A 230,686-nucleotide genomic window follows, 5' to 3' on the forward strand; every position below is an offset into this window, starting at 1 on the left:
TGTGCACCGGGAAGGTGCGCTCGACGCCGACGGAGAAGGAGACCTTGCGGACCGTGAAGGTCTCGCGGACACCGGCGCCCTGGCGGCGGATCACAACGCCCTTGAACTGCTGCACACGGGAGCGGTTGCCCTCGATGACGCGCACGTGGACGTTGACGGTGTCACCCGGGCGGAAGGCCGGGACGTCGCTGCGCAGCGACGCGGCGTCGACGGTGTCGAGCAGGTGAGACATTTCGTCTGCTTTCTTCGCTGATGCCACAGGTCATCAACGGAACTAGATGTTCGAGGATTGAGTGCCGTGTGCCCGTCGAGGCGGGCGTCGTGTCCCCCTGCGGCAGGGGCGCACACCGGACGGCGCACAACAGCGACCTATTCTTCCACGCCCTCGGTCCTGCGCCAAAATCGACCGTACGGCTCGCCCTGCGGGTCGGGCGCCCAGCCCAGGATGGAGAGCATCTCGCGGTCCTTCTTGTCGAAGGTCTTCGGGTCGCAGCGCTCGATCAGGTCGGGCCGGTTGGCCGTCGTACGGCGCAGCGCCTCGTCGCGCCGCCAGCGGGCGATCTTCCCGTGGTGGCCGCTGAGCAGCACGTCGGGGATGTCCCGGCCGCGCCAGGCGGGCGGCTTGGTGTAGACGGGGCCTTCCAGGAGGTTGGCCATGGCGCCGGGGGCGAAGGAGTCGTCGCGGTGGGACTCGGCGTTGCCGAGCACCCCGGGCAGCAGGCGTGCCACGGCCTCGGTGACGACCAGGACGGCGGCCTCGCCGCCGGCCAGGACGTAGTCGCCGATGGAGACCTCGTAGACGGGGATCCGGGTGGCGTACTCGTCGATGACCCGCCGGTCGATGCCCTCGTAGCGGGCCGGCGTGAAGATCAGCCAGGGGCGCTCGGAGAGTTCGACGGCCAGTTCCTGGGTGAAGGGGCGGCCGCTGGGCGTCGGAACGACGATCGCGGGTGCGCGCGAGCCTCGCTCATAGCCGTCGGCGAGGACGGAGTCGAGGGCGTCGCCCCAGGGCTCGGTCTTCATGACCATGCCGGGTCCGCCGCCGTAGGGCGTGTCGTCGACCGTGTTGTGCCGGTCGTAGGCCCACTCCCGCAGGTCGTGCACCTGGACGTCGAGCTGCCCACGCGCGCGTGCCTTGCCTACGAGTGAGACGTTCAGCGGGTCGAGGTACTCGGGGAAGATCGTGACGACGTCGAGGCGCATTACGACGCGTCCTCGCCCTCGGCCTCGTCCCGTGCGGACGCGATCTCCGCGCGGTCGTCGATGAGCCCGGGCGGCGGGTCGATGATCGCCCGCTGCTCCTCGAGGTCGATCTCGGTGACGATCGACTCGACGAACGGGATCATCACCTCGCTGCCGTCGGGCCGCTCGACGATGAACAGGTCCTGGGAGGGCAGGTGCGAGATCTCGGTGATCCGGCCGACCTCGACGCCGTCGGTGGTGACCACGTCCAGGTCCATCAGCTGGTGGTCGTAGTACTCGTCCTCCTCCTCGGGCAGCTCGGCCGGGTCGACCTCGGCGATCAGGAGGGTGTTGCGCAGGGCTTCGGCGGCGTTGCGGTCGCGCACGCCCTCGAAGCGCAGGAGGAGACGGCCGCTGTGGACGCGGCCCGTCTCGATGGTCAGCGGGCCGGTCGAGGCCGGGTCCGTGGACAGGACGGCGCCGGGCGCGAGCCGCAGCTCCGGCTCGTCGGTGCGTACCTCGACGGTGACCTCGCCCTTGATGCCGTGGGCGCGGCCGATCCGTGCGACTACGAGCTGCACTTCTCAGAATCTCCTGTCATCACGACTACGGGCCGGGGACGGCCCAGTGGCCCTCCCCGGCCCGAGCCGGTGCTGCGAAACGCGTCAGCGGACGTGATCCACGTCGACGAGGTCGACGCGGACGCCCCGGCCGCCGATGGCGCCCACGACGGTGCGCAGAGCGCGTGCGGTGCGGCCGTTGCGGCCGATGACCTTGCCGAGGTCGTCCGGGTGGACCCGGACCTCGAGCACGCGCCCACGGCGCAGGTTGCGCGAGGCGACCTGCACATCGTCGGGGTTGTCGACGATGCCCTTCACGAGGTGCTCAAGCGCCTCTTCGAGCATGCTGCTCAGGCCTCGGTCGGCTCAGAGGACTCGGCCGCGGCCTCGTCCTTCTTCTCAGCCTTCTTCTTCTGGGTGATGGCCTCACCCTTGCCCGAGTCGTCGCCACCGAGGGCCTCGAACGACGGGCGAGCCTTCTTCGGCTCGGCGACGAGCAGCGGCGCCGGGGCGGGCTCGCCCTTGAACTTCTGCCAGTCGCCGGTCTTCTTCAGGATGGCGAGAACCGGCTCGGTCGGCTGCGCGCCGACACCCAGCCAGTACGCGACACGGTCGGCGTCGACCTCGATGATCGACGGGTGGTACGTCGGCTGGTACTTGCCGATCTCCTCGATCGCACGGCCGTCACGACGGGTACGGCTGTCGGCGACGACGATGCGGTAGTGAGGCGAACGGATCTTGCCCAGACGCTTCAGCTTGATCTTGACTGCCACGGGAGTGGGTTCTCCTGGTTTTGACGTGGTTGGGCACGGCGAGATTGCCGCGTGGGGTTGCGGTACCCGAGTGCCCGATGGACGCGTCAGCCGGAGGAGAGAGGGGTCCTGTGCGACTGTCGAGTACAGCTTGCCATTGTGCCATACCCGGCGGGTCGCCTCGGGCCGAGGGGTTGGCCGCGGCCGGGCGTGCTTCAGCGGCACCCGGCGTCAAACGCGGTGAGCGCACGTCGGGTGCGCGGCCCGGCGCTGCGGGGTGCCCGCGGTGTGCGACCACCCCGCGCCTCGCCGTCGACCGGCAGCCACGAGATGCCGGTGCTGGGCCGTCCGCTGTTACGCGGCGCCGGCGATCTCCGGGATCCGGAACGGCTTGCCGCAGCCCCCGCACACGATGGGCGCCTGGGCCAGGACCGACGGCACGACCCGGACGTTGCGCCCGCAGTCGCAGACGGCCTTGACGCGGACGCCTCCGCCGGAGGAGCCGTGCCGGGCCGCGGGGCCGCGGAAGGTACGGGTGGTGTCGGAGGAGGTGGCGGCCAGATGGGCCTTGAGGGCCCGCTGGAGGCGCTCGATCGTGGGCCGGTAGCGGCGCTTGGCCTCGGGGTTGAGCGTGACCAGGGAGAAACCGCTGCTGGGGTGGGGTTCCTCGGGGTGGTCCAGGCCCATCTCCTCGGCGATCGCGAGGAATCTGCGGTTGTGGTAGCGGCCGGCGCGGGAGGTGTCGCGGACACCGCGGGCGGCGGCGATGCCATGGACTGCCTCATGGAGCAGTCGCTCGAAGGAGAGCTCGTGACCGCAGGCGGACGACGACTCCCCGATCAGGGACTCTGGCGCGGCAAGATCCGGCAGCTCGGGGTGGTACCGCTGAATGTCGGCCCACGCCTCTGCCAGCTCTGCGGCGAGAACTGGTGGTGTCTGTGTCGTGCTCACGTAATGACAACGAGCGGGGGTGCCCCTGTGTTCCTATTCCGGGGCATCCCAAATAATTTGCACGTACCCGTCAGTTGCCACTGATGCGTCCGGACGAGGGCGGGTGCGCTGATCTGCGGAGAAGCCTCACAGCTCATACCAAGCTGGTGCGTAGTCCTCCGTACGGCCCGGCGCGTAGAACATGTCCGCGCGCCGGGGTACGGGTGTCCCGCAGGGGCGCAAGAGGCGTTGCGGTCGTCCTCTTGGGCGAAGGGCGCTGCCTCAGTAAGCGCGCGCGACGATCGCGACGTTACCGGGAGCGTCCCCGTCGTCCGGCACCGACCCGTCCTCGGCGACCAGACACCGTACGGTCAGGGACTGCTCGGCCAGTGCGGCCTCGCCCTCCTCGCCGAGGGTCACCCACGGGATGCGCGCCCAGCCGCCGGCGACGGCCGCCTCCGCCGCCTCGGGAATCGTCGACACGTCCGTCGTCCGGGACTCGCGGCGCTCGCGGGACTGCGTCAGCAGCAGCGCCTGGTCCTCTTCGAGGATGCCCGGCAGCAGGCCCACCAGCTTGTCGATCGCCACCGGCTCCTTGCCTCCCGGAATGCGGCGGGCCAGCATCGCCGTGCCGTTCTCCAGGTCGCGGGGGCCGATCTCGATGCGGACCGGCACGCCCTTGAGCTCCCAGTCGACCGCGCGCCGCCCGAAGGGAACGTCGGTGCGGTCGTCGACCCGGACGCGGACGCCCGCCGCCTTCAGCCGGTCGCCCAGCTCGCGGACCTTGGCCAGAACCGCCTCGTCGCCCTTGATCGCCAGGACGACGACCTGGACGTGCGCCAGCCGCGGCGGCACCCGCAGCCCGTCGTCGTCGCCGTGGGTCATCACCAGGGCGCCGATCATGCGGGTCGTGGAGCCCCACGAGGTCTGCCAGACCAGTTCCTGGGCGCCGTCCTTCGACAGGTAGCGGGTGTTGAAGGCCTTGGCGAAGTTCTGGCCCAGCTCATGACTGGTGACCATCTGCAGGGCCTTGCCGTCGCCCATCATGCTCTCGAGGGTGAGCGTGTTGATGGCGCCCGCGAAGCGCTCCTTGACCGTCTTGCGGCCGGCGACCGCGTCGATCGCGAGGACGTTCTCCAGGAAGTCGCCGTAGACCTCGCGGTGGATGTGCGCGGCGAAGTCGCGGGCGTCCTCGTAGGTGGCGTGGGCCGTGTGCCCCTCCTGCCACAGGAACTCGGACGTCCGCAGGAAGAGACGGGGCCGCAGCTCCCAACGGACCACGTTGGCCCACTGGTTGATCAGCAGGGGCAGGTCGCGGTAGCTCTGCACCCACTTGGAGAAGTACTCGTTGACGATGGTCTCGGAAGTGGGCCGGACGACCGCCGGTTCCTCCAGCTCCTTGCCGCCGCCGTGCGTGACCACGGCCAGTTCGGGCGCGAAACCCTCGACATGGTCCGCTTCCCGCGTCAGGTACGACTGCGGGATCAGCAGCGGGAAGTAGGCGTTCTCGGTGCCGGTCTCCTTGATGCGGGCGTCCATCTCCGCCTGCATCCGCTCCCACAGCCCGTACCCGTACGGTCGGATCACCATGGTGCCGCGCACCGGGCCGTTGTCGGCCAGTTCCGCCTTGGTGATCAGATCCTGGTACCAGCGGGGGAAGTCGTCCGCCCGCGGGGTGAGAACGGGTGCCTTTGCCATGGCGCGATAGTACGGGTCCAGATTGCCGGAATGTGAATTCTCGCCACAGGCCCAGCCGGGCCACAAGCGGGTGCCCGAGACCCCTGGACGCCGTCGCGAACGGGGAGTTACCTGGCATACGGGGGAAGTGCGAGCGCACTGCACGGGGGCCACCTGATCGGTTACTGCGGCAACTCTCGGCGGATTGGGGCGCTTATCCATGACACCTGTGCTCGTGCGGCAGCCACTGCCTCACGCGGGGCCGACGTCCCGCGCGGACCTGGGCGCACGCGCGCGTGACTGGTCGGAGATCCAGGAGCGGATGCTGGTCCCGCTCTACGAGGCCGTCTACGAACGGCTCGACGTAGGGGTCGGCACCCGGCTCCTCGCTCTCGGCTGCGGCTCCGGGCTCGCCCTGCTGATGGCGGCCTCGAGAGGGGCGGCCGCGCTCACAGGGGTCGAGACCTCCTCCCCCGAACGGCTGACGCTCGCCCGCCGGCGACTGCTGCCGGGGGAACCGGAGCGCTCCGCACGCGCGCGTGAAGACACCGAAGGCGGCCGGGACGGCGGGAACCATGACCGCATCCGGCTCACCGACCGGTCGCCCAAGGACGCGGCCGGCCTGGAGGCAGCCGGGTACACCCTGGTGACCGCCTTCGAGCCGATCGGATGCCTCGCGGGCGACGCGGACGGCCTCGCCGGCCTGCTCGCGGCCTCGACGCCGCTCGCCGCGCGCGGGGCGCCCGTGGTGCTGGTCGGCTGGGGTCCGCCGGAACGCTGCGCCACGTCCGCGGTGCTGCGGGTCGCGGCGAAGCTGGCCGATCCGCTGCGCGGCGGCGCGGTCCGGCTGCGTCCGGCGCTGCGCGACGACCTGGAGGAGGTCGCCCAGCGGGCCGGGCTGAAGCCGGACGGTTCGGGGCGGGTGGCCTGCCCCTTCGGGTACGCCGACGTGGCGAGCGCCCTCAAGGGTCTGCTGTCCACGGGCCTGTTCGACGCGGCGGTCACGGCGACGGACCAGGCGCAGGTCGACAAGGAACTGGCGGAGGCGCTGCACCCCTATCGGCGGCCGGACGGCACGGTGTGGATGCCGAACGTCTTCCGGTACCTGATCGCGCGCACCCCCTGAGGCATCAGCGGATTGGCCGGAAAGCCGTGGTGCCGGACCACCGGCTCGACCGTGACGGTGAGCGGCATGCGCAGAAAGACTGAGGGCGCCCTTCCGGAGAAGGGCGCCCTCGCCGAACCCTCGACAACGTACTCGGGCGCTCAGCCCATGAACTTCTTGAACTCGTCCGGCAGCTCGAAGTCCTGGGCGCCCTGCTGCGGCAGCCCGAGCGCGTTGCCGCCCTGGGCCTGGGCCTCGCGGCGCTGAGCCGCCTCCAGCTCCTGCTGCTTGCGCTTCATCGGGTTGCCGGAGCGCTGCTTGCCCTTGGCCTGCTTGGGCTGCTTCTTCTGCCGGCCGGGGCCGCCGCCCATGCCCGGCATCCCCGGCATGCCCGGCATGCCGCCGCCCTGGGCCATCCGGGACATCATCTTGCGGGCCTCGAAGAACCGCTCGACCAAGCCCTTCACCGCGCTGACCTCGACACCGGAACCCTTGGCGATACGGGCCCGGCGCGAGCCGTTGATGATCGTCGGGTCCTGGCGCTCGCCCGGGGTCATCGACTTGATGATCGCGGCCGTGCGGTCGACGTCCCGCTCATCGAGGTTGTTGATCTGGTCCTTGATCTGCCCCATGCCGGGCAGCATGCCGAGCAGCTTGGAGATGCTGCCCATCTTCCTGACCTGCTCCATCTGGGCCAGGAAGTCGTCCAGGGTGAAGTCCTGGCCCTTCTTGGACGCCAGCTTGGAGGCCATCTTCTCGGCCTCTTCCTGACTGAACGTCTTCTCCGCCTGCTCGATCAGGGTGAGCAGGTCACCCATGTCGAGGATGCGGGAGGCCATCCGGTCGGGGTGGAAGGCGTCGAAGTCGTCGAGCTTCTCGCCGTTCGAGGCGAACATGATCGGCTTGCCGGTCACGGAGGCGATCGACAGGGCGGCGCCACCACGGGCGTCACCGTCGAGCTTCGACAGCACGACACCGTCGAAGCCGACGCCGTCGCGGAAGGCCTCGGCCGTGTTCACGGCGTCCTGACCGATCATCGCGTCGACGACGAAGAGGATCTCGTCGGGCGAGACGGCGTCGCGGATGTCCGCGGCCTGCTGCATCAGCTCGGCGTCGATGCCGAGGCGGCCGGCGGTGTCCACGATCACGATGTCGTGGACCTTGGACTTCGCGAACTCGATGGAGTCCTTGGCGACCTGGACCGGGTCGCCGACGCCGTTGCCGGGCTGCGGGGCGTAGACGGCCACCCCGGCGCGCTCGGCGACGACGCTGAGCTGGTTGACGGCGTTGGGGCGCTGGAGGTCGGCGGCGACCAGGAGCGGCGAGTGGCCCTGTTCCTTCAGCCAGCGGCCGAGCTTGCCCGCGAGGGTGGTCTTACCGGCGCCCTGCAGACCCGCGAGCATGATCACGGTCGGCGGCTGCTTGGCGAAGCGCAGGCGCCGTGTCTCGCCACCGAGGATCGTGACGAGTTCCTCGTTGACGATTTTCAGGACCTGCTGGGCGGGGTTCAGCGCCCTGGAGACGTCGGAGCCGAGGGCACGCTCCTTGACGTTCTTGATGAACGTGCGGACGACCGGCAGGGCCACGTCGGCTTCGAGGAGGGCGATGCGGATCTCGCGCGCCGTGGCGTCGATGTCCGCCTCGGACAGCCTGCCCTTGCCGCGGAGATTCTTGAAAGTCGCGCTGAGGCGGTCGGAGAGGGTATCGAACACGGCGACGTCGGTCCTCGGAGTCGGGGGCGGTGGGCTGCCCTCCAGGGTATCTGGCCCAGCCAAGGAATCGTCCCCGCCCGTTGCATTCAACGGACGGGGACGGAAGCCCCGCGAAGCGGGGAGCAATCAGCACGTACCCGATCGACGCAGAGGTGAGCGGAACGTCACGCCCTCAATCGCTCCTCGAGCTTGCGTGCCACGGCCACCGCCTCGTCCCCCGCCAGGGGCGCGCCCTGCGCTTGCGTCACGTAAAAGGCGTCGACGGCGTTCGCGCCCAGCGTGGAGACGTGCATGCTGCGCACCCGCACCGCAGCGTCCTCCAGCGCCGCCCCGAGCCGGAACAGCAGGCCGGGCGCGTCCTGGGCGCGTACTTCGATCACCGTGGCGTGGCGGGAGGCCGCCGAAGCGACCGTCACGCGCGCGGGGGGCGCCGCCCACCCCCGGCGCCGGGGGTAGGCGGCGTCCCGCTCGGCGAGCCGTCCGGCGATGTCCAGCGAGCCGTCCAGGGCGCGTACGAGGTCGGCGCGCAGCCGGGCCGCCTGGGGCAGCGAGCCGTACTCCGCGGCGACTCGCCAGTTCAGCAGCAGGACGGAGCCGTCTACGCCGTCCGGCAGGTCCAGGGCGCGCAGCTCGGCCGTGCGGACGGTCAGCCGGTGCATGGCCAGCACGCCGGCCACCGCGGGCAGCACGCCTGCCTGGTCCGGTACGGCGATGAGCAGTTCCACGCCGAGCGGCTCGGGATCGCCGTCCGGTTGCTCCTCCGTGGGCGCCTCGGTCTGGGCGCGCAGGGAGAGCACCGGGCTGCCCGTGGCGATCGCCTCGATGGCCAGCCGCTCCTGTTCGGCGGTGGGCGCGCTGTCGTCGGGCTCGTCGGGCGCGTCGCCGGCGAGGACCGCTCCGACCCGCTTGACCAGGTCCGCCACGAGCGAACCCCGCCAGGAGGACCAGGCGGCGGGCCCGGTGGCCAGCGCGTCCGCCTCGGTGAGCGCGTGCAGCAGTTCCAGGGTGCTCTGCGAGCCGACCGCGTCCGCGACCGAGCGGACCGTGGCCGGGTCCTCAAGGTCGCGCCGGGTGGCCGTCTCGATCAGCAGCAGGTGGTGCCGTACGAGCGTGGAGAGGACGGCGACGTCGGCGCGGTCGAAGCCGATGCGGGCGGCGACGTCCTTGGCGATGATCTCGCCCGCCACCGAGTGGTCGCCGGGCCAGCCCTTGCCGATGTCGTGCAGCAGCGCGGAGACCAGCAGCAGGTCCGGGCGGCTGACGCGGCGGGTGAACTCGGAGGCGCGTACGGCGGTCTCGATGAGATGCCGGTCGACGGTCCAGATGTGCACGGCGTTGCGCTGCGGCCGGCAGCGCACCCGCTCCCAGTCCGGCAGCAGACGCGTGATCAGGCCCTCGGCCTCCAGGGCCTCCCAGACGTCGATGGTGGGCTGGCCCGAGCCGAGCAGGGTGACCAGTTGTTCGCGGGCCTCGGCGGGCCAGGGCGTGGGCAGGGGGCGCACGGTGGCCGCGAGGCGCCGTACGGCGTGCAGGGAGAGCGGGAGTCCGGCCTGCGCGGCGGCGGCCGCCGCGCGCAGGGGGAGGACGGGGTCGCGTTCGGGGCGTGCGGCGCGGGCGAGCACCACCTCGCCGTCCTGCTCCACGACTCCTTCGGCCAGCGGAGACCGCTCGGCGACGGGCTTTCCGCCCCCCAGCATGGCGCGCAGCCGAGGCCGCACGGCGCGTGACCGCAGTACGCGCCCCACTTCACGCCAGGTGACATCGCTCGCATACGAGATGACCCGCGCCGCCTCGTACACCTGGCGCAGCAGTGTGTCGGCGTCGAGCAGGCCGAGCTCGGTCGCGACCTGGTCCTGCTCCTGGAGCGCGAGCCGGTCGGTCGCCCGCCCGGTCGTCAGGTGCAGGGCGTCGCGGACGTCGAGGAGCCGGCGGCGGGCGTCGTCGAGGCCCTCGCGGGGCGCGTCCGCCAGCCAGGAGGCCGCCACGGCACGCAGCGCGGTGGCGTCCCGCAGGCCGCCGCGGGCCTCCTTGATGTCCGGTTCCAGCAGGTACTGCAGCTCGCCCTGGCGCTCGGCGCGCTCGTCGCACAGCTCCTGGAGTTCGGGGAGCCGTTTGGGCGCCTGGTTGCGCCAGTCGGCGAGGACGGCCGTACGCAGTCCGGCGGTCAGGCCGAGGTCTCCGGCGAGATGGCGGGCGTCCAGGAGGCCGAGGTGGACCTTCAGGTCCTCGCCGGCCGTCTTGCGGGCCTCGGCCGGGGTGCGCACCGAGTGGTCGAGGGCGAGGCCGAGGTCCCAGACCGGGTACCAGAGGCGGTCGGCGAGGGCGGCGACCGCCTTGGGGTCGTCGCCGTCGTGCAGCAGCAGGAGGTCGAGGTCGCTGCGTGGGGAGAGCTCGCCGCGGCCGTAGCCGCCGACGGCGACCAGGGAGACGCCCTTCAGTTCCTCGGTGCCCGCCGTGAAGAGCCCGGTCAGCCAGTCGTCGGTCAGTTCCGCGAGGGCGGCACGGCGCGGCGGCCCGGACCGCGCCTCCTCGGTGAGGAGGCGCAGCCGGGCCGCCGCATAGCCGCTGGGTCCCGAGTCCTCTGCTTCTTTTCGCACGTCCGTGCTCGTCACCCAGCGACTCCTGTTCTGTTCTGCCGTCAGAGCGCGTCCGGGCCGCGCTCGCCGGTGCGGACCCGTACGGCCGTCTCGACCGGGAGGGACCAGACCTTGCCGTCACCGATCTTGCCGGTGCGGGCCGCCTTGACGATGACGTCGATCAGCTGCTCGGCGTCGTCGTCCTCGGCCAGCACCTCGATGCGGATCTTGGGGACCAGGTCGACGGTGTACTCGGCACCACGGTAGACCTCGGTGTGTCCCCGCTGACGACCGTAGCCGCTGGCCTCGGTGACCGTCAGACCGTGGACGCCGAACGCCTGGAGGGCTTCCTTGATCTCGTCGAGCCGGTGGGGCTTCACGACGGCGGTGATGAGCTTCATGCGTCCACCTTCTTGCTCTGGCCGGCGACCGCGGTCGGGAGGGCGGTCGTGCGGGCGGCGCCGCCGCCGGCCCCGCTGAAGTCGTATGCGGTCTCGGCGTGCTCGGCCTGGTCGATGCCGGCCACCTCGTCGTCCTCGGAGACCCGCATGCCGATGGTCTTGTCGAGGAGGAAGGCGAGGATCGCGGAGACCACCAGCGAGTAGGCGAGGACCGCGAAGACACCGGCGCACTGCTTCCACAGCTGGTCGAAGGAGTGGTCGCCGTAGAAGACGCCGGTCGCGGTGGACTGGCCCTTGCCGGTGGCGAAGAAGCCGATCAGCAGGGAGCCGATGACACCGCCGACGAGGTGGACGCCGACGACGTCGAGCGAGTCGTCGTAGCCGAACCTGTACTTCAGGCCGACGGCCATGGCGCAGAGCAGACCGGCGATGGCGCCGACCGCGATCGCGCCGAGCGGGGAGATCGCACCGCCGGACGGGGTGATGGCGACCAGGCCGGCGACTGCGCCGGAGGCGGCGCCCAGCGTGGTGAACGCGCCGTGGCGGATCTTCTCGTAGACGAGCCAGGCGAGCATGGCGGCGGCGGTGGCGACCTGCGTGTTGACGAACATCAGCGCGCCGACGCCGTCGTCGTTGCCGAGCCACGAGCCGGCGTTGAAGCCGAACCAGCCGAACCACAGCAGACCGGCGCCGAGCATGACCAGCGGCAGGCTGTGCGGCCGCATCGGGTCCTTCTTGAAGCCGACGCGCTTGCCGATGACCAGGATCACGCCGAGGGCCGCGGCACCGGCGTTGATGTGGACCGCCGTACCACCGGCGAAGTCGATGACGCCCAGCTCGAAGGCCCACCCGCCGGCGCCCCAGACCCAGTGCGCGACCGGGAAGTAGACGACCGTGGCCCACAGGGCGACGAACAGCGCCCACGCGGAGAACTTGACGCGGTCGGCGAGAGCGCCGCTTATCAGGGCGGGCGTGATGATGGCGAACATCATCTGGAAGACCATGAAGACGAAGATCGGGATGGTGTAGCCGTCCCAGAGGTCCGTCAGGCCGATGTTGCTGAGGCCGACCCAGTCGGAGTTCCAGCCGATGAGGCTGCCGGAGTCGGTACCGAAGGCGAGGGAGAAGCCGTACAACACCCACAGGATGGTGACGATCCCGATGCTGATGAAGCTCATCATCAGCATGTTCAGTGTGCTCTTGACGCGGACCATGCCTCCGTAGAAGAAGGCGAGGCCCGGGGTCATGATCAGCACCAGGGCGGAACAGATGAGCATGAAGCCTGTGTTCGCGGAGGACAGCTTGGGTGCCTCCGCGGCAAGCGTGATGGCTGCTGCCATCGGCGTCTCCTCGTCGTAGGTACGGCCCCGTGCGGGCGAAGCCAGAGCGGGTTCGTGAGGGGTGGGCCGGTTATGCGCCATGAGATTGACGCAGCGCGGTTTCGGTGGAAGCCCCGGGTTGTTTCGCCGCCGTGACGAAGACGCCGTGTGTGTTACGCATCGATGAACTGCCGGATTCCGCCGGAATCGATCGTTATCGTGGCGCAACCTTCGGAGAAGACAAAGAACCGGCCGCGGTCGGCCTTCCGATGACCTGGCATGGGGGAGCCGAGTCGGGCAGTTCGGGAGGGCCGGCCGCGGCCGGGGTTCTAGGGTTTTACTCGGTGGACCAGCTGGTTCAGACCGCTTCGGCCGTCTCCGGCAGCTCGATGGTGAGCCGCTCGGTCAGGTCCACGACCTCGGTGAGATCCCCGAACTCGCGCACGGCGCTGTCGACGGTCTTTCGAATACGAGTGTTGACGCGCTCGGAGCGCACCTTCTTGGCCTCCTTCATGGCCTGGGTGGCGAGGGTGGCGCTCTGCTCGGGCTCACGCTGCAGCAGATGGACCGTGGCCATGCCGATCAGGTTCAGCACGTAGGACCGCTGGTGGTCGGTGTCCCCGGCGAACTTCTGCACGGCCTTGCTCATCAGGGGCTCGGCCAGCGAGGCGTAGGTGGGGCTGCGGCCGGCGACATAGGCCAGGTCACGGAAAGAGTGGCTGTTCTCGCCGTACAGCTCGGCCTCGGAGAAGAACTGGATCCAGTCGGGGTCGGGCTCGTCCCACTCGTCCGCCTCGGCGAAGGTGTCCTCGGCCATCCGCACCGCCCGCTTGCACCGCCCGGGCTGCCCCATGTTGGCGTAGGCGCGGGCCTCCATCGCATACAGCATGGACTGGGTGCGCGGGCTCGCGCAGTCCCGGCTGCCGTACTGCGCGAGGTGGATCAGCTCCAGCGCGTCCTCGGGCCGGCCGAGGTGGATCATCTGGCGGCTCATGCTGGACAGCACATAACTGCCGAGGGGCCGGTCACCGGCCTCCTTGGCGGCGTGCAGGGCGAGGACGAAGTACTTCTGCGCGGTCGGCTGGAGCCCGACGTCGTAACTCATCCAGCCCGCGAGCTCCGCCAGCTCGGCGGCGACCTTGAAGAGCCTCCTCGCGGTGGCCCCGGGCTGGGGCTCCTGGAGGAGGTCCGTCACCTCGTGCAGCTGTCCTACGACCGCCTTGCGGCGCAGGCCGCCGCCGCACTGCGCGTCCCACTGGCGGAACATCACGGTGGTGGACTCCAGCAGGTCCAGCTCGGGCCGGGAGAGCCGGCCGCGGGCCCGGCTGGTGGGGACCGAGTCGGGTTCCGCCGGCGGGGCGGGCGGCGAGGGGACGAGCCAGCGCTGCATGGGCTCGATGAGGGACGGTCCCGCGCACAGGGCCAGCGAGGTCCCGAGGAAGCCGCGCCGCGCGAGCATCAGGTCGCTGCGCGAGAACTCGCTGAGCTGGGCGACCGTCTGCGGGGCCGTCCACGGCAGGTCGACGCCGGTCGCCGAGGGCGCCTGCCGCGCCGAGCGCAGCCCGAGGTCCTCGACGGAGACGACACAGCCGAACCGCTCCGAGAACAGCTCGGACAGGATCCTGGGGATCGGCTCGCGGGGGTTCTCGCCGTCCAGCCAGCGGCGCACGCGCGAGGTGTCCGTGGAGATGTGGTTGGCGCCCAACTGGCGGGCCCGACGGTTGACTTGACGGGCCAGTTCACCCTTCGACCAGCCGCTGCGCACGAACCACGACGTGAGCAGCTCGTTCGGGCGCTTGTCCGCGCTCGCAGCGTTGTTTCCGCTTCCGCCGTTGCCGCCCACTGGAACGCCCCCACTCCCTGAGACCACTTGTCACTGAGTGCGCCAAGCCTTATCAGAATGCCGGTAAATACGGCCTGCCGTCCGGTACTTGTCACCCTTCGAACGGAGAGCCGACTTGCCTCCGGCATACCCACGAGCGCATGTGCCTCCAGGACCTGCACACTCAAAGTAATCCCACGATCACGCCACCAGCCATGGTGATCCCGGAATCGCCACCATTCGCCACCCCTTCGGATGAACTCCCGGTGGCCTGAACGCGATTCACTTGACACTGAACGGCCTGGAATGAGCGGAGCGAAGCACTCAGGGGCGCATGCGGTCGAGCACACCACCCGTGGCGCTTCAGGGCGCTGCCTGCACAGGGCGGCCACGGGGCAGCGTGAGCACGCACAGTTACGACATGCGTCCATTACGTAACCACTGGCGCGTCGAACCCGTTGGAGGGGGCATGGGCTTCACGATCGGCGGCATTCGCGAGATCCGCTCCGGCGCGCGCAGGCGCGGTCGCTCGTCCGAGTGCACCGCCGTCGCCGAGTTCACGGGGCTGTGGGGCTGGGACGCGGTGCCGGGCGCACGGGCCGCGGCGGGCGTCTGCTCGTGCGGGCGCCCCACGTGCGGCGAGCCCGGCGCGCATCCCCTGGGGTTCGCCCCCCGGGTCCCCGCCGGAGCCACCCTCGACGAGGTGAGCAGGACCTGGGGGGAGTTCCCCGGGGCCGCGGTCATGCTGCCCGTCGGGCGTGCGTTCGACGTGATCGACGTCGCGGAACCCGCCGGCCGCCGCGCCCTGGTCCGCCTGGAGCGCATGGGCCTCCCGCTGGGCCCGGTCACCGCCACCCCCGAGGGCCGCACCCAGTTCTTCGTCGCCCCCGGCGCCGCCGCCGAGCTGACCGACCTCCTCTACCGCATGGGCTGGGACGACCCGGCCGCCCTCGACCTGCGCGGCCTCGGCCCCGGTACGTACATCACGGCCCCGCCCTCCGACCGCGGCGGCCTCGGCCCGGTCCGCTGGCTGCGCCCGCCCGCCCTGGACTCGGCGACCCGCCCCCCGGAGGCCCGCCTGCTGCTCGGGACGCTGGCGTACGTCGCCCATCGGTCACGGGTCTAGCCGCACCGGACCCCGCACAGTCGTACACGACAAAGCGCCCGCTCCCCCTGCACTTCCGTTCTAGTGGTCGTCGCAACACTCCAGTTCTGGGGATGCGATGGCGTTCGAAGCTCGGAGAGACCGTATGCCGCAGGGGCGCAAGAAGCTCCACGCCGAGCGGGAGGAACACTTCCGGCTCGTGCAACAGGGCTACAGCAGTGCAGAGGCGGCCAAGCGTGTGGGTGTGCACGTGCGGACCGCTCGCGGGTGGCGCAACGGCCGCCTGCTCAACAGCGGCAGGATCGAGCCGCCCGTCCGTTCGCAACGACGCAAGACGCTCGGCTGGGAAACCCCAGCCGAGCGTCTGTCTGAACTGCTCGCGGCTTGATCAACTCACCACGGTGTTGCAACGACCCCTACAGCGGATCCCTCCGCCGAAGGCCGGGCCGGCGAGCGGTTCGTTCGGTGCTCCCCGTCCCGGCCGCGAGGCCCCCTCCGTGAACGCCCCGGCGTTAAGAGACCACCGCCCTCAGTACCCACTTTTTTGTGGGTACTTGTCGGTGCAGGGAGGCAGAGCGGAACCTGGTCACACGGCGTCGTGAGGGGCGCCGTATCTGAGTGAGGCGGGAGTGACCATGCGTTAGGAGGCCGACTGTGCCTGGGCGAGCTTCTCCAGGCGGCGGTGGCCCCAATCCGAGACGGGCCCCAGGGCCTCCGAGAGCTCGCGGCCGAACGGGGTGAGGGAGTACACCGTTTTCAGCGGTAGCTCGTCATGCACCACCCGGTGCACCAGTCCGTCAGCCTCCATCTCGCGGAGCGCCTGAGTCAGTACCTTCTCGCTGAGGCCCGGCAGCCGACGCCGCAGCTCCCCGGGGCGCCACGGACCGGATTCCAGCAGCCACAGCAGAACGGTCTTCCACTTGCCGTCGATCACGGCAATCGCGGCCGTCACTCCGCAGACGTTTGTGTCCCTGGCGCGGCTTCGCGTCACGTGAGCCCCTTTCATCACTTTCTTCCGATACTTCTACAGAGGCTGAACAAACATGTCTTCACACCCCCAACAGTCTGCCGTCACCGTGCTGGGTCTCGGGCCGATGGGCCGAGCTTTGGCCGGAGCGTTCCTGGATGCTGGCCTGCGGACGACGGTCTGGAACCGGACACCGGGCAGGAACCGCGATCTGGTCGAGCGAGGCGCAGTCGGAGCCCGATCCGCAGAAGAGGCGGTCGCCGCGAGCGGGCTGACCGTGGCCTGCGTGGTGAACTACGACGCTGTGGACGCCATTCTGCGGCGCGAGGCGGTTACCGACGCGCTCAAGGGCCGCACGGTGGTGAACCTGACCGCCGACACTCCGGCCCGGGCCCGCGACACGGCGGCCTGGGCGTCCGGGCACGGCATCCAATACCTGGACGGCGCCATCATGACACCGACCACGACCATCGGAACGCCTGCCGCGGTCTTCATCCACAGCGGTCCCGAGGAGCTCTACCGCAAGCATCTACCCATCCTTGAGGCGCTGGGCGGCACCCACACCCATCTTGGCGAGGAGATCGGCCGGGCGGCCGCCTACGACATCGCGCTGCTGGATATCTTCTGGACTGCCATGGCGGGCTATGCACACGCCCTGGCGGTGGCCAAGGCTGAGGGTGTCACCGCGCAGGAGCTGGCCCCGTTAGCCAAGGGCATAGGCGCGATCATCCCGCCACTCTTCGAGCAGGCCGCGGAGGGTGTGGACAGCGGCGACTTCTCCGGCGAGGGCAACCCGATCACCTCGGCAGCCTCGTCCATGGCCCACATCGTGCAGACCTCTGAAGGGCATGGCATCGACGCGGGCGTCATGCGCGCGGCAGAGGGCATGGCCCGCCGCGTCATCGGCCTGGGCCACGGCACGGACGGGTTCATCCGCATCGCCGAGGTACTGGGGCGCCGCTGAGGAAGCGGCAGGCGGCCGGGCCCCCGGCCGCGGCTGCAGCGCACCGACCTGACCCGGCACATCCGCAAGGACCTGGACGCGGTCGCCACCGAACTCAACGGCCGCCCACGCAAGACGCTCGGCTGGGAAACCCCAGCCGAGCGTCTGTCTGAACTGCTCGCGGCTTGATCAACTCACCACGGTGTTGCAACGACCCATGGAATTCGCCGCAGCTGGGGGCGGGCGCTTCTCGCCGTCGTGCCAAGGTCGGTAGGGGGTCGGTCAGTCTCCGATAAGGGCGTCAACGAACGCCTCCGGCTCGAACGGCGCCAGGTCGTCCGCGCCCTCGCCGAGTCCGACGAGCTTGACCGGGACGCCGAGCTCGCGCTGGACGGCGACCACGATGCCGCCCTTCGCCGTACCGTCCAGCTTGGTCAGGACGATGCCGGTGATGTCGACGACCTCGGCGAAGACGCGAGCCTGGACGAGGCCGTTCTGCCCGGTGGTGGCGTCGAGGACGAGCAGCACCTCGTCGAGCGGGGCGTGCTTCTCGACGACGCGCTTGACCTTGCCGAGCTCGTCCATGAGCCCGGTCTTGGTGTGCAGCCGTCCGGCGGTGTCGATGAGGACGACGTCGACGCCCATCTCCTTGCCCTCCTTCACCGCGTCGAACGCGACGGAGGCTGGGTCGCCGGCCTCGGGGCCGCGCACGGTGTGGGCGCCGACCCGCTCCCCCCAGGTCTGGAGCTGGTCGGCGGCGGCGGCGCGGAAGGTGTCGGCGGCGCCGAGGACGACGGTCCGCCCGTCGGCGACGAGCACGCGCGCGAGTTTGCCGGTGGTGGTGGTCTTGCCGGTGCCGTTGACCCCGACGACCATCACGATGCCGGGCTTGCGGTCCTCGGGCTCGGTCTTCACGGTGCGGTCGACCTCGGTGCCGACCAGCTTGAGCAGCTCCTCGCGCAGCAGGGCGCGCAGTTCCTCGGGGGTGCGGGTGCCGAGCACCCTGACGCGCTCGCGCAGCCGCTCGACCAGCTCCTGGGTGGGGGTCACGCCGACGTCGGCGGTGAGCAGCGTGTCCTCGATCTCCTCCCAGGTGTCGTCGTCGAGGTGCTCGCGTGAGAGCAGCGTGAGCAGCCCCTTGCCGAGGGCGTTCTGCGAGCGGGAGAGGCGGGCGCGGAGGCGGACCAGCCGCCCCTCGGTGGGCTCCGGGATCTCGAGCTCGGGGACCTCGACGACAGGTGGTTCCTCGACGGCGACGCCGGTCGAGCCGCCGTCGGGAAGATCCACCTCCTCGATGGTGCGGCGCGGTTCGTCGCGCGGCGTCTCGGCCTCGTCGCCGACGTGCGGTTCGGCCGGAGGGGCGGTGAGGTCGGGCGCGGTGGGGGGCGGCGGGGGCAGCGACTTCTTCCGTCGACTGCCGACGACGAGCCCGCCGAGCACCGCGAGCACGACCACGGCGATGACTACAGCAAGGATGACGGTTTCCATAACAGAGCCCAGTATGCGTGACCCCTCCGCGCCTGGGCGGGTGGCGGCACGTCCGAACGGCGGCATGCCCCTGCTCGTCGTGCGGGCGTGCACTGCCTCTGGTTACCTGACGCCTCGTCAGCTACCGTCCCCCTGCACCAGCACCCAATCCGCCCGGCGAAGGGGCCTCCCATGCCCGTCACCGTCGTTCGTTTCAACCTCGTCGCTCCCGGTGCGACCCCCGCCGAGCTCGGCGAGCGTTACCGGGCCGCGCTGGAGATGGCCGCGTATGCCGACGAGCACGGGGTGACCCTCGTGCAGACCGAGGAGCATCACGGCGTCGAGAACAACTGGCTGCCGTCGCCGTTCGCCTTCGCGGGCGCGGTGCTCGGCGCGACCCGGCGGCTGGCGGTGACCGTCTCCGCCGTCATCGGTCCGCTGCACGATCCGCTGCGGCTCGCCGAGGACATCGCCGTGCTCGATCTGCTGAGCGGCGGCCGGCTGGTCACGGTCGCCGGGATCGGCTACCGGCCCGAGGAGTACGCGCGGGCCGGGGTGGACTGGAAGCGGCGGGGCCGGCTTCAGGACGAGCTGCTGGAGACCGTGCTGAAGGCCTGGACCGGCGAGGAGTTCGAGTACCGCGGCCGTACGGTACGGGTCACCCCGCGCCCCGCGTCCGATCCGCACCCCCTCCTTCTGGTCGGCGGCTCGTCGAAGGCCGCCGCCCGGCGGGCCGCCCGGCTCGGGCTGCCGTTCTTCCCGAGCGCGCACCTGCCGGAGCTGGAGGCGTACTACAAGGAGCGGCTCGTGGAGTACGGGACGTCGGGGTGGACGATGATGCCGGGCGCCGAGACGCCGCTGCTGCACATCGCCGAGGATCCGGACCGGGCCTGGGCCGCGTACGGCGGTCACTTCCTGCACGAGGCACGGACGTACGCCTCCTGGCAGTCCGGCGAGATCCGCTCGGCGGTGAAGTCGGGGGCGATGACGGTCGAGGAACTCCGGGACGAGGGCGTGTACCGGATTCTCACGCCCGACGCGTGTGTGGCGCAGGACCTCGACAATCTGGTCCTGCATCCGCTGGCGGGCGGGATGCCGGTGGCGGAGGGGTGGCGGAGTCTGCGGCTGTTCTGCGAGGACGTACTGCCCCGGCTCGGGGGGTGAGCCGGGGCAGTACGTCCTACAGGAGTCGAGGAGCGGGCGGCGGGGACTTGGCCCGACTCCTCGAGCTTGAAGGGAGCCTCCCGTACGAGGCTCAGCCCATCTCCTCCAGCGCCTTCCCCTTCGTCTCCTTGACGTACTTGAGGACGAACGGGATGGAGAGCGCGGCGAAGACCGTGTAGATCATGTAGGTCAGGGAGAGGTTCCAGTCGGCCAGGGACGGGAAGCTCGCCGTGATGGCCCAGTTGGCGATCCACTGTGCGGAGGCGGCCACGCCCAGGGCGGCGGCGCGGATCCGGTTGGGGAACATCTCGCCGAGGAAGACCCAGACGACGACACCCCAGGACAGGGCGAAGAAGAGGACGAACACATGGGCGGCGATCAGGGCGATCCAGCCCTGCGTGGCCGGGAGCTTGCCGTCGACCAGGTCGAAGCTGAACGCCCAGGCCTCCAGCGCGAGGCCGACGACCATGCCGACGGAGCCGATGAGGGCGAGCGGCTTGCGGCCGACGCGGTCCACGAAGATCATCGCGATCACGGTGCCGACGATGTTGATGATCGAGGTCGTGAAGGAGTAGAAGAACGAGTCCGTCGGGTCGACGCCGACCGACTGCCACAGCGTCGAGGAGTAGTAGAACGCGACGTTGATGCCGACGAACTGCTGGAAGACCGACAGGCCGATGCCGATCCAGACGATCGGCTTGAAGAAGAAGCCGCCGCCGAGCAGGTCCTTGAAGGTGGACTTGTGCTCGCTCTTCATGGCGTGCTCGATCTCGGTGACGCGGGCGTCCAGGTCGGAGCCGTTGCCCTCGACCTCTTCGAGGATCTCGCGGGCGCGGTCGTGCTTGCCGACGGAGATCAGGAAGCGGGGGGACTCGGGGATGGCGAAGGAGAGCAGGCCGTAGAGGACGGCCGGGACGACCATCACGCCGAGCATGACCTGCCAGGCCTCCAGGCCCATGAGCTTGCCGCGCTGGTCGCCGTCGGCGGAGTTCAGCAGGCCCCAGTTGACCAGCTGCGAGATGGCGATGCCGATGACGATGGCGGCCTGCTGGAAGGAGCCGAGGCGGCCGCGGTAGGCCGGCGGGGCGACCTCGGCGATGTAGGCGGGGCCGATGACGGAGGCCATGCCGATGGCGAAGCCGCCGACGACGCGCCACATGGCGAAGTCCCAGAGTGCGAAGGGCAGGGCCGAGCCGACGGCGCTGACGGTGAACAGCACGGCGGCGATCTGCATGACCCGGATGCGGCCGATGCGGTCGGCGATCCGTCCGGCGTAGGCGGCGCCGATGGCGCAGCCGATCAGGGCGATGGCGATGACCTGCGCCAGGGCCGCGGAGCCGACGTCGTAGCGGTCCCTGATCGCCTCGACGGCGCCGTTGATGACGGAGCTGTCGTAGCCGAAGAGGAAGCCGCCCATCGCGGCCGCCGCCGCGATGAAGATGACGTGCCCGAGATGATCGGGGTGAGCCGTCCTGGTTCCTGACTTTGTTGGCTGCGCTGTGGTCACGTTCCACTCCCTCGTGGGACCCCCAGATAGGTGGTACCTGAAGGTAAATTCGACGTTTCAGAGACTATGCCTTCAAGTCTCAAAATCAAACGGAGGGAAATGTGAGATCACAGACACAAAAGGGTCACATTCGTTCACTTCTTGAACGCATGGGCGTCAGCGGAGGCGTTGACTGATCACCTTCGAGACACCGTCGCCCTGCATGGACACGCCGTACAGCGCGTCGGCGACCTCCATCGTGCGCTTCTGGTGCGTGATCACGATCAGCTGCGAGGACTCCTGCAGCTCCTGCATGATGCGGATGAGTCGCTGCAGGTTGGTGTCGTCGAGGGCGGCCTCGACCTCGTCCATGACGTAGAACGGGCTGGGTCGGGCCTTGAAGATCGACACCAGCATCGCGACGGCCGTCAGCGACCGCTCGCCGCCGGAGAGCAGGCTGAGCCGCTTGACCTTCTTGCCCGGCGGCCGGGCCTCCACGTCCACACCCGTGGTGAGCATGTTGTCCGGATCGGTCAGGATCAGCCGGCCCTCCCCACCGGGGAACAGCCGGCTGAAGACCCCCTCGAACTGTCTCGCCGTGTCCCGGAACGCCTCGGTGAAGACCTGCTCGACGCGCTCGTCGACCTCCTTCACCACCTGAAGCAGGTCGGCGCGGGTTTTCTTGAGGTCCTCCAACTGCTCGCTGAGGAACTTGTGCCGTTCCTCCAGCGCGGAGAACTCCTCCAGGGCCAGCGGGTTCACCTTGCCGAGCTGTTGATACGCCCGCTCGGCCGCCTTCAGCCGCTTCTCCTGCTCGGCCCGCACGAACGGCCTGGGCTGGTTGCGCGGATCCTCGGGGTCCTCGGGGAGCTGCTCCCCTTCGGCGGGCGGCGAGGGCGGCACGAGCTGATGCGGCCCGTACTCGGAGACCAGCCCGGCGGGCTCCACGCCCAGCTCCTCCAGCGCCTTGGTCTCCAGCTGCTCGATCCGCATCCGCTTCTCGGCGCCGAGCACCTCGCCCCGGTGGACCGAGTCCGTCAGTTTGTCGAGCTCGGCCTTGAGATCGCGCCCGGCGGTGCGGGCGGCGGCCAGTTCCTGCTCGCGCCGCGCCTTGGCCGCGTCGGCGGCGACCCGCTCCGCCTCGGCCCGCCCGAGGGACACCTCGACGTGCGCGAGCAGCTGCCGTGCGCCGGAGCCCACGGCTTGCGCGACGGCGGCCTCGTGCCGCAGCCGCGCCCGCCGCTGCTCGGCACGCGCGCGTGCCTCGCGTTCCGCCCGCGCGGCCCGGTCCAGCGAGTCGGCCCGTCCGGCCAGCCCCTTGACCCGCTCCTCGTGTGTACGGACCTGGAGCCGCGCCTCCATCTCGGTCTGGCGTGCGTTTGCCCCGTCGGCGGCGAGCCGGTCCCGCACGGAGGTGTCGGGCTCCTCCTCGACCGGCATCTCCTCGGCGACGGCCAGCCGTTCGGCAAGCACCTCGGCATCTTCTACGGCCTTGTCGAGCGCCTCCTGTGCCCGCGCCGCGGCGGCGGTGGACCGCTCGGCCTCGCCCGCGGCACCCCTCGCCTGGCCCGCGAGCCGCCCGAGCTGCTGGGCCACGGCCGACTTCTCCCGGTCGGCGGCCCGCCGCCGCTCCCCCAACTCCTCGACGAGCGCGGCGGATTCCTTGCGCCGCTGACCGGCCGCATGCTGCGCCCGGGTCAACTCCTCGCACCGCACGGCCAGCTCGTCGAGCTCGGCTGCGGCCTCGTCGACGGACGCCTGCACCTCCAGCAGCGACGGCGCCCCGGCCGACCCCCCGTGCGCGAAGTGCGCCCCGAGCAGGTCGCCCTCGGCGGTGACGGCGGTGAGCTCGGGCCGCGCGTAGACAAGTTCCTCGGCGTCCTCCAGCGTGCCGACGACGACGATCCCCCGCAGCAGCCGCCGCACCGCGGGCATCAGCTCGGAGGGACCACGGACAAGATCGGCGGCGTACGGCGGGCCGTCCGGCCGTGGCTCCTGCTCCGCGGCCTCGGGGGCGCCGCTGAGCAGCAGCGGGGCCCGGCCGGCGTCCTGTTTGCGCAGGAGGCGAATCGCTTCGGCGGCGGCGGACGGGGTGGTCACGGCGAGGGCGTCCGCCGCGGCCCCGAAGGCGGCGGCGAGCGGGACCTCGTATCCCGGGGTCACCGTCAGCAGTTCGGCCGCCGGGCCCAGCAGGCCGCCGAGGCGGTCCCGGGCGCCGAGCAGCGCGCCCGTGCCGTCCTTGCGGCGCAGGCCCAGCGCCAGCGTCTCGTGGCGGGCCTGCGTCGCGGCGCGCCGGCGTTCGGCGGTCGTGGCCGCCTCGCGGGCGGCGGTGAGGGCGGCCTCCGCCTCGGCGAGCCGCCGCCTGGCCGTCTCATGCTGTTCGCCCAGTTCCTGGTCGCCGGCGTCGAGGCCGTCGACCTCCGCCTTCAGGGCCTCGTACTCCTCCTGCGCGGTGACGGCCCGTTCCTGGGCCTCGTCGCGGGCGGCGGCCAGGCGGTCGATCTCGGCCTGGGCGGAGGCGGCGCGTGAACGGGCCGCGTTGACCTGGCCGTTCAGCCGGGCCAGGCCCTCGCGGCGGTCGGCGATGGCCCGGGCGACGTCCTTGAGGCGGCGTTCCTCGGCGGCGAGCTCCCGCTCAAGGTCGGCGCGGTGGGCGACGGTGTCGTCCAGGGCGTGCTGGGCCGCTTCCAGGGCGGCCTCCAGTTCGGCCTCCTGCTCGCGGACGCGGGCGGCCTCCCGCTCCATGTCCTCGGGGTCACGCCCGCGCCGCTCCTCCGGGGGCGTGGAGGTGGCGCTCTTCACGCGCGCGTCGGCGAGCGAGATCGTGCCGCGGACGCGTTCGGCGAGCTGGGACAGTTCGTACCAGGTCTGCTGGGCGCGCTGGAGGCGCGGCGTCAGCTGCCGGACCTCGTCCTCCAGGAGGGCTTCGCGCTGGAGGGCCTTCCTCAGCTCCTGCTCGGCGGCTTCCTTGCGCTCCTTGAGGGCGGCCTCGTCGGCGACCTCGGTCCGCAGAGCCTCCCGCAGCCGTACGAGATCGTCGGCCAGCAGGCGGAGCCGGGCGTCCCTGAGGTCCGCCTGGATGACGGCGGCCCTTCTCGCCACCGCCGCCTGGCGGCCCAGGGGCTTGAGCTGACGCCGGAGTTCGTCGGTCAGGTCCTGCACCCGCGCGAGGTTGGCCTGCATCGCGTCCAGCTTGCGGAGGGCCTTCTCCTTGCGCTTGCGGTGCTTGAGGACGCCCGCCGCCTCCTCGATGAAGGCGCGGCGGCCCATGGGGTCGGCGTGCAGGACGGAGTCGAGCTGGCCCTGGCCGACGATGACGTGCATCTCGCGGCCGATGCCGGAGTCGGACAGCAGGTCCTGGATGTCCAGGAGGCGGCAGGTGTCACCATTGATCTGGTACTCGCTGCCCCCGTTGCGGAACATGATCCGCGTGATGGTGACCTCGGCGTACTCGATGGGCAGCGCGCCGTCGGAGTTGTCGATGGTCAGGGACACCTCGGCGCGGCCCAGCGGGGGGCGCCCGGTGGTGCCGGCGAAGATGACGTCCTCCATCTTGCCGCCGCGCAGCGACTTGGCGCCCTGTTCGCCCATGACCCAGCTGAGGGCGTCCACGACGTTGGACTTGCCCGAGCCGTTCGGACCGACGACACACGTGATCCCCGGTTCGAACCGGAGCGTGGTCGCCGAGGCGAACGACTTGAACCCCCGGAGGGTCAGGGCCTTGAGGTGCACGGCGCTGGACTCTACCTTCCGGGGGTGTCTCACTCCATGAACCCGCGGTTTCACCCATGAACGCGCAGGGCACACCAAACGTTAAGAGACTGAAAGGGTGCGCGGGGGAGCGAAAGTCGGGGCACGGAGCAGTCGGGGCACGGAGCAAGGGCTGGAAGACGGGGGCGGGAAAGAACAAAGAAAGAAGGGACGCCGAAGCGTCCCTTGCAAACTCTGACAACTTAGCGGTCCGACGCGGTTGATATGAGCCGCCCGACCACTGCGTGTGCCGTTGTGCAGCGGTGCAGCGATCAGGTGAGCGCAGGCTCCGCCTGGCGTGCGTCGATGCTCTCCAGAAGCGAGTCGTGAGAAGCGGCAGCCGTCAGCGCGTCGTTCTCGGCCTGGATCCGTCCGAGCTCGGATTCCAGGTCCTGTACACGCTGCTGGAGCCGTCGCATCTCGGCGAGGAGTCGCGGGTCGGAGCCGCCGACGTAACCGAGAAGCGCCTTTGCCATGATGGATGGTCCTCCACACTGAGTGACCGACCGAAGCGGTGTGGGTCGTGAGGGATTCGCACCCGCGGTGCTTGGCAGGATCTTGTTCGTGTTGTTGTTCATCCATGCCAAACAGCTAAGGTGCGCGGGGTGCTTTCAGCGTCTCACCAAAAAGTTTGACGGTCAACACGATCACGCCCCGTATTGGCGGGCATCCCGGTGGCGCGCGGCCGAAACGGCGGCGCTGCGGCTCCTGCGGGGACCTCGAGGCGTGGCGATCATCCTTACGTGCGGAGCCTCCCACCGCAAGCAGTTCTTGGCAACCACCTGGCCCTTTCTGCTGGGGGCAGGTGCCAGTGGCATGTCCCTCCGCTTACCCGGGCCCGCTTCGCGCGGACTCCTCAGCGGATCGCGAAGCCGTCGTAGCCGCCGCGCGGTGTGTCCCAGATCTCGGTGACTCCGTCCACGCGCCCGGGCGTGTCGTCACCCAGGAGCCACCCCAGCAATCCCTCGCACCCCTCACGAGTCCCCTCCGCGACGACTTGAACCCGTCCATCGGCCAAATTGAGAGCAAAGCCACTCAGGCCGCCGATCTCCAGGGCCTTGGCCCGCGTGAACCAGCGGAATCCCACGCCCTGGACGCGTCCGCGCACCCAGGCGACCAGCCGTACATCCTCGCTCATGGGTGCAACCTAACCGGGCAAAGTCACTCGAGGCACTTCCTCCCTCAGCCCCATGCGGTACCGTCCCCACCCAATGATTCTCATCTGAAACTCACTCGATCGGGTGAGTCAGGTTGACCAGAAGGCCCAGGAGGCGCGCGACGCCCCGGGCTGCGGCCGACCGTTGGGAACACCGCTCGGACGAGGAAGGCAAGGACATGGGACGCCACCGACGCTCCGCCGCCGGCCGCGCCGCCACGGGCCGCGCCACGGGGGTCACACAGACGCACGGCTCGCACGCGGACAGTAACAACCCCCAGGACTCGTACGCCGGCGACCGCCCCACGATGGGGATCGCGCCTTATCTGAACCCGGAGGCCTACGCCGACTCGGTCGCGAAGAGCCAGGAGTACCTGTTCGCCACGGAGGACACGTACGGCCACGGCGGCTACGGCCGCGACGGGTACGGCCACGACGGGTACGGCCGCGACGGGTACGGCCACGACGACACCGCGGTGTTCGCGGCCGACGGCTTCACGCCGGGCGGCGGCGCCGGCCCCGCGGGTCCGGGCCGGGGCGGTGCGAGCCGACGCCGGAAGAAGAGGGTCGTCACCCCGGTCAAGTCGGGTCTGCTCGGGGTGTCCGCGGCGGTCGCCATCGGCACCGTCGCCGTGGCCACGGGCGTGGTGCCCGGTCTCGACAACTACCGGCTCGGCGGCGACAGCGTCTCCGGAGACAAGGTCCAGGCCGCCGGCTCGCCGACCAACTCCGCCTCCGAGCAGGGGGGTACGTCCGGCTCCGCCGACACCGAGCGCGGCTCCACGTCGACCAGCCGCGACGCCGGCCGGTCCGCCTCCCCGTCCGCCGCCTCTCCCACCCCCTCCACCTCCACCTCGTCGGCGGCGCCGACCAAGACGGCCACCGAGAAGCCGGAGGCCACGGAGACCACGCCTTCGACGGAGCCACGGAGCACTCCGTCCAAGTCGAAGAAGACGGTGACCAAGGCGCCGCAGCGGGCCGAGTCGCCGGTGACGGTCTCGGCCGAGACGCAGGCGGCGGCCGAGGTGCTGAAGCTCGTCAACGAGGAGCGGTCCAAGGTCGGCTGCAGCGCCCTCTCCGCGAACAGCGCACTGTCCAACCTGGCCGAGAAGTTCAGCGACGACATGGCGACGCGGGGCTTCTTCGACCACACCGACCCGGACGGGGCGACCCCGTGGGACCGGGCGGCCAAAGCCGGCATATCCGACCTCGGCGGCGAGAACATAGCCCGGGGCCAGGCCGACGCGGCCGCGGTCATGGAGGCCTGGATGAACAGCCCCGGCCACCGGGCGAACATCCTGAACTGCGACTTCAAGACGCTGGGGGTCGGCGTCCACCTCGGGTCCGGCGGACCCTGGTGGACGCAGGACTTCGGGTACTAGCCGCGCGCGACAGACCCCGCAGAAACGATCAAGCAGCCGGAGACCGGCCGGCGACGAAGACGTGGGGTCCCTTGGCTGACAGCTGAGGCGCGGGCGCGCAGCAGCAAATCGCCTGCACTAACAAAAAGTTAGCGCACCCTTTTGGTATGCGCGGTGCCGTAGGCTTGGAGCATGAACATCACCCACGTGCGTGCGGAGGACCAGGACCTCCCGTTCAACGTCTTCGCCAAGGCCTGCCCCTCGCGTGGCACGCTGGAGCACGTCACGGGCCGCTGGGGCGGACTCACCCTCGGCGCGCTGTACGAGGGTTCGCTGCGCTTCAACGAGCTGCGCCGCCGGGTCGACGGCGTGAGCGAGAAGATGCTGTCCCAGACGCTGCACTCGCTGGAGCGCGACGGACTGGTGCATCGCGAGGCCCAGCCCACCAACCCGCCGCGCGTGGACTACGAGCTGACCCCGCTCGGGCGCGAGGTGGCCGAGCGCCTCCTCGCCCTCATCCACCTGCTGGAAGGGCGGATGGGCGACGTCCTCACGGCCCGCGAGCACTACGACGGGACGCGCGGCGCCCTCTGACACTTCGGGCAGAAGTAGCTGGACCGGTTCATCCACGGGCGCCGGCGCATCGGCGTGGCGCATCGCCTGCAGGGCAGGCCCTCCCGGCCGTACGCGTCCAGGGACCGGTCGAAGTAGCCCGACTCGCCGTTGACGTTGACATAGAGGCTGTCGAAGCTGGTGCCGCCGACGGCGAGGGCCGCGTTCATCACGTCTCGGACATGGCCCAGGAGTTCGAGTGTGCGCGGACGCGTGAAGGTCGCGGTCGGACGCTCGTAGTGGAGGCGGGCGCGCCACAGCGCCTCGTCCGCGTAGATGTTGCCGACGCCGCTGATCAGCGACTGATCGAGCAGGGCCCGCTTGATGGTGGTGCGTCTGCGGCGCAGCGCCTGGTGGAAGGCCTCGTCGTCGAACAGCGGGTCGAGGGGGTCGCGGGCGATGTGCGCGATGACGTCCGGCAGGCCGTCGGGGGTGGTGTCGTGCAGGGACAGGCCGCCGAAGGTGCGCTGGTCGACGAAGCGCAGTTCGGTGGACCCCGCCGCGATGGGGGAGGCTGATGTCAGTGTGTCGGCGAAGCGCACGCGGATGCGCAGGTGTTTCTCGTCGGGGGCCTCGTGCGGCTGGACCAGGAGCTGGCCGCTCATGCCGAGGTGGGCCAGGATCGCCTGATCGGTGTCCTCCAGCGGCAGCCACAGGTACTTGCCGCGCCGGCTCGGGGTGCCGATGCGGTGGCCCTTGAGGCGGTGCGCGAAATCGTCGGCACCGGCCGCGTGACGGCGTACGGCACGCGGATGCAGCACCTCGGCGTCGGCGACCGTGCGATGGGCGACCCACCGCTCCAGACCGCGCCGGACGACCTCGACCTCGGGCAACTCGGGCATGGGATCCCCCGTACGGAACGCCCGCCTCCCAGCGGGGGCGGGCGCTCGTCTCGTACCGCTGTTCTACTGCACTGCTGTTCTGTTCGTCAGGCGGAGGCGGACTCGGGGTCCGGGCTGCCGTCGACGGTCTCGACGGCCTTTGCCGCCTTCGCCGCCTTGGCACGCTCTTCCGCCGCGGCGTGGATCGCGCGCCAGGCGGACTCGGCGGCTTGTTGCTCCGCCTCCTTCTTGCTGCGGCCGGTGCCGGTGCCGTACGAGACGCCTCCGACGCGGGCGGCAGCAGTGAAGGTCTTCTCGTGATCGGGGCCGGTCTCCGTGACCAGGTACTCGGGGACGCCGAGCCCTTCGGTCGCGGTGAGCTCCTGGAGGCTGGTCTTCCAGTCCAGGCCGGCACCGAGGTTCGAGGACTTCTCGATCAGCGGGTCGAACAGGCGGTGTACCAGTTCGGAGGCCGCGTCGAGGCCCTGGTCGAGATAGACCGCGCCGATCACCGCTTCGAGGGTGTCGGCGAGGATGGATGCCTTGTCCCGGCCGCCCGTGCCCTCTTCACCCCGGCCGAGCCGGATGAAGGAGCCGAGTTCAAGGCCGCGACCGACCTCCGCCAGCGCACGCGAGTTGACCACCGCGGCCCGCAGCTTGGCCAGTTGGCCTTCGGGCAGGTCGGGGTGGGTGCGGTACAGCGTGTCCGTGACGACGAGGCCGAGCACGGAGTCCCCGAGGAACTCCAGCCGCTCGTTCGTCGGCAGGCCGCCGTTCTCGTACGCGAAGGAACGGTGGGTCAGCGCACGCACCAGAAGGGCGGACTCGAGCTGATAGCCGAGCCGCCCTTCCAGAAGCGTGTGGGACGAGGCCGTGTTCTCCGCCGGGCCACCTCCGCTTGCGCGGAGAGACTGCTTCTTGGCGTCAGACATTGAGCCTCTCACCAGCCGCTCAGACCTCGAGGACCTGGCGCTTGTTGTAGGTGCCACAAGACGGGCACGCGATGTGCTGCAGCTTGGGCTCGTGGCAGCGCTCGCACGCAACCAGGGTGGGGACCGCAGCCTTCCACTGCGACCGGCGGTGGCGCGTGTTGCTGCGCGACATCTTCCGCTTCGGAACAGCCACGGCTACTTCTCCTGCTTCTCGTCGGCGTGCGCTGAAGGAAGCGCGCCGCCGCTCATCTCGTCCTTCTCGCCGTCTCCGAGTGAACCGGCGAGTCCCTGCAGTGCCGCCCAACGAACGTCGACGGCGTCGTGGTGGTGGTCCGGGTCGTCCGTGAGCCGCGCTCCGCACTCGGAGCACAGGCCCAGGCAGTCGTCCTGGCACACCGGCTGCATCGGCAGTGCGAGCACCACCGCATCGCGCAGCACGGGCTCGAGGTCGAACAGGCCGTCCTCGATGAAGAGCCTGTCCTCGTCTTCCTCGGCGTCGTCGACCGGCTCCGCCTTGGGGCGGCCCCGGTCATCGGCGTCAGGGTACGAGAACATCTCCTGGAAGTCCGCTTCGAGCTCCAGCTCCAGCGGCTCCAGACACCTTACGCACTCCCCCTCGGCCTGTGCACGGACGGTGCCTGTGACGAGCACCCCTTCCATGACCGACTCGAGCCGGAGTTCGAGCTCCACCGGAGCGCCTTCCGGCACTCCGATCACTCCCTGGATCCCGAGATCCTTGGGAGCGTCGATCTCGCGGGTCAGGCGCTGCAGCGCACCGGGCCGCCGCCCCAGCTCATGCGTGTCGAACACGAGAGGCTTGCGGTGGTCGAGGCGGGCGTTCAGGGCCATTCCTGCTTTCGATCTGCTGAGCTCGGGGCCGCCGCCCTTCGGTGTTCCCGGGCAGCGGTGATCGCGGACGTACACACGACCGAAGAGCCAGGATACTGGAGCTTTCGCCCACAGCCCAATCGGGTGGGTGCGACCCCGTCCCGACAGGTCCTACAGGCCGCGTTCCTGCTCGTAGGCGCGCAGTTGTTCGGCACTGATCATGCCGGTGTCGAAGAGGCTGGTCTCGTCGAGCGCGTACCCCTGCTGGGACTGGTGCTGCTGGGGCTGGTGCGACTGCTGGGGCTGTTGCGCGGCCTGGTGGGGGTCGTAGGCGGCCTGCTGGGTGTCGTAGCCCTGATGGGGGGCTCCTGCCGCCTGACCGTATTCGAAGGTGGAGGAGTAGGGGTCGGCCTGCTGGTAGCCGTACGCGTCCTGCTGGCCGTAGCCCTGCTGTTGGCCGTAGGCGCCGGCGTACGGGTCCGGCTGCTGCTGGTAGGCGGCGTAGGCCTCCTGCGGCTGCTCGTACGGCTGCTGGGCGGGCTGGCCGGCCGCCGCCGCGTCCTGCTCGGCGAGGGCGGTCAGGTCGGCGAGGTAGTCGGCGTCGGAGGAGTGCTGGAACGTCGTGCTGTCGTCGGCGAGTGCGCCGAGGTCGTCCGTGGCGATGCGGCCGTGCAGCTTCTGACGGCCGCGGCCGACCGCCTCCAGGGTTTTGGCGAGAACGGCCTCGAAGGCGCCCAGCTTGGTGTCGACGTAGGTGTCGGCGTCGCGGCGCAGGGTCTCCGGGTCGTGGCTGCGCTCGGGGGCGTCCTCGTCCTCGTAACCGTTCTCGTCGACGCCCGGGCCGGTGCCGAGGAGCTTCTCGCGGCCGCGGCCGACGGAGCCGAGCGTCTTGGTGAGGACGACCTCGAAGTTCGCGAGCTTGGAGTCGACGTAGTCGTCGGCCTCCGCACGGACGTCCTCGGCCTCCTTGCGGGCCTCGGCGAGGATGCGGTCGGCCTCGGCCTGGGAGCGACGGGCGATCTCGGTGTCGGAGATGAGGGAGCCGCGCTCGGCGTGCGCGGTGGAGATGATCCGCTCGGCCTCCTGGCGGGCCTGCTCGACCATCTGGTCCCGGCCGCCGATCAGCTCCTGGGCCTGGGCGAGCGAGTCGGGCAGAGCCGCGCGCACCTCTTCGAGCAGGGCGAGCAGGTCCGCGCGGTTGACCACGCACGAGGCCGACATCGGCATCGACCGGGCACTGGAGACCGCCGTGACGATCTCGTCGAGCTTCTTCTGCACGTCCACCGGTTGCTCGCCACTCTCTACAGCTGTGTTGGAGACGGACGGGACGACTGTAGCCCCATCAGTCCGCCCGCAGGCGTTCGTTGAGCGCCTCCAGGACGATCGCCGGAACGAGGTGGGAGACGTCCCCGCCCCAGGTGGCGACCTCCTTGACCAGGGAGGAGGAGAGGAAGCTGTAGGTGGGGTTGGTGGGCACGAACAGCGTCTCGACGCCCGAGAGGCCGTTGTTCATCTGGGCCATCTGCAGCTCGTAGTCGAAGTCGCTGACCGCGCGCAGGCCCTTGACGATGGCCGGGATGTCGCGCTGCTTGCAGAAGTCGACGAGGAGGCCGTGGAAGGCCTCGACGCGGACGTTGCCGTACTCGGCGGTGACCTGGCGGATCAGGTCGATCCGCTCGTCGATCTCGAACAGGCCCTTCTTGGACTTGTTGATCATGACCGCGACATAGACCTCGTCATACAGACGGGAGGCGCGGGAAATGATGTCGAGGTGTCCGTTGGTGATCGGGTCGAACGACCCGGGACAGACGGCACGGCGCACTTGTGGTCCCTCGCTCTCCGGTCCGGTCATCGCGCGTCTTCGCACGTAGAGGCGGCGCGACCGTACCAAAACGTTCCCTCGCCGTAGCGACGGGCCCGGAGCGCTTCGAAGCCGTCCGGCCAGTGGAACTCCCCGCCTCTGGTGCTGCGCTCCACGGTGACGATCGCCTCCGGCGCGAGCCAGCCTCCCGAGCGGAGTGTGAGGAGAATCTCCCGGAGATCGTGATCTGTGACGGCGTACGGCGGATCGAGGAAGACGATGTCGTACGGAGCTGTCGGCGCCGGTGTCCGGATGATCTGTTCGGCTTTGCCCGACCTCACCTCGGCGCCGGGGAGGCCGAGACTCTTGACGTTCTCGCGGATCGTGCGGGCCGCTCTGGCGTCTGCCTCGACGAGGAGGGTGTGGGCGGCACCCCGGGAGAGGGCCTCCAGTCCTACGGCGCCCGAGCCCGCGTAGAGGTCGAGGACGCGTTCGCCGTCCAGGGGGCCGCCGAGGAGCGATTCCCAGGTGGAGAGGAGACCTTCGCGTGCGCGGTCGGAGGTGGGGCGGGTTCCGTTGCCGGGTGGGACGGTCAGGCGGCGGCCCCCGGCCTTGCCGGCGATCACGCGGGTCATCTTCGGTCCTTGTTCGGGGGCGGTTACGGAACCAGTTTGGCAGCTGGTCCGTCGTGGTTGCTCGCCCTCGCGCGGCGGTAGCCGCATATCCACTGCGGCCCCGCGCGCCCGGGCGGTCGGCTCACCCCTTTTCCAGGTACTGCTCCCTCTCCTCGTCCACGAGGGCGTCCAGTGCCGTCCGCAGTCCAGGCAGGCTGGTCAGCTCGGGGTCTGCCGCCACGACCTCCGTCGCCTCCTCCCTCGCTTCCGCGATGATCTCCTCGTCCTCGATGACGGCCAGGACCCGCAGGCTGGTCCGAGTACCCGACTGGGCCTGGCCCAGGACGTCGCCCTCGCGGCGCTGTTCCAGGTCGATGCGGGAGAGTTCGAAGCCGTCGAGGGTGGCGGCGACCGCGTTGAGGCGCTGACGGGCCGCGCTCGCCTCCGGCATCTCCGTCACCAGCAGGCAGAGGCCGGGGGCCGAGCCACGCCCCACCCGGCCACGCAGCTGGTGCAGCTGGGAGACGCCGAAGCGGTCGGCGTCCATGATCACCATCGCGGTGGCGTTCGGGACGTTGACGCCGACCTCGATGACGGTCGTGGCGACCAGGACGTCGGTGTCGCCCGCGGCGAAGCGGCGCATCACGGCGTCCTTGTCGTCGGGCGGCATGCGGCCGTGCAGGACTTCGACCCGCAGGCCCTGGAGGGGGCCTTTGGAGAGCTGGTCGGCCGTTTCCAGGACGGCGAGCGGCGGGCGCTTCTCGGCCTCGTCCTCCGCGGACTTCCTGGCCTTCTTCGGGTCGTCCTCCTCGTCGCCGATCCGGGGGCAGACGACGTACGCCTGATGGCCGTTGCTCACCTCCTCGCGCACGCGCTCCCACGCGCGCGCCAGGAAGTGGGGCTTGTCCGCGGCCGGGACGACATGGCTGGCGATCGGCGAGCGGCCGGCCGGGAGCTGGTCGAGGACGGAGGTCTCCAGGTCGCCGAAGACGGTCATGGCGACGGTGCGCGGGATGGGCGTGGCCGTCATGACGAGCAGGTGCGGGGGTTGCTTGCCCTTGCCGCGCAGGGCGTCGCGCTGTTCGACGCCGAAGCGGTGCTGTTCGTCGACCACGACCAGCCCGAGGTCGTGGAACTGGACCTTGTCCTCGATCAGCGCGTGCGTGCCGATCACGATGCCTGCCTCGCCGGTGACCAGGTCGAGCAGGGCCTGGCGCCGGACGGCCGTCCCCATGGAGCCGGTGAGGAGTGTGACCTTGGTGGCCTTCTCGGCCGCGCCCAGCATGCCGCCCTCGGCGAGCTCGCCCATCATCTCGACGATCGACCGGTGATGCTGCTGGGCGAGGACCTCGGTGGGCGCGAGCATGGCGGCCTGGCCGCCGGCGTCGACTGTGGCGAGCATGGCGCGGAGGGCGACCATCGTGTTGTGGGTGACCGTGAAGTTGTCGGTAACGTAAGCGTGGCTCGGGTGGGCGACGCTGACGCACTGGACGGGCTTTCGTCCCACATACTCGACCGCGCGAATTCCGCGCCGGAAGGTGTCGTACTTCGGGCGGGGACCTACCTGTTCGGCCTTGCGCGTCAGCCTGAACGGGGCGTACAGGTCGGGCAGGGACACGGAGACGTTGAACGACGCCCGCTGCGGCAGGATCCGCGCCCGGCCCCCCAGCGAGCGGACCAGCCAGGCAACGTCCTCCGCAAGCCTGGGCGAGGCTGAGCAGAACGATGCGCTGAGGCCACCCGTGTGGACGGTGCCGTCGATGTCCATGAGCCCTTGGAGGACAGCGAGACGGTTTTTGATCGAGGTGTTCTTGAACACGTCGGGCACAAACTTGCCACGCGAGGTCACGCCCCAAAGGTTCATGTCCCGCAAGGCCTGGATCACCGGATTGCGCACGCCTCCATTGCGGCAGGTCAGCTGGATCGTGTAGCCGCAGCGGGATCCCTTCACCGGAACCAGCTGGCATTCGGGGGCCACGGCCGTCGCCGCTGCCTCACGGATTTCGGCGTCGATCGTGGACAGGCGCAGATTGTGCCGGAACGAGCCGTCTCCCAGCAGGAGGCCGAACAGGTAGGGATCGAGAGGCAGCCCGAAGTCGTCCCCAAGATCGACCGGAGTGGCTGCCGGAACGTACCACTTCGGAGATCCGTTGGCCTTGATGGCGTCCCGGCGGATCTCCCGAGTTGTCATGACCTTGGGAGCCTGACCACGGTGCCACGCACAACTCGTGCCAACGATCCAGAGATGTTCGTCGTCGCACTCGACGGAGCTTCCGTCGGAGAGGACCAGCCGCCAGACATCGCGCTCTCCCTGCGGAAAGACGCCGTCGATCAACGCGATCTCCCCGTCCGGCACGACCACTTCGTCACCGACTCGCAGGTCGCCCATCCGACGGAAACCGGCGGGAGTGAGCACCAGCGAGTCGAGGGGCTGAGCCTTACCCGAACCGACCTCTCCCTGGAGCAGTCGGTGCATCGGATGGTCCGTCGCCAGGTCGTCGAAGATCTCCTTGGAGACCTTCTGCTGGCCGTCCGTGAGGGTGAAGGGGAGGCGGGCGTCGAAGGCGGTGAGGAGGCCGTCGGGGGCGGGTCTGCGGGGGACGGCCGGGAGTTGGGCGTCGGCATGGCGGCGGCGGGCGAGGGCGACCTGGAGGACGAAGGCCTCGTCCCACTTCAGGCGGGCGCGGGCGTCGTCGATGTCGGCCTTGGTGTGCGGGCGGTGGATCTTGAGGAGGGCCTCGGGGAGGGTGACCAGGCCGCGGCCCTCGCGAAGGCCGGCGGGCAGGGGGTCGACGGCTTCCCGGGCGCTGGGCAGCACCGTCTGGATCGCCTTGCCGATCTTCCAGGACTCCAGTTTGGCGGTGGCGGGGTAGAGCGGGATGAGGGCGCCGGCCCAGGTGTCGACGGATTCGTCGGCCTCGCCCGGGTCGCCGCGCAGCAGTTCGTAGGCCGGGTGGGCCAGTTGGAGGCGGCGGTTGAACACCGAGACCTTGCCGGCGAACATCGCGCGCGTGCCGGGCAGGAGCTCTTTGTGGGGTTTGTGGACGCCGCTTCCGAAGAAGACCAGCTGAAGTCGGCCACTGCCGTCGGTGATCGTCACCTCCAGGCGCTGGCCCTTGCCCCGGGGGGCCTTGGCGGAGGCGAAGCTGTGCAGACGGGCGTCGGCGACCTGGGCGACCACGGTGACGTGCTCGTCCATGGGGAGGTCGGCGAGGTGGGTGAGCTGGCCGCGCTCCTCGTATCTGCGGGGGTAGTGGTGCAGGAGGTCGCCGACGGTGTGCAGGCCGAGGTGCTCGGCCATCACCTTCGCGGTGGCGGGGCCGAGCACTGACCTGAGCGGTTGTTGCAGTGGTTCTTCCAGTGCGGGCACGAGATCCATTGCACACCACGCCACTGACATTGCCGTATACGTGTCCTGAAACCCCTGGTCAGACGGCTCGTTCGGGCTCTAGGATGGCGCGCTCCGGCCATCATCCGCGGTCACCGCCCCACCGGGACCGCCCGACCCCGCGCCGTGCTCGTCCCCAGCCCGCGGCGCTGCAGCGATGGACTCCCAGACCTCACAGTCATCCCAGGCATCTCCGTCACCTCACACGTTCCAGGTCGACCTGCGTGGTCTGGTGGACCTGCTGTCCCATCACCTGTACTCCAGTCCCAAGGTCTACCTGCGCGAACTGCTGCAGAACGCCGTGGACGCCATCACCGCCCGGCGGACCGACGAGCCCGACGCCCCTGCCCGGGTGCGGCTGTTCGCCGCGGACGGCCGGCTTCGGGTGGAGGACTCCGGCGTCGGGCTCACCGAGGCCGATGTGCACACCCTGCTGGCCACGATCGGTCGCAGCTCCAAGCGCGCCGAGGGGTTGCAGGACGTCCGCTCGGACTTCCTCGGCCAGTTCGGCATCGGGCTGCTGGCCTGTTTCGTGGTCGCCGAGCGGATCCGCGTGGTCAGCCGCAGCGCCCGTACGCCGGACGCGCCGCCCGTGGAGTGGACGGCCCGCGACGACGGCTCGTACACCGTGCGGACGCTGCCCCACGAGGAGCGGCCCGAGCCGGGCACGACCGTGCATCTGGTGGCGCGGGCCGGCGCCGGGGAATGGCTCGCCGAGCCGCGGGTGCTGGCGCTGGCGCGGGACTTCGGCTCGCTGCTGCCGTACGACGTCCGTGTCGGCGAGGAGGCGGTCACCGATCTGCCCGCGCCCTGGGACCGGGCGTACGCCTCCCCCGCCGACCGGCGGGTGGCGCTGGCCCGGCACTGTCATGAGCTGTTCGGGTTCACGCCGTTGGACTCCGTCGGGCTGGATGTGCCGCTGGCGGGAATCCGCGGGGTGGCGTACGTGCTGCCGTCGGCGGTCAGCCCCGCGCAGCGGGCGGGGCACCGGGTGCACCTCAAGGGCATGCTGCTGACCGAGCGCGGAGAACAGCTGCTGCCCGACTGGGCGTTCTTCGTGCGCTGTGTCCTGGACACCGACAGTCTGCGGCCGACGGCCTCGCGGGAGTCGCTGTACGAGGACGAGACGCTGTCGGCGGTACGGGAGGCGCTGGGGGAAAGGATCCGGTCGTGGCTGACGGGTCTGGCCGCCGGTGATCCGGAGCGGCTCGCGGCCTTCCTCGAGGTGCATCACCTCGGCGTGAAGTCCCTGGCGCGGCACGACAGGGAGATGCTGCGCACGATGCTGCCGTGGCTGCCCTTCGAGACGACCGACGGACGGCTGTCGCTGGAGGAGTTCGCACAGCGGCACCCGGTGGTCCACTTCACGCGGACCGTGGAGGAGTACCGACAGGTCGCGGCGATCGCTTCCGCCCAGGGCATCGGGGTGATCAACGGCGGTTACACGTACGACAGCGAGCTGGTCGAGGCACTGCCGTCGGTGCGGCCGGGGACCGTGGTCTCCGAGTTGGACGCGGACACCGTGACCGCCCATCTGGACGCCGCCGATCCGGCCGACGAGCTGGCGCTGGCGGGCTTCCTGGCGGCCGCGCGGGCGAAGCTCGACCCGCTGGGCTGCGACATCGCGCTGCGGGCCTTCCATCCGCTGTCGGTGCCCGCGCTGCATCTCGACGACCGGGCGGCCCGGCACGAACAGGCGCGCGCGGAGGCCGAGGCACAGGCCGACGATCTGTGGGCGGGCATCCTGGGCTCGCTGCGCGGGAGCGCCCCGCGCGCGCGTCTGGTGCTCAACCATCACAACCCGCTGATCCGGCGGATCAGTTCGTTGAACGATCCCGAACTGATCGGCACCGCCACGGAGTCGCTGTACGGTCAGGCGCTGCTGATGGCACAGCGCCCGCTGCGGCCCGCTGACTCGGCGCTGCTGAATCGGGCGTTCATCGGTCTCCTGGAGTGGGCCACGCACGGGGAGTCCGCACCAGGGGAATCGACACAGGGGCAGGGGGACCACTGATGAGTGAGATCACGGACTTCGACTCCCTCCGCCGGGCGATGGCGGAGAACGGCGAGCAACCGGAGGGGCCGGCCCGCAACGCGCGCGCGGAGCAGCTGTTGCTGGAGGCCGAGAAGCTGAACATCCCGCTCGCGGTGATCGAGGCGCTCGGGCATCAGCTGAAGGTCTACAACTACAGCTCCGAGAAGGCGAAGATGTTCGTCCCGTTCGCGCGGCTGCTGCGCCTGTGGGACGAGCGGCCCGAGGACTTCGACGAGTACGAGACGCATTCGCTGCACTGGGTCTTCAAGTGGATGTCGGCCGGCATGCTCGACCAGCCGCATGTGCCGCTGGCGTCGGTGGAGAAGTGGCTCGGCGAGATGGAGCACCGCTACCGGCTCGCCGGGCACTCGGAGCGGGCGGTGCGCAGCGCCGAGTTCAGTGTGGCCGCGCATGTCGGGGACGTCCCGCGCGCGGAGCGGGCGTTCGCCGCCTGGATGGCCGCGGACCGGGACACCATGGCCGACTGTCACGCGTGCGAGCTGCACGGGCAGGGCTGGTGGCAGGCGGAGCGGGGGCGGGACGCGGAGGCGCTTCAGGTGTGGGCGCCGGTCCTGGAGGGCGAGTACACGTGCGCGCACGAGCCGCACACGGTGCTCGCGTCGTCCCTGGTGCCGTTGCTGCGGCTGGGGCGTGTGGAGGAGGCCCGCGCACACCATCTGCGGGGCTTCCGGCTGGTGCGGCCCATGGAGAGCATGCGGGGCGCCTACGCCGACCACGTCGAGTTCTGCGCGCTGACCGGCAACGAGGCGCGGGGTCTGGAGCTGCTCGCGGAGCGGCCTGCGTACTTCACGGACGAGGGGCAGCCGCGCAGCAGGCTGGATTTTCTGAGCGTCGTGGTCCTGCTCATGGAGCGCCTGTCCGAGCTCGGGCTCGGCGGTCAGCGGGTGCCGGGGACGGCCGGGCGGGAGTGGACGGCCGTCGAACTCGCGGCGCACGCGCGCGCGGAGGCTCTTGCGCTGGCCGCGCGGTTCGACGAGCGCAACGGCACGGGGCACGTCAGCGAGCGGGCACGCGCGCGGATGACGCAGCGGCCCCTGGTGGAGCGGTTGCCCTTGGGGGTGCGGGCGGCTCGCCCGGCCGCCGTCGTGGCCGCCGCGCCGCCCATGGCGCCGGCCCCGGTCCAGGAGGCCGACGAACCGGATCTGTCGGCCCTGATCGTCGAGGCCCGGCAGCTGTCGGACGCCCTGCAGCCGCACGCCGTCGAGGCGTGGGCGCGGGTGGCGCGGCTGGCGGAGGAGTCGGAGGGCGTGGAACTGGCGGCGCGCGACCGCGCGGAGATCGCCGACCACGAGGCGATCGGTCTGGGCCCCGAGGGCGCGGAAACGTTCGAGCAGGCCGCCGAGCTGTACGCGCAGGCGGGCGACCCCGGGGAGGCTCTGGCGGCACGCGTGCGTGCGGCGTACGTCCGTGCGCTGGCGGGTGAGGTCGACGAGGCGCTCGCGGCGGTCGCCGACCCCTACGACCTGGTCCTCGCGCTGTACGCCGACGGTGGCACGGAGGTGCCGCAGGCGGCGGGCGTGCTGATGGGTCGGGCCCGGATCCTGATGCGGCGCGTCCACGAGGCCGACGGGCAGGTGACGCAGACGGTGCTGACGGAGGCGGAGGCGGCCGTACGGGAGTTGCTGGCGCTGGTGGACGGGCGGGCCGGGAACGACGTACGGCTGGCCGCCCGGGTCGCCGAGGGGCACGCGATGCTCGCGGAGCTCGCGACGCACTCCGGGGATCCGGAGGCGGGCGCGGAGCTGTTGGCGCGGGCCGCGGCGGAGTTCGTCGAGGCGGGGCTGCCGTGGTTCGCCGTGGAGTACGAGGCCCGGCTGGCGGGTCTCGCCCACCAGTTGGGCGACATGGTGGAGGCGGAGCGGGCGCTGCGGGCGGCCCTGGAGCACGGCGGGCCGTTCCTGGAGGCGGCGGGGCGGGCCCAGCTGCACCTCCAGCTCGCCGAGGTCGTCGGGGACCGGGGGCAGGCCGCCGAGGCCGCGGAGCACGCCCTGGAGGCGGCGCACTGGGCCGACGAGGCGGGCGCCGGCCCGACCTTCGGCGCGTGGGCACGCCACCAGCTCGGCGGGTTCCTGGTGCGGCAGGGCCGCTGGGCCGAGGCCGCGGAGGTCCTGGAGTCGGCGCTGCCGGACCTGACCGCCGAGACGCACGGCGACGGCGCGGTCGTCCAGACGCAGTGGTGGCTCGGTGACTGTCTGAGCGAACTCGGGGAGCACCGGGACGCCGCGGAGCGTCGGCTCCAGGCCGCCGAGATCGCCCGGCACTGGCCCGAGCAGCACGACCACGCGACGCTGGCCCACCTCGCGGCAGAGTCGCTCGGCCAGGCCGGCCTGCACACCGAGGCGGACCAGGCCTACGCGCGCGCGGGCGAGCTGTGGCGCGACCTCGGCAACGTCCACGGGCTGGTCCGGTCCCTGCGCGCCCGCGCGTGGCTGGCGTTGCGCACCGAGGACGGGACGGACGCGGCACGCGACCTGATGACGCGTGCCGTGGAGGAGTGCGCGGACGCGTTCGACGCGGCGGACGACGAGGAGGCGCGGCTGCGGCTGGTCGGTGAACTCGGTCACACTCACCGCCAGTTCGGCGACCTGCTCGCCCGTTCCGCCGCCGAGGACGCCGACGACGACTCGATCCGGGCCGCCCTGGACGAGGCGCTCTCCCAGATGGCGGAGGCCGTCGCGGTGTTCGTCGCCCTGGGCGACAGCGCTCTGGAGGCCCGGACGGGTGCCGAGCTGGCCGCGGGCTGGCTGGAGAGCGACCTGGGCCGCCCCACCGCGGCGGCGGCACGCGCGCGTGCGGTGCTGAGGGCGTACGCGGACGCCTCCGCCGACGCCGGCGGCGAGCAGGGGGAGGACGAGACGGTGCACGCGCGGCGGGCCGAGGCGGAGCAGCTGCTGCAGGTCGCGGAGGAACAGAAGGATCGTTGAACGATCCCGGCAGGGGCAGGAAAGCCGGGAGCGAGAAAACAAGAGGGCGAGGGGATCGTTGAACGATCCCCTCGCCCTCTTGCCGTCCCCTCCCCCTCTTGCCGTCCCCTCGCTCCCCTACTCCACCCCGATCAACAGCAACGCCCCCTGCCGTCCACCCCGGTACACCACCGTGTCCACGGCGAGATACGCCTCCCGCACCCGCGTCTCCAGGCGCTCGGAGACGCCGTCGGGGGCCTCGTCGCCGAGTACGAGGGTGACGAGTTCGCCGCCCGCCGCCAGCATGCGGTTCAGGACGGTCTCGGCGGTGGCGATGACGTCCGAGCCGATGACGGCCACGTCGCCGTCGATGAGCCCGAGCACGTCGCCGGCCTGGCAGATGCCCGCCATGGTCCACGACTGGCGCTCGGCGACGACGACCTCGGCGTGGCGGGTGGCGCCGGCCGCCGAGGTCATCGAGACGACGTCCTCGTCGAAGCGGCGCTCCGGCTCGTGCACGGCGAGCGCGGCGATCCCCTGGACCGCGGAGCGGGTCGGGATCAGGGCCACCCGGATGCCCTCCGTGCGGGCCTGTTCGGCGGCCGCGGCGGCGGTGTGGCGCAGGTCGGCGTCGTTGGGCAGGAGCACCACCTCGCGCGCGTGGGCCCGTCGTACGGCCTCGACGAGTTCACCGCTGGCGGGCGGCTCCCCGGGACGCGCGAGCACCGTGGTCGCACCGGCCTCGGCGTACAGCCCGGCGAGGCCCTCACCGGGCACGACGGCGACGACCGCCCGCTGGACACGTTCACGGGGCGGACGCTCAGCCCCGCGCGTGTGGGCGTCGTCGGCGCCGAAGTGCGTGATGCGGATCCGGTAGGGCCGGCCGGCCTCGACGCCCGCCTCGACCGCGGCGCCCGCGTCGTCCACGTGCACATGGACGTTCCACAGGCCGTCGCCGCCGACCACGACGAGCGAGTCTCCCAGGGCGTCGAGCCGCTGCCGCAGTCGCGCCACGGCCGCGTCCTCCGCCTCCAGGAGGTAGATCACCTCGAAGGCGGGGCCGCCTCCGCCGTCCGGCCCGTCGGCGCAGTCCTCCGCCGGGACACTCCCCTGGACGGCCTCCACACGCGCGTGCGCCACCGACACCGACCCGACCGCCGATCCGACCGCCGACCCGATCAGGCCGCCGGAGAGCCCCGGCGCCTCCCCCGTGAACGTCTCCACCAGCGCCGCGAGCACCGCCACCAGCCCCCGCCCGCCCGCGTCCACGACCCCGGCATGTTCCAGGACCGCCAGCTGCCCCGGGGTCGCGGCGAGGGCCGCGCACGCCCCCTGGTAGGCCGCCCGGGCGACCGTCCCGCAGTCGCCCTGCGCTCCCCCGGCCGCGTCGGCGGCGGCCGAGGCGACCGACAGGACCGTGCCCTCGACGGGGTGGGCCACGGCCTGGCGCGCGGAGTCGGCGGCCTGCCGAAGGGCCAGGCGCAGCCCGTCCGAGTCGGTGTGAGACGCCTCACCCTCGGCGGCGAGCACCTGGGCCATGCCGCGCAGCAGCTGGGCGAGGATCGTCCCCGAGTTCCCGCGCGCCCCGATGAGCGCCCCGTGTGCCATCGCGCGCGCGGCGTCGGCCAGGGAGGGCCTCCCGGCGGGCGCGGAACCGGCCTCGTAACCGGCGAACACGGCCTCGACGGCGGCCGCCGCCGACTCGGCGGTCAGGTACAGGTTGGTGCCGGTGTCCCCGTCCGCGACCGGGTAGACGTTGATCGCGTCGATCTCCTCGCGCGCCCGGCCCAACGCGGTGAGCGTGAGGCCGCACCAGGTGCGCACCGCGAGAGCATCGAAGAATGTCTGCGGCACCTGCGCCACCTGCGCCTCCTTGAGCTGCCGGACTGGACGCAGCGTAGACCCCGGACCGGTGTCCACCGGAAATAGGGGAGGTGGGGCCGGGGGCGGGGCCCTGAGCAGGCATGGTAGTTTCGTTGTACTGGCGCAGTCGTTGTATGCTGCTCCGGTTGCCCGATCCCATCGGGCTTTCCCCCTGGCAGCGCCACTCAGATCTCTGATTCTGCGATCTGGATCCTGGCATGCTGGGATCAACCGTAAGTGCATCTGAAGTCTTTGGAGTGACCCGTGGCTGCCAACTGCGACGTCTGCGGCAAGGGGCCGGGCTTCGGCAACAGCGTGTCGTTTTCGCACCGCCGTACGTCCCGTCGCTGGAACCCGAACATCCAGCACGTCCGTACTGTGGTCGGCGGGACGCCGAAGCGCCTGAACGTTTGCACCTCGTGCATCAAGGCCGGCAAGGTCTCGCGCTGACGCACAGCTAAGCGCGCGGCCACCGCTGGTTCGCTGCATCGAGCCGGTCCACCTCGTGTGGACCGGCTTCTTGCTGTGCCCGCTCCGTTGCTGTGCCCGCTCCGTTGCCGCGCCTGCGTCTCGCACGGCCGGCATTTTGGCAGGCCCAAGATCGACGTACCCATTCGAGCACCTGACCGTGCAGGGTCGGGCCACTCTCAAGCCTCGCGCGCATCCGATGTGAGGGCCCAGCCGTGGTCCACGGGACCGATCCCCGCGCCGAGCGCGAACCCGGCGGCGATCGCCCCGGTGACGTACCTCTTGGCCGCCGTCACCGCCTCCGGCACGGACCGGCCCTTCGCCAGCTGCGCCGCGATCGCGGACGCGAGGGTGCAGCCCGTGCCGTGCGTGTGCCGGTTGTCGTAGCGCGGCGCCCGCAGCCAGTGCTCCTCGGCGCCGTCCGTCAGCAAGTCCACGGCGTCACCGGGGAGATGGCCGCCCTTGATCAGCACCCAGCGCGGCCCGTACGCGAGCACGGCGGCCGCCGCGTCCCGCAACTGCTCCTCCGACTCGACCTGTACGCCCGTGAGTTGGGCCACCTCGTCCAGGTTCGGGGTGGCGACGGTCGCGGCCGGCAGCAGCTTCGTCCGTACGGAGTCCAGCGCGGAGGCCGCCAGCAGCGGGTCGCCGTGCTTGGAGACACCGACCGGGTCGACGACCACGGGAGCGTCCGTGCCTGCGATCAACTCGGCGACGGTATCGACGAGTTCGGCGGAGGCCAGCATGCCCGTCTTCACGGCCTGGACGCCGATGTCGTCGACGACGCTGCGGTACTGGGCCCGCACGGCCGCCACCGGCAGCTCCCAAGCCCCCTGCACGCCCAGGGAGTTCTGTGCGGTGACGGCCGTGAGCACGCTCATGCCGTGCACGCCGAGCGCGAGCATCGTCTTCAGGTCGGCCTGGATCCCGGCCCCGCCGCCGGAGTCGGAACCGGCGACGGTCAGCACCCGGGGAGGCGCACCGGAAGCGCTCACGACTCCATGTCCCCGAAGTGGTCCCAGCCGCCCTTGCTGGTCCAGGGCGCCCCGTCGACCGTCACCTGGGGCAGCGCGGACGGGTTGAGGACCTCGCCGATCACCTTCCAGCGGGCGGGCAGCTTCACGTCCGGCGGGAACGTCGCCACGATCGCGTGGTCCTCTCCGCCGGTCAGCACCCACTGGATGGGGTCGACGCCGACGGCCTGCCCGATGTCGTGCATCTGCGTCGGGACGTCGATGGCGCCGGAGCGGATGTCGATGCGGACCTTGCTGGCCTCGGCGATGTGCCCGAGGTCGGCGATCAGCCCGTCGCTGACGTCGCACATCGCCGTCGCGCCGAGCGAGGCGGCGGCCGGACCCGCGTGGTACGGCGGCTCCGGGCGGCGGTGGGCCTCGACGAAGGCGCGGGGCGAGCGGAAGCCGCGAGAGAGAACCGCGTACCCGGCTGCGGACCAGCCCAGCCAGCCGGTCACCGCGACCAGGTCGCCGGGCTGGGCGCCACCCCGGGTGACCGGCTCCTGGTTGCGCAGATCGCCGAGCGCGGTGATCGACACCATGATCGTGTCGCCCCGTACGACGTCGCCGCCGACCACCGAGGCGCCGGCGACCTGACACTCGTCCCGCAACCCGTCCATCAGCTCGGACGGCCAGGTGACCGGCAGCTCGGCGGGCACGACGAGACCGAGCAGCAGAGCTGTGGGCACCGCGCCCATGGCGGCGATGTCGGCGAGGTTCTGCGCGGCGGCCTTGCGGCCGACGTCGTAGGCCGTGGACCAGTCGCGGCGGAAGTGCCGGCCCTCCAGCAGGATGTCGGTGCTGGCCACGACCCGCCGGTCGGGCGCGGCGACCACCGCGGCGTCGTCGCCGGGGCCGACCCGGACCGCGGGGGTGGTGGTGAGACGGGAGGTGAGCTCCCTGATGAGCCCGAACTCGCCGAGCTCACCAACAGTGCCCTTCATTGCCCTTTGGCCCCTTCTGTACCTGTCCGTGCCCGGTCGCGCATAACCAGTGTCCTCGATACGGTCGAGTCAGCCGTCAACTTCTGCCATGCCCGTGCCCCGGCGCGCGTGCCGGGGTCCGCGCAGGTCTCCCCGCGGCGCGCGGCGACGCGATACCGTGGCGTTCCTTTTCCCCACATGATCCTCGTGGCCGCCCTGGAGGTTCCGTGGTACAGGCGTACATCCTGATCCAGACGGAGGTCGGCAAGGCGTCGACCGTCGCCGAGGAGATCAGCAAGATTCCTGGCGTCGTCCAGGCCGAGGACGTGACGGGGCCGTACGACGTGATCGTGCGGGCGCAGGCCGACACGGTGGACGACCTCGGCCGGATGGTGGTCGCCAAGGTCCAGCAGGTGGACGGGATCACCCGTACCCTGACCTGCCCGGTCGTGCATCTGTAGCCCCCGTCTACCCTTGGCCGGTGAACCTTTTCCGTCACCGGCCGCTCGGTCTGCCCGTCCTCGTCCTGCTGATCACGGTCGCGGGCTGCTCCTCAGCAGACGACAGCGCGTCGGTGTCGGTTCCCAGCCCCGGTGCGAAGACCGTGAAGCTGTGCGGGAACCTGGACAAGGCACTGCCGTCGAAGGTGGACGGTGAGAGCCGCCACGATCCCGAGCCCGCCTCCGCGCTGACCGCGGGCTGGGGAGGCCCGGAGATCATACTGCGCTGTGGTGTCGCACAGCCGCCGAAGATGATCGACCCGAAGGTCTCGGAGGGCGCCGACCCGGACGCGGTGGCCGGCGGGGTGAACGGCGTCGACTGGCTGATGGAGAAGCGGGACGGTGGGGGAAACCGCTTCACCACGGCCAACCGGAGCGCGTATGTCGAGGTGACGGTGCCGGACGGCGTGGACAGCTCCGGCGCGCTGATCGATCTGGCGCCGGCCATCAAGAAGGCGATCCCCGAGGGGATCGCCGACTAGGACACGTCCTGAATCAACCCCGGATCGCCCCCGGGTCAGCCCGTGATCAACGCAGACCCGTCGGCCTGCGCAGCGCTGCCTGGATCAGGCGGTCCACCAGCTCCGGGTAGGCGATTCCGGTGGCCTGCCACATCGCGGGGTACATCGAGATCGGAGTGAAGCCGGGCATCGTGTTGATCTCGTTGATGACGAACTCGCCGTCCTCCGTGAGGAAGAAGTCCGCGCGCACCAACCCCTCGCAGGACGCCGCCTCGAAGGCGTCCACGGCGAGCCTGCGGACCTCGGCGCTCTCCTCGTCCGTCAGCGGCGCCGGGACGATCCCCGGGGTCGAGTCGATGTACTTGGCGTCGAAGTCGTAGTACGCGTGCGCGTCCGGCGGGGGGATCTCGGCCGGGACGGAGGCGCGGGGGCCGTCCTCGAACTCCAGGACTCCGCACTCGATCTCGCGGCCCCGCAGCGCCGCCTCGACCAGGATCTTCGGGTCGTGGCGCCGGGCCTCGGCGATCGCCTCGTCGAGGCCGGAGAGGTCGTCGACCTTGGTGATGCCGATCGACGAACCCGCGCGCGCGGGCTTCACGAAGAGCGGCCAGCCGTGCTCGCCGGCGAGGTCGACGATCTTCTTGCGGGCGGCCGACTCGTCCTGCTCCCACTCGCGCGGCCGGATCACCACGTACGGGCCGACCTTGAGCCCGAAGGAGGTGAACACCCGCTTCATGTACTCCTTGTCCTGGCCGACGGCCGAGGCGAGCACGCCCGAACCGACGTACGGGACGCCGGAGAGCTCCAGCAGGCCCTGCAGGGTGCCGTCCTCGCCGTACGGGCCGTGCAGCACCGGGAAGACGACGTCGACCTCGCCGAGCGCCTTGGGCACCGATCCGGCCTCGTAGTAGACGACTTCGCGGTTCGCGGGGTCGACGGGGAGCACCACGCCGCCGTCCCGCGACTCGGCGAGTTCGTCGACGTCGGGCGTACGGCGGTCGGTGATCGCCATGCGGTCGGGCGCGTCGGCGGTGAGGAACCAGCGGCCCTCGCGCGTGATGCCGATCGGCAGGACCTCGTACTTGGTCCGGTCGATGGCCCGCAGGACCGCGCCGGCGGTGACCACGGAGATCCCGTGCTCGGAGCTGCGGCCGCCGAAGACGACGGCCACCCGCGGCTTGCGGACGGGCTGCTGAGGGCTCTGGGGGAGGTTCTCGGTGCTCATATCGGCTTGAGAGTACCCGGTGGTAGGGCCGGGAGTCAGCGTCCGCCCACCGGGTTCGCTCAGCGTCGTTCGGGCTTCGCGCTGCGCGACATCAGCTCCTTGACGGCGACCACCGGAGGCTTGCCCTCGTGCACGATGGCGACGACCGTCTCGGTGATGGGCATGTCGACGCCGTGCCGGCGGGCCAGATCCAGCACCGACTCACAGGACTTGACGCCCTCGGCGGTCTGCTTGGTGACGGCGATGGTCTCCTGGAGGGTCATGCCCTTGCCGAGGTTGGTGCCGAAGGTGTGGTTGCGGGAGAGCGGCGAGGAGCAGGTGGCCACCAGGTCGCCGAGCCCGGCGAGTCCGGCGAAGGTGAGCGGGTCCGCGCCCATCGCCAGGCCCAGTCGGGTGGTCTCGGCGAGGCCGCGCGTGATGAGCGAGCCCTTGGCGTTGTCGCCGAGTCCCATGCCGTCCGCGATGCCGACGGCGAGGCCGATGACGTTCTTCACCGCGCCGCCCAGCTCGCAGCCCACCACGTCGGTGTTGGTGTACGGGCGGAAGTACGGCGTGTGGCAGGCGGCCTGGAGTTTCTGCGCGACGGCCTCGTCGGTGCAGGCGACCACGGCCGCAGCGGGCATCCGGGAGGCGATCTCCTTGGCGAGGTTGGGTCCGGTGACCACGGCGATCCGGTCCGGGCCCACCTTGGCGACGTCCTCGATGACCTCGCTCATCCGCATGGTCGTACCGAGTTCGACGCCCTTCATCAGCGAGACGAGGACGGTGTTCGGGGCGAGCAGCGGCGTCCACGCGGCGAGGTTGGCGCGCAGGGTCTGGGAGGGCACCGACAGGACCGTGTAGTCGGCGTCGGCGGCGGCCTCGGCGGGGTCCGTCGTGGCCCGCAGATTCTCCGGAAGCTCGACGCCGGGGAAGTAGTCGGGGTTGGCGCGGGCGGTGTTGATCGCCTCTGCCACCTCCGGGCGGCGCGCCCACAGGGTGACCTCGCACCCCGCGTCGGCGAGCACCATGCCGAAAGCCGTCCCCCACGAACCGGCGCTGAACACCGCCGCCTTCACGGACTTGCTCACTTGCTGTTCTCCCCCTCGTGACTGATCTCGGCGCCCATCCCCGCGCCCGTGCCTGCGCCCGTGCCTGCGCCTGCGCCCGTCTCCGCGTCCGTTTCCGTGCCGGTCTGCGCCCGGGTGCGGCGGCGCTGCTCGATCCGCTCCTGGCGCGGGTCGTAGGGCGTCTCGGGCGCCTTCTCGCCCCGGATCTCCTCCAGCTGCGCGGTGACGGCGGCCATGATGACCTCGGTCGCCTCCTTCAGCAGCTCCGGCGTCATCTCCCTGCCGTAGAACCGCGAGAGGTCCACGGGCGGCCCCGCGAGCACATGGTGGGTCTTGCGCGGAAGGAGGTTGGGCTTCTTGGCGTACGGCGGGAGCAGTTCGTTGGCGCCCCACTGGGCGACCGGGATCACGGGACACTTGGTCTGCAGGGCGACGCGCGCGGCACCGGTCTTGGCGGTCATGGGCCAGCCGTCGGGGTCGCGGGTGAGGGTGCCCTCGGGGTAGAACGCGACGCACTCGCCGCGTTCCACGGCGTCGATCGCGGCCCGGAAGGCGCTCAGCGCGTCCGTGCTCTCGCGGTAGACGGGGATCTGTCCGGTGCCGCGCATCGCGGCACCGACGAAGCCGTCCCTGAAAAGCGCGCTCTTCGCCAGGAAACGCGGCACCCGTCCGGTGTTGTACTGGAAGTGCGCGTAGGCGAACGGGTCGACGTGCGAATTGTGGTTCACCGCGGTGATAAAGCCGCCGTCGACCGGAATGTGCTCCATTCCGCGCCAGTCCCGCTTGATCAGAACCACCAGCCAGGGTTTGCAGAGGACCGCTGCGAAGCGGTACCAGAAGCCGATTCTGCGGCGGGGCACGCGGACACCTTCCTCTAGGACTTCCCAAGGCCTGCTCCCGGGCCTGGGGCCGCACAAGTGTCGCCCCGGGCCGCCGGTCTGTCGAGAACACGGTACGCCCGCCCGCCCGAGCGGCGAATGGGCCGGGTGACAATGGCCGCGACAAGAGAGGGACGGTACGCCGGTGGAGTGGACCTTGGTCATACCCCTGAAGCCCTTGGCGCTGGCCAAGAGCAGGCTCGCGGACACCGCAACCGACGGCCTGCGCCCGGGCCTCGCCCTCGCCTTCGCCGAGGACACCGTGGCGGCGGCGCTGGCCTCACCTGCGGTGCGGGATGTGGCAGTAGTCACGGACGACACGCTGGCCGGCAGCACCCTGGCGGCCCTGGGCGCCCGCATCGTAGCCGGTGAGCCGCGCACGGGCCTGAACGCGGCTCTGACCCACGGAGCGGCCGCCGTGCGCGCCGTACGCCCCGATTCCCCCCTCGCGGCCCTCAACGCGGATCTGCCGGCCATGCGCCCGGCGGAATTGGCCCGGGTCCTGGACGCGGCCGCGGAATTCCCTCGCGCTTTTCTCCCGGACGCGGCCGCAATCGGCACCACGCTTCTCGCGGTGGCCGCCGGCCGTGAATTGCTCCCCGCATTCGGCACGGATTCCCGTGCCCGGCATCGCGCTTCCGGCGCCGTGGAACTCCTTCTCGACGGGGTGGATTCCGTACGCCAGGACGTCGACACCGGCGAGGACCTGCGCACGGCCCTGTCCCTGGGCGTGGGCCCCCGAACGGCCGCGGCGGCGCGGTTGCTGACCGCGGGGCAGTAGGCTGCCGCCATGCAGGCGACCGCATACACGTACGACCCCGGCACGCGCAGCGGGCAGGTGCTGCTGGACGACGGCACGCCGGTGCCCTTCGACGCGTCGGCGTTCGACGCGGGCGGGCTGCGGCTGCTGCGGCCCGGGCAGCGGGTGCGGATCGAGGTGGCGGAGCCGCAGGACCCGAAGGACGCTCCCCGGATCACCCTGGTGACGCTGCAGACGTTCTGAACACGCCGCGGGCCGGACTTCCGTGAGGGAGTCCGGCCCGGCGCGTGAGTGCCCCTGCTGGCTTGCGCCTAGCGGGCGGTGGCCTTCTTGGCGGTGGTCTTGCGCGCGGCCGACTTCTTGGCGGGGGCCTTCTTCGCCGTCGCCTTCTTCGCCGGGGCCTTCTTGGCCGTCGTCTTCTTGGCGGCGGCCGTCTTCGCGGTGGTCGTCTTCTTGGCGGCCGCCGTCGTCTTGGTGGTGGCCTTCTTCGCGGTGGTCTTCTTGGCGGTGGCCGTGGTCTTCTTCGCGGCGGCCGTCGTCTTCTTGGCGGCGGTGGTCCGCTTCGCGGCGGCCGTCTTCGTGGTCGCCTTCTTCGCGGCGGCCTTCTTGACCGTGGCGGAAGCACCGCCGGTCAGGCTGCCCTTGGGGGCCTTCTTGACGGCGACCTCGCCGCCGCGCGGGAGCTTCTTGGAGCCGCTCACCAGGTCCTTGAAGCCCTGGCCTGCGCGGAAGCGCGGCACGGACGTCTTCTTGACCCGAACCCGCTCGCCCGTCTGGGGGTTGCGAGCGTAGCGGGCCGGCCGGTCGACCTTCTCGAACGAACCGAAGCCGGTGACCGAGACCCGGTCGCCGGCGACGGTCGCGCGGACGATGGCGTCCAGGACCGCGTCGACCGCCTCGGCGGCCTGCTGGCGGCCGCCCAGCTTGTCGGCAATCGCTTCTACGAGCTGCGCCTTGTTCACGTCTTCCCCTTCGGAGACATTCGCCAGAACGAAAGTGTTCAAGCTTTTTCGCACGTTAGGCAGATATATACCGCAAATCAAACACGAAACGGGCTAATCACCCTTGTGCCGCAACGAAATCGGCCGCTCCGGAGGCGATCAGCGCTCCTCTTCGGGCATTCGCCCCTCGTCGAGGTCCGCCATGAACCGCTCCAGACGCCTTGTCGCATCGGCGAGATCGTGCTTGGCCGCGGCCGTAATGACCAGCAGCTTCCGGGTCAGCGCCATCCGTACGCCCTCCGGGACTTGCAGTGCGCGCACTCTTGTGTGCGCTTCCTTGAGTTGGTTCGCGACCGCCGTATAGAGCTCGAGTTGGCCGTCGTGTTCCATGCACAGATTGTGCCATCTGGGGCGAGTTGTCGCCCGCTCAGGGGGCAACTGCCGCCTCAAACGGCCGTCCGGGCACTTCCGGCGGTCATGTCCGTACAGGGCGCGTACCCAGGCAACACCCGTCCTAACGTGGGAAGTTGGCAAGAACGGCGAAGGGTGTCGGGGCCGAACGGGTACAGAAACAGCCGTACCCCCGATCGGTCCGATCGGGGGTACGGCGGGGGTGTCGCGGTGGCCGAAACTCGACCTGCTCAGGGCCTCCTCGGGGGCTCCTGGGTCAGCCCTGGAGCGTCCTCGGCTTGTACGACGGCCGCTTGGCCTCGTACGCGGAGATGTCGCCCTCGTTCTGGAGGGTGATGGAGATGTCGTCCAGCCCGTTCAGCAGCCGCCAGCGGGAGTTCTCGTCCAGCTCGAAGGAGGCGGTGATCCCCTCGGCGCGCACCTCGCGGGCCTCGAGGTCGACGGTGATCTCGGCCTGCGGGTCCTTCTCCGTGAGCTCCCACAGCGCGTCCACGATCGTCTGCTCGATCACCACCGTGAGCAGGCCGTTCTTGAGCGAGTTGCCGCGGAAGATGTCGGCGAACCGGGACGAGATCACGGTCTTGAAGCCGTAGTTCTGCAGCGCCCAGACGGCGTGCTCACGGGAGGAACCGGTGCCGAAGTCGGGGCCGGCGACCAGGACCGTGGCGCCCTGCCGCTCGGGGCGGTTGAGGATGAAGTTCTCGTCCTTGCGCCAGGCCTCGAACAGCCCGTCCTCGAACCCGTCCCGCGTGACCTTCTTGAGCCAGTGAGCAGGGATGATCTGGTCGGTGTCGACGTTCGAGCGGCGCAGCGGGACGGCCCGGCCGGTGTGCGTGGTGAATGCTTCCATGACTTCTCAGACTCCAGCGGGCGTACGGGTCTCGGCGTCGGACAGGTCGGCCGGGGAGGCCAGGTGGCCCAGGACGGCCGTGGCGGCCGCGACCTGCGGCGACACCAGGTGCGTACGACCGCCCTTGCCCTGCCGGCCCTCGAAGTTGCGGTTGGAGGTGGACGCGGAGCGCTCACCGGGGGCCAGCTGGTCCGGGTTCATGCCCAGACACATCGAGCAGCCCGCGTGCCGCCATTCGGCGCCGGCCTCCTTGAAGACGACGTCCAGACCCTCGGAAACGGCCTGCAGACCGACCCGCGCGGAGCCCGGGACGACCAGCATCCGTACGCCGTCGGCGACTTTGCGGCCCTCGACGATCGCGGCGGCGGCGCGCAGGTCCTCGATGCGTCCGTTGGTGCAGGAGCCTACGAAGACGGTGTCCACCTTGATGGTGCGCAGCGGCTGTCCGGCCTCCAACCCCATGTATTCCAGGGCCTTTTCGGCGGCGAGGCGCTCCGAAGCGTCTTCGTACGAAGCAGGGTCGGGGACGTCCGCCGAAAGCGGCGCGCCCTGGCCGGGGTTGGTGCCCCAGGTGACGAACGGCGACAGCGCGGCGGCGTCGATGACGACCTCGGCGTCGAACTCGGCGTCGGCGTCCGTCTTCAGCGTCTTCCAGTACGCGACGGCGGCGTCCCAGTCCTCGCCCTCGGGGGCGTGGGCGCGGCCCTTGATGTACTCGAAGGTCGTCTCGTCGGGGGCGATCATGCCCGCGCGGGCGCCGGCCTCGATCGACATGTTGCAGATGGTCATCCGGGCTTCCATCGAGAGCTTCTCGATGGCGGAGCCGCGGTATTCCAGGATGTAGCCCTGGCCGCCGCCGGTGCCGATCTTGGCGATGATCGCCAGGATCAGGTCCTTGGCGGTGACGCCGTCGGGCAGCTCGCCGTCGACCGTGATCGCCATGGTCTTCGGGCGGGCCAGCGGCAGCGTCTGGGTGGCCAGCACATGCTCGACCTGCGAGGTGCCGATGCCGAACGCCAGCGCGCCGAAGGCGCCGTGCGTGGAGGTGTGGGAGTCGCCGCAGACGACGGTCATGCCGGGCTGGGTCAGACCGAGCTGCGGGCCGACGACGTGCACGACGCCCTGCTCGACGTCGCCGAGCGGGTGCAGTCGCACGCCGAACTCGGCGCAGTTCTTGCGCAGCGTCTCCAGCTGGGCGCGCGAGACCGGGTCGGCGATCGGCTTGTCGATGTCGAGGGTCGGGGTGTTGTGGTCCTCGGTCGCGATGGTGAGGTCGAGACGGCGCACGGGGCGGCCGTTCTGACGGAGGCCGTCGAAGGCCTGGGGGCTGGTCACCTCGTGCAGCAGGTGCAGATCGATGAAGAGGAGGTCGGGCTCGCCCTCGGCGCGCCGGACGACGTGGTCGTCCCAGACCTTCTCCGCGAGTGTCCTACCCATCGCTTTCCCTCCGGCCGGCAAAGGTGCGCCGGCCCAACTAGAGATCTTGTGGAGGCGACGCCCACGGTCGTGTTTCTCGGCGTTTCCGGGCACCCGCCGCCAGGCCCGTTGGTCCGCGGGCCGTCATGCATCCAAGGGTTGCGCGTCTCACGGAAAAATGAACTTGCGTTTCACAGAGTGAGACGGGAGTATCGTTGCATGGACAACAGTAGCGGCGTCGGCGTTCTGGACAAGGCAGCCCTTGTCCTGAGCGCCCTGGAGTCCGGTCCGGCCACCCTCGCGGGCTTGGTCGCCGCCACCGGACTCGCACGACCCACGGCCCACCGCCTGGCCGTGGCTTTGGAACACCACCGTATGGTGGCGCGCGACATGCAGGGCCGTTTCATCCTCGGCCCCCGTCTGGCCGAGCTGGCCGCGGCGGCGGGCGAGGACCGCCTCCTGGCGACCGCGGGCCCGGTGCTCACCCATCTGCGCGACATCACGGGCGAGAGCGCACAGCTCTACCGCCGCCAGGGCGACATGCGCATCTGCGTGGCCGCGGCGGAACGCCTGTCCGGCCTTCGGGACACGGTCCCGGTCGGCTCCACGCTCACGATGAAGGCCGGTTCCTCGGCCCAGATCCTGATGGCCTGGGAGGAGCCGGAGCGTCTGCACCGGGGTCTGCAGGGCGCCCGTTTCACGGCGACGGCCCTGTCGGGCGTACGGCGCCGCGGCTGGGCCCAGTCCATCGGCGAGCGCGAGCCGGGCGTCGCGTCGGTGTCGGCCCCCGTGCGCGGCCCCTCCAACCGTGTGGTGGCCGCCGTCTCCGTCTCTGGCCCGATCGAGCGGCTGACCCGCCACCCGGGCCGTATGCACGCCCAGGCGGTCATCGACGCGGCGGCCCGCCTGTCGGAGGCCCTGCGCAGGACGGGCTGAGCCGCCCCTCCACCGCGCGCCCCGAGCGCACGCCCGAAAAGAGCCGGCCTCAACGCCGCGGCAGGCTCTTCCCGGCCCCGCTCAGGCCTTCGACTCCGTCTGCTGCGACCGGTACGCGTACCGGTCCTTCGCATAGCGCCCCCGCTCCCCCAACGGCACCTGCCCGTGCGCGGCCGCGAGGCCGAACGCCGGCATGTCGCCGTAGACCGCCTCGTACGAGCCCTCCGGCACGACATACGCCTCGTGCCAGATCCCCACGTGCCCGCGTACCTTCCCCTCCTTCTCCAGGCGGTTGATCTTCGCCCACGCGCGATGGTGGAACGCGTCGGGCGCACTCGCGTAGGCGTACAGCTTCTCCTTGGACTCCCAGTACTGGACGACGTAGTACGTCCGCGGAGAGGCCGTCAGCAGCACGCGGGAGAGCAGCCCACGGCCAGGATCCTTCTTGAGCTCGGCCAGCATGCGGAACATGGCCAGCATGGCCGGCACCCACTGGTGAACGGCCCAGAAGCGGTTGACGCGCATCCCGATCAGCAGGACGACCACGTCTCCGCGGGCGTCGGCGGTGGTGCGGTTCGCTGCGACAGACATGCTTGGATAGTGCTGCTGACCAAGGAAGGGCGCAAGGCATGCGGCTGGCCGAGCTGAGCGAACGCAGCGGTGTCTCCACGACGACGATCAAGTACTACCTGCGCGAAGGTCTCCTGCCGCCCGGCCGCCAGATCAACCTGACGACCGCCGAGTACGACGAGGAGCATCTGCGCCGGCTGCGGCTGGTGCGCGCGATGATCCAGGTGGGCCGACTGCCGGTGGCCACCGTCCGCGAGGTGCTCGGGCATGTCGACGACGACTCCCTGGGCCGCACGGTCCGCCTCGGCGCGGCCCTTTGGGCGCTGCCGCAGGTCCCCGCGCCGGACGCGGAGGACGAGTACGTGCGCGCCGCCCATCTGGAGGCGGACGAACTGCTGCGCACCCTGGGCTGGTCGAACGCCCGCCTGCTGACGACCGTCTCCCCCGCCTACCGCTCACTGGTGGTGGCGGTGGCCGCGCTGCGCCGCCTCGGCTACGAGTGGGACGCCGAACTGCTCGTGGCCTACGCCCGGTTGATGCACCGGGCGGCCGGGCTCGATCTGGACTTCGTGGAGACGCGGGAGTCGGAGTCGGAGCGGATCGAGGCGGCGGTGCTGGGCGCGATCCTGGTCGAGCCGATGTTGCAGGCGCTGCACCGGCTGGCACAGGAGGAGGAGTCGGCGCGGCGCTACGGCTTCGAATGAGCCGGGAACGCCGAAGGGCCCCCACCGAAGTGGAGGCCCTGTCGGACTGCGTACCCCCGACCGGATTCGAACCGGCGCTACCGCCTTGAGAGGGCGGCGTGCTAGGCCGCTACACAACGGGGGCGAGGATCTTGCAAGCGTTTAAATTACACGCCGCAGATCCGAGCTGGTCTACCAGGACTCGAACCTAGAATGACGGTACCAGAAACCGTAGTGTTGCCAATTACACCATAGACCAAGGTGATTCAAGCCGAATCGTACCCCCGACCGGATTCGAACCGGCGCTACCGCCTTGAGAGGGCGGCGTGCTAGGCCGCTACACAACGGGGGCCCTAGCGATCCTGCATGAGAGACAGCGGGTGCGACCCGGACTGTCTTCCTGGGAAGGATCTGTACCCCCGACCGGATTCGAACCGGCGCTACTGCCTTGAGAGGGCAGCGTGCTAGGCCGCTACACAACGGGGGCTTTGCAGATGAGCTCTGCGAGCTGGCCTACCAGGACTCGAACCTAGACTAACTGAACCAGAATCAGTCGTGCTGCCAATTACACCATAGGCCACTGGAACGCAAGCCCCGTAGGGGATCTTGTTCTAGTTTCGCTCCTCCGGTTCCGGCCTTTCGGCCCGCTCCCCGGCGGCGCAGGAAGAACATTACCCGAAGGTGGACTGCGCTCCAAAACGGGTATCCGAGCCGAGGATCGCCGGGAGTTCGGCGAGGGTGGCGATCCGGTGCCGTCCCACCGGGGCCTGCACGGTCGCCGTGCCGCCGTAGCGGTCGATCCACACCGAGAGCAGTCCGGCGTCGGCGGCGCCCCGGCCGTCGATCTCCGGGTGGTCGCCGACGTAGGCCACCTGGTCCGGGGGCAGGGACAGGGCCTCGCAGGCCGCGAGGAACGCGCCGGCGTCCGGCTTGGAGACGCCGAGCTCCGCGGCGCACAGGATGGCCTCGAAGCGGTCGTGGACGCCGAGGACGCGCAGCTTGTGGTCCTGGACGTGGATGCTGGAGTTGGAGAGCACCGCGTGGCGGTGACTGGCGGCGAGGGCGTCCAGGACGGGCAGGACGTCCGGGAAGAGCGACCAGGCGGCCTCGTAGTGTGGGCGGTACCGCACGAACCAGTCGTCGGCCTCCGCGTCCGTCATCTCACGCTCCAGGAACAGCCGTACCCGGTCCCGGCGCTGGTCCTCGAAGGTGATCCCGCCCGCCGAGAACCGCGCCCACTGCTGGTCGGTGACCTCGCGCCACCGCGCGAGCGCCTGCTCCGCGGTCCCGTAGCGGTCGAGCAGCCCCTCGGCCGTCAGATACGACCGCATGCCCTCGCGGTCCGCGGTCGTGTAGTCGAAAAGGGTGTCGTCCACGTCCCAGACCACGGCGCGAATGCTCATGTCCCCGACGGTATCGCGGGCTGGCACACTGACGGTATGAGCGAGCACCGAGTCCAGTTCACCGTCGAGGCCCAGGCGGCCTACGACGGTCTGCCCGGAGAGCGTCGCGCCCAGTTGGACAAGGCTGTGCGGATCCTGGCCCGGGATCCCTACCGCAAGGTGTCGACCGCGCAACTCGGTCCCGACGAACACCTGCGCAAGGCGTATGTGGCCCCCGGCGTGATGGTGGAGTACGTGGTCGCGGGGGCCGTCATGGTCGTCGTCGTGCTGGAGATCTTCGACGAGTTCGCCTACCTGGTCGACGAGAACGACGCCGTCTGAGGCGAACGAGTGAGGGGCGGCACCCGGAATTCCGGGTGCCGCCCCTCACTCACGCGTGGGCGTTACGCCGCCAGCTTCGCCAGGGCCGCGTCGATGCGGGCCAGGGTCTTCTCCTTGCCCAGGACTTCCAGGGACTCGAAGAGGGGGAGGCCGACCGTGCGGCCGGTGACGGCCACCCGGACGGGGGCCTGGGCCTTGCCGAGCTTGAGGCCGTGGGCCTCGCCGGCGGCCAGCACGGCCTCCTTGAGGGACTCGGCGGAGGTCCAGTCGGCCGACTCCAGCTTCTCGCGGGCCGTCGTGAGCAGCGCGTCGCTGCCCTCCTTCATCGCCTTCGTCCAGCTCGCCTCGTCCTCGACCGGCTCCGGGAGGAACAGGAAGTCGACGTTGTCGGTGATCTCCGAGAGGACCTTCAGGCGGGTCTGGGCGTGCGGGGCGATCGCCTGCCACTTCGTCTCGTCGAAGTCCTCCGGCGCCCACGGCGCGAAGGGGGCCCTCAGCCAGGGGGCGCAGCGCTCCGTGAAGTCCTTCACGTCGAGCAGGCGGATGTGGTCGGCGTTGATCGCCTCGCACTTCTTCAGGTCGAAGCGCGCCGGGTTGGGGTTGACGTCCGCGATCTCGAAGGCGGCGATCATCTCGGCCATCGTGAAGATGTCCTGGTCGGCCGAGAGGGACCAGCCGAGCAGCGAGAGGTAGTTGAGCAGGCCCTCGGGGAGGAAGCCGCGCTCCCGGTAGAGGTTGAGGGACGACTCCGGGTCGCGCTTGGAGAGCTTCTTGTTGCCCTCGCCCATCACGTACGGCAGGTGACCGAAGGCGGGCACGGACTTCGCGATGCCCAGCTCGGTCAGCGCCTTGTAGAGGGCGATCTGGCGGGGGGTGGAGGACAGCAGGTCCTCGCCACGCAGGACGTGCGTGATCTCCATCAGCGCGTCGTCGACCGGGTTGACCAGCGTGTACAGCGGGGCGCCGTTCGCGCGGACGATGCCGTAGTCGGGCACGTTCTCCGGGGTGAACGTCAGTTCGCCGCGGACCAGGTCGGTGAAGGTGATCGTCTCGTCGGGCATGCGGAAGCGGACGATCGGGGTGCGGCCCTGGGCCTGGTACTCCGCCACCTGCGCCTCGGTGAGGTCGCGGCAGTGGCCGTCGTAGCCGGACGGCTTGCCGGCGGCGCGGGCGGCGTCGCGGCGGGTGTCCAGCTCCTCCTGGGAGCAGTAGCAGCGGTAGGCGTGCCCGGCGGCGAGGAGCTTCTCGGCGACGTCCTTGTAGAGGTCCATGCGCTGCGACTGGCGGTACGGCGCGTGCGGGCCGCCGATCTCCGGGCCCTCGTCCCAGTCGAAGCCCAGCCAGCGCATCGAGTCGAGCAGCTGGTTGTACGACTCCTCGGAGTCGCGGGCCGCGTCGGTGTCCTCGATGCGGAAGACCAGGGTGCCCTGGTGGTGCCTGGCGAACGCCCAGTTGAACAGGGCGGTGCGGACCAGGCCCACGTGGGGGTTACCGGTGGGCGAGGGGCAGAAACGGACGCGTACGGGAGAGCCGGGTGCGCTAGCCACGCTTGACAACCTTGTTGGTGAGAGTGCCGATGCCTTCGATGGTGACGGCGACCTCGTCGCCGACAGCCAGGGGGCCGACCCCTGCCGGGGTGCCCGTGAGGATCACGTCGCCGGGGAGCAGCGTCATGGCCTCGGTGATGTTGACGATCAGATCCTCGATCGAGTGGATCATCTCGCTGGTGCGGCCGAGCTGCCGCTGCTGACCATTGACCGTGAGCTGGACGGTGAGGTCGCTCGCGGTCTCTAGGTCCAGGCCGGTCTCCACCCAGGGGCCGAGCGGGCAGGAGGTGTCGAAGCCCTTGGCCCGGGCCCACTGCTTCTCGCGCTTTTGGACGTCGCGGGCGGTGATGTCGTTCGCGCAGGTGTAGCCGAAGATCACGTCCTTGACGCGTTCGCGTGGGACCTCGCGGCACAGCCGGCCGATGACCACGGCGAGCTCGGCCTCGTGGTGGACGTCCGCGGAGAAGGACGGGTACTGGATGTCGTCGCCGGGGCCGATCACCGAGGTGGACGGCTTGAAGAAGGCGAAGGGGGCGTCGGGCACCTCGTTGCCCAGCTCGCGCGCGTGCTCGGCGTAGTTGCGGCCGAAGGCCACGACCTTGTTGGGAAGCACGGGCGGGAGCAGTCGGACCTTGCTCAGCGGCACCTTGGTGCCGGAGAGCTCGAAGTCCACGAACGGGATGCCCTTGATGATGTCGAGGACGAGCTCGTCCGGCTTGTCGCCCTCGACCGCGCCGAAGGCGACGTTCCCGTCGATGGAGAACCTGGCGATGCGCACGGGTTGGTTGGCCCCTTGACTGAGCTGGCTGGAGTGTGACGGTCCAGGCTAACGCGGAAGGGCGTCCCCGGCCGGGGACGCCCTTGACATCCGTGGGCCGCCGCCTTGAGCATTCCGCGGTCGGCGCCCGTATCTCCGCGTGAAGACGTGAAGATCCACGAAGGTCCGTGAAGATCTACTCCGCGACGGAGGCCGTGACCGGGGCCTCCATGAGGATGGTGCGCTTGGGGTTGGCAGTCTGGGCAGGCAGCTCGACGGAGTGCTCCCGCTGCTCCGGGAGCTGCAGTTCGTCGGCGTCCTTGAGGTGCGCCAGCGTCGTGCGCCGCGGGTTGGCGATCTTGTGGAACATCGTCGTCGTCTTCACTGTTGTACGTGACCCTGTCGTCTCGGGGCGCCGGGGAAGCCGTCAAGGGCCCCCGCACAAGCGCGGCTTGTCGGATTTGCCATCCCTGTAAAGCGTCAGGCTAAACACGCGATTCCCGTGGAACGCGTGAAGGTCGCATGATCGGCGTGTGAGTTTGCTCACGACTTGGCGGGCAAAACGGTCAATTACGACCCTCAAGTGACCACTATGAAACGGACATTACACACCTGAACCGTGCATTCCGCTCCTGATCATGGCGACTGGGACACCCTCTGGACCCCCTTACTTCGCCCACTTATGTCCGCCTTACGGGGGATCACCTTCTACATCCCGTAACTTGACCCTTACGTGGTGTCACGGATGTCACAGCCTGGCCAACGGGCCTTGTTGGAGATCCTGCACTGTGCTGGAATTCCTCGGACCGCCGCGGGTTCGAGCCGGCGCACAGGGGGCGCCCAGCGCGCCCGGTGGCGGCGAGACAGGGGGAGCGAGCGCCGGTCACTCACGACCATCGGGGGGCGTAATTCAGGACGCCCCTCAACACGCCGACACCGTCCTTCCGTTCACGCGGAGGGGCGCCTGGTCCAGAGGTTGCGACGCTAGTGCAGGGACGTTTCAAGAGGGATGGCAGCGCTTCGGCCGAGCCGGAGCCGCACGGCGGGACTGGCCCGATGGCAGTCGGCTCCTCGCCCCAGCACGCCCAGAACCCGGGCCCGGCCCCGTCCGGCGACGGCGGTGAGCGCCCTGGGCGCCCCGGCGCGTCCGCGTCGCCGAGTTCTCCTCCTCCGACTCAGGCCGTCAAGCCGCCGGCCGGCACGCCCGGCACCGGCTCGCGCGTCGCGCTGCGCAACTGGCGTATCTCCACGCGTCTGGTGGCACTGCTGACGCTGCCCGTGGTCGCGGCCACCACGCTGGGCGCCATCCGCATCAACCAGTCGATGGACGACATCCAGCAGCTCGACAACATGAAGCTGCTGACGGACATGACCAAGCAGGCCACGGAACTGGCCGTGCAGCTCCAGAACGAGCGCGACCGCTCCGCGGGCCCGCTGGCGCACGGCGCCAAGGCGACGGACTTCGGAGTCAAGGGCTACCGGGACAAGACCGACAAGGCCCTCGTCGCCTTCCAGGACGCCTCGGAGGAGATCGACGGCGCCACCACGGACGGCAACCTCCAGGGTGTCCGCGACACCCTCGTGGGTCTCCTGAGCGACCTGAACAACCTCGCCAAGATCCGCAGCACGGCCTACGCGGACAGGGGCAACTCCACCCAGACGGTCGAGGCCTACCACCGCCTCATCACCGGCCTGCTCGACCTGTCGCAGGACATGGCGCAGGCCACGAACAACCCGGAGATGATCCAGCGCACGCGTGCACTGGCCGCCTTCTCCTCCGCCAAGGAGTACGCCTCCGTCCAGCGCGCCGTGCTCGCGGCGGCGCTGCCCGTGGGCAACACCGTCAGCGGCGACCTCAAGGAGAACGACCGGCAGTACGCCGAGGCCGCGCTCGAGAACCAGGACTCCGAACTCTCGAGTTTCCGCAGCATCTACGGCGACGACGGCGCCGAGGAGCTGCTGAAGCCCATCGAGCAGGGCAACCCGGTCATCGAGGAGGCGGACACCTACGCCACCCGGGCGCTCAGCTCCGCCACCGGTCTGCAGTCGCTGGACAAGCGGTCCTACCAGGACTGGATCGACGACAGCACGACCAAGATCACGCAGATGAACAACATCGAGCACACGCTGCTCGAGGACATGGAGCAGAAGGCGCGTGAGCTGCGCGCCGCGTCGGAGCGCGAAGCGATCATCTCCGGTGCGCTCATCCTGCTGGTGCTCGGTGTGTCGCTGGTCGGCGCGTTCGTCGTCGCCCGGTCCATGATCCGCTCGCTGCGCCGGCTGCAGGAGACCGCCACCAAGGTCGCCCAGGACCGCCTGCCCGAGCTGGTCAAGCAGCTGTCGGAGTCGGACCCGCAGGACGTCGACACGTCCGTGGAGTCGGTCGGTGTGCACTCCCGGGACGAGATCGGCCAGGTGGCCGCGGCCTTCGACGACGTGCACCGCGAGGCGGTCCGCCTCGCCGCCGAGCAGGCCCTGCTGCGGGGCAACGTCAACGCGATGTTCACCAACCTCTCGCGCCGCTCCCAGGGCCTCATCCAGCGTCAGCTCTCGCTCATCTCCGAACTGGAGTCCCGCGAGGCCGACCCGGACCAGCTGTCCTCGCTCTTCAAGCTCGACCACCTCGCGACCCGCATGCGCCGTAACGGTGAGAACCTCCTCGTCCTCGCGGGTGAGGAGCCCGGCCGCCGCTGGACCCGTCCGGTCCCGCTGGTCGACGTCCTGCGCGCCGCCGCGTCCGAGGTGGAGCAGTACGAGCGCATCGAGCTGTCCTCCGTGCCGACCACCGAAGTGGCCGGCCGGGTCGTCAACGACCTCGTGCACCTGCTCGCCGAGCTGCTGGAGAACGCCACCTCGTTCTCCTCGCCGCAGACCAAGGTCAAGGTCACCGGCCACGCGCTGCCCGATGGCCGCGTCCTGATCGAGATCCACGACACCGGCATCGGCCTGTCCCCCGAGGACCTCGCCGCGATCAACGAGCGGCTCGCCTCGCCGCCCACCGTGGACGTGTCGGTCTCCCGACGCATGGGTCTGTTCGTGGTCGGCCGGCTGTCCCAGCGCCACGGCATCCGCATCCAGCTGCGCCCGTCCGACTCCGGTGGTACGACCGCGCTGGTCATGCTGCCGGTGGACGTCGCGCAGGGCGGCAAGAAGCCTCAGCCCAAGCCCGGCCAGGGCGGCACCGCGGGCGGTCCCGCCGCCGCGCAGGCCGCGGCGGGCGTCGCCGCCGCGCGTCGCCAGAACGGCTCGCAGGGCGGCGCCCTCGGCGCCGGTCAGGGTCCCCGGGCCGCGCTGCCCGGCCGGGACGGCGGTGGCCGTCCCGGCGGCCAGCCGCCGCGCGGCCCGCAGCAGCCTCCGACCTCCCCCCAACAGGGCCGGCCCGCTCCGGCCGGCTTCGGCGGCCAGGCGCCGGGCGCGCCGCAGGGTATGCAGGCGGCCGGTACGGGCACGCAGGGCACCGACATGTTCGGCGGCGGACGTCCGCCGCAGCGGGGCAACAAGGCCGAGCAGGGGGGCCGCGGCCGTCAGCCGCAGCTGCCGCCGCGCGGTGGTCCGCGCGCCGAGCTGCCCGGCGGCAACCCGCAGCCGCGCGTGCCGAGCTGGGGCGACGAGAACGCCCAGCCGCCGGTGCCGCGCACCCCGCTGGACGCCCCGCGCGGTCACGAGGAGCCGGACGTCGCCCAGACCTCGCGGATGCCCCGCATCGACGACCGTCAGGGTCCCGGGGCCACCGCCGAGATACCGGCGATCCCGCGACCGGACGAGCGCCAGGGTCCGGCGGGCCCCGCCGACTTCGGTCGTCCGGGGGCGAACGGGCTGCAGAGCACGGGCCAGTTCCCGGCCGTGGGCAACGGCCAGTCCGGCTTCAACGGGCGTCAGGACAACGCACAGTTCCAGCGGCCGAGTGCCAACGGCCGACAGGACACCGGCCAGTTCGAGCGCCCCGACGCAGGCGGCCAGGGTCAGGGTCCGGGTCAGCAGGACACCAACGGCTTCACCCGGTCCGACGTCTTCGGCGCCCCGGGCGGCCAGAACACCCCGGCGGCCCCGAACCACTTCGCACCGCAGGCGTATGACAACGGCTCCACCGGACAGTTCGCCATGCCCGGCTACGACGGCTCCTCGACCGGTCAGCACTCGCTGCCCGGCCGCCAGGACCCCTCGTCCACGGGCCAGTTCCCCGTCGCGCAGCCCGGTGGCTACGGCACCGGGCAGCAGCCGGCGGTCCCGCCGCGTCCGGCCCGGCGTCCGGAGCCGGAGGCCCTGCCGCCGGCCGGCCCCGGGGACGGTCGTACGCCGCTGTACGACACGCTGGAGACCAACTGGTTCCACGGTCAGCAGGCGGGCGGTTCCGCACCGGAGCCGGAGCGGGCTCCCCAGCAGCACCAGCAGCCGCAGGCTCCGGCTGCTCCCCAGCGTCCCGCTGCCGCCAGTGCCTCCTGGCGCACCTCGCCGAACGACGAACTCGTCCGGCAGGCCGAGCGCGTCAGGCAGCCGGCCGCGGGCGGCGTCACCACTTCCGGCCTGCCGCGCCGGGTGCCCCGGGCGAACCTCGTCCCGGGTACGGCTCAGCAGCAACAGCACCAAACCGGTCCGCAGGTCTCGCGTGCGCCTGACGACGTACGCGGCCGGCTGACCAATCTCCGTCGGGGCATCGCGCAGGGTCGTCAGGCCGGCAACGGTCAGACCGGCAGTTTCCCGAGCCCCACTCACCAGCAGGAGCGTTAGTTGAGCCAGATGAGCCAGGCGGCACAGAATCTGAACTGGTTGATCACCAACTTCGTGGACAACACCCCCGGGGTGTCCCACACCGTCGTGGTGTCCGCCGACGGGCTCCTGCTCGCGATGTCCGAGGGCTTCCCGCGCGACCGCGCCGACCAGTTGGCGGCCGTCGCGTCGGGACTGACCTCGCTGACGGCCGGAGCCTCCCGGATCTTCGAGGGCGGCAGCGTGGCGCAGACCGTCGTGGAGATGGAGCGAGGTTTCCTCTTCCTCATGTCCGTCTCGGACGGCTCGTCCCTCGCGGTGCTCGCTCACCCCGAGTGCGACATCGGCCTCGTGGGCTACGAGATGGCGCTCCTTGTCGACCGGGCGGGCGCGGTACTCACGCCCGACCTGCGCGCCGAGCTTCAGGGCAGTCTGCTCCACTGACCCGCCCGAGTACCACCCGCCTCACGAAATCACCGTCCGGCCGACACAATCCCCCCACCGGCCTCGACGGACGGCACGACTGACCGAGAAGCTGTCCCGCCCGGAGGATCCATGACCCCGCCCACCGCCCATCATGACCCGTACGCGGAGCCGTACGGGGATGAGGGCGACCAGCCGCTGGTGCGTCCGTATGCGATGACCGGCGGTCGGACCCGGCCGCGCTATCAGCTCGCCATCGAGGCGCTGATCAGCACCACGGCCGACCCGGCAGCGCTCATGGGGCTGCTCCCGGAGCACCAGCGCATCTGCCACCTGTGCCGTGAGGTGAAGTCGGTCGCGGAGGTCTCGGCTCTCCTGGCCATGCCGCTGGGGGTGGCGCGGATCCTGGTCGCGGACCTCGCCGAGGCCGGACTGGTGGCCATCCACCAGCCGGGCGGCGACGAGAACAACGGCGGCGCTCCGGACGTGACGCTGCTCGAAAGGGTGCTCAGTGGACTTCGCAAGCTCTGACGGGGGGCGGGCCACCACCTCCGCGAAGATCGTGGTGGCGGGCGGCTTCGGCGTGGGCAAGACCACGTTCGTGGGCGCCGTCTCCGAGATCAACCCGCTGCGCACGGAGGCCGTCATGACGTCCGCGAGCGCGGGCATCGACGATCTCACCCACACCGGGGACAAGACCACCACCACGGTCGCCATGGACTTCGGCCGCATCACGCTCGACCAGGACCTGATCCTGTACCTGTTCGGCACCCCCGGCCAGGACCGCTTCTGGTTCATGTGGGACGACCTGGTGCGCGGCGCCATCGGCGCGGTCGTGCTGGTGGACACGCGCCGCCTTGCCGACTGCTTCCCTGCGGTCGACTACTTCGAGAACAGCGGTCTGCCGTTCGTCGTCGCCCTCAACGGCTTCGACGGCCAGCAGCCCTACCAGCCCGAAGAGGTGCGCGAGGCGCTGCAGATCGGACCGGACACCCCGATCATCACGACGGACGCCCGGCACCGCTCGGATGCCAAGAGTGCGCTGATCACGCTGGTGGAGCACGCGCTCATGGCACGACTGCGGTAACTTTCAAGTACCCGGTGCAGTACGGCAGTTGTCGTAGACGCTTCGGAGCCGGCTGTGGCCTTTGACACGGTCGGCTCCGGTGTTCATAACGTTTCGGCAGAGGAATCGGGTGGTACCGCCACGCGTCGCGGTCACTCGGTCTCACTGTGCTCACGAAGGCCCCGCCTTATGGTGGGGCTCGTTCTTTTTGACCGTTTTATCTGGGGTTTACATCACGTCGAACCAACTCTTTCCCATGTTTGGAGGAGCACTGGTCGTCGTGCTGGAATGCCTGAACTGCCCAATAGTCAATGACGTACTCATGGTCGATGGCTGACCGGGCTCTGAGACACTGCGGCACGACGAAGGTGCCGACCGCCGAGAGGTTGTTGGTCGAGTGAGGCGAAGCAAGAAAAGTCCCGAGCCGACGGCCCGGGGCAACTTCACCCCGCCGCCGCGCGGAGCGGCGACCGCCCCTGCGCCCGGCTCGGAGCCGACGGCCGCGCCCGCCAAGAGCGGTGGCCGTCTCTCCCCGCGCAACTGGCGGGTGCCGACCCGGCTGAACGCGATTCTGCTCATACCCGTGGTGGTCGGCCTGGTCATGGGCGGCTTCCAGGTGAAGAGCTCGATCGACACCTGGCAGGAGGCCGAGGACGCGGAGAACACCGCGCGTCTGGTGCGGGCCGCCCTGAGCTACGGCGACGCCCTCTACAAGGAACGCGACGTCACGGCCGCCCCCCTCCTCGCGGGCAAGCAGAACGACGCGACGGTCACCGCCGCCCGCCAGGCCACGAACACCGCGGCCGACGCCTTCGACAAGGCCGCGCAGGACATGCCGGCCAAGGCCGGTCTGCAGCGCCGACTTCAGCTGTTCCGCACCGCGGAGACCAAGCTGACCTCGCTGCGCGCGGCCGCCTACACCTCCAAGCTCACCGGCGTGCAGACCGAAGAGGGCTACACCCAGGTCGCGCACCCCCTGATGGAGTTCTCCAACGAGCTCGGTCTGGGCACCGGAAACATCACCTCCTACGGCCGTACCGTCTACGCCATCTCGCTGACCAAGGCCGCGCTGTCCCTGGAGCGCTCGATCGGCATGCACCTGCTGATCAAGCCGGGCCCGCAGGACACCGACTTCGCCAAGCAGAAGGTCTCCCTCTCCTCCTACGCCTACCTCGAGGGCATCGCCATCGAGGAGTACATCGGCGGCGGCACCGCGGCCGACGCGAAGAAGCTGGACGAGGCCAGCGCGAAGATCAAGAGCGACGGCGCCGCACAAGCCGCCGCCGCGAAGCAGAAGGACCCGAACTACGTTCCGCCGCCGTCCGACCCGACCACGATGGTCGGCGCCATCTCCACGATGGAGACGACCTCGGGCGCCGAGCGCGCCGGGCTCGCCGAGAAGGGCATCAGCAAGGAGAACTGGTGGGCGGTCACCACGCTGAAGTACGACGCCTACCGGCAGATCGAGTCGGACATGGCCGACAAGGCCGTGACCGAGGCCTCGGACATCGCCGCTGACGCCAAGACCTCCGCGATCATCACCGGTGCCGCGGTCGTCGTCGCCCTGCTCCTTGCGTTCATCCTCGCCGGCGCGGTGGCCCGCCAGATGAGCCGTGCGATGCGCCAGCTGCGCAACGCCGCCTTCGGCATCGCCGAGCAGCGCCTTCCGATGCTGGTCGACCAGCTCTCCCGCACCGACCCCGGCCGGGTCGACACCCGCGTGCAGGCCATCCCGATCACCACCACGGACGAGATCGGCGAGGTCGCCCGCGCCTTCGACCAGGTCCACCGCGAGGCCGTCCGGCTCGCCGCCGAGCAGGCCCTGCTGCGGGGCAACATCAACGCGATCTTCACCAACCTGTCGCGCCGCAACCAGTCCCTGATCGAGGGCCAGCTGACCCTGATCACAGACCTGGAGAACAACGAGGCCGACCCGGACCAGCTGGAGAACCTTTTCCGCCTGGACCACCTCGCGACCCGTATGCGCCGCAACGGCGAGAACCTCCTGGTCCTCGCAGGCGAGGAGCCCGGCCGCCGCTGGGACCAGCCGGTCCCGCTGGTCGACGTGCTGCGCGCCGCCTCCTCCGAGGTGGAGCAGTACGAGCGCATCGAGCTGTCGGGCGTCCCGGAGGCCGAGATCCACGGCCGCGCCGTCACCGACCTCGTGCACCTGCTCGCCGAGCTGCTGGAGAACGCCACGACGTTCTCCTCCCCGCAGACCAAGGTCCGGGTCACCGCGACCCGTCTTCCCGACGGCCGCGTGATGATCGAGATCCACGACAAGGGCATCGGTCTGACCGCCGAGGACTTCGCGGACATCAACCACAAGCTGGCCAACCCGCCGACGGTGGACGCCGCGATCTCGCAGCGCATGGGCCTGTTCGTGGTCGGCCGGCTGTCCGACCGGCACGGCATCCGCGTCCAGCTGCGTCCCTCGGGTGAGCAGGCCGGCACGACCTCGCTGGTCATGCTGCCCGACGCGATCACGCACGGTGGCGGTGGCGGCGAGCACCAGCCCGACCGCGACGAGTTCACCGTCTCGCAGATCATCCCGGAGCAGAGCTTCCGCCCCGGCGGCGAGGACTTCAACACCGGCCTGCCGATGCGCACCGCCGCCGAACTCGGCTTCGACGACAGCCAGTACGAGGTCCCCGACGACATCCGCGAGCTGGACCCGGTGGGCCGCTCCCTGATGCGCGAGGAACGCCGTGCGGCACTGGAGACCCAGTCGGGCCCGGATCAGCCGGGGCAGCCGGGTCAGCCGGCCGGGCAGCAACAGCAGCAGTCCGGCGAGACGCCCGCCTTCGGCGAGAGCTTCGACTCGACCCGTCAGCAGCAGGCCTTCGACGCGGGCCAGAACGGCTACGATCCCGCCCAGAACGGCGCCCGCAACGGCTACGACAACAGCGCGACCGGCTATGCCGAGCAGCCCGCGGCGTTCGACCAGCAGACGGCGTACGAGGAGCAGCAGCGCCCGGCGTACGACGATCAGTACTTCGCGCCGAACGGCGGTGCGCCGCAGGCCGACTCCTACTCCACCAACGGCGGTCTGCCGCAGAACGACGGCTTCCCGTCGAACGGCGGTTACCCGGACCCCGCCTATGCGGAGCCCGCCCAGGAGGAGCGGCCGGCGTCCCCCGCCACCGCCTCCGAGGGCTTCCAGCCGTACGAGGAGCAGCAGTCCTACCAGGACGACTGGCCCCAGCAGCCCCAGCAGAACGGCCACACGAGCGGTTACCAGAACGGCTACCCGGACCAGTACGCTCCGGAAGCGGAATCCGCGCCGGCCGCTGACGCGGGTGAGCAGAACCGCGTAGGCTTCGACCGTCCGGGACCAACCCCCTCCGCCTCCCACGCACTGACCGACGCCGGTCTCCCCCGCCGCGGCTCCGCCGCGAGCGGTGCGAACGGCTCGGGAACCGCGAAGCAGGAAGCGTCGGCCACCTCTTCTCAGAGCACGGGCGGCGGCGACATCTGGCGTTCGGCGAACGACGAGCGCTGGCAGCAGGCCTCCGCTCTGAAGAAGCCCAAGGCGGGCGGGGTCACCTCCTCCGGCCTGCCGCGGCGGGTGCCCAAGGCCAATCTGGTCGAGGGCGCGGCCGAGAGCACCCCTCAGGGAGGCCCTCAGGTCTCCCGCGCCCCGGAGGACGTCCGAGGCAGGTTGAGCAACCTGCGTCGGGGCGTCCAGCGGGGACGCAATGCAGGAAGCAGTGAAACGAACGGTCAGGGCTTCGGTTCTGACAGCACCTACAACCAGGAGCGTTAGTGTGAGCCCGATGAGCCAGGCGGCACAGAACCTGAACTGGTTGATCACCAACTTCGTGGACAACACCCCGGGGGTGTCCCACACGGTGGTGGTCTCCGCCGACGGACTCCTTCTGGCGATGTCCGAAGGCTTTCCCCGCGACCGTGCCGACCAGCTCGCGGCCGTCGCCTCCGGTCTGACGTCACTGACGGCAGGCGCCTCCCGGATCTTCGAGGGCGGCAGCGTGAATCAGACGGTTGTGGAGATGGAGCGGGGATTCCTCTTCATCATGTCCGTATCAGACGGTTCCTCGCTCGCGGTTCTCGCTCACCCCGAGGCGGACATCGGTCTCATTGGGTACGAGATGGCCCTTCTGGTGGACCGTGCGGGTTCGGTCCTGACGCCCGACCTTCGTGCGGAGCTCCAAGGCAGCCTGCTCAACTGACAGACGGACGGTGCGTTTTGGCGTCCCGAGGCCGTAGGGTTTCGGGACGCGGCTTCCACGTGATGGGCGCCAGGCACATTCGGAGGAGGAGAGAAAGTGGCAACACCCCCAGGCGGTTCGAATTCGGGTAACTGGTCGTACGGCCCTGCCCAGGGCCAGGGCGATGGTTCCCAGAACGCGAACCGTTACAACTTCCCCTCCGCGCCCAGCCAGCAGAGGCCGTACTCGCCGCAGGGTCCGCAGGGCCCCGGGCCGTCCCCGTACGACCAGCCGCCGGCGCCGCGCATCCAGCCCGTGCAGCCGCATCGCCGTACCCCTGAGGCGGCCCCCGCCGGGGCGTCGAACAACCCGCTGGTGCGTCCGTACGCCATGACCGGTGGCCGGACCCGCCCGCGTTACCAGCTCGCCATCGAGGCGCTGGTGCACACCACTGCGCAGCCGCACCAGATGCAGGGCCAGCTGCCCGAGCATCAGCGGATCTGCAACCTCTGCCGAGAGATCAAGTCGGTCGCCGAGATCTCGGCGCTGCTGACCATCCCTCTCGGCGTGGCCAGGATCCTCGTCGCCGACTTGGCGGAGGCGGGACTGGTCGCCATCCATCAGCCCGGCGGCGACGAGAGCGCCGGCGGCCAGCCAGACGTGACACTGCTCGAAAGGGTGCTCAGTGGACTTCGCAAGCTCTAGCGGGGGTCCCTCCCGCTCCACCACTTCCGCGAAGATCGTGGTGGCGGGCGGCTTCGGCGTGGGCAAGACCACGTTCGTCGGGGCTGTTTCGGAGATCAATCCGCTGCGCACCGAGGCCGTCATGACGTCCGCGTCGGCGGGTATCGACGACCTCACCCACACCGGGGACAAGACCACCACGACGGTCGCCATGGACTTCGGCCGTATCACCCTGGACCAGGACCTGATCCTGTACCTGTTCGGCACCCCCGGCCAGGACCGCTTCTGGTTCATGTGGGACGACCTGGTGCGCGGCGCCATCGGCGCGATCGTGCTCGTGGACACCCGTCGTCTCGCCGACTGCTTCCCCGCGGTCGACTACTTCGAGAACTCGGGTCTGCCGTTCGTGATCGCCCTGAACGGCTTCGACGGGAACCAGCCGTACAACCCGGACGAGGTGCGGGAGGCCCTGCAGATCGGGCCGGACACGCCGATCATCACGACCGACGCGCGGCATCGCGCCGACGCGAAGTCCGCGCTGATCACTCTTGTGGAGCATGCGTTGATGGCTCGCTTGCGGTAGTTCGCGTGCGGCCACCGGGCTGCCTCTGACGGTTGTGCGCCGGCTTGTGGGCAGTCCGTGGCTGGTCGCGCCCACGCGGCGGAGCCGCATACCGAAACAGCCCCGCGCCCCTTGGGCATGTAGAAGGGCCCCTCTCGTGGAGAGGGGCCCTTCTTCGTGGTTCTTGCCGCGGGCTCAGTGCCAGCTGTGCGGGGCCCGGAAGCCGCCCTCGCGCTCCAGGCGGCGCCAGCCGGCCTTGGGGCGGCGGTGGTGCGCCTCGGGGGTCTCGGAGGAGCGGGCGGCGGCGCGGGCCAGGAGGATCGCCGTGATGGCGGCGACTTCCTCGGGCTCGGCGTGGCCCTTCTCGACGCGGATGTCGGGAGTGTTCATGGGTGTCAGTCTCCGGGAGAGAGGTTTCCGCAGGGGTACCGCGAAGGATCCGCAGGGTTACTGCGGGGGGTTGCCGTGCTTGCGCGAGGGCAGGTCGGCGTGCTTGGACTGCAGCATGGCGAGGGACCTGATGAGGACCTCGCGGGTCTCGGCGGGGTCGATGACGTCGTCGACCAGGCCGCGCTCCGCCGCGTAGTACGGGTGCATCAGCTCGGACTTGTACTCCTTGACCATGCGGGCCCGCATGGCCTCGGGGTCCCCGGCCTCGGCGATCTGACGCCGGAAGATGACGTTGGCGGCACCTTCGGCGCCCATCACGGCGATCTCGTTCGTCGGCCAGGCGTAGGTGAGGTCCGCACCGATGGACTGGCTGTCCATGACGATGTAGGCACCTCCGTACGCCTTGCGCAGGATCAGCGAGATCCTCGGCACGGTCGCGTTGCAGTAGGCGTAGAGCAGCTTCGCGCCGTGACGGATGATTCCGCCGTGCTCCTGGTCGACGCCCGGGAGGAACCCGGGGACATCCAGGAAGGTGACGATCGGGATATTGAAAGCGTCACACATCTGGACAAAGCGTGCAGCTTTTTCCGACGCCTCGATGTCCAGGACGCCGGCGAGGGACTGCGGCTGGTTGGCCACGATGCCGACGACCTGGCCGCCCAGCCGGCCCAGGGCGCAGATGATGTTGCGGGCCCAGCGCTCATGGACCTCGACGTACTCGCCGTCGTCGACGATCTCCTCGATGACCTTGGTCATGTCGTACGGGCGGTTGCCGTCCGCCGGGACCAGGTCGAGCAGGACGTCGCTGCGGCGGTCGGCCGGGTCGCCGGACTCGACGCGCGGGGGGTTCTCGCGGTTGTTCTGCGGGAGCAGCGACAGGAGGTAGCGGACCTCCGCGATGCAGGTCTCCTCGTCGTCGTACGCGAAGTGGCAGACGCCGGAGGTCTCGGCGTGCACGTCGGCGCCGCCGAGGCCGTTCTGGGTGATCTCCTCGCCGGTGACCGCCTTGACGACGTCCGGGCCGGTGATGAACATCTGCGAGGTCTCGCGGACCATGAAGACGAAGTCGGTCAGGGCGGGGCTGTAGGCCGCGCCGCCCGCGCAGGGACCGAGCATCACGCTGATCTGCGGGATGACTCCGGAGGCCTTGGTGTTGCGCTGGAAGATGCCGCCGTAGCCGGCGAGCGCGGAGACGCCCTCCTGGATGCGGGCGCCGGCGCCGTCGTTGAGGGAGACGAGCGGGGCGCCGGCCGCGATGGCCATGTCCATGATCTTGTGGATCTTCGTGGCGTGGGCCTCGCCCAGCGCGCCGCCGAAGATGCGGAAGTCATGGGCGTAGACGAAGACCGTACGGCCCTCCACCGTGCCCCAGCCGGTGATGACACCGTCGGTGAACGGCTTCTTGGCCTCCAGGCCGAACCCGGTCGCCCGGTGCCGGCGCAGCTGCTCGACCTCCTGGAAGGACCCGGGGTCCACAAGCAGCTCGATCCGCTCCCGGGCGGTCAGCTTGCCCTTGGCGTGCTGCGCCTGGGTCGCCTTCTCGCTCGGGCCGGCCAGCGCCTGGGCACGGATCTCGTGCAGCTCGGCCACGCGGCCGCGCGCGTCCGTGGGTTCCCCGGTCGGCTCACCCGTCGTCTCTTCCAAAACGGTCATGTAGCGACCTTACGAAGCCCGCCAAGAAAAGAGGGACGTCGACTCCGTACAGTCTCCGACGCGTTTTCCTGGTAGCACTGAACAGAACCAGGCGGGCACACAGGCGTTCCAACTGCTCAGGGGGCCTGGGGCTTGTTCAGGTCGAACAAAGCCGGGGCTGAGACCCGGCTCACATTCGAGGGGGCGCATGCCCTCCCCAGGGTGAACGGGAGGACCCGGACGGCCGTTCACGATCATCACATGGAGCAATCAGGGGAACACACTCCGGATTATGTTGAATGTTGAACGGAATAGGTCTACGGTCGGTCGCGTTGACGTCCTTGAAGATTAAACATCATCGATCTTCCTCGTCCCGTCCCCGTCTCCGTCCCCGTCCCCCTCCCCACCCAAGGAGCACGTCATGGGCATCTTCGGCCGCAAGAACACCGACGAGACCGCCGCCGACGCGGTGAACCCCGACCTCGCCGCCCTGACCGGCGACTACACGATCGACCCGGCGCACTCGACGCTCGGCTTCGTCGCGCGCCACGCGATGGTCACCAACGTCAAGGGCAAGTTCATCGACTTCACCGGCTCGCTGCACCTGGACGGCTCGGACCCGTCGAAGTCCACCGCCACCATCGACGTCAAGATGGACAGCATCGACACCGGCTCCGCCGACCGTGACGGCCACCTGAAGAGCTCGGACTTCTTCAAGACCGACGAGTTCCCGACGATGACCTTCCGCTCCACCTCCGCCGAGGCGCTCGGCGGCGACGACTACCGCATCACCGGCGACCTGAGCATCCTCGGCGTCACCAAGCCGCTCACCATCGACCTGGAGTTCAACGGCGCCGCCAAGGACCCGTTCGGCAACGAGCGCGTCGGCTTCGAGGGCAAGGCCGAGATCCTGCGCTCGGAGTGGGGCCTGACCTGGAACGCGGCGCTGGAGACGGGCGGCGTCCTGGTCTCCGACAAGATCAAGCTGAACTTCGACATCTCGGCGATCAAGAACGCGTAAGACAGCCGTCGAATTTCGTAAGAAATCGGCGGATAGGGGCCGGAAGCGAGTAGCTCCCGGCCTCTCGCTGTGCTCTGTGTCACAGTCACGAGGCATGAGCACCATGACCGGACCCCAGCACTACCCGGGCGCCAACCGCGACCACTGGTACCAGGACCACTTCGGCGGTGACCGCATGGAGGTCAACGTCGTCGTCCTGCACACCACGGAGGGCAGTTCGCTGCCCGACTACCAGGGCGGCGCCGTCGCGCCCAACCTGACAGCGGTGCCGGACTTCGCCGCCAAGCGGCTGAAGTGGTACCAGCACTTCGACATCGATGTCTCCTCACGCGCGCTGGCCAACCCGCCCGGCGGCGTCCAGACGAACACGCTGAACGTGTGCCAGGCGGAACTCGTCGGCACCTGCGACCCCGACGTCCACGCCCGGCTGAGCGCCGGCGACCGGGCCCACGTCTACTGGCCGAAGGCCCCGGAGTGGGCGCTGCGCGGGGTCGCCCAGTACCTGGCGTGGATGCACATCCACCACAACGTGCCGCTGCAGGGGCCGACGCTGTGGCCCGCGTACCCGAAGTCCGCGGGCAACGGGGGCGGGCAGCGGATGAACGGGGCGCAGTGGAACGCGTTCAAGGGCGTGTGCGGGCACATGCACGTGCCCGAGAACGCGCACGGGGACCCCGGCGGGATCGACTTCGGCGGGCTGCTGGGCTTCGCGAAGGCGGCGGTCCAGGACTGACGGGGGTCCGCCCGGGCCGACCGCGGTCCACGTGGACTGACGGCTGTTCACGTGGACCGGGTCGGTGGCCGCGGCTTCCGGCGGTCAGGCGTCGAGGGCGGGGGCACGGGGGAAGGAGAGAGCGATGGCCGCTCGGTCGGGCGGCGGCGAAGGGGGGCGGGGCCGGTGGGAGACCGCGATCATGTCGAGTTCTGGGGGAATGCTTTCTTTGGGCCCGTCATCGGATCGGCGACCGCTGCCCCGCCGTTCGGTGCCGTGTCCAACCTGCCAGGCGCACCTGCCCTGTTCACGGGCCGGGACACCGAGGCCGAGCGACTGTTGGACATCCTCGATCCGGCCGCCGGGCCCGGCAGAGCCGTCGATGACGGTGTCCATGTCGGCGTCGGTGTCGCCGCCGTCGCCGGTCTGGGCGGTGTGGGCAAGACGGCCCTCGCCCTGCACGTGGCGTACGCGGCACGCGCACGGGGCTGGTTCCCCGGCGGGGCGCTCTTCGTGGACCTGCGCGGGTACGACGAGGTCCCGGCGACCCCCGAGCACGCCGTGCTGTCGCTGCTGCGGGTGCTCGGCGAGGACGGGCCGGGCGACGAGGACCTCTTCGGCCGCTACCGTGCCGAACTCGCCCGCCGCGAGCCGGTGTTGATCGTCCTCGACAACGTCTCCGACCCGGCTCAGGTCGCCCCCCTGCTGCCCGGGGAAGGCGACGGGCACCGCGTGCTGGTGACCTCCCGGGACGTCCAGGACTCCCTCCCCGTACGGCAGTTCACGATCGGCTTGCTGGAGACCGACGACGCCTGTCTGCTCGTGGACCGCTCCCTGCGAGAACACGACCCCGAGGACCGGCGCGCCACCGAACAACCCGACGCCGTCCGTGAACTGGCGGCCCTGTGCGGCCACTTGCCCCTCGCCCTGCTGATCGCCGCCGCGCTGCTACGACGCCGTAAACCTCGCCCGGTCAGCACGCTGACCGCCGAACTGCGCACCGCCGCCGACCGGATCCGGGCGCTGCGGTTCAAGGGGGTGGACCAGTACCGGCGGGAGCTGGCGCTGCGGCCGGTCTTCGATGTGATGTACGGCCGGTTGGAGCCCGAGGTGGCCCGGGTGCTGCGGGCGCTGGGGCAGGCGCCCGCAGCCGAGGTGTGGATGGGCTCCGCGGTCGTCCTCGCGAACATGGAGCTGGAGGAGTTGCGGCCTTTGCTGGACGACCTGGTCGCCGCGTCCCTGCTGACCGCGGACCCCGGCGGCGAGCTGTGGCGGATGCACGACCTGGTCCAGGTGTACGTCCGCAGCGTGTCGGACGCGGACCCGGAGACCGCTCAGGAGACGGAGACCGCCCTGGGGCACCTCCTCGACATCTCCGAGATCGGTGTGCGGTCCGCCAACAACTGCCTCTGGCCCGGCATGCACCCCGAGGTCCCCGACTCCTTGGACTCCTTCGGCGGCGACTACCTGCGCGCGCTGAACTGGCTCGACGTGGAACGCCAGATGCTCCTCGGCCTGGCCCGGTGGATGGACACGGACGCCCCGGAGCGGGCCAGGAAGGCCATGGCACTGGGGCTCAATCTCGACATGTACCTGCATCTGCGCCGGGCCCACCACGACTGGCTGGAGGTGGCGACGGCCGCGCACCGGACCGCGCGGCGTCTGGGCGACACGGCGGCCGAGGCCGCCGCGTGCCAGTCGCTGGGCATGAGCCTGGCCACCCTCGGCCGGGGCGAGGAGGCGGTCCCCTTTCTGCGCCGCGCGACAGAGCTCTGCGCCGAGACGCGGAACCAGCGGGCGGAAGGCGGCGCGTGGGCGAACCTCGGGATCGTCCTGAGCAGGCTGGGCAGGTACGCCGAGGCCGTCCGGGCCCATCGGAGCAGCCTGCGCCTCTACGAAGCGCTCGGCGACCGGCGCGCAAAGGGAGCCGCGCTCCTCAACTACGGCGTCACCCTCCACGCGCTGGGACGATACGACGACTCGCTCGCCAACACCCGCAAAGCCCTCCGCATCGCTCTCGAACTGGGCAACAAGGCCGGCGAGGCGACCGCGCGATCCCACCTGGGCCACCTCTCGCTGGCGGCCGGCCGCCCCGACCTGGCCGCCGACGAGTACCTGCGCTCCGCCCGCCTCCACACCGCACTCGACAACCCCCACGCGGCAGCGACAGCTGCCCTCTGCAACGGCCAGGCCCTGCGTGTCCTGGGCCGCCACGCCGAGGCCGAATACGCCCTGAGAGCCGCCGCCGCCTGCTTCGAATACGCCGGCTCGGAGAAGGAAGCGAAGCAGGCCCTGCGGCTGGCCGCGCAACGGTATGACGCCGGCGGGCCGCCCGGTGCCCGGTGAACCGGGCTCGGCGCGAACCCGTGCTACTTCCCCGCGTAAAGCCGCGCCGGATCCACCAGCACCACACTCCCCGGTCGTCGGCCGCGCGCAGTTCGTCGCTGAACCCCGCGTCGCCGCCGACACCTGGAGCGACTTCCTCACTCAGCTCGGGTCCGTCGCGTGATTCGAGCCGCCACCCCGCACGACGTGCCCGAGATACGCGCGATGATTCGCGAGCTCGCCGAGTACGAGAAGGCCCTGGAGCAGGCTCGGGCCAGCCAGGAGCAGCTGCTTGAGGCGTTGTTCGGGGAGCATCCCGCCGCGTTCGTGTTGATCGCCGAGGATGACGAGAACGGGCAGGTCGTCGGGTTCGCGTTGTGGTTTCCGCGGTTCTCGACCTGGACCGGCACGCGTGGCATGCATCTGGAGGATCTGTTCGTGCGGCCGCAGGCCCGTGGTGGTGGGTATGGCAAGGCGCTGCTCGCGTCGCTCGCCGCGCTCTGCCGGGAAAAGGGTTACGAGCGGTTCGAGTGGTGGGTGCTGGCCTGGAACGAGCCGACGATCGACTTCTACAAGTCGCTCGGGGTGGAGTTCCTCGACGAGTGGAGGGTGTGCCGCCTGAGTGGTGAGCCCCTCGACGCGCTCGCCTCGCTCGCTCCCGTTAGGCGTTCCGGGGACTGACGCGGCAGGTGGCTGAATCAGCCCCCTTGTGTGAGGGGTCGGGGCGTTCCCATAATCCAGCAACAGATTTGACCTGACCATGTCAGCGCATGGGCCCTCCTTTGCGGTATGCGTTGACATGTCCCCACCAAATCCAGGCCAACCCCCCACGGAAGGCAGCACTTTGAAGAAGCTCCTCACGGCGCTCAAGAGATTCGCCGCCGTCGGCGCCGCCGCCCTCGCGATCGCCAGCCTCCAGCCCCTCTCGGCCGCGCAGGCCGCGCCCGCGCCCGTCATCGGCGGAACCCGCGCAGCGCAGGGCGAGTTCCCGTTCATGGTCCGGCTCTCCATGGGCTGTGGAGGCGCGCTCTACACCCAGCAGATCGTGCTCACCGCCGCGCACTGCGTCAGCGGGACCGGCGCCAACACCAGCATCACCGCCACCGCCGGCGTCGTGGACCTGCAGTCCACCAGCGGCCGGGTCCAGGTCAAGTCCACGTACGTGTACCGGGCCCCCGGCTACAACGGCAACGGCAAGGACTGGGCGCTGATCAAGCTCGCCTCGCCCATCACCACCGTGCCCACCCTGAAGATCGCCACCACCACGCAGTACAACACCGGCGACTTCACCGTCGCCGGCTGGGGCGCGGCCCGCGAGGGCGGCGCCCAGCAGCGCTACCTGCTCAAGGCCACGGTGCCGTTCATCAGCGACGCGACCTGCAAGGCGTACGGCGGCCTCTACAGCGGCCTCGTCGCGGGCGACGAGATCTGCGCCGGCTTCGCCGCGGGCGGCGTCGACACCTGCCAGGGCGACTCCGGCGGCCCGATGTTCCGCAAGGACAACGCCGGCGCCTGGATCCAGGTCGGCATAGTCAGCTGGGGCGACGGCTGCGCCCGGCCCAACGCCCCCGGCGTCTACTCCGAGGTGTCCACCTTCGCCTCGGCCATAGCGTCGGCTGCGGCCTCGCTCTGACCCACACCCCGGCCGCGTAGGCCACCCCCGCAAGCCACCTCGTACGAGGTCCACGGGCCCGGCGCCACCCTGCGCCGGGCCCGTGCCCGTAGGCTTCGCGCCCGTGGCCCGGTCCTCACGTCTGTCAGAACCCTCCGCCGAAGTCGCCGCCACCCCCGCCGCCGCCGAAGTCCCCTCCCCCGCCGTCGCCGAAGCCGCCGCCGAAGTCGCCGGGGTCGAAGTCGGCGCCGGAGACGTCACCGCCCTGGTAGCCGCCGAAGTCTCCGTAGCCCGTGCCGTAGTCGGCGGCGTAGGACGGGGTCGCCATCAGGGAGCCGAGCATCGTGCCGACGAGGAGGCCGGGCAGGATGCCGCCGCCGAAGTAGCCGCCCGCCCAGGGGCCGTAGGCCGGTCCCGCCTCCCAGTAGGGGCGGCGGCCGTAGTCGCTGTCGACCTCGCGGATCACCGGGTCGCGGCCGTCGGCGAGACGGGTCGCGTCGGCCGCGCAGACCGGGACCTCACGGGTGGCCCCGCCGGGCGGCGTCCAGGTGGCGTCGGTGACCGAGGGGCCGTGGCGGGGGTCGAAGAAGCAGGGCGGACGGCGCTCGGGCAGCGGCCTTCTCTCGCGGCGGGCGGCGAGTTGGGCGAGGGAGAAACGGCCGTCCTCCAGCGCCTGGGTGACCGGGCGGACGTCCTCCGGACGCAGGGCCGCCGCCATCAGCGACTTCGCCTCCTCGTAGGCGTCCAGGGCGCGTTCGTAGTCGGCGCGCATGGCGTCGTCGGCGCCCGCTTCGGCCGGGTGGAAGTCCAGGCGGTCGAGTTCCTCGCCGAAGGCCGTGATGTCCTCGTCCACGACGACCCGCAGCCGGTCGAGAGCGGCCCGCTGCTCCTCCGCGCGCCGGCGGCGGTTGCGCCGCACAAGGGCGTACGCCCCGGCGCCGCCGGCCACCAGGACCGCGCCCGCGGTGATCAGCGCGGTGGACGAGATGCCGTCGCCGCCCGAGGAGCTCCAGCTCGCGGGGGCCGAGCCACCCATGTTGGCCAGCGCCCGGTCGGTGAAGTCCGTCAGCTGGCTGTTGGCGTCTCTCTCGCCGCGGACACTGGTGACCAGGTTCTGGACGGCCGTGCGGGGCAGGACCGAGGAGTCGGCGCGGGCGTCGAAGCGGTCGCCCAGGCGGATCGCGTACAGACCGGTGACTCCGGTGGCGGTGCGCAGGTCGGTGAACAGGTTCTGCGTGGGCCGGCCGGCGGGCAGGACGGCGATGAAGAGCGGTTTGCCGGCGTCCTCGATCCGCTGCTGGAGCGCGTGCGCGTCCGCCTGGGACAGCTCGCCGCTCGCCTGCGGATCGACGTAGACCGGGCTCTCGCGGAGGGAAGCGGCGATGGCCGAGACGCTCGTCGGATCAGTGGTGGCCGCGGTGGCGCGCGGGGCGCCCGCCGGCATGAGGACGGCCAGGACCATGAGGACGACGAGCGCCAGGGCCGGCAGCGGTCCGGTGAGGCCTCGGGGAGGGCGGGTCGGGATCGCGACCTTCATACCTCGAAGCTACCCGAAGCCCCATGAAACCGGACACACAGTGGGGTCGGGGCCTACTCCGCCGGGTCGACTCCCGCCCGCAGCAGCCCGTAGGTGTAGGCGTCCTCCAGGGCCTGCCACGAGGCGGCGATGACGTTGTCCGCCACGCCCACCGTGGACCACTCGCCCGTGCCGTCGCTCGTGGAGATCAGGACGCGGGTGGTGGACTGGGTGCCGTGGACGCCCTCCAGGATGCGGACCTTGTAGTCGACCAGGTCGAGCTTGGCCAGCTGGGGGTAGATCTTCTCCAGCGCCACGCGCAGCGCGCGGTCCAGGGCGTTGACGGGGCCGTTGCCCTCCGCCGTGGCGACGATGCGCTCGGCCTTGGCCCACAGCTTGACCGTGGCCTCGTTGGCGTGGGTGCCGTCGGGGCGGTCCTCGACGATGGCCCGCCAGGACTCCACCTCGAAGTACTTCAGCGGGCTGCCCTCGACCTCGCCCCGCAGCAGCAGCTCGAAGGAGGCGTCGGCGGCCTCGTAGGTGTAGCCCTTGAGCTCGCGCTCCTTGACCCGCTCCACGACCCGGCCGACGAGTTCGCGGTCGCCTCCCAGGTCGACGCCGAGCTCCTTGCCCTTGAGCTCGATGGACGCGCGCCCCGCCATGTCCGACACCAGCATCCGCATGGTGTTGCCGACCTGCTCGGGGTCGATGTGCTGGTACAGGTCGGGGTCCACCTTGATGGCGGAGGCGTGCAGACCCGCCTTGTGGGCGAAGGCGGACACTCCCACGTACGGCTGATGCGTGGACGGGGTGAGGTTGACGACCTCGGCGATCGCGTGCGAGATGCGCGTCATCTCACGGAGCCTGCCGTCGGGCAGGACCTTCTTGCCGTACTTCAGCTCCAGGGCGGCGACCACCGGGAACAGGTTGGCGTTGCCGACCCGCTCGCCGTAGCCGTTCGCCGTGCACTGCACATGCGTCGCGCCCGCGTCCACCGCGGCGAGGGTGTTGGCGACCGCGCAGCCGGTGTCGTCCTGGGCGTGGATGCCGAGGCGGGCGCCGGTGTCGGCGAGGACCGTGGAGACGACGGCCTGGACCTGCGCGGGAAGCATGCCGCCGTTGGTGTCGCACAGGATGACCACGTCCGCGCCGGCCTCGGCCGCCGCCCGGACGACCGCCTTGGCGTACTCGGGGTTCGCGCGGTAGCCGTCGAAGAAGTGCTCGCAGTCGATGAAGACCCGGCGGCCCTGGGCCTTCAGGAAGGACACCGTGTCGCTCACCATCGCCAGGTTCTCGTCCAGCGTGGTGCGCAGGGCTAGCTCGACATGCCGGTCGTGGGACTTCGCGACCAGGGTGATCACCGGCGCGCCCGACGCCAGCAGCGCCTTGACCTGCGGGTCCTCCGCCGCCTTCGTGCCTGCCCGGCGGGTCGAGCCGAAGGCGACGAGCTGGGCGTGCTGGAAGTCGATCTCCTGCTGGGCGCGGGCGAAGAACTCGGTGTCGCGCGGGTTGGCGCCGGGCCAGCCACCCTCGATGAAGCCCACACCGAAGTCGTCCAGATGCCGGGCGATGGCCAGCTTGTCGGCGACGGTGAGGTTGATGCCCTCACGCTGCGCGCCGTCGCGCAGGGTGGTGTCGAAGACGTGGAACGAATCGTCGAGTTCGCTGGTTGCGGTCATGGTCTGAAGGCTCCTGTGTCGGATCTCGGTCGTTACCGGATGACCGGCTCCACCGTCCCCCCATGGTCCCTCGCGCTCTCGCCTCCGGCTGTGGGTGGGCCAGAAAAGCGAAAAACCCCTCGCGGGTGCGAGAGGTCTGCGCGCGGGTCGAGGACGACGATGGCCGCTCGTACCTGGTCGTACGGAGCGGTCACTGCGGACCGGCGCGCCTGCTGCCAATAATCATGGCGAACGAGAGCACGGACGCAGTCTGGCACAGACCGCCCCGGTGCTCACCGGGTGTCTCAGGATGCGAGCAGAGCGCACTCGGGCGCGGAACCCGGAGACGCCGAAGGGCCACCCCGGACGGAGTGGCCCTCGACGGGACTTTCGAACCCGCCCTCAGCCCAGCTCGTGCATCCAGCCGTGCTTGTCCTCGGCCGTGCCGCGCTGGATGTCCAGCAGGGCCTGGCGAAGCTTGAGGGTGACCTCGCCGGGCTCGCCGCCCGACTGCTGCCACTCGCCGCTGGTGCGCTTGACCGTGCCGACCGGGGTGATCACGGCGGCGGTGCCGCAGGCGAAGACCTCCTGCAGCGTGCCGTTCTCGGAGTCGCGCTGCCACTGGTCGACGGAGACGCGGCCCTCCTCGGCCTCGTAGCCGAGGTCGCGGGCGACGCTGAGGAGGCTGTCACGGGTGACGCCCTCCAGGATGGAGCCCGTCAGCGACGGCGTGATGATCTTGTTGCCGTACACGAAGTACAGGTTCATGCCGCCGAGTTCCTCGACCCACTTGCGCTCGACCGCGTCGAGGTAGCAGACCTGGGCGCAGCCCTGCGCGGCGGCCTCGGCCTGGGCGAGCAGGGAGGCGGCGTAGTTGCCGCCCGTCTTGGCGTCGCCCATGCCGCCGGGGACGGCGCGGACGTGCTCCTCGGAGACCCAGATGGAGACGGGCTTGACGCCACCCGGGAAGTAGGCGCCGGCCGGCGAGGCGATCACGATGAAGAGGTACTCGTTGGCCGGCTTCACGCCCAGGCCGACCTCGGTCGCGATCATGAAGGGGCGCAGGTAGAGGGATTCCTCGCCGCCGTGTGCGGGCACCCAGTCCTTGTCCTGGCCGACGAGGGCGTCACAGGCCTCGATGAACGTCTCGACCGGCAGTTCGGGCATGGCGAGCCGGCGTGCGGAGCGCTGGAAACGCTTGGCGTTCTGGTCGGGGCGGAAGGTGGCGACGGAGCCGTCGGGACGGCGGTACGCCTTCAGGCCCTCGAAGATCTCCTGCGCGTAGTGCAGGACCATGGTGGCCGGGTCGAGCGGGATCGGCGCGTACGGAACGAGCTGACCGTCGTGCCAGCCGCGGCCCTCCGTCCACTTGATCGTCACCATGTGGTCGGTGAAGTGGCGGCCGAACCCGGGGTTCGCCAGGATCGCCTGCCGCTCGGCGGCGGAGAGCGGGCTGGCGGAGGGCTTGAGCTCGATCGTGGGCGTCGTCATGAGTGGTGTCCTTCACCGGTTGTGTAGTGACGGGCCGCGCTCACGTCCGTATGGCCGATGGCCCGTACCAGGACGTCCGAGCTTTCCCTCATACCGCGGCTCCGCGTTCGATTATCGCAAGCGGCGGACGAGGGCCAAAACGGCGTGAATGCGACCCAGGGTTGATGGTGACACCCGGCGGGGGACATGCGGAAGCCGCCGGGTGCTGATGCGAACCCGGCGGCTTCGAAAGGTTTCGTGCAGCGCGGGTCAGCCGGCTACTCGTACGGAGAGCGCGTCACCGATCTCGGAGGTGCTGCGCGCGGGCAGCGCACCGCGCTCCTCCAGGTCGATCGCGACGGCGTCCTCGATGCGGACCGCCTCGGCCTCGTAGCCGAGGTGGCGCAGGAGCAGGGCGACGGACAGGACCGTGGCGGTGGGGTCGGCCTTGCCCTGGCCGGCGATGTCCGGGGCCGAGCCGTGCACGGGCTCGAACATGGACGGGAACTCGCCGGAGGGGTTGATGTTCCCGCTCGCGGCGACGCCGATGCCGCCGGAGACGGCCGCGGCGAGGTCGGTGATGATGTCACCGAAGAGGTTGTCGGTGACGATCACGTCGAAACGGCCGGGGTCGGTGACGAGGTAGATCGTCGCCGCGTCGACGTGGATGTAGTCGGTGGTGACCTCGGGGAACTCCTCGGCCACCTGGTTGAAGATGTTCGTCCACAGGTGACCGGCGAAGGCCAGCACGTTGTTCTTGTGGACGAGGGTGAGCTTCTTGCGGGGGCGGGCCTGGGCGCGGGCGAAGGCGTCCCGGACCACGCGCTCGACACCGAACGCCGTGTTCACGGAGACCTCGGTGGCAACCTCGTGCGGGGTGCCCTTGCGGATGGTGCCGCCGTTGCCGGTGTACGGGCCCTCGGTGCCCTCGCGGACCACGATGAAGTCGATCTCGGGCTGGCCGGCCAGCGGCGTGGCGACTCCCGGGAGGAGCTTCGACGGACGCAGGTTGACGTGGTGGTCGAAGAGGAACCGCAGCTTCAGCAGGAAACCCCGCTCCAGGACACCGGAGGGGACGCTCGGGTCGCCGATCGCGCCGAGCAGGATCGCGTCGTGCCGGCGAAGCGCCTCGGCGTCGGCGTCGGTGAGGGTCTCACCAGTGGCGTGGTAGCGCCGGGCGCCGAAGTCGTACTCCTTGGTCTCCAGCTTCACATCCTGCGGGAGGACGGCGGAGAGGACCTTGAGACCTTCGGCCACGACCTCCTGGCCGATGCCGTCACCGGGAATCACTGCGAGATTGAGGCTGCGAGACATGCGGGAACCCTACTCCTCGTCCCATGGGATGACACGGACCGTCCGCCATACGGACATGGCGGCCGGGGTGCGAACGGGAGGGGGCGAGGTGCGGCGCGGGGCCCGAAGTCCCGTTCGGGGCCCGCGCCGCACCCCCTGCGGGTGCGGCTCCCGGACGTGCGGCGGCTGGGCTCAGTGGCCGGTCTCGCCGCCGTTGTCGCGGCGGTCGAGGGCGCGCTGGAGGGCGGCGGCGGCGTTCTTGCGGTCGGACTCGCTCGTACGGGAGATGTGACGGACTCGGCGGCGGACGGTCGTCTCGGCCATGGGAAATCGACTCCTTCGAAATCCAGGGAGCACGGGAGGGGATACGAGACGCCGGGGGGCGGGGAGCGGGCCGCAGGGATTGCCTGCGCGGGGCCCGGCTCACGACCGCCATTCGCTTGGTCGAGCGAGACGTTCGGCTCCTACAAAGCTAAGGGAGGAGCACGCGCCTGTCTCTACAATTAGTCGGACTTCCTACTATCTGAGACGGCGTACGGGGTCACACCCCGCTGAGCTGCGGTTTCGCTGACGCCCGCGGCTCCCGGACCAGCGCCCGAACGGCTGATCCTGGGCGCGGGCGCGACATCGGGTTCCGGCAACGGGAACGGTGAGGTCATGAGCGACACGGCCAAGGCACTACTCGAGGGCGGTCCGGACGATCTGCCCGAACGGATCGTCCCCCTCCCGCCCCCCGGATCCGATGTGAAGATCGAGTTCCTCGGCGGATACGAGCACTTCAAGGCGACCTCGCGGCACGGGAACACGCCGGAGGGCAGGCTGCCCGTGTACGAGTGGTGGGAGCGGACCGAGCTGCCCGGGTGAGGAAGTCCTCCGCCCCGGCAGAGCACCAGCGGCTCGCGCGGCGCGGCGCACGCGAACGGGCCGGGTCCGTGACGGACCCGGCCCGTTGGCGTGGTCGGGGGTCAGCCCATGTGCGGGTACGTGTAGTCGGTCGGCGCGACCAGCGTCTCCTTGATGGCGCGGGTCAGCGTCCAGCGCATCAGGTTCTGCGGGGCGCCGGCCTTGTCGTTGGTGCCGGAGGCACGGCCGCCGCCGAAGGGCTGCTGGCCGACGACGGCGCCGGTCGACTTGTCGTTGATGTAGAAGTTGCCGGCCGCGTAGCGCAGCTTGTCCATCGTGTACGCGGCGGCCGCGCGGTCGCCCGCGACGACGGAGCCGGTCAGCGCGTAGTCCGACACCGACTCCATCTGGGTCAGCATGGCGTCGTACTGGTCGTCCTCGTAGACGTGCACGGCGAGGAACGGGCCGAAGTACTCGGTCGTGAAGACCTCGTTCTGCGGGTCGGAGCACTCCACGACGGTCGGGCGGACGAAGTAGCCGACCGAGTCGTCGTAGCTGCCGCCCGCGACGATCGTGCAGGTCGGGTCCGCCTGCGCGCGGTCGATGGCCGCCTTGTTCTTGGCGAACGCGCGCTCGTCGATGACCGCGCCGATGAAGTGCGACAGGTCGGTGACGTCGCCCATGGTCAGCTGGTCGACCTCGGCCGCGAACTCCTCCTTGAAGCCGGAGTTCCAGATCGACGCCGGGATGTAGGCGCGGGAGGTCGCGCTGCACTTCTGGCCCTGGTACTCGAACGCGCCCCGGGTGAGGGCGGTCTTGAGGACGGCCCGGTCGGCGCTCGGGTGGGCGACGACGAAGTCCTTGCCGCCGGTCTCGCCGACCAGCCGCGGGTAGGAGCGGTACTTCTCGATGTTGGCGCCGACCGTCTTCCACAGGTACTGGAAGGTCTTCGTCGAGCCGGTGAAGTGGATGCCGGCCAGGTCGCGGTGGGCCAGGGCGACCTTCGACACCTCGATGCCGTCACCGGTGACCAGGTTGATGACGCCCTTGGGGAGACCGGCCTCCTCCAGCAGCCGCATGAGCAGCACGGCGGCGTGGGTCTGCGTCGGGGACGGCTTCCAGACCACGACGTTGCCCATCAGCGCGGGCGCGGTGGGCAGATTGCCCGCGATGGCGGTGAAGTTGAACGGCGTGATCGCGTAGACGAAGCCTTCGAGCGGGCGGTGGTCGAGGCGGTTCCAGACGCCCGGCGAGTTGGCCGGGGGCTGCTCGGCGAGGATCTGGCGGGCGTAGGCGACGTTGAAGCGCCAGAAGTCGACCAGCTCGCAGGGACAGTCGATCTCCGCCTGCTGGGCGGTCTTGGACTGGCCGAGCATGGTGGAGGCGGCGAGGGTCTCGCGCCAGGGGCCGGCGAGCAGTTCGGCGGCGCGCAGGATGATCGCGGCGCGGTCGTCGAAGGACATGGCACGCCAGGCGGGCGCCGCGGCCAGGGCCGCGTCGACGGCGTCCTGCGCGTCCTGCTGGGTGGCGTTGGCGTAGGTGCCGAGGCGCGCCTTGTGGTTGTGCGGCTGCACGACGTCGAAGCGGTCGCCGCCGCCCATCCGCTGCTCGCCGCCGATGGTGCAGGGCAGGTCGATCGGGTTGTCGGCCAGCTCCTTGAGCTTGGCCTCCAGCCGGGCGCGCTCGGGCGAGCCGGGGGCGTAGCCGTGCACCGGCTCGTTGACGGGGGTGGGGACCTGGGTCACAGCGTCCATGTTTTCCGTGACTCCTTCTGAGCGGGTGTGACGGGTGTTTCGGGCGGGGGTGGTGGGCTCAGCCCTTGCTGACCATCGAGCGGACGAAGAAGCGCAGGTTCGCCGGCTTCTCCGCGAGGCGCCGCATGAAGTAGCCGTACCAGTCGGTGCCGTAGGCGGTGTAGACGCGCATACGGTGCCCTTCGGCGGCCAGCCGCAGGTGCTCGTCGCTCCTGATCCCGTACAGCATCTGGAACTCGTACTCGTCGAGCTTGCGTCCGGCCTTGCGGGCGAGTTCCTGCGCGATGGAGATGAGGCGCGGGTCGTGGGAGCCGATCATCGGGTACCCGTCGCCCTCCATCAGAGTCCTCAGGACCCGGACGTACGCCTTGTCGATCTCCTGCTTGTGCTGGTGGGCGACCTCGGCGGGCTCCTTGTACGCGCCCTTCACGAGCCGTACGCGGCTGCCGCTCGCGGCAAGCCGGCGGGCGTCGGCCTCGGTGCGGAAGAGGTAAGCCTGGATGACGCAGCCGGTCTGCGGGAAGTCCTTCCGCAGCTCCTCGTGGATGGCAAACATCGAGTCGAGGGTGGTGTGGTCCTCGGCGTCGAGGGTGACGGTGGTGCCGATGGCGGCGGCGGCCTCGACGACCGGGCGCACGTTGGCGAGGGCCAGCTCGTGGCCGCCGTCCAGCGCCTGGCCGAACATGGACAGCTTGACGGACATCTCGACTCGCTCGCCGAGTTCCAGCTCCCTGAGCCGGTCGACCAGCTCCAGGTACGCGTCCCTGGCCGCGGCGGCCTGTTCGGGGGTGGTGATGTCCTCGCCGACGACGTCCATCGTCAGCTCCAGACCCTTCGCGGTGAGCTCCTCGATGATCGGCACGATGTCGTCGACCCGCTCGCCGGGGATGAAGCGGTCGACGACCTGTTTCGTCACCGGGGCCGCCGAGATCAGGCGTCGCATCCGGTCGCTGCGCGACGCGGCGAGAATCACGGGACCCAGCACGGGGCACCTCCACAAACCAGCAGATAGAACCACCGTGAAACCTAAGGATCCCTCCGATCGTGGGCCATCGACAGCTGTCACGCATCCGTGCCGCAGATCTCAGACAGATGTATGAAGGATCGGCGGAGCGGGGGAGAATGCCCATGTGACGGCCGACAACAGGGGTGACTACCAGGAGCTGGTCGACGAGATCTCGGAGCTGCTCGGCGCCCCCGCGACGCTGGAGAACCGGGACTTCGAGCTGCTCGCCTTCGGCGTGTACGACAGCGAGGGCGAGCTGGACGCGTCCGCGCTGGACCCGGTGCGCACCCGCTCGATCCTGACCCGTCGCTCCACGGCCGCCGTCCGCTCGTGGTTCGAGGGCTTCGGCATCACACGCGCCGACGGTCCGGTCCGGATCCCGCCGACCCCGGAAGCCGGCGTGTACCGGGGGCGGGTGTGCCTTCCCGTCCGCCATCGGGGCGTCGTCCTCGGTTACGTGTGGCTGCTCGACGACGATCCCGGGCCGTCGGACGCCCAGCTGGCGGCCGCGATGGAGGTCACCGGCCGGATCGGGGCCCTGCTCGCCGACGAGGCCCAGCACGGCGCCGACCTCACCCGGGAGCTGCGGGCGGTGCTGACCGCGCAGCCCGGCTGGCCGCGGGACATGGCGGTGGCGGAGCTACGCACGGCGCTCGGCGCCCGCGCCGACGGCCCGCACACGGTGGTGTGCGTGACCCCGTGGCCGTCCGCCGACCCGGACGACGCCCCCTCGCTGCGTACGCTGCCGGGGGCGACGGCGCTGTGCACGGTGCCGCGGGGTGGCGCCTCCCAGGCGCTCGAGCCGGTGGGGGATGCCCAGTCGCTGGCCCTGCTGGTCCGTCTGCGCGCGGCGGACACCCTCGCTCCGGCCACGTCGGCGGCGGCCCGGCTGCTGGAGCGGGCACGTCAGGCGTCGACGGGAGAGGTCGCGGCGGGGGTCGCCGCCGGGCGCGTCGGTCTGACGGAACTCGGCCCGGCCTGGGAGGAGGCGTCGGCGTCGGCGCGGGCGGCGCTGGCGGAGCCCCGCCTCGGCCCGGTGGCGCGGTGGGCGGCCATCGGCCCGTACCGCCTGCTGACCGCGCTGCCCCCGCACACCGCCCAGGACCCGGCCGCGGCGGCCCTGTTGTCGCCCGCCCACCACGAACTCGCCCGCACGGCCGAGGTGTACCTCGACTGCGCGGGGCAAGCGGGCCGCACGGCAGCGGAGTTGGGCATCCACCGCCAGACGCTGTACTACCGCCTCTCCCGCGTCGAACAGCTCACGGGCCTGGACCTGGACGACGGCGAGGACCGGCTGCTGCTGCACATGGCGCTGAAGGGGGCACGACTGTAAAGGGACGGCTGCAAGGCACGGCTGTCAGGAGCGGCCGCAAGGCACGGCTGCAAGGCACGGCTGCAAGGCACGACCGCCTAATGAAAACGATTATCGTCATGCTAAGGTCGGCGCAGCTCCCCTTGACCACCCCTTTACCCGGAGGGTTCCGTGCGCCTGCCCGCTCGCCGTCTGCTCCCCGTCACCGCCCTCACCGCGGCCTCCGCGCTGCTCACCGGCTGCTTTTCCGGGACCCCCGCCGAAGGAGCCGGTGACGGCCGCCGCATCCGCCTCGCGATGATGCAGCCCCCGCGCTCGGGCCTGTCCCCGCTCTCCGACGACGCCTTCAAGCTCTCGCGCTGGTCGACCGCCGAGACCCTCGTCGAGCTGGACGCGGACGGCGATCCGAAGGCGTCGCTCGCCACCGAGTGGCAGCAGTCGGGCCGCACCTGGACCTTCGAGATACGCAAGGGCGTCACCTTCCACGACGGGACGGGGCTCGACGCCGACGCCGTCGTCAGATCGCTGGCCAAGGCCGCCGGCGCCTCCCCCAAGCCGCGCATCCTGGACGGCGTCGAACTCACCGTGCGGGCCGCCGACGCCGACACGGTCACCGTGACCACCGCCGACGAGGACCCCCTTCTCCCGCAGCGGCTCAGCTCGCCACAGCTGTCGATCCTCGCGGCGAAGGCATACGCGGGGAAGACGGTCGACCCGGTCGGCGCAGGCACCGGACCCTTCGAGCTGACCGAGGTGAACGGCACCTCCGCCGCCACCCTCGACCGCTACGACGCCTACTGGGGCGCCAAGGCCAAGGCGCCGGGCATCGACGTACGGTTCGTGCCCGACGGCACCGCCCGCGCCGCCGCCCTGCGCAGCGGCGAGGCCGACATCGTCGAGGCGGTGCCCGTCTCGCAGGCCGCGCTGCTCGACGAGGACCTCGTCACCGAGGTGCCGATGCCCCGCACCAACACCCTCTACCTCAACACCGGGAAGGGCGTCTTCAAGGACGCCTCGCTGCGGGCCGCTGCCCGGGAGGCCGTCGACGCCGAGTCGATCGTGAAGGGCGTGTACGAGGGGCGCGCCGACGTCGCCGAGGGGCTGCTCGGGCCCGCGCTGCCGTGGGCGGCCGAGCTGCGCAAGCAGGTGACCCGGGCCGAGGCGGGCGACCCGGCCGGCAAGACCGTCACCATCGGTACGTTCACCGACCGCGCCGAGCTTCCCGAGGTCGCCGCGGCTCTCCAACAGCAGCTGCGGAAAGCCGGGTTCACGGTGCGGCTGGAGGTGCGCGAGTACGCCAACATCGAGGCGGACGCGCTGGCCGGCGCCTTCGACGCCTTCATCCTCTCCCGGGCCACCGTCCTGGACTCCGGCGACCCGGCCGCCTACCTCTACAGCGACTTCGCCTCCGACGGCTCCTTCAACATCGCCCAGCTCGACGACCCCGCCGTGGACGCCGCGTTGAAGAGGGCCGGCCGGACGCCCACCGGTGACGCGCGCCGCCGGGCCGTCATCGCCGCCGAGGCCGCGGTCCTCGCCACCGACGCGGCCGTGCCCATGCTCCACGAGCGGGTGATCCAGGGCGACGCCGCCGGGGTCGTCGGCGCCGCGCATGACCCGCGCGAGCGGGAACTCGTCACGGCCGCCACGTACGTCAAGTGAGGCCCACCGCAGCCGCGTTCACGCGGGCTGTCTCGCTCCTCGCGGTCGTCGCCGCCGTCGGCCTGCTGCCCTGGCTGTCCGGTCGCGACCCCGCCCTGACCGTCCTACGTGCCCGCTCCGCCGAACAGGAACCCACCAAGGAGGCCCTGGACGCGATCCGCCGCGACCTCGGCCTGGACGCCGGTCCCCTTTCCCTGCTGGGGAGCTGGGCCGCCGACCTGGCCCACGGGGACCTCGGCACGTCCTGGGTCTCCGGCGCCGGCGTCCTGCCGTCGGTGCTGCCAGGTCTCCAGGTGTCCCTCGCCCTGATGGGCGCGGCCCTCGGGGTGGCGCTGCTGCTCGCCGTCGCGCTGGTCGCGCCCGTGCTGCTGCGGGGGCGGGCCTCGGCCGGCGCGGGCGCCGCGATGCTGGCCGCCGTACCGGAGTTCCTGCTGGCCACGGTGGGTCTGCTGGTGTGCGGGGTGTGGCTGGGGTGGCTGCCCACCTCGGGGTGGGCGGGCCCGGAGCATCTGATCCTGCCCGCCGTCGCCCTCGGCGTCCCGGCGGGCGGGCTGCTCGGCCGGCTGGTCGCGGACGCGCTGCCCGCCGTGCTGGACGAACGGTGGGTGGAGCTGTGGCGGGGCGCGGGAGTGAGCCCCGTCCGCGTCTCGGCGGCCGCCCTGCGCCGCGTACTCCCGTCGCTGGTCCCGCAGTTCGCGATGGCGGCCGTGGGTCTGACGGGCGGCGCGGTCGCCGTGGAGACGGTGTTCGCCGTGCCCGGCATCGGCCGGACGGCCCTCGGCGCGGCCAAGTCGCAGGACCTGCCGCTGCTCCAGGGCTCGGTGCTGGCCCTGCTGCTGCTCGGCCTGGTCACCGGCGCGCTGGCGGCGCTCGTCCGCCGTCGGCTGCTGGGCCCGGCCCTGCGGGACGCCTCGCTGACCCTGCCCCGGGCCCGCCCGGTGCGCACGCACCCGACGATCCCCGTGACCCTCGCCGTCGTCCTCCTCACCACGATCGGCTGGGGGCTGCTGCGCGACCCGTACGCGGTGCACACGGCCGTCCGGCTGGCCCCGCCGTCCTGGGCGCATCCGCTCGGCACCGACGGACTCGGCCGTGACGTGCTGGCCCGGCTCGGCCACGGCGCCGCCACTACCGTCGGCACGGCGGCGGGCGTCTGCCTGCTCAGCCTGGTCCTCTCGCTGGCCCTGGGCTTCCTGCCGGGCGTCGCGGCGGGCGCGGCGGACATCGCCAACGCGCTGCCGCCGGTCATCGTCGGCATCCTGGTCGCCGCGGTGGCCGGACCCGGCGCCGGCGGCGCGGCCCTCGCGGTCGCCCTGATCTCGTGGCCGCCGCTGGCCGCGCACGCGGCGGCGCTGGTGCAGGAGGTACGGGCGTCGGCGTTCCTCACCGCCCAACGGGCCATCGGCGCACCCCCGTCGTGGATCCTCACCCGGCACGTGCTGCCGTCGGTCGCCGCGCCGGTCGCCCGCCACGCGCTGCTCAGGCTGCCCGGCATCGCCCTCGCTCTCGCCTCCCTGGGGTTTCTCGGCCTCGGCGCCCAGCCGCCCGCCCCTGAGTGGGGCCTGCTCCTCGACGAGTCCCGCGCCTACGTGGAACGGGCCCCGTGGGCCGCCCTCGCCCCGGCGGTCGCGCTCGCCCTGCTGGCGGGGCTCGCGGTGTCGGGAGCGGCGTACACACAGGGGCGCGCGGTCAGGAAGGAGACCCCCGTTGGCGTATGACGTGTTGTTGTCCGTGTGTGATCTGCGGATCGGCTTCGCCGGTGCGGAGGTGGTGCGCAGGGTGTCGTTCGACGTGCGGGCGGGTGAGGTGTTCGCCCTGGTGGGCGAGTCGGGCGCGGGCAAGAGCCTGACGGCGCGGGCGTTGCTCGGCATGCTGCCGAGAGGTGCCACGACGTCCGGTACGGTCCGCCCGGACCTGTCCGGCGCGCGGGGTCGCCGTATCGCGCTGGTCCCGCAGGACGCCCTCTCGGCGCTGTCCCCCGTGCACCCGGTCGGCGACCAACTCGCCGCGGCCGTACGGTCGGTGAAGGGCGTCTCCCGGCGGGAGGCCCGTGCCCGCGCGGTGGCCGCACTGGACCGGGTGGGCATCCCCGACGCGGCCCGCGCGGCACGCGCGTATCCGCACGAGTACTCCGGCGGCATGCGCCAGCGGGCCGTCATCGCGATGGCATGCGTCAACGAGCCGGAGATCCTGGTCGCCGACGAACCGACCACCGCCCTCGACGCCGACCGCCGGGAACGCGTGCTGGAACTGCTCGCGGAGCAGCGGGAGGCGGCCGGGGCGGCGCTCGTGCTGGTCACCCACGACATGGACGCGGTACGACGCCACGCGGACCGCGTGCTGGTGATGTACGCGGGCCGCGCCGTGGAGACCGGCCCCGCCCAGCAGATACTGGCCCACCCCCGAGCCCCCTACACCGCAGCCCTCCTGGCCGCCCTCCCCCACCCCGACGGCCCTCGCCCCGGCGAGTCACGTCGGCGCCTGGTCGCCCTGCCGGGCGTCCCGCCCGGTCCCGGCGCGGTCCCGCCCGGCTGTGCCTTCGCGCCGCGTTGCCCGCTGGTCGCGGAGGTCTGCCGCCGTGAGGACCCGGTCGCGCGGGAGGTGGGTCCCGGCACGGGCGGAGGGCGGCTCGTCGCCTGTCATCGCGCCACCGAAGTCACCGATCCCTTCAGGGAGTTCGCATGACCCGCCCTCTGCTGGACGTTCGCGACCTGGTCGTCCGCCACGGCGCGACGACCGCCGTCGACCATGTCTCCTTCGCCCTCGAACCGGGTGAGACCCTCGCCCTCGACGGCCCGTCCGGCTGCGGCAAGTCCTCCACCGCCCTGGCCGTCCTCCAGCTGCGCCGCCCGGACGGCGGCGAAGTCCACTTCGAGGGAAGGGAGTTGACGTCCCTCACCGAACGTGAGCTGCGCCCGCTGCGTCCTCGTATGCAACCGGTCTTCCAGGACCCGTACGGCTCCCTCAGCCCTCGCCACCGCATCCGCGACGCGGTGGCCGAGCCGCTGAAGGTGCAGGGCCGCTGGAGCAGGTCCGACGGCCCGGCCCGCGTCGCCGAACTCCTCGACCGTGTGGGCCTGGACCCCTCGCACGGCGACCGCCGGCCGGCCGAGCTGTCCGGCGGCCAGTGCCAGCGCGTGGGCATCGCCCGCGCCCTCGCCTCCGACCCGCGCCTGCTGGTCCTGGACGAGCCGGTGTCGGCCCTGGACCCGTCCGTGCGGGCCGGCGTGCTGAACCTGCTCGCCGACCTCCAGGACGACCTGGGCCTCGGCTACCTCTTCATCTGCCACGACCGGGCCGTCGTACGGCACTTCGCGGACCGGGTGATCGAGATGCGGGACGGCCGAGTCGATCCGGTCGACCGGATCGGCGGGGTCACTTCCCGTCGGCCGCCTCGATGACCCGGCGCAGCCCTTCCGTCAGGTCGTCGGCCGTCGTCGCGCTCTCCGGATCGAAGAGCCACTGCACCATCAGGCCGTTGAGCAGCGCCTGATAGAAGCCGCCGACGGTCTGGACGGTGCGGTCGTCGAGCGTGGACTCCTCCTGCCCGGTGAACATGGCGACCAGCCCGGAGCGCCCCTCGATCTGGGCCTCGGCCATCAGTTTCCGCAGCTCGCCGACGCGGTCCCCTTGCGTCGCGATCTCCAGGCTGGCCGCCCAGACGGGCTTGGACTCGTCCATGGTCGCCAGCATCCGCGTCCACACGCTGCGAAACCGCTCCAGCGAGCCTCCCTCCTCGGTGTCGCGCCGGTCGGCCGGGTCGAACTTCTCGCCCCACTCCTGCACCAGCTCCACGAACGCCTGGGTGAGGAGGGCGTCCTTCGAGCCGTAGTGGTAGCCGATGGACGCCAGGTTGGTCCCCGACTCCTTCACGATGTCGCGCGCCGTCGTGCGCACGAACCCCTTCTCCAGCAGGCAGCGCTTGGCGCCTTCGAGCAGATCCTCACGGTGTCCCATGCCCGCCACCCTACCCCGGATCCATACAACCGTCCCAGACGCATGACTTATACATTCGTTCTAGACAACCGTTTAATACGTCCGTACAGTTCTCGGCATGACGAACTCGACGAGCACCACCACACCCCCGGCGGCCCGCGCCGGCCGCCGCGAATGGACCGCCCTCGGCGTGCTGATGCTCCCGCTGCTGCTGGTCTCGATGGACGTCTCCGTCCTCTACTTCGCGATCCCGGCGATCAGCGCCGACCTGGAGCCGAGCGGCACACAGCAGCTGTGGATCTTCGACATCTACGCCTTCGTCCTGGCCGGCCTGCTGATGACGATGGGCTCGCTGGGCGACCGGATAGGCCGCCGCAAGCTCCTCCTGATCGGCGCGGCCGCCTTCGGCACCGCCTCCCTCATGGCGGCCTACGCGAACAGCGCCGAGACCCTGATCGCGGCCCGCGCGCTCCTCGGCATCGGCGGCGCGACCCTGATGCCCTCGACGATGTCGCTGATCCGCACGATGTTCACCGACCCCGGCCAGCGCGCGAAGGCGATCGGTCTGTGGTCCGGCGTGATGACGGCAGGCGTCGCACTCGGCTCGGTGATGAGCGGGGTGCTCGTCGAGTACTTCTGGTGGGGCTCGGTGTTCCTGGTCAACCTGCCCGCGATGGCGCTGCTGCTGGTCCTCGGCCCTATCCTGCTGCCCGAGTCCCGCGACCCGGCCCCCGGCCGCTTCGACTGGCCGAGCGTCCCGCTGTCGATGGCCGCCCTGCTCCCCGTGATCTACGGCCTGAAGGAGATCGCCGCCGAGGGCTGGCACACCGAGTACATCGTCTCGATCACCTTCGGCCTGCTCTTCGCCGCCCTCTTCGTCCACCGCCAGCGCACGGCGGACTCACCGATGATCTCCCCGCTGCTGTTCCGCGGCCACGGTTTCGCGCCCGCCGTCGTCCTCAACCTCGTCGCCTCGTTCGGGATGATGGGCTCGGCGTACTTCACCACGCAGTACCTTCAGTCGGTCCTCGACAAGAGCGCGCTGGAGGCGGCCCTGTGGGCGCTGCTGCCCTCGGTGCCCATCGGCATGACCGCCCCGCTGGCCACCTCGCTGGTCCAGAAGGGCGTCAACCGGGCCTACGTCGTGACGGCGGGCTTCGTGATCGCCGCGGCCGGCTACACCCTGCTGCTCTTCGCCGGCACCGACTCCCTGTGGCTCGTGCTGGTCGCCTGCGGGGTCCTCGCCTCCGGGATGGTCGTGGTCGTCTCCCAGATGACGGACCTGGCGATAGGCGCGGCCCCGGTCGAGCGCGCCGGCTCGGCCTCCTCCCTGCTGGAGACCGGCGGCGAGTTCGGCGGCGCCCTGGGCATGGCGGTCCTCGGCTCCATCGGCACGGCGATCTACCGCCACGACATCCCGGCCTCCGCACCGGCCCCGGCCCGGGAGACCCTCGGCGGCGCACTCGCGGTCGCCGACCACCTCCCGGGGCGCACGGGAGACGCCCTGGCGACGGCGGCGCGGGAGGCCTTCACCCACGGCATGCAGGGCGCGGCGATCGCGGCAGCGGTGCTGCTGACGGGGGCGGCGGTGGCCGCGTCAGCGACCCTGCGGAGGATCCGGGTGAAGTAGCAGGCCATGCAAAACGCCGGACGGGCTGACCAAGTCAGCCCGTCCGGCGTTTGAGGACGAGGCCCCTTCAGGGCCGAAGCGGGGGCCTGGGGGCGGCAGCCCCCAGGGACGGCAACCTCAGACGAGGTTCACCGCACGAGCGGACGTCGCGCCGATCTCCTCGGCAACCTCGGCCAGCACCGCGACAGGCACCGTGTCGTCAACCGTGAGCACGGCCAGCGCCTCGCCGCCGGCGACCGCGCGAGCGACCTGCATCCCGGCGATGTTGATCCCCGCCTCGCCGAAGATCCGGCCGACGGTGCCGACGACGCCCGGACGGTCCTCGTACTTCAGGACGACCATGTGGTCGGCGAGCGCGAGGTCGACGTCGTACTCGCCGACCGCGACGATCTTCTGGAGGTGCTTCGGACCGGCCAGCGTGCCGGAGACCGACACCTCCTCGCCGTCCGAGAGCGTGCCGCGCACGGTCACGACGTTACGGTGGTCGGCCGACTCGGAGCTGGTCGTCAGCCGCACCTCGACGCCGCGCTCCTGCGCGAACAGCGGGGCATTGACGTACGACACCGTCTCGTCGACGACGTCCTCGAACACACCCTTCAGAGCGGACAGCTCCAGCACCTTCACATCGTGCTGGGTGATCTCGCCGTACACCTCGACGTCGAGGCGGACCGCGACCTCGCCGGCGAGCGCGGTGAAGATACGGCCGAGGCGCTCCGCGAGGGGCAGACCGGGCTTGACGTCCTCGGCGATGACACCGCCCTGGACGTTCACCGCGTCCGGCACGAGCTCACCGGCGAGGGCGAGCCGCACGGAACGCGCGACCGCGATACCGGCCTTCTCCTGCGCCTCGTCGGTCGAGGCGCCGAGGTGCGGGGTGGAGACGACCTGGTCGAACTCGAACAGCGGGGAGTCCGTGCAGGGCTCCTTCGCGTACACGTCGAGGCCGGCACCGGCGACCCGGCCCTCCTTCAGCGCCGAGTACAGCGCCTCCTCGTCGACGATCCCGCCGCGCGCCGCGTTGACGATCCGCACGCTCGGCTTGACCTTGCGCAGCGCCTCGTCACCGATCAGACCAACCGTCTCGGGGGTCTTCGGCAGGTGCACGGTGATGAAGTCGGAGACCTCCAGCAGCTCGTCCAGCGAGAGCACCTTGACGCCCATCTGGGCGGCCCGGGCGGGCTGGATGTAGGGGTCGTAGGCCACGACCTTCATGCCGAAGGCGGACATGCGCTGGGCGACCAGCGCACCGATCCGGCCCAGACCCACGACGCCCAGGGTCTTCTCGGCCAGCTCGACGCCCGTGTACTTGCTGCGCTTCCACTCGCCGTTCTTCAGCGCGGCGTTGGCCTGCGGGATGTGGCGGGCGGTGGCGAGCAGCAGACCGCAGGCCAGCTCGGCGGCCGTCACGATGTTCGAGGTGGGGGCGTTGACGACCATCACGCCGGCCTTGGTGGCGGCGGAGACGTCGACGTTGTCCAGGCCGACGCCGGCTCGTGCGACGACCTTCAGCTTGTTCGCGGCGGCGATCGCCTCGGCGTCGACCTTGGTGGCCGAGCGGATCAGGATCGCGTCGACGTCGGCGATGGCCGGGAGCAGTTCGGCTCGGTCCGCTCCGTTGCAGTGCCGGATCTCGAAGTCCGGGCCAAGCGCGTCCACGGTCGCGGGCGACAGCTCTTCAGCGATGAGTACGACAGGTTTCGAGCTCACGTGAGTCCTCACAAGTCCAAAGCGTGCGGACGGCCGTCCCGACGGCCGCAGGCGGAGGAGGGGCTAGCCGCGTGGAAGACGCACGACGCTGTGGGCCTGAACGCGTATGTAGTGCAGCAGTGTAGTGCTGCGCCGGAGGTCGCCTTACGCCTCCGCGAAAGGATCACCCGTCCGTGGCAGGACGGAATGGACAACGGGGCCGGAGCGACTCGCTCCGGCCCCCTGCCCCGAGGCTCACGCCTCGTCGTTCACCCAGCTCATCAGCTTGCGGAGCTGCTTGCCCGTGGTCTCCAGCAGGTGCTCGGAGTCCGCGGTCTTGTACTCGTTGTACTTCTTCAGGCCGCCGTGGTACTCGTCCATCCAGTTCTGGGCGAAGGTGCCGTCCTGGATCTCGGCGAGGACCCGCTTCATCTCGGCCTTGGTGGCGTCGGTGATGATGCGCGGGCCGGTGATGTAGTCGCCCCACTCGGCGGTCTCGGAGACGCTCCAGCGCATCTTCTCCAGGCCGCCCTCGTACATGAGGTCCACGATCAGCTTCAGCTCGTGCAGGCACTCGAAGTAGGCGATCTCCGGCTGGTAGCCGGCCTCGACCAGGGTCTCGAAGCCCGCCTTGACCAGCGCCGAGGTGCCACCGCACAGCACGGCCTGCTCACCGAACAGGTCGGTCTCGGTCTCCTCGGTGAAGGTCGTCTTGATGACGCCGGCGCGGGTGCCGCCGATGCCCTTGGCGTACGACAGGGCGAGCGCGAAGGCGTTGCCGGTGGCGTCCTGCTCGACGGCGGCGATCGCGGGGACGCCGCGGCCCTCCTCGTACTGGCGGCGGACCAGGTGGCCCGGGCCCTTCGGGGCGACGAGCGCGACGTCGACGCCCGCCGGGGCCTTGATGAAGCCGAAGCGGACGTTGAAGCCGTGCGCGAAGAACAGCGCGTCGCCGTCCTTCAGGTTGTCCTTGATGGACTCCTCGTAGACCTGGGCCTGGATCGGGTCCGGGATGAGGATCATGATGACGTCGGCCTCGGCGGCGGCCTCGGCCGGGGTCACCACGCGCAGGCCCTGCTCCTCGGCCTTGGCCTTGGACTTGGAGCCCTCGTGCAGACCGACCCGGACGTCGACACCCGAGTCGCGGAGCGACAGCGCGTGGGCGTGGCCCTGGCTGCCGTATCCGATGACCGCGACCTTGCGGCCCTGGATGATGGACAGGTCGGCGTCGGCGTCGTAGAACAGCTCGGCCACTTTGGGTTCTCTCCTTGTGTGCAGGTGTTGCGTCCCACCGTATGACGGCGGGCGGAAGGGAAGTTTCGGGGTCTCGGCATACGGGCGGTACGCGGGCGGCCGGGGTCGTCCCGACCGCCCGGAACCATCCTTACGCCGACCGGTCGAGAGCGCGCAGCGAGCGGTCCGTGATCGAACGGGCACCGCGGCCGATCGCGATCGAGCCGGACTGGACCAGCTCCTTGATGCCGTACGGTTCCAGCATCTTGAGCATGGCGGTGAGCTTGTCGCTGCCGCCGGTGGCCTCGATGGTGACGGCCTCCGGGGAGACGTCGACGGTCTTGGCGCGGAACAGCTGGACGATCTCGACGATCTGCGAGCGCGTCTCGTTGTCGGCGCGCACCTTCACCAGAACGAGTTCGCGGTGAACGGCCTGTCCCGGCTCCAGTTCGACGATCTTCAGCACCTCGACGAGCTTGTTGAGCTGCTTGGTGACCTGCTCCAGCGGCAGGGCGTCGACGCTCACCACGATCGTGATGCGGGAGATGTCGGCGTGCTCGGTGACGCCGACGGCGAGCGAGTCGATGTTGAAGCCTCGGCGGGAGAACAGGGCGGCGATCCGGGCCAGGATGCCCGGCTTGTTCTCCACCAGGACGGAGAGCGTGTGCTTGGACATGTCTTCTTTACGTCTCTCTCGCTCAGTCGTCTTCGTTGTCGCCGAAGTCGGGGCGGACGTCCCGGGCGGCCAGGATCTCGTCGTTGGAGGTGCCGGCGGCGACCATCGGCCACACCATCGCGTCCTCGTGGACGATGAAGTCGACGACGACGGGGCGGTCGTTGATCGAGTTCGCCTCCTCGATGACCTTGTCGAGGTCGTCCGGCGACTCACAGCGGATGGCGTAGCAGCCCATGGCCTCCGACAGCTTCACGAAGTCGGGGACACGGGTGCCCCGGGCCTCCGGGTTGACGTCGTTCGGGCCGGAGTGCAGCACGGTGTTGGAGTAGCGCTGGTTGTAGAACAGGGTCTGCCACTGGCGGACCATCCCGAGAGCGCCGTTGTTGATGATGGCGACCTTGATCGGGATGTTGTTCAGGGCGCAGGTGGTGAGTTCCTGGTTGGTCATCTGGAAGCAGCCGTCGCCGTCGATCGCCCAGACCGTCCGGTCCGGGGCGCCGGCCTTGGCGCCCATCGCGGCCGGGACCGCGTAGCCCATGGTGCCCGCGCCGCCGGAGTTCAGCCAGGTTGCGGGCTTCTCGAACTGGACGAAGTGCGCGGACCACATCTGGTGCTGGCCGACGCCCGCGGCGAAGATCGTGTTCTCGGGCGCGAGCTGCCCGATGCGCTCGATGACCTGCTGCGGGGAGAGCGAGCCGTCGGACGGCTGGTCGTAGCCGAGCGGGTAGGTCTCGCGCCAGCGGCTGAGGTCCTTCCACCAGGCGGTGTAGTCGCCCTGCTGGCCCTCGCTGTGCTCCTTCTGGACGGCCTGGACCAGGTCGGCGATGACCTCGCGCGCGTCCCCGACGATCGGGACGTCGGCGGCGCGGTTCTTGCCGATCTCCGCCGGGTCGATGTCCGCGTGGACGATCTTGGCGTACGGCGCGAAGCTGTCGAGCTTGCCGGTGACGCGGTCGTCGAAGCGGGCGCCGAGGGCGACGATCAGGTCGGCCTTCTGCAGACCGGTGACGGCGGCGACGGAGCCGTGCATGCCGGGCATGCCCAGGTGCTGCGGGTGGCTGTCGGGGAACGCGCCCAGCGCCATCAGAGTGGTGGTGACGGGCGCGCCGGTCAGCTCGGCGAGGACCTTCAGCTCGGCGGTCGCGCTGGCCTTGAGGACGCCACCGCCGACGTAGAGGATCGGGCGCTTGGCGGCGGTGATCAGCTTGGCGGCCTCGCGGATCTGCTTGGCGTGCGGCTTGGTCACCGGGCGGTAGCCGGGCAGGTCCATGGTGGGCGGCCAGGAGAACGTGGTCTTCGCCTGGAGGATGTCCTTGGGGATGTCGACCAGGACCGGCCCGGGGCGGCCGGTGGAGGCGATGTGGAAGGCCTGCGCGACGACCCGCGGGATGTCCTCCGCCTTGGTGACCAGGAAACTGTGCTTGGTGATCGGCATGGTGATGCCGACGATGTCCGCCTCTTGGAAGGCGTCCGTACCGATCGCCTTGGACACGACCTGCCCGGTGATCGCGACCAGCGGCACCGAGTCCATGTGCGCGTCCGCGATCGGAGTGACCAGGTTGGTGGCGCCCGGCCCGGACGTCGCCATGCACACCCCGACCTTGCCGGTGGCCTGGGCATAGCCGGTGGCCGCGTGACCGGCGCCCTGCTCGTGACGGACCAGCACGTGACGCACCCGCTCGGAGTCCATCATCGGGTCGTACGCCGGCAGGATGGTGCCTCCGGGAATGCCGAATACCGTGTCGGCGCCGACCTCCTCGAGAGAACGGATGAGGGACTGCGCACCCGTCACGTGCTCGACGGACGCGGAGTGCTGTCCTCCGGATCGGGGCCGCGGCTGCGGATGGGCCCCGGTGGCCTGCTCGGTCATCGGCATTCTCTTCTCGATGCTGAGGGTTTTACTGAGGGTCTTACTGGGGTTCGCCTCGGGTCGTGCGGCGAGGGTGCTGCGGGTTTTGTGCAACAAAAAACCCCTCGTGCCAAAAGGCAAGCGAGGGGAGCGCGCCGGGTGTGGGTCGCTGTGAGTTCCGGGACCGCCCGGACGTCACCAGCTTCAGCCGACGCGCTTTCCAAGTACGAGAATTCGGGTGCGCATGGCATTGACCCTCCCCCTGGCGCGCACCGACTGTCAAGTGGGTGGGACGGGAGTCTCATTATGTGAGCGAAGGGCACTTCCGCTCCCCAGGACGGCGGCGACACCACTGGTGTACACCCCCGCGCCGCCGCCCGCGAACGCGGGCTCGGCCGGGCCGTGCGGCAGGGGGTAGCGGCCGGTCGCCAGGGCCCGGCGCAGCCGGTACTCGTCGAGCGGACCGGAGAACGCCATGCCCTGTCCGTGCGTGCAGCCCATCGCGCGCAGCGCCACGACCTGCTCGGGCAGATCCACGCCCTCCGCGACGGACTGCAGCCCGAGGTCACCGGCGATCCGCAGCAGCCCGCTGGTGATCTTGTGCAGCCGCGCGGACTCGACGACCCCCTCGACCAGCGTACGGTCGAGTTTGAGTACGTCGACGGGGAGCCGGCGCAGTGCCGTGAGCGTCGCGTAGCCGCTGCCGAAGCCGTCGAGGGCGATCCGGACGCCGAGGCGCCTCAGGGCCCCGAGGCGGCGCTCCAGCTCGTCCAGCGGCACCCTGGGGTCGGTGTCCGACAGTTCGACCACCAGCGCCCCGGACGGCAGCCCGTGCCGGGTCAGCAGCGCCTCGACGGAGCCCAGCGGCATCGACCGGTCCAGCAGCCGGCGGGCGCTGACCCGGACGACGACCGGCACGTTCAGCCCGCTCGCGGCGCGGTCGGCCGCCTGCTCGACGGCCTCTTCCAGCATCCAGCGGCCCAGCTCGGCGGTCTTGTCGCTGTCCTCCGCGACCCGCAGGAACTCGGCGGGGGTGAAGAGCACCCCTTGGGAGGAGCGCCAACGGGCCTGCGCGGCGACCGACGAGATCCGGCCGTCCTCCAGGCGCACCAGCGGCTGGTGCAGCAGCGCGAACTCGCCGTCGTGCAGCGCGGCACGCAGCCGCGTGGCCAGCTCCGCCTTGCGTACGACGTCCTGCTGCATCTGTGGCATGTACAGCTCGACCCGGCCCTTGCCGGCCGCCTTGGCGCGGTACATGGCGAGGTCGGCGTTGCGCAGCAGCTCACCGGCGCCGAGACCGGGCTCGGCGAAGGCGACGCCGATGGAGGCGGCGACGCGCACTTCGTTGCCGTCGATGAGGTACGGCTGGGAGAGCGTGAGCCGGAGACGGTCGGCGAGTTCCATTATGTGGCGTTCCCGGGCGGCACGGTCGCGGGTGCCGTCGCCGACGATCAGGGCCGCGAACTCGTCGCCGCCCAGCCGGGAGGCGGTGTCGCCGTGCCGGACCGCGTCCTGGAGCCGGCGGGCGGCCTGGACCAGCAGTTCGTCGCCGGCGGCGTGGCCGATCGTGTCGTTGACGGCCTTGAAGCCGTCCAGGTCGATGAAGAGGACCGCTGTGTTGCGCAGGGCGGGGCCCCGGTCGGAGCTGCGGCGGCCTGACAGGGCCTGCTGGACACGCCGGGTGAACAGCGCGCGGTTGGGCAGGTCGGTGAGCGGGTCGTGCTCGGCGTTGTGCTGGAGCTGCGCCTGCAGACGTACGCGCTCGGTGACGTCCCGGCTGTTGAAGATCAGGCCGCCGTGGTGGCGGTTGACGGTCGACTCGACGTTGAGCCAGCCTCCGTCGCCGGAGCGGAACCGGCACTCGATGCGCGTGGTGGGTTCCTCCTGGGGGCTGACGGCGAGGAAGCGGCGCACCTCGTGCACCACGCAGCCCAGGTCCTCCGGGTGGATGAGATGGGCCAGCTCGGTGCCCACCAGTTCCTCGGCGGGCCGCCCGTAGACGCCTGCGGCGGCCGGGGAGACGTACCGCAGGATGCCGCTGTGGGCGGCGATCATGATGACGTCGCTGGAGCCCTGCACCAGGGAGCGGAAGTGGTTCTCCTGTTGCGCCAGTTCCTGGGTGAGGGAGACGTTGTCGAGCAGCATGATCCCCTGCCGCACGACGAGGGCGAGCACGACCGCGCCGCCGGTGAGCAGCACCACGCGGTCGACGCTGTGGCCGTTGAGAACGTTGTAGAGGATCCCCAGGGTGCAGACGGCGGCCGCGAGATACGGCGTGAGGGCGGCCAGGGAGCCGGTGATGGGCCGGGTGACCGGATACCGGCCGGCCTCGCCTCCCGGGAGAGGCGTCCGGTCCGGTGTCTGCGGGACGGCCGCCGGTGCGGACGGGTGCTGGGCCGTGCGCGACGGCCCGTGCGGGTGGCCTCCGGCGCGCTGCTGGCCGGGTACGTGCTCGTGCACCACACGCGTGTGCCCCTCGTCCGCCGCTCCCTGGCGGGAGGCGGCCCAGGGCGCGTACGCCAGGAGCAGCGAGCCCGCGAACCAGCCCGCGTCGAGGAGCTGGCCCGAGCGGTAGTTGTTGTGCAGCAGCGGCGAGGTGAACAGGGCGTCACACATGACGGTCAGCGCGAGCGCGCCGACGGCCGTGTTCACCGCCGGACGATTCACGGGTGACCGCCTGAAGTGGAGGACGAGCACCATGCTCACCAGGGCGATGTCGAGCAGCGGGTACGCCAGCGACAGCGCCGCGTGGGCCACGCTCGGTCCGTCGAACTTCGCCGCCTGGGCGAGCGCGAGGCTCCAGGAGAGGGTGAGCAGCGAGCCGGCGATCAGCCAGGCGTCCAGCGCCAGGCAGACCCAGCCCGCCTTCGTCATGGGGCGGGCGGCGAGCACCAGCAGCCCCACGATGGCCGGGGGCGCGAAGCACAGGAAGAACACATCGGCGATGCTGGGGCTGGGCACGGGCTGCCCCAGGACCACCTCGTACCACCCCCAGACGAAATTGCCGAGGGCCGCCATCGCCGAGGAGAGCGAGAACAGCAGCCAGGCGGGTCGAAAGCGGACACGCCGGGTGCGCGTGTAGAGCAGGCACGACACGGCGGCGGTGCCCGCCGCGGCCGTCAGTCCGAAGTCGCCCATGATCAGCGCGAGTTCGTCGGAGCCCCAGCCGAGCGCGGAACCGACGGCGTATCCCGCGCACATGACGGCCAGCAGGAGTTGGTGGACCAGGTTCGAACGGGAGCCGCCGGTGGGCGGCTGCGCGATGCGCGGCGTCCCCGTGGGAGCCTGCGTCCGCGGGGCTCCGTCGAGGAGGGGCGTGGAGGTCGGCGGCGAGCTCACCGGGTCCTCCCGGTCTGCGTCACTCCCGGATCCCTAGGGTCCCGGGGAGCCGGCTGCGTCCGGCGGCTGGCGCACCTGCGGTGGTGATGGCCGTGGTGGCTGCCGTGACCGTGTCCGCGCGCGGCCGAGCGCCAGGGTCGCCGTCGGCGGCTCCGCCGCGTCGGATCGTTCGTCCATAGGCCGTGCATCGCCCGTCGCCCCCCTCACAAGTCTGAAATGTCCATCCCTGACGCCGAACGTGCGCGGCGCCGCCCCTGTCGGGACGATACACCAGTCTCGTCACTCAGGGACATAGTTCCTCTACGCTGCGTGACGATCATCGGCATATGCGCCCGGATGGGGTACGGACCGCTTCCGGAGGACTGCGGAGGGTGCCCGAACCGGACTACGGGCCTGCCGTCGCCGTCATGATCCGTTCGCCGTGCCCGTCGTAAGGATCACGTTGCGCAGCGGCCGCCGGTTCATGAAGCGGCCCAGCTGGTCCACCAGGAGTCGCTCGGCGCGGGGCCGGAAGGCGGAGGTGGGGCCGCCGACATGCGGACTGACGAGGACACCCGGCGCACTCCACAACGGATGCCCCGGGGGCAGGGGTTCGGGGTCGGTGACGTCCAGGGCGGCCATGAGGCGACCGCTCTCCAGTTCGGCGAGCAGCGCCTTGGTGTCGACGACCGGTCCGCGGGCCACGTTGACCAGCAGGGCGCCGTCCTTCATATGGGCCAGGAACTCGGCGTCCACCAGGCCGAGCGTGGCCTCGTTCAGCGGCGTGGACACGATCACGACGTCCGCGTCGGGCAGCAGGGCGGGCAGTTCGGCGATCGGATGCACAGGGCCGCGCGCCGTCGTGCGCCAGGAGCGCGCGACGCGCGCCACCCGCGCCACCTCGAATGGCGCGAGCCGGTCCTCGATGGCGGAGCCGATGGAGCCGTACCCGACGATGAGCACGTTCTTGTCGGCGAGCGCGGGCCGGAACCCGCCGAGCCATTCGCCCCGGTCCTGGGCCCGCACGAAGTCGGGCACCCCGCGCAGCGACGCGAGGACCAGGGTGAGCGTGAGCTCGGCGGTGCTCGCCTCGTGCACCCCGCGCGCGTTGCACAGCCGTACCCCGGGGCGCAGGGACGGGAGGGCCGGTTCGACGTGGTCGATGCCGGCGGACAGCGTCTGGAGGACTTCCAGGGCGCTCATCGCGGGCAGGGGCCGCTGCCCGACGGCGGGGGGCTTCATGTAGGGAACGACGTAGAAGGCGCAGTCGGCCGGGTCCGCCGGAAAGTCCTCCTCCCCGTTCCAGAAGTGGTAGTTCGGCCCGTCAGGGAGACCCTCGATCTCCTCCGGAGGGATGGGAAGCCATACGTCAGTGCTCATGGGCGGGAGGCTATGTCAGGCACGCGCGTGTGCAGAGGTTAGGTTGGGGGTTCTGGGAGAGGGAGGGTTTCGGGCAGGTGGAGCGCAGGACGATCGGCGCGGGGGCGCTCGAGGTGGGGGCCGTCGGTCTCGGGTGCATGCCGATGAGCTGGGCGTACAGCGGGTCGCGGCAGCGGGGGGACGAGTCGCTGAGGGCGGTGCACCGGGCGTTGGACGCGGGTTCGTCCCTGTTGGACACCGCCGACATGTACGGGCCGTTCACCAATGAGCTGTTGCTGGGGCGGGTGCTGAGGGAGCGGCGCGGGGACGCGTTCGTGTCGACGAAGGTCGGTCTGCTGGTCGGCGAGCAGCACATCGTGGCCAACGGCCGCCCCGGGTATGTGAAACGGGCCTGCGACGCTTCCCTGCGGCGCCTGCAGACGGACGTCATCGACCTCTACCAGCTGCATCGCGCGGACCCCGAGGTCCCGGTCGAGGAGACGTGGGGTGCGATGGCCGAGCTCGTCCGGGCGGGCAAGGTGCGGGCGTTGGGGCTGTGCGCGGTGGGGGCTCGGGGTGGTCGCCGGGCCGGGGGGCGGCTGCACGACGGAACGATTCGGCAGCTGCGGCGGGTCCAGCAGGTCTTCCCGGTGAGCACGGTGGAGGCGGAGCTGTCGGTGTGGTCCCCGGAGGCGCTGGAGACGCTGCTGCCGTGGTGCGAGGCGCGCGGGGTCGGCTTCCTGGCGGCGATGCCGCTCGGCAACGGCTTCCTCACCGGCACGCTGACCCCGGGCGAGGGCTTCGAGCCGGACGACATGCGGGCCCGGCATCCCCGGTTCACCGCCGAGATGATGGCCGCGAACCAGCCGATCGTCGCCGGTCTGCGCCGGGTGGCCGCCCGGCACGGCACGTCCGTGACGGCGGCGCAGGTGGCGCTGGCCTGGGTGCTGGCGCAGGGCCGGCACGTGGTCCCCGTCCCGGGCTCCAAACAGGAGCGCTGGGTGACGGAGAACGCGGCGGCGGGCGCTCTGCGCCTGACGCCGCAGGATCTGACGGAGGTGGCGGAGCTGCCCGGGGCGCGGGGATCGTGGGAGTGAGTGCCGCTTTCGGGTCCGGTCGGGCCGGATCGGGAACCCGGGGCGCGCGAGCGGCGTAGGACTAGTGGAGCCTGCCGCGGGCGCCGCAGTGTCGAAGGGACCATGATCGTGCAACGTCGAGCTGTGTCGGCCGTGTTGGCCGCGAGTGCTCTGCTGGTGACGGCCGGCTGTTCCTCCGGCTCCGGAGGGCCGCCGAGCGCCTCGCCGAGCGCGTCCCCGGCGCGCACCGCCGCACAGACCTCCGCGCCCGCCGAGGAGACCCCGCCCACGAAGGGCACGGTCAAGGTGGTGCGCACGGTCGCCGAGGGCCTGAACACCCCCTGGGGTCTCGCCCCGCTCCCCGAGGGCGGCCTCCTGGTGGCCTCGCGCGACGAGGGGAAGATCACGCGGGTGGACGAGAAGACGGGCCGGAAGACCGAGCTGGGCGAGGTGCCGGGCGTCTCCGCCGCGGGCGAGGGCGGTCTGCTGGGCCTCGCCCTCTCCCCCGACTACGCCTCCGACCACATGGTCTACGCGTACTTCACCTCGGCCTCGGACAACCGGATCGTCCGCATGCTCTACGACACGAAGCGGCCGGCCGGGGACCAGCTGGGAGCGCCCGACACGATCTTCAAGGGCATCCCCAAGGGCATGATCCACAACGGTGGCCGGATCGCGTTCGGCCCGGACGGCATGCTGTACGCGGGCACGGGCGAGAGCGGCGACCGGGGCCTGGCCCAGGACAAGAAGTCACTGGGCGGCAAGATCCTTCGGCTGACGCCGGAGGGCGAACCGGCCCCGGGCAACCCGTTCCCGGACTCACCGGTGTACTCGTACGGCCACCGCAATGTGCAGGGGCTGGCCTGGGACTCCAAACAGCGGCTGTTCGCCTCGGAGTTCGGCCAGGACACCTGGGACGAGCTGAACGCGATCGAGCCGGGCGCCGACTACGGCTGGCCGGCGGCAGAAGGCAAGTCCAAGGACCCGAAGTACCGGAACCCGATAGCCCAGTGGCACACCGACGAGGCCTCTCCCAGCGGCATCGCCCATGCCGAGGGCTCGATCTGGATGGCGGGGCTGAAGGGGCAGCGCCTGTGGCGCATCCCACTGAAGGGCACGGCGGCCTCGGCGGACCCGCAGGCCTTCCTCAAGGGCGAGTACGGCCGACTGCGCACGGTGGTGTCGGCGGGCGGCGACAAACTGTGGGTCACGACCAGCAACACGGACGGCAGGGGCGACCCCAAGACGGGCGACGACCGGATTCTGGAACTGCAGGTGAGCTGAGCCCCGTCACCGGTCCTCCGCCCTCACCTCGGCCTCCGTCTCGGCCTCCGTCTCCGTCTCGGGCGGCCGTACGACGACCTTCCCGGACGCGAGGTCTATCGGCCCGCGCCCGGGATCACCATCGCCGACGTCCTCCCGGGTCAGCTCCAGCCGGTTCTGCTCGTCCCGGGTGTGTTTACGGCCTGGCGCAAAGAGATCCTCGAAGGCGTTGAACATCGTTCTCCCTTTCCGGGGGCCGGTAGGTCACCGCTCTCCATCATCGCGCGGGCACCCGCTCCCCCACCCCCGGCGGAAACAAGCCCAGCCGATGTGCCAGCGCCGCTGCCTCTCCTCGGCCCGAGACGGCGAGTTTGGACAGGATGTTCGACACGTGGACGCTGGCCGTCTTCGGGGAGATGAAGAGTTCCTCGGCGATCTGGCGGTTGGTGCGGCCGGCGGAGACCAGGCGCAGCACGTCGCGTTCCCGGCTGGTGAGGCCGAGGGACTCGATGGGATCGGCGGCCGGCGGCCGAGGGGCAAGGCCGGGCGAGAGGGCCAGGCGGGCGCGTTGGGCGAGGAGAGTGACGGCCTCGGTGAGGGGCGCGGCGCCGAGGTGGGCGGCGACCGCGCGGGCGAGGCGGAGGAGTTCGGCGGCTCGAGCGCGTTCTTCGTCGCCGCCGGCGAAGAGCAGGGCCTCCGCCAGACGATGGCGGGTGCGGGCGAGGTCGTAGGGGCGTTCCAGGCGTTCGAAGGCGGCGACCACCTCGGACCAGTCGTCCGGGTCGGTGCGGCCCTCGGCGCGCAGGAGCTCCGCGCGGACCCAGCATGCGTGGGCCTGCCAGACGGGGGCGAGCGTGGCGAGTGTCTTGGCGGCCGTGCGGATGCGGTCGAGGAGCTCGGCGCGGCCTGGATCGGCGGCGGGCAGGGCGCGGGCGTCGCCCTCGGCGGAGGCGGCGGCGAGCAGCAGGGGCCAGGCGTCGCGCTGGGCGCCGGGCGGGAAGCCGCGGTCGAGGACGGGTGCGAGGTGGGCGCGGGCCTCCAGCGGGAGGCCCTGGGCCGCGGCGAGGCAGACGGCGAGGCGGGTGAGGGGAAGGTGGTGCTGGGGGGCGTGCTCGTGGGAGCCGAAGAAGCCTTGCGCCGCGGCGAGTTGACGGCCTGCCTCGGCGAGGTCGCCGCGAGCGAGGGCCAGTTCGGCGCGCAACGTGGCGTGGACGCCTCGAACCGCCACGCCCTGGCCCACCCGGCCGGCGGCGGCACAGGCGCGGTCGGCCTCGTCCCAGCGGCCCAGGGAGAAGAGGGACTCGGCGAGGTTGCCCCACACCCAGGCCTCGGTGTCGGGCTGGCCATGCCGTTTGGCGAAGTCGAGGCCCTTCTCCAGGATCGGGACGGCCTCCCGGGAGCGGCCGACCGCCTCCAGTTCGGAGGGGAGGTTGACATAGGCGTTCAGGGCGACGGAGGGGGCGTCCTCGGCGAGGGCCCGCTCTCTGACCTCCTCCAGCTCCGCGAGGCCGGACTCGATGTGCCCGGCGTGGACCATGAGAACGCCGAGGACCTGACGGGCGTTGAGCTCGATCTCCCGGGAGCCGATCATGCGGGCGTACTCCACGGCCCGTTCGGCGGCCTGGTAGGCGTCGGGGCCGGGGGCGTGGACCATGGACCAGTTGGCGATGTGGGTGAGTACCTCGGCGTGCACCTCGCTGGGCGGCAGGCCGCGCACCAGGTCCTGCGCCGTGGACAGTTCCTCGCGGCCGCTGCCCCGGCCCAGGGAGTGCACCAGCCGGGAGCGCTGCACCCAGAACCAGGCGGCGCGCAGGGGATCGTCCTCGTCCTCCAAAAGGCGCAGCGCCCGCTTGGTGATCTTCAGGGCGCGTTCGCGTTCCCCGCAGTAGCGGCCGGCGACGGCGGCCTCGGCCATGAGGTCGAGGTAGCGCAGCGGGGTGGTGGCAGGGTCGCAGCCGCAGGGAGGGTAGGCCTCGGTGTAGTCGACGGGGCGCAGGACGGACCGTACGTCCTGCGGCGCCGTCTCCCAGAGTTCCATCGCCCGTTCCAGGAGCCGTAGTTGTTCGCTGTAGGCACGCCTGGAGCGGGCCTCGACGGAGGCGTCGAGGACGGCGGGGAGGGCCTTGGCGGGGTCGTGGGCGTGGTACCAGTAGCTGGCCAGCCGCATGACGCGTTCGTCGGCGGGCACGAGCGTCGGGTCGGCTTCGAGGGCCTCGGCGTAGCGGCGGTTGAGGCGGGCGCGTTCGCCGGGCAGCAGGTCGTCGCCGACGGCCTCGCGGACCAGGGAGTGCCGGAAGCGGTAGCCGTCGCCGCCGGGGGTGGCGAGCAGGATGTTGGCGCCGACGGCGGAGCGCAGCGCGTCGAGCAGGTCGTCCTCGGCGAGTCGGGCGACGGCGTCGAGCAGTTGGTACTCGACGGTGGAGCCGCCCTCGGCGACGACCCGCGCGACGCTCTGCGCGCTCTCGGGGAGGGCCTCGACGCGGACGAGCAGCAGGTCGCGCAGGGAGTCGGTGAGGCCGGTGCAGCAGCCCTCGTGGGCGGCGACGGCCAGTTCCTCGACGAAGAAGGCGTTGCCGTCGGAGCGTTCGAAGATGTCGTCGACCTGGTCGGCTTCGGGTTCGTACGCCAGGATGCCGGCGATCTGACGGCAGACCTCGTCGCGGGTGAAACGGGCCAGTTCGAGGCGTTGGACGGTGCGCAGCCGGTCGAGTTCGGCGAGCAGGGGGCGCAGCGGGTGGCGGCGGTGGATGTCGTCGGCGCGGTAGGTGGCGAGGACGACGAGTCGGCCGGTGCGCAGGGTGCGCAGCAGGTAGGACAGCAGGTGGCGGGTGGAGGCGTCGGCCCAGTGCAGGTCCTCCAGGGCGAGGACGAGGGTGCGGTCGGCGGCGACGCGTTCCAGGAGGCGGGCGGTGAGTTCGAAGAGGCGGGCCATGCCCTCCTCGTCGTGGCGTGCGGCGGCCGCCACGCCCAGTTCGGGCAGCAGCCGGGCGAGTTCGTCCTCCTGGCCGGCCGCGGCGGCGGCGAGTTCGTCGGGCAGGGCGCGGCGCAGGGCGCGCAGGGCGGTGGAGAACGGGGCGAAGGGCAGTCCGTCGGCGCCGATCTCGACGCAGCCGCCGAGTGCGACGACGGCGCCCCGGCCGCGGGCGGCCGAGGCGAACTCCTCGACGAGCCTGGTCTTGCCGACTCCGGCCTCGCCGCCGATGAGCAGCGCCTGCGGCTCTCCCGCTGCGGCGCGGGAGAGCGCGGCGTTCAGGGTGTCCAACTCGTCGGCGCGACCGACGAAGACGGGACTGACGGACCTGGTCTCCACGGGGCCGAGCATCGCACGCGGACGCGAAGACGGCCCAGCGGATATCACCGCCGGCCCAGCGGCTCCCGCCGCAGCGTGGGCGACCACCGCCGGGCCCTCGGCGCCCAGCGCCGCGGCCCCGACAGGCTGCGCCGCAGCCCCGGCAGACGACACCGCAGCCTCACCGGACCGCACCGCAGACCCGGCAGGCGGCACCGGCATCCGGGGCGGGCTTGGCGCAGCACCGGACGGGCTTGGTGGTGTTTGGGTGGGAGGGCGGCCGACCCCCGTGCGGTCGCCCTCCCGCGTCTCGGCGGTCACGCCGGTCGGGCGAACCGGAGCCTGCGCAGGAGGCGGGTATGCGACTCGCTCTCGGCGCCGCCTTCCGACCGTTCGACGGCGGCGCGTTCGGCGGCTTCCCGGCCGGCGGCGCGACGGCCGCGGACGGCCTCGCGGGCCAGCCGCTCGTGGGCGGCCCGGCGGAGCAGTTCGGCGGAACGGAACTGGTGGAGCTCGTGCTCGTACATGGTGGAAGTCCCCTTGGAAGGTGGTTTTTCGGCTTCGCTCGTTGCGATGCCTCCACCTTCGTCTCCCAGAGGGGTGCGCCGCATCGGGAGAGTTCCGCATCTTCGGCGGCGGGGGGTGCCTTAGACGCGCCTGAGGGGCCTCAGGCCGGCCGTAAGGTGCTTACGGTCGGCCTAAGGCCCCTCGTGACCTGCGGGGACTCAGCCCGTTGAAGGCAGGCCGAGCAGCGCGTCGGTGTACTTGAGGACGGCCAGGAGCAGTCCGATGACGCCGAGCGCGACGCCGGCCCAGGCGACCGACTTGATCCAGGCCGCCTGCGGACGGGCCTGGTTGCCGAAGGCGGGGCGGGCCAGCACGACGACGCCGACGACCAGCGCGGTCAGCGCGAACAGGCCGGCCCACAGCGCGGTGGCCTGCCAGGCGTCGCCGTAGGTCGCCTCCAGCTGCTTGGCGAGGCTCGTGTTCGACGAGGCGGAATTGTGCAGCTGGCCGACGAGGGTCTGACGGGCCCCGGCGATGGTTCCCATCCAGCTGCCGGTGAGGGAGACGAAGCCGAGCACGGCGGAGACGACGGCGCCCGCGCCCTGGCCGACGCCCACGGAGGCGTCCGCGACTGCGGCACCGTCCTCGCCGAGGAACTCGTCGGCGTCGTCGGCGTCCTCCTCGACGCCCGGTGCCTCTTCGGTCACCTCGTCCGTGGCGTCGGTCTTGGTGACGTCCACCTTCTCCTCGTCGGTCTTCGTCTCGGTGCCGGTCTCGGCGCCGGCCTCGTCAGCAGTCTTGGTTCCCATACCTCGCACCGTACGGACGCTCTCTGAGAGGTCCCTTAATGATCGTTGTGAGCGCCGCGCGCGCGTGCGTCGCGCCACTCCTGGGCCAGCACGGACCACACTTCGAGGTCGTGCCGCACCCCACGATAGGGGTAGGCCTGCCGGCGCACGCCGTCGCGGGTCATCCCCAGCCGCCGGGCGACGTTCAGGCTGGGCGTGTTCCCGGCGGACGCGACCCACTCGATCCGCTCGATGCCACGCCGGTCCACCGCGAAGTCGATCAGTACCCGGATGCCGCGGGTGATCAGGCCGCGCCCGGTGGCGGCGGGCTCCAGCCAGCAGCCGACCTCGCAGTTCGCGGCTCCGGCGTCGAAGTTCAGGAAGAGCACCCCGCCGACGAGCGTGCCGTCCAGCCAGATGCCGTGCAGGGAGCCGGTGTCGGCGGCGCGCATGTCGGCGTACCGCTGGAGCACCTCGCGCGCACCGGCCACGTCCTCGGCCTTCGAGCCGAAGGGGACGTACTGGTTGATGAACTCCCGGCCGCGCTCCAGGTGCGCCAGGAACTCCTCGGCGTGCCAGAGCTCCAGGGGGCGCAGTTCGGCTCCGTCGTCACCCAGCGATATCGCGTACATCCGGCCGCGGCTCCTTCTCCAGTGCCTCCACTACCTCCGCGAGCCTCTCATGGGCCGCGCGGCACTCGGGCGGTTCGATGCTGATCCGCGGCAGCCTCTTGTCGAGCCCGCGGGGCAGCCACCAGTTGGCGCCGCCGAGCAGGTGCATGAGGGCGGGCACGAGCAGCGTCCGCAGGACGAAGGCGTCGAGGGCGACGGCGGCGGCGAGCGCGATGCCGAACATGGCGATCACCCGGTCGCCGCTGAGGACGAAGGCGAGGAAGACCGAGATCATGATGACCGCGGCGGAGTTGATCACCCGGCTGGTCTCGGCGAGGCCCACGCGGACGGCGCGCCGGTTGTCGCCGGTCTCCAGCCACTCCTCGTACATCCGGCTGACCAGGAAGACCTGGTAGTCCATGGAGAGGCCGAAGAGGACCGAGACCATGATGACCGGGAGGAAGGGCTCGATCGGTCCCGCGCGGCCGAGACCCAGCAGTTCGCTCCCCCAGCCCCACTGGAACACGGCCACGACGATCCCGAAGGCGGCGGCGACGGCGGCGACGTTCATCGCGGCGGCCTTCAGCGGGATGCCGACGGACCGGAACGCCAGCAGAAGCAGCAGACAGCCCAGGCCTATGACGACGCCCACGAACAGCGGCAGTTTGCCGACGATGACGTCGGCGAAGTCGTCGTAGCCCGCCGTCACGCCCCCCACCTGTACGTCGAGGGAGGTGTCGGCCTCGGCCCGGGGCAGCACCTCGGTGCGCAGCCGGTCGACGAGCTCGCTGGTGTGCTGCGACTGCGGGGAGGACTCCGGTACGACGGTGAGGTAGGCGGTGTGTCCGCCCGAGTCGTAGGTCACCGACGTCACCGACGCGACGCCTTCGGTGCTGCGCAGGGCGGCGTCGAGGTTGTCCAGGGCGAGCCGGTCCTCGGCGCCGTCGACGCGGGTCACCAGGGTCAGCGGGCCGTTGACGCCCGCCCCGAAGCCGTCCGCGAGGAGGTCGTAGGCCTGGCGGGTGGTGGCCGACTTCGGGGCGTTGCCCTGGTCGGAGGTGCCCAGGCGGAGGGCGAAGGTGGGCAGGGCGAGGACGGCGATGACGACGAGGGCGAGCGCGCCGAGCAGTTCGGGGTGGCGCTCCACGAACGCCGACCAGCGGGCGGCGAGGCCGGTCGGCAGCTCCGGTTGCGGCCCGTGCTCGGCGAGTCGGCGACGTTCGCGGCGGCTGAGGGCGCGCATGCCGATCCAGGACAGCAGGGAGGGCAGCAGCGTCACGGAGGCGGCGACGGTGAGCACGACGGTGAGGGAGGCGGCGATCGCCACGCCGTTGAGGAAGTTCAGCCGCAGGATCAGCATGCCGAGCAGGGCGATGCACACGGTGGCGCCCGCGAAGACGACGGCGCGCCCGGTCGTCGTCACGGCGTTGACGGCGGCCTCGGCGACCGTGAGCCCCCGCTTCAGCCCGCGCCGGTGCCGGGTCACGATGAACAGCGCGTAGTCGATGCCGACGCCGAGCCCGATGAGCATGGCGAGCATGGGCGCGAAGTCGGCGACGGTCATGGCGTGTCCGAGGAGCACGATCCCGGCGTACGCGGTGCCGACGCCGACCAGGGCGGTGGCGATGGGCAGCAGCGAGGCGGCGAGCGAGCCGAAGGCCAGGAAGAGCACAGCCGCGGCGACGACCACGCCGACGATCTCGGCGAGATGCCCGCCGGCGGACTCGGTCAGCGCGATCGCGCTGCCGCCCAGCTCGACCTGGAGCCCGTCGCCCGCGGCAGCCCTGGCGGTGTCGACGACGGCCTGCGCCTCGCCGCGGTCGATGTTCTCGGCGCGGTCCTCGAAGACGACGGTGGCGTACGCCGTGTGGCCGTCCTTGCTGATCTGTGCCCGGCCCTGGTCGTCGTAGGGGCCGGCGACGGAGGCCACGCCGGGCAGGTCGGCGATCTTCTCCAGCGTGCGGGTCATGCTCTGCTCGACATCGGCGGCGCGAACGGTGCCCGAGGCGGTGTGCCAGACGACGGTGTCGCTGTCCCCGCCGAGCTCCGGGAAGCCCTCCGTGAGCAGCTGGGTGGCGCGGCCGGACTCGGTGCCGGGGACCTCGTAGTCGTTGGAGTAGGCGGAGCCGGTGACGACGGCGGCGGCGGCCGTGCCGCCGAGGACGAGGAGCCAGAGCAGGAACGTGACGAGGCGGTTGCGTACACACCAACGTGCAAGGGCTGCCACCGACGCGCTCCCGGGGGGTGAATTGTGGATCTTTGACCGGGAACAGTCGTGAACAGTCGTGCTTGACCTGAACAGCCCGCAAAGAACGTATGAGCAATACGAGGACACTCTCGCAGGCGCCGAAGATCGTTTGACGCGTCAGCGGGTCGTTTCACCGGAGTGGGAGGCAGATCACAGGACAATAACGGCGGTGTTGTCAGGGCACGTCGGACACGTGTCACCGTCGGGCGGTCCGGTGCCGGGCGGGTCAGTCCGACTGGTCGCCGAACGCCATCACCATCACCCCGACGATCAGCAGCCACAGGGCGCGCCGGGTACGGCCGCGGGAGCCCAGGAGGGCGGCGAGGGCGCAGACGGCGGCGCCGAGGGCGTAGGACGTCGGGACGAGGGCCGGGGCGGAGCCGGTGAGGCGCAGGAGGGACGCGGCGAGACCGGCGAGGGTGAGCAGCGCTCCGGCGCCGGTCGCCGTCCAGCGGGCCCGGCGGGCGTCCTCGCTGCCGAACTCCTCGTCCGGGTCCTCTATGTCGCTGTGGGGTTCGGAGTCGGTTCGTGCACTCATGGCGGGCGAGCGTAGCGCGTCGGACCCAGAACGCGAGCAGGGGTGCACCGGTTCGCGGTGCACCCCTGGGGGAATCTCGCTCGACTCGGGCGGGAGCCGGCGGGACTCAGCCCTCGCTGACGCCCAGCTTCTGCAGGATCAGCTCCTTGACGCGGGCCGCGTCGGCCTGACCGCGCGTGGCCTTCATCACCGCGCCGACCAGGGCGCCGGCCGCGGCCACCTTGCCACCGCGGATCTTGTCGGCGATGCCCGGGTTGCCGGCGATGGCCTCCTCGACGGCGGTGGTGAGCGCGCCCTCGTCGGAGACGACCTTCAGACCGCGCTTCTCGACGACCTCGTCCGGGGTGCCCTCGCCCGCGAGGACGCCCTCGATGACCTGACGGGCCAGCTTGTCGTTCAGGTCGCCGGACGACACGAGCTGGGCGACCCGCGCGACCTGCTCGGGCGTGATGGCCAGCTCGTCCAGGGACGTCGCTGACTCGTTGGCGCTGCGCGCCAGTTCGCCCATCCACCACTTGCGGGCGGAGGCCGCGTCGGCACCGGCGTCGATCGTGGCGACGATCAGGTCCAGCGCACCGGCGTTGAGGATCGACTGCATGTCGGTGGCGGAGATGCCCCACTCGGCGAGCAGCCGGCCCCGGCGGACCAGTGGCAGCTCCGGCAGCCCGGCGCGGATCTCCTCGACCCACTCGCGGGACGGGGCGACCGGGACGAGGTCGGGCTCCGGGAAGTACCGGTAGTCCTCGGCCTCCTCCTTCACGCGGCCCGAGGTCGTCGACCCGGTGTCCTCGTGGAAGTGGCGGGTCTCCTGGATGATCGTGCCGCCGGAGGACAGCACGGCCGCGTGCCGCTGGATCTCGAAGCGCGCCGCGCGCTCCACGGACCGCAGCGAGTTGACGTTCTTCGTCTCCGAGCGCGTACCGAACTTCTCGGTGCCGTGCGGGCGCAGCGACAGGTTCACGTCGCAGCGCATCTGGCCCATCTCCATGCGGGCCTCGGAGACGCCGAGCGCCTTGATGAGCTCGCGCAGCTCACGGACGTAGGCCTTGGCGACCTCGGGAGCACGCTCGCCCGCGCCCTCGATCGGCTTGGTGACGATCTCGATGAGCGGGATGCCGGCGCGGTTGTAGTCCAGCAGGGAGTGGGACGCGCCGTGGATGCGGCCGGTGGCGCCGCCGACGTGCGTCGACTTGCCGGTGTCCTCCTCCATGTGGGCGCGCTCGATCTCCACGCGGAAGGTCTCGCCGTCCTCCAGCTGGACGTCGAGGTAGCCGTTGAAGGCGATCGGCTCGTCGTACTGGGAGGTCTGGAAGTTCTTCGGCATGTCCGGATAGAAGTAGTTCTTCCGGGCGAAACGGCACCACTCGGCGATCTCGCAGTTCAGCGCGAGACCGATCTTGATCGCCGACTCGACGCCGATCGCGTTGACGACCGGGAGCGCGCCGGGCAGGCCGAGGCAGGTGGGGCAGGTCTGCGTGTTGGCGTCCTGACCGAGTTCGGTCGAACAGCCGCAGAACATCTTCGTCTTGGTGCCGAGTTCGACATGGACCTCAAGGCCCATGACGGGGTCGTACGACGCCAGCGCGTCCTCGTACGACACCAGGTCGGTCGTGGTGGTCACGGTGAAACTTCCCTCTCAGCCCAGCAGGACGTCGTCGTCGCCCAGCCGCTTCAGCTCGCGGTAGAGGATGGCGAGGCCGGTGACGATGGCGGCGGCGGACACGACGGCGTCGACCAGCACGAGTGTGTCGCTCTCGGCGCGGGCCTTCTTGACCCGCTTGGCGACACCGATCGCGCCGAACGCCGTGGTGGCGATGGACAGATACGTACCGGACTTGGACTTCTTGAAGCCCTTGGCCTTGTTCAGTGCACTCACAGCGACGGAGCCTCCTCGAGGAGCGGGTGACCCCACCTTTCCACGAAGGCGGCCTCGACGGCGGCGCCGACCTTGTAAAGCCGGTCGTCCTTCAGCGCCGGGGCGATGATCTGCAGGCCGACCGGGAGGTTGTCCTCCGGGGCGAGACCGCAGGGCAGCGACATGGCCGCGTTGCCCGCCAGGTTGGTCGGGATGGTGCACAGGTCGGCCAGGTACATCGCCATCGGGTCGTCGGCACGCTCGCCGATCGCGAAGGCGGTGGTGGGGGTCGTCGGCGAGACGATGACGTCCACCTGCTCGAAGGCCTTCTCGAAGTCCCGCGTGATGAGCGTGCGGACCTTCTGGGCGGAGCCGTAGTAGGCGTCGTAGTAGCCCGAGCTGAGCGCGTACGTGCCGAGCATGATGCGGCGCTTCACCTCGGGGCCGAAGCCCGCCTCACGGGTGAGGGAGGTGACGGCCTCGGCCGAGTGGCTGCCGTCGTCGCCGGTGCGCAGGCCGTAGCGCAGGCCGTCGAAGCGGGCCAGGTTGGACGAGCACTCGGACGGCGCGATCAGGTAGTACGCCGACAGGGCGAGGTCGAAGGACGGACAGTCCAGCTCGACGATCTCTGCGCCCAGCTCCTTCAGCAGCGCGACGGACTCGTCGAACCGCTGGATGACGCCGGCCTGGTAGCCCTCGCCGCGGAACTGCTTGACCACGCCGACGCGCATGCCTTCGACGCTGCCGTTGCGCGCGGCCTCGACGACCGGCGGGACGGGCGCGTCGATGGAGGTGGAGTCCAGCGGGTCGTGCCCGGCGATGACCTCGTGCAGCAGCGCCGCGTCCAGGACCGTACGGGCGCAGGGCCCGCCCTGGTCGAGGGAGGAGGAGAAAGCGACCATGCCGTAGCGCGAGACCGCCCCGTACGTCGGCTTCACGCCGACCGTGCCGGTGACGGCGGCCGGCTGGCGGATGGAGCCGCCGGTGTCGGTGCCGATGGCGAGGGGCGCCTGGTAGGAGGCGAGGGCGGCGGAGGAGCCGCCGCCGGAGCCGCCGGGGATCTTGGTGAGGTCCCACGGGTTGCCGGTCGGGCCGTAGGCGCTGTTCTCGGTGGAGGACCCCATGGCGAACTCGTCCATGTTGGTCTTGCCGAGGATGACCACGTCGGCGGCCTTCAGCCGCTTGGTGAGCGTCGCGTCGTACGGCGGGATCCAGCCCTCGAGGATCTTCGAGCCGACGGTCGTCGGGATGCCCTCGGTGGTGAAGATGTCCTTGAGCGCGAGAGGAACGCCGGCGAGAGGTCCGAGCTTCTCGCCACGCTCGCGCTTCTCGTCGACGGCGCGGGCCTGGGCGAGCGCGCCCTCGCGGTCGACGTGCAGGAAGGCGTGGACCTTCTCGTCGACGGCCTCGATGCGCGCCAGGTGGGCCTCGGCGACCTGGACGGCCGTGAGCTCGCCGGAGGCGATCTTCGCGGCGGTCTCGGCGGCCGTGAGCTTGATGATGGTGACGTTGTCCGTCATGGCGGTTAGTCCTCCCCCAGGATCTGCGGCACCTTGAAACGCTGCTGCTCCTGGGCCGGGGCGCCGGAGAGCGCCTGCTCGGGGGTGAGCGACGGACGGACCTCGTCCGCCCGCATGACGTTCGTCAGCGGGAGCGGGTGCGAGGTCGGCGGTACGTCTTGGTCGGCGACCTCACTGACGCGGGCGACCGCGCCGATGATGTCGTCAAGCTGTCCCGCGAAGTGTTCGAGCTCTTCGGGCTTCAGCTCCAGACGCGCCAGCCGGGCGAGGTGGGCGACCTCCTCGCGCGTGATGCCAGGCATGCAGCGTTCCTCTGGGGTGGAGTGAGTGTGTGGTTTGGGCCTAATCCTAGGGGGCGGTGACGCATGCCCGTGAAACGGTTTCCGCCGCTCGTCGGCTTCCGTCAGCTTCGGCGGCCTTCCCAGGCGTCGCTGCGCAGGAAGTGGGTGTCGTAGAGCTCCTGCACTTCCAGGAGGCTTTCGGGGGTGGTCTCGCCGAGGCGGATGCGCTGGAGGTGGCGGAAGTAGTCGAAGCGTTCCACACCCGGGGCGATCACGATCAGGAGGTCGGCGATGCTGCCCGGGGCGGTGGCGAAGGCATGCGGACGGTTCGGCGGGACGATGACGAGATCGCCGCGTTCGGCGGTGACGACGTCCTCGCCGGAGAGGACCTCCGCCTCGCCGTCGAGCAGGAAGAACATCTCGGCGGAGTTGCGGTGCAGGTGGGGCCGGGCGCCGTCGGCGCCCTCCCCGAGGGTGACGCGCACGGTGGACAGCGCGCCGCCGGACGCGCTGCTGTCGGCGAGCAGTTTGATGCCTACGGGTGCGCCGCCGAGGACCTCGGCTTCGGCGTCGCGGACGATGACGGTCTCGTCGAACTGGGGTACGAACAAGGACATGACGTTTCCCCGGCTTCCTTGGTGGGCGTTCTCGGACTGGACTCGAGGCGGCAAAGCATCGAAAGAATGTCTAGCGCTGCTAGAATTCAGCTGGGGCAGCGGAGTCCAAGCACCCTGAGGCGCGGCGGCCGTCTCCCGGAGGCCGCGTGCGCTCGGCGCCTGCACCCGCTGTTCGCCACTTCGTGGCGCAGGCGAGGTGAGACCGCTGTCCGCCCGGGCCGAACCGGGGGCGGGCAGGGAGCGGTCAGTCCTCGGTGGCTGCTGCCGGGAGGGCCGCCGCGGGGCGTTGCCAGCCGCGTGAGCCGCGGGCCCGCAGCCATGCCGTCGTCTCCTCGGGAGGCATCGCCGCGGCCACCAGCCAGCCCTGCACCGCGTCGCAGCCCAGGTCGCGCAGGCGTTCCCAGGTCTCGTCGTCCTCGACGCCCTCGGCGACCACCAGCAGCCCCAGGGAATGCGCGAGGTCGACCGTGCAACGCACGATCTCCGCGTCCTCGGTGTCGACGGCCAGCCGGGCCACGAAGGAGCGGTCGATCTTCAGCTCGCTGACGGGCAGCCGGCGCAGGTGCACCAGTGAGGAGTAGCCGGTGCCGAAGTCGTCGAGGGACATCTTCACGCCGTGCCCGGTCAGCCCGTTGAGGGTGGCGGCGGCGCGCTGCGGATCCTCCAGCAGGACGTGTTCCGTTATCTCCAGTTGGAGCGCTCCCGCTGGCACTCCGTGCCGGGCCAGCCGGGCGGCCACCGACCCGGCGAAGCCCGGTGTGTGGACGTCGCGCGGGGAGACGTTCACCGCGACCGGCACGAACAGCCCCTGGGCCCGCCACTGCGCGACCTGCGCGAGCGCCGTCTCCAGCACGTACTCCGTCAGATGCGGCATCAGGCCCGACGACTCGGCGATCGCTATGAACTCGTCCGGCGGCACCTTCCCCCGCTCCGGGTGCACCCATCGGACCAGGGCCTCCAGCCCCGCCACCTGCCCGTCGAAGCGGACCTTCGGCTGGTAGTGGAGTTGCACCTCGTGCGCGTCGAGCGCGCGCCGCAGGTCGCCCAGCAGACCGAGCCGGTCAGGGGTGTTGGAGTCGCGCTTGGACTCGTACACCTCCACGCCCGTGCGGTCCCGCTTGGCCTGGTACATCGCCACGTCGGCCCGGCGCAGCAGGCCCTCCGCGTCGAGTGCGTGGTCGGGGAAGACGGCGACGCCGGCGCTGGCCTCCAGGACGAGCGTGAGCCCGTCGAGGTCGAGGGGCGAGCTGAGGTCGGAGACCAGGGCGCGGGCGATCCGCGCCGCCGAGGTGGTGGAGTCGGCGACGGGCAGTAAGACGGCGAACTCGTCCCCGCCGAGCCGCGCGACCTCCGCCCCGCGCGGCAGAGCGACCCGCAGCCGCTCGGCTATCTGGAGCAGCAGCCGGTCACCGGCGAGATGCCCGAGGGTGTCGTTGACCGAACGGAAACGGTCGAGGTCGATCAGCATCAGGGCGGCCCGGGCGCCGATGCGCTCGGCGTCGTCCAGGGCGGTCCAGATGCGCTCCAGGAGCCACTGGCGGTTGGGCAGCCCGGTGAGCGGGTCGCGCAGTTGCTCCTCGGCGCGGGCGCGGGCTATCCACAGGGTGGAGTCGAGGGCGAAGAGAGGGATGGCGAACAGCGGCAGCAGGATCGGCTTGGCCACGGCCACCACACAGATCAGCGGGGCGATGCCCAGCAGGGCGACCGCGACCAGGCCCTGTCTGACCAGCGCCGTCCGGGCGACGGTGGGCAGCCCGCCGGAGCGCGGGGCGGGCAGATACCAGAGCAGGACGCGGGTGACGGCGAGGTAGGCGACGGCCACCAGGACCACCTGGGGGCCGGTGTAGACCGTCCAGCTGTCGGGGGTCCAGGGGCGCTCCACGGACGGTATCCGCCCGCAGGCCGCCAGCAGCAGCGCGCCCACGCCGATGCCGAGGATGTCCACCGCGCCGTGCAGAACCCCCTGCCGCCAGCGGTGGCGCCGGGCTATGCCGACCAGGACGACGACGGTGAGGCTGACCATGCCGGCGGGCACCCAGCCGTACAGCAGCAGGACGGCGAGGGTGAGGGCGGCGCCGGAGCCGGTGCCGCCCCACCAGCGGGCGCGGCCGAGCAGGACCAGGTGGCCGACGATCACGCCGGCCAGCACGGCCAGGGCCCAGCCCACCGTGCCGGACGGGAAGAGGGCGTGGTTGTCGGTGAAGGCGCGGTAGAAGCCGGCGCCGAGGGCGAAGCCGGCCGCCGCGACGACGGCGGCGGGCAGCGCGGGCCAGGACAGCTGCCGGTCGGATTCGGCGTCGGGCAGCCCGGGGTGCGGGGCGGCGGAGGCGCGGTAGTTCAGGGTGGGGTGCGGCGTTGCGTTGAGGGGCGCGCGCTGCGGTGCGGTGTGCGGTACGTACTCCTGTGCGCCCGGATGTCGCCCGGAGCGCGCCGTCCACCTCTCCCACCAGACGCCGGCGACGCGGCGTCGGCGCAGCCGTGAGTCCGGGGCGGCGCTCTCGGTCGGTTCCATTCCCGTCCCTCTCACAGCCGGCGGTGCCCACGCCACGCGGCCCGTTGCCCGACAACCCCGGGCGGCGCCGCGTTGGAAAGCCCTTCCCCTTGCTCACCAGGAACACAGGGATGCCCCGACCGCAGCTGGGCACGGCAGGCGCACATATCAACAGTAGGCCGCAGAAGGCTTCCACGGGCAGCGGTCGTCGACGGTTGCCCGAATGCGCCCCGGCCACCCGTATGCATCTGGTATGCGCCGATCGGGTGGCCTTCAACCGCCACTGTTCGCTACTCCTCGGTCGGAAGGGCCACTTCGGCAGCCGCCTCGGGCCCCTGTTCCAACAGGACGGTGAAGCCGTCCTCGTTCAGAACCGGCACCTTGAGCTGCATCGCCTTGTCGTACTTCGATCCAGGATTGTCACCCACAACGACGAACGACGTCTTTTTCGAAACAGAACCGGTCACTTTCGCTCCACGGCTCTGCAGGGCGTCCTTGGCGCCGTCACGGGTGAAGTGTTCGAGGGTGCCGGTGACGACGACCGTCAGCCCCTCGAGGGGGCGCGGGCCTTCGTCCTCACCCGAGCTCTCCTCCTCCATGCGGACGCCCGCGGCCTTCCACTTGCGCAGGATCTCCTGGTGCCACTCCTCGGCGAACCACTCCTTGAGGGAGGCCGCGATGATGGCGCCCACCCCGTCGGTGCCGGCCAGTTCCTCCTCCGTGGCCTGCTCGATGCGCTCGATCGAGCGGAACTCTCGGGCCAGCGCCTCGGCCGCGACCGGACCGACATGACGGATCGACAGGCCGGTGAGGATGCGCGCCAGCGGGCGCTCCTTGGCCGTCGCGATGTTCTCCAGCATGGCGAGCGCGTTCTTCTTCGGCTCGCCCTGCTGGTTGGCGAAGACCGTGGCGATCTTCTCCTCGCCGGTCTTCGGGTCCCGCTTGGGCAGCCCGCTGTCCTGGTCGAGGACATAGGCCTTGATGGGCAGCAGTCGGTCGATGGTGAGGTCGAAGAGGTCGCCCTCGTCGGCCAGCGGCGGGTCCCCCGGCTCCAGCGGCTTGGTGAGGGCGGCCGCGGCGACGTACCCGAAGTGCTCGATGTCCAGCGCCTTGCGGCCCGCCAGGTAGAACAGGCGCTCACGCAACTGGGCCGGGCAGGTACGGGCGTTGGGACAGCGCAGGTCGACGTCGCCCTCCTTCATCGGCCGCAGCGGCGTCTCGCACTCGGGGCACTCGGACGGCATCACGAACTCGCGCTCGCTGCCGTCGCGCAGGTCGACGACCGGACCGAGGATCTCCGGGATGACATCACCGGCCTTGCGCAGCACCACCGTGTCGCCGATGAGGACGCCCTTGGCCTTGACGACGTCCTGGTTGTGCAGGGTGGCGAACTCGACCTCGGACCCGGCCACGGTCACCGGCTCGACCTGGGCGTACGGCGTCACCCGGCCCGTACGACCCACACCCACACGGATGTTGACGAGCCGGGTGTTGACCTCCTCCGGCGCGTACTTGTACGCGATCGCCCAGCGCGGCGCACGCGCCGTGGAGCCGAGCCGCCCCTGGAGGCGGATCTCGTCGAGCTTGACGACCACGCCGTCGATCTCGTGCTCCACCGAGTGCCGGTTCTCGCCGTAGTACGCGATGAACTGCCGTACGCCGTCGAGGTCGCCGACCACCCTGTTGTGCGGGGAGGTGGGCAGGCCCCAGCCCTTGAGGAGTTCGTAGGCCTCGGAGAGGCGGCCCAGGCCCTCGTAGCCCTCCAGGGCGCCGATGCCGTGCACCACCATGTGCAGCGGGCGGGAGGCGGTGACGCGCGGGTCCTTCTGACGCAGTGAACCGGCCGCCGCGTTGCGCGGGTTGGCGAAGGGCTTGTCGCCGGCCTCGACCAGACGGGCGTTGAGCTCCTCGAACTTCTCCATCGGGAAGTAGACCTCGCCGCGGATCTCCACGAGGGAGGGGACGCCGTCGCCTTCGAGACGGTCCGGGATCTCCGCGATGGTGCGCACGTTGGGTGTGATGTCCTCGCCCGTGCGGCCGTCGCCGCGGGTCGCCGCGCGCGTGAGGCGGCCGTTCTCATACGTGAGGTTGACGGCGAGACCGTCGACCTTCAGCTCGCACAGGAAGTGGTACGCGGAGGCGCCGACGTCCTTGTGGACGCGCTCGGCCCAGGCTGCGAGCTCCAGGTCGTCGAAGGCGTTGTCGAGCGACAGCATGCGCTCGCGGTGCTGGACGGCCGTGAACTCCGTGGCGTACGCGCCCGCGACCTTCTGGGTCGGCGAGTCGGGCGTGCGCAGCTCGGGATACTCCTCCTCGAGCGCCTCCAGGGCGCGCAGGAGCCTGTCGAACTCCGCGTCGCTGACGACGGGAGCGTCCTTCACGTAGTACCGGAAGCGGTGCTCCTCGATCTGCTCAGCGAGCTGCGCGTGCTGCTCCCGTGCCTCGGTGGGCACCGTCGTCTCCGCTTGCCTGTCGCCGGCCACCGTGTTGTCCTCCCGTTACTCTGGGTTGTCCGCGAGGGATCTCGCCGCCCGGACGCAGTGGGCGAGGGCCTGGCGGGCGTACGCGGGGGAAGCCCCCGCGAGGCCGCACGTCGGCGTGAGCGTGACCGCCTCCGTGAGAAGCCCCGGTTGCAGCCCCAGCCTGCGCCACAGCGTCCTGACACCCATGACGCTACCGGCAGGGTCTGACAATGCGGAGTCCGTGCCGGGCACGACACCGGCGAACAGCCGGGTGCCCGCTTCCACCGCCTCACCGATCGCGTCGTCGTCACGTTCGGTGAGCAGCGAGAAGTCGAAGGAGACCGCCGCCGCACCGGCCCGGCGCAGGAGCGCGAACGGGACGTCGGGGGCGCACGAGTGGACCACGACGGGGCCGTCGCCATGCACCCCGACGAGGTCCCGGAGCGTCGACTCCACGATCTGCCGGTCGACGGCGCGGTGGGTGCGGTAGCCGCTGGCGGTCCTGACGTGGCCGCGGAGCACGGCGGTGAGGGACGGCTCGTCGAGCTGGAGCACGAGCCGGCCGCCGGGTACGCGGCGACGGACCTCGGCGAGGTGGTCGCGCAGGCCCTCGGCGAGGGAGCCGGCCAGGTCGCGGCAGGCGCCGGGGTCGCCGAGCACGGCCTCGCCGTTCTTCAGCTCCAGCGCGGCGGCGAGCGTCCAGGGGCCGACCGCCTGCACCTTCACCTGTCCCTCGTAGCCCTGGGTGAACTCCTCCAGCGCGTCGAGGTCCTCCCCCAGCCAGGACACGGCCCGCCTGGTGTCCCGTCCCGGCCGGTCGCCGAGCCGCCAGCCGCTGGGCTCCACGCGCGCGTACAGCTCGACGAGCAGGCCGGCGGTGCGGCCGATCATGTCGGCGCCGGGTCCTCGGGCGGGCAGTTCGGCGAGGAACGGGAAGTCCTCGAAGGACCCCGTGACGGTCTTGGCGGTCTCACGGGCGTCGCCGCCGGGCATCGAGCCGATGCCGGTGGCTCCGCCGAAGCTGAACTGAGTGCTGTTGCTCACCCCGGAAGCCTACGTACACATCCGCGGGGAGGCGCCGTCACGTTCCCGGTCGTACCGTCAGGTCGTTGACCTCGGCGTCCCGGGGCAGATCGAGGGCCATGAGGATCGTCGTCGCCACCGACTGCGGATCGATCCACTTCGACGCGTCGTACTCCTTGCCCTCCTGCTGGTGGACCTTGGCCTGCATCGGGCTGGCGGTGCGGCCCGGATAGACGGAGGTGACCCGGACGCCGTTGCCGTGCTCCTCGTGACGGAGCGCGTCGGCGAGGGCCTTCAGGCCGTGCTTGGACGCCGCGTAAGCGGACCAGACGGCGTGGGCGTTGAGGCCCGCGCCCGAGTTCACGAACACCACGTGGCCGTGTGCGGCCCGGAGTTGGGGCAGGAGGTGCCGGGTCAGCTCGGCCGGGGCGATCAGGTTGACGTTGAGCTGGTGGCGCCAGGACTTGGGGGTGAGGTCGCCGACCGGGCCGAGGTCGACCACCCCCGCGATGTGCAGCAACGAGTCGACCCGGTCCGGGAGCGACTGGTGCGAGAAGGCCCAGCTCAGCTTGTCGGGATCGGCCAGGTCGCCGACGAGGGTCCGCGCGCCGGGGAACTCCGCCGCGAGTTCCTTCGCGCGGCCCGCGTCGCGCGCGTGCAGCACGAGGTCGTCCCCGCGCGCGTGCAGAGCGCGGGCGACGGCCGCGCCGATGCCGGAGCCCGCTCCGGTGATCACATGAGTAGCCATGTCCGCCATGCTCGCATCGGCGAGGGGCTACGCGATCCCCTCGCTCTCCTCCAGGTAGGCCAGCGCGCCCACCGGCTCCTCCGCGAAGAACACCAGGTCGGTGAGCGGGCGGGGCAGGAACCCCTCGTCCTCCATGCGCCGGAACTGCTGCTTGAGGCCGTCGTAGAAGCCCGCGGTGTTCAGCAGGACGACCGGCTTTTCGGTGTGGCCGTGCTTCTTCAGCTCCAGGATCTCGGTGGCCTCGTCGAGCGTGCCCGTGCCACCGACCATGATCACCACCGCGTCGGCCTTCTCCAGGAGCAGCCGCTTGCGCTCGGCGAGATCACGAGCGATCACCATCTCATCGGCTCCGGGCCGCGTCTTGGCCGCGAGGAAGTCCACCGACACCCCGCACAGCCGGCCGCCCGCCTCCTGCACACCGTCGGCGACCACCTTCATCAGGCCGACGTCGGAACCGCCCCAGACGAGCGTGTGGCCGCCCTTGCCCAGCAGTTCGGCGAACTCGCGCGCGGGGCGTGTGTAACGGTCGTCGAGGTCGGCGGCGGAGAGGAAGACACAGATACGCATGCGGCCACCGTACGCGGGAAGAACCGGCGGCCGGCGGGTGCTTCTCCGGTATGAGCGAAGGACACACGATCACGATCGAGCAGGGCGACCAGCACCTCAGGGTCGTCCACGGAGACCATGTGCTGGCCGAGACCGAGCGGGCGCTCGTTCTGCGCGAGACCGGCTGTCCGGTGCGGTACTACATACCCGCCGAGGACGTACGGCTCGACCTCCTGACCCCCTCCGACACCCACACGTACTGCCCCTTCAAGGGCACGGCGTCCTACTGGTCGCTGCCGGACGCGGCGGACCTCGTCTGGGCCTATCCCGATCCCAAGCCCGACGTCGCCGAGATCAAGGACCATCTCTGCTTCTACGAGGTGACCGTCTCTCCGGCTTGAGGTCGGAGCGCGCGCCCGGGTGCGACCGGTGCTCCCCCCTTCGGCACCGGTCGCACCCTCATGCGCGTTTCTCAGGGCCGGCTGTCGCCGGGAGGCGGTTGCCTCAGATGTTGCTGCTGCCGAGGGGGGAGCACCGGGTTCCCTGGCAGACCTTGAAGTAGACCGTGCCGCGCGACTCGTCGAGCTCCAGGTTGTAGGTGTAGCCCGTGTCGTAGTCCACGGGCACGCGGAGCGTCGCCGCGCCGTTGAGGGCGGAGTTGTAGGCCCACTTCACGTGGACCGCCTTGCCGTCGTGCACGTTGTCCCAGATCTCGAAGATGTCGCCGTAGCTGCGGTAGACGACCCCCGCCTGGTTGGGATCGTTGGCGCTGGCGAGCCGGACGCTCCCGTCGGCCTGGGCGGGGGAACCCGCGATGCCGATCGCGAGCGCGGCACCTGCGATACCGGTCATCACATGACGGACCTTCATGACACTCCTCATTTCGGATTGTGGCGCGGTGCGCCTCGGGTGGAGCCCGTTGTGCCGAGAGCCGGCCGGGCACCACCGAGACTGCTGACCGTCGAGGAGCATGAGCAACAGCCCACGGCTGTCCCGGACAGAGAGGGAGCTGTCCGGGCTGGTCAGAGCGTTGTCCGGATTCTGTTCCGGACAACGGGGCATGACCGAATCCACGGTTGTCCCGTGCCTCATGGCTGCAACACGATGCAGGGATGGGGAATCTGGGAGAGCTGTCGCCGTACGAGGCCCGGGACGCCGCCGGCTTCGTCGCGTCGATGCAGCGGCTCAAGGAGGGCGCCGGGCTGACGTACCGCGAACTGGAGGAGCGGGCCGCCCACAACGGTGACGTGCTGGCCCGCAGCACGCTGGCCGACATCCTGCGGCGCACGAGCCTCCCCCGCCCCGATCTGCTGGCGGCCTTCGTCCGCGCCTGTGGGGACGGGGAGCGGGTCGACGCCTGGCTGGACGCCAGAGAGCGGATCGCCGAGCGGGACACCGCGGTGCCCGGGCCCGGCGGAGAGGCCGACGGCGAGAGCGCGCCGCGGACCGAGGAGACATCCGGCGGACGGCCCCGCCGGGCCAACGGCCGCACCGTCCTGCTCGCGGCCGGTATCGCCGTTCCGCTGCTCGCCCTGGCCGCCTGGGGACTGCTCCCGGAGACCTCCGAGGGCTCCGGAAAGGCCGACGGTTCCGGGGCCGGGGCCTCGGCCGTCCCGGGCACCGCTTCCCGGGCCCCGGTCGACGGCTGGGTCACCGTGCGCCCGCTCCGCAGACCGGACCTCTGTCTGACGGACGGCCGCGACCGCCGCGGCGCCTACGGGAGCGCCGTCGCCGTCCAGCTGCCGTGCGCCCGGGCGACCGTGCCGCGCACCTACCTCGAACCGTTCGGCGAGGGCTTCTACCGCGTCCAGTGGCATCACCCCCAGCTCGGGAAGGGGTGCCTGACGGTCATGGACACCGGTCCGGTGAAGGGCATGCTCGAACCCCGGGACGACTGCGACCAGGGCACCCTGTTCCGCTTGGAGGCCGCCGCCGACGCCGCCGAGGGCTTCCGGCTTCGTCCGGCCCACGGCACCACCTGCATCGGGCTGACCGGCGACGAAAGTACCGAGGGCGCCGAGGCTGTCGAGGAGCGCTGCACCGGCGCGGCCGACCAGCGGTTCCTCATCCGCGCGGACTGACGGTCGGCGGGCTCCCGGCCCCGCCACCCCGACAAGTTCCGTCCCGTCTGACAGTCTCGACAGACATGGACAAGAAGACGCTTTCACGCGACGGCACCGCCATCGCGTACGAACGGAAGGGACAGGGTCCCGCGATCGTCCTCGTCAGCGGGGCGATGTCCACGGGCGGCACCATGGCGCCCCTGGCCGGGCTGCTCGCGAGCCGCTTCACGGTCTTCTGGTACGACCGCCGGGGCCGCGGCGAGAGCGGCGACACGGCGCCGTACGCGGTGCAGCGCGAGGTCGAGGACCTGGCGGCCCTCATCGACGCGGCGGGCGGCGAGGCGGCGCTGTACGGCATCTCGTCGGGCGGCGCGCTGGTGCTTCACGCGGCGGCCGCCGGGCTGCCGGTGCGCCGGGTCGCGGTGTACGAGACGCCGTTCGCCCTCGACGAGGAGGAGGCCAAGGCGCGCGCCGAGTACACGGCGAACCTCACCGAGGCGCTCGCGCAGGGCCGGCGCGGCGACGCCGTCGAGCTGTTCCTGCGGCTGACGGGGCTGGCCGACGAGATGATCCGGGGCGCCCGTCAGTCGCCGATGTGGGAGGGGATGGAGGCCATCGCGCCGACCCTCGCCTACGACGACTCGGTCATGGGCGGCGGGCTGGTGCCCCGGGAGCGGCTGGCCTCGATCGGCGTCCCCGTGCTGGCCGTGGCGGGCGAGGAGAGCCCGCCGTGGCTGCGCGAGGCCGTACGCGCCGTGGCCAAGGCGGCCCCGGACGGCACGTACCGGACCCTCGAGGGCCAGACGCACATGGTCGACCCGAACGTCCTGGCGCCGGTGCTGGCGGAGTTCTTCGCCCGGTAGGTCAGGACACGTCGGCCGTCGCCCGCACCGTGGACGCGATCGTCGCCGAGCCCACCACGCGGGTGTCGTCGTACAGGACGATCGCCTGGCCGGGGGCCACGCCTCGGACGGGCTCGGTGAACGTGACCTCCAGGCGGCCGTCGATCAGTTCGGCCGTCACCTCGGTCTCGCCGCCGTGGGCGCGCAGTTGGGCGGTGTAGGCGCCGGGGCCGGTGGGGGCGGCGCCGCACCAGCGGGGCTTGATCGCGGTCAGGGCGGTCACGTCCAGGGCGGCGGCCGGGCCGACCGTCACCGTGTTGTCGACCGGGGAGATGTCCAGGACGTAGCGCGGCTTGCCGTCGGCGGCCGGGGTGCCGATGCGCAGCCCCTTGCGCTGGCCGATGGTGAAGCCGTACGCGCCCTCGTGGGTGCCGATCTTCGTGCCGGACTCGTCGACGATGTCGCCCTCCGCCTTGCCGAGGCGCTTCGCGAGGAAGCCCTGGGTGTCGCCGTCGGCGATGAAGCAGATGTCGTGCGAGTCGGGCTTCTTGGCGACGGCCAGGCCTCGGCGCTCGGCCTCCGCGCGGATCTCGTCCTTCGTGGTCACCGTGTCGCCGAGGGGGAAGAGCGCGTGGGCGAGCTGCCGGTCGTCCAGGACGCCGAGGACGTACGACTGGTCCTTGGCCATGTCGGAGGCGCGGTGGAGTTCCCGGGTGCCGTCCTCGCGAACGACGACCTGCGCGTAGTGCCCGGTGCAGACCGCGTCGAAGCCCAGCGCGAGCGCCTTGTCGAGCAGGGCGGCGAACTTGATCTTCTCGTTGCAGCGCAGGCAGGGGTTGGGGGTGCGGCCGGCCTCGTACTCGGCGACGAAGTCGTCGACGACGTCCTCGCGGAAGCGGTCGGCGAGGTCCCAGACGTAGAACGGGATGCCGATGACGTCGGCGGCGCGGCGGGCGTCGCGGGAGTCCTCGATGGTGCAACAGCCTCGCGCGCCCGTGCGGAACGACTGCGGGTTCGCGGAGAGCGCGAGGTGGACGCCGGTCACGTCATGGCCGGCTTCCGCGGCGCGGGCGGCGGCGACGGCGGAGTCGACTCCGCCGGACATGGCGGCGAGTACGCGAAGGGGGCGGGGGCGCTGCGAGGTCTCAGTCATAACCCTTCCAGGGTACGGGTCGCCGGGAACCGGAATCCGCGCATATCCGTTGACGATCACGAGGGGCGAGGAAGGGCGCGGACATGGGGGACAAGAACAGCGATTCCGACCGGCGGATCGGGCGGCGCGCGCTGCTGATCGGCGGCGCGGTGGCGGCCGTCGGCACCGGGGTGTTGGCGCGTGATGAGCTGGCGCGGCTGTACTGGCGGCTGCCGGGCGTGCGCAGGAAGCGGGTGGCGGGTGCCGTCGACTTCGTGGGCGCGCGGTGGGTGGCGGCGTCGGAGGCGAACTTCCGCTGGGCGGACCGGCCGGACGACTACGGGATCGACATGGTCGTCGTCCATGTCACGCAGGGCGATCTCGCGAGCGCGGTGAAGGCGTTCGAGGACCCGGGGCACAAGGCGGCCGCGCACTACATCGTCGCCCAGGACGGGCACGTCACGCAGATGATCCGCGAGCTGGACGTGGCGTACCACGCGGGCAACCGCGCGTACAACGAGCGCAGTGTCGGCATCGAGCACGAGGGCTTCGTGGACCGGCCGGAGGACTTCACCGACGCCATGTACGCCGCCTCCGCGCGGCTGACGGCCGCGATCTGCCGGCGCTACGACATACCCGTCGACCGCGAGCACATCATCGGGCACGTGGAGGTGCCGGGCACGGACCACACCGACCCCGGCAAGCACTGGGACTGGGACCGGTATCTGCGGCTCGTGCGGGCGGCGCGTACCGCTGTCACCTGAGCATCAGCCGTGAGTGTCGGCCGTCCGATGTGTCCCGCACCCCGAAGATGACCTGCATGCCACCAACTTGGCTAGCGTTCAAGGGAGTTGGCGTACACGGCGGCCGCACAGCCTCCTCGGCTCGCTCCTCGTTTCGCCTCGGCATGATCCGCCGCACAGGCCCTGGGCGGTGTCAGCGCCCCGCGCCCGTTCAGGGCGCGGGTTACGTCAGTCCCGCCGCGCGGGCCCGTTCCACCGCCGGGCCGATGGCCTTGGCGACTGCCTCGACGTCGGCCTCGGTGGAGGTGTGGCCGAGGGAGAAACGCAGGGTGCCGCGGGCCAGGTCGGGATCGGTGCCGGTGGCGAGCAGAACGTGGCTGGGCTGCGCGACGCCGGCGGTGCAGGCGGAGCCGGTGGAGCACTCGATGCCCTGGGCGTCGAGCAGCAGCAGCAGGGAGTCGCCCTCGCAGCCGGGGAAGGTGAAGTGGGCGTTGGCCGGGAGGCGGTCCACGGGGTCGCCGCCGAGGATCGCGTCCGGGACGGCCGTACGGACCGCGTCGATCAGGGCGTCGCGCAGGGCGCCGATCTCGCCGGCGAACCACTCGCGCTGCTCTGCCGCGAGGCGTCCGGCGACCGAGAAGGAGGCGATCGCGGGGACATCGAGGGTGCCGGAGCGGACGTGGCGCTCCTGGCCACCGCCGTGCAGGACGGGGACGGGGGTGTACTCGCGGCCCAGGAGGAGGGCGCCGATGCCGTACGGGCCGCCGATCTTGTGACCGGAGACCGTCATCGCGGCGAGGCCGGAGTCGGCGAAGGAGACGGGGACCTGGCCGAAGGCCTGGACGGCGTCGGCGTGCAACGGGACGTCGAACTCGGCTGCCACGTCCGCGAGTTCGCGGACCGGCATGACCGTGCCGATCTCGTTGTTCGCCCACATGACGGTGGCGAGGGAGACGTCGTCGGGGTTGCGGGCGATCGCTTCGCGGAGCGCTTCGGGGTGGACCCGGCCGTAGGAGTCCACCGGCAGGTACTCGACCGTGGCGCCCTCGTGTTCACCGAGCCAGTGCACGGCGTCGAGGACCGCGTGGTGCTCGACGGGGCTGGCCAGGACTCGGGTGCGGGCCGGGTCGGCGTCGCGGCGGGACCAGTACAGGCCCTTGACCGCGAGGTTGTCGGCCTCGGTGCCGCCGGAGGTGAGGACGACCTCGCTGGGGCGGGCGCCTAGCGCTTCCGCGAGGGTCTCACGGGCTTCCTCGACCGTACGGCGGGCCTGTCGGCCGGCCGCGTGGAGGGAGGAGGCGTTACCGGTGATGCTCAGGTGCGCGGTGAGTGCCTCGACCGCCTCGGGGAGCATCGGGGTGGTCGCGGCGTGGTCGAGGTATGCCATGGTGGCCCCGATTCTACGGGCCCGAACAGTCGGCCTCGCTGCGAGGTGCGCCGAATCACCCGGCGCTGTCGGCAGTCAGAAGCAGTCAGAAGTTCCAGGAGATCGTCGAGTCCGCCTGCATGAAGGCCACCAGGACCACGAGGTCGGCGATGCCCAGGGTCAGGCCGAGGTAGGCGCGGCCGCGGCGGGCCGTGCCCCGCCAGAGGGCGACGGCCGCCAGGACGATGGCGATCGGGCCGAGGAAGACGTTGAGGACGAGCAGGCCCAGGAGGCCCAGGATGAAGGACGCGACGGCCATTCCGTCGGCGTCCTGGACACCGGTGCGGCTCGCGGCCGGGGCGGTGAGTTGCATGGTTGTTCAGAGCTCCTGTGGGTCAGTGGGTCGAGGTCTGCCGGCGGCGGCCGTGGCGCTCGCGGAGCGCGAAGATGCCGAGCCAGGCGGCGATCACGGTGGCGGCGACGAGGGTGAAGGCGAACGGCGCGTGGGCGACGGCGCCCATGACGACGCCGAACAGCAGCAGTGCGGCAACCAGGAACAGCATGGGATCGGATCCCCCTCCGTAAATTTTGGGTGAACAGTTGTAGTAACAGTTGTTCACTGACTTAGAGTCTAGCGCGCCTCGCGACTTTCCAATTCCGGAGAACAGTTGTTAACTGGATGACATGAGTCACACCTTCGGCATCAGGCAGGCCCAGAAGCAGAAGACCCGGCAGGCACTCCTGGACGCGGCCTTGGGGCTGCTGGAGGAGCAGAGCCTGAGCAGCCTGGGCCTGCGTGAGGTCACCCGTGCCGTCGGTGTCGCCCCCACCGCCTTCTACCGGCACTTCCGCTCCACCGAGGATCTGGGCGTCGCCCTCGTCGAGGAGGCGCTGGGCAGCCTGCACCCGATGATCCGGACCACGGTGACCACGGCCGACAGCAGCGAGGAACGCATCACCCGCGCTGTCGAGTTGATCGCGGGCCATGTGAGCGCGTACCCCGCGCACGTCCGCTTCATCGCCCGTGAGCGGCACGGCGGGGTCCAGCCGGTGCGGGAGGCGATACGGGAGCAACTGGGCCGGTTCGCCGAGGAGGTGAGGGCCGAGCTGGCCAAGGACGCCGAGGCCGAGGGCTGGAGCGACGACGATCTGCTGATGCTCTCGCATCTCTATGTCGACCAGATGCTCATCACGGCCTCGCTGTTCCTGGAGGCCCTGGAGGCCTCGCCGGAGGACCGGGAGCGGGTCAGCCGGCTCGCGACCCGTCAGATGCGGCTCATCAGCATCGGCCGCCACCACTGGCTGGACTGAAACGTCCGACAGTCACTTCGACAGGCACCCCGACACCCCCGACAGACAGATACAGGGGCGGCGCACTCGTTCGCGTAGTTCCCGAGTGCGCCGCCCTGTGGGTGAACCGCCGATCAGCCCTGCTGCTGGGCGTGCTACCCCTGCTGCCCCTGGCCGCCGCCCGGCCCGCCGCACCCGCCGCCGCCCTGGCCGCCGCCCGGACCGCCCCCGCCGGGGCCGCCGCTCGGAGCGCCGGACGGGACACCGGTCGTGGTGCCGGTCGGGGTGCCCGTCGGCTGCCCCGAAGGAGCGCCGCCGGCCGCACCGCTCCGCGCGCCCATAGAACCTCCCGAGGGGGCGCCGCTCGGCATGCCCGAGGGATTGCCGGACGGCGCCTGGCAGGACTGCACGCCGGACGTGCCGCTGTTCGAGGAGGAGTCGCCCGAGCCGCAGGCCGCCAGGGCGAACGGGGAGAGCGCCAGCAGCGCCACCGCGGGGATGAGACGGACGGGCATCAGCGCACGCTTCATGAGAGACAGCTCCAGGGAAGACGAGGAGAACCTGAGGCGGGAACTCAACCAACGGCGCCTTGGCCTTCCTTCGGCCTCCTCTGTCCCCTGCCTGTGATTCAGGTAAAGCGCCCCTCGAGCAACCAGCCCTCAGCCGAGCCTGACGCGCGCCAGTTGCCGGGACTGCGCGACCAGTCGGTCCGCGCTGTCCCAGACCTCGGCGTCCTCCTCCAGGAAGCCGCCCGCGAGGTTGCGGGTGGTGAGGGAGACGCGCAGCGGGCCGGGGGCCGGACGGCAGCGGACGTGGACCGTCAGCTCGACCGTGGGGACCCAGCCGCGCAGGCCGATCTCGAAGGCGGTGGGCGGCAGGGCGTCCACGGCGAGGAGCAGGGAGAGCGGGTCGGGGTCGCGGCCGTCCTTGAGGCCGAACCAGGCCCGCATCTCGCCGTTGCCCGAGGGCGCTCCGAGCGCCCAGCCGAGGGTGGCCGGGTCGAGCTTGAGCATCAGCCGGTCGGTGATGGCGGAGCTGCCGTCGACGGGGACCGGTCCGCCCTCGGGGCCGAAGCACTGCTCCATCGGCGGGATCATGGGCGGCTTCGCCGTCGTGCGGACGTCGTCCGGGAGGGTGTCCAGGTCGCCGTAGGAGGCGAGGACGCGGATCCGCTCGACCTCGGCGCCGTCCTCGTCGTACTGGAAGAGCGAGGCCTGGCCGGTGGACAGGGTGCGGCCGGTGCGGACGACGTCCGTGCGGACGACCGCGGGGCCGGGCCTGGAGGCGGTGAGGTAGTGCGCCGAGATCGTGAAGGGGTCGCGGTGCGGCAGGGCGTCCGCGAGGGCTCGGCCGAGGACGGCGAGGAGGTAGCCGCCGTTGACGGCGCTGATGATCGTCCAGCCGGCCGAGAGGTCGATGTCGTAGACCCCCGGTGCTCGCGGGGTGAGCGCGGTGTCGCGATCGAACTCACTGTCGCCGATGACGGCCCGCCGGGCGGCCGCGGTAGCTGCTTCTGGCATGGCTGAACGGTACAACAGTTGATTACTAAGCGGTAGCTTTCCCAGGTGGCGAGGCCGCTGCGGGCTGCATCCGCAGGCACGGGAGGATGAGACTCTCTTGAGAGTTCCGCAATTTCTTGGTAAGTGTCCAAACTCGTCCGTAACCTCGACGGCGTTTTTTCCCTCTGCAAGGACATGAGCCTCACCGGGACTCCGTTCCTCTTCACCTTGATCGCGCTGTCCGTCGTCGCCGTCGCAGTGCCACTGCTGCTGTGGTCGCGGCTGCGCGGACCGCTGATCCTGCGGGCCTTCGCCCGGGTGCTGATGCTGTTCTTCGCGCAGGGCACGGCCGTCGCCCTGGTCTTCGTGCTGGTCAACAACAGCAACAACCTGTACGACACCTGGGACGACCTCCTGGGCACGGGCAACCATGTGGCGCAGGCCGCCGACCTGGGCGCCGACGGCACCGGCGGCATCGCGCTGGACAAGCTGCCCAAGGTCGCGCAGAAGTTCAGCGAGGCCAAGGGTCCGGGCCTGCAGGGGGTGCGCGTCACCCAGCTCAAGGGCCGCGTCTCCGGCATCAACGCCGAGGTCTACGTCTGGCTGCCCCCGCAGTACAACCAGCCCGCGTACGCGAAGAAGGCCTTCCCCGTCGTGGAGCTGCTGCCTGGCTACCCGGGGTCGGCGAAGTCCTGGTTCGGGTCGATGCACGTGGCCACGCAGTTGGAGCCGCTGATGCGCAAGGGCAAGGTCGCGCCGTTCATCCTGATCGCACCGCGCACCACGCTGCTGCCCGGCGTCGACACCGGCTGCGCCAACGTGGCGGGCACCGTCAACGCCGACAGCTGGCTGAGCATCGACGTGCCGAAGATGGTCACGGACAACTTCCGGGCCCAGCCGGCGCCCAAGGGCTGGGCCGTGGCCGGCTACTCGGCCGGCGCGCACTGCGCGGTCAAGCTGGCCATCGCCCACCCCAACCGCTACCGGGCCGCGGTCAGCCTGTCCGGCTACAACGACCCCATCGGCGAGCCCAACTCGCTCACCGCCCAGGACCCGGCGCTGCGCAAGTCCACCAACCCGTACCTGATGCTCCGCAAGGCGACCGCCCCGCCGGCCGTGGCGCTCTACGTCTCCGGCGAGCCGAACGACGGCTATCAGGCGGGCCTGGCCCTGCAGAAGGTGGCGAAGGCACCGACCACCGTGAAGGTGATCTACATCCCGAAGAACGCGGGCGGCCACACCATGGCGCTGTGGCGGCCGCAGGTGGTGCCGGCGTTCAAGTGGCTGACGACACAGCTCAACCAGCACGGGCTCGCCGCCGGTGCTACTCCTCACGCACCGTCGAACGCCGATTCCAAGCGCGAGGCGCTCGCCAGTGGTAGCGCATCGCGAGAAGCCGCAGGACGAAAGCGGTGACGGCGGCCAGACCGCTGGCCAACGGGGTGAGCACGTCGTAACGGATGCAGAGCACCACCATGGTGGCGCCGACGATCGCCGGGACCGCGTAGAGATCGCGGTCCCAGCGCAGCAGTGACGGCACCTCGTTGGCCAGCACGTCGCGCAGCACGCCGCCGCCGACGGCGGTCGCGAGCCCCAGGGTGGCCGAGGCGGTGAGGCCGAGCCCGTGGGCGTACGCCTTCGTCGTGCCGGTGACGCAGAACAGGCCGAGTCCTGCCGCGTCGAAGATGTTCACGCCGGTCTGGATGCGCTCCACCTGCGGGTGAAGGAAGACGACCAGCAGGGCGGCGAACAGCGGCGTGAGGAAGTACCCCAGGTCGGTGAAGGCCGCCGGGGGCACGGCCCCGATGACCAGGTCCCGGAACAGCCCTCCGCCCAGCGCGGTGACCTCGGCGAGCATGGCGATGCCGAACACGTCGAAGTTCTTGCGGACGGCCAGCAGCGCGCCGGAGATGGCGAACACGAAGATGCCGACGAGGTCGAGCGTGTGCTGGACGGAGGGACTGAAGATCTGCTGGATCACCCTTACATTGTCACCCAGCAGCGACTGTGAACCTTACAAACCCAGGCCGTACGGCATCACAGGGTGGGTTTCCCTGTGGTGAAGAGCCAGGTCTGGAAGAGGTCGTCGAGCTGCTGCCCGGAGATCCGCTCGGCGAGGCGGACGAAGTCGTCCGTGTCCGCGTTGCCGTAGCGGTGCAGCTCGGTCCAGGCGGGGAGCAGTTTGAAGAAGGCGGCGTCGCCGATGCGCTCGCGCAGCACCTGGAGGGTCATCGCGCCGCGCTGGTAGACCGCGGAGGCGAACATGGTGTCGCGCTGCGGGTCGCCGACGGTGATCTGCCAGAAGGCGTTGTCGGCGGGGCGGGAGTTGTAGCCTGCCAGGAAGGAGTCGTGCGCCGAGCGGGTGCCCTGGTGCTCGGCCCACAGCCACTGGGCGTAGGTGGCGAAGCCCTCGTTGAGCCAGATGTCCTTCCAGTGCGCGACCGAGACCGAGTCGCCGAACCACTGGTGGGCCAGTTCGTGCACGATCGTCGACTCGTTGCGGACGGCCGAGTACACCGGCTTGGACTGCACCTCCAGCGAGAACCCGGCCTCCGGCATATCGTCGACGATCGCGCCGGTCTCCTCGAAGGGGTACGGGCCGAAGACCTGCGACCAGTAGTCGGTGGCGGCCGCGGTGACGCCGTACACGTCGACGTTGTTGCTGTTCGCGAGCACCGGGTCGATCGCGACGTAGATCGGGGTGCCGCCGGGCGTCGTCCCGGTCTTCACGTCGAACTTCCCGATCGTGGCGGTCGCGAGGTAGCTCGACATCGGCTTCGTCTCGCGCCAGTGCGTGTACGTCGAGCCGCCCTTGTCGTACGTCGAGACCAGCCGGCCGTTGGAGACGGCGGTCAGGCCCTTCGGCGCCTTGACGTGGATGTCGTAGGTGGCCTTGTCCGAGGGGTGGTCGCTGGACGGGAACCAGGTGGACGCGGCGTTGGGCTCGCAGGCGACGAAGACGCCGTCGGTGGTCTTCATCCAGCCGTAGTCGGAGCCGAAGACGATGGGGCCGCCGAGGGGTTCGGGGACGCCGCCGTAGGTGACGGCCACCTCGAAGGTCGCTCCCTTGCGGATCGCTCCGCGCGGGGTGATGCGGATCTCGTCGCCGTCGCGGGTGAACCGCGCCCGCTTGCCGTCCACTTCGACCCGGGTGACCTCCAGTTTCTGCAGGTCCAGATCGAAGGACGAGAGGCTCTGGCCGGCCCGCGCAGTGATCGTCGTACGGCCGTCGAGGCGGTCGGTGTCGGGGTTGTAGGCGAGGGCGAGGTCGTAGTGGCGGGCGTCGAAGCCGCCGTTGCCGAGCTGAGGGAAGTACGAGTCGCCGATACCGGCCGATCCGGGGGTGGGAGCGGAGGACGCGGCGATGGCGAAGAAAGAAGCCGCCGCGGTGGCGACGGCGACTAAGCGTGACGAACGGGAGAGTCTCATGGGTCATCCCTTTCGAACGTGTACCGATAAGTCGGACACGGATGACTCTGGACCCTCCCGTTCAATCATGTACATGACTTTGCCAACTCGTCATGCGTTACTTGTCGGTTGACTCCTGGCCTTCGGCCTTCGCGGTCCCGGCCGGCTCGGCAGCCTCCTCGGCGGCAGACGGCTCTTCGGCAGCCTCCTCGGCGGCAGACGGCTCTTCGGCAGCCTCCTCGGCAGCAGACGTGGCCTCGGGAGAGGACGTCTCCTCGGCAGCCGCCTCCGTCTCCGCGGACTCCGCGACCTCCGCGACCTCCGCCGCCACCGCCGCCGAGGTCTCCGCGGACTCCGCGAGGACCTCGTCGGCCACCAGCTCCGCCGCCTCCTTCGCGACCGTCAGCAGGACGGTGTCCTGCGGAGCCTGGTCCGCGAAGTTCTCCGGGTGGTGGCAGGCCACCTGCTGGCCGGGCCGCAGCTCGACGAGCACCGGCTCCTTGGTCTTGCAGATCTCCGTCGCCTTCCAGCACCGGGTGTGGAAGCGGCAGCCGCTCGGCGGCGAGATCGGCGAGGGGACGTCGCCCTTGAGCAGGATCCGCTCGCTCTTGGCGTTCTTGCGCTTCGGGTCCGGGATCGGGACCGCCGACATGAGCGCCTTGGTGTACGGGTGCATCGGCGACTTGTAGAGCAGGTCGCGATCGGCCAGCTCCACGATCTTGCCGAGGTACATCACCGCGATGCGGTCCGAGACGTGCCGGACCACCGAGAGGTCGTGCGCGATGATCACGTACGTGAGGCCGAGCTCCTCCTGGAGGTCGTCCAGCAGGTTCACGACCTGGGCCTGGATCGACACGTCCAGGGCCGAGACCGGCTCGTCCGCCACGACCAGCTTCGGGTTCAGCGCGAGCGCGCGGGCGATGCCGATGCGCTGACGCTGACCGCCGGAGAACTCGTGCGGGTAGCGGTTGTAGTGCTCGGGGTTGAGACCCACGACCGACAGCAGCCGCTGCACTTCCTTCTTGACGCCGCCCTCGGGCGTCACGCCCTGCAGCTTGAAGGGAGCGCCGACGATCGTGCCGATGGTGTGGCGCGGGTTCAGCGACGAGTACGGGTCCTGGAAGATCATCTGCACGTCGCGGCGCAGCGGACGCATGCCGTTCACGCCGAGGTGGGTGATGTCCTTGCCCTGGAACTCGACCTTGCCGCCGGTCGGTTCGAGCAGCCGGGTGATCAGCCGGCCCATCGTCGACTTGCCGCAGCCGGACTCGCCCACGACGCCGAGCGTCTCGCCGGAGCGGACCTCGAAGTCGATGCCGTCGACCGCGTGCACCGCCCCGACCTGCCGCTGGAGCAGGCCCTTCTTGATCGGGAAGTGCTTCTGCAGCCCACTGACCTTCAGCAGCACCTCGCCGGGGGCGGCGTCCTCGGTGAGGGTCGCGCCCTGCTCCGTGGAGCCGTCGGCCTGTGCGGGAATGGTCACCGCTTTCTCGTCGTCACTCACAGCTTCGGCGCAATCTCTTCGGTCCAGATACGCTCCCGCTGCTCCTTGCCCAGGTGGCAGGCGGCCCAGTGCCGGCTGCCGACCTCGGCCAGCTCCGGACGGACCGTGCGGGTGACGTTGTCCTTCGGGAGGTCCGCGTACGGGCAGCGCGGGTTGAAGGCGCAGCCGGACGGGATGTTGATCAGCGAGGGCGGGGAGCCCTTGACCGGGATCAGGCGCTCCTGCTGCTCACGGTCCAGGCGCGGCATCGAGCCGAGCAGACCCCAGGTGTAGGGGTGCCGGGGCTCGTAGAACACCTTCTCGGCCGGGCCCCGCTCGACACAGCGGCCGCCGTACATCACCAGGATGTCGTCGGCGAGTTCGGCGACGACGCCCAGGTCGTGGGTGATGACGATGACCGCGGAGCCGAACTCCTTCTGCAGGTCGCGGATGAGGTCGAGGATCTGCGCCTGGACGGTCACGTCCAGGGCGGTCGTCGGCTCGTCCGCGATCAGCAGTTCGGGGTTGTTGACCAGCGACATCGCGATCATGGCGCGCTGGCGCATACCGCCGGAGAACTCGTGCGGGTAGCTGTCCACCCGCTTGTCCGGCTGCGGGATGCCCACCCGGTCGAGCATCTCGACCGCACGGCGCTTGGCGGTCTTCTTGTCGACGTTGTGGTGGATCCGGTACGCCTCCACGATCTGCTGACCGATCGTGTAGTACGGGTGCAGCGCCGACAGCGGATCCTGGAAGATCATCGCCATCTCGCGGCCGCGCAGCTTGCGCACGTAGTCCGGGTCGGCGGACAGCAGCTCGGTGCCGTCCAGCCAGATCTCGCCGGAGATCTGGGCCTTGCGCTTGCCGTACTGACCGGCGGTGTGCAGGCCCATGATGCCGAGCGACGTCACCGACTTGCCGGAGCCGGACTCGCCCACGATGCCGAGGGTCTTGCCCTTCTCCAGCTGGAAGCTGAGCCCGTCGACGGACTTGACCAGGCCGTCGTCGGTCGGGAAGTGCACCTTGAGGTCGCGCACTTCGAGGAAGGACGTCGGCGCGGGCGAAGCGGGGGTGGGCTCGCCCACGGCCGCTCCGCTCTTGCTGAGTTCGGTCACGTGAGCCTCACTCGGGGGTCGATCACGGCGTACAGGATGTCCACCACGAGGTTGGCGACGAGCACCGCGAGGGAAGTGATCAGGGTCACACCCACGATGATGGGCAGGTCCTGGTTGCGGATGGCGTCCAGCACGGCCCGGCCGAGACCGGGCAGGTTGAACGTGGACTCGGTCAGGATCGCGCCGCCGATGAGGGCGCCGAGGTCCATGCCGAGCATGGTGAGGATGGGCGTCATCGTCGAGCGCATGGCGTGCTTGCCGATGACGGTCTGCTCCTTGAGGCCCTTCGCCCGGGCGGTGCGGATGTAGTCCTCGCCGAGGATCTCCAGCATGGTGGCGCGGGTGATCCGGGCGTACATCGCCGCGTACAGGAAGGCGAGGGTGATCCACGGCAGGATCATGCCGCCGAGCCAGCCGGAGAAGCTGTCCGCCAACGGCACGTACTGCGCGTCGATCCAGTGGAGCCCGAAGGCGAAGATCGCCAGGCTCAGCATGCCGGTGAAGTAGATGGGCAGCGACACACCCGCCAGGGCGACGACCATCGCGCCGCGGTCCCACAGGGTGCCCCGCTTGAGCGCGGAGAGCACGCCCGCGGCGACACCGAAGATCAGCCACAGCACGGCGGCGCCGAGCGCGAGCCCCAGGGTCACCGGGAAGCGGTCGGTGAGCACCGGCCAGACGGCCTGCTCGCTGCGGAAGGAGTAGCCGAAGCAGGGCGCGGCGCAGTGGATGGTGTCTCCGCCGCCCGAGTAGGTGCGGCCGGCGAAGATGCCCTTGAAGAACTCCCAGACCTGGGAGTAGATCGGGTCACCCAGACCCAGCTTCTGGCGCACGCCCTCGACGGCGGCAGGGTCGGCCTGCTTGCCCACGAAGCTCAATGCGATGTCCACGCCCGCCCACTTGGGGACGAGGAAGAAGATGCCGAAGACCACCATGATGATGGCCACGAGCATCACTGCGGCGGCGAACAACCGCCTGATGAGGTAAGCGAGCACAGCTCTCGGCCCGCCGCGGACCGCGGGCCACCGGAGGTCGTCCGATGGCCCGCGATCACGCCGCGCCGGCCTTCACCTGCCTTTCGTGCCGTTCGGCGGGTGTGCCGGGTTTACTTCTGCGGGTTCTTCAGACCGAGGTTCACGAAGTCGTACTGACCGCTGTAGCCATCGGTCGTGTAGACGTTGGCCAGGTTGTCCCCGCGCCAGTTGATGAACTTCTCGAAGACGAAGGGCAGGTAGTACGCGCCCTCCATCACCTTGTGGTTGATCTCCGTGGCGACCTTGGCCTTGCCCGCGTTGTCCAGGGTGGTGACGTAGGTGTCGAACAGACCGTCGATCGCCTTGTCGTTGATCAGCGCGTAGTTGTTGTTACCGCTCTGCTGGATGTACTTGCTGTCCCACAGCGGCAGACCGAAGCCCTGGACGGACGGGAAGTCCGGACCCCAGCCCATGATGATGATGCCGTAGCCCTTCTTCTTCACGTTCGAGGGGCTGCCGATGATGCCGGTGGTCTGCGAGCCGTCGAACTGGTCGATCTCGGCGTTGATGCCGATCTTCTTCAGCGACGCCTGCAGGGACTGGGCGGTGGCCACCTCGACCGGCTTGTTGTTGCGGACCGCGATGGTGGTCTTGAAGCCGTTCGGCTGACCGCAGGCCTTCAGGGCCTCCTTGGCCTTGGCCTCGTTGCCGCTCTTGTTGGCACCGGCGATCTCGTACGGGTCGTACTTCTGGCCCTCGGAGCCCGGGACGGACGGCGGCAGCATGTTGGTGCCGATGTCGCCACCGGCGACCGGGCCGCCACGGGCGGTCTGCAGCGACACGTGGTCGGCGCCGTAGATGACGGCCTTGCGGCACTCGATGTTGTTGAACGGCGCGACGCTCTGCGGGAAGACCGCGTAGCGGATGTAGCCGGAGACCGGGTTGTCCAGGTTGGCCTTGTGCTCCTTCAGGGCGGTGGTGCGGCCCTGCGGGGACATGCCGGTCTGGGTCAGGTCGAGGTCCAGGTCACCGCTGAGCAGACGCTGGTCGAGCTGGTTGGCGTCCGAGAAGAACTGGATGCTGATCTTGTCCGGGTAGGCCTTGCGGACCGGGTCCGAGGCCTGCTTCCAGGACGTGTTGCGGACCAGGGTCAGCTCCTTGCCGGGGCTGTACGACTGGAACTTGTACGGGCCGGAGGAGAACGGGTGCAGCTGGTACTTGGCCTTGGTGTCCTGGTCCTGGCGGACCGGGGAGGCCGAGATCAGCGCCAGCATCTCCTGGAAGTCCGAGTTGGCCTGCGGCAGCTTGAAGACGATGGTCTTGTCGTCCGGCGTCTCGATGGCCTTCAGACCCAGCTTGTCCGCGGACGTGTCCTTGTAGGGGCCCTTGTACTCGCCCTTGGGGTCCAGCACGTCCTTCAGGTACGTCGGACCGCCGGACAGCACGTCCTGCGCCCACACACGCTCGATGCCGTACTTCACGTCCTTGGACGTGATCGGCTTGCCGTCCTCCCACGTGACGCCGTCGCGCAGCGTGTACGTGTAGGTCTTGCCGTCGGCGGAGACCTTGGCGAGACCCGTGGCGAGGTCCGGGGTGAGCTCCGCGCCGGCCTTGCCCGGCTCCGCCTTGTTCGTGACGAGCTGGCGGCTGTAGTAGCGGGCGAAGTTCCACATCATGCCGTAGTAACCGCGCGTGGTGTCCCACGAGTCGGCGTCCTGGGCACTGCCGAACTTCAGCGTGCCGCCCTTCTTGGCCAGCGAAGCCTGAGCGACCTTGTTGTTCGCGGCGTCGAAGCCGGCGGCGCCGGTGCTCGAGCCCTTGTCGTCGTCTCCGCCACCGCCGCACGCCGCCGTGGTCAGCAGCGCGGCGACCGCGGCGGCAGCGGCAAATGCCTGCTTCCGCCGCCCTGAGGTGCGTTGGGTAGTCACGATCTCGGATCCTCCGGATTGATGAGAGACCCCGTGTGAAGGCCACGGGACGGTTGAGGTGCTGTGCGTCGGAGCGTCAGCGGTTCAGCGGGATGCCTTCGGGTCCAGCGCGTCCCGGACGCCGTCGCCGAAGAGGTTGAAGGCCAGGACGGTGATGAAGATCGCCACACCGGGGACCACCATGTACATGGGGTCGGACTCGTAGTAGTCGATCGCGCTCGAGAGCATCTGTCCCCACGAGGCGGTCGGCGGCTTGACGCCGACGCCCAGGAAGCTGAGGGCCGCCTCGGTGAGGATGTTGGTGGGGATCATCATCGTCGTGTACACGACGATCGGGGCGACCAGGTTGGGCAGCAGCTCCTTGAACAGGATGTACACCCGCCCCGCGCCCAGCGACCGGGCGGCCTCGACGTACTCGCGCTCACGCAGCGAGAGCGTCTGGCCGCGCACCACGCGTCCGATGTAGGGCCAGCCGAAGAACCCGATGACCAGGATCATCACGAAGACGCGCACGCTGGAACCGGTGAGGCCCAGCATGTGGTTCGGCATGACGGAGACCAGCGCGATGATGAACAGCAGCTGCGGGAAGGCCAGCAGACCGTCCATCACCCGGCTGATCAGGGAGTCGATCCAGCCGCCGAAGAAGCCGGCGAGGATGCCCAGCACCGTTCCGAGGATCACGGCGACCACGGCGGACAGGAAGCCGACCAGCAGCGAGATCCGGGCACCGTAGAGGATGCGGGCGAAGATGTCGCGGCCGTTGACCGGCTCGACGCCGAGCAGGTGGTCGCCGCTGACACCGCCCAGGGAGCCCGTGGGCGTGCCGAAGAGCGGGTCGATGAGGTTCTCGTGGTACTCGTTCGGGTCCTGGTCCAGGAGCCCGGTGATGACCGGCGCGAGCAGCGCGATCACGACGAGGAAAAGCACCACGATGCCGCCCGTGAGGGCCAGCTTGTCCCGCTTGAGGCGCTCCCAGGCGATCCGGCCCAGGGAACGGCCCTGAACGGCCTTGGCGCCGCTGGTGGCGACCGCCGCTTCCTCGGCCGCGCTCGGGGCCGCTTCCGCGGTCGGCTCGTGCAATGGTGCCGTCATCTGGCAGGGACCCCTCTCAACCGGCGGTAGCCGGCCCGCACTTTGCCGCGGTGGCGGCGTGATCAGTCCGTAATACGCAGGGGATAAGCCCCCTGGAGCGGGAGTCTTCAACGCTTTGGCGATCTGTTGCCAGACTTGGCCGTGAATGGATGCGTAAACGTGATCCGGGTAGAGGGGTTCCGTTATCCGGACGGCGGGTAACGCCCCCCGGACGGGGACTAGTCGGGGCAGATCGGACATAACCGGTACTAATCGCCGCTATCTACGCGCGAAGACGTCCGGTAACCACCCCGTAACAGGAGTGGAAGGAAGGGTGAAGGCGACAGGAGGGGCGACGGGGAGATCGGCGGGCAGCGGTCAGTAGCGTCCGGTGGGCGGATAGCCGTAACCGCCCGCGGGCGCCTGGGCCGGGGCGGAAGCGTGGGCCTCACGGTCGTAGAACGGCCGGGCGTTGGCGCGCATCCACATCACGACAGGGTCGTACTCGTCGGTCATGGCCACCGTCGACACCGGCAGCCCGTCCGGCACCGCGCCGATGGACTGCTGCATCATCGCCCGTACGGCGTCCACGGCCGGCGGCGAGGACTCGTACACGTCGAGCCCGATGGCCAGGTAGGGCGCGCCCAGCGCCGGCTGTACCCAGGCCCGGCGCAACGCGCGGACCACCGGGGTACGGTGGGCGTTCTGCGCGAGCAGGGCATAGAACTGCGGGACCTCGATGCCGGGCTCGGACAGCCGCAGCGGGCCTGCGGGCTGGCGCTCCAGGCCGGTCGCGATCCTGCGCAGGTCCAGCCAGGGGATGCCGACGCCGCCGCCGGGAGCGTGCGGATTCAGCCAGAGACCGTAGTGGTCGGGGTAGAGGGTGCGGGCCACGTCCAGTCCGTCGACCACCTCGTACGACCTGTTCCAGCCGCTCGCGCTGAGCTCCTGGGCGGAGGTCACGCACGGCGCGTAGCCGTAGCCCTCGACCTCCATGTTTCCGTACTGGGCGTCCGGGGAGCCGGCCTGGCCGTGCCACAGGAGCATCCAGACCTGGCCGGAGGAGGGGGTCGCGAGCGCGCGCAGGAGCGCCTCGTAGGCGTCGTAGCGCCCGGGCGTGACCTGGCGCAGCATGTGCTCGACCGAGCCGGTCGCGGCAGTGCCAGCGCTCACTTTTTATCGCCCCTTCGAGAAGTTGCCCCGCGTTGGGGTCCAGCTTATGCGCCCAAGAGCTCGGGGCCTGTGATGCGTTGGCGGGTGCGGGTTGTGTGCGGTTGATCGCGCAGTTCCCCGCGCCCCCAAGTCGGCTGCCCCTGAGGGAGTTGTCAGTGAACCCTTGCGACGGAGTTGTCAGTGGGTCCTTGTGTAGAAGGGCCTTACCCGGGTCCTCAGCCATTCGCCCACCGGGTCCTGGGCGACGTCCAGGAGGACCAGGTTGACCGGCCAGGGGGACGAGGTGCGGCCCAGGGCCCTGCCGAGGGCCTCCAGGGGGAGTGCACGCAGGTCGCCCTCCCACTGGGAGAGTTCGACGCCGACGAACATCACCGGGTCCGCCGTCTCGATCGCGGCCAGGCAGCGGCGGGCCGTGCGGACCACGCCTATGGACTCGAACTCCGCCGAGGCCGCGGCCAGGAAGTCCACCGGGTCGTCCTGCCAGTCGGGCTCGTAGAGGCGGACGCGGCCGCCGCTCGCGGGGCCGTCCAGCGGGGTGCGGCCCGCCCGGCACAGCTCGGCGACGGCCGGTGGCGGCAGCGGGACGCCGACCACGCCCTCGGGGTTCACCATGATGCCGACCTGCGGGGGCAGCCCGCGGGCGAACTCCACGGCGGGCGCGATCGTGAACGACATGTGCGAGCCGACGACCTGGCGGAACTGCTCCTCGGAGCTGAAGACCGGCACGTACACCTGGCCGTCCAGCTCCAGGGTGGGCAGGTCGAGGGGGCCGCTGTGCGGGCCGCCGCCGCTGGGCAGCGGCACCCAGACGAAGCTGCGGCCGAGCACCTCCACGATGCGGCCGCCGGCTCCCGGCACGCCGAGGGAGACGGAGAGCACCTCCTCCAGCTCGTTGCCGGGCCATCCGCCGTGCGAATGGGGGTGCGCCTGCGCCGGGAAGTCCGCGGAGAAGTCCGTCGGGAAGTCCGCCGGGGGGAAGTCCATCTGCCTACCGCCTGCTAAGAACCGCTCACTCTGCTGTGGCTGAAAGGCTAGCGGGTACCGGGCGTTCCGCCCGAGCCCTCAGAGCCTGTGAATCCGATCCGGCGCAGCGTGTCGGCCGCGTCGCGGTCGAGCAGGACCGCCGAGCCGCAGCCCTCGGGCAGCCGGCCCTTCTCCACCGAGCGCAGCAGCCGGGCGGCGGCGTGCCGGTGGCGCAGGAACGCGTACCGCGAGACGCCCCGGCCGCGCTCGCGCTGGCCCTCCAGGGCCGTGTCCGCGCCGACGTCGAGCAGCAGCAGGTGGAGGGTGCCGCCGCGGCGGCGGGCCTCGCGGGCCAGCCAGTCACGCACCCAGGCCTGCGTGCCGCAGTCGTGCACGACGACGCCCTTGCCGCCGCGCAGCGCCCGGCGCAGTCCGGCGTAGTGGGCGAGGCGGACGAGGGGGCGGTAGAGGGCGTAGGGCAGGAGGCGGGGCGCGCGGGCGTCCCAGCGGTCGCGGGTGTCCTGGGAGTCGATGCGGACGCCGCTCACGGCCCGCTTCATGAGCGTGGACTTGCCGCTGCCGGGCAGCCCGGTGACCACGACCAGGTCACGGGGGCCGAAGAGCAGCCCGTGCGGGCTGCGGCCGGCCCGCTCGCGCAGGTCACGGACGACTGGCTCGGGCTGCGGGCCGCACGCCTCCCGGGCCTGGGCGCCGGGCTGCGCGGGCAGCGCGATCCCCGAGATGGTCGCGAATGCCGTGGTCCTCGCCGTGGTCGCCTCGTTCACCGTGATCGTCCTCCCCTGGGGTCAGGTAGTCCTCATCCCCGCCAAGCGTAAAGAGAAGGTAATGCGCGGCGCCTCGCGATTTCGTGCGCGTACCGACACAGGCCGGTTACAGATGCGGCCTGCCGCGATCGGGGCGGGCCGTGCAATGATGGCCGCGCCAACTGCATACCGGCCGTTCGAATCCGCGCGGGAGAGTCCTCAGCAGCAGTTTCGCTGGGGCGCCGAAGGAGCAAGTCCCTCCCTTGAATCTCTCAGGTCCCCGTTACCGCGCGGGCGAGGCACATCTGAAAAGCGGGCCGCCCCTTGTCTCGACGAGGTCGGCCCCACCCAAGGTGCAAGCCATGTCCGACCCGTCGTAACGGGCCGTCATGGCGAACCTCTCAGGTTCCGATGACAGATGGGGAGGAGTGGGGAGGAACCACCTCGCCCGTCATGCCTTGGGAGACGACCGTCCGATGAGCAGTACCGAAGAACTCCGTCACACCGCGCTCGATGCGCTGCATCGTTCGCTCGGCGCGACCATGACCGACTTCGCCGGCTGGGACATGCCCCTGCGCTACGGCTCCGAGCGCGACGAGCACAACGCCGTCCGCACGAAGGCCGGGCTGTTCGACCTCTCCCACATGGGCGAGATCACCGTCACCGGTCCGCAGGCGGGCGCCCTGCTGAACTTCGCGCTCGTCGGCGACCTCACCGCCGTGGGGGTGGGCCGCGCCCGCTACACCATGATCTGCGGCGCGGACGGCGGCATCCTCGACGACCTGATCGTGTACCGGCTCGCCGACGCGGAGTTCATGGTCGTCGCCAACGCCTCCAACGCGCAGGTCGTGCTGGACGCGCTCGTGGAGCGTTCCGCCGGCTTCGACGCCGAGGTCCGTGACGACCGGGACGCCTACGCCCTGATCGCCGTCCAGGGACCGGAGTCCCCCGGCATCCTGGCCTCCCTCACGGACGCCGACCTCGACGGCCTGAAGTACTACGCCGGTCTGCCCGGCACCGTCGCCGGCGTCCCCGCGCTCATCGCGCGCACCGGCTACACCGGCGAGGACGGCTTCGAGCTGTTCGTGAAGCCGGAGCACGCCGTCGAGCTGTGGCAGGCGCTGACCAAGGCCGGCGAGGGCGTCGGACTGGTCCCGTGCGGCCTGTCCTGCCGGGACACGCTGCGTCTGGAGGCGGGCATGCCGCTGTACGGGCACGAGCTGAGCACCTCCCTCACCCCGTTCGACGCCGGGCTGGGCCGGGTGGTCAAGTTCGGCAAGGACGGCGACTTCGTGGGGCGCGAGGCGCTCGCCGCGGCGGCCTCGCGGGCGCAGGAACAGCCCCCGCGCGTCCTCGTCGGCCTGGTCGCCGCGGGCCGTCGCGTCCCGCGCGCCGGGTACGCGGTCGTCGCGGGCGGCGCCGTGATCGGCGAGGTCACCTCCGGCGCCCCCTCCCCCACTCTCGGCAGGCCGATCGCGATGGCGTACGTCGACGCGGCCCACGCGGCGCCGGGGACCCCGGGCGTCGGCGTGGACATCCGGGGCGCCCACGAGCCGTACGAGGTCGTGGCGCTGCCCTTCTACAAGCGCCACAAGTAGAGACCAAGAGCCTGGCCGGGCGCGTGACACCGCACACATTCCCGCTGCTCACGCACGGTTCCAGCAGTCCCCCCTTCATCAGCACCCACCCGCGTACAGGAGAATTCAGGCCATGAGCAACCCCCAGCAGCTGCGCTACAGCAAGGAGCACGAGTGGCTGTCGGGCGCCGAGGACGGCGTCTCGACGGTCGGCATCACGGAGCACGCGGCCAACGCGCTCGGCGACGTGGTGTTCGTCCAGCTCCCGGAGGTCGGTGCCACGGTGACCGCGGGCGAGTCCTGCGGTGAGCTGGAGTCGACCAAGTCGGTCAGCGAGCTTTACTCGCCGGTCGACGGCGAGGTCGTCGAGGTCAACCAGGATGTCGCCGACGACCCGTCGCTGGTGAACTCCGCCCCCTTCGAGGGCGGGTGGCTGTTCAAGGTACGCGTCGCGGGCGAGCAGCAGGAGCTGCTGTCGGCCGACGAGTACACCGCCTTCACCACCGGCTGAGGAGTCGTAGACGCATGTCCGTCCTGAACACGCCCCTGCACGAGCTCGACCCGGAGATCGCCGCCGCCGTCGACGCCGAACTGGGCCGCCAGCAGTCCACCCTCGAGATGATCGCCTCGGAGAACTTCGCTCCGCTCGCGGTCATGGAGGCGCAGGGCTCGGTCCTGACCAACAAGTACGCCGAGGGCTATCCGGGCCGGCGCTACTACGGCGGCTGCGAGCACGTCGACGTCGCCGAGCAGATCGCCATCGACCGGATCAAGGACCTGTTCGGCGCCGAGTACGCCAACGTCCAGCCGCACTCGGGCGCCTCCGCCAACCAGGCCGCCCTGTTCGCCCTCGCCCAGCCCGGCGACACCATCCTCGGCCTGGACCTCGCCCACGGCGGCCACCTCACCCACGGGATGCGGCTCAACTTCTCCGGCAAGCAGTTCAACGTGGTCGCCTACCACGTGGACGACGCCGGTCTGGTCGACATGGCCGAGGTCGAGCGTCTCGCCAAGGAGCACCGGCCGAAGGTGATCATCGCCGGGTGGTCGGCGTATCCGCGGCAGCTGGACTTCGCGGAGTTCCGTCGCATCGCCGACGAGGTCGAGGCGTATCTGTGGGTCGACATGGCGCACTTCGCGGGCCTGGTCGCGGCCGGGCTGCACCCCAACCCGGTGGAGTTCGCGGACGTCGTCACGTCCACCACGCACAAGACGCTGGGCGGCCCGCGCGGCGGGATCATCCTGGCGAGGCAGGCGTTCGCGAAGAAGCTGAACTCGTCCGTGTTCCCGGGCTTCCAGGGCGGCCCCCTGGAGCATGTGATCGCGGCGAAGGCGGTCTCCTTCAAGGTGGCGGCCTCGGAGGAGTTCAAGGAGCGCCAGCGCCGTACGGTCGAGGGCGCGCGGATCCTCGCCGAGCGGCTGACGGCACCGGACGCCCGCGAGGCCGGCGTGAACGTCCTGTCCGGCGGCACCGATGTGCACCTGATCCTGGTCGACCTGCGCGAGTCCGAGCTGGACGGGCAGCAGGCCGAGGACCGTCTCCACGAGGTCGGCATCACCGTCAACCGCAACGCGGTCCCGAACGACCCGCGGCCTCCGATGGTGACGTCGGGGCTGCGGATCGGCACCCCGGCCCTCGCCACCCGCGGCTTCACCGCCGAGGACTTCGCGGAGGTCGCGGACGTCATCGCGCAGGCGCTCAAGCCGTCCTACGACGCGCAGGCGCTCAAGGCCCGGGTCGTCGCCCTGGCCGAGAAGCACCCGCTGTACCCCGTTCTGAACAAGTAGTTCCTGTTTGCCCGGCAGCCCCGCACACTCGTAGACGGGTGGGCGGGGCACCCGGCGAAAACCTTTCTGCACCACCCCTTGCCTTGAGGAGTCCCCGTGGCCATCTCGGTCTTCGACCTGTTCTCGATCGGCATCGGCCCGTCCAGCTCCCACACGGTCGGCCCGATGCGCGCGGCCCGCATGTTCGCGCGGCGACTGCGCAACGAGGGCCTGCTGGACGCCGTCGCGTCGGTCCGCGGCGAGCTGTACGGCTCGCTCGGCGCGACCGGTCACGGTCACGGCACCCCGAAGGCGGTCCTGCTCGGCCTGGAGGGCTCCTCGCCGCGCACGGTGGACGTGGAGGGGGCGGACGACAGGGTGGAGCAGATCAAGGAGTCCGGCCGGCTGCGGCTGCTGGGCTCGCACGAGATCCCCTTCTCCTTCGACGACGACCTGGTCCTGCACCGCCGCAAGGCCCTGCCGTACCACGCGAACGGCATGACGCTGTGGGCGTACGACGCCTCGGGCGCGGAACTGCTCACCAAGACGTACTACTCGGTCGGCGGCGGGTTCGTCGTAGACGAGGAAGCGGTCGGGCAGGACCGCATCAAACTCGACGACACGGTCCTGAAGTATCCCTTCCGTACCGGCGACGAACTGCTGCGCCTGGCGAAGGAGACCGGCCTGTCGATCTCGTCGCTCATGCTGGAGAACGAGCGCGCCTGGCGCACCGAGGACGAGATCCGGACCGGGCTGCTGGAGATCTGGCGCGTGATGCAGGGCTGCGTCTCCCGGGGCATGTCCCGCGAGGGCATCCTGCCGGGCGGCCTGCGCGTGCGCCGCCGAGCCGCGATGACGGCGCGTCAACTCCGCGCCGAGGGCGATCCGTTGGCCCACGCCATGGAGTGGATCACGCTGTACGCGATGGCGGTGAACGAGGAGAACGCGGCCGGCGGACGGGTGGTCACGGCGCCCACGAACGGAGCGGCCGGCATCATCCCGGCGGTCCTGCACTACTACGTCAACTTCGTGCCGGGCGCCGACGAGGACGGCGTCGTCCGCTTCCTGCTCGCCGCCGGGGCGATCGGCATGCTCTTCAAGGAGAACGCCTCCATCTCCGGCGCCGAGGTCGGCTGCCAGGGTGAGGTCGGCTCGGCCTGCTCCATGGCGGCGGGTGCTCTGGCGGAGGTGCTGGGCGGTTCCCCCGAACAGGTCGAGAACGCGGCCGAGATCGGCATGGAGCACAACCTCGGCCTGACCTGCGACCCCGTCGGCGGCCTCGTCCAGATCCCGTGCATCGAGCGCAACGGCATGGCCGCGGTGAAGGCGGTCACGGCGGCCCGCATGGCCATGCGCGGCGACGGCTCGCACAAGGTGTCCCTGGACAAGGTCATCAAGACCATGAAGGACACGGGCGCGGACATGAGCGTCAAGTACAAGGAGACGGCCCGCGGCGGGCTGGCGGTGAACATCATCGAGTGCTGAGGCAACAGGCCCTGACCGGCGCGTTCGTGTCTTTCAGCGCTGTCGGGGCCGTCCCCCGCTCACGCGGCGGAAGGTCCCCGGGCTCTCGGCACCCGGGGCGTCAGCGCCCGCCCCGGTGGCCCACCGGCCCCGGGAGGTCCTGCTCCGCCCAGATGATCTTTCCGGCGGGGGTGTAGCGCGTGCCCCATCGGCGGGTCAGCTGGGCGACCAGGAACAACCCCCGGCCGCCCTCGTCGGTGGTCCGCGCATGGCCCATGCGAGGCGAGGTGTTGCTGGCGTCGGACACCTCGCAGATCAACCTGTCATGCCGGATCATGCGCAGCCTGATGGGTCCGGTGCCGTGCCGGATGGCGTTGGTGACCAGCTCGCTGACCACCAGTTCCGTGGTCATCACCAGGTCGTCCAGCCCCCATCCGAGGAGCTGGCGGACGGCGAGCTCCCTGGCGCCCGCGACGATCGCCGGATCCGTCGGCAGGTCCCACGAGGCGACCCGGTCGGCGCCCAGCGCATGCGGCCGGGCCAGAAGCAGCGCGACGTCGTCGGTCTGCGGACCGGTCAGCAGATTGTCCACGACCGCCGAGCAGAGCTCCTCCGGCGTCAGGCCGGAGTGCGCGAGCACATCGCTGAGGCGGGACAGCCCGACGTCGATGTCCTGGCCACTCGTCTCGATGAGGCCATCGGTGTAGAGGCCGATCAGGCTTCCCTCGGGGAGAGAGATCTCGGCGGACTCGAAGGGCAACGAGCCGAGGCCCAGCGGAGGGCCCGCCGGAAGGGCCGGAAAGGTGACCTTGCCGCCGGGGGTGACCACGGCGGGCGGCGGATGTCCGGCCCGCGCCATGGTGCACAGCTGGGTGACCGGATCGTAGACGGCGTAGAGGCAGGTGGCGCCCAGTACGGCGGTGGCGATGGGCTCGTCGTCGCCGCCCTTCTCCTCCGTCAGACGGATCACCAGGTCGTCCAGGTGGGCCAGCAGCTCATCGGGCGGCAGGTCCATGTCAGCGAGCGTCTGGACGGCGGTACGCAGCCTGCCCATGGTCGCCGCGGCGTTGAGGCCGTGCCCGACGACATCACCGACGACCAGGGCGACCCGGGCGCCGGAGAGCTGGATGACATCGAACCAGTCGCCGCCCACCCCTTCCCGTACATCGGCCGGCAGATAGCGCGAGGCCACCTCCATGGCGGCCCCGCCGTTCAGCCCCTGCGGGAGCAGACTGCGCTGCAGGGCCAGCGCCGCAGCGTGCTCACGGGTGTAGCGGCGGGCGTTCTCCACCCACACCGCGGCCCGGCTGACCAGCTCCTCGGCGAGCAGCAGGTCGTCCTCCTCGAACGGCTGTGGATGCTCCATACGGACGAAGGTCGCCACCCCCAGCACGGTGCCGCGCGCGGACAGCGGCACCCACATCACCGAGTGCATGCCGAACTCCGCGATGCTCCTGGCCCGCGCCGGGTCCTTCGCGATCCACGGGGCGGTGGCCGGGTCCAGGAACGGTTCCAGCACCGCGGTGCCATTGACCATGCTCTCGAAGTACGGCGAGGACTTGGGTGCGTCGATCGTGTCTCCGGTGGCGATCACCGACTCCGGGCAGCCCTCGTGGATCGACTGCTGACCGGCCCGCCGTACCGCGCTGTCGGCCGGCCCCGAACCGGGTTCGTCGCCGTGCAGCACCGCTTCCAGCAGATCGACGGTCACGAAGTCGGCGAGCCTCGGCACCGAGAAGTCGGCCAGTTCCTGGGCGGTCCGCATCACGTTCAGCGTGCCCCCGATACGGGCGCTGGCCTCGCTGAGCAGGGCGAGGCGCTCCCGGGCCCGCCATCTGTCGGTGACGTCCATGCCCATGTAGCACACGCCCAGCGTTTTGCCGTCCGGGTCGTCGAGCCGAAAGAAGGAGGTGGAGTAGGCGTGTTCCTGGTGCGGATCCGCCCAGGTCCAGCCCCGGTACTCGTAGTCGATGACCGGCACGCCGGTCTCCAGCACCCGTCGCATCTGCGCTTCGAGCGCGTCGGTGTTCAGGCCCGGCAACGAGTCCGACATGCGGCGTCCGAGCCGCTCGGCGCGCGGCACACCGCCGTAGCGCTCCAGGGTGTCGTTCATCCACACATACCGCAGGTCCGGGCTGAGCACGGCCATGCCGAGCGGGGAGCGGGTGAGGAAGCCTTCCAGCACCTCCCAGCTGACCGCCCAGGTCGGTGCCTTCGACACGTCGATCGCCGATACGAGCCAGGCCTTGCGGTCGTTGGTGTCGGACATCGCGGTCACCCGCAGCCCGACCTCAAGACGGCGGCCGTCACGGTGCCGGGCGCCCACCAGACCGCCCCAGCTCTCCCGGATCCCGCACTCTTCGGCGACCTCGGCCGCCCGTGACGCGTCTTCGGGCTCCGCCAGCAAAGTGACGGCGGAGCGGTCGAGGATCTCCGCCGCGCCGTATCCCAGGAGCCGCTCAGCGGCCTCCGTCCACCCGATGACCGTGCCCTTCGCGTCGATCACCGCAGCAGCCACATTCGCCGTCTCGAACGGTCCATGCGTTCCGTCCGGTGCTACCTCCTTGGGGAACATCATGACAGCCGTCCCATCTGGCGGATGGCATATGGGACATTCTAGTGCGTACCACCCGGCGCTGCCCCCCTCTCGGACCGCTCCCGGACCTCGCCCTGCTCCTGGCCCCCGTCCTTCTCCTGGCCCCCTACTCCTGGCCCTCGCCGGTGGTGAGCCGGGCGATCATCAGCGCCACCAGGATGATCGCGCCGTAGATGGCCTGGATCCAGAAGGACGACACCTGCGCCAGGGTGAGCAGGTTCTCCAGCATGCCCAGCAGCAGCACCCCGAGCAACGCCCCGGCCAGGGATCCCTTGCCGCCGTTCAGGCTGATGCCGCCGATGACGGCGGCCGCGAACACGGTGAAGATCAGGCCCTGTCCCTGATTGGCGTTGATCGCCCCGACCCGTCCGGCGATCACCAGACCGGCCAGCGCGGCCAGCGTCCCGCCGATGACCAGAACGCCCCAGGCCACCCGGTCGACGCGGATGCCCGCCGCCCGCGCGGCGGAGACGTTGCCGCCCACCGCGTACACCGCGCGTCCCAGCCGGTGGTAGCGCAGCGCCCACCCGGCGACAGCGAAAGCGGCACCGGTCGCCCACACGGAGACGGGGACGCCGAGCCAGTTGTCGGACCCGAGGGCGAAGAACGCGGCGGGGGCGTCGAACAACGTCTTGCCGGACACCATGCCGACCAGGACCCCGCGCAGCACGATGTTCATCGCCAGGGTCACGATGAAGCCGTTGAGCTGGAGCTTGACGATCAGCAGACCGTTCACGGCCCCGATCAGCGCCCCGGTGAGCGGAATGATCAGCAGGCCGAACCAGGTGGGCAGCTCGCTGCCGAAACCCGCCGAGGCGGCCGGGATCACGGCCATGAAGCCGAGGGCCGGGGCGAGCCCCGCGATCGACTCCAGCGAGAGGTCCATCTTGCCGCTGATCAGGATCATCGCCTCGGCGAGCACCAGCAGTCCGAGCGCCGAGGAGGCGCTGAGCACATTGAGCAGGTTGTCCCGGTCGAGGAAGCTGTCGTTGCTGACCGCACCGATGACCAGCAGCAGCACCACCGCGGGCAGCAGCGCCAGGTCGCGGATCCGGCCCAGGGCGATCGCGCGGCCGGGGTGGCGGACCGCGCTGTCCGGCCCACCGGGCCCCGGGCCGTTCGGCGCGGTGTCATTCATGGTCGGTGCCGACCCCTTCGACCGAGGCCACCAGTTCCTCGTCGGTCCAGCCGACGCCGTACTCGGCGGCGAGGGCGCCGTTGAACATCACCAGGACGCGGTCGCAGGTGCGCAGGTCCGCCAGCTCGTCCGAGACGACGAGCGCCGCGCGTCCCGCGGCCCTGGCTCGGTCGACGACCGACAGCAGCGCCCGCTTGGATCTCACGTCGACACCCGCCGTCGGATTGATGAGCACGAGTACCGCCGGGTCGGTGGCCAGCGCCCGGCCCATGACGACCTTCTGCTGATTGCCGCCCGACAAGTCCTTGACCGGCTGGTCCGGGCCGGCCGTGGTGATGTCGAGAGCGGTGATCGTCCGCCGGGCGAAGGCGTCCCGGGCCCGGCGCGAGATCACGCCCAGCCGCCCCAGCCGGTCCATGATGGTCATGGAGGCGTTCTCGGCCACCGACAGCTCCGGTACCAGTCCTTCGTGGTGCCGGTCGCGCGGCACACAGCCCACGCCCGCCGCGAGCGCCGAGGCGACGCTGCCGGGCCGCGTCGGACGGCCGAGAATCTCGATCAGCCCGCTGTCGGGCCGGTACAGCCCGGCCAGCGCCTCGGCGACCTGATGGCTCCCGGAGCCCGCGAGCCCGGTCAGCCCCACTGTCTCGCCGGACCGGACGGTGAAGCTGACGTCGGTGAAATGCGGGCCGTTCAGCCGGTGCACCCGTACGGCCACGGGCGCGTCCGCCGACCGCGACCGGACGCGGCCGGCGCCGGGGACCGCACCCGCGCCCCGCTCTCCGGTCATCGCCTGGATGAGTTCGGTCCTGCCCAGCTCGCCCACGGGCGCCGTGGTGATCCAGCGGGCGTCCCGCAGGACGGTGACGACCTGGCAGACGGCGTAGACCTCCTCCAGATGATGGGAGATGTAGAGAAAGGTGATCCCGGCCCGCTGCAACCGCCGAACATGGGTGAACAGGCGGTCGATCGCCCGGCTGTCCAGCTGAGCGGTCGGCTCGTCCAGAATGATGAACCGGGTTCCGCGCGAGATCGACCGTGCGATCTCCACCAATTTGGCGTCCCCGACGGTGAGCCCGCCGGCCGGCACGTTCTCGTCGACCTCCACTCCCCATTCGTCCAGCAGGTCGCGGGCCGCCGAGCGCATCCGCCGCCAGCTGATCACCTGGCCGCGCACCGTGGGTTGCCGGTTGACGTACAGGTTCTCCGCGACAGTGAGATCACGGATGATCGTCGACTGCTGGTACACGCAGGCGACCCGCCGCTGCCACGCCTCACGGTCCGCCGGGCCGGGGGCGGGTACACCGTCGAACAGGACAACACCGCGGTCCGGCCGCTGCAGTCCGGTCAGGATGGCCACCAGGGTCGACTTACCGGCCCCGTTACGGCCGACCAGGGCGTGCGACTCACCGGCCCGGACGGCGATCCGCACGTCGTCCAGGGCAACGGTGGGCCCGTAGCGCTTACGGATCCCGTGGGCCTCGGCCACCGCGCGGCGGCCGGCGCCGTCGGCGCGGGGTTCGGTCACGAGCTCTTGCCGATCTGGTTGCCCCACAGGGACGGATCATCGACGTTGCTCTTGGTCACCAGGGGTGCCGGGAGCTGGTCCTCCAGGATTCCGCTGGGCAGCCGGACGATGGTGCTGTCGTGGCCGGTCGGGCCCGGGTGGAAGGTCTGCCCCTCCATCGCCCGCTTGATGTAGAAGATGCCGTATTTGGCGTACAGGTCGGTCGGTTGGGAGACGGTCGCGTCGATCAGGCCCTTGCGGATCGCGTCCAGCTCCTGCGGGATGCCGTCATTCGAGACGATCACGATGTGCCTGGGATCACCGGCCGCCACCAGCGCGTTGTGCCGTCGCAGCGTGCTCAGCGTGGGGGCCAGATACACGCCGCCCGCCTGTAGGTAGATGCCCTTGACGTCGGGGTTGGCGGTGTACAGCGCCTCCAGGCCTGCCGCCGCCTTCTCCGCGTTCCAGGCGGCGGGAATGTCCAGCACCTTGATGCCTCGGTAGTTCTTTTGGATGCACGCGCTGAACGCCTCGGACCGGTCCCGCCCGTTGACCGACGCCAGATCGCCCTGGATCTGTACGACCTTGCCCGACTTCACCTCGTCGCCGAGCTGCCGGCAGGCCTTCTCCCCGTAGGCACGGTTGTCGGCCCTGACCACCATCGCGACCTTGCCCTTGTCCGGCGCCACATCGACGGCGACCACCGGCACGCCCTTGCGCTGCGCGGCGTTCAGCCCGGCGACGATCGCCGCGGAGTCCAGCGGCGAGACGACCAGGCCCTTCGCGTTCTGGGCGAGCAGATTCTGGATGTCGCTGATCTGTTTGCTCGGATCGGAGTTGGAGTTCACCGTCTGAAGCAAGCGGACGTTCTGCGCGGCGGCCTGCCCCGGGATGTAGGAGTTGTACGACTCCCAGAACGGTGAGGTGAGCAGCGGCAGGACCACCCCGACCTTGCCCGAAGCGGTGCCGGTGGTGTTGCTCGTGCCCCCACCGCAGGCGGTGACGGCCGGCCCGCAGCAGAGTGCGAGGGCTGTTCCGACAGCGGCGATGCGTCGCTTCATGTGCTCGGCTCCGAGTGAGTGGTCGGTGGTCGGTCATCTCAGTGGAAGGGGTCCGCACGCCCCTTCGGTGAGGACCGCGGCCGGCCCTGGAATTCCTCCCCGGCGTTCATGCCGGGGCGCCCGCAGCCGGGGGCGCGTCGTACGGGGCCTGCCAGGCGGCGCCGCCGGGGAACGCGTACGCGGCGAGCGACTCGGGCCGCATCGCCGAGCTGAAGCCGGGGGCGGTCGGGGCCGCGTACCGCCCCCGGACGATCACCACCGGGTCGAGGAAGTGCTCGTGCAGATGATCCACATACTCGATGACCCGGTCCTGGAGGGTGCCGGAGACCGCCAGATAGTCGAACATCGCCAGATGCTGCACCAGCTCGCACAGGCCCACCCCGCCCGCGTGCGGGCACACCGGGATCCCGAACTTGGCCGCGAGCAGGAGGATCGCCAGGTTCTCGTTGACTCCCCCGACCCGGCAGGCGTCCAACTGCAGGAAGTCGATCGCGTCCGCCTGGAGCAGTTGCTTGAACACCACCCGGTTGTGCACATGTTCGCCCGTCGCCACCCGCACCGGCGCCACCTCCCGGCGGATCGCCGCGAGACCGAGAATCTCGTCCGGGCTGGTCGGCTCCTCGATCCAGTAGGGGTCGAACTCCGCCAGTCGCCGGATCCACCCCACCGCCTCGGTGACCCCCCAGCGCTGATTGGCGTCCAGCCCCATCCGCACCCCGGGACCGATGATCCCCCGCGCGGTACGGCACCGCCGCACATCGTCGTCCAGATCGGCGCCGACCTTGAGTTTGATCTGCCTGAACCCGCTGTCCACGGCCTCCCGGGCCAACCCGGCGACCTTGTCGTCCGAATAACCGAGCCAGCCAGGAGACGTGGCATACGCCGGATACCCGTCGGCGAGCAGGCGCGCCTCCCGCTCCCCCATCCCGCTCCGCGCCCGCCACAGGATCCCCAGCGCCTCATCGGGGGTCAGCGCGTCCTCCATATAGCGGAAGTCGAGCAACGCGACCACCTGCTCGGGCGCCAGGTCGGCCAGCAGCTTCCACAGGGGCTTCCGCTCCCGCTTCGCGTACAGATCCCACATGGCGTTGACCACGGCGCCGATGGCCATGTGCACGACGCCCTTCTCCGGCCCCAGCCATCGCAACTGGCTGTCGCCGACGAGCGAGCGGGAGAACCCCCCGAGGTCGGACAGGACCTCTCCCAGCCGCAGCCCCACCACATGCGGGCGCAGCGCGTTGATCGCCGCCACCTCGACCTCGTTGCCCCGGCCGATGGTGAAGCAGAACCCGTGCCCCTCAAGCCCGTCCCCGACATCAGTGCGGATGATCACGTACGACGCCGAATAATCCGGATCGGGATTCATCGCGTCCGACCCTTCGAGCCGACGAGATGTGGGAAACCGGATGTCGTAGGCGTCCAGCGCCGTGATCCGCCCCCGCGTCGGGTGGGGCCTCATGGCAGGCGGCTCATCGGCGTCATCGGGAGGACTCCAGAGAATCAGGCCTGACGGCAAGCTCGGACACCCAGATGAGTATATATCGCCCAAAAGCCACGGTCCGCGTATGACGTGCGGGGCACGCACCAGGGCCGGACCCGCTCACCGAAGAAATCCACCCGCCCCTTCCTGACCCCCTCCTCTAGGCTCTGGCCTGCGGTTCGCTGGGAGTCGCAGGGAGAGGGGAGTCCCGTCATGGGTGGGTCGGTCAGCGCTGTCAGCAGTAACGGCGTGTACTCCTTCACCAAGCCCAATCGCGACAGCGTCACGCTGCTCGCCGGGCTGGGGGTGGAGGGGGACGTGCACTCCGGGGTCACGGTGAAGCACCGCTCGCGGGTGAAGCAGGATCCCACGCAGCCGAATCTGCGGCAGGTCCACCTCATTCACGAGGAGCTGTTCGAGGAGGTGCGGGCGGCCGGGTTCGAGGTGATGGCCGGTCAGCTCGGCGAGAACGTGACCACACGCGGGATCGACCTGCTCGCGCTGCCGGTCGGGACGCTGCTGCGGCTGGGCGCGGAGGCCGTGCTCGAGGTGACCGGGCTGCGCAACCCGTGCGCGCAGATCGACGACTTCCAGAAGGGCCTGCTGAAGCAGGTCGTCCGCCAGGACGCCAACGGTCGTCCGGAGTTCCGGGCCGGGATCATGAGCGTCGTGCTGAGCGGGGGCGTGGTGCGGCCCGGGGACTCGATCACGGTCGAGCTGCCGGACGGGCCGCACCGGCCCCTGGAGCGTGTGTAGCCACTCCCTGCGCCCCAGCACTACGCCCTGTGAGGCATTACGCCCTGAACGTCGCGGGGCGTTCGGGGCTCGCCTCCGCCAGCGCCTTGGTGACCGCCTCGACGCCGGCCTGGAGACCGTAGACGGGGGTGTCGGGCTGCTGGCGCCAGGAGTCGTCGATGCCGCCCGTGTCGACGGTGTCGAAGCCGAGCTCGTCGATGAGGGCGCGGACCTTCGCCTTCGCGGCCTCGTCGTCACCGGCCACCGGCAGCGCCATGCGGTCGGGGTCGCCGGCGGGGAGCGGGCGGTCCAGGATGTCCTGGGCGAAGGTGCCGTTGAAGGCCTTGATCACGGGGTGGCCGATGCGGCGTTCCGTCCAGCGGCTCTCCGTGATGCCCTCGTCCTCGATCTCCGCGACCCGGCCGTCGCGCTGCTGCGGGTAGTAGTTGTTGGTGTCGATGACGGCGACGTCGTCGGCCGCGCCGTCCAGGATGCCGGACGGCAGGTCGGGCACCGCCTTCACCGGGATCGTGATCACCACGACCTCCGCGCCGCGGGCGGCCTCCTGGACGGTGACGGGGGTCGCTCCGGTCTCCTCGGCGAGTTCCGTGAGCGTCTGCGGGCCGCGGGAGTTCGCGACGGAGACGTCGTGACCGAGGGCGGTGAGGCGCCGGGTGAGGTTGCCGCCGATGTTGCCCGCGCCGATGATGCCGATCTTCATGACAGGCCTGCCTTCCGGAATCGATCAGTATAGATGCACATGCATGCGTCCCTGATGGCGCCAACCCCGGTCGGCGACCGGCTATTCCACCCGCACGACAATCTTTCCCGTGTGCGTGTTCGTCTCCATCAGACGGTGGGCGTCCCGGATGCGGTCCAGGCCGTCGAAGACCTCGGCGACGACCGGGCGCAGGGTGCCGTCGGCGAGGCCGGAGCCGATGTAGTGGGCGGCGCGGCGGCGGCCCTCCGGGTTGCCGGTGACCACGAAGTCGGCGTAGCCGTGCACGGTCAGCGGCCACCGGCGAGGCAGCAGGATGGGCTGCTGGTCCAGCCAGCCGTAGCTGACCAGCGTGCCGTCCGGCACCACCGCCTCGCCCAGGGCCGCGAAGCCGGCGCCGCCGATCGCGTCGAAGACGATGTCGACGCCCCGCCCTGCGGTCAGCCGCCGGGTCTCCTTGACCACGTCCTCGTCGTCGCTGACGATGACGTGCTCCGCGCCCAGGTCGTACAGACGCCGCCGCTTGGCCTCGGTACGGGTGGTGACGACCGGGACGGCGCCGGCCCGGCGGACGACCTGGATCGCGGCGGTGCCCGCCCCGCTGGACGCGCCGGTGATCAGGACGTGGTCGCCGGGGCGCATCCCGGCCCGTTCGACCAGGGCGCCGTAGGCGGTCGTATAGGTCAGCCAGACGGCGGCCGCGGTGACGGGGTCGGCGCCGGCGGGACGCGCCACGAGCGAGGTCTCGGGCAGCAGGACCCGGTCGCCGTAGACGCCGTGGACACCGAGGTCGAAGTTGCCCGCCGACAGCACCGGGTCGCCGGGCGCGAAGCCGGTCACGCCCTCGCCGACCGCCTCGACCTCGCCGGCCGCCTCGTAGCCGTTGCGGGAACCGGGCAGGGTGGGCTGGTAGAAGTAGCCGCCCGAGCGGAAGAGGGCCTCGGCCCGGTTGAGCGCCAGCGCCTCGACACGGACGAGCACCTCCCCGGGGCCGGGCGCGGGCAGCTCCACCTCCTCGACGGTCAGGACGTCGGGGCCGCCGATCTCGTGAAAGAGCACCGCGCGAGCGGGAGTTGACGAAGAGGGCGACGCAGAGCCCCGTGAGGAACCTGACGGGGAATTCGTTGAAGAAGTTGTCATGCCGTCGACGCTAGGGCGGTGGGGCGAGACGATCCATGTCCATCGGTATCGGTTTCCTGTCCGTACGTCTCGCCCCGCGCGAAGGGCCTACGGTGTCGGCATGGACGTACTCAGCGACGCCGTCGCCGCGATGCGCAGCGGGCGGCCGCACTCCTCGCGGCGGGACAAGTTCGCCCCCTGGGGGGTCCGGTTCGGGGCCTCGGACGGGGCCGGCTTCCATGTGCTGCTGCGCGGGTCGGCATGGCTGATCCCGGCGACGGGCGAGCCGGTGGCACTGACGGCCGGGGACGTGGTGTTCCTGGCGCACGGGCACGGACACGCGCTGGCCAGCGGGCTCGACGTGCCCGTGCAGGAGGCGCCGGTGGGCCCCGACGGGCGTTGGCTCAAAGAGCCGCCCCAGGAAGGGGAGTCGGCGACCGCGGACACCGTCATGATGTGCGGCGTCTACCAGTTGGACCGCGGCCGGGCCCACCGTTTCCTGGCCGAGCTGCCGGAGGTGGTGCACCTGCCCGCCCGCGTCGGCACGCACCGTTCGCTGCGGGCGGCGGTGGAGCTGCTGGGCATGGAGCTGGACGAGCTCAGTCCCGGTTCGGACGCCATCGTGACCGCGCTGCTGGACACTCTGCTGCTGTACATCCTGCGCGCCTGGTGGCAGCAGGAGCGGGGCGCCGGGCGGGCGGCGGGCTGGGCGGCCGCGCTCGCCGACCCGGCGGTCTCGGCGGCCCTGCGCGCGATCCACGGCGACCCGGCCCGCGCGTGGACCGTGGAGGAACTCGGCGCGGAGGGCGGCCTCTCCCGCGCCGCCTTCGCCCGCCGGTTCGCCGCACTGGTGGGCGAGCCGCCGCTCACGTATCTGACGTGGTGGCGGATGACGACCGCCGGCCGGCTGCTGCGCGCGGACGACGTGCCGATGCGCCAGGTCGCCCAACGCACCGGCTACACCTCGGAGTTCGCCTTCGCCAAGGCGTTCAAGCGGGAATACGGGGTGGCCCCGGGCCAGTACCGCCGACGGACCGCCCCGGGGGCGCCCGCCCTACGGCCTTGACGGCCGCCGATCGAACGACCGGCATGGCGAAGGGGGGCGCCCAAGGTGGCGCCCCCCTCTCTGCCTGGACTCAGGTCACTTGCTCAGGTACGCCCAGAACTCGTCGAACGAGAGAACCTTGTCCCCGTTGAGATCGCGGCTCTTGATGATGACCTCGGCGACCGACTCGGTGACGTTCCAGTCGCCCTCCTGGGCCAGGGCGGCCTTGAACTCGGCCGCGGTGATGAAGCCGTCACCGTCCGTGTCGATCCGCTGGAACTGCTTGCGCGCTTCTTCGATGTCGGCCACCGATCCGCCCCTCTTCGTCATGCCTTGCGGTCGTACGTTGCTGTCCTACTGACGCAGGTCAGATTAACGGCCCGGGTGAACGCCCTGCGCAGCGGCCGCCCACAGACTCGAGGAGTACCGACCATGGGGACCTTGCGGGAGATTCTCGACGCGGCCGCACGCGGGGCGTTCCCGCCGCCCGACGGCCGGACGACGGTCGTCCCCCAGCCCTCCCACCGCGACGCGGGCGTCCTGGCGTTCACCGCGCACTCGGTCGTCTTCACGGACGAGGACCCGGGCTGGGTGTACGGCGTACTGCGCCACGTGGACTCCGATCCCCTGTCGGCGTCCATGAACCCGCGCTTTCTGGCCGCTCTGATGGAGCGCACGGGGCGTACGGCCGAGACGATCGACGCGATGCTGGTGGCCGCCCCGCTGCCCGGCGAGCCGCCGCTGCCGCTACGGGAGATCGAGGACCGCGGCCATCCCCGGATCCGCTACGCCCGGCGTCGGCGCCACGAGGTGCGCGCCTGGGTGGCGGACGGCGGGATCCTGGTCATGGGGCGCGGCATAAGCGGCCGGCTGGAGGTGTCGGTCGAGGTCGACGAGACGGTACGACTCCGGGGCCTCGGCCGCCGTCTGGTCACCGCCGCCCGCCATCTGGCCGGCGAGCCGCTCTGGGCTCAGGTCGCCCCCGGAAACGCCCGCAGCATCCGGGCGTTCCAGGCGGCGGGCTACACACCGGTGGGCGCGGAGCTCCTGCTGACGGCGCCCGAGGACAGGCCCTAGCGGAAGATGCCGGTGTGGCCGAGTGAGTAGCGGCCGGGTTGTGGGTAGACGGCGAGGCCGTGCGGTCCCCTGCCGACCTTGATGCGGGCGAGCTGGCGGCCGGTGCCGGTGTCGATGGCGTACACCTCGGAGTCGTAGCGCCCGGACAGCCACAGGACCTTGCCGTCCGCCGAGACGCCGCCCATGTCGGGGCTGCCGCCGTCGGGCAGATGCCACTTCTTGGTGAGCGCGTTCTTGGTGAAGTCGAAGACGGAGACGGTGCCCTCGCCGCGGTTGGAGATGTACATCTCGCGGGAGTCGCGGCTGACGTACAGCCCGTGGCAGCCCTTGCCGGTGTACAGGAACCTCGGCTTGCCGAAGGTGTCGCCGTCGATGATCCACACCCCGTCGGCCATCATGTCCGCGATGTAGAACCGTTTGCCGTCGGGGGAGATCTTCACGTCCTGCGGCATGGCGCCCTTGAAGGGCAGTTTCTGCTGTCCGACGACCTTCATCCGCTCGGTGTCGACCTTCAGCAGTTCTCCGCTGAACTCGCAGGACACGATGAAGTACCGTCCGTCGAGGGAGAAGTCGGCGTGGTTGACGCCGTAGCAGGTGACCGGTTCGGTCTTGATCCGCTTCATGGTGTGCGGGTCGCGGAAGACGAGCTCGCGGTCGAGGGAGGCCATGACGACGGCGTACCGGCCGTTAGGTGTGAAGTAGAGGTTGTACGGGTCGTGCACCTCGACCGATCTGCCGGTCTTCCCGGTCTTCGGATCGATGGGGGTGAGGGTGTGCCCTCGGTTGTTGTTGACCCACAGCGTCTTCATGTCCCAGGACGGCACGACGTGCTGCGGCTGGCGGCCGACGTGGAGGGTGTCGATCACCTCGTACGTTGTCGGGTCGATGACGGAGACGGTGTCGGACTCGGTGTTGGGGACGTAGACCCGGGACGGGAAGTCCTTGACGACCGGAGAGAGTTTGTTCGGGCGGTCGGCGGCGTAGACGTTCTTGGGATCCAGCACGGGCGGCATGCCGGGCAGCCCGTCGACGACGGGTTTGCGCGGCTTCTTCGGTGCCGGGGCAGCCGCTTTGGTTGCCCGGTCCGTGCCGTCCCGGTCGGCGCCGGCCTTGCCGTCGGCGCCGCAGGCGGCGAGGACGGCGAGTGCGGCGCCGGCCAGCAGGGTGCTTTTGACGAGGTTGCGGTGCATCAGCCGATCAGCTCCGTGGTGGTGACCGCGCGCAGTCCGCGGTGGTCGAGTTCGTCCAGGACGGCGGGGAGCGCGGCGACCGTGTCCGCGTACCCGAAGTGCAGGCTCACGACGGACCCGTCCCGGACCGCGCCGAGGACGTTGCGGGCGACGGCGGGGGCGCCGGGGGAGGTGAAGTCGAGGGAGTCGACGTCGTAGGAGAGGACATGCGGGTAGCCGGCGCGGCGGGCCAGCGTCTCGACGAGGGGGGAGGCGCGGGCGGTGCGGGAGGGGCGGAACCAGGTTCCGATGGATCCGGTGAGTCTGCGCAGCCGTTCGGCGCAGCCGGTGATCTCGGCCGCCGCGTCCGTCTCGGACATGGCGTTGACGTCCAGGTGGCGCTGGGTGTGGTTGCCGAGGTCGTGCCCGCCGTCGAGGATGCGACGGGCGAGGTCGGGGTGTTCGTCGAGCCAGCTTCCGACGGCCAGTACGGTGACCCGCGCTCCTCGTCGCTCGGCCTCCCCGAGCAGGGCCCGGGCGACGGAGGGTTCCCCCTGCCCGTGGAAGGTGAGGGCGACCCGGGGCCGGTCCCGGGGCCCGTGAGTGATCTGGACGGGCTGCCCGGGGTAGGCGCGGGGGGCGGGGGCGGGTCTCGCGGAGGCCGGGGTCGTGGGGGCGGGGGTCGCGGAGGTGGGGGCGGGGTGGGCGGCGACGGCGCCGGAGGCGGACCCGGGGGGCGAGCACGCGGCCGCGAACGCACCCCCGGCGACGAGCCCGGCGCCCGCCCACAGCACGGAACGACGGTCGGATGTGGTCACCCGCACCATTTAAGGGGTGAAATGCGGCAATTCCGGCGATTGACGCAGCGGCGGCCCGTACAACCAGCCCGTCCGGCGCCTGCGGACGCGACCGGCGCCGCGGCCGGCGCCGCCGCCGGCATCGCCGCCTACCGGTCGGCGACCCGCATCTCGAACCACGTCGTCTTTCCGCGCGGTAACAGGTCCACGCCCCACCGGTCGGACAGTTTGTCGACGAGGAACAGCCCCCGCCCGCTGACGTCCAACGCCTGGACCGGCATCAGACAGGGCAGGCCCCGGGAGGGATCGCGGACCTCGACGCGGATCCAGCCGCGTCGGCGCCGCATCCGCAGCCCGAAGGCGCGGGCGCCGGTGTGCCGTACGGCGTTGCCGACGAGTTCGGAGACGAGGAGGACCGCGTCCTCCGTCATCTTGGGGGTCAGTCCCCAGTGGCGCAGGACGACGACCTGGGCCAGCCGGCGGGCCGCGGCGGCGGACTCCGGGCGGGACGGCAGCTGGACCTCGCCCTCCGTTGGGTTGCCGAACAACTCCAGCGCCCTGAGCGCCCGTTCGTCCTCGACCGCAGGCGACCAGCGCGCCGCGGTCGCACGGCCCTGTCCCCGCGGCTGTTCGATGCCCTCCAGCCCCGCCATGCCCCCATCATGGCCGCCCGGAGTCCCCTACGGAGGCGTTCCGACGGAATACGCCCCCCGGAACCTACCATTCCGAACGTTTCGAACGGCATATGCCAGAGGCAGCTCGCTCCCTATCAAACCCCCACCAACCTGCGATGACGGCCCATCCGGGGGCAATCGCCAGGCGTCCTCGACAGGGCAGACTTAAGGTTGCCCTAAGGTTTCAATAAACCGCCCCATCGAGGGACCCGGGTGAGACGACCCGTCAATTGCAAGCGATTTCAGGGGATGTCGAAGGAGACGTCCCTCACAGGAACTTGGCCTTCCCGGGGCCGTCCTCCACGAAGCTGCGCATGCCGATCTCGCGGTCGGCGGTCGCGAACAGACCCGCGAACCAGTTGCGTTCGACCGCCAGACCCGTCTCGAGGTCGGTGTCCAGGCCGGTGTCGATCGACTCCTTCGCGGCGCGCAGCGCGATCGCCGGACCCTGCGCCAGTTTCGCCGCCCAGGCGTGCGCCTCCGTGTACACGTCGGCCGCCGGCACCACCCGGTCCACCAGGCCCAGCGTCAGCGCCTCGTCGGCTTTCACCATCCGGCCCGTGAAGACGAGGTCCTTCGCCTTGGAGGGGCCGATCAGCCGGGCCAGACGCTGGGTGCCGCCGGCGCCGGGGATCAGCCCGAGCAGGATCTCCGGCTGGCCCAGCTTGGCGTTGTCCCCGGCGATGCGGAAGTCCGCGCACAGCGCGAGCTCACAGCCGCCGCCCAGCGCGTATCCGGTGACGGCCGCCACGACCGGTTTGGGGATGCGGGCCACCGCCGTGAAGGACTCCTGCAGGGCGCGGGCGCGCAGGACCATCGCGGTGTGGTCCATCCCCTGCATCTCCTTGATGTCCGCGCCCGCCGCGAACACCTTCTCGCCGCCGTACACGACGACCGCGCGTACGTCGTCACGGCGGGCCGCCTCCTCGGCGAGCTCCTTGAGCCGGTCCTGGGTGGCGATGTCCAGCGCGTTCATGGGCGGACGGTCGAGGCGGATGGTGCCGACGCCTTCGGCGACTTCGAGATTCACGGTCATGGCAGCAGGTTAACCACGACTAACGACAGCGGGGCCGGTGCCGTGCGTCACAGGACGTACGGCACCGGCCCCGTTCACCGGACCCGGGAAAAGGGGGACGGTTACTTCTTCCACTCCGACCAGGGAATGTTCCAGCCGTTGAGGCCGTTGGCCGGGTCGACCGTCGGGTCGGTGGAGTTCTGCACGGTCACCACGTCGCCGACCATCGAGTGGTTGAAGAACCAGGCGGCCGCCACGGAGCTGTCGTAGCCGCCGCGCACGTCCCGCAGGCCGATGCAGCCGTGGCTGGCGTTGTAGTTGCCGAAGGCGTCGCCGCCCCAGTAGTTGCCGTGCACGAAGGTGCCGGAGTTGGTCAGGCGGATGGCGTGCGGGACGTCCTTGATGTCGTACTCGCCGTTGTAGCCGACGGTGTCGCCGTTCATCCGGGTCACGGTGAACTTCTCGCTCATCACCATCTGGCCGTTCCAGGTCGCGTAGCCGGGCTTGCCGGTGGTGACCGGGATGGTCTTGACGACCTTGCCCTCCTGCATGACCTTCATCGTGTGCTTCTTGGCGTCCACGATGGACACCTGGTTGCGGCCGATGGTGAAGGACACCGTCTTGGACTGCTTGCCGTAGACGCCCTTGCGGCCCTCGACGCCGTCGAGGTTCAGCTCGACGGTCACCTTGGTGCCGGCCTTCCAGTACTTCTCCGGGCGGAAGTCCAGGCGGTCGTTGCCGAACCAGTGGCCCTCGACCTCGACGGCCGGCACGGTCGTGATCTTGATGGCCTTCTCGACGTCGGCCGGCTTGGTGATGCCGCGCGTGAAGTTGACCGAGAAGGGCATGCCGACGCCGACCGTCGAGCCGTCCTCGGGCGTGAAGTTGCCGACGAAGGTGTTCTGCGGGCTCAGCGTGGTGAAGGACGAGTCCTCGGCGGCCGTCCGGCCCTCCGCGTCCTTGGCGACCGCGTGCACCTGGTACGCGGTGGACGCGGAAAGGTGGGTGGCGGGCGTCCAGCCGGCTCCGTCGGCCGAGATCGCGCCGTCGATCTTCCGGCCCTTGGTGTCCTTGACCGTCACCTCGGTCAGCTTGCCCTTGGCGGCGGTGACCTTCAGCGTGCCGCTGGTGTCGACGTCCTTGGCCCCGGTCTTCGGAGCGATCGTGACGACCGCCTCCGACTGCTTGCTCTCGGCGGCGGCGGAAGCCCCCTTGCCCCCCGCGTCCTTGGCGTCGGCCCCGGAGTTCGAGTTCCCACCGCCACCGCACGCCGTGACGGCCAACAGCAGGCCTCCGGCGATCAGCGCCAGCCGCTTGTCGCGGCCGCGCGGGCGCTCCCCAACCGACGCCCCCGATATCGGTCGCACGTTCAAAGTCGTTCTCCCCACTCCCCCGGGCCCGACCGGACCCGCACCGCGACGCGTCCCCCGCGTTCGCCGCATACTAACCACAAGGTCAACGGCCTGGACGGGCCAAGATTGTCACCATTCAGTCCCAACTAGGACTGTGGGAACACGGGGAAGGTTGCACCGGGAACGAAGCCTTTTCGCCGAGGTCATTTCACGGCACTGCCCGCGATCCACTCCTTCCAGCTCAGGTTCCAGCCGCCGAGTCCGTTGTCGGGGGCGACCTGCTTGTCCTTGCTGTGGACGACCTCGATGACGTCCCCGACGAGGCTGCGGTCGAAGAACCAGCCCGCGGGCGTGTCCGAGCTGCCGCCCTTGGTGTCCCTGAGCCCCACGCAGCCGTGGCTGACGTTGGCGTTGCCGAAGACGTCCTCCTCGGCCCAGTAGTTGCCGTGCAGGAAGGTGCCGGAGTTGGTCAGCCGCATGGCGTGCGGCACGTCCGGGATGTCGTACTCACCCTTGCCGTCGGCCTTCTTGAAGCCGACGGTGGCGCCGTTCATCCGGGTCAGTTCCAGCATCTCGGTCACCACCATCTTGCCGTTGTAGGTGGTGTTCTTCGGCGCCCCGGCGGTGATCGGCACGGTGGTCAGCAGTTCGCCGTCACGGCGCACCTGCATGGTGTGCTCGGCCGCGTCGACGAGGGAGACCTGGCTGCGCCCGACGGTGAACGAGAACGACTTGCGCTGCAGCCCGTAGACGCCGGGCGCCCCCTCGACGTCGCGCAGGCCGAGCGCGACGGTGACGCGGGTGCCGGGCGCCCAGTACCGCTCGGGGCGGAAGTCGAGGCGGGTGGCGCCGAACCAGTGCGGCCGGATCGCCACCGCCGGCTCGGCCGTGACCCGTACGGCGCGTTCGACCGCGGCCCGGTTCTCGATCTCCCGGTTGAACTCCAGCGAGACGATCATGCCGGTGCCGACGACGGCGCGGTTGTCGGGGGTGACGTAGCCGATGAAGCGCTCGCCGGGGACGTATGTGGTGAACGTGCTGTGCCGGGCCGAGCGGTTGCCGTCGCCGTCCACCGCCACGACGTCGACGGTGTAGCGGGCGGCGAGCCCGAGCCGGTCGTCGTCCGGCCGCCAGCTCAGGCCGTCCGCGGCGACCTTGCCGGGCACCTCGGCCTCCTGCGCGTCCTGCGAGCGGACGACCTTCACCGACTCCAGCCGCCCGTCGGGCACCCGCACCCGCAACCCCTCCCCCGGCCGCACGCCCTTGGCGCCGTCCGCCGGGGTGACGCGGATGACGTCCTCGGGGGCCGGGGGTTTGCCGAGCACCCGGTCGATGCCGCTCCGGCTGTCTCCGCCGGTGCAGCCGGCGGCCCCGGCCAGTAGTCCTGCCCATGTCAGTACGGCGGCCAGTGCGACCCCCGCGCGCCGTGCGCGCCCATGTACGTGCCTCACGGAGTGCCCAACGACCGGGCACGCTCCGGGGAAACGTGAGTGCGAGGGCCGCTCTGGGCAGAAATGGGGGGAGGACGACGTCACGGGGAGCCGCGGCGGGACACCGCGCGCTCTTTGCCCACGTCGTTCCATGAGCCGCAGGAGGCGAGCCGGTGTCCAGCGCAGCCGAGCAGGAGACGGTGGCGGCGAAGCGCGCCGCGCCGGACACCGTGGTGAACGGTGCGTCGCGCAAGGTGCCGGGCCCACCCGTGTGGCCGGGCGCGCCCACCCCGCTGGGCGCCCGCTTCCGGGTCGGCCCGGACGGCGTCGCGGGCACCAACTTCGCACTGTGGGCGGGGGGCGCGGAGGCGGTCGAGCTGTGCCTGTTCGACGAGACGGGACGGGAGACCCGCGCCCCGCTCACCGAGCTCACGCACGAGATCTGGCACGGCTTCGTGCCGGGCGTGATGCCGGGCCAGCGCTACGGCTACCGGGTGCACGGCCGCTGGGACCCGTGGACCGGCGCCCGCTGGAACCCGGCGAAGCTGCTCCTGGACCCGTACGCCCGCGCGGTGGACGGCGCCAAAGGAAATGACTACAGCAGGCTGCCGCCGGAGGTGTACGGGCACGTCCGGGACTGGCCCCAGCAGCAGGTCGCCGACACCGTCCGCGACGAACGGGACTCGGCGCCGCACGTCCCCAAGGGCGTCGTCGTGCACGATGACGACGACTGGGCCGACGACCGCCGTCCGAAGACGCCCTGGGCGGACTCGGTCATCTACGAACTCCATGTGCGCGGCTTCACGCGACGGCACCCGGGGATTCCGGACCAGTTGCGCGGCACGTACGCCGGACTGGCCCATCCGGCGGCCGTGGACCACCTGGTGCGGCTGGGCGTGACGGCGGTGGAGCTGCTGCCGGTCCACCAGTTCGCCCACGAGGACCATCTGCTGCGCCGCGGCATGAAGAACTACTGGGGCTACAACTCGATCGGCTACTTCGCCCCGCACGCCGCCTACTCGGCCGCCGGGACGACGGGGCAGCAGGTCGGCGAGTTCAAGCGGATGGTGCGCGCGCTGCACGCGGCCGGGATCGAGGTGATCCTCGACGTCGTCTACAACCACACGGCGGAGGCCGGCGAACTGGGCCCGACGCTGTCGCTGAAGGGCATCGACAACCGCGGCTACTACCGCCTCCAGTCGGACGCCCGCCGCTACGCCGACTACACGGGCTGCGGAAACACCCTGCACGTCGTCCAGCCCCATGTCCTGAGGCTGATCACCGACTCGTTGCGCTACTGGGTGACGGAGATGGGCGTGGACGGCTTCCGCTTCGACCTGGCGGCGGCGCTGGCCCGCTCCATGCACGACGTCGACATGCTGTCCCCGTTCCTCGCGGTGATCGCGCAGGACCCGGTGCTCCGGAGGGTGAAGCTGATCGCGGAACCGTGGGACGTGGGCTCGGGCGGCTACCAGGTCGGCGCCTTCCCACCCCTGTGGACGGAGTGGAACGACCGCTACCGCGACGCCGTACGCGACTTCTGGCGGCACGCGCTGCCGGACGTACGGGAGATGGGCTACCGCCTGTCGGGTTCCAGCGATCTGTACGCGTGGGGCGGCCGGCGCCCGTACGCGTCGGTCAACTTCGTGACCGCGCACGACGGTTTCACCCTCCGCGACCTGGTGAGTTATGAGCGCAAGCACAACGAGGCCAACGGCGAGGGCAACCGGGACGGCACGAACGACAACCGCTCCTTCAACTGCGGGGCCGAGGGCGACACCACCGACGAGCGCATACTGGCCCTGCGGCGACGGCAGTTGAGGAATCTGCTGACGACCCTGCTGCTGTCGACGGGCGTGCCGATGCTGGTCGCGGGCGACGAGCTCGGACGCACCCAGCAGGGCAACAACAACGCCTACTGCCAGGACAACGAGACCAGCTGGCTGGACTGGGGCCTGCTGGAGGAGCCCGGCTGGCGGGCGCTCTTCGACCTCACGTCCCGGCTGATCGCCCTGCGCCACCGGCACCCGGTGCTGCGCCGCCGGGCCTTCTTCTCCGGTCGGGCCCACTCGGCGGACGGGTTGCGGGACCTGGCCTGGTTCACCGAACGGGGCACGGAGATGACGGAGGGCGACTGGTACGCCCCCGCCGCGACTCTCGGCATGTACCTCTCGGGGCGGGACATCCCCGGCCGCGACGAACAGGGCGCGCCGATCACCGACGACAGCTTTCTCGCCGTCCTGCACGCCGGTGACGGTCCGGTGGACTTCGTCCTGCCGGGGCCGCCGTGGGCGGAGCGGTACGAGGTGGTCGTCGACACGTCGAGCGAGGAGCAGGGGGAGGCGCCGGGGGTGACGCATCCGGCAGGGGTGGCGGTGACGGTGCCGGGGCGGGCGGTGCTGTTGTTGCGGGTGGTGGGGTGAGGGCGGCGAGTTCACGAACCGCCGCGTCGCGCGCTCACCGCCGGCCCCGGCCCAGGATCCCCCGCTCGTACGCCGTCGCCACGGCTGCCGCGCGGTCGTTGACGCCCAACTTGGCGTACAGATGGGTGAGATGGGTTTTCACGGTGGCCTCGCTGATGAAGAGCTCGCGGGCGATCTCCCGGTTGGAGGTGCCCCTGGCGACCAGGGTGAGGACCTCGTGTTCGCGGGCGGAGAGAGGCTCGGCCGCGGGCGCGCGGGGCGTGCGGACCGCGGAGACCAGGCGGGTGGCCACGGCGGGCGACAGCACCGTACGGCCTTCCGCCGCCGCCCTGACCGCCGTGAACAGCTCGTCCCGGGGGGCGTCCTTCAACAGGTAGCCCGTCGCGCCCGCCTCGATCGCGGGGAGGGTGTCGGAGTCGGTGTCGTAGGTCGTCAGGACCAGGATCTTCGCACGCGCTCCACGGCGGGTCAGTTCACGGATGGCGTCCACCCCACCGCCGCCCGGCATGCGGAGGTCCATCAGGATCACGTCCGGGTCGGCCGTCTCCGCCGTCGCCACCGCCTCCACTCCGTTCGCGGCCTCGCCCACGACCGTGAAGCCGGCGGCGGACTCGAACATGCCGCGCAGACCGTCGCGTACGACGGGATGGTCGTCGACGATCAGCAGGGTGATCAGGGGTGCGTCACTCATGGCGGATCAACGGTACGTGAGCCGACAGCGCCGTGCCCTGCCCCGGCGCGGACTCGACGGTCAGGGCGCCCGCGACGCGTTCGGCGCGGGCCCGCATGCCGTCGAGGCCGAAGCCGCCCGACCGGGTGCGGGGGCGGGTGCGCACGGCGTCGGGGGCGAAGCCGACGCCGTCGTCGCGGATGTCGAGGATGACCTCGTCGCCCAGGTAGGAGAGGGTGACGCCGACCCGGGTCGCCCCGGCGTGCCGCGACGCGTTGGAGAGGGCCTCCTGGGCGATGCGCAGCAGGGTGGCGGCGAGCTCGTCGTGGAGCTGCTCGGCCGTGCCCGTGATCGTGAACTCGGCGCGTACGCCGGTGCGTTCGCCCCATTCGACGACCGTCTTCTTCAGGGCCTCGGGCAGTCCGTCGTTCTCCAGCGCCACCGGGGCCAGGTTGTGCACGGAGCGACGGGCCTCGCCGAGACTGTGCCGGGCCAGGTCCATGGCGCGGTCGGTGTGCTCGCGGGCCTGGTCCCGGTCGGGCGTGTTCGCGACGACCTGGAGCTGGGCGATGATGCCGGTCAGGCCCTGGGCGATAGTGTCGTGGATCTCGGCGGCGAGCCGCCGCCGTTCGTCGGCGACCCCGGCCTCCCGTGCCTGGACGAGGAGTTGGGCGTGAAGGGCGGCGTTCTCGTCGAGGGCCTGCTGCAGGGCGGCGTTGGTGCGTTCGAGTTCGGCGATGGTCGCGGTGCGTTCGCGGGCCCGTTGCATCTCCTGCTCGGTGAGATGGGCGACCACCATCTGCAGGCCCGAGTTCGCGATCAGCAGCGCGCCGAAGACGACCCACTGCACCCCGCTCCCGAACGGCATCCCGCCGGCCTGCGCGCCGGCCACGGTGACCGCGCTCGCCAGCAGCCCGAGCCGCTGCCACCGCCTGCCCGGGATCGTCTCGTCGGCGTCCATGTAGCCGGCGGCGGCGTAGAACGCGAAGAACGGGTTGATCCAGGTGAGGACGAAGGCGAGGGCCCAGCGGACGACGTAGTACGCCGTCCCGGTCCGGGACGGCGTACGGCCGCGGCCGGGCCGGCGCACCCGCACGCCGTGCCACCACAGCTGGAGCGCGACCGCCGTGCCGAGCAGGGCCCAGGCGGTGTACCACTTGGCCGGGGAGGCATGGAGGTCGGCGGTCGCGAGCGCGGGGACCAGGCCGATGCAGAGCAGCCCGTACGGCCCCCAGGTGTGCAGTTGGTCCCAGCGCCGGTCGATCTGGCTGTCCACCGCGGTCATGTCCCCAGTCTGCACGGAACCGCCCCTACTCCCAGCGGAACCAGCGACTTGCCGCACCCGTCAGCAGCAGGATCCACACCGCCAGCACGCCCAGGTGGCTCCAGCCCGGCCAGTGCCCGGCCGCCGCCTGGTTCAGTGCCTGCGCGGCCGCCCCGAACGGGGTATAGCCGACGATCCGGGCGAGCAGGTGCGGCATGGACTGCACCGGCGCCCACACGCCGGCGCAGAACATCGACGGGAAGAACACGGCCGACCCGATCGCGCCCGCGATCTTCGTCGTACGGGACAGGGCCGCCACCACCGATCCGAGAGCAAGGGCGGCCAGAACGGCCAGCAGCAGGGCGAGGACGTATCCGAGGGGCTGTTGCGGCAGGCGTACGCCGAAGCCGAGCCGCCCGACCGCGAGGGCGAGCAGCGCGGAGACCAGGGCGGCACCGCCGTACACCACCATCTGCGCGGACAGCAGGGCGCTCGGCCGGACCGGCGTGGTGGCCATCCGGCGCAGGATGCCGCGCTCCCGGTAGCCGGTGAGGGTCTGCGGCATCGCCTGCAGACCGCCGACGATCATGCCGAGCAGCACGGCGACGGGGACGTAGACGTCGATGGTGCGCAGTCCGCCGAGGTCGGACTGGTGGTCCCGGAAGGACGGGACGGAACCGAGGATCACCAGCAGCAGGGTCGGGAAGAGCAGGATCCAGAAGATGGCTCCGGGCTCGCGGCGGAAGAGACGGACCTCGGTCCTCAGTACGGCGGTGCTCATGCCGCACCCTCCTTCGTGTCGGCGTTCGTCTCGGCCTTCGTCAGGTCGAGGAACGCGTCGTCGAGCGTGGCGTCCAGGACGCGCAGCTGATGGGCGGTGATGCGGTGGCGGGCCAGGAGAGTGATGACGGCGTTGACCGTCTCGTCGGTGCCGGAGAGGGTGATACGGCCGTCCTTGTGCTCGACGGACGCGAGCGCGGGGAGGACGGCGAGGTCACGCTCGTCCAGCGGGGCGGAGGGGGTGAAGCTGATGACGGTGGCCCCGGCCGAGCGCCGGATCAGTCCCGTCGGGGTGTCCAGGGCGGCCACCCGCCCCTTGTCGATCACGGCGATCCGGTCGCACAGGCGCTGCGCCTCCTCCATGAAGTGGGTGACCAGGAGAACCGTCACGCCACTGGCCCGGACGTCCTCGATCAGCGCCCAGGTGTCCCGCCGGGCCCGCGGGTCCAGGCCGGTGGTCAGCTCGTCCAGGACGACGATCCGCGGGTCGCCGATCAGGGCGAGCGCGATGAACAGGCGCTGCTTCTGGCCGCCGGAGAGCTTCGCGAACCGGGTGGACAGCTTCGGGGTCAGACCGAGGCGTTCGGCGAGCGGACGCCAGTCCAGCGGCCTCGGGTAGAAGGAGGCGTACAGCTCCAGGGCCTCCCGGACGGTGAGTTTGGGCTGCAGTTCGCTCTGCTGGAGCTGGGCGCCGAGGACGCGGGCCACGCGCGCGTGGTCGGCGACGGGGTCGAGTCCGGTGACCCGGACCCGGCCGGCGTCCGGTACGCGCAGACCCTCGACGCACTCGACGGTGGTGGTCTTGCCGGCGCCGTTCGGGCCGAGGATCCCGAAGATCTCGCCCTCCTCGACGGCGAAGGACACGCCGTCGACGACCGCACGGCCGTCGTAGGACTTGCGCAGCTCGGTGACTTCGATGACGGGCATGCCACCAGGTTTCCGGTCGGCGCCGGGCCCGCACATCGGCCGGCTCGCTCGAACGCGCATCAGCCGATCGGTGGATACGGCGGTACGACCCCTCGAACGAACGGCTCGAACACGCAGGTCGTAGGACCAGGGTCCGAGCCCGGTCCGGCCAAAACTCGGTGGGCGTTGTCAGTGCCGGTCCGTAGGCTCGCGGTGATGGCCAGTACACGTGCAACCACCACCCCCGACCGCTCCGCCGTACGCTCCCTGCTGCGCCTGTGGCCGTACGTGCGTCCCGCACGGCTACGGCTGTTCACGGCCGCCTTCGTCGCCGTGCTCGCCTCCTGTACGGGCCTGGTGATCCCGCTCGTCCTGAAGTGGATGGTGGACGGCCCCGTGGCCGACCGGGACACGGCCGGCGTCTGGCTGGGCGCGCTCTGTCTGCTGCTGCTCGGGTTCGCGGAGGCGCTGCTGTTCGGGGCGCGGCGCTGGCTGGTGGCGCGTCCGCTGTCGCACGTCGAGGCGGAGATGCGGGCCGAGTTGTACGCGCGGCTGCAACGGCTGCCGGTGGCGTTCCACGACCGGTGGGCGTCGGGGCAGCTGCTGTCCCGGGCGACGGCCGACCTGGGGCTGCTGCGCATGTTCCTCGCCTTTCCGCTGACGTTCCTGCTGGTCAACTCGGTGACGATCCTTCTCGGAGTCGTCATCATGCTGATCCAGGACTGGACGCTCGGGCTGGTCATCCTCGGGCCGGCCATCCCCGTCGTCGTGATGTGCGTGTACTTCGAGAGCCGGTACGCGGTCGTGGCGCGGCGCGCCCAGGACCAGGTCGGGGACCTGACGACGGTGGTCGAGGAGAGCGTCCTCGGGATCAGGATCATCAAGGGCTTCGGCCGGCACCGCAGCCAGGCGCGGGCCTTCCGGGAACTGTCGTCGACCCTGCGCGGCACCGAGCTGGGCAAGGCGCGGCTGCTGGCCACGATCTGGGCCGTGATCGTGACGCTGCCCGAACTGGCGATCGGGGCCGCACTGGTGCTGGGGGCGGTGCGGGTGGCGGACGGCGAGCTGTCCGCGGGCACCCTGGTCGCCTTCCTGTCCACCGCGCTCGCGCTGCGCTGGCCGGTGGACTCCATCGGGTTCCTGCTGGCGATGAGCCAGGAGGCGGCCACGGCCACGGAGCGGTACTTCGAGGTGATGGACGAACTGCCGGAGGAACCCGGCGGCTTCGACGACCGTGCGTCCGGTTCCGAGGGCGGCGGCGGACTGCGGTTCCACGGCGTCACCTTCCGCTACCCCGACGCGGCCCCCGACTCCCGGCCCACCCTCGACGGCGTCGACCTGCACATCCGGCCCGGTGAGTCCATGGCGCTGGTCGGGGCGACCGGCAGCGGGAAGACCACCCTCACGGCACTCGTCCCCCGGCTGCACGAGGTGACCGCCGGGCGTATCACCCTCGACGGCGAGGACATCACCGCGATGCCCCGCGAGGAGCTGCGCGCGCGGGTCGCCGTCGCCTTCGAGGAACCGACCCTGTTCTCCGCGAGCGTCGGGGAGAACGTCCTCATGGGGGCGGACGACCAGGCGGGCGCCGACGAGCTGGAGCGGGCCCTGGAGGTGGCACAGGCCGAGTTCGTGCGCGCCCTGCCGCAGGGCGTCGACACCCAGGTCGGCGAGCAGGGGCTCAGTCTCTCCGGCGGGCAGCGGCAGCGGCTCGCGCTGGCCAGAGCCGTCGTCGGGCGGCCCCGGTTCCTCGTCCTCGACGACCCGCTGTCCGCGCTGGACGTGCACACCGAGGCCGCCGTGGAGGCCGCGCTGCGGCAGGTCCTCGCCGACACCACCGCGCTGATCGTGGCCCACCGCCCGTCCACGGTGCTCCTCGCCGACCGCGTCGCCCTGCTGTCCGACGGGCGCGTCACCGCCGTCGGCACCCACCACGAACTGCTGCGCACGAACGCCGAGTACGCCCACCTCATGTCCGGAGACCAGTCCCCCACCCTGTCCGGGGAACAGGAGGCCGACCGCCGATGACCGCCCCCGCCACCGCCTCCCCCGAAACCGCCGACGACGACCAGGAGGCCCCCCTGCGGGCTTCCGCCGACGACCCCTTCGACCGGGACGTCCTGCCCACCCCGCCCGGCGCCACCCGCGCGCTGCTGCGGTCCCTGCTGGCCCCCATGCGGGCGCGCGTCGCCCTCACCACCCTTCTGCTGCTGCTCCAGCAGGCGGCCGTGCAGGCGGGCCCGCTGCTGGTGGCGTACGCCATCGACCGTGCCGTGCCGGCGTTCCGGGCCGACGACCGAGGGCCGCTGGTCGCGGTGGGCGTCGGCTATCTGCTGTGCGCGCTGGCCTCGGGCGCGTTGCAGTACGCGTTCCTGATCGTCTCCGCCCGCGTCAACCAGGACGTGCTGCTCGACCTGCGGGGCCGGATCTTCCGGCACGCGCAGGCGCTGAGCCTGGACTTCCACGAGCGCTACACGTCGGGCCGGCTGATCTCCCGCTCCACCAGCGATGTGGAGGCCCTGCGCGAGCTCCTCAACGAGGGTCTGCAGGAACTCGTGACGGTAGTGCTGTCCTTCCTGTTCATCTCCGCGATGCTGCTCTGGCTGGACCTGGGCCTGGGCGCCGTCGCGGTGGCGTCGTTCCTGCCGCTTTACCTCCTCGTCCGGAGCTACCGGCGGCGCGCGGGCCGGGTGTTCACCGCCCGGTCCACCGCGATCGCCGCGGTGATCGTGAAGTTCGTGGAGACGATGAACGGCATCCGGCCGGTGCGCGCGTTCCGCCGCGAGGCCGTCAACGAGGCCGGCTTCCGGGTCCTGAACCGGCGGCACGAGCGGCGCAACGGCGACGCCCTGCTGGAGATGGCCCGGTACGTCGTCGGGTCGCGGCTGGTCGCCAACACGGCGGTCGCGGCGATCGTGCTGTGGGGGGCCATGCGGGTCGCGGACGACTCGCTGGAGCTGGGGGTACTGGCGGCGGCGGTGCTCTATCTGCGGCGGCTGTACGACCCGATCGACCGGCTCGGCATGTTCCTCAACTCCTACCAGTCGGCGGCCGCCTCGCTGGAGAAGATCGCCGGCCTGCTCGCGCAGACGCCGTCCGTGCCGGAGCCCACGGCGCCGAGGGAACTCCCGGCGCTCGCCGGCGAACAACCCGGCCGGCAGGTCGTGTTCGACGGGGTCTCCTTCGGCTACCGCACGGGCGGCGAGGTCCTGCCCCGCTTCGACCTGACCCTCCCCGCCGGGCAGACCGTCGCCGTGGTCGGCTCGACCGGCGCCGGCAAGTCCACGCTGGCCAAGCTGCTCGCCCGCTTCTACGACCCCTCGCGGGGCCGGGTGCTGCTGGACGGGGTCGACCTGCGCGAGCTGCCGGTGCCCGAGCTGCGGCGCGGGGTGGTCATGGTGACGCAGGAGGCGTTCCTGTTCTCCGGCACCGTCGCCGAGAACATCTCCATCGGGCGGCCGGACGCGAGCCGGGAGGACATCGAAAGGGCCGCGAAGGCGATCGGCGCGCACGAGTTCATCAGCGCCCTGCCCGACGGGTACGACACCGACGTGCGCAAGCGCGGCGGCCGTATCTCCGCCGGGCAGCGTCAACTGGTGGCGTTCGCAAGGGCGTTGCTCGCCGATCCGGCTGTGCTGATCCTCGACGAGGCGACCAGCTCGCTCGACGTCCCGGGCGAGCGTGCGGTGCAGGCGGCGATGGCGACGGTGCTGAAGGGCCGTACGGCGGTGGTGATCGCGCACCGGCTGTCGACCGTGGAGATCGCCGACCGGGTCCTGGTCATGGAGCACGGCCGGATCGTGGAGGACGGCAGCCCGGCCGAACTGATCGCGGGCACCGGCCGGTTCGCGGACCTGCACCGGGCCTGGCGGGACAGCCTGGCGTAGACACTCAGGGGGTCGGGGGGCCGGAAGGACGAGTGGATGATCGACGCGTACGAGGATCCCGGCACGCCCGACCACCGCGGCGGCTGGGCGTATCTGGCGTGGCTGGTGCGCTGCCAGCCGTGGCGGTCGCTGACGGGGGCGGTGCTGGCCAGCGCCTGGATGGTGCTGATGGCCGTGGAGCCGTATCTGCTGTCGAGAGCGGTGGACGACGGGCTGGAGCCCAGTGACACGGCCGTACTGGCCGGCTGGACGGCCGCCATGGTCGCGGTGGGCGCGTTCAACTCGTGGGTGAGCATCGTGCGGCACCGCACGATGACGCGGGTGCGGATGGACGGCTTCTTCCGCACCACCAAGGTCGTCGTCCGGCAGACGGTGCGGCTCGGCGCCGGACTGTCGCGGCAGGTGGGGGCCGGGGAGGTCGTCACCATCGGGGTGGGCGACGTGCACACCATCGCGAGCTCGCTGACGGTGATCGGACCGGGCGTCGGCTCGGTCGTCGTGTATGTCTTCGTCGCCGGGCTGCTGCTGTCCGTGTCGCCGCTGCTGGCGGCGGTGGTGCTGCTGGGGATGCCGGTGATCGCGGTGCTGGTGGGGCCGCTGATGGCGCGGTTGCAGGGAGCCGAGGCCGAGTACCGGGAGCGGCAGGGCGTCCTCACCGCGCGGATCGGCGACCTCGCGGGCGGGCTGCGCGTGCTCAACGGGCTCGGCGGCAAAGGGCTGTTCGCGGACGCCTTCAAGCGTGACTCGCAGCGGCTGCGGGCGCAGGGCTATCGGGTCGGCGCGGTCACCAGCTGGATGCAGGCGCTCGGGATGGGCCTGCCGACGCTGTTCCTCGCGGTGGTGACCTGGCTGGCGGCCCGGCTCACCGCCCAAGGGGACCTGACGGTGGGCGAGTTGGTGTCGGTGTACGGCTATGTCGCCGTCCTGGTCGGCCCGGTGGCGTTCCTCGTCGACATGGGCTACGAACTCAGCCGGGGCGTGGTGGCCGCCCGGCGGGTGGTCCGGCTGCTGCGGCTGGAGCCGGCCCCGGACACCGGGACCGCCGACGCGCCCGCCGAGCCGGCCGTGCTGCACGACCCCGGATCGGGGGTGCGGGCGGCACCGGGCCGGCTGACCGCTCTGGTCGGCGCGCGGCACGCGGAGGTGACGGCCGTCGTGGACCGGCTCGGCCGGTACGGCCCCTCGGACGCCACCTGGGGCGGGGTACGGCTGGACGCCATGCCGTTGGAACAGGTCAGGGCCCAGATCCTGGTCGCCGACCACGAGGCCGACCTGTTCGCGGGGAGCCTGCGCGAGGTGGTCGCCGGACGAGGTGAGCCCTCCCCGGCGGACCTTCTGCGGGCGGTGCGGGCGGCGGCGGCCGACGACATCGTGCAGGGCCTGCCGGAGGGGCTCGACTCGCCCGTGAGCGCGCAGGGCCGCAGCCTCTCCGGGGGCCAGCGGCAGCGCGTCCGGCTGATGCGGGCGCTGCTCGCCGATCCCGAGGTGCTGCTGGCCGTCGAGCCCACGTCGGCGCTGGACGCGCACACGGAGGCGGCGGTCGCGCGGCGGCTGCGGGCGGCGCGGGCCGGCCGGACCACGGTCGTCACCACCACCTCCCCGCTGGTCCTCGACCAGGCCGACACCGTGCACTACCTGGTCGACGGGAAGGTCGCGGCGACCGGCCGCCACTATGACCTGCTGGAACAGGAGCCGGGCTACCGGGAGTTGGTGGCGCGGGACGCCGATGAACCGGATGACGCCGAAGCGAAGGAGGCCCTGCGATGACGGTGACCGACGGGGCGCCGGGCCGGCTGCCGGTCGCCGAGGCCGCCGACGTGCGCCGGGCGGCGGCCCGGCTGGTGCGGGCCGACGGGCGGGCGTTCCCCGGCGTCCTCGCCCTGAACGTGCTCGCCGCCGGAGCCGGGCTCGCCGGGCCGTGGCTGCTGGGACGGATCATCGACGAGGTGCGGGCCGGGCACGGGACCGGGCCGGTGGACCGGCTGGCGGCGACCATCCTGGTCTGCGCGACGGCGCAGTTGCTGCTGGCGCGCTGGGCCCGGTACGCGGGACATCGCTTCGGCGAACGCACCCTCGCCCGAGTCCGCGAGGAGTTCGTCGGCCGGGCGCTGGCGCTGCCCGCGTCGGTCGTGGAGCGGGCCGGTACCGGGGACCTGACCACGCGCGGCACCGCCGACGTGGCGGCCGTCGGCACGACGCTGCGGGACGCCGGGCCCGAGCTGCTGGTCTGCACGGTCCAGGCGCTGTTCACGCTCGGCGCGGTGTTCGTGATCGATCCGCTGCTCGGTGCGGTCGGGGTGCTCGCGCTGACGCCGATCTGGTTCGCGCTGCGCTGGTATCTGCGGCGGGCGCGCACGGCGTATCTCGCGGAGGGCGCGGCCACCTCGGAGGTCGCCGAGATCATCGCGGCCACCGCGACCGGGGCGCGGACGGTTGAGGCGTTCCGGCTGCGGGAGCGGCGGACGGCGGCGACCCAGGACGCGCTGGAGAGCTCGCGCCGCACCCGCTTCCGCACCCTCCGTCTGCGCACGGTGTTCTTCCCGGTGGTGGAGGTGTCGTACGCGCTGCCGGTGGCGGGCGTGCTGCTGGTGGGCGGGGCGCTGCACGCGCGGGGGGCGATGAGCCTGGGCGCGGTGGTCGCGGCCGCGCTGTATCTGCGCCAGTTCACCGAGCCCCTCGACCAGATCCTGGTGCGTGTCGAGCAACTGCAGAGCAGCGGCGCCTCGTTCGCCCGGGTGGAGGGCCTGGCCCGGGCGCCCCGCGCGGAAGCGGACGGTGCGGCGCCCGTCCCGGCGGACGACCGGATCGACGTCACCGGCGTGCGGTACTCCTATGAGCGCGGCGGCGAGGTGCTGCGCGGGGTCGATCTGACGGTGCGGCCCGGGGAGCGGCTCGCGGTCGTCGGCCCGTCCGGCGCGGGCAAGACGACGCTGAGCCGGCTGCTCGCGGGCGTGGACGCGCCGAGCGCGGGCACGGTGACGGTGGGCGGGGCGCCGGTCGCCGAGCTGGCGCCCGAGACGCTGCGCCGGCAGGTCGTCCTGGTCACCCAGGAACACCATGTCTTCCTCGGCACGGTCCGCGACAACCTGCTGATCGCCGAACCGGCGGCGAGCGACGAGGAGTTGTGGGCGGCACTGGCCGCGGTCGGCGCCGCCGACTGGGTCCGTGAGCTGCCCGACGGCCTCGACGCCGCGCTGGGCGAGAGCGGGGCCGGGAGCGGCGGCGAGGGCAGTCGCGGTGGCGGGGGCAGTGGCGGTAGCGGGGGCAGTGGCGGTAGCGGGGGTGGTTGTCGTACGGACGGCTCACAGGCCCAGCAACTCGCCCTGGCCCGGGTGGTGCTGGCCGATCCGCACACGCTGATCCTGGACGAGGCGACGGCCCTGCTGGACCCGACGACCGCCCGGCACACCGAGCGCGCCCTGGCCGCCGTCCTGAAAGGCCGCACGGTCATCGCGATCGCCCACCGTCTGCACACCGCGCACGACGCGGACCGGGTCGCCGTGATGGAGGACGGCCGCCTCACCGAACTCGGCACGCACGAGGAGCTGGTGACGGCGGACGGCCCGTACGCGGCACTGTGGCGGACGTGGCACGGGGAGGGCGGGGACCACGGGGAGCGCTGAAACCAGGGGGGAGCACGGAGAGCGGAAGCCGCCAGAAGATTTTCGGTCCGTATAACGAACATGAACTCCCGGACAACGGACTGTTTCCGGCCAACTTCCTGACGCGCTCCTGACAGATAGCGCAATCCACTGCCACTCTTCCCTCTGCTACTTCACAGCAACCCCACAGTCGCACGCGTTCGACGTGCACGCTCCACGTACCGCCTTTGTTCTGCGTACCGCCTTTGTCGTGCCCGCACGGCTCACCCGCCGTCGGGTCTCCCCTGGCCGCGTGACCCGCGGCCGCGCAGAAGGAGTCAGTGTTGAGCAGCAGTCCCTCTCGCAGACGCACCCCCCACGCAACCCCCCGCCGTGCCGCGGCCGTCGCCCTCGTCGGCGTGTCCGCGCTCATCGCCGCCGCCGTGCAGTCCGGCGCCGCGACCGCCGCCCCGGAGAAGGCACCGCAGGCGGCGGCCAAGGGCAACCCGACCCACGCGGCCCTCGCGCTCTCCCCCTCGCAGCGCACCGAGCTGATCCGCGACGCGGACGCCGCCAAGGCGCAGACCGCCGCGTCCATCGGCCTCGGCTCGCAGGAGAAGCTCGTCGTCAAGGACGTCGTCAAGGACGCCGACGGCACGCTGCACACCCGCTACGAGCGCACCTACGCCGGCCTGCCGGTCCTCGGTGGCGACCTGGTCGTCGACACCGCCGCGTCGGGCGCCACCAAGGGCGTCATCAAGGCGACGAACGCCACCATCAAGGTCTCCGGGCTCAGCCCGAGCGTCACCGCGGCGGCGGCCGAGCAGCAGGCGGTGAAGCGCGCCAAGGCCCTCGGCGGCACCAGCTCCGCCGCCGACTCCGCGCCCCGCAAGGTGATCTGGGCGGCGAACGGCAAGCCCACCCTGGCGTACGAGACGATCGTCGGCGGCTTCCAGGACGACGGCACGCCGAACCAGCTGCACGTCATCTCGGACGCGGCCACCGGCGCGAAGCTCTTCGAGTACCAGGGCATCAAGACGGGCATCGGCAACACCCAGTACAGCGGCCAGGTCACGCTGACGACGACCCAGTCGGGGTCGAACTACACGCTGAACGACGGCGCGCGCGGCAACCACAAGACGTACAACCTCAACCGCGGCACGTCCGGCACCGGCACGCTGTTCTCGCAGACCAGCGACACCTGGGGCAACAGCACCACGTCGAACGCCGCGACCGCGGGCGCCGACGCGCACTACGGGGCCGCGGAGACGTGGGACTTCTACAAGTCCTCCTTCGGCCGCAGCGGCATCAAGAACAACGGCGTCGGCGCCTACTCGCGCGTCCACTACGGCAACGCGTACGTCAACGCCTTCTGGGACGACACCTGCTTCTGCATGACGTACGGCGACGGCTCCGGCAACGCCGACCCGTTGACCGCGCTCGACGTGGCCGGCCACGAGATGAGCCACGGCGTCACCTCGAACACCGCGGACCTGGTCTACAGCGGCGAGTCCGGCGGCCTCAACGAGGCGACCTCGGACATCTTCGGCACGGGCGTCGAGTTCTTCGCCAACAACTCCTCCGACGTGGGCGACTACCTCATCGGCGAGAAGATCGACATCAACGGCGACGGCACCCCGCTGCGCTACCAGGACAAGCCCAGCAAGGACGGCTCGTCCAAGGACAGCTGGTACTCGGGCCTCGGCAACCTCGACGTGCACTACTCGTCGGGCCCCGCGAACCACTTCTTCTACCTGCTGAGCGAGGGCAGCGGCGCCAAGGTCATCAACGGCGTCAGCTACAACTCGCCCACCTCGGACGGGCTTCCGGTCACCGGCATAGGCCGCGACAAGGCGCTGCAGATCTGGTACCGGGCGCTGACGACGAAGTTCACGTCGACCACCAACTACGCGAGTGCCCGCACCGGCACGCTGGCGGCGGCCGGTGATCTGTACGGCACCACCTCCGCCGAGTACAAGGCGGTGCAGGACGCGTGGGCGGCCGTCGCGGTCGGCGCGCGTTCCGGCGGCGGAACCGGCGGCGGCACCTCCTTCGAGAACACCGCCGACGTATCGATTCCGGACAACGGTGCGGCGGTCACCTCGTCGATCACCGTCTCCGGGCGCACGGGCAACGCGCCGTCGAACCTCGCGGTGGGGGTCGACATCGTCCACACCTACATCGGTGACCTCCAGGTGCAGCTGGTCGCGCCCGACGGCACGGCCTACACGCTGAAGGCGTACGGCACCGGCGGGAGCACGGACAACCTGAACACCACGTACACGGTGAACGCCTCCTCCGAAGTCGCCAACGGCATCTGGAAGTTGCGGGTCCAGGACAACGCGGCCCAGGACATTGGCTACATCAACAGCTGGAAGCTGACCTTCCCGTAGACCGCGGGCGCCGCACAGAACGCCGTCCCGGGCGGGGGTTCGACCTCCCCGGGGCGGCACCCCTTTTTACCGGCCGCTTACCGATGCCCTGTTGGCCCTTTGCCGAGGTCAACTCCGTTTACATTCCAGCAACGTTCACCGGACAGTCGACTTTCAGCCAACATCACTTCGGGGTCCTGACATGTACGCGCCTTGATGTCACTCTTCCTTCACCCGCCGCACAACTTCACACCCGTCACGGGCGGCCGCCCCACGCCGCCCGGACCCCCCACATCCAAGGAGCTTGTGTGACCTCCCTCTACGCGCGTCACAAGCGCACCACTCTGGCCATCGCCACCGCCGTCGCGGCCGGAGCCCTGGTCACCACCGGTCTGACCGCCGGTACCGCTGCCGCCCAGGTCCCGGCGGAGTCCACCGGCAAGGCGGTCCCGCTGGCCGCTCCGGTCCAGCTGTCGGCCGCCGCCCGCACGACGCTCATCCAGCAGCAGCAGGCCGACGCGCCCGAGACCGCGCAGGCGATAGGTCTCGGCGCCAAGGAGAAGCTGGTCGTCAAGGACGTCGTGAAGGACGCCGACGGCTCGGTCCACACCCGCTACGAGCGCACCTACGCGGGCCTGCCGGTCCTCGGCGGCGACCTCGTCGTCCACGAGTCCGCCACGGGCGCGGCCAAGGGCGTCACCAAGGCCAACCCGGCCACCATCAAGGTGGCCACGCTGACCCCGAAGGTCGCCACCGCCAAGGCCGAGAAGCAGGCGCTGACCGCCGCCAAGGCCGCGGGCTCGGAGTCCACCGCCGCCGACCAGGCCCCCCGCAAGGTGATCTGGGCCGCGGGCGGCACGCCCGTCCTCGCCTACGAGACCGTCGTCGGCGGCCTCCAGGACGACGGCACCCCGAGCAAGCTGCACGTCATCACCGACGCGGCCACCGGTAAGAAGCTGTACGAGTACCAGGGCGTCGAGAACGCGACCGGCACCGGCAAGACGCTGTACTCGGGCACCGTCAGCCTCACCACCACGCTGTCGGGCTCGACGTACTCGCTGACCGACGCCTCGCGCGGCGGTCACAAGACGTACAACCTGAAGCACACCAGCAGCACCGGCACCGGCACCCTGTTCACCAACACCACGAACACGTGGGGCACCGGCGCCGCCTCCAGCTCCACCGCCGACGTGACCGCGGCCGCCGACGCCGCCTACGGCGCGCAGGAGACCTGGGACTTCTACAAGGCCACCTTCGGCCGCAGCGGCATCAAGAACAACGGCGTCGGCGCCTACTCGCGCGTCCACTACGGCAACGCGTACGTCAACGCCTTCTGGGACGACGACTGCTTCTGCATGACGTACGGCGACGGCGACGCCAACACGCACCCGCTGACCTCGCTGGACGTGGCCGGCCACGAGATGAGCCACGGCGTCACCGCGAACACGGCGGGCCTGGAGTACTCGGGCGAGTCCGGCGGCCTCAACGAGGCCACCTCGGACATCTTCGGCACCGGTGTCGAGTTCTACGCCAACAACCCGTCCGACAAGGGCGACTACCTCATCGGCGAGAAGATCGACATCAACGGCGACGGCACCCCGCTGCGCTACATGGACAAGCCCAGCAAGGACGGCGGCTCGGCGGACTCCTGGTCCTCCTCCGTCGGCAACAAGGACGTCCACTACTCGTCGGGCGTCGCGAACCACTTCTTCTACCTGCTGAGCGAGGGCAGCGGCAGCAAGACCATCAACGGCGTGAGCTACAACTCCCCGACGTCCAACGGCTCCACGGTCACCGGCATCGGCCGCGACAAGGCCCTGCAGATCTGGTACAAGGCGCTGACGACGTACTTCACGTCGACGACGAACTACAAGGCGGCGCGTGCCGGCACGCTGAGCGCGGCCTCGGCGCTGTACGGCGGCACCAGCAGCACCGAGTACAAGGCTGTCGCGGCGGCGTGGTCAGCCGTCAACGTCAGCTGAACAAGCGTTAGTTGAACCAGGGCGGCACCCGGGACGAAGGCATCCCCGGGTGCCGCCTTACGCTTGGGCCCCATGTCTCCCCAGGACTTCACCTACACCGACGTCGGCGCGACCCGCGACCGCCCCGGCTTCTGCCCGCCGGGCTTCCACGCCCTGCACGTCCGCACCCGCCTCGGCGAGGGCCACGAGGTCTTCCGCCGCGCCGCGGAAGCCGTCCTGACCTGGGAGATGCACCGAGCCCTGGGCGTCGGCATCGACGCCTCCGCGGACCGCGCGGCCCCGGACGTCGACGTCACGGTCACCCTCGCCGGCCTCATCAAGGCCCCCTGCCGCGTGGTCTGGACGGTGGACGAACACCGCCGCGCCGGCTGGGCATACGGCACGCTCCCCGGCCACCCCGAGTGCGGCGAGGAGGCCTTCGTCGTCGACCGCACGGGAGACGGCACGGTCTGGCTGACGGTCTCCGCCTTCAGCCGCGCCGCGAAGTGGTACGCCAAGGCAGCCGGCCCGGCGACCCGGGGACTGCAGCAGGCGTACGCGCGGCGGTGCGGGGTGGTGTTGCGGGGGTTGTGCGCCGGCGAGGACTCGTAGGCCGGGGCGGTACGGCCGCGCAGGAGAGCCCTCAGGGCGACGCTGCGAGCCGTCGGCGGAACATCACCGTCCGACGCCTCCTCGGCGCGCGTGCCCGGGTCACGTCAAGGGCGTGAGTTCGGGCAAGGTGAGGGCCGAATGGGCCGGTCGACCCTCCGGTCGTCCCTCGGGTCCGCCCTCCGCCGGACCCTCCTCTCGGCCCTCCTCTCGAACCTCCGCGGGGGACATTGTGCTGAGGTTGCGCAGCATGTCGTTGCGCTGTTCCAGGGCACGAGCGGTGGTCGGGAAGAGTGTGGCGTCGCCCTCACCGACCTGCTCCTGATTCAGGGTCACGAACCTGCGGGTGTCGTGTTCGTAGGCGGCGAAGCCCGCGACGTGGTCCCGGTCGGCCAGGGAAGCGGCGAGCATGTACGCGCCGACGAGGGCGAGGCTGGAGCCTTGTCCGGTGAGGAAGGAGGGCGCGTACGCGGCGTCGCCCACCAGCGCGACCCTGCCGCTGGACCAGTGGGGCATGCGGATCTGGCTGACCGCGTCGAAGAAGAGGTCGTCCGCGTCGCGCAGGGCGGCGAGCATGCCCGGGACCTCCCATCGCGCGTCGGCGAAGACCGCGGCGACCAGGTCCCGTTGGCCTTCCGGGTTCCGGAACGCCTCGAACGACGGCTCCGGGTGGGCGAAGTTCAGGAAGGCGTGCACCTGGTCGTCGTCCCCCACCGCGTAGAGTGCCGCGGCCCTGCCCGGGGTGTTCCACATCATGAGCTCGTGGGAGAGCCCGAAGGTGTTGCGCAGGGTGAACCCGGCGAAGCAGTAGCCGAGGTACCGGTGGAACTGCTCTTCGGCGCCGAACAGGAGCTCGCGGGTACGTGAGTGCAGACCGTCCGCGCCGAACACCATGTCGAACGTACGGCTGCTGCCCCCGCGGAAGGTGACGTCGACCCCGTGGCCGGACTGGTCGAGGGTGTCGATGGAGTCGTCGAACAGGAACTCCACGTCGTCACGGACCGCCGCATGGAGGGCGTTGGTCAGATCCCCGCGCCGCACCTCCAGATCCCGTCCCGCGACACCGCCGGTGACGGCGTGCGGGTTGATCGAGGCCACCTCGCCGCCGTCCGCGTCGAGGAAGGTCAGCCGGCGCAGGTCGATGTGCGCGTCCCGCAGTCGCGGCAGGATCCCCATCCTCCGGACGACCTCGAGTGCGGTGCCGCGCACGTCGATGGGGTAACCACCGCTGCGTACCGTGCCCGCCTTCTCGACCACCGTGACCGCGAACCCGTAGCGGTTCAGCCAGTACGCGAGGGCGGGCCCGGCGACGCCGGCCCCGGAAATCAGGACCGTACGCCTCGGGGCGGTACCGATATCCATACCGATGTCCCATGACAGATGAGTGCGGGTCATTCCTTGACTCCTTTGCTCATGGTGCGGGCGACAAGCAGGGAGAGCGCCGTGACGGCGCCGGCGATGACGAAGCCGGTGACGAAGGCCGATTCGGCCGGGACGTCCGCCCCGGAAGGGGTGCCGGCGGTGAGGATCGCGCCACTGACCTGCACACCCACGGCATAGCCGAGCACTCGGGTCACCAGGACCAGGCTGGTGGCGATGCCGGTGTCACCTTGATCCACGGAGGTGGCGGTGCTGGTCACCAGCGCGGTGACGCACAGGCCGTTGGCGAGCGCGATCATCATCTTGCCGACGACGAGGTGCCAGACCTCGGTGTGCACGGCGGCCAGGGCGATCAGGCCTGCGGTCAGCAGGACGATCCCGGCGGTGACCACGGCACGTGAGCCGAGACGCCGTGCGCCGATGCCACCGATCGGCCCGGCCAGCGAAGCGGCCAGAGCGCCGGGCAACAGGTAGAAGCCGATCTCGGTGGCGCCGGCTCCGAATCCGTATGCGTCGGCGGGCACCGCGAGCAACTGCGGGACGAGATAGACCGCCACCGCCGTGCCGACGCAGATCACGAACGTCAGCACAGACGACTTCCACACCGCGGGCCGTGCCAGCATGCGCAGATCGACCATCGGCGAGACCGCCCGACGCTCGACGACCGTCCACCCGGCGGCGAAGGCGGCCAGAAGCACGACGAGGGCGCCGAGCACGAACGGCTGCGTGCCGAGGTCGGGCGCCAGCGCGAGGACGAGCATGAGCGTGACCAGCGTCCCGCTCAGGAGAACCAGGCCGGGCCAGTCGACCCCGGCGTCACCCGACCGACGCGGAGCGTCGTGCGGCATCAGGCTGTTCACCAGGAGGGTGGCCCCGATGACCGCGATCGTCGGCAACGCGAACATCCAGTGCCGGGACAGCGCTTCCGCCACCGGCCCGGCGGCCAGCGTTCCCGCCATCCCGCCCCCGACGAACAGCCCGCTGACCACCCCGATGGCCACCTTCGCGTCTCCTGCGGGGAGGTGTGCGCGCACCAGGATGAACGACAGGGGCAGTGCGCCCACCATCGCTCCCTGGAGCACCTGACCGAGCAGCAGCACCGGCAGGTTCGGCGCCAGGGCGGACACCAGCCCACCGGCCGAGACCACCGTCATCAGCCGGATCAGGATCCGTTTTCCGCCGTAGCGGTCGCCTAATTTGCCCGCGACCGGTGTGACGAGCGCGCCGGTGATGAGAAGCATGACGCTGAGTAACGCCCCTTCGGCGGGACTCATGTCCAGCTCGCGTTGCAGGAGCGGGAGCGTCGGCGTCACCACCGACTCCAAGGCGCCGGTGGCGACTGCCAGCATCCCGAGAGCCGCGACAGCGGCCCTCCCGATGCGGACCGGGGAAGCCAGAGTTGCGGAAGCGGCGGGAGTTGCGGGAGTTGCGGTCATGGACGTCCTTCCGTTGGTCGTCGCCGAGCCAGAACTACACTACACCGTGCAGTGTAGAACGGTAGGATGAGCTCATGCCGACCACGAAGACACCGACCACGAAGACACCGGCCGCGAAGACACTGCGCGAGGGGTCCACGCGGAAGCGGGCCGCCATCCTCTCGGCCGCCCGGGACCTGTTCCTCGCCGACGGCTTCGACCGGACCAGCGTCGACGCGGTCGCCGCCCGGGCCGAGGTGTCCAAGCGGACGGTCTACGACTACTTCGGCGACAAGCAGACGCTGCTGCGAGCAGTCGTCGACGCCGTCGGCCAGTCACTGATCGCCACGATCCGGCACACCCTCGACGACACCCTCACCGACCTCACCGAGGCCGCCGAACTCGAGGACGCCCTGGTCACGTTCTCGATGCGGATCGCGACCGACATGCTCGGCTCGGCGGAGTACGCCACGCTGCAACGACTGGTCCGGACAGAATCCGGCCACCTGCCGCACCGGGGCTACAACTCCATGGCCGACACCCCCGACGAGGCGCTCGCCGAGCGGTTCGCCGCTCTGGCCGCGGCCGGCCTGCTCGACGTCCCCGACCCCCGCCTCGCGGCCGACCAGTTCATCGCACTGACCTTCGGCGTCCCACTGGACAGGCTCGGCTCCGCGAACGCCGCGGAGGACACCCGCGTCCGGCCACTGGTCGTCGAGGGAGTACGAACCTTCCTCCGCGCATACCGAACCACTCAGGGCACATAGCCATCCACGCCACGACATCCCACCGCACGCCCGCCCACCTCGAACCACAGCAGCTTCCCCGCTCCTCGCCCGAGCGGCCAGCCACCCCACCAGTCCGCGTACTGCTGCACGAGGTACAGCCCGCGCCCGCCCTCCCCGTCGACCGGGACGGGTTGGACTGGCGACCATCTCGGACGTCAACAACTCGACGACATCCAGCACTTCACCCATGCCATGCCCACCGAGGGCCGCCCGCACGGTCATACGTGCGACACGTGCGGCTCTGGGGTCATGCGGCAGACGGAGCGCGTACACCCAGGCATCGGGCGGGGCTACGGTGGCCATGAGGACCTCCGGGAGGAACTTGTCGACGCCCTTGCCGCGATGACGGGGCGACGCACTCGCGGCTGGTGGGAGGAGTACCGCGGGAGATCGAGCACCGCCTCACCCACCGCATGAAGCGGCAAGGTGTCCTGCACAGCGAGAGCCCACCCCCGTACACGGCGATCATTCACGAGGCGGCGCTGCGCATGGGCTTCGGCGGCCCGGTCGTCACACGCGGCCAACTGAAACACTTGCTCGACATGACCGAACTACCGCAGGTCACCATCCGTGTCATCACCTTCGACACGGACGAGTTCCCGACCACGGGCCAGTCATTCGACTTCGTAGAAGGTCCACTCGCCCAACTCGACACAGTTCAACTCGACTCACACCACGATGCCTGCGAATTCCTCGACGCAGCAGCCCAGTTGGACAAGTACCGGGCTGTACTCGACCGCATGGAGTCCTGCGCCCTGACCACCGCCGAGTCACGCGACTTCATCCACCACCGCATACAGGACCTGTGAGGGGACCGCCCATGCAGACCCTCCATTGGCAGAAGTCGTCCTACAGCGGTGACGGCTCGAACTGCGTCAACGTCGCCGCCGCCCCCACCGGCACCCTCCACCTCCGCGAAAGCGACGAGCCGGAGGTCGTCCTCACGACGACTCCGGCCCGGTTGCACGCACTGATACGTGGTCTGAAGGCGATGCAAGGTCAGGTGCGGGACACCACGCCGCAGCTCTCGTCGCGGTTCTCGTCGAGGTTCTGACTGCGGTCGTACGGGTCCGACGTCGGCCCGGTCGGAGGCGCGCCCGTGGGGTCGGCCGTCTCGAACTGGGGATGCAGATAGCCGTCGTAGACGTCACACGCGGAGTTGCCGATGTCCCGGTCATACTTCCTGACGGCGATCTTCCCCGGCGTGACCGCGTACTTGGTGGGATCGGAGAGCTCGAGGTCGAGCACGCGGCGCACGATGGTGCGGGAGACCTCGGTCGGGACGTCCTTGGCGACGCGCACCACCGGGTAGACGAAGGTGTAGTCGGCGTGGACGACGACGGAGGCCTGCTCACCGGCCTTGAACGTCATCCGCCCCCGCGTCTTGACCACGCTGCCCGCCAGCCGCAGTTCCTTGGGGTCGAAGCGGCTGAACATTCCCAGCGGGTCGTGTTCCTTGTCCGGCTTGCTCAGCCCGGTGTTCAGCTGGTCGAGCAGTTCCTTCTGCCGTGGTTCGATCACCGAGAGCGCGGCCGTGGGGCGTCCGCCGCTCAGGGTGACCGGGTCGAGGTTGGAGTCGATCAGCAGCTTCCTGGTCTGCTGCAATGCCGTCTCCACCTGCGCCTTGGACAGTGACCCGACCGGGGTCGCCTTCGGGAGAACGATGCCGGCTGCACCGTCGGCCCACTGCAGTGCCGGGGAACCCGCGAACGGCCGGTCCAACGTGGGGGTTTGGGGGTCCACCGCCTCGGGTGCCCTGGTCGGCGCCGCGGTCTCCGCCGGCAACGGTGACGCGGACACCCCAGCCTCCGACTCCCCGGTGCCGAAAGGATCACCGGGCAACAGCGACGGCTTCATCGCGACGACCGCCAGGGCGATCACGACGGGCAGGCCGAGGATCGCCCACAGCCGCCGCTTCCGAGTGGCTCTCCCCTGTATCTCCTGCCGCGACGGACCCGCACGCCAGCTCTCGGGCAGCTCGCCGCGCGCCTCCTGCTGCCGCAGCCGCTCCGTGACCATGCGGGCCCGGGCGGACGGCTCCTTCGGCGCGGACGCTATCTCCCGTTCGCTGTCCTGGATGAACTTCGCCCACTCCTCATCGGATATGGAGCTGCCGGACTGGGGAGAAGCCCCACCCCCGTCCCCCTCTTCCGAACCGGATCTGTGCTCTTCGGACGGTCTGTCGGACACGCGCCGTCGGCCTCTCTGTGAGTCGGTTACCGGGCGTCACAGCCTATGTCAGCCCTGCACAGGCATGACGAGGACTTCGCCTCAGCCGTACTACACGCCCGACTCACCCCTCCCCCCCCTGGCCGGCCCCCGAGCCGGGCACCGTCGCGACCGGATCCCCCGGCTGCCATTCCGCCGAACTCCACTCCGGCGTGGGAGCCGGACGAGGCGGCGCGGGTGGAGGATTCGAGCCACGGTTGGGGGTTCTGCGGAACAGAACCTGACCCGTTCCCCCCACTCGACCCGCGACCAGTCGTACCCGAACCGCTCGACTTGCCGGAGCCACCGCCCACCTGCGCCGACGATTCCTTCGTCGCCCGCGGAGTCGATGCCTTCGGCCGTGAGGGCGTCGACGATGCGGTCGCCGAGCGACTCGGAGCAGAACTCGGTGAAGCAGACCCGCTCGACGAACTCACCGACGCGGACACAGAGCTCACCGGTGCTCCCTCCTCACCCGCCGGCTCATCGGTGCCATCTCCGGTCTCTCTTCGCTCGCCTGGTCTGGAGCCGCTCCGGAGCCGACCGCCGTGGAGGGCCCCCAGCGAAAGCGACTTGCTCGGTCCCGGCCAAGGGAACGCCATCACCCGGTCACCCGATCTCCACCGCCCGCGCCCAAGCAGGCGGCGAATCCGGCACGTACTCGGGATCGTCCTCGTCGTACGACGGGCTTCGGGGGAACAGGCCCACCACCGTGCGGCAGGGTGGGCGGGTGCTCGGCCAGGGGGTTTGGCCGTCGGTGAGGGCGACGACGACGTCGGGGCGGGGGCGGGCGCGCAGGGCCCTGGTGAAGCCCTCGCGCAGGTCCGTGCCGCCGCCGCCCAGCAGCGGGATGCCCTCGCCCCGGCACAGGGTGTGCACGAAGTGGGCCGCCGCGTCGCAGGGCACCACGGTGACCATGTCGCGTCGGCCGCCCACGGCCCGGGAGATCGCGGCGACCTCGAGGATCGCGCTGCCCAGTTCGGCGTCGCTGACCGACCCGGAGGTGTCGATGACCACGCTCACCCTGGGCGGTCTGCGGCGCAGGCTCGGCAGGACCGCGCCCGGGACGCTCGCCGAGCGGCGCGACGGACGACCGTAAGAGTAGTCCTCGCCCGCGCCCGGGGCGGACGCCGCCGAGCGGACCGCCGCGCCCAGCAACTCCCGCCAGGGCTGCGGCGGATGGAACGCCTCCTCCGCCCACCGCCGCCATCCGGCCGGCGCGGTGCCCCGGCGGGCGGAGATGCCCTGCGCGACGCGGAAGCGGACCGCGTCGCGTTCCTGTTCGCTCAGGCCGTGTGCGCCGTCCGGGCCCAGGTCCCACTCCCGTTCCCGGCCGTCGGCGCCGCTGCCGCAGTCCAGCCAGGCCAGGTCCTGCGTCTGCAGCCCGAGCCTGAACTGGCGCAGGTAGTCCTCCATCAGCTCGCCCGGCCGCAGCCCGAGGAACTCCGGCGTGACCGCGCCCTCGGGCTGGACCAGCCCGTCCCCGAACGCGTCGTCGTTGATCTCGCAGTCGGCGGCGATGTTCATCCGCAGTCGTTCGCCGGGGCCGCTCAGCCCGTGCTCCCGGGCGACCCGCTCACTGCGTCCGTGGTGGTCGCGCAGCAGGTGGGACACCTCGTGCACCCACACCCCGGCCAGTTCCTCCACCGGCGTACGGTCCACGAATGCCGGTGAGACGTAGCACCGCCAGTGCCGGTCCACGGCCATCGTCGGCACCCACCGCGACTCCACGGGATGCAGAGCGAACAGAGCCGTCGCCAGGTAGGGGCGGGCCCGGGCGGCCTGCAGCCGGGCGGCGAAGAGCTTGTCGAGGTCCAGGGGCCTCGGCTCAGCGGGAGCCAGGGGCCGGCCGGCGACGACCGGCGGCTCGTCGGCGCTCATCGGCCGGCCTTCGTCAGCGCCGCGGAGCGCGCCGCCGCACGGTCCGCCGCCTGATCGGCCCGCCGGGACAGGGTCACCACTCCCGCGAGCTTCTCGATCGACGCCGGTACGTCCCAGTCCTCCCGGCGCAGCGAGGCGAGGGTCGTCGCGGGGACGACCACCAGGTCCGGGGCGCCGGTCTCCAGCGCCCGGACGAGGAGGCTCCACGCCGCGTCCCAGCGGGACTTGTCGGGACGGGTACGGACGGCGGCCACCACACCGTCCAGCACGGCCTGGCGCAGGTCGCCGCGCTCGGGCAGGTCGGCGCCCGCCGGGTCGGCGAGCAGCGTCTCGGGGTCCGGGAGGTCCATCCGGTCCAGGCTCGCCAGCAGCTCCAGGCCGGGGCCGTCGCCGACCGCGCCCCTGACCAGCAGCGACAGTACGTCGCGGGAGGAGCCGGCCGCCGTCGCGAAGGCGATCAGGGTCAGGGTCACCTCCCAGCTGCGGGGCGACGGCCAGGCTCCGCCACGGCGCGCCTCGCTGCTGGGCAGTTGGTGCACGAGTTTGGGGCGGGCGGCGAGCAGCCCGCACACCGCGCGGCGCGCGAAGGCCACGGCGTCGGCCAGTTTCGCCGGGTCGAGCCGGGGCAGGGTCGCCCGGGGCCAGGTGCCGCCGAGCCCGCGTACGACGACCTCGTGGTCGTGGATCCACTGGAGGTGCACGAACCGGTTGGCCAGCGGCGGGCTCAGTTCCCAGCCGTCGGCCGCCGAGCCCCGCGGGTTGGCGGCGGCCACGATGCGCACCCCGGGCGGCAGCGTCAGCGCCCCGATCTTCCGCTCCAACACCAGCCGGAGCAGGGCCGCCTGCACGGCGGGCGGGGCGGTGGACAACTCGTCCAAAAACAGCAGCCCTCGGCCGGCGCGCACCAGCCGCACCGCCCAGTCCGGCGGGGCCATCGGGACGCCCTGTTCGGCGGGATCGTCCCCGACGACGGGCAGCCCCGAGAAGTCGGACGGCTCGTGCACGCTGGCGATCACCGTGGTCAGCGGCAGGTCCAACGTCTGAGCGAGCTGGGTCAGCGCCGCGGTCTTGCCGATCCCCGGCTCTCCCCACAGCAGTACGGGCAGGTCGGCGGCCACGGCCAGCGTCAGGGCCTCCAGCTGGCTGTCGGGGCGCGGCTCGGTGGCGGCGTCGCGCAGCAGGGTCAACAACTCGCCCGCCACGTCGAGTTGGTTGGAAGATACCGGGATGAAAGGGGTGCCTGTGGGCATGTGTGATCACCTTTGGGGTGCGTAGTCGAAAGAGAGAAGGCCAGAAGGGAGAAAGTTCGCAGGAGAGAAGGAGGAACGGAGGAAGCGCGAAGGAAGAGAGAAAGCTCGGAAGGTCAGCGGCGGATGCCGTGGCGCGGGTGCTCGCGCATACGAGGGGGACGACGACGTTCCTGGCCGGGCCCGGGACCGATCAGGCCGGCCCGGAACAGTCCGTAGGTGATCCGCCGTCGAGCCGCCGCTTCCAGCTCGTCCCGCAACGCGCCGTCGCGCAGCACCGCCTCGGGGCCCAACAGCCCCTCCACCACGGCCAGCGCGCCCACGATGTCGCCGTGGACCAGGCGTTCGCGCACGCCGGCGAGGCAGTCCGGACGCCGGTGCGCCGTGTCGATGGCCTGGAGACAGGGCAGCGGAGTGCCGGTCAGCGCGGCCAGCAGCTCCTCGCGCCGGATCTCGGCCGGATCGTGGTCCAACGGGGCCAGCACGCCGTCGACCAGGCCGATCCGGTGCGTAGCTCCCCGGCACTCCACGAACCGAGCCCGCCCCGCCCGATCGCGAAGCCCGCTCGAACCGGATGCCGCGTACCCCGGTACGAGGCAGTCCGGTCCGACGTGCTCCGGTACGAGCGCCGAGGCGACCAGCGGATGCAGCCGCTCGGCCTCGATCGCTCCCGTACGGAGCAACTCCAGGTCGGGCAGCACCCAGGTCGCCGCGTCGGGCAGAACGGGCAGCGCGGAGACACAGCCCGACGGACTCCGCAGGACGGGCGCCCCCTCCCCGCCCTCGCCCGGATCGAGCACCAGCCGCTGTCCGGCCCCGAACCGCACGAGAACGGAACCCGTGGTCCGGCCCTCCGCCCGAAGCACGATCCCCGCCTCGGCCGCCCACCGGTCCACGGCACAGCCGAGCTCCGACAGTTCCGGGGCCGGGTTCACCGTCGGCGGGGGCGGATCGTCTCCAGGCGGCGGACGATCCGCTCCGCACCGAACCCGCAGCTCACCGGCCCTGCGCGCATCCCACAGATGACGGTGCAGATCGAGCCGGAACCGCCGGTTGGGACGCGGATGCGGATGGCGGGAGCCACCGGCCCCCGAGCCGCTCGCCCCCGAACCAGTCGTCCCCGAGTCGGACGACGCGTCCCACAGCGCGAGGCTGATCCGCTGCCCGGCATCCGCCCATGCAGGCGGCGTCCGCACCACGACATGCACCGGACGTACGCCGCCCCGCCCTCGCCCCACAGCCTCGTACCGGGCGAGGGAGACGGTCAGACCGGGCCGCAGCAGCCCGTCGGGAGCGATCCTCGGCAGGTGCCAGCGCAGCAGGTCAGGTGCCAGGTGGCGGAGATCCGCCCGGACTCGGGCCGCGAGTTCCTGGCCGCGCTCGCGTGCCACGACCCGCAGATTGAAGTCGACGTCGATGCCTGCGGCGGCGCACGCCCCCGCCCAGTCCCCGGCATGCCGGCGGGCGGTCGCAGTCTCGATCATGGAGGCCGGCACGGCGAACTCGCGCACGCGCAGCCAGAAGGAAAGCCGGGAATCCTCGTTCGCGATGTGAGTGAGCATCAGCACTCACCTTGCGCGGACGGGTCCCCCGATCTGACACGAGAAGGAGTAGTCATCACGGGAATCGTAGCCCTCCGACGCTGATCTGCCCACCGGATATCTTCCGGCTCGTCAGTTCCGGCCGCCGACCTCCCCACCGGTCCGTCGACGTGACCAGCACGGGCGGCCCACCTAAACCTCTTCGAACTCCCGTTCGTCATGCCGTAGCTTGACTCCGTTCGGGGCCGTTCGGCCCCCTCGGAAAGGCGACGACTTCGTGCACTCGTCCTCCTCGAACAGGCTCCGCCGCAGACACCCCGTCACAGCGGCGACAACGCTCGGCCTGCTGATTGCGGCTGCGGGGATCGTCCAGCCGACCGCGGCGTCGGCCGCGACGCATGACAACCGGCCAGCCACTCCGACCGACCTGCGCACTTCTCCGATCACCTCCTGTGCCGGCGACACCATCGTGGGCGACGGCGACGTCACTCTGTACGCGAAGGTCTCGGACCCCGACGGCGGGGTCCTGGGCGTCGGCTTCCGTCTGTCGCCGCACGGCAGCGAATCCGGCGACGCGATCGCCGAGTCGGATCCGGGGCAGCTGGCCGCGCCGTCCGGCAGCTCCGCCGGCTATGTCGTCCGGAAGGACGTCCTGGAGTCGGCGGCAGGCGGTTCCATCACCGAGTTCGACTGGAAGGTCCGGGCCACCGACTCCCACCACACCAGCGACTGGTCGACCGTCTGCCACTTCTCCTTCGATCCGACGCGTACAGGCGCGCCCGTGATCTCCGAACCCGCGGCATCCACCATCGGACAGCCGTTGAGCATCGCCGTGAGCGCGCCCAGCGGCGGGACCGTACCGAGCAGCTACCGCTATCAGCTCAACGGAGGCGCCCCGGTCGACGTGCACGCCGACGCCTCCGGCAACGCCACCCTCACGGTCACCCCGACCAGCCGCACCAACACGCTGTCAGTCACCAGTCTGTCCGCAGGCGGCAACTACGGTGAGACGGCGTCCATCGTCATCATCTCGGACGCGCCCTCGACCCATCAGGCCGACGGTGACCTGACCGGCGACAACGTCCCGGACCTGGTCACCGTCGGCGCGCAGAACGGATTCCCGTCGGGTCTGTGGCTGGCGCCCGGTACCGGTGACGGGCACGTCAGCACCTCGCCGTCCGACATCGGTGTCAACGGCGACGGCCGTGGTTCCAACGGCTCGTCATCGGACTTCGACGGCTCGACGGTCATCACCGGACGCTTCACCGGCGGCACGGAACAGGACGTGCTGGTCTACTTTCCGGACGGCGTCTACGCGGGCACCGGCATGATCGTCAAGGGCAGCGGAGACGGCTCACCGCTCGATCCGGTCAGCGGGAACGGCACCTACATTCGGGGTGGTTCGTTGCAGGACGTCTACGGCGACAACCCCGTCCAGCTCGCCAACGCCGGGAACACCTCCGGCCGCGACACCGGGTTCCCGGACCTCATCGGCGTCTCCGGCGACGGTGCCAACGGTTACGCCCTCAACCTCTACCTGAGCGGCTTCAACGCCGGCCTCTACTTCCCCCTCGCACTCGACGTCACCACACCCGACGGCACCGCGGACTGGAACGACTGGACCATCGCCACCACCCAACTGCCCGCCGCGGACGGCGGAAGCAGCACCGCGATGTTCCTCTGGAACAAGTCCACCGGCGAACTCGACCTGTGGGAGAACCTGGCCGCCGACCCCGACACCGGCAGCCTCACGTACACCGCCTATCCGGTCGCCACCAGGTGGAACGTCGGAGCAGCTCTGAACCTTCAGGCCGCCGATGCCAACGGCGACGGCGTGCCCGACCTGTGGGCTGTCTCCCAAGGCGGGACGGTCAGAACCAACCTGTTCACCGACCTGTCCAGTACCGCCCCGGCCACTGTGACGAGTTTCGCCGAGACCCTCAGCACCGATTGACGCGAGGGGCGCCGCCGATCCCTCGTCGGCGCCCCAGCAGACCGGTTACCGCAACACCACCCCCGCCCCCTCCACCGCGTCCCCGGACGGCATCTCCAGTAGGCCCAGTTCGGCGCCGGAGGCCAGTAGGCGGTGGGCCGGGAGGATGCGGACCGTGTAGCCGAAGGGGCCTGTGCGGTCCAGGGACAGGGGGCCCTCGTACACCCACCTGCCCTCCAGGTCGGGGCCGCCCGTGGGTTTCAGCGGGACCGTCGAGGCGTCCGTGATGCGGTCCTCCTCGTCGACCCGGCCGGAGACGGCCTGGATCTCGACGTCGTCGGGGGCGAGGTCGCCGAGGCCGACGCGGACCCGTAGTGCGAGGGTCGTGCCGAGTTCGGCGGTGGCGGTGGCCGCCGATGTCTCGACGTGGTCGACCGTCACCGCGTGCCAGGCCGAGCGCACCCGTTGTTTCCAGGCGGCGAGTTCGCGTGCGGTGTCGGGGGCCATCGTCCGGTGCGTGTGGGCGGCCGGGGTGTAGAGGCGTTCGACGTACTCGCGGACCATGCGTCCGGCCAGCACCTTCGGGCCGAGCAGGGTGAGGGTCTGGCGGACCATCTCGATCCAGCGGTCGGGCAGGCCCGCCCGGCCGCGTTCGTAGAAGCGGGGGGCGATGCGCTGTTCCAGGAGGTCGTAGAGGGCCGCCGCCTCGACGTCGTCTCGGTGGTCGGGGTCGGTGCCGGCGCCGTCGGCGGTGGGGATCGCCCAGCCGAAGTCGGGCTGGAACCATTCGTCCCACCAGCCGTCCAGGACGGAGAGGTTGAGGCAGCCGTTGAGGGCCGCCTTCATACCGCTGGTCCCGCACGCCTCCAGCGGCCTCAGCGGATTGTTCAGCCAGATGTCGCAGCCGGGGTACAGCTTCTGCGCCATCGCCATGCCGTAGTCGGGGAGGAAGACGATGCGGTGGCGGACCCGTGGGTCGTCCGTGAACCGGACCAGCTCCTGGACGAGGCGTTTGCCGCCGTCGTCCGCCGGGTGCGCCTTGCCCGCCACCACGATCTGGATCGGCCGCTCGGAGTGCAGCAGCAGGTCCATCAGCCGGTCGCGGTCCCTCAGCATCAGCGTCAGGCGTTTGTACGACGGGACGCGGCGCGCGAAGCCGATGGTGAGGACGTCCGGGTCCAGGACGTCGTCGATCCAGCCCAACTCGGCCGTGCCCGCGCCGCGTTGACGCCAGGACGCCCGCAGCCGGCGCCGTACCTCCACCACCAGTTGCTCGCGCAGGTCGCGGCGCAGGTCCCAGATGTCCTGGTCGGAGATGTCGGCGACGGCGTCCCAGCGCTCGGAACCGCCGACGCTCAGGGCGTCCTCGGCGCGCTCGCTGCCGACCTGGCGGGCGCCGAGCCGGAGCACTTCGGGGGCGACCCAGGTCGGGGCGTGCACGCCGTTGGTGACGGAGGTGATCGGCACCTCGTCGGGGTCGAAGCCGGGCCACAGGCCGGCGAACATCCCCCTGCTCACCTGGCCGTGGAGCAGGGACACCCCGTTCGCGCGCTGTGCCAGCCGCAGGCCCATCACGGCCATGTTGAAGAGGTTCGGCTCGCCGCCCGGATACGTCTCCATGCCGAGGCGCAGGATGCGGTCGACGTCCATGTGCGGGAGTTCGGCGTCGGGTCCGAAGTGGCGGGCGACCAGCTCGCGGTCGAAGCGGTCGATGCCGGCCGGGACTGGGGTGTGCGTGGTGAAGACGGTCCCGGCGCGGACGGCTTCCAGGGCCGAGTCGAAGTCCAGTCCGGTGTCGGCGAGTTCGGCGATCCGCTCCAGTCCGAGGAAGCCCGCGTGGCCCTCGTTGGTGTGGAAGACCTCGGGTTCCGGGTGACCGGTCAGGCGGCAGTACGTGCGCACCGCCCGGACACCCCCTATGCCGAGCAGCATCTCCTGGAGCAGCCGGTGCTCGCTGCCGCCGCCGTAGAGCCGGTCGGTCACCCCGCGTTCGCCGAGGCCGTTCTCCTCGATGTCGGAGTCGAGCATGAGCAGCGGGACCCGGCCGACCTGGGCCAGCCAGACGCGGGCGTGGAGCTGTTTGCCGGCCGGGAGGGCGAGGGAGATCTGCGCGGGGGCGCCGTCGTCCTCCCTCAGGAGGGTCACCGGCAGCTCGTTGGGGTCGAGGACGGGGTAGTGCTCCTGCTGCCAGCCGTCCCGGGAGAGGGTCTGGCGGAAGTAGCCGTGCCGGTAGAGGAGTCCCACGCCGATCAGCGGCACGCCCAGGTCGCTGGCTGCTTTCAGGTGGTCGCCGGCGAGGATGCCGAGGCCGCCGGAGTACTGCGGCAGGGCGGCCGTGATGCCGAACTCGGGTGAGAAGTAGGCGACGGCGGCGGGGAGCCCGGCGGTGGCGGGCTGGTCCTGGTACCAGCGGTCGCCGGTCATGTAGTCGTGCAGGTCGTCGGCGGCGGCGGTGAGCCGGCGCAGGAAACGGCGGTCCTCGGCGAGTTCGGTGAGGCGTGCCGGGCGCACGCTGCCGAGGAGTCTGACCGGGTCGCCGTCGGAGACGGCCCAGCGCTCGGGGTCGACGGACTGGAACAGGTCGCGGGTCTCCGCGTGCCAGGACCAGCGCAGGTTGCGGGCAAGGTCGCTGAGCGGGCGGAGGGGTTCGGGGAGGAGGGGTCGGACGGTGAATCGACGGATCGCCTTCACATTCCACCTCGGCATGGCGCGTTCGCTGGATGGACACACGGCGGTGTGGGTCCACGTCTCCTGAAAAGGTACCGGCGCCGGTGTCGGCCTTGCTGGGGGCTGGCCGCCCCCAGACCCCCGCTTTTCGGCCTGACCGGCCTCGTCCTCAATCGCCGGACGGGCTGAAGTGACCTGACCCGGCGCCATCAGGCACTGCGCAACGGGCCGGAAACCCTGTTTCTCCCCCGGAGGCCACCTTGTGGTGGTTCGCGCCCCGCGAGAGGCTGCCCAGTGGCGTGCCCGGCGACGGCGGGGTGCGTCGAGTCGAGGAGGGGAACGCGAACCATGGCACGGACGCGTATGCGGCGTCTGCGCCGGGTGGGGGGTCTGACTGCGGTCGCCACGACCGTGCTGCTGTCGGCCGTCGCCCTGCCCGCGCACGCCGTACCGGAGGGGAAGGTAATCGGCGCCGGTCTGCCCGGCTCCGTCGGCGGAAGCTATCTGGTGACGCTGAAGGGGGACACGCACGCGTCGTCGGAGGAGGGACGACGGCTTGCCCGGACGTACGGGGCGAGAATCAGCCAGACCTACGGCACGGTCGTCAACGGGTTCGCCGTCGAGGCCGGCGAGAGACAGGCTCGGCGGCTCGCGGCCGACCCGCGTGTGGCGTCCGTCGTCCAGGACAGCCGGGTGACGCTGGACGTCGCAGGGGGCGCCGTCGGGAGGAACCCGCCGCCGTGGGGGCTGGACCGGGTCGACCAGCCGAGCCGGCCGCTGGACGGCAGCTATCACTGGCCGAGGTCCGCGGGCGCGGGCGTCACCGTGTATGTGATCGACACCGGTGTCCGGATCACGCACGACGACTTCGGCGGCCGGGCGAGCTACGGCTGGGACTTCGTCGACGGTGACGGCGTCGCCGCCGACGGCAACGGACATGGCACGCACGTCGCGGGCACCGTCGCGGGCGCCACCCTGGGGGTTGCCAAGAAGGCCAAGGTGGTCGCGGTGCGGGTGCTCGACGACGCCGGTGCGGGCACCACCGCGCAGGCCATCGCGGGCATCGACTGGGTCACCCGGCACGCGCACAAGCCCGCCGTCGCCAACCTCAGCCTGGGCGGCGGGTACAACGCGGCGCTGGACGCCGCCGTGCGCACCTCCGTCCGCTCCGGCGTCACGTACACCGTCGCCGCGGGCAACATGGGGCAGCCGGCCGCCCTGCACTCCCCCGCCGACGTGCGGGAGGCCATCACGGTCGGCGCCACCGACAGCGATGACGCCAGGGCGGCCTTCTCCAACTACGGTTCGGCCGTCGACCTGTTCGCGCCGGGCGTGTCGATCACCTCCGCGTCGTACACGAGCGACACGGGCCGGGTCGTCTACTCCGGTACGTCGACGGCGTCGCCGCACGCGGCGGGCGCGGCCGCGCTCTATCTCGCCGGCCATCCGAAAGCCACTCCGGCGGAGGTCTCGAAAGCGTTGGTAGCGGGGGCGGTGAGCGGGAAGGTGTCCGGTCGGGGAGCCGGTTCGCCGGACAAACTCCTCCAGGTCCTCCCGGGCGGGTAACGGGGTCTCAAAACCGGTCTCGTTCCCCTCGAACGAGGCCGGTCTTGTGTGTAGACATACGCGTGAGTAGTTAACAAAGTGCCGGATTGCACACCCGAACAGGGTGGGAAGGCTCCCTCGGTACACGACCCCACATCCATCCGCCCACCCTCGTTGATGCGGACAGGAGCGGTCATGCCCGCCACGCACCACTCGTCAGCACCCCCGACACCCCGCACCAGGGCGACACCCGCCCCCGAAACAACGGACGCGCTCCCCGCCCCGGAAGCGCTCCCCGCGCGCCCCGCCGAATCCGCCTCCTCGGACGAGGTCGCCGACACCGCCGTCGGGCGCATACCGGTTCTCGACGTCCGCCCGCTGGTCCAGCAGGGCCGCCGGCCCGCCAAGGCGGTCGCCGGTGAGACGTTCCAGGTGTCGGCGACCGTGTTCCGGGAGGGACACGACGCCGTCGCCGCCAATGTGGTCCTCAAGGGCCCGGACGGCGCCCTGGGCCGGTGGACGCCGATGCGCGAACTCGCCCCCGGCACCGACCGCTGGGGCGCGGACGTCACGCCGGACACGACGGGCCGTTGGACGTACACCGTTGAGGCGTGGGGGGACCCGGTCGCCACCTGGCGGCACCACGCCCGCATCAAGATCCCCGCAGGGATGGACACGGAGCTGGTCCTCGAAGAGGGCGCCCGGCTGTACGAGCGGGCGGCCGCCGGAGTGCCGCAGGGGCCGGACCGGACGGTGGTGCTGGCCGCGGTCGACGCCCTGCGCGACGCGTCCCGCCCGGCCGCGGCCCGGCTGGCGGCGGCGCTGACGCCGCAGGCCGAAGCCGTCCTCGGCCGTCATCCGCTGCGCGATCTGGTCACCGCCTCCGAATCGCTGCCGCTGCTGGTGGAGCGGGAGCGGGCGCTGTACGGCGCGTGGTACGAGTTCTTCCCGCGCTCCGAGGGGACCCCCGAGCGCCCGCACGGCACGTTCCGCACCGCCGCGCGCAGGCTTCCCGCCATCGCCGCGATGGGCTTCGACGTCGTCTATCTGCCGCCGATCCACCCCATCGGCACGACGTTCCGCAAGGGCCGCAACAACACCCTCGACCCCGGCCCGGACGACGTCGGCGTGCCCTGGGCGATCGGCTCCCCGGAGGGCGGCCACGACGCCGTACACCCGGACCTGGGGACCATCGAGGACTTCGCGTGGTTCGTGGAGCGGGCGGCGGAGCACGGGCTGGAGATCGCCCTCGACTTCGCCCTGCAGTGCTCGCCGGATCATCCCTGGGTGCAGAAACACCCCGAGTGGTTCCACCACCGGCCGGACGGGACGATCGCGTACGCCGAGAACCCGCCGAAGAAGTACCAGGACATCTACCCGATCGCCTTCGACGCCGACCTGGACGGGCTGGTCGCCGAGACCGTCCGGGTGCTCAGGCACTGGATGTCGTACGGGGTGCGGATCTTCCGCGTCGACAACCCGCACACCAAGCCGGTGGTGTTCTGGGAGCGGGTCATCGCGGAGATCAACGGCAGCGACCCCGACGTGATCTTCCTGGCGGAGGCCTTCACCCGGCCCGCGATGATGCACACGCTCGGCCAGATCGGCTTCCAGCAGTCGTACACCTACTTCACCTGGCGCAATACGAAGCAGGAACTGACGGAGTACCTCACCGAACTCTCGGGGGAGGCCGCCTCCTACATGCGGCCCAACCTGTTCGCCAACACCCCCGACATCCTGCACGCCTACCTCCAGCACGGCGGCCGGCCCGCCTTCGAGGTGCGCGCCGTCCTCGCCGCCACGCTGTCCCCGACCTGGGGCATCTACAGCGGCTACGAACTCTGCGAGAACACGCCGCTGAAGGAGGGCGGCGAGGAATACCTCGACTCGGAGAAGTACCAGCTCAAGCCCCGTGACTGGGCGGCGGCCGAACGCGAGGGCCGCAGTCTCGCCCCGCTGATCACAAAGCTCAACGAGATCCGGCGGGCCAACCCGGCCCTGCACCGACTGCGTGATCTGCACTTCCATCCGACCGACAAGGAAGCGGTGATCGCCTACTCCAGAAGGAGCTCGAAGAGCAGCGGTTCGAACACGGTTCTGGTGGTCGTCAACCTCGACCCCCACCACACCCAGGAGGCGACGGTGTCGTTGGACATGCCGCAACTCGGCCTGGACTGGCACGAGTCGGTGTCGGTGCGCGACGAGCTCACCGGCGAGACCTACCACTGGGGCAGGGCCAACTACGTGCGCCTCGAACCGGGCACCCGGCCCGCGCATGTACTCACCGTCCTGCGACCGTCCAACCCGCAGATCGGAGGGTCACCCACACCATGATCGTCAACGAGCCCGTTCCGGACACCTTCGAGGACACGCCCGCCAAGGACCGCGACCCCGAGTGGTTCAAACGCGCCGTGTTCTACGAGGTCCTCGTCCGCTCCTTCCAGGACAGCAACGGCGACGGCGTCGGCGACCTCAAGGGCATCACCGCCAAACTCGACTACCTGCAATGGCTCGGAGTCGACTGCCTCTGGCTCCCGCCGTTCTTCAAATCACCGCTCCGCGACGGCGGATACGACGTGTCCGACTACACCTCCGTCCTCCCCGAATTCGGCGACCTCGCCGACTTCGTGGAATTCGTCGACGCCGCACACCAACGCGGCATGCGCGTCATCATCGACTTCGTGATGAACCACACCAGCGACCAGCACCCGTGGTTCCAGGAATCGAGGAAGGACCCCGACGGACCCTACGGCGACTACTACATGTGGGCCGACGACGACAAACAGTACGCCGACGCCCGCATCATCTTCGTCGACACCGAGGTCTCCAACTGGACCTTCGACCCCGTCCGCAAGCAGTACTTCTTCCACCGCTTCTTCTCCCACCAACCGGACCTCAACTACGAGAACCCGGCCGTGCAGGAGGAGATGATCTCCGCGCTGAGGTTCTGGCTGGACCTGGGCATCGACGGGTTCCGCCTCGACGCCGTGCCCTACCTGTACGCGCAGGAGGGCACGAACTGCGAGAACCTTCCGGCGACGCACGAGTTCCTGAAGCGGGTCCGCAAGGAGATCGACGCGCACTACCCGGACACGGTGATCCTCGCCGAGGCCAACCAGTGGCCGGAGGACGTCGTCGACTACTTCGGCGACTACTCCTCCGGCGGCGACGAATGCCATATGGCGTTCCACTTCCCCGTCATGCCCCGCATCTTCATGGCGGTACGCCGGGAATCCCGCTACCCCGTGTCGGAAATCCTCGCCAAGACCCCGGCGATTCCGGCCAACTGCCAGTGGGGCATCTTCCTGCGGAACCACGACGAGCTGACCCTCGAAATGGTCACCGACGAAGAACGCGACTACATGTACGCGGAATACGCGAAAGACCCGCGGATGCGCGCCAACATCGGCATCCGGCGCCGGCTCGCACCACTGCTGGACAACGACCGCAACCAGATCGAGCTGTTCACCGCGCTGCTCCTGTCCCTCCCCGGCTCGCCGATCCTCTACTACGGCGACGAGATCGGCATGGGCGACAACATCTGGCTCGGCGACCGCGACGCCGTCCGCACCCCCATGCAGTGGACACCGGATCGCAACGCAGGTTTTTCCTCCTGCGACCCCGGCAGACTGTCCCTGCCTGCGATCATGGACCCCGTCTACGGGTACCAGGTCACCAACGTCGAGGCGTCGATGTCGTCGCCGTCGTCGCTGCTGCACTGGACCCGGCGGATGATCGAGATCCGGAAGCAGAACCCCGCCTTCGGCCTCGGAACGTACACCGAACTGCAGTCCTCCAACCCGGCCGTCCTCGCCTTCCTGCGGGAGGCCCCCCTGTCCAAGGACGGAGGGGACGACCTGGTGCTGTGCGTGCACAACTTCTCGCGCTTCGCACAGCCCACCGAACTGGACCTGAGCCGGTTCAAGGGGCGGTACCCGGTGGAGTTGTTCGGCGGGGTGCGCTTCCCGCCGGTCGGTGAACTGCCGTACCTGCTCACCCTCGCGGGGCACGGCTTCTACTGGTTCCGGCTGCGTCGCGACGCGGCCTAGAACCCCGCGGCGGGGCGGTTCCCTCCGGGTTTCCCCCGCCCCGCCCGGGGCACGCATCAGTAACACCCCGACCCCCCGGGGAAAGGAACGTGACGCCATGGCGGAAACGGTCACACTCTCCGGCAAGACGAGTCCCGGCCTCCTCGCGTCACTGGACCCCCTGCTGCGGGAGTGGCTGCCCCGCCAGCGCTGGTTCGCCGGCAAGGGGCGTCCGGTCACCGGGTTCTCGCTGGTGGCGGCCACCGAGCTGCTCCCGGTCGGCACCCGGCTGGGCCTCTACCACCTGCTGGTGCGCGCCGAGCAGGGCGCCGGGCCCGGCGACTGCTACCAGCTGCTCATCGGCGTACGCGAGGCTCTGCCGCCCCGGCTGGCGCCCGCGCTGATCGGACACGTGACGCAGGGGCCACTGGCCGGACGGACCGTGTTCGACGCCCTGTACGACACCCGGCCCGCCGAGGTGCTCCTGGAGGCCTTGCGCACCCGGGCGCGGATCGGGGCGCTGCGCTGCGAGCGGGAACCCGGGCAGGAGATCCGGTCGGGGCTGGTCCCGCGCCGATTGACGGGCGAGCAGTCGAATTCGTCGATCGTCTATGGCGATACGTTCATCCTGAAGCTTTTGCGCCGGGTGGTGCCGGGCGTCAACCCGGACCTGGAACTGCCGCTGGCGCTGGCCCGCGAGGGCTGCCCCCGGGTGCCCGCGCCGACGGCCTGGATGGAGGCGCACCTCGACGACGAGCCCTACGTGCTGGCCGTGCTCCAGCCGTATGTGCAGGGCGCGGCGGACGGCTGGGAGCTGGCGCTGCGGGAGCTGGCCAAGGGCGAGGACTTCGCCGCGGAGGCGCGGGCGCTGGGGCGGGCCACCGCCGAGGTGCACGGGGCGCTGGCCCGGGCCCTGCCCACGGCGACGCTCGGCCACGCACAGATACAGCCGATGGCCGACGGCATGGCCGTCCGCCTCGACGCGGCCGCGCAGGCCGTGCCCGCCCTGCGCCCGTACGCGCCCGCACTGCGCACCGCCTTCACGGCGCTGGCCGGTCTCGCGGCCGAGGGCCACACCTGGACCGCCCAGCGCGTCCACGGCGACCTGCACCTCGGGCAGTGCCTGCGCGCGGGCTCCGGGGAGTGGACGCTGATCGACTTCGAGGGGGAGCCGGCCCGGCCGCTGGCCGAGCGGCGCATGCCGCAGCCGACGGTGCGGGACGTGGCGGGCATGCTGCGCTCCTTCGACTACGCGGCCCACTCGGCCGACCCGCCCACCCCGGGCTGGGCGCACGCCTGCCGGGCGGCCTACTGCTCCGGGTACGCCGAGGTGGCGGGCGCCGACCCGCGCACCGACCCCGTGCTGCTGCGGGCCTACGAGACGGACAAGGCCGTCTACGAGGTCGTCTACGAGGCCCGGCACCGGCCCGACTGGCTCCCCGTACCGCTGTCCGCGATACACCGCCTCGCCGCACCCGACCTGCCTTGAGGAGGCTCCGTACGTGACTCCCCCGAAGAAGAAGTCCGCCGCGCAGAAAGCAGTGACCAAGAAGGCGGTGGCGAAGAAGGCGGCGAGCAAGAAGGCCCTGGGGAAGGAGGCCCTGGGGAAGGAGGCCCACGGGAAGGAGAAGGCGGTGCCTGCCGCGAAAGCCCCCGCGCGGAAGCCGAAGAAGCCTCCCGTGGCGCCGCCGGTCGCGCCCTTCTCCCCGGCCCTCGACGCCGTCGACCGCGAACGTCTGCTGCACGGCGCCCATCACGCCCCGCACTCGGTGCTCGGCGCGCATCCGGCGCCCGGCGGGATCGTCTTCCGGGCGCTGCGCCCGTACGCGCGGTCCGTCACGGTGCTCGCGGGCGACCTGCGCGCCGAGCTCCACGACGACGGCGACGGCTTCTTCTCCGGGCTGCTGCCCCTCACCGAGGTCCCGGCCTACCGGCTCCTGGTGGCGTACGAGGGCACGACCGTGGAGACCGAGGACGCCTACCGTTTCCTGCCCACGCTGGGCGAGCTGGACCTGCACCTGATCGGCGAGGGGCGGCACGAGCAGCTGTGGACGGTGCTCGGCGCGCACCCGAGGACTCACCAGGGCGTGCGCGGCACGAGCTTCTCGGTGTGGGCGCCGAACGCGCGCGGCGTGCGGCTGGCCGGCACCTTCAACTTCTGGGACGGCACCGGGTACCCGATGCGTTCGCTCGGTGGAACCGGGGTCTGGGAGCTGTTCGTGCCCGGGATCGGCGAGGGCGAGCTGTACAAGTTCGACATCACCCGCCCGGACGGCTCGCACACCCTGCGCGCCGACCCGCTGGCCCGGCGCACCGAGGTACCGCCGGCGACGTCGTCGATCGTGCACGCCTCGGCGTACGAGTGGGGCGACGAGGAGTGGCTGGCGCGCCGGGCCGAGATACCCGTGCACAAGGCGCCCTTCTCCGTCTACGAGATCCATCTCCCGTCCTGGCGACCAGGACTGACGTACCGTCAACTCGCCGACCAGCTCCCCGCCTACGTCAAGGACCTCGGTTTCACGCATGTCGAGCTGATGCCGGTCGCCGAGCATCCCTTCGGCGGCTCCTGGGGCTACCAGGTCACCGGCTTCTACGCGCCCACGGCCCGGCTCGGCACGCCGGACGACTTCAAGCACCTGGTGGACGCGCTGCACCGGGCCGGCATCGGCGTCCTGATGGACTGGGTCCCGGCGCACTTCCCGCGCGACGACTGGGCGCTGGCCGAGTTCGACGGCCGTCCGCTCTACGAGCACGAGGACCCGCTGCGCGCCGCCCACCCCGACTGGGGGACGCTGGAGTTCGACTTCGGCCGACGCGAGGTGCGCAACTTCCTGGTGGCCAACGCCAGTTACTGGTGCGAGGAGTTCCACATCGACGGGCTGCGGGTGGACGCCGTCGCCTCCATGCTCTACCTCGACTACTCGCGCGAGCCCGGCCAGTGGACGCCGAACGAGCACGGCGGGCGGGAGAACCTGGACGCGGTGGCGTTCCTCCAGGAGATGAACGCGACGGTCTACCGCCGAAGCCCCGGGGTCGTCACGATCGCGGAGGAGTCCACGGCCTGGGACGGCGTCACGCGGGCCACACACCATCCGGGCCCGAGCGGCTTCGGCGGGCTCGGCTTCGGCCTGAAGTGGAACATGGGCTGGATGCACGACTCGCTTGAGTACATGACCCACGAGCCGGTGCACCGCCGCTACCACCACCACGAGATGACCTTCTCGATGGTGTACGCCTACAGCGAGAACTACGTGCTGCCCATCTCCCACGACGAGGTGGTGCACGGCAAGCGCTCCCTGGTGTCGAAGATGCCCGGCGACTGGTGGCAGCAGCGCGCGAACCTGCGGGCGTACCTGGCGTTCATGTGGGCCCACCCCGGCAAGCAACTCCTCTTCATGGGGCAGGAGTTCGCCCAGGGAGCGGAGTGGTCCGAGGCGCACGGCCCCGACTGGTGGCTGCTGGACCCGGCCTACGGCGCCGAGGCCGACCACCGGGGCGTCCGGGACCTGGTCCGCGACCTGAACAGCGTCTACCGGACGACCCCGGCCCTGTGGCAGCAGGACACCGACCCCGCCGGTTTCCAGTGGATCGTCGGGGACGCCGCCGAGGACAACGTCTTCGCCTTCCTGCGCTACGACGCCGACGGCTCCCCGCTCCTGTCCGTCTCCAACCTCTCCCCCGTCGTCCGCCACGACTACCGCCTCGGCGTCCCCGACGACATCCCGGCCTGGCACGAGACCCTCAACACCGATGCGGCCGGCTACGGCGGCAGCGGCGTCGCCCACCCCGACCCGATCAAACCGGAACCCCACGCCCGCCACGGCCGCCCGGCCGCCATCCGCCTGACACTGCCACCCCTGTCGACGGTGTGGCTACGCCCGGCGTAGGCGGGCCGGGGACTGTTCCGGACCCTTACGTCAGCGCTTCCGTCAGCGGCTTCGGCAGTTCCTTGGTGTGGACCACGCCGAGGCGTTGGGTGGCTCGGGTGAGGGCTACGTACAGGTCGCTGGTGCCGTAGTCGGCGGGCTCTACGACGAGCACCGAGTCGAACTCCAGCCCCTTGGCCTGGCGCGGGTCGAGCAGGACGACCGTGCGGGTCAGGTCCGGTTCCGCGCCCGCCGTCACGCCGTCCAGGCGGGCCGCCAGCCGTCGGTGCAGCGCGCGCGGGGCGATCACCGCGAGCCGGCCCTCGGCGGGGGTCAGCTCGGCCACGGCCTCGGCGACCGCGCCCGGCAGGTCGTCGCTCGCGCGGGCCCAGGGCTTCACTCCCGTGGAACGGACCGAGCTCGGCGGTTCGAAGTCCGGGTTCTGTGCGCGGACGACGGCCGCCGCGACGTCCATGATCTCGGCCGGGGTGCGGTAGTTGACGCCGAGGCGGGTGTGCTCCCAGCGGTCCTCGACGTACGGGGCGAGGATCCCCGACCAGGAGCCGACACCGGCCGCCTCGGCCGTCTGGGCCGGGTCGCCGACCAGGGTCATCGAGCGGGTCGGGCTGCGCCGCATCAGCAGCCGCCAGGCCATCGGCGACAGCTCCTGCGCCTCGTCGACGATGATGTGGCCGAACGCCCAGGTCCGGTCGGCCGCCGCGCGCTCGGCGGCGCTGCGGTGGTCGTCCTCCTCGTGCCGCTCGGCGAACCGCTCGGCGTCGATGATGTCGTGCGCGGACAGGACTTCGGAGTCCTCCTCGTCCTTGTCGTCGAACTCGTAGGTGCGCGAGGCGTAGGAGACGTCGAGGACGCCCTGGGCGTAGGCGACCTGTGTCTCGCGCTCCCGGTCGGCCCGCACGCGGGCCCACCGGTCGTCCTCGCCGAGGAGTTCGGCCGCCTCGTCGAGCAGCGGGACGTCCGCGACCGTCCAGGCCCGGGTCACCGGGCGGCGGATCGCGGCCGCGTCCTCGTCGCTCACGTACCCCTCGGGGGCGGCGAGGAAGTCGGCGACCAGGCGACGCGGGGTGATGCGCGGCCACAACCGGTCGATGGCGGACCAGACTTCGGGGTTGTCGGCGAGCTCCTCGCGGATCTGGGTGATGTCGCCGGCGTCCAGCATGTTCGAGCCGTCGTAGGGGTCGGTGCCGATGCGCTCGGCGACCATGTCCGTCAGCGTGTTGAGGATGTAGCCCTCGAAGTGCTCGCGGGCCGCGTTGTGCGGCAGCCGTGCGGCGCGGGTGCGCTCGCGGGCGACGCCCACGAGTCCGTCGTCGAGCATCAGGACCTCACGGTCGTGCTCGATCGTGATCACCGGGTCGGGCAGCGCCTGCCGGTCGCGTACGACGGCGGCGAGGACGTCCGCCATGTCGGCGCGACCCTTCACGGCGGCCGCCTCGGGGGTGTCGGTCGCCGTCGCCTTCACGCCGGGGAAGAGTTCGCCGACCGTCGCCAGCAGCACGCCGGTCTCGCCCAGCGAGGGCAGCACCTCGCCGATGTAGCCGAGGAAGGCGGGATTGGGGCCGACGATCAGGACGGCCCGCTTGGCGAGCAGTTCGCGGTGCTCGTAGAGGAGGTAGGCGGCGCGGTGCAGGGCGACGGCCGTCTTGCCGGTGCCGGGGCCGCCCTCGACGACCAGGACCCCGCGGTGGGGAGCCCGGATGATCTCGTCCTGCTCGGCCTGGATGGTCTGCACGATGTCGTTCATACGGCCGGTGCGGGCGGAGCCCAGCGCGGCGAGCAGCACGGCGTCGCCGGTGGGGTCCTCGTGGCCGGTGCGCTCCTGGTCGCCGAGGTCGAGGATCTCGTCGTGCAGGGCGGTGACCCGGCGGCCTGAAGTGGTGAGGTGCCGGCGGCGGCGCAGGCCCAGCGGGGTGTGGCCGGTGGCCAGGTAGAAGGGGCGGGCGACATCGGCGCGCCAGTCGATGAGGATCGGCGTGTGCTCGGCGTCGTCGGTACGCAGGCCGATGCGGCCGATGTGGTGGCTGATGCCGGAGGTGAGGTCGATGCGGCCGAAGCAGAGGGAGCCGTCCACCGCGTTGAGCGCGGCCAGCAGACCTGAGCGTTCGGCGACGAGGATGTCGCGCTCCAGTCGGGCCTGCTGGGGCGTGTTGCCCTGGGCGAGCGCGTCCGTGACGGAGGTCTCCGTGTCGCCGCGCAGGGCGTCCACCCTCGCGTACACCCGGTCGATGAATTCCTGCTCGCGCCGCAATTCACTATCCGGAAAGTCGGTGTTTGACAATTCCACTCCCGCCCGCATATACTGTGCTCACTGAGCTTCTTTGCGACCCGATTCTCTTGAAGTCGCGAACCATCGAATATACGCAAAGAAATCCCCCGAGCGCAATTGCTCGGGGGATTTCTTTTGCATCGGGTGACATACCCGGCGAGGTGTGCGACGGGGCTCGGAGCATGGGCTCAGAGCACGTCGGACAGCTCCTCCAGCAGCCGCCGCTTGGGCCGGGCCCCCACCATCGCCTTCACGGGCTCACCGTCGCGGAACACCATGAACGTCGGCATCGACAGCACCTTGTAGGCGTTGGTCGTCTCCGGGTTCAGGTCCACGTTCAGTTGCACCACCTTCAGCCGCTCGCCCTCCTCCGCGGCGATCGCACTCAGCACCGGCCCCATCTGCCGGCACGGCGGACACCAGTCGGCGGTGAACTCCACCAGGACCGGCAACTCCGCTCCCAGCACCTCCCACCCGAAGTCCGCGTCCGTCACTTCCGCCACACCATCGGCTTTGATCACCGTGACTGCCCTCCCAGTTCACACCCGGGTTCCGGACCCCCCGGAACCAGCGCCTCGGCGGCCAGTTCGTCGCGGGCCTGCTCGGCCCTGACCAATTGCCCCGCGACCGTCTCCCGCACCGCCCGCAACTCCCCGATGAGCTCGTCCAGCTCCGCCAGCTTGCGGCGGTATACCGCGAGCGACGCCGGGCAGGAGTCGCCCTCCGGGTGCCCGGCCCGCAGACACTCCACGAAGGGCCGTGTCTCCTCCAGATCGAACCCGAAGTCCTGGAGCGTCCTGATCTGCCGCAACAGCTTCAGGTCGTCCTCGTCGTACGTGCGGTATCCGTTGCCGTTCCGCCGGGCGGGCAGCAGCCCCCGGGATTCGTAGTACCGCAGCGTCCGGGTCGTGGTCCCGGCCCGCGCGGCCAGCTCGCCGATGCGCATGCCTACGAACGTACGGCTTGACGCCGACGTCAAGGCAAGAGCGGTTCAGCTGTGAGACGGACAGACGAAAAAACCGGGCGACCGAGCCACGGGGGAGTGCTCGGCCGCCCGGAGACGGTGGGGTGGAGAAGGTGGGGACGGGGGTGGTGAGGGTGGAGAAGGTGGGGACGGGGGTGGTGTGGTGCCCGGGTGTCCGGCCCCGGTTCAGGCGGGGCCGGACACCCGGAGTCGGGGGCCCTTGAAGCGGATCAGGCCTTGGCGAGTTCCTTCTCGCCGCCCTCGCGCTGCTCGGGCAGGTCCGCGGAGTCGTCCTCGGCCTCGTCCTCGTGGTCGAGCAGGGTCTTCTCGTCGAAGGGCAGACCCCCGGCGAGCACCAGCTGGACGCGCTCCTTGTCGATCTCCTTGGTCCAGGTGCCGACCAGGACGGTGGCGACGGCGTTGCCCGCGAAGTTGGTGAGGGCGCGGGCCTCGCTCATGAAGCGGTCGATGCCGACGATGAGGCCCATGCCGTCCACCAGGGCGGGCTTGTGCGACTGCAGACCGCCGGCCAGGGTCGCCATGCCGGCGCCGGTGACACCGGCCGCGCCCTTGGAGGCGACGAACAGGAAGAGCAGCAGCGGGATCTGCTCGCCGATCGACATCGGCGTGCCCATGGCGTCGGCGATGAACAGGGACGCCATGGTCATGTAGATCATGGTGCCGTCGAGGTTGAAGGAGTAGCCGGTCGGGACGGTGATGCCGACGACGGGCTTGCTGACGCCCAGGTGCTCCATCTTCGCGATGAGCCGCGGCAGCGCCGACTCGGAGGAGGAGGTGGACAGGATCAGCAGGAACTCACGGGCGAGGTACTTGAAGAACGTCAGGATGTTCAGGCCCGCGAAGATCCGCAGCAGCGCGCCGAGCACGATGAAGACGAACAGGAAGCACGTGGTGTAGAAGCCGAGCATCAGGACGGCGAGGCTCTTGAGCGCGTCCACGCCCGCCGAGCCGACGACCGCTGCCATCGCGCCGAACGCGCCGATCGGGGCGGCCCACATGACCATCGACAGGACCCGGAAGACGAGCCGCTGGATGTGCTCGACGCCGCGCAGCACCGGCTGGCCGGACTTGCCCATGGCCTGCAGGGCGAAACCGCAGAGCAGCGCGATGAGCAGGGTCTGCAGGACGTCCGGCTGGGTGAACGCGGAGACCATGGTGGTGGGGATGATGCCGAGCAGGAACTCGGTGGTGTCCTTGGCCTCCGCGGAGACCTGGGCCTGACCGGTCTCCTTCACGGCGTCGGTGATGTGGAGCCCGGTGCCCGGCTCCAGGATGTTGCCGACGACCAGACCGATGCTGAGCGCCACGAGCGACATGACCACGAAGTAGCCGAGCGCGATACCGCCGACCTTGCCGACCTTGGCGGCCTTGCGCACGGATCCGATGCCGAGAACGATCGTGCAGAAGATGATCGGCGGGATCATCATCTTGATCAGGTTCACGAATCCGGTGCCGATGGGCTTCAGCTCGACGGCGAAGTCGGGGGCGATGAGACCCACGGCGATGCCGATGGCGACCGCGACGATCACCGCGATGTAGAGATAGTGGGTGCGGTCCCGCTTGACCGCGGGTGCGGCAGGTGCCGTATCGGGGGTGCTGCTGGCGGCCACGGCTGCCCTCCTTGACGTCTTCGTCGGCATCACCGGCGTGCGGCTCACGTCCGGGGAGTTATGGGGGAATGCGGCGACTATCCCCCGCCCGTGTGAGCGCGGTCACCCTTCCGTTCATTTAGTTCACACTTAACCTCGGAGGCACACTGACGACATGCGCATCCCCGACCTGCCGAGACCACGCAGCCTCGCCGGCCAGCTCTTCGCCATGCAGGCCGTGCTGATAGCGGTGCTCGTCGCGGGATACGCGCTGTTCACGTACGTCAGCGACCGCAGCCAGGCCGAGGACGCGGCGGGCCGCCAGGCCAAGGCCGTGGCCCGGTCGGTCGCCGACTCCCCCTCGGTACGGTCGGCCATCAGCACCCCGAACCCCACCGCCGAGCTCCAGCCCTACGCCCTGCGCGTCATGAAGGACGCGGAGGTCGACTTCGTCACGATCATGAATCCGCAGGGCATCCGCTGGACCCACCCGGACGTGAGTCAGATCGGCCAGCGCTTCCGCGGCAACACGGCCAAGGCGCTGAAGGGTGAGACGTTCACCGAGACCTACACCGGCACCCTCGGCGCGTCCGTCCGCGCCGTCACCCCGATCGAGGACGGCAACGACCGGGTCATCGGACTGGTCAGCGCGGGCATCAAGGTCGAGTCGATCAGCAAGCGGGTGCAGGACCAGGTGGCGGCCCTGTTCGGGGTGGCCGTCGGCGCGCTCGCCCTCGGCGCGATCGGCACGTACGTCATCAACGCGTCCCTGCGTCGGCACACCCATGGCATGAACGCGGCGGAGCTGAGCCGGATGCACGACTACCACCAGGCCGCGTTGCACGCGGTGCGCGAGGGGTTGCTGATGCTGGACGGGCAGTACAGGGTGGCGCTGATCAACGACGGCGGCCAGGAGCTGCTGGGCGTCTCCGGAGAGGTGGTGGGCACGTCGGTGGCGGACCTCGGCCTGCCGGCCCCGCTGACGGGCGCGCTGCTCGCCTCGGAACCCCGGGTGGACGAGGTCCATCTGGCGGCGGACCGGGTGCTGGTGGTGAACACCTCCCCGGTGTCGGGCGGCGAGCGCAGGGGCACCGTCGTCACCCTGCGCGATGTGACCGAACTCCAGTCCCTGATGGGCGAGTTGGACTCCGAGCGGGGCTTCACTCAGGCGCTGCGCTCACAGGCCCACGAGGCGGCGAACCGCCTGCACACGGTGGTCTCGTTGATCGAGCTGGACCGCGCGGAGGAGGCCGTGGACTTCGCGACGGCGGAACTGGAACTGGCCCAGGCGCTGACCGACCAGGTGGTCGCGGCGGTCAGCGAGCCGGTCCTGGCGGCCCTGCTGCTGGGCAAGACGGCCCAGGCCAACGAGCGGGGCGTGGAGCTGGTGGTCTCACCGGACAGCGACCTGGACGACGGACTGCTCCCCGAGTCGCTGCCGGCCCGGGACCTGGTGACGATCCTGGGCAACCTCATCGACAACGCCGTCGACGCGGCGCAGGGCAGCGTGCCGGCGCGGGTGACCGTGACCGCGTACACGCAGGGCGACGAGCTGCTGCTCCGGGTGACGGACACGGGAACGGGCGTGGATCCCGCGCACGCCTCCCTGGTCTTCGAACGCGGCTTCTCCACGAAACCGGCCGGGCCGGGCGGCCGGGGCCTCGGGCTGGCCCTGGTCCGGCAGGCCGTGCACCGGCACGACGGGACGCTGTCGGTGGCGGAGGCGGAGGGCGGCGGAGCCGAGTTCACCGTCAGTCTGCCGTTGCGGGCGAGCTCCGCGTCCGGTACATCAGGTTCCGCGTCGGCATCGAAGCCGACATCCGGGCCTGCGTCCGGGTCGGCATCCGGGCCTGCATCCGGGTCGGCGTCTACGTCTGGAGGCAGGGGATGACGGCCGAGGAGCCGATCAGAGTACTGGTCGTCGAGGACGATCCGGTCGCCGCGGACGCCCATGTCATGTACGTCGGGAGGGTGCCGGGCTTCGTCGCGGTCGGGAAGGCGCACACGGGTGCGGAAGCCCGCCGCCTGCTCGACCGCACCCCGGTGGACCTGCTCCTGCTCGACCTCCACCTCCCCGACGCGCACGGGCTGCAACTGGCCCGCTCGCTCCGCGCGGCCGGCTACCACGCCGACGTGATCGCGGTGACGTCGGCGCGGGACCTGACGGTGGTGCGCGAGGGCGTCTCCCTGGGGGTCGTCCAGTACGTACTGAAACCGTTCACGTTCGCAACCTTGCGGGACCGGCTGGTGCGGTATGCCGAGTTCCGGGGTGCCGCGGGCGAGGCGAGCGGCCAGGACGAGGTCGACCGCGCCCTGGCCGCCCTGCGCGCACCCGGGCCCGCCGCGCTCCCGAAGGGCCTGAGCGCACCGACCCTGGAGCGGGTGACGGAGGCGATACGGGAGGCTCAGGAGGGGCTCACCGCGGCGGGCGTCGCCGAGGCGGTGGGAATCTCCCGGATCACCGCCCGGCGGTACCTGGAACACCTGGTGGAGGCGGGACGAGCGGAACGCAAGCCGCTGTACGGGCAGGTCGGGAGGCCGGAACTGGTGTACCGATGGGTGCGGGGTGCCGGGAAGGGGCGGTGAGACCGACCCTCACGCACCACCACCACTGCCACCACCACCACCGCTGCCGCTGCCGCTGCCGCTCCCGAACGGAACCGTGTACAGGACCACGAACACCCCCAGCCCGACCACGGCCGCCGCCTCGGCCAGGGACAGCACCAGCAGTCCCGCCGAGACCTGCCCCCCACCCCAGTACACGATCAGCGCGGCCAACGGCACGACACAGAACGCCAGCAGGTCGACCGCGCACTGCACGATCTTCCGGAGCGGGCGCCGGGCGTCACTGCGGTGATAGACCTCCCACCGAAAAGCGGCCTCGGTACCCGTCAGTTCCTCGAGCCGCGGCCCCAACTCCCCCCGCACATACCGTCCGATGGCCGAGATCTTCTCGTCGTTGACCAGGTAGGTCCATCCCAGCACCACACACACCGGCGGCAGCGCCAGCAGCATGGACGTCTGTTTGGCCTGGGCCGCCGCGGCGACGACGGCGGCCACCACCGCCAGGGTCACGTACAGCAGGTTGTCCCGGAACCCGATCCGCGCCTTCTGCTCGTCCTTGACGCTCTGGTACTCGGCCAGCAGCAACTGCCCTGCCCCGACGTCCTGTTCGGCCACTGCAACCACCCTCTCCCCCGATGAACCTGGCAGTACCTTAAAGGTGTGTCAGAGACAAAACCCACTGTCGTGGTCCTTACCGCACTCGCGCTCGAATACGCGGCCGTGCGTGCCCACATCGCCAACCGGCGGGAGGACGTCCATCCCGACGGAACCCGCGTCGAGATCGGCCGCCTGGACGGCACGTCCTGGCAGGTGGCGCTCGCCGAGCTGGGCGAGGGCGTGAGCAACGCCTCCGCGATGACCACCCAGCTCATCAACTGGCTCCGTCCGCAGGCCGTGTTGTTCGTCGGCATCGCGGGCAGCCTGAAGGAGGACATCGGCATCGGGGACGTCCTCGTCGGCACCAAGGTCTACGGCATCCAGGGCGGCAAGTGGACCCCCCAGGGCTTCCACTCCCGCCCCGAGGCCTGGCACGCGTCCAACGCCCTGGTCCAGGCGGCCCGTTCGGCCGTGCGGGACATGACGGACGTACGGCCGCACTTCAAGCCGATCGCCTCGGGGGACGTCGTCCTGGCCGATGCCGAGGCCGAAATCGTCACGTTCCTTCGCGAGCACTACAACGACGCCGCCGCGATCGAGATGGAGGGCTCGGGCGCAGCACACGCGGCCCATCTGAACGGCCAGGTGAGTGCCCTGGTCATCCGCGGGATCAGCGACCACGCCGACGCGAGGAAGAGCAGGGCCGACGCCACCGGGTCACAACGACTGGCCGCCGCGCAGGCGGCGGAGGTGGCGGCGGCGGTCCTGCGCAAGCACGAACCACAGGACACGTCCGACACCCCCGGCACCACGGAGGGACCCCGACGCGGCTCCGGCTCCGGCTCCGGCTCCGGGGGCGACCACATCACCTTCCAGGGCGGGACCTACTACGGACCGGTCATCGGAAAGATCACGGGGAACATGGGACACACAGGGCACATGGGACCCGCAGGACGCCCGTAACGTCTAGAAAACGGACTCGGCCTCGACGATCCGGTCCTTCGGTACCGTTTTCAGCTCGGTCACCGCCTCCGCCAGCGGCACCATCACCACGTCCGTCCCGCGCAGCGCCGTCATCCGTCCGAACTGGCCGCGGTGCGCGGCCTCCACCGCGTGCCAGCCGAAGCGGGTCGCGAGGACGCGGTCGTAGGCCGTCGGCACGCCGCCGCGCTGGACGTGGCCGAGGATGACCGGGCGGGCCTCCTTGCCGAGCCGCTTCTCCAGCTCGTACGCCAGTGCCGTGCCGATGCCCTGGAAGCGCTCGTGGCCGAACTGGTCGATCGCACCCTTGCTGTAGTCCATGGTGCCGTCGGCCGGGTGCGCGCCCTCCGCGACGCAGATCACCGCGAACTTCTTGCCGCGCGCGAACCGCTCCTCGACCATCTTCACCAGGTCGGCGGGGTCGAAGGGGCGCTCCGGCAGACAGATGCCGTGCGCGCCCGCCGCCATGCCGGACTCCAGCGCGATCCAGCCCGCGTGGCGGCCCATCACCTCGACGACCATCACCCGCTGGTGCGACTCGGCCGTCGTCTTCAGGCGGTCCATCGCCTCGGTGGCGACGCCGACCGCCGTGTCGAAGCCGAACGTGCGGTCCGTGGAGGAGATGTCGTTGTCGATCGTCTTCGGGACGCCGACCACCGGCAGCCCGGCGTCCGACAGCATCCGCGCCGCTGTCAGCGTGCCCTCGCCGCCGATCGGGATCAGCGCGTCGATGCCGAAGTCGTGGATCATGTCGGAGGCGCTCTCGCAGGCCTCGCGCAGCCGGTCGCGCTCCAGGCGGGAGGAGCCGAGGATGGTGCCGCCGCGGGCCAGGATGCCGCTCACCGCGTTGAGGTCGAGGGCGCGGTAGCGGCCGTCCAGGAGACCCGCATAGCCGTCCTCGAAGCCGATGACCTCGTCGCCGTAGTTGTCGACGGCGCGGTGCACGACCGACCGGATCACTGCGTTGAGGCCGGGGCAGTCGCCGCCTGCGGTGAGAACTCCGATGCGCATCGTGCTGTGTCTCCTGCTCGCTGTGGGTACCGGGGAGCCAGGTTCGATTGTTTCACGCCGCCGAGCGGGCCGTCGCTTGACGGGCGCCTTATCTACGCCCAGGGGTATTGTCAAGAGGGATCTGCTCACCTAGGTGGGCGATTTTTGTGTCCCTGAAACTGCAAGGAAACGGAGAGCTCGCGTGACCCGCAGCGTGTACGTCACCGGTATCGACCGCGGCGACGGCCGCCAGGTCGTCGAGCTGGGGGTCATGGAACTCCTGACCCGGCAGGTCGACCGGGTGGGCGTGTTCCGGCCTCTCGTCCACGACGGACCCGACCGACTGTTCGAGTTGCTGCGCGCCCGCTACCGGCTGGCGCAGGACCCGACGAGCGTCTACGGCATGGACTATCACGAGGCGTCCGCGCTGCAGGCCGAGCAGGGGGCCGACGAGCTGGTCTCGACCCTCGTCGACCGGTTCCACCGGGTCGCCCGCGACTACGACGTCGTCCTCGTCCTGGGCACCGACTACGCCGACACCCAGTTCCCCGACGAACTCGCCCTCAACGCACGCCTCGCCAACGAGTTCGGCGCGTCCGTGCTGCCGGTCGTCGGCGGCCGGGGGCAGACCACGGAGTCCGTGCTCGCCGAGACCCGCAACGCCTACCGGGCGTACGAGGGCCTCGGGTGCGACATCCTTGCCATGGTCGCCAACCGGGTCGACCGCGAGGACCGCGACGAGATCGCCTCCCACCTCACCAACCGGCTGCCGGTCCCCTGCTATGTGCTGCCCGACGAGCCGGCCCTGTCCGCGCCGACCGTCGCGCAGATCAGTCACGCCCTGGGCGCGAGGGTGCTGCTGGGCGACGACTCGGGGCTGGCCCGCGACGCCCTCGGCTTCGTCTTCGGCGGGGCCATGCTGCCGAAGTTCCTGGCCGCGCTCACGCCGGGCGCGCTGGTCGTCACCCCGGGCGACCGGGCCGACCTGGTGATCGGCTCGCTCGCCGCGCACAGCGCCGGAACCCCGCCGATAGCCGGGGTGGTGCTCACCCTGGGCGAGGTCCCGACCGACGAGATCCTCACCCTGGCCGCCCGTCTCGCCCCCGGCACCCCCGTCGTCTCGGTGCCCGGCAACAGCTTCCCCACGGCCGAGCAGCTGTTCTCGATGGAGGGCAAGCTGAACGCGGCCACCCCGCGCAAGGCCGAGACCGCGCTCGGTCTCTTCGAGCGGCACGTCGACACCGGTGACCTGCTCAAGCGGGTCTCCGCGCCCAGCACCGACCGGCTCACTCCGATGATGTTCGAGCACAAGCTCCTCGAACAGGCCCGCTCCGACAAGCGCCGGGTCGTCCTGCCCGAGGGCACGGAGGAGCGGGTGCTGCACGCCGCCGAGGTGCTGCTGCGTCGCGGCGTCTGCGATCTCACGCTCCTCGGGCCCGTCGAGCAGATCCGCAAGAAGGCCGCCGACCTGGGCATCGACCTCGGCGACTGCCAGCTGATCGACCCGGCCACCAGCGAGCTGCGCGACTCCTTCGCCGAGCTGTACGCCGGTTTCCGCGCCCACAAGGGCGTCACGGTGGAGCTGGCGTACGACGTCGTCTCGGACGTGAACTACTTCGGCACGCTGATGGTGCAGGAGGGTCTCGCCGACGGCATGGTCTCGGGCTCGGTGCACTCCACGGCCGCGACCATCCGCCCGGCCTTCGAGATCATCAAGACCAAGCCGGACGCCGACATCGTCTCGTCGGTCTTCTTCATGTGCCTCGCCGACAAGGTCCTCGTCTACGGCGACTGCGCCGTGAACCCCGACCCGAACGCCGAGCAGCTCGCCGACATCGCCATCCAGTCGGCCGCGACCGCCGCGCAGTTCGGTGTGGAGCCGCGGATCGCGATGCTGTCGTACTCGACGGGTACGTCGGGTTCGGGCGCCGACGTCGACAAGGTGCGGGAGGCGACGGAGCAGGTCCGCGCCCGGCGCTCCGACCTGAAGATCGAGGGGCCGATCCAGTACGACGCGGCCGTGGAGCCGACCGTCGCGGCGACCAAGCTGCCGGGGTCCGAAGTCGCCGGGCAGGCCAGCGTGTTGATCTTCCCGGACCTCAACACCGGCAACAACACCTACAAGGCCGTGCAGCGTTCGGCCGGCGCGATCGCGGTCGGGCCGGTGCTGCAGGGGCTGCGCAAGCCCGTCAACGACCTGTCGCGGGGCGCCCTCGTGCAGGACATCGTCAACACCGTCGCCATCACGGCGATCCAGGCCCAGACATCGAGTGAGAAGGCAACCTCCCAGTGAGCTCCGCCCGCCCGTCTCCCACCACCACCCTGTCCGACGAGCTTCGCTCGGCGGCTCCTACTCGAGTCCTCGTCCTCAACTCCGGCTCCTCGTCGGTGAAGTACCAGCTGCTCGACATGCGCGACAGCAGCCGGCTGGCGAGCGGGCTCGTCGAGCGCATCGGCGAGCAGTCCTCCCGGC

General features: G+C 70.8%; 196 protein-coding genes, 5 tRNA genes, 1 pseudogene and 2 riboswitches (2 of these 204 only partly in view). Of the genes and pseudogenes, 75 read left to right on the forward strand and 127 right to left on the reverse strand.

Annotation, left to right across the window (positions count from 1 at the left end; translation table 11 throughout):
- The 7 genes from rplS to proS form a co-directional block, all read right to left on the reverse strand.
- On the reverse strand, positions 1-232 hold the 5' portion of the coding sequence (gene rplS, locus B5557_RS12695) for a 50S ribosomal protein L19 (RefSeq protein ID WP_030943163.1). It extends 119 nt beyond the left edge of the window; 232 of the gene's 351 nt are visible here — the first part of the coding sequence; it begins with the start codon at positions 230-232; its stop codon lies beyond the left edge, outside the window.
- Between the two features lie 137 nt (positions 233-369).
- Complete coding sequence (gene trmD / locus B5557_RS12700; RefSeq protein ID WP_079659228.1) at positions 370-1,203, reverse strand: tRNA (guanosine(37)-N1)-methyltransferase TrmD; 834 nt, start codon at positions 1,201-1,203, stop codon at positions 370-372.
- The gene (rimM, locus tag B5557_RS12705) at positions 1,203-1,763 is read right to left on the reverse strand and encodes a ribosome maturation factor RimM (RefSeq protein WP_079659229.1); all 561 of its coding nucleotides are present in this window, start codon (positions 1,761-1,763) and stop codon (positions 1,203-1,205) included. The genes trmD and rimM overlap by 1 nt, the downstream gene beginning before the upstream one ends.
- An 84-nt stretch (positions 1,764-1,847) precedes the next feature.
- Positions 1,848-2,087 carry an RNA-binding protein gene (locus B5557_RS12710; protein WP_003973401.1) on the reverse strand — a complete coding sequence of 80 codons (240 nt, stop codon included), beginning with the start codon at positions 2,085-2,087 and terminating at the stop codon, positions 1,848-1,850.
- 5 nt (positions 2,088-2,092) lie between these two features.
- Positions 2,093-2,515 carry a 30S ribosomal protein S16 gene (gene rpsP / locus B5557_RS12715; protein WP_079659230.1) on the reverse strand — a complete coding sequence of 141 codons (423 nt, stop codon included), beginning with the start codon at positions 2,513-2,515 and terminating at the stop codon, positions 2,093-2,095.
- A gap of 333 nt (positions 2,516-2,848) precedes the next feature.
- On the reverse strand, positions 2,849-3,445 hold the full coding sequence (locus B5557_RS12720) for a hypothetical protein (protein WP_079659231.1): 597 nt from the start codon (positions 3,443-3,445) through the stop codon (positions 2,849-2,851).
- A gap of 261 nt (positions 3,446-3,706) precedes the next feature.
- Positions 3,707-5,122 (reverse strand): proline--tRNA ligase, encoded by a 1,416-nt coding sequence (proS, locus tag B5557_RS12725; protein WP_079659232.1) that lies wholly within the window; start codon positions 5,120-5,122, stop codon positions 3,707-3,709.
- Positions 5,123-5,321: 199 nt separating this feature from the next.
- Between proS and B5557_RS12730 the strand changes: the two genes are divergently transcribed.
- Positions 5,322-6,227, forward strand: a complete 906-nt coding sequence (locus tag B5557_RS12730; RefSeq protein WP_079659233.1) for an SAM-dependent methyltransferase — start codon at positions 5,322-5,324, stop codon at positions 6,225-6,227.
- A 140-nt stretch (positions 6,228-6,367) separates the two neighbouring features.
- On the opposite strand, the gene ffh is transcribed toward B5557_RS12730, so the two are convergent.
- The 5 genes from ffh to nsdA form a co-directional block, all read right to left on the reverse strand.
- Complete coding sequence (ffh, locus tag B5557_RS12735; RefSeq protein WP_079659234.1) at positions 6,368-7,918, reverse strand: signal recognition particle protein; 1,551 nt, start codon at positions 7,916-7,918, stop codon at positions 6,368-6,370.
- A 164-nt stretch (positions 7,919-8,082) separates the two neighbouring features.
- On the reverse strand, positions 8,083-10,530 hold the full coding sequence (locus B5557_RS12740; protein WP_079659235.1) for a [protein-PII] uridylyltransferase: 2,448 nt from the start codon (positions 10,528-10,530) through the stop codon (positions 8,083-8,085).
- A 26-nt stretch (positions 10,531-10,556) separates the two neighbouring features.
- Positions 10,557-10,895, reverse strand: a complete 339-nt coding sequence (locus tag B5557_RS12745) for a P-II family nitrogen regulator (RefSeq protein ID WP_003997576.1) — start codon at positions 10,893-10,895, stop codon at positions 10,557-10,559.
- A complete protein-coding gene (locus B5557_RS12750; RefSeq protein WP_079659236.1) occupies positions 10,892-12,235 on the reverse strand; it encodes an ammonium transporter in 1,344 nt (447 codons plus the stop codon). The genes B5557_RS12745 and B5557_RS12750 overlap by 4 nt, the downstream gene beginning before the upstream one ends.
- Positions 12,236-12,572: 337 nt before the next feature.
- Positions 12,573-14,057 carry a transcriptional repressor NsdA gene (gene nsdA / locus B5557_RS12755; protein ID WP_079659237.1) on the reverse strand — a complete coding sequence of 495 codons (1,485 nt, stop codon included), beginning with the start codon at positions 14,055-14,057 and terminating at the stop codon, positions 12,573-12,575.
- Between the two features lie 448 nt (positions 14,058-14,505).
- On the opposite strand from nsdA, the gene B5557_RS12760 reads away from it, so the two are divergent.
- Positions 14,506-15,162: a bifunctional DNA primase/polymerase gene (locus B5557_RS12760; RefSeq protein WP_079659238.1), complete on the forward strand. Its 657-nt coding sequence runs from the start codon at positions 14,506-14,508 to the stop codon at positions 15,160-15,162.
- A 124-nt stretch (positions 15,163-15,286) separates the two neighbouring features.
- A complete protein-coding gene (locus B5557_RS12765) occupies positions 15,287-15,529 on the forward strand; it encodes a hypothetical protein (RefSeq protein WP_079659239.1) in 243 nt (80 codons plus the stop codon).
- A 252-nt stretch (positions 15,530-15,781) separates the two neighbouring features.
- Here the strand turns inward: B5557_RS12765 and B5557_RS12770 are convergent, their stop codons facing one another.
- On the reverse strand, positions 15,782-16,132 hold the full coding sequence (locus B5557_RS12770; RefSeq protein WP_079659240.1) for a winged helix-turn-helix transcriptional regulator: 351 nt from the start codon (positions 16,130-16,132) through the stop codon (positions 15,782-15,784).
- Between the two features lie 52 nt (positions 16,133-16,184).
- Between B5557_RS12770 and B5557_RS12775 the strand changes: the two genes are divergently transcribed.
- Positions 16,185-17,072, forward strand: coding sequence for an NAD(P)-dependent oxidoreductase (locus tag B5557_RS12775; protein ID WP_079659241.1), 888 nt, complete (start codon positions 16,185-16,187; stop codon positions 17,070-17,072).
- Between the two features lie 42 nt (positions 17,073-17,114).
- Positions 17,115-17,240: pseudogene (locus B5557_RS45055) on the forward strand (IS30 family transposase); the annotation flags it as partial.
- Between the two features lie 93 nt (positions 17,241-17,333).
- Here the strand turns inward: B5557_RS45055 and ftsY are convergent.
- A complete protein-coding gene (gene ftsY, locus B5557_RS12780; RefSeq protein WP_079659242.1) occupies positions 17,334-18,539 on the reverse strand; it encodes a signal recognition particle-docking protein FtsY in 1,206 nt (401 codons plus the stop codon).
- A gap of 171 nt (positions 18,540-18,710) precedes the next feature.
- Between ftsY and B5557_RS12785 the strand changes: the two genes are divergently transcribed.
- Entirely contained in the window at positions 18,711-19,682 is a 972-nt protein-coding gene (locus tag B5557_RS12785) for an LLM class flavin-dependent oxidoreductase (RefSeq protein ID WP_079659243.1), read from the forward strand.
- Between the two features lie 91 nt (positions 19,683-19,773).
- Here the strand turns inward: B5557_RS12785 and B5557_RS12790 are convergent, their stop codons facing one another.
- The 4 genes from B5557_RS12790 to B5557_RS12805 form a co-directional block, all read right to left on the reverse strand.
- Complete coding sequence (locus B5557_RS12790) at positions 19,774-21,189, reverse strand: sugar porter family MFS transporter (protein ID WP_079659244.1); 1,416 nt, start codon at positions 21,187-21,189, stop codon at positions 19,774-19,776.
- A 156-nt stretch (positions 21,190-21,345) separates the two neighbouring features.
- Complete coding sequence (gene smc / locus B5557_RS12795; RefSeq protein WP_079659245.1) at positions 21,346-24,900, reverse strand: chromosome segregation protein SMC; 3,555 nt, start codon at positions 24,898-24,900, stop codon at positions 21,346-21,348.
- 290 nt (positions 24,901-25,190) lie between these two features.
- Positions 25,191-25,394 (reverse strand): hypothetical protein, encoded by a 204-nt coding sequence (locus B5557_RS12800; RefSeq protein WP_079659246.1) that lies wholly within the window; start codon positions 25,392-25,394, stop codon positions 25,191-25,193.
- A 380-nt stretch (positions 25,395-25,774) separates the two neighbouring features.
- On the reverse strand, positions 25,775-26,056 hold the full coding sequence (locus tag B5557_RS12805) for an acylphosphatase (protein ID WP_079659247.1): 282 nt from the start codon (positions 26,054-26,056) through the stop codon (positions 25,775-25,777).
- Positions 26,057-26,253: 197 nt separating this feature from the next.
- Here B5557_RS12805 and B5557_RS12810 point away from each other — a divergent pair, with 197 nt between their 5' ends.
- Together B5557_RS12810 and B5557_RS12815 are read left to right on the forward strand one after the other, a co-directional pair.
- Complete coding sequence (locus B5557_RS12810; protein ID WP_079659248.1) at positions 26,254-27,456, forward strand: CAP domain-containing protein; 1,203 nt, start codon at positions 26,254-26,256, stop codon at positions 27,454-27,456.
- A 171-nt stretch (positions 27,457-27,627) separates the two neighbouring features.
- Positions 27,628-28,029 carry a winged helix-turn-helix transcriptional regulator gene (locus B5557_RS12815; RefSeq protein ID WP_079659249.1) on the forward strand — a complete coding sequence of 134 codons (402 nt, stop codon included), beginning with the start codon at positions 27,628-27,630 and terminating at the stop codon, positions 28,027-28,029.
- Here B5557_RS12815 and mutM read toward each other — a convergent pair.
- From mutM to B5557_RS12855, 8 genes are all read right to left on the reverse strand, one after another.
- Positions 28,002-28,889, reverse strand: coding sequence for a bifunctional DNA-formamidopyrimidine glycosylase/DNA-(apurinic or apyrimidinic site) lyase (gene mutM / locus B5557_RS12820; protein WP_079659250.1), 888 nt, complete (start codon positions 28,887-28,889; stop codon positions 28,002-28,004). The two genes, B5557_RS12815 and mutM, sit on opposite strands and share 28 nt — an antisense overlap.
- Positions 28,890-28,975: 86 nt before the next feature.
- Positions 28,976-29,800, reverse strand: a complete 825-nt coding sequence (rnc, locus tag B5557_RS12825) for a ribonuclease III (RefSeq protein WP_079659251.1) — start codon at positions 29,798-29,800, stop codon at positions 28,976-28,978.
- 19 nt (positions 29,801-29,819) lie between these two features.
- Positions 29,820-29,993 carry a 50S ribosomal protein L32 gene (gene rpmF / locus B5557_RS12830; RefSeq protein ID WP_007493396.1) on the reverse strand — a complete coding sequence of 58 codons (174 nt, stop codon included), beginning with the start codon at positions 29,991-29,993 and terminating at the stop codon, positions 29,820-29,822.
- Between the two features lie 2 nt (positions 29,994-29,995).
- Complete coding sequence (locus tag B5557_RS12835) at positions 29,996-30,649, reverse strand: YceD family protein (protein ID WP_079659252.1); 654 nt, start codon at positions 30,647-30,649, stop codon at positions 29,996-29,998.
- A gap of 150 nt (positions 30,650-30,799) precedes the next feature.
- A complete protein-coding gene (locus B5557_RS12840; protein ID WP_079659253.1) occupies positions 30,800-31,912 on the reverse strand; it encodes a cell division initiation protein in 1,113 nt (370 codons plus the stop codon).
- Between the two features lie 58 nt (positions 31,913-31,970).
- Entirely contained in the window at positions 31,971-32,450 is a 480-nt protein-coding gene (coaD, locus tag B5557_RS12845; protein WP_079659254.1) for a pantetheine-phosphate adenylyltransferase, read from the reverse strand.
- A 26-nt stretch (positions 32,451-32,476) separates the two neighbouring features.
- Positions 32,477-33,064, reverse strand: a complete 588-nt coding sequence (rsmD, locus tag B5557_RS12850) for a 16S rRNA (guanine(966)-N(2))-methyltransferase RsmD (protein ID WP_079659255.1) — start codon at positions 33,062-33,064, stop codon at positions 32,477-32,479.
- Between the two features lie 121 nt (positions 33,065-33,185).
- Entirely contained in the window at positions 33,186-36,422 is a 3,237-nt protein-coding gene (locus B5557_RS12855; protein ID WP_079659256.1) for a helicase-related protein, read from the reverse strand.
- Between the two features lie 166 nt (positions 36,423-36,588).
- Between B5557_RS12855 and B5557_RS12860 the strand changes: the two genes are divergently transcribed.
- Complete coding sequence (locus B5557_RS12860; protein ID WP_079659257.1) at positions 36,589-38,445, forward strand: HSP90 family protein; 1,857 nt, start codon at positions 36,589-36,591, stop codon at positions 38,443-38,445.
- Complete coding sequence (locus B5557_RS12865; protein ID WP_079659258.1) at positions 38,445-41,411, forward strand: hypothetical protein; 2,967 nt, start codon at positions 38,445-38,447, stop codon at positions 41,409-41,411. Before B5557_RS12860 ends, B5557_RS12865 begins: the two co-directional genes overlap by 1 nt.
- Before the next feature lie 117 nt (positions 41,412-41,528).
- On the opposite strand, the gene B5557_RS12870 is transcribed toward B5557_RS12865, so the two are convergent.
- Positions 41,529-43,253 carry a DAK2 domain-containing protein gene (locus tag B5557_RS12870; RefSeq protein WP_079659259.1) on the reverse strand — a complete coding sequence of 575 codons (1,725 nt, stop codon included), beginning with the start codon at positions 43,251-43,253 and terminating at the stop codon, positions 41,529-41,531.
- Positions 43,254-43,517: 264 nt separating this feature from the next.
- Between B5557_RS12870 and rpmB the strand changes: the two genes are divergently transcribed.
- A complete protein-coding gene (gene rpmB, locus B5557_RS12875; RefSeq protein ID WP_007384934.1) occupies positions 43,518-43,703 on the forward strand; it encodes a 50S ribosomal protein L28 in 186 nt (61 codons plus the stop codon).
- Between the two features lie 197 nt (positions 43,704-43,900).
- On the opposite strand, the gene thiD is transcribed toward rpmB, so the two are convergent.
- Together thiD and B5557_RS12885 are read right to left on the reverse strand one after the other, a co-directional pair.
- Complete coding sequence (gene thiD, locus B5557_RS12880) at positions 43,901-44,716, reverse strand: bifunctional hydroxymethylpyrimidine kinase/phosphomethylpyrimidine kinase (protein WP_099935872.1); 816 nt, start codon at positions 44,714-44,716, stop codon at positions 43,901-43,903.
- The gene (locus B5557_RS12885; RefSeq protein ID WP_079659260.1) at positions 44,713-45,678 is read right to left on the reverse strand and encodes a thiamine-phosphate kinase; all 966 of its coding nucleotides are present in this window, start codon (positions 45,676-45,678) and stop codon (positions 44,713-44,715) included. The genes thiD and B5557_RS12885 overlap by 4 nt, the downstream gene beginning before the upstream one ends.
- A 206-nt stretch (positions 45,679-45,884) precedes the next feature.
- On the opposite strand from B5557_RS12885, the gene B5557_RS12890 reads away from it, so the two are divergent.
- Together B5557_RS12890 and B5557_RS12895 are read left to right on the forward strand one after the other, a co-directional pair.
- On the forward strand, positions 45,885-46,118 hold the full coding sequence (locus tag B5557_RS12890; RefSeq protein WP_079659261.1) for an Lrp/AsnC family transcriptional regulator: 234 nt from the start codon (positions 45,885-45,887) through the stop codon (positions 46,116-46,118).
- Between the two features lie 20 nt (positions 46,119-46,138).
- Positions 46,139-46,639, forward strand: coding sequence for a DUF3515 domain-containing protein (locus B5557_RS12895; protein WP_079659262.1), 501 nt, complete (start codon positions 46,139-46,141; stop codon positions 46,637-46,639).
- Positions 46,640-46,685: 46 nt separating this feature from the next.
- Here B5557_RS12895 and B5557_RS12900 read toward each other — a convergent pair whose 3' ends face one another.
- The 3 genes from B5557_RS12900 to B5557_RS12910 are packed head-to-tail and all read right to left on the reverse strand — an operon-like array spanning position 46,686 to position 49,752.
- Positions 46,686-47,843, reverse strand: coding sequence for a D-alanine--D-alanine ligase family protein (locus tag B5557_RS12900; RefSeq protein WP_079659263.1), 1,158 nt, complete (start codon positions 47,841-47,843; stop codon positions 46,686-46,688).
- A gap of 59 nt (positions 47,844-47,902) precedes the next feature.
- On the reverse strand, positions 47,903-48,913 hold the full coding sequence (locus B5557_RS12905) for an NAD(P)H-dependent glycerol-3-phosphate dehydrogenase (RefSeq protein WP_079659264.1): 1,011 nt from the start codon (positions 48,911-48,913) through the stop codon (positions 47,903-47,905).
- Positions 48,910-49,752, reverse strand: a complete 843-nt coding sequence (locus tag B5557_RS12910) for a lysophospholipid acyltransferase family protein (protein ID WP_079659265.1) — start codon at positions 49,750-49,752, stop codon at positions 48,910-48,912. Before B5557_RS12910 ends, B5557_RS12905 begins: the two co-directional genes overlap by 4 nt.
- A gap of 163 nt (positions 49,753-49,915) precedes the next feature.
- Here B5557_RS12910 and cofC point away from each other — a divergent pair, with 163 nt between their 5' ends.
- Entirely contained in the window at positions 49,916-50,551 is a 636-nt protein-coding gene (gene cofC / locus B5557_RS12915) for a 2-phospho-L-lactate guanylyltransferase (protein ID WP_079659266.1), read from the forward strand.
- Positions 50,552-50,560: 9 nt separating this feature from the next.
- The gene (locus B5557_RS12920; RefSeq protein WP_079659267.1) at positions 50,561-50,773 is read left to right on the forward strand and encodes a hypothetical protein; all 213 of its coding nucleotides are present in this window, start codon (positions 50,561-50,563) and stop codon (positions 50,771-50,773) included.
- Between the two features lie 68 nt (positions 50,774-50,841).
- On the opposite strand, the gene B5557_RS12925 is transcribed toward B5557_RS12920, so the two are convergent.
- From B5557_RS12925 to leuC, 4 genes are all read right to left on the reverse strand, one after another.
- On the reverse strand, positions 50,842-51,492 hold the full coding sequence (locus B5557_RS12925; RefSeq protein ID WP_079659268.1) for an HU family DNA-binding protein: 651 nt from the start codon (positions 51,490-51,492) through the stop codon (positions 50,842-50,844).
- Between the two features lie 138 nt (positions 51,493-51,630).
- Positions 51,631-51,861 carry a hypothetical protein gene (locus B5557_RS12930; RefSeq protein WP_079659269.1) on the reverse strand — a complete coding sequence of 77 codons (231 nt, stop codon included), beginning with the start codon at positions 51,859-51,861 and terminating at the stop codon, positions 51,631-51,633.
- Positions 51,862-52,138: 277 nt separating this feature from the next.
- Positions 52,139-52,732, reverse strand: coding sequence for a 3-isopropylmalate dehydratase small subunit (leuD, locus tag B5557_RS12935; RefSeq protein WP_079659270.1), 594 nt, complete (start codon positions 52,730-52,732; stop codon positions 52,139-52,141).
- Between the two features lie 6 nt (positions 52,733-52,738).
- On the reverse strand, positions 52,739-54,169 hold the full coding sequence (gene leuC, locus B5557_RS12940; RefSeq protein ID WP_079659271.1) for a 3-isopropylmalate dehydratase large subunit: 1,431 nt from the start codon (positions 54,167-54,169) through the stop codon (positions 52,739-52,741).
- 198 nt (positions 54,170-54,367) lie between these two features.
- Between leuC and ndgR the strand changes: the two genes are divergently transcribed.
- Positions 54,368-55,084, forward strand: a complete 717-nt coding sequence (ndgR, locus tag B5557_RS12945; RefSeq protein ID WP_007384919.1) for an IclR family transcriptional regulator NdgR — start codon at positions 54,368-54,370, stop codon at positions 55,082-55,084.
- An 81-nt stretch (positions 55,085-55,165) separates the two neighbouring features.
- On the opposite strand, the gene B5557_RS12950 is transcribed toward ndgR, so the two are convergent.
- Positions 55,166-55,675, reverse strand: a complete 510-nt coding sequence (locus tag B5557_RS12950) for a DUF4188 domain-containing protein (RefSeq protein WP_079659272.1) — start codon at positions 55,673-55,675, stop codon at positions 55,166-55,168.
- Positions 55,676-55,713: 38 nt separating this feature from the next.
- Between B5557_RS12950 and B5557_RS12955 the strand changes: the two genes are divergently transcribed.
- The gene (locus B5557_RS12955) at positions 55,714-56,358 is read left to right on the forward strand and encodes a MerR family transcriptional regulator (protein WP_079659273.1); all 645 of its coding nucleotides are present in this window, start codon (positions 55,714-55,716) and stop codon (positions 56,356-56,358) included.
- A 51-nt stretch (positions 56,359-56,409) separates the two neighbouring features.
- Here the strand turns inward: B5557_RS12955 and B5557_RS12960 are convergent.
- The 6 genes from B5557_RS12960 to B5557_RS12985 form a co-directional block, all read right to left on the reverse strand.
- Positions 56,410-56,482: transfer RNA gene (locus tag B5557_RS12960), tRNA-Glu, on the reverse strand.
- 42 nt (positions 56,483-56,524) lie between these two features.
- A tRNA-Gln gene (locus tag B5557_RS12965) sits at positions 56,525-56,596 on the reverse strand.
- Between the two features lie 20 nt (positions 56,597-56,616).
- Positions 56,617-56,689 (reverse strand) — tRNA-Glu (locus tag B5557_RS12970).
- 62 nt (positions 56,690-56,751) lie between these two features.
- Positions 56,752-56,824, reverse strand: a tRNA-Glu gene (locus tag B5557_RS12975).
- 21 nt (positions 56,825-56,845) lie between these two features.
- Positions 56,846-56,917: transfer RNA gene (locus tag B5557_RS12980), tRNA-Gln, on the reverse strand.
- A 91-nt stretch (positions 56,918-57,008) separates the two neighbouring features.
- Complete coding sequence (locus tag B5557_RS12985; RefSeq protein ID WP_079659274.1) at positions 57,009-57,740, reverse strand: HAD family hydrolase; 732 nt, start codon at positions 57,738-57,740, stop codon at positions 57,009-57,011.
- 36 nt (positions 57,741-57,776) lie between these two features.
- Between B5557_RS12985 and B5557_RS12990 the strand changes: the two genes are divergently transcribed.
- Entirely contained in the window at positions 57,777-58,061 is a 285-nt protein-coding gene (locus B5557_RS12990) for a hypothetical protein (RefSeq protein ID WP_079659275.1), read from the forward strand.
- A gap of 62 nt (positions 58,062-58,123) precedes the next feature.
- Here the strand turns inward: B5557_RS12990 and gltX are convergent, their stop codons facing one another.
- From gltX to B5557_RS42815, 3 genes are all read right to left on the reverse strand, one after another.
- A complete protein-coding gene (gltX, locus tag B5557_RS12995; RefSeq protein ID WP_079659276.1) occupies positions 58,124-59,608 on the reverse strand; it encodes a glutamate--tRNA ligase in 1,485 nt (494 codons plus the stop codon).
- Complete coding sequence (locus B5557_RS13000) at positions 59,601-60,386, reverse strand: fumarylacetoacetate hydrolase family protein (RefSeq protein WP_079659277.1); 786 nt, start codon at positions 60,384-60,386, stop codon at positions 59,601-59,603. The genes gltX and B5557_RS13000 overlap by 8 nt, the downstream gene beginning before the upstream one ends.
- Before the next feature lie 175 nt (positions 60,387-60,561).
- Entirely contained in the window at positions 60,562-60,750 is a 189-nt protein-coding gene (locus B5557_RS42815; RefSeq protein WP_162499663.1) for a hypothetical protein, read from the reverse strand.
- A gap of 602 nt (positions 60,751-61,352) precedes the next feature.
- On the opposite strand from B5557_RS42815, the gene B5557_RS13005 reads away from it, so the two are divergent.
- The 8 genes from B5557_RS13005 (at position 61,353) to B5557_RS13040 (ending at position 71,997) form a co-directional block, all read left to right on the forward strand.
- Entirely contained in the window at positions 61,353-65,093 is a 3,741-nt protein-coding gene (locus B5557_RS13005) for a sensor histidine kinase (protein ID WP_079659278.1), read from the forward strand.
- A 9-nt stretch (positions 65,094-65,102) separates the two neighbouring features.
- Positions 65,103-65,516, forward strand: coding sequence for a roadblock/LC7 domain-containing protein (locus tag B5557_RS13010; protein WP_003993189.1), 414 nt, complete (start codon positions 65,103-65,105; stop codon positions 65,514-65,516).
- A gap of 111 nt (positions 65,517-65,627) precedes the next feature.
- Entirely contained in the window at positions 65,628-66,026 is a 399-nt protein-coding gene (locus B5557_RS13015; protein ID WP_009190816.1) for a DUF742 domain-containing protein, read from the forward strand.
- Complete coding sequence (locus B5557_RS13020) at positions 66,007-66,582, forward strand: GTP-binding protein (RefSeq protein ID WP_030793795.1); 576 nt, start codon at positions 66,007-66,009, stop codon at positions 66,580-66,582. The genes B5557_RS13015 and B5557_RS13020 overlap by 20 nt, the downstream gene beginning before the upstream one ends.
- Positions 66,583-66,958: 376 nt before the next feature.
- Positions 66,959-70,327: a sensor histidine kinase gene (locus tag B5557_RS13025; RefSeq protein ID WP_079659279.1), complete on the forward strand. Its 3,369-nt coding sequence runs from the start codon at positions 66,959-66,961 to the stop codon at positions 70,325-70,327.
- A gap of 10 nt (positions 70,328-70,337) precedes the next feature.
- Positions 70,338-70,751, forward strand: coding sequence for a roadblock/LC7 domain-containing protein (locus B5557_RS13030; RefSeq protein ID WP_037781109.1), 414 nt, complete (start codon positions 70,338-70,340; stop codon positions 70,749-70,751).
- Positions 70,752-70,847: 96 nt separating this feature from the next.
- Complete coding sequence (locus B5557_RS13035) at positions 70,848-71,435, forward strand: DUF742 domain-containing protein (protein WP_079659280.1); 588 nt, start codon at positions 70,848-70,850, stop codon at positions 71,433-71,435.
- A complete protein-coding gene (locus B5557_RS13040) occupies positions 71,416-71,997 on the forward strand; it encodes a GTP-binding protein (protein WP_026248371.1) in 582 nt (193 codons plus the stop codon). The genes B5557_RS13035 and B5557_RS13040 overlap by 20 nt, the downstream gene beginning before the upstream one ends.
- A gap of 174 nt (positions 71,998-72,171) precedes the next feature.
- Here the strand turns inward: B5557_RS13040 and B5557_RS13045 are convergent, their stop codons facing one another.
- The gene (locus tag B5557_RS13045) at positions 72,172-72,366 is read right to left on the reverse strand and encodes an acyl-CoA carboxylase subunit epsilon (protein WP_079659281.1); all 195 of its coding nucleotides are present in this window, start codon (positions 72,364-72,366) and stop codon (positions 72,172-72,174) included.
- A 57-nt stretch (positions 72,367-72,423) separates the two neighbouring features.
- Positions 72,424-73,956: an acyl-CoA carboxylase subunit beta gene (locus tag B5557_RS13050; protein ID WP_173877826.1), complete on the reverse strand. Its 1,533-nt coding sequence runs from the start codon at positions 73,954-73,956 to the stop codon at positions 72,424-72,426.
- A gap of 463 nt (positions 73,957-74,419) precedes the next feature.
- Between B5557_RS13050 and B5557_RS13055 the strand changes: the two genes are divergently transcribed.
- From B5557_RS13055 to B5557_RS13075, 5 genes are all read left to right on the forward strand, one after another.
- Positions 74,420-75,019 carry a YceI family protein gene (locus B5557_RS13055; RefSeq protein WP_079659283.1) on the forward strand — a complete coding sequence of 200 codons (600 nt, stop codon included), beginning with the start codon at positions 74,420-74,422 and terminating at the stop codon, positions 75,017-75,019.
- A 94-nt stretch (positions 75,020-75,113) separates the two neighbouring features.
- Positions 75,114-75,752, forward strand: coding sequence for a hypothetical protein (locus B5557_RS13060; protein WP_079659284.1), 639 nt, complete (start codon positions 75,114-75,116; stop codon positions 75,750-75,752).
- 255 nt (positions 75,753-76,007) lie between these two features.
- A complete protein-coding gene (locus B5557_RS13065) occupies positions 76,008-78,077 on the forward strand; it encodes a tetratricopeptide repeat protein (RefSeq protein ID WP_143688174.1) in 2,070 nt (689 codons plus the stop codon).
- Between the two features lie 159 nt (positions 78,078-78,236).
- Positions 78,237-78,737, forward strand: a complete 501-nt coding sequence (locus tag B5557_RS13070; protein WP_079659286.1) for a GNAT family N-acetyltransferase — start codon at positions 78,237-78,239, stop codon at positions 78,735-78,737.
- A 163-nt stretch (positions 78,738-78,900) separates the two neighbouring features.
- The gene (locus B5557_RS13075) at positions 78,901-79,689 is read left to right on the forward strand and encodes a S1 family peptidase (protein ID WP_079659287.1); all 789 of its coding nucleotides are present in this window, start codon (positions 78,901-78,903) and stop codon (positions 79,687-79,689) included.
- 124 nt (positions 79,690-79,813) lie between these two features.
- Here B5557_RS13075 and B5557_RS13080 read toward each other — a convergent pair whose 3' ends face one another.
- The 5 genes from B5557_RS13080 to B5557_RS45690 all read right to left on the reverse strand — a co-directional run bounded on the left by B5557_RS13080 (position 79,814) and on the right by B5557_RS45690 (position 85,929).
- The gene (locus B5557_RS13080; protein WP_079659288.1) at positions 79,814-81,205 is read right to left on the reverse strand and encodes a hypothetical protein; all 1,392 of its coding nucleotides are present in this window, start codon (positions 81,203-81,205) and stop codon (positions 79,814-79,816) included.
- 53 nt (positions 81,206-81,258) lie between these two features.
- Positions 81,259-82,863 carry a citramalate synthase gene (cimA, locus tag B5557_RS13085; protein ID WP_079659289.1) on the reverse strand — a complete coding sequence of 535 codons (1,605 nt, stop codon included), beginning with the start codon at positions 82,861-82,863 and terminating at the stop codon, positions 81,259-81,261.
- 381 nt (positions 82,864-83,244) lie between these two features.
- The gene (locus B5557_RS13095; RefSeq protein ID WP_079659290.1) at positions 83,245-84,333 is read right to left on the reverse strand and encodes a branched-chain amino acid aminotransferase; all 1,089 of its coding nucleotides are present in this window, start codon (positions 84,331-84,333) and stop codon (positions 83,245-83,247) included.
- A 249-nt stretch (positions 84,334-84,582) separates the two neighbouring features.
- A complete protein-coding gene (locus tag B5557_RS13100; RefSeq protein ID WP_079659291.1) occupies positions 84,583-85,626 on the reverse strand; it encodes a 3-isopropylmalate dehydrogenase in 1,044 nt (347 codons plus the stop codon).
- Positions 85,627-85,797: 171 nt separating this feature from the next.
- On the reverse strand, positions 85,798-85,929 hold the full coding sequence (locus B5557_RS45690; RefSeq protein ID WP_099935881.1) for a hypothetical protein: 132 nt from the start codon (positions 85,927-85,929) through the stop codon (positions 85,798-85,800).
- Between the two features lie 333 nt (positions 85,930-86,262).
- On the opposite strand from B5557_RS45690, the gene B5557_RS13105 reads away from it, so the two are divergent.
- Positions 86,263-86,469, forward strand: coding sequence for a DUF5988 family protein (locus B5557_RS13105; protein ID WP_079659292.1), 207 nt, complete (start codon positions 86,263-86,265; stop codon positions 86,467-86,469).
- 101 nt (positions 86,470-86,570) lie between these two features.
- On the opposite strand, the gene pruA is transcribed toward B5557_RS13105, so the two are convergent.
- Positions 86,571-88,202, reverse strand: coding sequence for an L-glutamate gamma-semialdehyde dehydrogenase (pruA, locus tag B5557_RS13110; protein WP_079659293.1), 1,632 nt, complete (start codon positions 88,200-88,202; stop codon positions 86,571-86,573).
- A 58-nt stretch (positions 88,203-88,260) separates the two neighbouring features.
- Entirely contained in the window at positions 88,261-89,187 is a 927-nt protein-coding gene (locus tag B5557_RS13115; RefSeq protein WP_079659294.1) for a proline dehydrogenase family protein, read from the reverse strand.
- 145 nt (positions 89,188-89,332) lie between these two features.
- On the opposite strand from B5557_RS13115, the gene B5557_RS13120 reads away from it, so the two are divergent.
- The 5 genes from B5557_RS13120 to B5557_RS13140 all read left to right on the forward strand — a co-directional run bounded on the left by B5557_RS13120 (position 89,333) and on the right by B5557_RS13140 (position 95,583).
- A complete protein-coding gene (locus B5557_RS13120) occupies positions 89,333-90,541 on the forward strand; it encodes a PucR family transcriptional regulator (protein WP_079659295.1) in 1,209 nt (402 codons plus the stop codon).
- A gap of 150 nt (positions 90,542-90,691) precedes the next feature.
- Positions 90,692-92,182 carry an ABC transporter substrate-binding protein gene (locus tag B5557_RS13125; protein WP_079659296.1) on the forward strand — a complete coding sequence of 497 codons (1,491 nt, stop codon included), beginning with the start codon at positions 90,692-90,694 and terminating at the stop codon, positions 92,180-92,182.
- Positions 92,179-93,900, forward strand: coding sequence for an ABC transporter permease subunit (locus B5557_RS13130; RefSeq protein WP_079659297.1), 1,722 nt, complete (start codon positions 92,179-92,181; stop codon positions 93,898-93,900). The genes B5557_RS13125 and B5557_RS13130 overlap by 4 nt, the downstream gene beginning before the upstream one ends.
- A complete protein-coding gene (locus B5557_RS13135) occupies positions 93,890-94,867 on the forward strand; it encodes an ABC transporter ATP-binding protein (protein WP_079659298.1) in 978 nt (325 codons plus the stop codon). The genes B5557_RS13130 and B5557_RS13135 overlap by 11 nt, the downstream gene beginning before the upstream one ends.
- A complete protein-coding gene (locus B5557_RS13140; protein ID WP_079659299.1) occupies positions 94,864-95,583 on the forward strand; it encodes an ATP-binding cassette domain-containing protein in 720 nt (239 codons plus the stop codon). The genes B5557_RS13135 and B5557_RS13140 overlap by 4 nt, the downstream gene beginning before the upstream one ends.
- Here the strand turns inward: B5557_RS13140 and B5557_RS13145 are convergent.
- Positions 95,558-96,139, reverse strand: coding sequence for a TetR/AcrR family transcriptional regulator (locus B5557_RS13145; RefSeq protein ID WP_079664754.1), 582 nt, complete (start codon positions 96,137-96,139; stop codon positions 95,558-95,560). The two genes, B5557_RS13140 and B5557_RS13145, sit on opposite strands and share 26 nt — an antisense overlap.
- Before the next feature lie 97 nt (positions 96,140-96,236).
- Here B5557_RS13145 and B5557_RS13150 point away from each other — a divergent pair, with 97 nt between their 5' ends.
- Complete coding sequence (locus B5557_RS13150; RefSeq protein WP_079659300.1) at positions 96,237-97,748, forward strand: MFS transporter; 1,512 nt, start codon at positions 96,237-96,239, stop codon at positions 97,746-97,748.
- Between the two features lie 117 nt (positions 97,749-97,865).
- Here B5557_RS13150 and serA read toward each other — a convergent pair whose 3' ends face one another.
- From serA to B5557_RS13185, 6 genes are all read right to left on the reverse strand, one after another.
- The gene (gene serA / locus B5557_RS13155; protein WP_079659301.1) at positions 97,866-99,455 is read right to left on the reverse strand and encodes a phosphoglycerate dehydrogenase; all 1,590 of its coding nucleotides are present in this window, start codon (positions 99,453-99,455) and stop codon (positions 97,866-97,868) included.
- Between the two features lie 234 nt (positions 99,456-99,689).
- Entirely contained in the window at positions 99,690-100,688 is a 999-nt protein-coding gene (gene ilvC, locus B5557_RS13160; protein WP_079659302.1) for a ketol-acid reductoisomerase, read from the reverse strand.
- 130 nt (positions 100,689-100,818) lie between these two features.
- On the reverse strand, positions 100,819-101,343 hold the full coding sequence (gene ilvN, locus B5557_RS13165; protein WP_079659303.1) for an acetolactate synthase small subunit: 525 nt from the start codon (positions 101,341-101,343) through the stop codon (positions 100,819-100,821).
- 22 nt (positions 101,344-101,365) lie between these two features.
- Positions 101,366-103,213, reverse strand: a complete 1,848-nt coding sequence (locus B5557_RS13170; protein ID WP_107472588.1) for an acetolactate synthase large subunit — start codon at positions 103,211-103,213, stop codon at positions 101,366-101,368.
- Between the two features lie 258 nt (positions 103,214-103,471).
- Positions 103,472-106,531, reverse strand: a complete 3,060-nt coding sequence (locus tag B5557_RS13175) for a putative bifunctional diguanylate cyclase/phosphodiesterase (RefSeq protein WP_079659305.1) — start codon at positions 106,529-106,531, stop codon at positions 103,472-103,474.
- Between the two features lie 405 nt (positions 106,532-106,936).
- On the reverse strand, positions 106,937-107,890 hold the full coding sequence (locus B5557_RS13185; protein WP_079659306.1) for a 2-hydroxyacid dehydrogenase: 954 nt from the start codon (positions 107,888-107,890) through the stop codon (positions 106,937-106,939).
- A 77-nt stretch (positions 107,891-107,967) separates the two neighbouring features.
- Between B5557_RS13185 and B5557_RS13190 the strand changes: the two genes are divergently transcribed.
- Positions 107,968-108,966 carry an aldo/keto reductase gene (locus tag B5557_RS13190; protein ID WP_079664755.1) on the forward strand — a complete coding sequence of 333 codons (999 nt, stop codon included), beginning with the start codon at positions 107,968-107,970 and terminating at the stop codon, positions 108,964-108,966.
- 102 nt (positions 108,967-109,068) lie between these two features.
- On the forward strand, positions 109,069-110,229 hold the full coding sequence (locus tag B5557_RS13195) for a PQQ-dependent sugar dehydrogenase (protein ID WP_079659307.1): 1,161 nt from the start codon (positions 109,069-109,071) through the stop codon (positions 110,227-110,229).
- A gap of 6 nt (positions 110,230-110,235) precedes the next feature.
- Here the strand turns inward: B5557_RS13195 and B5557_RS13200 are convergent, their stop codons facing one another.
- The 17 genes from B5557_RS13200 to B5557_RS13280 form a co-directional block, all read right to left on the reverse strand.
- Positions 110,236-110,445, reverse strand: a complete 210-nt coding sequence (locus B5557_RS13200; RefSeq protein ID WP_079659308.1) for a DUF6191 domain-containing protein — start codon at positions 110,443-110,445, stop codon at positions 110,236-110,238.
- A 40-nt stretch (positions 110,446-110,485) separates the two neighbouring features.
- On the reverse strand, positions 110,486-113,530 hold the full coding sequence (locus tag B5557_RS13205) for an ATP-binding protein (RefSeq protein WP_099935888.1): 3,045 nt from the start codon (positions 113,528-113,530) through the stop codon (positions 110,486-110,488).
- A gap of 284 nt (positions 113,531-113,814) precedes the next feature.
- The gene (locus B5557_RS13210) at positions 113,815-114,024 is read right to left on the reverse strand and encodes a hypothetical protein (RefSeq protein ID WP_079659310.1); all 210 of its coding nucleotides are present in this window, start codon (positions 114,022-114,024) and stop codon (positions 113,815-113,817) included.
- Between the two features lie 198 nt (positions 114,025-114,222).
- On the reverse strand, positions 114,223-114,813 hold the full coding sequence (locus B5557_RS13215) for a hypothetical protein (RefSeq protein WP_079659311.1): 591 nt from the start codon (positions 114,811-114,813) through the stop codon (positions 114,223-114,225).
- Between the two features lie 35 nt (positions 114,814-114,848).
- Positions 114,849-115,424, reverse strand: coding sequence for a GNAT family N-acetyltransferase (locus tag B5557_RS13220; protein WP_079659312.1), 576 nt, complete (start codon positions 115,422-115,424; stop codon positions 114,849-114,851).
- Positions 115,402-117,630: an MMPL family transporter gene (locus tag B5557_RS13225; protein WP_079659313.1), complete on the reverse strand. Its 2,229-nt coding sequence runs from the start codon at positions 117,628-117,630 to the stop codon at positions 115,402-115,404. The genes B5557_RS13220 and B5557_RS13225 overlap by 23 nt, the downstream gene beginning before the upstream one ends.
- A gap of 247 nt (positions 117,631-117,877) precedes the next feature.
- A complete protein-coding gene (locus tag B5557_RS13230; RefSeq protein ID WP_079659314.1) occupies positions 117,878-118,189 on the reverse strand; it encodes a hypothetical protein in 312 nt (103 codons plus the stop codon).
- Between the two features lie 106 nt (positions 118,190-118,295).
- Positions 118,296-119,810: an Asp-tRNA(Asn)/Glu-tRNA(Gln) amidotransferase subunit GatB gene (gatB, locus tag B5557_RS13235; protein WP_079659315.1), complete on the reverse strand. Its 1,515-nt coding sequence runs from the start codon at positions 119,808-119,810 to the stop codon at positions 118,296-118,298.
- Between the two features lie 15 nt (positions 119,811-119,825).
- Positions 119,826-120,065: a hypothetical protein gene (locus B5557_RS13240; protein WP_079659316.1), complete on the reverse strand. Its 240-nt coding sequence runs from the start codon at positions 120,063-120,065 to the stop codon at positions 119,826-119,828.
- Positions 120,062-121,564: an Asp-tRNA(Asn)/Glu-tRNA(Gln) amidotransferase subunit GatA gene (gene gatA / locus B5557_RS13245; RefSeq protein ID WP_079659317.1), complete on the reverse strand. Its 1,503-nt coding sequence runs from the start codon at positions 121,562-121,564 to the stop codon at positions 120,062-120,064. The genes B5557_RS13240 and gatA overlap by 4 nt, the downstream gene beginning before the upstream one ends.
- A 5-nt stretch (positions 121,565-121,569) precedes the next feature.
- Positions 121,570-121,866 carry an Asp-tRNA(Asn)/Glu-tRNA(Gln) amidotransferase subunit GatC gene (gatC, locus tag B5557_RS13250; RefSeq protein WP_007384860.1) on the reverse strand — a complete coding sequence of 99 codons (297 nt, stop codon included), beginning with the start codon at positions 121,864-121,866 and terminating at the stop codon, positions 121,570-121,572.
- Between the two features lie 101 nt (positions 121,867-121,967).
- Positions 121,968-122,462, reverse strand: a complete 495-nt coding sequence (locus tag B5557_RS13255) for a cupin domain-containing protein (RefSeq protein WP_079659318.1) — start codon at positions 122,460-122,462, stop codon at positions 121,968-121,970.
- Between the two features lie 244 nt (positions 122,463-122,706).
- Positions 122,707-124,974: a putative bifunctional diguanylate cyclase/phosphodiesterase gene (locus B5557_RS13260; RefSeq protein WP_079659319.1), complete on the reverse strand. Its 2,268-nt coding sequence runs from the start codon at positions 124,972-124,974 to the stop codon at positions 122,707-122,709.
- 269 nt (positions 124,975-125,243) lie between these two features.
- Positions 125,244-127,436, reverse strand: a complete 2,193-nt coding sequence (gene ligA / locus B5557_RS13265) for an NAD-dependent DNA ligase LigA (RefSeq protein ID WP_079659320.1) — start codon at positions 127,434-127,436, stop codon at positions 125,244-125,246.
- A 15-nt stretch (positions 127,437-127,451) separates the two neighbouring features.
- A complete protein-coding gene (locus tag B5557_RS13270; protein WP_079659321.1) occupies positions 127,452-128,459 on the reverse strand; it encodes a methionine synthase in 1,008 nt (335 codons plus the stop codon).
- Between the two features lie 37 nt (positions 128,460-128,496).
- Complete coding sequence (locus B5557_RS13275; protein ID WP_079659322.1) at positions 128,497-129,195, reverse strand: SDR family oxidoreductase; 699 nt, start codon at positions 129,193-129,195, stop codon at positions 128,497-128,499.
- An 18-nt stretch (positions 129,196-129,213) separates the two neighbouring features.
- Positions 129,214-129,753 carry a TIGR00730 family Rossman fold protein gene (locus B5557_RS13280; protein ID WP_079659323.1) on the reverse strand — a complete coding sequence of 180 codons (540 nt, stop codon included), beginning with the start codon at positions 129,751-129,753 and terminating at the stop codon, positions 129,214-129,216.
- Positions 129,754-129,803: 50 nt separating this feature from the next.
- Here B5557_RS13280 and B5557_RS13285 point away from each other — a divergent pair, with 50 nt between their 5' ends.
- Positions 129,804-130,133 carry a DUF427 domain-containing protein gene (locus B5557_RS13285; RefSeq protein ID WP_079659324.1) on the forward strand — a complete coding sequence of 110 codons (330 nt, stop codon included), beginning with the start codon at positions 129,804-129,806 and terminating at the stop codon, positions 130,131-130,133.
- A gap of 103 nt (positions 130,134-130,236) precedes the next feature.
- On the opposite strand, the gene B5557_RS13290 is transcribed toward B5557_RS13285, so the two are convergent.
- Positions 130,237-130,602: a hypothetical protein gene (locus B5557_RS13290; RefSeq protein WP_079659325.1), complete on the reverse strand. Its 366-nt coding sequence runs from the start codon at positions 130,600-130,602 to the stop codon at positions 130,237-130,239.
- 242 nt (positions 130,603-130,844) lie between these two features.
- Here B5557_RS13290 and B5557_RS13295 point away from each other — a divergent pair, with 242 nt between their 5' ends.
- A complete protein-coding gene (locus tag B5557_RS13295; protein WP_231976343.1) occupies positions 130,845-131,813 on the forward strand; it encodes an RICIN domain-containing protein in 969 nt (322 codons plus the stop codon).
- Between the two features lie 65 nt (positions 131,814-131,878).
- On the forward strand, positions 131,879-132,658 hold the full coding sequence (locus B5557_RS13300) for an alpha/beta fold hydrolase (RefSeq protein WP_079659326.1): 780 nt from the start codon (positions 131,879-131,881) through the stop codon (positions 132,656-132,658).
- 1 nt (position 132,659) lies between these two features.
- Here B5557_RS13300 and mnmA read toward each other — a convergent pair whose 3' ends face one another.
- Positions 132,660-133,790 carry a tRNA 2-thiouridine(34) synthase MnmA gene (gene mnmA, locus B5557_RS13305; protein WP_079659327.1) on the reverse strand — a complete coding sequence of 377 codons (1,131 nt, stop codon included), beginning with the start codon at positions 133,788-133,790 and terminating at the stop codon, positions 132,660-132,662.
- 83 nt (positions 133,791-133,873) lie between these two features.
- On the opposite strand from mnmA, the gene B5557_RS13310 reads away from it, so the two are divergent.
- Positions 133,874-134,533 carry an N-acetylmuramoyl-L-alanine amidase gene (locus B5557_RS13310; RefSeq protein ID WP_079659329.1) on the forward strand — a complete coding sequence of 220 codons (660 nt, stop codon included), beginning with the start codon at positions 133,874-133,876 and terminating at the stop codon, positions 134,531-134,533.
- Between the two features lie 202 nt (positions 134,534-134,735).
- On the opposite strand, the gene B5557_RS13315 is transcribed toward B5557_RS13310, so the two are convergent.
- From B5557_RS13315 to B5557_RS44205, 3 genes are all read right to left on the reverse strand, one after another.
- Complete coding sequence (locus B5557_RS13315; RefSeq protein WP_079659330.1) at positions 134,736-135,899, reverse strand: cysteine desulfurase family protein; 1,164 nt, start codon at positions 135,897-135,899, stop codon at positions 134,736-134,738.
- 85 nt (positions 135,900-135,984) lie between these two features.
- Positions 135,985-136,251, reverse strand: a complete 267-nt coding sequence (locus B5557_RS13320) for a DUF4190 domain-containing protein (RefSeq protein WP_079659332.1) — start codon at positions 136,249-136,251, stop codon at positions 135,985-135,987.
- 22 nt (positions 136,252-136,273) lie between these two features.
- On the reverse strand, positions 136,274-136,441 hold the full coding sequence (locus tag B5557_RS44205; RefSeq protein WP_099935894.1) for a hypothetical protein: 168 nt from the start codon (positions 136,439-136,441) through the stop codon (positions 136,274-136,276).
- A gap of 121 nt (positions 136,442-136,562) precedes the next feature.
- On the opposite strand from B5557_RS44205, the gene B5557_RS13325 reads away from it, so the two are divergent.
- Positions 136,563-137,189 (forward strand): TetR family transcriptional regulator, encoded by a 627-nt coding sequence (locus tag B5557_RS13325; RefSeq protein ID WP_079659333.1) that lies wholly within the window; start codon positions 136,563-136,565, stop codon positions 137,187-137,189.
- Between the two features lie 134 nt (positions 137,190-137,323).
- On the opposite strand, the gene B5557_RS13330 is transcribed toward B5557_RS13325, so the two are convergent.
- Positions 137,324-137,698, reverse strand: coding sequence for a hypothetical protein (locus B5557_RS13330; protein WP_079659335.1), 375 nt, complete (start codon positions 137,696-137,698; stop codon positions 137,324-137,326).
- A 129-nt stretch (positions 137,699-137,827) separates the two neighbouring features.
- A complete protein-coding gene (locus B5557_RS13335; RefSeq protein WP_079659336.1) occupies positions 137,828-138,688 on the reverse strand; it encodes a thioesterase family protein in 861 nt (286 codons plus the stop codon).
- Positions 138,689-138,862: 174 nt separating this feature from the next.
- Here B5557_RS13335 and B5557_RS13340 point away from each other — a divergent pair, with 174 nt between their 5' ends.
- On the forward strand, positions 138,863-140,083 hold the full coding sequence (locus B5557_RS13340; RefSeq protein WP_079659338.1) for an alpha/beta hydrolase: 1,221 nt from the start codon (positions 138,863-138,865) through the stop codon (positions 140,081-140,083).
- On the opposite strand, the gene B5557_RS13345 is transcribed toward B5557_RS13340, so the two are convergent.
- From B5557_RS13345 to B5557_RS13390, 10 genes are all read right to left on the reverse strand, one after another.
- On the reverse strand, positions 139,992-140,648 hold the full coding sequence (locus B5557_RS13345; protein WP_079659339.1) for a trimeric intracellular cation channel family protein: 657 nt from the start codon (positions 140,646-140,648) through the stop codon (positions 139,992-139,994). The genes B5557_RS13340 and B5557_RS13345 overlap by 92 nt on opposite strands.
- 56 nt (positions 140,649-140,704) lie before the next feature.
- The gene (locus B5557_RS13350) at positions 140,705-142,096 is read right to left on the reverse strand and encodes a M1 family metallopeptidase (protein WP_079659341.1); all 1,392 of its coding nucleotides are present in this window, start codon (positions 142,094-142,096) and stop codon (positions 140,705-140,707) included.
- A 97-nt stretch (positions 142,097-142,193) separates the two neighbouring features.
- Positions 142,194-143,558, reverse strand: a complete 1,365-nt coding sequence (locus B5557_RS13355) for an ABC transporter ATP-binding protein (protein WP_162499667.1) — start codon at positions 143,556-143,558, stop codon at positions 142,194-142,196.
- A gap of 17 nt (positions 143,559-143,575) precedes the next feature.
- Positions 143,576-144,673 carry an ABC transporter ATP-binding protein gene (locus B5557_RS13360; protein WP_079659344.1) on the reverse strand — a complete coding sequence of 366 codons (1,098 nt, stop codon included), beginning with the start codon at positions 144,671-144,673 and terminating at the stop codon, positions 143,576-143,578.
- The gene (locus B5557_RS13365; protein WP_079659345.1) at positions 144,670-145,668 is read right to left on the reverse strand and encodes an ABC transporter permease; all 999 of its coding nucleotides are present in this window, start codon (positions 145,666-145,668) and stop codon (positions 144,670-144,672) included. The genes B5557_RS13360 and B5557_RS13365 overlap by 4 nt, the downstream gene beginning before the upstream one ends.
- 110 nt (positions 145,669-145,778) lie before the next feature.
- Positions 145,779-147,575, reverse strand: coding sequence for an ABC transporter substrate-binding protein (locus tag B5557_RS13370; RefSeq protein ID WP_079659347.1), 1,797 nt, complete (start codon positions 147,573-147,575; stop codon positions 145,779-145,781).
- Between the two features lie 84 nt (positions 147,576-147,659).
- Entirely contained in the window at positions 147,660-148,667 is a 1,008-nt protein-coding gene (locus tag B5557_RS13375) for an ABC transporter permease (protein WP_079659348.1), read from the reverse strand.
- Between the two features lie 357 nt (positions 148,668-149,024).
- Positions 149,025-149,780: an enhanced serine sensitivity protein SseB C-terminal domain-containing protein gene (locus B5557_RS13380; protein WP_099935896.1), complete on the reverse strand. Its 756-nt coding sequence runs from the start codon at positions 149,778-149,780 to the stop codon at positions 149,025-149,027.
- A gap of 216 nt (positions 149,781-149,996) precedes the next feature.
- Complete coding sequence (locus B5557_RS13385) at positions 149,997-150,803, reverse strand: enhanced serine sensitivity protein SseB (RefSeq protein WP_079659351.1); 807 nt, start codon at positions 150,801-150,803, stop codon at positions 149,997-149,999.
- A 47-nt stretch (positions 150,804-150,850) separates the two neighbouring features.
- Positions 150,851-151,567 carry an AAA family ATPase gene (locus B5557_RS13390; RefSeq protein ID WP_079659352.1) on the reverse strand — a complete coding sequence of 239 codons (717 nt, stop codon included), beginning with the start codon at positions 151,565-151,567 and terminating at the stop codon, positions 150,851-150,853.
- A 177-nt stretch (positions 151,568-151,744) separates the two neighbouring features.
- Positions 151,745-151,845, forward strand: a riboswitch (glycine riboswitch).
- A riboswitch (glycine riboswitch) is annotated at positions 151,846-151,974 on the forward strand.
- A 48-nt stretch (positions 151,975-152,022) separates the two neighbouring features.
- Between B5557_RS13390 and gcvT the strand changes: the two genes are divergently transcribed.
- The 4 genes from gcvT to B5557_RS13410 all read left to right on the forward strand — a co-directional run bounded on the left by gcvT (position 152,023) and on the right by B5557_RS13410 (position 156,375).
- Entirely contained in the window at positions 152,023-153,144 is a 1,122-nt protein-coding gene (gene gcvT / locus B5557_RS13395; protein ID WP_079659354.1) for a glycine cleavage system aminomethyltransferase GcvT, read from the forward strand.
- A 112-nt stretch (positions 153,145-153,256) separates the two neighbouring features.
- Positions 153,257-153,634 (forward strand): glycine cleavage system protein GcvH, encoded by a 378-nt coding sequence (gene gcvH / locus B5557_RS13400; protein WP_079659355.1) that lies wholly within the window; start codon positions 153,257-153,259, stop codon positions 153,632-153,634.
- Between the two features lie 14 nt (positions 153,635-153,648).
- The gene (gene glyA, locus B5557_RS13405) at positions 153,649-154,911 is read left to right on the forward strand and encodes a serine hydroxymethyltransferase (protein WP_079659357.1); all 1,263 of its coding nucleotides are present in this window, start codon (positions 153,649-153,651) and stop codon (positions 154,909-154,911) included.
- A 96-nt stretch (positions 154,912-155,007) separates the two neighbouring features.
- Positions 155,008-156,375: an L-serine ammonia-lyase gene (locus B5557_RS13410; protein ID WP_079659358.1), complete on the forward strand. Its 1,368-nt coding sequence runs from the start codon at positions 155,008-155,010 to the stop codon at positions 156,373-156,375.
- Positions 156,376-156,475: 100 nt separating this feature from the next.
- Here B5557_RS13410 and B5557_RS13415 read toward each other — a convergent pair whose 3' ends face one another.
- From B5557_RS13415 to B5557_RS13435, 5 genes are all read right to left on the reverse strand, one after another.
- Positions 156,476-158,932: a SpoIIE family protein phosphatase gene (locus tag B5557_RS13415; protein ID WP_079659360.1), complete on the reverse strand. Its 2,457-nt coding sequence runs from the start codon at positions 158,930-158,932 to the stop codon at positions 156,476-156,478.
- A 124-nt stretch (positions 158,933-159,056) separates the two neighbouring features.
- Positions 159,057-160,088, reverse strand: a complete 1,032-nt coding sequence (locus tag B5557_RS13420; protein ID WP_231976344.1) for an ABC transporter permease — start codon at positions 160,086-160,088, stop codon at positions 159,057-159,059.
- Positions 160,081-161,616 carry a sugar ABC transporter ATP-binding protein gene (locus tag B5557_RS13425; RefSeq protein WP_079659361.1) on the reverse strand — a complete coding sequence of 512 codons (1,536 nt, stop codon included), beginning with the start codon at positions 161,614-161,616 and terminating at the stop codon, positions 160,081-160,083. The genes B5557_RS13420 and B5557_RS13425 overlap by 8 nt, the downstream gene beginning before the upstream one ends.
- Positions 161,613-162,656 carry a sugar ABC transporter substrate-binding protein gene (locus tag B5557_RS13430; protein ID WP_079659363.1) on the reverse strand — a complete coding sequence of 348 codons (1,044 nt, stop codon included), beginning with the start codon at positions 162,654-162,656 and terminating at the stop codon, positions 161,613-161,615. Before B5557_RS13430 ends, B5557_RS13425 begins: the two co-directional genes overlap by 4 nt.
- Positions 162,657-162,762: 106 nt before the next feature.
- A complete protein-coding gene (locus tag B5557_RS13435; protein ID WP_079659364.1) occupies positions 162,763-164,115 on the reverse strand; it encodes an enolase C-terminal domain-like protein in 1,353 nt (450 codons plus the stop codon).
- A 234-nt stretch (positions 164,116-164,349) separates the two neighbouring features.
- Between B5557_RS13435 and B5557_RS13440 the strand changes: the two genes are divergently transcribed.
- Positions 164,350-164,892: an MOSC domain-containing protein gene (locus B5557_RS13440; RefSeq protein ID WP_079659366.1), complete on the forward strand. Its 543-nt coding sequence runs from the start codon at positions 164,350-164,352 to the stop codon at positions 164,890-164,892.
- 37 nt (positions 164,893-164,929) lie between these two features.
- Here B5557_RS13440 and B5557_RS13445 read toward each other — a convergent pair whose 3' ends face one another.
- Both B5557_RS13445 and B5557_RS13450 read right to left on the reverse strand, forming a co-directional pair.
- Positions 164,930-165,592 carry an NADPH-dependent F420 reductase gene (locus tag B5557_RS13445; protein WP_079659367.1) on the reverse strand — a complete coding sequence of 221 codons (663 nt, stop codon included), beginning with the start codon at positions 165,590-165,592 and terminating at the stop codon, positions 164,930-164,932.
- An 81-nt stretch (positions 165,593-165,673) separates the two neighbouring features.
- Positions 165,674-166,648, reverse strand: coding sequence for a zinc-dependent alcohol dehydrogenase family protein (locus B5557_RS13450; RefSeq protein ID WP_231976345.1), 975 nt, complete (start codon positions 166,646-166,648; stop codon positions 165,674-165,676).
- Between the two features lie 181 nt (positions 166,649-166,829).
- Between B5557_RS13450 and B5557_RS13455 the strand changes: the two genes are divergently transcribed.
- Entirely contained in the window at positions 166,830-167,774 is a 945-nt protein-coding gene (locus B5557_RS13455) for an AraC family transcriptional regulator (protein ID WP_079659371.1), read from the forward strand.
- Between the two features lie 75 nt (positions 167,775-167,849).
- Here the strand turns inward: B5557_RS13455 and B5557_RS13460 are convergent, their stop codons facing one another.
- Positions 167,850-168,062, reverse strand: a complete 213-nt coding sequence (locus tag B5557_RS13460) for an EF-hand domain-containing protein (protein ID WP_079659372.1) — start codon at positions 168,060-168,062, stop codon at positions 167,850-167,852.
- A 123-nt stretch (positions 168,063-168,185) separates the two neighbouring features.
- On the opposite strand from B5557_RS13460, the gene B5557_RS13465 reads away from it, so the two are divergent.
- On the forward strand, positions 168,186-168,830 hold the full coding sequence (locus tag B5557_RS13465) for a GNAT family N-acetyltransferase (RefSeq protein ID WP_079659374.1): 645 nt from the start codon (positions 168,186-168,188) through the stop codon (positions 168,828-168,830).
- Here B5557_RS13465 and B5557_RS13470 read toward each other — a convergent pair.
- The 6 genes from B5557_RS13470 to B5557_RS13495 all read right to left on the reverse strand — a co-directional run bounded on the left by B5557_RS13470 (position 168,827) and on the right by B5557_RS13495 (position 175,288).
- Positions 168,827-170,020 carry a YncE family protein gene (locus tag B5557_RS13470; RefSeq protein WP_079659375.1) on the reverse strand — a complete coding sequence of 398 codons (1,194 nt, stop codon included), beginning with the start codon at positions 170,018-170,020 and terminating at the stop codon, positions 168,827-168,829. The two genes, B5557_RS13465 and B5557_RS13470, sit on opposite strands and share 4 nt — an antisense overlap.
- Positions 170,020-170,826: a polysaccharide deacetylase family protein gene (locus B5557_RS13475; protein ID WP_079659377.1), complete on the reverse strand. Its 807-nt coding sequence runs from the start codon at positions 170,824-170,826 to the stop codon at positions 170,020-170,022. Before B5557_RS13475 ends, B5557_RS13470 begins: the two co-directional genes overlap by 1 nt.
- Before the next feature lie 119 nt (positions 170,827-170,945).
- Complete coding sequence (locus B5557_RS13480; RefSeq protein ID WP_079659379.1) at positions 170,946-171,449, reverse strand: ATP-binding protein; 504 nt, start codon at positions 171,447-171,449, stop codon at positions 170,946-170,948.
- A 289-nt stretch (positions 171,450-171,738) separates the two neighbouring features.
- Complete coding sequence (locus B5557_RS13485; RefSeq protein ID WP_079659381.1) at positions 171,739-172,506, reverse strand: enoyl-CoA hydratase/isomerase family protein; 768 nt, start codon at positions 172,504-172,506, stop codon at positions 171,739-171,741.
- Between the two features lie 101 nt (positions 172,507-172,607).
- Positions 172,608-173,858 (reverse strand): L,D-transpeptidase, encoded by a 1,251-nt coding sequence (locus B5557_RS13490; protein WP_099935904.1) that lies wholly within the window; start codon positions 173,856-173,858, stop codon positions 172,608-172,610.
- Between the two features lie 182 nt (positions 173,859-174,040).
- On the reverse strand, positions 174,041-175,288 hold the full coding sequence (locus B5557_RS13495; RefSeq protein WP_079659385.1) for a L,D-transpeptidase: 1,248 nt from the start codon (positions 175,286-175,288) through the stop codon (positions 174,041-174,043).
- A 152-nt stretch (positions 175,289-175,440) separates the two neighbouring features.
- Here B5557_RS13495 and glgX point away from each other — a divergent pair, with 152 nt between their 5' ends.
- Positions 175,441-177,690 carry a glycogen debranching protein GlgX gene (gene glgX / locus B5557_RS13500; protein WP_079659387.1) on the forward strand — a complete coding sequence of 750 codons (2,250 nt, stop codon included), beginning with the start codon at positions 175,441-175,443 and terminating at the stop codon, positions 177,688-177,690.
- Positions 177,691-177,724: 34 nt separating this feature from the next.
- On the opposite strand, the gene B5557_RS13505 is transcribed toward glgX, so the two are convergent.
- The 4 genes from B5557_RS13505 to B5557_RS13520 are packed head-to-tail and all read right to left on the reverse strand — an operon-like array spanning position 177,725 to position 181,331.
- Complete coding sequence (locus B5557_RS13505) at positions 177,725-178,381, reverse strand: response regulator (protein ID WP_079659389.1); 657 nt, start codon at positions 178,379-178,381, stop codon at positions 177,725-177,727.
- Positions 178,374-179,645 (reverse strand): sensor histidine kinase, encoded by a 1,272-nt coding sequence (locus B5557_RS13510; protein ID WP_079659390.1) that lies wholly within the window; start codon positions 179,643-179,645, stop codon positions 178,374-178,376. The genes B5557_RS13505 and B5557_RS13510 overlap by 8 nt, the downstream gene beginning before the upstream one ends.
- 25 nt (positions 179,646-179,670) lie before the next feature.
- Positions 179,671-180,405 (reverse strand): ABC transporter permease, encoded by a 735-nt coding sequence (locus B5557_RS13515; protein WP_079659392.1) that lies wholly within the window; start codon positions 180,403-180,405, stop codon positions 179,671-179,673.
- The gene (locus tag B5557_RS13520) at positions 180,402-181,331 is read right to left on the reverse strand and encodes an ABC transporter ATP-binding protein (protein ID WP_079659393.1); all 930 of its coding nucleotides are present in this window, start codon (positions 181,329-181,331) and stop codon (positions 180,402-180,404) included. The genes B5557_RS13515 and B5557_RS13520 overlap by 4 nt, the downstream gene beginning before the upstream one ends.
- A gap of 195 nt (positions 181,332-181,526) precedes the next feature.
- Here B5557_RS13520 and B5557_RS13525 point away from each other — a divergent pair, with 195 nt between their 5' ends.
- From B5557_RS13525 to B5557_RS13555, 7 genes are all read left to right on the forward strand, one after another.
- The gene (locus B5557_RS13525; protein WP_079659395.1) at positions 181,527-183,338 is read left to right on the forward strand and encodes an ABC transporter ATP-binding protein; all 1,812 of its coding nucleotides are present in this window, start codon (positions 181,527-181,529) and stop codon (positions 183,336-183,338) included.
- Entirely contained in the window at positions 183,335-185,197 is a 1,863-nt protein-coding gene (locus tag B5557_RS13530) for an ABC transporter ATP-binding protein (RefSeq protein WP_079659396.1), read from the forward strand. Before B5557_RS13525 ends, B5557_RS13530 begins: the two co-directional genes overlap by 4 nt.
- 36 nt (positions 185,198-185,233) lie before the next feature.
- Entirely contained in the window at positions 185,234-186,964 is a 1,731-nt protein-coding gene (locus B5557_RS13535) for an ABC transporter transmembrane domain-containing protein (protein WP_079659398.1), read from the forward strand.
- The gene (locus B5557_RS13540) at positions 186,961-188,820 is read left to right on the forward strand and encodes an ABC transporter ATP-binding protein (RefSeq protein ID WP_079659399.1); all 1,860 of its coding nucleotides are present in this window, start codon (positions 186,961-186,963) and stop codon (positions 188,818-188,820) included. Before B5557_RS13535 ends, B5557_RS13540 begins: the two co-directional genes overlap by 4 nt.
- A gap of 302 nt (positions 188,821-189,122) precedes the next feature.
- Positions 189,123-191,171, forward strand: a complete 2,049-nt coding sequence (locus B5557_RS13545; protein ID WP_079659401.1) for a M4 family metallopeptidase — start codon at positions 189,123-189,125, stop codon at positions 191,169-191,171.
- Positions 191,172-191,458: 287 nt separating this feature from the next.
- Positions 191,459-193,132, forward strand: a complete 1,674-nt coding sequence (locus B5557_RS13550) for a M4 family metallopeptidase (protein WP_079659402.1) — start codon at positions 191,459-191,461, stop codon at positions 193,130-193,132.
- A gap of 72 nt (positions 193,133-193,204) precedes the next feature.
- Complete coding sequence (locus B5557_RS13555; RefSeq protein WP_079659404.1) at positions 193,205-193,723, forward strand: DUF1990 domain-containing protein; 519 nt, start codon at positions 193,205-193,207, stop codon at positions 193,721-193,723.
- 99 nt (positions 193,724-193,822) lie between these two features.
- Here B5557_RS13555 and B5557_RS13560 read toward each other — a convergent pair whose 3' ends face one another.
- Positions 193,823-195,115 (reverse strand): FAD-dependent monooxygenase, encoded by a 1,293-nt coding sequence (locus tag B5557_RS13560; protein WP_079659405.1) that lies wholly within the window; start codon positions 195,113-195,115, stop codon positions 193,823-193,825.
- Positions 195,112-196,536, reverse strand: a complete 1,425-nt coding sequence (locus tag B5557_RS13565) for an MFS transporter (RefSeq protein ID WP_079659407.1) — start codon at positions 196,534-196,536, stop codon at positions 195,112-195,114. Before B5557_RS13565 ends, B5557_RS13560 begins: the two co-directional genes overlap by 4 nt.
- Before the next feature lie 74 nt (positions 196,537-196,610).
- On the opposite strand from B5557_RS13565, the gene B5557_RS13570 reads away from it, so the two are divergent.
- The 3 genes from B5557_RS13570 (at position 196,611) to B5557_RS13585 (ending at position 198,357) form a co-directional block, all read left to right on the forward strand.
- Entirely contained in the window at positions 196,611-197,282 is a 672-nt protein-coding gene (locus tag B5557_RS13570; RefSeq protein WP_079659408.1) for a TetR/AcrR family transcriptional regulator, read from the forward strand.
- A gap of 389 nt (positions 197,283-197,671) precedes the next feature.
- The gene (locus B5557_RS13580; RefSeq protein ID WP_443031349.1) at positions 197,672-198,112 is read left to right on the forward strand and encodes a DUF5753 domain-containing protein; all 441 of its coding nucleotides are present in this window, start codon (positions 197,672-197,674) and stop codon (positions 198,110-198,112) included.
- Positions 198,113-198,123: 11 nt separating this feature from the next.
- Entirely contained in the window at positions 198,124-198,357 is a 234-nt protein-coding gene (locus tag B5557_RS13585) for a DUF397 domain-containing protein (RefSeq protein WP_079659410.1), read from the forward strand.
- Here the strand turns inward: B5557_RS13585 and B5557_RS13590 are convergent.
- The 4 genes from B5557_RS13590 to B5557_RS13605 all read right to left on the reverse strand — a co-directional run bounded on the left by B5557_RS13590 (position 198,303) and on the right by B5557_RS13605 (position 204,201).
- Positions 198,303-199,493 carry a hypothetical protein gene (locus tag B5557_RS13590; protein WP_079659411.1) on the reverse strand — a complete coding sequence of 397 codons (1,191 nt, stop codon included), beginning with the start codon at positions 199,491-199,493 and terminating at the stop codon, positions 198,303-198,305. The genes B5557_RS13585 and B5557_RS13590 overlap by 55 nt on opposite strands.
- A gap of 627 nt (positions 199,494-200,120) precedes the next feature.
- Positions 200,121-201,392 (reverse strand): vWA domain-containing protein, encoded by a 1,272-nt coding sequence (locus B5557_RS13595; protein WP_079659413.1) that lies wholly within the window; start codon positions 201,390-201,392, stop codon positions 200,121-200,123.
- Positions 201,389-202,642 (reverse strand): AAA family ATPase, encoded by a 1,254-nt coding sequence (locus B5557_RS13600; RefSeq protein ID WP_079659414.1) that lies wholly within the window; start codon positions 202,640-202,642, stop codon positions 201,389-201,391. Before B5557_RS13600 ends, B5557_RS13595 begins: the two co-directional genes overlap by 4 nt.
- Before the next feature lie 113 nt (positions 202,643-202,755).
- Positions 202,756-204,201: a hypothetical protein gene (locus B5557_RS13605; protein WP_079659416.1), complete on the reverse strand. Its 1,446-nt coding sequence runs from the start codon at positions 204,199-204,201 to the stop codon at positions 202,756-202,758.
- A 256-nt stretch (positions 204,202-204,457) separates the two neighbouring features.
- On the opposite strand from B5557_RS13605, the gene B5557_RS13610 reads away from it, so the two are divergent.
- The gene (locus tag B5557_RS13610) at positions 204,458-206,134 is read left to right on the forward strand and encodes a hypothetical protein (protein ID WP_079659417.1); all 1,677 of its coding nucleotides are present in this window, start codon (positions 204,458-204,460) and stop codon (positions 206,132-206,134) included.
- A gap of 45 nt (positions 206,135-206,179) precedes the next feature.
- On the opposite strand, the gene B5557_RS13615 is transcribed toward B5557_RS13610, so the two are convergent.
- A complete protein-coding gene (locus B5557_RS13615) occupies positions 206,180-208,804 on the reverse strand; it encodes a glycosyltransferase family 1 protein (protein WP_079659419.1) in 2,625 nt (874 codons plus the stop codon).
- Between the two features lie 324 nt (positions 208,805-209,128).
- Between B5557_RS13615 and B5557_RS13620 the strand changes: the two genes are divergently transcribed.
- From B5557_RS13620 to glgB, 5 genes are all read left to right on the forward strand, one after another.
- Positions 209,129-210,346: a S8 family peptidase gene (locus tag B5557_RS13620; RefSeq protein WP_079659420.1), complete on the forward strand. Its 1,218-nt coding sequence runs from the start codon at positions 209,129-209,131 to the stop codon at positions 210,344-210,346.
- A gap of 174 nt (positions 210,347-210,520) precedes the next feature.
- Positions 210,521-212,659 carry an alpha-1,4-glucan--maltose-1-phosphate maltosyltransferase gene (locus tag B5557_RS13625; protein ID WP_079659422.1) on the forward strand — a complete coding sequence of 713 codons (2,139 nt, stop codon included), beginning with the start codon at positions 210,521-210,523 and terminating at the stop codon, positions 212,657-212,659.
- A complete protein-coding gene (gene treS / locus B5557_RS13630; RefSeq protein ID WP_079659423.1) occupies positions 212,656-214,374 on the forward strand; it encodes a maltose alpha-D-glucosyltransferase in 1,719 nt (572 codons plus the stop codon). The genes B5557_RS13625 and treS overlap by 4 nt, the downstream gene beginning before the upstream one ends.
- A 97-nt stretch (positions 214,375-214,471) precedes the next feature.
- A complete protein-coding gene (locus tag B5557_RS13635) occupies positions 214,472-215,842 on the forward strand; it encodes a maltokinase N-terminal cap-like domain-containing protein (protein ID WP_079659425.1) in 1,371 nt (456 codons plus the stop codon).
- Positions 215,843-215,855: 13 nt separating this feature from the next.
- The gene (gene glgB / locus B5557_RS13640; RefSeq protein ID WP_079659426.1) at positions 215,856-218,240 is read left to right on the forward strand and encodes a 1,4-alpha-glucan branching enzyme; all 2,385 of its coding nucleotides are present in this window, start codon (positions 215,856-215,858) and stop codon (positions 218,238-218,240) included.
- A 25-nt stretch (positions 218,241-218,265) separates the two neighbouring features.
- Here the strand turns inward: glgB and B5557_RS13645 are convergent, their stop codons facing one another.
- From B5557_RS13645 to B5557_RS13660, 4 genes are all read right to left on the reverse strand, one after another.
- A complete protein-coding gene (locus B5557_RS13645) occupies positions 218,266-220,536 on the reverse strand; it encodes a HelD family protein (RefSeq protein WP_079659429.1) in 2,271 nt (756 codons plus the stop codon).
- A 158-nt stretch (positions 220,537-220,694) separates the two neighbouring features.
- The gene (locus B5557_RS13650; RefSeq protein ID WP_079659431.1) at positions 220,695-221,027 is read right to left on the reverse strand and encodes a thioredoxin family protein; all 333 of its coding nucleotides are present in this window, start codon (positions 221,025-221,027) and stop codon (positions 220,695-220,697) included.
- Positions 221,024-221,452, reverse strand: coding sequence for a MerR family transcriptional regulator (locus B5557_RS13655; protein WP_079659433.1), 429 nt, complete (start codon positions 221,450-221,452; stop codon positions 221,024-221,026). The genes B5557_RS13650 and B5557_RS13655 overlap by 4 nt, the downstream gene beginning before the upstream one ends.
- Positions 221,453-221,700: 248 nt before the next feature.
- Positions 221,701-223,131 carry a cation:dicarboxylate symporter family transporter gene (locus B5557_RS13660; protein ID WP_079664759.1) on the reverse strand — a complete coding sequence of 477 codons (1,431 nt, stop codon included), beginning with the start codon at positions 223,129-223,131 and terminating at the stop codon, positions 221,701-221,703.
- A 124-nt stretch (positions 223,132-223,255) separates the two neighbouring features.
- On the opposite strand from B5557_RS13660, the gene B5557_RS13665 reads away from it, so the two are divergent.
- Both B5557_RS13665 and B5557_RS13670 read left to right on the forward strand, forming a co-directional pair.
- The gene (locus B5557_RS13665) at positions 223,256-224,971 is read left to right on the forward strand and encodes a sensor histidine kinase (RefSeq protein ID WP_079659434.1); all 1,716 of its coding nucleotides are present in this window, start codon (positions 223,256-223,258) and stop codon (positions 224,969-224,971) included.
- Entirely contained in the window at positions 224,968-225,666 is a 699-nt protein-coding gene (locus B5557_RS13670; protein ID WP_079659437.1) for a response regulator, read from the forward strand. The genes B5557_RS13665 and B5557_RS13670 overlap by 4 nt, the downstream gene beginning before the upstream one ends.
- 9 nt (positions 225,667-225,675) lie before the next feature.
- Here B5557_RS13670 and B5557_RS13675 read toward each other — a convergent pair whose 3' ends face one another.
- Positions 225,676-226,260 carry a hypothetical protein gene (locus B5557_RS13675; protein WP_079659439.1) on the reverse strand — a complete coding sequence of 195 codons (585 nt, stop codon included), beginning with the start codon at positions 226,258-226,260 and terminating at the stop codon, positions 225,676-225,678.
- A gap of 45 nt (positions 226,261-226,305) precedes the next feature.
- Here B5557_RS13675 and B5557_RS13680 point away from each other — a divergent pair, with 45 nt between their 5' ends.
- A complete protein-coding gene (locus tag B5557_RS13680; RefSeq protein ID WP_079659440.1) occupies positions 226,306-227,205 on the forward strand; it encodes a 5'-methylthioadenosine/S-adenosylhomocysteine nucleosidase in 900 nt (299 codons plus the stop codon).
- Positions 227,206-227,208: 3 nt separating this feature from the next.
- On the opposite strand, the gene B5557_RS13685 is transcribed toward B5557_RS13680, so the two are convergent.
- A complete protein-coding gene (locus B5557_RS13685; RefSeq protein WP_079659442.1) occupies positions 227,209-228,234 on the reverse strand; it encodes an ATP-dependent 6-phosphofructokinase in 1,026 nt (341 codons plus the stop codon).
- A 181-nt stretch (positions 228,235-228,415) separates the two neighbouring features.
- Here B5557_RS13685 and pta point away from each other — a divergent pair, with 181 nt between their 5' ends.
- The gene (gene pta, locus B5557_RS13690) at positions 228,416-230,506 is read left to right on the forward strand and encodes a phosphate acetyltransferase (protein WP_079659443.1); all 2,091 of its coding nucleotides are present in this window, start codon (positions 228,416-228,418) and stop codon (positions 230,504-230,506) included.
- A 29-nt stretch (positions 230,507-230,535) separates the two neighbouring features.
- A protein-coding gene (locus B5557_RS13695) for an acetate kinase (RefSeq protein ID WP_079664760.1) crosses the window boundary here: on the forward strand, positions 230,536-230,686 show its beginning. The gene runs 1,079 nt beyond the window's last position; the window shows 151 of its 1,230 coding nt (coding positions 1-151); the start codon lies at positions 230,536-230,538; its stop codon lies beyond the right edge, outside the window.

The sequence above is a fragment of the Streptomyces sp. 3214.6 genome (assembly GCF_900129855.1).
GTDB lineage: Bacteria > Actinomycetota > Actinomycetes > Streptomycetales > Streptomycetaceae > Streptomyces > Streptomyces soliscabiei.

Coding starts and splice junctions, on each gene's coding strand:
- B5557_RS13315 (WP_079659330.1), bottom strand. CDS start 135,899: ATGGCATACCTCGACCACGCCGCGACCACCCCGATGCTCCCCGAGGCG.
- B5557_RS12930 (WP_079659269.1), bottom strand. CDS start 51,861: ATGGAACACGACGGCCAACTCGAGCTCTATACGGCGGTCGCGAACCAA.
- B5557_RS12765 (WP_079659239.1), top strand. CDS start 15,287: ATGCCGCAGGGGCGCAAGAAGCTCCACGCCGAGCGGGAGGAACACTTC.
- gatA (WP_079659317.1), bottom strand. CDS start 121,564: ATGACGGACAACGTCACCATCATCAAGCTCACGGCCGCCGAGACCGCC.
- B5557_RS12865 (WP_079659258.1), top strand. CDS start 38,445: ATGAGTGAGATCACGGACTTCGACTCCCTCCGCCGGGCGATGGCGGAG.
- B5557_RS13205 (WP_099935888.1), bottom strand. CDS start 113,530: ATGCTCGGCCCCGTGGAGACCAGGTCCGTCAGTCCCGTCTTCGTCGGT.
- B5557_RS13505 (WP_079659389.1), bottom strand. CDS start 178,381: ATGAGTGACGCACCCCTGATCACCCTGCTGATCGTCGACGACCATCCC.
- glyA (WP_079659357.1), top strand. CDS start 153,649: ATGTCCGTCCTGAACACGCCCCTGCACGAGCTCGACCCGGAGATCGCC.
- B5557_RS13595 (WP_079659413.1), bottom strand. CDS start 201,392: ATGAGCGCCGACGAGCCGCCGGTCGTCGCCGGCCGGCCCCTGGCTCCC.
- B5557_RS13030 (WP_037781109.1), top strand. CDS start 70,338: ATGAGCCAGGCGGCACAGAACCTGAACTGGTTGATCACCAACTTCGTG.
- B5557_RS13080 (WP_079659288.1), bottom strand. CDS start 81,205: ATGAAGGTCGCGATCCCGACCCGCCCTCCCCGAGGCCTCACCGGACCG.
- B5557_RS13210 (WP_079659310.1), bottom strand. CDS start 114,024: ATGTACGAGCACGAGCTCCACCAGTTCCGTTCCGCCGAACTGCTCCGC.
- B5557_RS13290 (WP_079659325.1), bottom strand. CDS start 130,602: ATGAAGGTCCGTCATGTGATGACCGGTATCGCAGGTGCCGCGCTCGCG.
- B5557_RS12750 (WP_079659236.1), bottom strand. CDS start 12,235: ATGGCAGCAGCCATCACGCTTGCCGCGGAGGCACCCAAGCTGTCCTCC.
- gcvT (WP_079659354.1), top strand. CDS start 152,023: ATGAGCAGTACCGAAGAACTCCGTCACACCGCGCTCGATGCGCTGCAT.
- B5557_RS13635 (WP_079659425.1), top strand. CDS start 214,472: ATGGCGGAAACGGTCACACTCTCCGGCAAGACGAGTCCCGGCCTCCTC.
- B5557_RS13415 (WP_079659360.1), bottom strand. CDS start 158,932: ATGATGTTCCCCAAGGAGGTAGCACCGGACGGAACGCATGGACCGTTC.
- proS (WP_079659232.1), bottom strand. CDS start 5,122: ATGGCAAAGGCACCCGTTCTCACCCCGCGGGCGGACGACTTCCCCCGC.
- B5557_RS12860 (WP_079659257.1), top strand. CDS start 36,589: ATGGACTCCCAGACCTCACAGTCATCCCAGGCATCTCCGTCACCTCAC.
- B5557_RS13100 (WP_079659291.1), bottom strand. CDS start 85,626: ATGTCTCGCAGCCTCAATCTCGCAGTGATTCCCGGTGACGGCATCGGC.
- B5557_RS13435 (WP_079659364.1), bottom strand. CDS start 164,115: ATGAGGCCCCACCCGACGCGGGGGCGGATCACGGCGCTGGACGCCTAC.
- B5557_RS12800 (WP_079659246.1), bottom strand. CDS start 25,394: ATGGCAAAGGCGCTTCTCGGTTACGTCGGCGGCTCCGACCCGCGACTC.
- B5557_RS13385 (WP_079659351.1), bottom strand. CDS start 150,803: ATGGACTTCCCCCCGGCGGACTTCCCGACGGACTTCTCCGCGGACTTC.
- B5557_RS13515 (WP_079659392.1), bottom strand. CDS start 180,405: ATGAGCACCGCCGTACTGAGGACCGAGGTCCGTCTCTTCCGCCGCGAG.
- B5557_RS13185 (WP_079659306.1), bottom strand. CDS start 107,890: ATGAGCACTGACGTATGGCTTCCCATCCCTCCGGAGGAGATCGAGGGT.
- B5557_RS13150 (WP_079659300.1), top strand. CDS start 96,237: ATGACGAACTCGACGAGCACCACCACACCCCCGGCGGCCCGCGCCGGC.
- B5557_RS13475 (WP_079659377.1), bottom strand. CDS start 170,826: ATGGTGCGGGTGACCACATCCGACCGTCGTTCCGTGCTGTGGGCGGGC.
- B5557_RS12920 (WP_079659267.1), top strand. CDS start 50,561: ATGCAGGCGACCGCATACACGTACGACCCCGGCACGCGCAGCGGGCAG.
- B5557_RS13105 (WP_079659292.1), top strand. CDS start 86,263: ATGAGCGACACGGCCAAGGCACTACTCGAGGGCGGTCCGGACGATCTG.
- B5557_RS13440 (WP_079659366.1), top strand. CDS start 164,350: ATGGGTGGGTCGGTCAGCGCTGTCAGCAGTAACGGCGTGTACTCCTTC.
- B5557_RS13045 (WP_079659281.1), bottom strand. CDS start 72,366: ATGAACACTCCCGACATCCGCGTCGAGAAGGGCCACGCCGAGCCCGAG.
- B5557_RS13600 (WP_079659414.1), bottom strand. CDS start 202,642: ATGCCCACAGGCACCCCTTTCATCCCGGTATCTTCCAACCAACTCGAC.
- ilvN (WP_079659303.1), bottom strand. CDS start 101,343: ATGTCCAAGCACACGCTCTCCGTCCTGGTGGAGAACAAGCCGGGCATC.
- B5557_RS13015 (WP_009190816.1), top strand. CDS start 65,628: ATGACCCCGCCCACCGCCCATCATGACCCGTACGCGGAGCCGTACGGG.
- B5557_RS13620 (WP_079659420.1), top strand. CDS start 209,129: ATGGCACGGACGCGTATGCGGCGTCTGCGCCGGGTGGGGGGTCTGACT.
- B5557_RS13255 (WP_079659318.1), bottom strand. CDS start 122,462: ATGTCCTTGTTCGTACCCCAGTTCGACGAGACCGTCATCGTCCGCGAC.
- B5557_RS13310 (WP_079659329.1), top strand. CDS start 133,874: ATGGGGGACAAGAACAGCGATTCCGACCGGCGGATCGGGCGGCGCGCG.
- B5557_RS13660 (WP_079664759.1), bottom strand. CDS start 223,131: ATGCCGACGAAGACGTCAAGGAGGGCAGCCGTGGCCGCCAGCAGCACC.
- B5557_RS13060 (WP_079659284.1), top strand. CDS start 75,114: ATGAGCACCATGACCGGACCCCAGCACTACCCGGGCGCCAACCGCGAC.
- gatC (WP_007384860.1), bottom strand. CDS start 121,866: ATGCCTGGCATCACGCGCGAGGAGGTCGCCCACCTCGCCCGGCTGGCG.
- B5557_RS13565 (WP_079659407.1), bottom strand. CDS start 196,536: ATGACCGCAACTCCCGCAACTCCCGCCGCTTCCGCAACTCTGGCTTCC.
- B5557_RS13010 (WP_003993189.1), top strand. CDS start 65,103: ATGAGCCAGGCGGCACAGAATCTGAACTGGTTGATCACCAACTTCGTG.
- B5557_RS13220 (WP_079659312.1), bottom strand. CDS start 115,424: ATGTACGCGATATCGCTGGGTGACGACGGAGCCGAACTGCGCCCCCTG.
- B5557_RS13560 (WP_079659405.1), bottom strand. CDS start 195,115: ATGACCCGCACTCATCTGTCATGGGACATCGGTATGGATATCGGTACC.
- B5557_RS13470 (WP_079659375.1), bottom strand. CDS start 170,020: ATGCACCGCAACCTCGTCAAAAGCACCCTGCTGGCCGGCGCCGCACTC.
- B5557_RS13670 (WP_079659437.1), top strand. CDS start 224,968: ATGACGGCCGAGGAGCCGATCAGAGTACTGGTCGTCGAGGACGATCCG.
- B5557_RS13280 (WP_079659323.1), bottom strand. CDS start 129,753: ATGCGTATCTGTGTCTTCCTCTCCGCCGCCGACCTCGACGACCGTTAC.
- rsmD (WP_079659255.1), bottom strand. CDS start 33,064: ATGACCCGCGTGATCGCCGGCAAGGCCGGGGGCCGCCGCCTGACCGTC.
- B5557_RS12810 (WP_079659248.1), top strand. CDS start 26,254: ATGGGACGCCACCGACGCTCCGCCGCCGGCCGCGCCGCCACGGGCCGC.
- cimA (WP_079659289.1), bottom strand. CDS start 82,863: ATGACCGCAACCAGCGAACTCGACGATTCGTTCCACGTCTTCGACACC.
- B5557_RS13095 (WP_079659290.1), bottom strand. CDS start 84,333: ATGACGACGCCCACGATCGAGCTCAAGCCCTCCGCCAGCCCGCTCTCC.
- B5557_RS13655 (WP_079659433.1), bottom strand. CDS start 221,452: ATGCGCATCGGCGAGCTGGCCGCGCGGGCCGGGACCACGACCCGGACG.
- B5557_RS13420 (WP_231976344.1), bottom strand. CDS start 160,088: ATGAATGACACCGCGCCGAACGGCCCGGGGCCCGGTGGGCCGGACAGC.
- B5557_RS13645 (WP_079659429.1), bottom strand. CDS start 220,536: ATGCGGGCGGGAGTGGAATTGTCAAACACCGACTTTCCGGATAGTGAA.
- B5557_RS12950 (WP_079659272.1), bottom strand. CDS start 55,675: ATGTCTGTCGCAGCGAACCGCACCACCGCCGACGCCCGCGGAGACGTG.
- B5557_RS13445 (WP_079659367.1), bottom strand. CDS start 165,592: ATGAAGATCGGCATCATCGGCGCGGGCAACATCGGCGGCAACCTCACC.
- ndgR (WP_007384919.1), top strand. CDS start 54,368: ATGGACAACAGTAGCGGCGTCGGCGTTCTGGACAAGGCAGCCCTTGTC.
- B5557_RS13325 (WP_079659333.1), top strand. CDS start 136,563: ATGAGTCACACCTTCGGCATCAGGCAGGCCCAGAAGCAGAAGACCCGG.
- B5557_RS13195 (WP_079659307.1), top strand. CDS start 109,069: ATGATCGTGCAACGTCGAGCTGTGTCGGCCGTGTTGGCCGCGAGTGCT.
- B5557_RS13535 (WP_079659398.1), top strand. CDS start 185,234: ATGATCGACGCGTACGAGGATCCCGGCACGCCCGACCACCGCGGCGGC.
- B5557_RS13140 (WP_079659299.1), top strand. CDS start 94,864: ATGACCCGCCCTCTGCTGGACGTTCGCGACCTGGTCGTCCGCCACGGC.
- B5557_RS12900 (WP_079659263.1), bottom strand. CDS start 47,843: ATGAGCACCGAGAACCTCCCCCAGAGCCCTCAGCAGCCCGTCCGCAAG.
- pruA (WP_079659293.1), bottom strand. CDS start 88,202: ATGGACGCTGTGACCCAGGTCCCCACCCCCGTCAACGAGCCGGTGCAC.
- B5557_RS13335 (WP_079659336.1), bottom strand. CDS start 138,688: ATGCCAGAAGCAGCTACCGCGGCCGCCCGGCGGGCCGTCATCGGCGAC.
- B5557_RS13260 (WP_079659319.1), bottom strand. CDS start 124,974: ATGGAACCGACCGAGAGCGCCGCCCCGGACTCACGGCTGCGCCGACGC.
- B5557_RS13530 (WP_079659396.1), top strand. CDS start 183,335: ATGACCGCCCCCGCCACCGCCTCCCCCGAAACCGCCGACGACGACCAG.
- B5557_RS13350 (WP_079659341.1), bottom strand. CDS start 142,096: ATGAGACTCTCCCGTTCGTCACGCTTAGTCGCCGTCGCCACCGCGGCG.
- B5557_RS13230 (WP_079659314.1), bottom strand. CDS start 118,189: ATGAGTGCACGAACCGACTCCGAACCCCACAGCGACATAGAGGACCCG.
- mutM (WP_079659250.1), bottom strand. CDS start 28,889: ATGCCCGAGTTGCCCGAGGTCGAGGTCGTCCGGCGCGGTCTGGAGCGG.
- B5557_RS13665 (WP_079659434.1), top strand. CDS start 223,256: ATGCGCATCCCCGACCTGCCGAGACCACGCAGCCTCGCCGGCCAGCTC.
- B5557_RS13200 (WP_079659308.1), bottom strand. CDS start 110,445: ATGTTCAACGCCTTCGAGGATCTCTTTGCGCCAGGCCGTAAACACACC.
- B5557_RS13375 (WP_079659348.1), bottom strand. CDS start 148,667: ATGACGGCACCATTGCACGAGCCGACCGCGGAAGCGGCCCCGAGCGCG.
- B5557_RS13295 (WP_231976343.1), top strand. CDS start 130,845: ATGGGGAATCTGGGAGAGCTGTCGCCGTACGAGGCCCGGGACGCCGCC.
- B5557_RS13275 (WP_079659322.1), bottom strand. CDS start 129,195: ATGGCGGACATGGCTACTCATGTGATCACCGGAGCGGGCTCCGGCATC.
- B5557_RS12785 (WP_079659243.1), top strand. CDS start 18,711: ATGCCCGTCACCGTCGTTCGTTTCAACCTCGTCGCTCCCGGTGCGACC.
- gcvH (WP_079659355.1), top strand. CDS start 153,257: ATGAGCAACCCCCAGCAGCTGCGCTACAGCAAGGAGCACGAGTGGCTG.
- B5557_RS13625 (WP_079659422.1), top strand. CDS start 210,521: ATGCCCGCCACGCACCACTCGTCAGCACCCCCGACACCCCGCACCAGG.
- B5557_RS12955 (WP_079659273.1), top strand. CDS start 55,714: ATGCGGCTGGCCGAGCTGAGCGAACGCAGCGGTGTCTCCACGACGACG.
- treS (WP_079659423.1), top strand. CDS start 212,656: ATGATCGTCAACGAGCCCGTTCCGGACACCTTCGAGGACACGCCCGCC.
- B5557_RS13055 (WP_079659283.1), top strand. CDS start 74,420: ATGGGCATCTTCGGCCGCAAGAACACCGACGAGACCGCCGCCGACGCG.
- B5557_RS13685 (WP_079659442.1), bottom strand. CDS start 228,234: ATGCGCATCGGAGTTCTCACCGCAGGCGGCGACTGCCCCGGCCTCAAC.
- B5557_RS13480 (WP_079659379.1), bottom strand. CDS start 171,449: ATGGCGGGGCTGGAGGGCATCGAACAGCCGCGGGGACAGGGCCGTGCG.
- trmD (WP_079659228.1), bottom strand. CDS start 1,203: ATGCGCCTCGACGTCGTCACGATCTTCCCCGAGTACCTCGACCCGCTG.
- B5557_RS13320 (WP_079659332.1), bottom strand. CDS start 136,251: ATGCAACTCACCGCCCCGGCCGCGAGCCGCACCGGTGTCCAGGACGCC.
- B5557_RS12835 (WP_079659252.1), bottom strand. CDS start 30,649: ATGGCCCTGAACGCCCGCCTCGACCACCGCAAGCCTCTCGTGTTCGAC.
- B5557_RS12745 (WP_003997576.1), bottom strand. CDS start 10,895: ATGAAGCTCATCACCGCCGTCGTGAAGCCCCACCGGCTCGACGAGATC.
- B5557_RS13605 (WP_079659416.1), bottom strand. CDS start 204,201: ATGCTCACTCACATCGCGAACGAGGATTCCCGGCTTTCCTTCTGGCTG.
- B5557_RS12805 (WP_079659247.1), bottom strand. CDS start 26,056: ATGAGCGAGGATGTACGGCTGGTCGCCTGGGTGCGCGGACGCGTCCAG.
- B5557_RS13380 (WP_099935896.1), bottom strand. CDS start 149,780: ATGCTGCGCCAGGTCACGCCCGGGCGCTACGACGCCTACGAGGCGCTC.
- B5557_RS12760 (WP_079659238.1), top strand. CDS start 14,506: ATGGGCTTCACGATCGGCGGCATTCGCGAGATCCGCTCCGGCGCGCGC.
- B5557_RS12775 (WP_079659241.1), top strand. CDS start 16,185: ATGTCTTCACACCCCCAACAGTCTGCCGTCACCGTGCTGGGTCTCGGG.
- B5557_RS13570 (WP_079659408.1), top strand. CDS start 196,611: ATGCCGACCACGAAGACACCGACCACGAAGACACCGGCCGCGAAGACA.
- B5557_RS13215 (WP_079659311.1), bottom strand. CDS start 114,813: ATGGGAACCAAGACTGCTGACGAGGCCGGCGCCGAGACCGGCACCGAG.
- B5557_RS13525 (WP_079659395.1), top strand. CDS start 181,527: ATGGCCAGTACACGTGCAACCACCACCCCCGACCGCTCCGCCGTACGC.
- B5557_RS12985 (WP_079659274.1), bottom strand. CDS start 57,740: ATGAGCATTCGCGCCGTGGTCTGGGACGTGGACGACACCCTTTTCGAC.
- B5557_RS13430 (WP_079659363.1), bottom strand. CDS start 162,656: ATGAAGCGACGCATCGCCGCTGTCGGAACAGCCCTCGCACTCTGCTGC.
- B5557_RS12710 (WP_003973401.1), bottom strand. CDS start 2,087: ATGCTCGAAGAGGCGCTTGAGCACCTCGTGAAGGGCATCGTCGACAAC.
- B5557_RS13455 (WP_079659371.1), top strand. CDS start 166,830: ATGGACGTACTCAGCGACGCCGTCGCCGCGATGCGCAGCGGGCGGCCG.
- B5557_RS12730 (WP_079659233.1), top strand. CDS start 5,322: ATGACACCTGTGCTCGTGCGGCAGCCACTGCCTCACGCGGGGCCGACG.
- B5557_RS44205 (WP_099935894.1), bottom strand. CDS start 136,441: ATGCTGTTCCTGGTTGCCGCACTGCTGCTGTTCGGCGTCGTCATGGGC.
- B5557_RS13285 (WP_079659324.1), top strand. CDS start 129,804: ATGAGCGAAGGACACACGATCACGATCGAGCAGGGCGACCAGCACCTC.
- B5557_RS45690 (WP_099935881.1), bottom strand. CDS start 85,929: ATGGCCGAGACGACCGTCCGCCGCCGAGTCCGTCACATCTCCCGTACG.
- B5557_RS13510 (WP_079659390.1), bottom strand. CDS start 179,645: ATGACCGCGGTGGACAGCCAGATCGACCGGCGCTGGGACCAACTGCAC.
- rnc (WP_079659251.1), bottom strand. CDS start 29,800: ATGTCTGACGCCAAGAAGCAGTCTCTCCGCGCAAGCGGAGGTGGCCCG.
- B5557_RS12855 (WP_079659256.1), bottom strand. CDS start 36,422: ATGGATCTCGTGCCCGCACTGGAAGAACCACTGCAACAACCGCTCAGG.
- B5557_RS12885 (WP_079659260.1), bottom strand. CDS start 45,678: ATGAAGGGCACTGTTGGTGAGCTCGGCGAGTTCGGGCTCATCAGGGAG.
- B5557_RS13300 (WP_079659326.1), top strand. CDS start 131,879: ATGGACAAGAAGACGCTTTCACGCGACGGCACCGCCATCGCGTACGAA.
- B5557_RS13340 (WP_079659338.1), top strand. CDS start 138,863: ATGAGCCTCACCGGGACTCCGTTCCTCTTCACCTTGATCGCGCTGTCC.
- mnmA (WP_079659327.1), bottom strand. CDS start 133,790: ATGACTGAGACCTCGCAGCGCCCCCGCCCCCTTCGCGTACTCGCCGCC.
- B5557_RS13520 (WP_079659393.1), bottom strand. CDS start 181,331: ATGCCCGTCATCGAAGTCACCGAGCTGCGCAAGTCCTACGACGGCCGT.
- leuC (WP_079659271.1), bottom strand. CDS start 54,169: ATGGGTAGGACACTCGCGGAGAAGGTCTGGGACGACCACGTCGTCCGG.
- leuD (WP_079659270.1), bottom strand. CDS start 52,732: ATGGAAGCATTCACCACGCACACCGGCCGGGCCGTCCCGCTGCGCCGC.
- ftsY (WP_079659242.1), bottom strand. CDS start 18,539: ATGGAAACCGTCATCCTTGCTGTAGTCATCGCCGTGGTCGTGCTCGCG.
- B5557_RS13540 (WP_079659399.1), top strand. CDS start 186,961: ATGACGGTGACCGACGGGGCGCCGGGCCGGCTGCCGGTCGCCGAGGCC.
- B5557_RS13465 (WP_079659374.1), top strand. CDS start 168,186: ATGGGGACCTTGCGGGAGATTCTCGACGCGGCCGCACGCGGGGCGTTC.
- B5557_RS12815 (WP_079659249.1), top strand. CDS start 27,628: ATGAACATCACCCACGTGCGTGCGGAGGACCAGGACCTCCCGTTCAAC.
- B5557_RS12990 (WP_079659275.1), top strand. CDS start 57,777: ATGAGCGAGCACCGAGTCCAGTTCACCGTCGAGGCCCAGGCGGCCTAC.
- B5557_RS13485 (WP_079659381.1), bottom strand. CDS start 172,506: ATGACCGTGAATCTCGAAGTCGCCGAAGGCGTCGGCACCATCCGCCTC.
- B5557_RS13170 (WP_107472588.1), bottom strand. CDS start 103,213: ATGACCGAGCAGGCCACCGGGGCCCATCCGCAGCCGCGGCCCCGATCC.
- B5557_RS13145 (WP_079664754.1), bottom strand. CDS start 96,139: ATGGGACACCGTGAGGATCTGCTCGAAGGCGCCAAGCGCTGCCTGCTG.
- B5557_RS13330 (WP_079659335.1), bottom strand. CDS start 137,698: ATGAAGCGTGCGCTGATGCCCGTCCGTCTCATCCCCGCGGTGGCGCTG.
- B5557_RS13555 (WP_079659404.1), top strand. CDS start 193,205: ATGTCTCCCCAGGACTTCACCTACACCGACGTCGGCGCGACCCGCGAC.
- B5557_RS13585 (WP_079659410.1), top strand. CDS start 198,124: ATGCAGACCCTCCATTGGCAGAAGTCGTCCTACAGCGGTGACGGCTCG.